The sequence below is a fragment of the Streptomyces sp. PH9007 genome, assembly GCF_059813725.1.
Window position 1 is genome coordinate 1134310 of record NZ_CM187440.1, and the last position, 227951, is coordinate 1362260.

Consider the following 227951-nt stretch of genomic DNA (forward strand, 5'->3'; position numbering starts at 1 on the left):
GGGAGCGGGTGCCGGCGTGCCAGGGCATGCCGTAGGTGGCGCCGTCGACGGTGCCGGCCTCGTGGAGGGCGGGCACGAGGTCGCCGCTCAGGCCGTCGGCCTCGATGTCGCCGGCGAGGTCGCGCAGGGCGCCAACGGCTCCGAATTCCAGCGCCCAGGTGGTGCCGATCTCGGCGACGTCGGGGAGTTCGCGGCCGGCCATGGCGGTGGTGATCCGGTCGTGGGCGTCGGCCCACTGGATGAACTGGACGTTGAGTTCGGCGCCGGTCTGTTCCGTGAACGCGGCGCCCAGTTCCTCGAAGTAGGGGCCGGCGTCGGGGTTGGTGCCTTCCATGATCCAGACGTCGAGGGTTTTCGCCGCGCCGTCATCGGAGTTGGCGTCGCTACCGCAGGCCGTGAGCAGGCCGAGGGACAGTGCTGCCGCGCCGGCGAGGAGGCGGCGGGCGGGGGTGCCGGAGTGGCCGGGGGTGTGCGACATGGTCAGTCCCCTCCTGAAGGTAGGGAGATCATCCAGCCGGATGGAGCGTCGATTGTGACAGCGGTGTGTTCACGCGTTCCAGGTCCTGGCATCACGGAATGGCACCGTTTGTGGCCTGGACCACTGGAGGTCGTGGAGGAACCGTCCGGAGGTACGGACCGTCCCACGGGGGTGGTACGACCAGTGCCGACGGAGGGGGGATCGGATGCAGCCGCGGATCATCAGATCGGTCGTCATCGGGGTGGTGCTTGGTGTCTCGATCGTGGGCGTGGGGCTGGGCGCGGTGCTGTGGATGCAGCAGTTCGGCCGGCACAACGACATCCGGACGCTGCCGTTCGCCCACCCGTTGCCCCAGGAGCCACAGCCTCAGGAGCCCACCCCGCAGCCAGCCTCCCCCGCGCTCTTCGAGGAGCGGGCGGACGAGATCGTCCGCGCGTGGCCGGACCCGGGGGCCTTCGACGGCGGCGGCGCGGATCTGCTGCCGCTGTCCGGGATGGAAGCCGCCTCCCCCGAGGACACCTCGCTCACTGTCCACGTCGGCCATGGCGCCTGTGATACGGATTTCGGCGCCTGGCTGCGGGAGACGGAGGAGCTGGTGATCGTGGGCGGCTGGAACGTACCCGATCCCACGGTGGCCTGTACGGAGCAGTGGCTGTCCGACCCGTACCGGATCGGTCTGGAGTCGGAGCTGGGCGACCGCCCCGTGGTCGACGCGGTCTCCGGGGCTCCGCTCCCCTCCTCGCGGTGAACCGGACCGCGGCCCCGGCCGCCAGGGCCGTCACCGCCACCGCCGCGCCACCGGCCAGCGTGGCCACCAGCCAGGCCGGCAGATACGGCGGGGCCGGCTGCGGGGGGATGGCTCCCCCGGGGTCGATCCAGGCGGTGACCGTGTCCCCGGCGGCTACGTCGCCCCGGCAGTCGCCCTGCCGCCACAGATAGCCCTGCCGGAGCGGCTTCGGCGGGACGCGGCCGTCCGCGAGCCGCAGCCGGCACTCCACCGACTCGCTGTTCGAGGGCGGCCCCGTCTCGTACCGTCGGACCTCGGTGACCTCGGCCTCCACGCGTTCGCCGCGCCAGGAGATCACCGTCTGCTCGAAGGTCATCACCAGGCCGGTGCACAGCGCGGTGACGATCCAGCAGGCGGCCTGGGTGCGCCACTGCCAGTCGCGGGACGAGGTGATGGCCAGCATGGCGGGGCCCAGCAGGACCACGGCGATCACCAGCACGATCACGCCGATCAGCCCGGCGACGCCGCCCTTCGGGGAGTTCGTCAGCACATGGAACAGCGCCGCCGCGACGCACGCGGCGCCCACCGCCACGAGTCCGATGGCCGCGCCCGCCAGCCGGGCCAACCCGTTCCGTACCCCCGTCACCGCTCCCCCGCTCCCCCGGGCTTCTCCCCTCTTCCCTGCCCGGCCCGCCTCCGGACATGCCTCGGCGCCTGCCCTCACTCGGTCGGGGAGAGGCAGGCGCCGTGGCCACTTTCCGTACGACGTTGTACGGAAGTTCGGGGGATCCGGTCAGACCGTCAAGGAGCGGTCGGTCGGCCGGATCGGGTAGGGCAGGGCGCTGGGCGCGCCGGTCAGGAAGCGGTCCACCCCGCGGGCCGCCGCGCGGCCCTCGGCGATCGCCCACACGATGAGCGACTGGCCGCGCCCGGCGTCACCGGCCACGAACACGCCGTCGACGCTGGTGGCGTAGTCCGCGTCCCGCGCGATGTTGCCGCGCGCGTCGAGGTCGACGCCGAACTGCCGTACCAGGCCGTTCTCCTGGTCGGTGCCGGTGAAGCCCATGGCCAGGGTGACCAGCTGGGCCGGGATCTTCCGCTCGGTGCCGGGCTTCTGGGTGAGCTTGCCGTCGATGAACTCGACCTCGACCAGGTGCAGCCACTGCACATTGCCGTCCTCGTCGCCCTCGAAGTGGGTGGTGGAGACGGAGTAGACCCGCTCGCCGCCCTCCTCGTGCGCGGAGGTGACCTTGTACGTCATGGGGAAGGTGGGCCACGGCTGGTGGGCGGGGCGGTCCTCGCCCGGCCGGGGCATGATCTCCAGCTGGGTGACGGAGGCCGCGCCCTGCCGGTGGGCGGTGCCCACGCAGTCGGCGCCGGTGTCGCCACCGCCGATGACGACCACGTGCTTGCCCTCGGCGCTGATGGGGGCGGTGATGAAGTCGCCCTCCTGCACCTTGTTGGACAGCGGCAGGTACTCCATCGCCTGGTGGACGCCGTTCAGTTCGCGTCCGGGCACCGGCAGGTCGCGGGCGGTGGTGGCGCCGGCGGCGATGACGACGGCGTCGTACCGCTTGCGCAGCTTCGCCGCGTCGATGTCGCGGCCGATCTCCACGCCGGTGCGGAACTTGGTGCCCTCCGCGCGCATCTGCTCGATGCGCCGGTTGATGTGCCGCTTCTCCATCTTGAACTCGGGGATGCCGTAGCGCAGCAGGCCGCCGATGCGGTCGGCGCGCTCGTACACCGCGACCGTGTGCCCGGCCCGGGTGAGCTGCTGGGCGGCGGCCAGGCCCGCGGGGCCCGAGCCGATGACGGCGACGGTCTTGCCGGAGTGGCGCTGCGGCGGCTGCGGGGTGACGTTCCCGGCCTCCCACGCCTTGTCGATGATGGTGACCTCGACGTTCTTGATGGTGACGGCGGGCTGGTTGATGCCCAGCACGCACGCCGACTCGCACGGCGCGGGGCACAGCCGCCCGGTGAACTCCGGGAAGTTGTTGGTCGCGTGCAGCCGTTCGCTGGCCGCGGACCAGTCCTCGCGGTAGGCGTAGTCGTTCCACTCGGGGATCAGGTTCCCCAGCGGACAGCCGTTGTGACAGAACGGGATGCCGCAGTCCATGCACCGCGACGCCTGCTTGCTGATGATGGGCAGCAGCGAGCCGGGGACGTAGACCTCGTTCCAGTCCTTGACGCGTTCGGCGGCGGGCCGGGAGACGGCGGTCTCGCGGCCGGTGGTGAGAAAGCCCTTCGGGTCAGCCATGGGTCGCCGCCTCCATCATCTTCTCGTGGGTCTCGGACTCGCCGAGTCCGGCGCGCTCGGCGGCGTCCTTGGCGGCGAGCACGGCCTTGTACGTGGTGGGCATGATCTTGCTGAAGCGGGCGACGGCAGCGTCCCAGTCCTTCAGCAGCTTGCCGGCGACCGTGGATCCGGTCTCCTCGGCGTGGCGGCGCACCACTTCGTGCAGCCAGTCCCGGTCGGTCTCGTTCAGCGTCTCGACCGCGACCATGCCGAGGTTGACGTTGTGCGCGTCGAGGTCGATGACGTAGGCGACGCCGCCGGACATGCCGGCCGCGAAGTTGCGTCCGGTCTCGCCCAGGACGACGGCGTGGCCGCCGGTCATGTACTCGCAGCCGTGGTCGCCGACGCCTTCGGCCACCACGGTGGCGCCGGAGTTGCGCACGCAGAAGCGTTCGCCGACCCGGCCGCGCAGGAACAGTTCGCCGCCGGTGGCGCCGTAGGCGAGGGTGTTGCCGGCGATGGTGGAGTACTCGGGCAGGTGCTCGGCGCCGCGGTCGGGCCGGACGATCAGCCGCCCGCCCGACAGGCCCTTGCCGACGTAGTCGTTGGCGTCGCCCTCCAGGCGCAGGGTGACGCCGCGCGGCACAAAGGCGCCGAAGGACTGGCCGGCGGAGCCGGTGAAGGTGATGTCGATGGTGTCCTGGGGCAGTCCGGCGCCGCCGAACTTCTTGGTCACCTCGTGGCCGAGCATGGTGCCGACCGTGCGGTTGATGTTGCGGATGGCGACCTGGGCGCGCACCGGCCGGGCGTCCTCGGCGGTGTCGGCCGTGAGGGCGTCGGCGGAGAGCCGGATCAGCTCGTTGTCCAGGGCCTTCTCCAGGCCGTGGTCCTGGGCGATCGTGCGGTGCAGCGGCGCGCCGGCCGGCAGGTCGGGCACGTGCAGCAGCGGGGCCAGGTCCAGTCCGGCGGCCTTCCAGTGGTCGACCGCGCGGGTCACGTCCAGCAGTTCGGCGTGGCCGACGGCCTCCTCCAGGGTGCGGAAGCCCAGCTCGGCGAGGAGTTCACGCACCTCTTCCGCGATGAACTCGAAGAAGTTGACGACGAACTCGGGCTTGCCGCTGAAGCGTTCGCGCAGCACCGGGTTCTGGGTGGCGATGCCGACCGGGCAGGTGTCCAGGTGGCACACCCGCATCATGACGCAGCCGGAGACGACCAGCGGCGCGGTGGCGAAGCCGTACTCCTCGGCGCCGAGGAGCGCGGCGATCAGGACGTCGCGGCCGGTCTTGAGCTGTCCGTCGGTCTGCACGACGATGCGGTCGCGCAGTCCGTTGAGGAGCAGCGTCTGCTGCGTCTCGGCCAGGCCGAGTTCCCAGGGGCCGCCGGCGTGCTTGAGGGAGGTGAGCGGGGAGGCGCCCGTACCGCCGTCGTGTCCGGAGATGAGGACCACGTCGGCGTGTGCCTTGGAGACACCTGCCGCGACCGTGCCGACGCCGACCTCGGAGACCAGCTTCACGTGGATGCGGGCGGCCGGGTTGGCGTTCTTCAGGTCGTGGATGAGCTGGGCGAGGTCCTCGATGGAGTAGATGTCGTGGTGCGGGGGCGGTGAGATGAGGCCGACGCCGGGGGTGGCGTGCCGGGTCTTGGCGACCCACGGGTACACCTTGTGCCCGGGCAGCTGGCCGCCCTCGCCGGGCTTGGCGCCCTGGGCCATCTTGATCTGGATGTCGTCGGAGTGCACCAGGTATTCGCTGGTGACGCCGAAGCGGCCGGAGGCGACCTGCTTGATGGCGCTGCGGCGCTCGGGGTCGGTGAGCCGCTCGGAGTCCTCGCCGCCCTCACCGGTGTTGGACTTGGCGCCCAGCCGGTTCATGGCGATGGCGAGGTTCTCGTGCGCCTCCTGGGAGATGGAGCCGTAGCTCATCGCGCCGGTGGAGAAGCGCTTGACGATCTCGCTGACCGGCTCGACCTCCTCCAGGGGGATGGGGGCGCGCTCGCCGTCCTTGAGCTGGAACAGTCCGCGCAGCGTCATCAGCCGTTCGGCCTGCTCGTTCACCCGCTCGGTGTACTGCTTGAAGATGTCGTAGCGGCGCTGCCGGGTGGCGTGCTGGAGCCGGAAGACGGTGTCGGGGTCGAACAGGTGCGGTTCGCCCTCGCGGCGCCACTGGTACTCGCCGCCGATCTCCAGGTCGCGGTGGGCGGGGGCGATGCCGGAGGCGGGGTACGCCTTGGCGTGCCGGGCGGCGACCTCCTGGGCGATGACGTCGAGGCCGGCGCCGCCGATCTTGGTGGTGGTGCCGTGGAAGTAGGTGTCGACGAAGGACTCGTCGAGACCGACGGCCTCGAAGACCTGCGCGCCGCGGTAGGAGGCGACGGTGGAGATGCCCATCTTGGACATGACCTTCAGGACGCCCTTGCCGAGCGCCTTGATGAGGTTCTTGATGGCGGCCTCGGCCTCGATGCCGGGCAGGTAGGTGCCGCGGGCGACCAGGTCCTCGACCGATTCCATGGCGAGGTAGGGGTTGACGGCAGCGGCCCCGTAGCCGATGAGCAGGGCGACGTGGTGCACCTCGCGGACGTCGCCGGCCTCGATGAGCAGCCCGACCTGGGTGCGCTGCTTGGTGCGGATGAGGTGGTGGTGCACGGCCGAGGTGAGCAGCAGCGAGGGGATCGGGGCGTGCTCGGCGTCGGAGTGCCGGTCGGAGAGGACGATGAGGCGGGCGCCGTCGGCGATGGCGGCGTCCGTCTCGGCGCGGATCTCGGCGAGGCGGTCGGCCAGGGCTGCGCCGCCGCCGCTGACCCGGTACAGGCCGGAGAGGGTGGCGGAGCCGAAGCCGGGGAGGTCGCCGTCGGCGTTGATGTGGATGAGCTTGGCCAGCTCGTCGTTGTCGATGACCGGGAAGGGGAGGTTCACCGAGCGACAGGTGGCGGCCGTGGGGTCCAGCAGGTTGCGCTGGGGGCCCAGGGAGGAGTGCAGGGAGGTGACCAGTTCCTCGCGGATGGCGTCCAGCGGGGGGTTGGTGACCTGGGCGAAGAGCTGGGTGAAGTAGTCGAAGATCAGCCGCGGCCGGTCGGAGAGCGCGGCGATGGGGGTGTCCGTTCCCATCGAGCCGATGGGCTCGGCGCCGCTGCCCGCCATGGGGGTGAGCAGGACGCGCAGCTCTTCCTCGGTGTAGCCGAAGGTCTGCTGGCGGCGGGTGACGGAGGCGTGGGTGTGGACGACGTGCTCGCGCTCGGGCAGGTCGGCGAGGCCGATGAGGCCCTCTTCCAGCCATTCCGCGTAGGGGTGCTCGGCGGCGAGGCTCGCCTTGATCTCGTCGTCCTCGATGATGCGGTGCTCGGCGGTGTCGACGAGGAACATCCGGCCGGGCTGGAGCCGGCCCTTGCGCACGACGGTGGCCGGGTCGATGTCGAGGACGCCCACCTCGGAGGAGAGGACGACGAACCCGTCGTCGGTGACCCAGTACCGGCCGGGGCGCAGCCCGTTGCGGTCCAGTACGGCGCCGACCTGGGTGCCGTCGGTGAAGGCGACGCAGGCGGGGCCGTCCCAGGGCTCCATCAGGGTGGAGTGGAACTGGTAGAAGGCGCGCCGGGCGGGGTCCATCGACTCGTGGTTCTCCCACGCCTCGGGGACCATCATCAGCACGGAGTGCGGCAGCGAGCGACCGCCGAGGTGGAGCAGTTCCAGGACCTCGTCGAAGGAGGCGGAGTCGGAGGCGTCCGGGGTGCAGACGGGGAAGATCCGCTCCAGGGCGTCCTGGTCGCCGATGCGCTCGCCGAACAGCGGCGAGGCCAGCTGGGACTCGCGGGCGCGCATCCAGTTGCGGTTGCCGCGCACAGTGTTGATCTCACCGTTGTGGGCGACGAACCGGTAGGGGTGTGCGAGCGGCCAGCTCGGGAAGGTGTTCGTGGAGAACCGGGAGTGGACCAGGCCGATGGCCGAAGCCAGGCGACGGTCTGAAAGATCAGGAAAAAACGGCTCAAGCTGTCCGGTGGTGAGCATTCCCTTGTAGACCAGGGTGCGCGCCGACAGCGAGGCGAAGTAGACGCCGGTCTCGCGTTCGGCGCGCTTGCGCAGCACGAAGGCGCGCCGTTCCAGCTCGATGCCTGTCCGTCCGCCGTCCGCATCGTGGACAAAGAGCTGGCGGAAGGCGGGCATGACCTCGCGGGCGGCGGCGCCGAGCAGCTGGGGGGCGACCGGCACCTCGCGCCAGCCGAGGACGGTCAGGCCCTCTTCGGCGGCGATGGCCTCGATGGCGGTGGTGGCGGTGGCGTTCTCGTCCGCGTCCACCGGGAGGAAGGCGGTGCCGACGGCGTAGGAGCCGGCCTCGGGGAGACCAAAAGGAACGTTATCCCGCAAAAATGCATCGGGGATCTGGATGAGGATCCCCGCGCCGTCCCCGGTGTCCGGGTCGGAGCCGGTGGCGCCGCGGTGCTCGAGGTTCCGCAGCACGGTCAGCGCCTGATCGACCAGCTCGTGGCTGGCCTCGCCCGTCAGGGTGGCGACAAAGCCGACGCCACAGGCGTCGTGTTCGTTGCCCGGGTCGTACATACCCTGCTTCACCGGGTGGGACGCAGAACGCATCGGCTCTCCCGTCGTCTCTTGGTAGGTGTTGTGTACCGAGGGACGACGCTGGCCCTGGCTGGCTTAAATTTTCGTGCAGGTTACACGATGGCGAGGTTCCCGAGAAGTGGATACCTCTGTCCACGATGCGGACTACGTTCTGCCGGGCTCCGGCCGGAGAATGGCGGATATGTCGGCGCTGGCGGACGTGGAAGCCTCATGCCCGCAGGAAACGAACTGAAACCCTCCGGAAACAAAGCTCACCCATGAGCACGCCGATGAGTGCATAGCGTGCGGGGACACCCGGTATATTCCCGGACGCTCCGGGCGAAGGGGTCAGCCCAGGGCGGTGTCGAGCAGCGCGCCGATCCCGTACGTCAGCCCGGCCGCCGCGGCCCCCAGCAGCAGCTGCCGCAGCCCGCTGTACCACCAGGAGCGGGCCGTCACCCGGGACACGACCGCGCCGCACAGGAAGAGCCCGGCCAGCGCGAGGAGCAGGCCGGGCCAGAAGGCCGTGCCGCCCAGCAGATAGGGCAGCACCGGCAGCAGGGCCCCGACCGCGAAGGACCCGAAGGAGGACAGGGCCGCGACCGTCGGCGAGGCCAGATCGGCGGGGCCGACCCCCAGCTCCTCCCGGCTGTGGATCTCCAGCGCCTGGTCCGGATCGCGGGACAGCTGCCGGGCGACCTCCCGGGCCAGCTCCGGCTCGACCCCGCGCCCCACGTAGACCGCGGTCAGCTCGGCCAGCTCGTCGTCGGGGTTGCGGGCGAGCTCGCGCCGCTCCACCTCGATCTCGGCCAGTGCCAGCTCCCGCTGGGAGGCGACCGAGGTGTACTCCCCGGCCGCCATCGAGAACGCCCCGGCGGCCAGGCCCGCCATCCCCGCGATGGCGATGGTGTGGGACGACGCCGAGGACCCCACGACACCGCTGATCAGTCCGAGATTGGAGACCAGCCCGTCCATGGCCCCGAAGACCGTGGGACGCAGCCAGCCCCCGCTCACGTCGCGGTGCCGGTGGTGGGCCTCGGCGGAACCCGTCATGACGCGGAGGTGGCCCCCGCCTTGTCGGTGCCGTCGCCGTCGTCGCCCTTGGCCAGGCCGACCCGGCCCTTGGCGGCGGGTTCCTTCTCGCCGTCACCCTCCTTGGCGGTGTCGCTGTCCTTCGCCGTGTCGTCCTTGGCCGTGCCCTCGGCACCCTCGGTCGTCTCGTCGGCCGTGGCCTCGGCCCCTGCCGGGTCGTCCCCGGCACCCGGCTCGACGATCTCCTCCCGGCCCGGCCGGCGCTTGGCGGAGATCACCAGGTACGCGACGGCGGCGAGGAAGACGACGATGGAGGTCCAGTTGTTCAGACGCAGGCCCAGCACCTCATGGGCCTCGTCGATCCGCAGGTACTCGGTCCAGAAACGCCCGGCGGTGTACGCGGCGACATACAGCGCGAACGCACGGCCGTGCCCCAGCTTGAACCGCCGGTCGGCCAGGATCACCAGCACACCGACGCCCACGCACCACAGCGACTCGTACAGGAACGTGGGGTGGAACGTACCGACGTCGATGCCGTTGTCGATCTCCAGGGCCCACGGCAGATCGGTGGGCTTTCCGTACAGCTCCTGGTTGAACCAGTTGCCCCAGCGACCGATCGCCTGTGCGAACGCGATACCGGGCGCCACGGCGTCGGCGAAGGCGGGCAGCGGGATCCCGCGCCGCCGGCACGCGATCCAGGCACCGACCGCGCCACCGGCGATGGCACCCCAGATGCCGATACCGCCGTCCCAGATCTTGAACGCGTTGACCCAGTCGCGATCCTCGCCGAAGTACAGCTGGTAGTCGGTGATCACGTGGTACAACCGGGCGCCGACCAGGCCGAAGGGCACGGCCCACACGGCGATGTCGGCGACGGTCCCGGGCTGGCCTCCCCGGGCGACCCAGCGCTTCCCGCCGAGCCAGATGGCGACGAAGACACCGATGATGATGCACAGGGCATAGCCACGCAGGGGCAGGGGCCCGAGATGGACCTCGCTGGTGCCTGGGCTGGGAATAGAGGCAAGGATCTCCATGGTGTCCCCGACGCTACCGCGCCGGACGCCCACCCGGGAATCCACGGCCCGCTTTCCCGACCGGGATCACACTGTGTGCCCACTCAGATGCGGGACAGCGGCGAGCAGCTCGCCGCCCGGCCGTCCTCCTCCTGGCCGCCCTCCTCCTCAAGACTCCCGCTGCGGTCGTAGGGATCGACGCCGCTTCCCGGGATCGGCTTCCACTCGGAGGGGAATTCCGGGTTGAGGTAGCCGTCGGTGACCCCACAGCTGTCATTGCCGCGTTCCGCCATCCACATCCCCGGCCACAGCGTGTGCGGTGTCGCGTCGGTCCTCGCCGGGTCCGGGACGGTGAACACCCAGGTCCGGCGCACCACCGAACGGGTCACCTCGCCGGATCCGCCGACCGCGACCACCGGGTACACAAAGGTGTAGTCGGCGTGGATGTCCGCCCCGTACTCCCCTGCCTCCACCGACATGTGGCCGCGCACCTTCACCACCTCGCCGAGCAGTTCGGCGCGCTCGGGGTTGATCCGGGTGAACACGTCCACCGGGTTCTGCTCGATATTCGGCTCGGCCAGCCCGTCCGCCACGAAATCCCCCATGGTGGACATCGGGTCAAGGGCGGTGAGCGCGTCCTCGGGCACCGCCCCGGCCAGGACCTCGGGGTCCAGATTGGTGCCGATCAGAAACTCCCGGGCCAGTTCGAGGCCCTCCGCCACCTGCTCGGCGGACAGCCCTCCGACCGCCTCGGCCTCCGGCGGCTCTATCCCCTCGGCCCCGTCCGCCCACTGCTTCGCGGGCGACCCGGCGAAGGGGTCCTCCCTGGTCGGCCGGTCCGGATCCACACGCGGCGGTGCCTCGGTCGGCCGCTCCGTTTCCGCCGGCAAAGGCGCCACCTCGGCGGCCGGGGACTCCGCACCGGAGAACCGGTCCGTGATGAGGGAGGGCTTGATCGCCAGTACGGTCGCCACCGCGGCGACCACCCCGGCGGCCGGCCCCACCCACCGCGTGGACCGCTGCTTGCGCCACTCCGGCCCGGTCCGCCAGCCCTCGGGCTCCCAGCCGTCGTCCTGTCCCCTGCCCACCGCACGCACCGCTCTTCACCAGAAAGTCCCCCACGGGACACCAACCGTGGGGGACAGACTGTGATCTTCACGTGGTCTTCGCAAGCCGGGCACCGGTGGCGGCCGTTGCGTCCGGCGGACAGACCGGAGCAAGCGGGGCAACCAGCGCCCCCTGAGACCGGATTGTGACCGGTGGCTAGGAACTCGCCGCCAGCTGGTTGACCTTGTTGCGCAGGGTGTCCGGGGTCAGCGGCTCCGAGGTGTTGCCGTAGAGGTTCTCGCCGTTGAGCAGGATGGTGGGGGTGGCGTTGAAGTCGGAGTTCATGAAGTCGGCGTTGCTTCGCTGGGCCCACTCGTCGTGGGTGCCGTCCGCCACGCACGTGCGGAACGTCTCGTTGTCCAGCCCGTCGACCTGGCCGGCCAGGTCGATCAGGTGGTCCTTGTCCGCGAACGCGTCGTCCGCCTCGGCGGGCTGGTTCTCGAACAGCACGTCGTGGTACGGGGAGAACTGGCCCTGGTCGTTGGCGCACTGGGCCGCGTTCGCCGCGTTCGTCGAGCCCTGGCCGCGGAGGTTGCCGTCGATGATCGTGACCAGGTGATAGTCCACCTTCAGCTTCCCGGCGTCCGTCAGTTCGTGGATGACGTCCCGGAAGCCGTTCTCGAACTGGCCGCACGCCGGGCAGCGGAAGTCCTCGTACACGGCCAGCGTGGCGGGGGCCGTCGATTCGCCCACCGTGATCGGCGCCGCCGGGGGGCCCTCGTTGCTGGTGCCGCCCGAGTTGGCCGCCAGCACGCCGATGACGCCGGCCACGGCGAGGATCGCGGCCGCCGTTCCGCCGACCTTCAGCGAACGCATCCGCCGCTCGGCGGCCTTCTCGCGCTCGCGCTCCTCCCGCATCCGGTCGCGGGCCCTGCCTTTTCCGTCACGGTTCTTCTGGCTCACGCCTGGGCCAACGAGTCTCCCGCCGTCAGGACACGGCTCACCACCACTCGACGGCGACCGTGGCCGCGCCGATCAGCGCGCGCGGGACGGCGGCGGACGGCAGGAGGGCAGGACGGCCGGGAGCAGATCAGTCACCCGCCCGGCTCAACCCAGGTCGGCCTGAACTTCCTTGATGTCCCAGGGCACCGTCAGCCAGGGGCTCTCCGGCTCCGTGCTGAGCAGGTGGTGCACCTCCAGCATCTCCCGGTACCAGTCGCCGAACGTCTCGTCGTCGAAGTGCAGGCAGCGCCCCAGGATGTACCCGGCCGCGAAGTCCGGCCAGGAGACGTACGTCTGGCGCGCCGCCGCGCCCGCCCGCAGCAGCGCCGTCTCCGCCTCGTGGGTGTCGCAGTACCGCGCGCCCAGGCCGTCCCGCGCCATGAAGGAGGCGCGCCCGAAGTCCCAGGCCAGGATGGAGCGCACCGACGCGTCCGCCGCCAGGATGCCGTCCGCGCGGAACCGCGCCTCGTACCGCAGGATCCGGCCGATCAGGTCCTGCGCCAGGGTGATGTCCGCGTCCAGGTCGAACTGCGGGGGCCGGCCGGTCTTGTCGACCACCTCGGCGGTACGCGCCAGCAGCACCCGCTCGGAGGTCTCCCGCCACTTCACCGCGCCCGGCGCCACCCCGTACTCCTGGATCAGCGCGTGCCGCACCCGCAGACAGAACTCCCACGCCGGCGGCGACAACTCGCCGCGCAGCAGGCCCTCCTCGGCCTCCAGCCAGCCCTCCCGGCCGGTGATCCCCCACCAGGTCCTCAGCAGTTCACGGGTCTCGGAGTAGCCGCCGTTCTGCCAGCCGAGCTGGTTCCACAGGGTGCCGTTGTTGACCAGCAGCAGCGCGCCGCAGGCCATGCCGTGCGCCATGGCGTCGGTGCGCGGCCCGGTCCACAGCGTCTTCAGGCGCGGCTCCTCTCGGGCGCGCTTGGCGTGCCGCTTCCACTGCCGGGGGTCGGCCGGTACGAACGTCTCCACCGGCGTCCCGGGGTTCACCGCCAGCCAGCTGACGGTCTTGGGCCAGGCCTTGGCCAGCGGGCCCAGGTTGCCGCGTTCGAAGACCTGCCCGGCGGCCGGGGGTGGCAGCATCCCGCGGGTGAAGACGGCCACGCACAGCCCTTCCACCTGGGGGTCGCGGAACGGCGCGAAGCGGAACCCGCCCGGCACCGCGTCCACCACTTCCCGCGACATCGGAAAGAACAGATCGGTGCCCGCCAGCACGTCGAAGAACGCCGGCCAGTCGCCGTTCATACCGGCCGCGTACAGTCCCGCTTCCACGGTCGTCGGCGGCTGCCAAGGCCCCTGTGGTGTGGCCCCCATACTCCCCATGGGGCCAGACCTTATCGGGCCCGGCCGTCCCCATGCCGTGCAGCCCGGGGACGGCCCTGCGGTCCCGCGTCAGCCGGACCGGCGCACCCCGGCGGCCAGTTGCCCGGCCAGGGCCCGCACCGCGTCCAGACCGGCCCGCTCGTCGCCCTCGTGGGCCAGCAGTTCCTTCACGAACGCCGTGCCCACGATGACCCCGTCCGCGAAGGCGGCGACCTCGGCGGCCTGCGCCGCGTTGGAGACCCCGAGTCCCACGCACACCGGCAGTTCGGTGGTGGCGCGGGTACGGCGCACCAGGTCGGACGCCTCCCGGCCCACCGACTCGCGGGTGCCGGTGACACCCATCAGCGACGCCGCGTACACGAAGCCGCTGCCGGCTGCCGTGATGGTCGCCAGCCGGGCGTCCCTGCTGCTGGGCGCCACCACGAACACGGTGGCCAGGCCGTGGTGCTGGGCCGCCTTGCGCCACACCTCGGACTCCTCCACTGGCAGGTCGGGCAGGATGCAGCCCGCCCCGCCGGCCGCCGCGAGTTCCTCGGCGAACCGCTCGGCGCCGTACCGGTCCACGGGGTTCCAGTACGTCATGCACAGCACCGGTGCCCCGGTGGCCTCGTACACCTCGCGGACCGTGCGCAGCACGCCCTCGATCCGCACCCCTCCGCGCAGCGCGATGTCGTCGGCGGTCTGGATGACCGGGCCGTCCAGGACCGGGTCACTGTGCGGCAGCCCGATCTCGATGACGTCGCAGCCGCCCTCCACCATGGCGACGGCCGCCCGGATGCCGCCGTCGACGGTGGGGAAGCCGGCCGGCAGGTAGCCGATGAGCGCGGCGCGGTCCTCGGTGCGGGCGGCGGCCAGGGTGGTGCCGAGCAGCTCCAGGTTTCCGGTCATGACGCCGCTCCCTCGCTGTCGCCGTTGCCGGCGGTGTCGCCGTTGTCGCCGTCGTAGAGCCCGAAGTACCGGGCGGCGGTGTCCATGTCCTTGTCGCCCCGGCCGGAGAGGTTGACCAGGATCAGCCCCTCGGGGCCCAGCTCGCGCCCCAGGTCGAGGGCTCCGGCGAGGGCGTGCGAGCTCTCGATGGCCGGGATGATGCCCTCGGTGCGGCACAGCAGCCGCAGCGCGCGCATCGCCTGGTCGTCGGTGACGGGGCGGTACTCGCCGCGCCCGCTGTCCTTGAGGTAGGCGTGCTCGGGGCCGATGCCCGGGTAGTCCAGGCCGGCCGAGATCGAGTACGGCTCGGTGATCTGGCCCTCGTCGTCCTGGAGGACGTACGAGCGGGAGCCGTGCAGGATGCCGGGCTCGCCTGCGGTCAGGGTCGCGGCGTGCTCGCCGGACTCCACGCCGTGCCCGGCCGCCTCCAGGCCGACCAGCCGGACGTCGGCGTCCGGAATGAACGCGTGGAAGAGGCCGATGGCGTTGGAGCCGCCGCCCACGCAGGCGGCCACGGCGTCCGGGAGCCGGCCGGTGCGCTCCAGGATCTGCCGCCGCGCCTCGACCCCGATGACCCGGTGGAAGTCGCGCACCAGGGCGGGGAAGGGGTGCGGGCCGGCGACCGTGCCGAAGAGGTAGTGGGTGGTGTCCACGTTGGCGACCCAGTCGCGGAACGCCTCGTTGATGGCGTCCTTGAGGGTGCGGCTGCCGGAGCCCACCGGGATCACCTCGGCGCCCAGGATGCGCATCCTGGCGACGTTGAGCGCCTGCCGCTCGGTGTCGATCTCGCCCATGTAGATGGTGCAGTCGAGGCCGAACAGGGCGCAGGCGGTGGCGGTGGCCACGCCGTGCTGGCCGGCGCCGGTCTCGGCGATGACCCGGGTCTTGCCCATCCGGCGGGTGAGCAGGGCCTGCCCCAGCACGTTGTTGATCTTGTGCGAGCCGGTGTGGTTGAGGTCCTCGCGCTTGAGGAAGATCCGGGCCCCGCCGGCGTGCTCGGCGAACCGCGGTACCTCGGTCAGCGGCGAGGGGCGGCCGGTGTAGTCGACGAGCAGGTCGTTCAGCTCGGCGGCGAAGGCGGGGTCCGCCTTGGCCTTCTCGTACTCGGCGGCCACTTCCTCGACGGCGGCGCGCAGCGCCTCGGGGATGAAGGTGCCGCCGAAGGCACCGAAGTACCCTCCGGCGTCGGGGACCGTCCCTTGCGGGTCGGGATGGAAGTACACGTCGGACATGTGTGAGCCCTCCGGGCGTCAGCGACGGAACGGGTGAGGGAAGAACGGGTGGCGAAGGGGAGGGACGGCACGGCGCGGCCGGGGATCAGGGTGAACCCGGATCAGACCCGGCCCGCGGGCCGTGCGCGTACAGGTGCGCGGCCCCCGGCCCCCGGCCGTGGGTCATCAGGAACGGCGCGGGCGCGCGCCGCGTCGGGGCGGCGCGGTGAACACGCCGCAGCGCCGGTTACGCGACGGCCGCCGGCCCCCGCCGGCCCGGCCATCGCCGCCCGCTGATCTGTCCCGGCTCGCTGCCGATGTGGTACCGCACCCGCCGCCCCAGGATCCGCCGGGCCGGCGCGCGGCAGCCGCGCGGCGCGGCGCCCCGGGCCAGCCGGGGGAAGTCCGTGGGGGTGGCGGCGGGCATCGTGATCAGCGCCCGTGCCGCAGCGCGGGGTGCTCGCCGGCCGCCACCAGGTCGGCCACCGCCGTACGCGGGTCGCGCCCGGTCACCAGCGACTCGCCGACCAGTACGGCGTCGGCGCCCTCGTTGGCGTACGCGATCAGGTCGTGCGGCCCGCGCACGCCCGACTCGGCGACCTTGATCAGGTGGTCGGGGATCTCGGGGGCGACCCGGGCGAAGGTGCCCCGGTCGACCTCCAGGGTCTTCAGGTTGCGCGCGTTCACCCCGATGATCTTCGCACCGGCGGCCACCGCCCGCTCCGCCTCGTCCTCGTCGTGCGCCTCCACCAGCGGCGTCAGACCGATCGACTCGGCCCGCTCCACCAGCGACACCAGCGCGTCCTGCTCCAGGGCGGCCACGATCAGCAGCACCAGGTCGGCGCCGTACGCCCGCGCCTCCCACAGCTGGTAGGAGGTGACGACGAAGTCCTTGCGCAGCACCGGGATGTCGACCTTGGCGCGGACCGCCTCCAGGTCGGCGAGCGAGCCGCCGAAGCGCCGCTCCTCCGTCAGGACGGAGATCACCGCGGCGCCGCCCGCCTCGTAGTCGGCGGCGAGCCCGGCCGGGTCGGCGATCGCGGCCAGCGCGCCCTTGGACGGGCTGGAGCGCTTGACCTCGCAGATCACCCGGACCCCGTCGCCGCGCAGCGCGGCGACGCCGTCCCTGGCCGCGGGCGCCTTCGCGGCGCGCTGCTTGAGCTCGTCGAGGCTGACCCGCGCCTGCCGTTCGGCGAGGTCCGCGCGTACACCTTCGATGATCTCGTCGAGCACACTCACGCGGCGGCCTCCTGTCGTCAGGGCGGGATCGGGATGGGTCGGACACACCGATGGTATCCGGCTCGGGGCAGAGGTTACGCCCACGGCAGGGGGAGGGGCAGGTTGCGCAGCACCGTGAAGGCCGCCACGCCCCCCAGCAGCGCCCAGCGGTACGGGGCGGCCGGTACGGGCAGCGCGGGCGGCGCCCCCGTTCTGCCGCGCACTTCCCGGACCAGCCACCACAGCAGGGCGACGCCCAGGACGAGCGCGGCGAGCACCACCAGCGCGTTGGACGCGAGCGCCTCCCCCAGCCGGCCGTGCGCCAGGGCGTGGGCGGCGCGCAGGCCGCCGCATCCGGGGCACTGCCAGCCGGTCAGCGCGGGCAGCGGGCAGGCGGGATAGGGGCTGGAGGGCCCGCCCGGGTCCACCGCGGCGACCACCGCCCAGGCGGCGCCCGCGGTGCCGAGCGCGGCGAGCGGGGCGGCGGCGCGCCGCGCCCGGACCCGGACGGTCATGCGGGCTGCGGAACGGGCGGTGGGCTGCGCGGACTCCGGCACCCGCCCAGCTTCCGTACCCGGCCCCGCACGCGCAACGGCGCGGCGCCGATCGGGGGATCGGTGCCGCGCCGCGAAAAGGTCGCGCCGTGCCGGTCAGCTGCCGGCGGCGGCCGGTGCCGGGGCCGGCTCGCCGGTGCGCTCGGCCGCCGGAGCGGTGCGCTGGCCCGGGAGGGTCTCGGCCTTCTTGCCGTAGCCCGCCGCACGCATGGCCAGTCCGGCGACGACGCCGACGGCGGACAGGCCGACCCACGCGCCCAGGCCCACGAAGGGCTGGCCCGCGACCATGAAGTAACCGCCGACGATCGAGGCGGCGATCATGATGATGACGCCGGTCCAGGCGGCAGGGGTGTTGCCGTGGTCATCGTGGCCCGCCATGCTGATGCTCCTTGTGTTCCTCGGTGGTGGGGTACGCCCAACCGCCATTGTGTCAGGCCCTCCCCGGAGGGCGGATGAGGCCCTTGGTCCCGAACGCACGGCCCTAGGTCGTCGGATCCTCGCCCCGGTCCAGGGCCTTCCAGATGTCCTCGGGCCGGTCCGGGTCCACGGCGGTGCGGCGCCCCCGCCGTTCACCGCGCTCGCCCCGTTCGCCGCGCTCGTAGCGGCCGGACATCGCCGGCCACTGCCGCCCGTAACTGAGCGCCAGCAGCCCGGCGATCAGCAGCAGCAGCCCGCCGAGCGCCGACAGCCACGGCCAGCCCGTGTGGCTGACGCTCGTCACCGCCGCCTCGGTCAGCCCGAGCGCGTCGGCCGCCGCCCGTTCCAGAGCCTGGGTGTCGGAGGCGCCCACCAGCGCGGCGCCGATCGCGCCGGCCCCGCTCAGCGCGAGGACCGAGGCGACGATCACCCGCCCGGTGCGGCGTACGGCGAACACCGCGACCAGCGACGCGAGCCCGACGAGCGCCAGCGCGCTCGGCAGGTCCGAGACGGCGCTGCCGCTCGCCGTGACGGGCAGTTCGCCGGCGCCGAACCCGGACTGGCTCGCCTCGCCCTCGCCCCAGGTCTGGCCCGCGGCGATCAGGACGATGGCGGCCCCGGCGGCGCCGCTGAGCAGCGCCGCGCCGAGCGCGCGGCGCGGGGCGCGGGTGGGGCTGCTGCTGGCCGGCTCACGAGTCACCTCTCCACGCTACCGCGCAGCTTTGCGGCGGTTCCTACCGCCCTGAGTACCGCCGCCGCCTTGTTGCGGCATTCGGTGTCCTCGGCGACCGGGTCGGAGTCGGCGACCACACCCGCGCCGGCCTGGACGTACGCGGTGCCGTCGCGCAGCAGGGCGGTGCGGATGGCGATGGCGGTGTCGGCGTCGCCCGCGAAGTCGAGATATCCGACACAGCCGCCGTACAGCCCGCGCCGTACCGGCTCCAGTTCCTCGATGATCTGCAGCGCGCGCGGCTTGGGGGCGCCGGACAGGGTCCCCGCCGGGAAGCAGGCGGTGAGCGCGTCGAAGGCGGTGCGGTCGGGGGCCAGGGTGCCGGTGACGGTGGAGACGATGTGCATGACGTGGCTGTAGCGCTCGACCGTCATGAAGTCGACCACCTCGACGCTGCCGGGGGCGCAGACCCGGCCCAGGTCGTTGCGGCCGAGGTCGACGAGCATCAGATGCTCGGCGCGTTCCTTGGGGTCGCCCAGCAGTTCCGTACCGAGATCGGCGTCCTCCTGCGGGGTGGCGCCGCGCGGGCGGGTGCCGGCGATGGGGTGCAGCAGGGCGCGCCCGTCCTCGACCTTGACGAGGGCCTCGGGACTGGAGCCGACGATGTCGAAGCCGTCGAAGCGGAAGAGGTACATGTACGGGCTGGGGTTGGTGGCGCGCAGCACCCGGTAGACGTCCAGGGCGCTCGCCTCGCACGGCGTCTCGAAGCGCTGCGAGGGCACCACCTGGAAGGCGTCGCCGGCCCGGATGTGCTCCTTGACGTCCTCGACGGCGGCGCGGAAGTCGGCGCCGCCCCAGTGCGCGGTGTACGGGGGCAGTTCGGAGGGCGGCAGGGGGGCGGCCTCGGCCGGTACGGGGCGGGCGAGGTCGGCGGTCATGGTGTCGAGGCGGGCGACGGCGTCCGCGTACGCCTCGTCGACGCCGCTGGCGCGGTCGTTGTGGTTGATGGCGTTCGCGATGAGCAGCACGGTGCCGTCGCGGTGGTCCAGGACGGCGAGGTCGGAGGCGAGGAGCATGGTCAGTTCGGGCAGGCCCAGCTCGTCGCGGGTGTGCTCGCCGATGCGCTCCAGGCGGCGGACCACGTCGTAGCCGAGGTAGCCGACCATGCCGCCGGTGAACGGCGGCAGGCCCGGCTCGCGCGGGGTGTGCAGCGCGGTGAGGGTGGCGCGCAGGGCGTGCAGCGGGTCGCCGCCGGTGGGGACGCCGACCGGCGGGGTGCCCAGCCAGTGGGCCCGGCCCTCGCGCACGGTGAGGGCGGCGGCGCTGCGGACCCCGATGAAGGAGTAGCGGGACCAGGTGCGGCCGTTCTCGGCGGATTCCAGCAGGAAGGTGCCGGTGCGTTCGGCGGCGAGCTTGCGGTAGAGGCCGATGGGGGTGTCGCCGTCGGCGAGCAGCCGGCGAGTGACCGGGATGACTCTGCGGTCCTTGGCCAGTATCCGGAAGCGGTCGAGGTCCGGCGTTGCCTGGTGCGTCATGGCTGGTGAGCCTACTGCCCGCCGCTGACGGGGAGGGGGTCCGCGTCGAAGCAGGTGCGGTCCCCGGTGTGGCAGGCGGCGCCGACCTGGTCGACCTTGACCAGCAGGGTGTCGCCGTCGCAGTCGAGGGAGACGGACTTGACGTGCTGGTGGTGTCCCGAGGTGTCGCCCTTGACCCAGTAGGCGCCGCGGCTGCGGGACCAGTACGTGCAGCGGCCGGTGGTGAGCGTACGGTGCAGGGCCTCGTCGTCCATCCAGCCGAGCATGAGCACCTCGCCGGTGTCGTACTGCTGGGCGATGGCGGGGACCAGGCCGTCGGCGTTGCGCTTGAGGCGGGCGGCGACGGCGGGGTCGAGGTCGGATGCGGTGCGGGACATACCCCTATTGTGCCGGGCGCGGCGCGGTGGATGGCCGGTGTGCGGGAGGGCGTCCTAGTCTGGAGGCATGTCTACCCATGCCAAACGTGAACGACTGGTGCTCGCCGACCTGTTGGAAGAGGCCGGGCCCGATGCCCCGACGCTGTGCGACGGCTGGAACACCCGTGACCTGGCGGCGCACGTGGTGGTGCGCGAGCGCCGCCCGGACGCGGCGGCGGGCATGGTGATCAAGCCGCTGGCGGCGCGCGGCGAGAACATCCGTACGGAGTTCGCCGCGAAGCCGTACGCGGAGCTGCTGGAGCTGATCCGGTCGGGCCCCGGGCGTACCTCGCCGTTCTCGCTGAAGCCGATCGACGAGGCGGCGAACACGGTGGAGTTCTTCATCCACGCCGAGGACGTGCGGCGGGCGGGGTCCCTGTGGAAGCCGCGGGAGCTGGACGCGGTGTTCACCGAGGCGCTGTGGAAGCGTCTGGAGTCCTCGGCGCGGCTGATGGGCCGCCGGAGCCCGGTGGGCCTGGTCCTGCGGCGGCCGAACGGGCAGACGGTGGTGGCCCAGAAGGGCACGCCGGTGGTCACGGTCACCGGGGACCCGGGCGAGCTGCTGCTGTTCTCCTCGGGCCGGCAGCGGGCGGCGAAGGTCTCGCTGGACGGCGAGGAGGCGGCGGTCCGGGCGGCCGGTACGGCGAAGATGGGCGTCACCGGCTGAGGCCGGCACGACCAGGGGGAAGGTTCCCGGCCCGGGAAGTCCGCGCCGGGCCGGGATCCGGTGACTAGGGCCGCCAGTCACGCAGTTGTCGGGCCGTGTCCTGGAGATCGGTCTTGTGCTCCCTGATGCCACGGGTGAGCTGGGCCATCGCCCCCGGGGGCGGGCTGATGGGCTGCCCGCTCAGATCCAGGTACATGTGCGCGCAGGCGGCACCGATCGCGGCGTTGAAGTCCGCGAACGGTTCGAGCAGCAGGGCGGTGTGCAGGAACGTCGCCGCTCGCGTCACCGCTTCCTCGTAGTACGCCTCGCCCGCGAAGCGCTCGTAACGATGGCGCTCGGCCATGCACTGCAGCGCACCCCAGTCCCTGATCGGGGTGTTGGGCGGACTGACCTCGAGCTGAACGTTCAGGACCCACCCGGTGTCCACGTACAGCGGCGTCACCGAAGGCCCTCCGGAAACTCCTGCTCGAACTCGGCCTTGTACTCCAGGGCGTACTTCACCGCGCCCTCGACGAAGCGCTGCTTGAGGCGTCTGCGCACCACGTCCTCGGCCAGTATGTCGTGCGCCAGCCGCTTGATCGCCACCCCGCGCTCCTTGGCCTCCGCACGCAGCTCCGCCAGCTCTTCTTCGGTGAATTCGATCGTGATACCGGGCATGGGCGCACCTTAGTCCCGGCGCTACCGCGTGCGCAACCGAAACCGGTAGCCGCGCCGTGTGGCGGCGATAGGGTGGCGGCATGGCCGATGACACCGCTCCCGTACAGGTCGATGAAGGCGTCGAGTTCCCGGAGCCCGGGGCGGGTGAGCTGTGGGCCGTGGGGGCCGCGGTGGTCAATGACCGCGGCGAGGTCTTCGCCCAACGGCGTTCCGCTCAGCGCCGGTTGTTCCCCGACACCTGGGATCTGGTGGGCGGCCACGTCGAGCCGGGCGAGAGCGTCCTGGCGGCGCTCGTCCGTGAGGTGGCGGAGGAGACCGGCTGGCGGGTGCGCCGGGTGCGGCGCTCCCTGGGGGTGCTGACCTGGGAGGGCGACGACGGTCTCGGGCTGCGGCACGAGGTGGACTACCTGGTGGAGGTGGAGGGGGATCTGTCCGCGCCGCGCCTCGAGTGGTCCAAGCACCCGCGGTACGGCTGGTTCGGCCCGGACCGGCTGGAGGAGCTGAAGGAAAACCGGGCGCCCGAGGAGCAGTTGGTGTACGAAGTGGCGGCCAGGGCGCTGGGGATCGCTCCGTCCTGACCGCACCACCTGCGCGTTCCTGTTCGCTCACGCGCGAATACGTGCAGACGTCTTGACAGTCCGGTGACCGGTTGGCAACACTCCCCGCGAATCAGCAAGCGCTTGCACTGTGTCGTGCGCATGACTAATGAATCGATTCAGATTCGTTTGGGTGTGCCACCACGCCCGCATGCGCCGCGCCCCGTACCACCCACCACATAGGAGTGATGATGGGCGGAAGTGCTGCTACACCCACCCCGAGACCCCCGCACGGCCACGGCCACGGCCGCAGGCGCGGCCGTGGCCTGCTGCGCACCGTGATCACCTCGGTCGCCGCCGCCGCGACCGCCGTAGTGGGTCTCGCGCTGCCGGGCCAGGCCCAGGCCGCCGAGCCGATCACCGTGTACCTCGCCAGCGACTCCACCGTGCAGACCTACGACCCGTACTGGGTCCCCCAGGCGGGCTGGGGCCAGGTCTTCGACCGGTTCTTCACCGATGACGTCACCATCGCCAACCACGCGATCGGCGGCCGCAGTTCCCGCAGCTTCATCGAGGAGGGACGGCTCGACGCCATCCTCGGCCAGATCAAGCCGGGCGACTATCTCTTCGTGCAGTTCGGCCACAACGACGCCACGGTCGACCGGCCCGAGCGCTACACCCCGCCGGACGACTACAAGGAATTCCTGCGCAACGACTACATCCGGGGCGCCAGGGAACGCGGCGCCATCCCGGTCGTCGTCACCCCGGTCTCGCGCCGCTCCTTCAACCCCGACACCGGCAGGTTCAACGTCTCCTTCCCGCAGTACGTGGACCGCGCCATCGCGGTCGCGCAGGAAGAGAACGTGCCGCTGATCGATCTGTCCGCCTCCTCCCGTGCCTACCTGGACAGCATCGGCCCAGAGGAGGCCAAGTCGGTCTTCCTGCACGTCCCGGCCGGCGTCTACCCCAACCGGCCCACCGGCACCGTGGACGACACCCACTTCCAGGAGTACGGCGCCATCCAGATGGCCCGCCTGGTCGCCCAGGACGTCGCCGCCCTCGACACCCCGCTCGCCGGCCGCGTCACCGGCGCCGGCACCCCGGGCGCCGTCCCGGCCAAGCCCGGCGGGCTCGCCGCGCAGGACGTCTCCAACCAAGGGGCCCGGCTCACCTGGAACGCGGTGGCCGGGGCCGACATCTACCGGGTCCAGCGCAAGCCGCAGGGCGCGCCGGACAGCCAGTACACGCTGGCCACCACCTCCACCCTCCCGCTGGCCGACATCGGCGGCCTGGCCGAGGGCAGCGCCCACCAGGTGCGGGTGGTCGCGGTCAACGCCCGGGGTGAGTCGGCCCCCTCCGACCCGCTCACCCTCACCACCCGCTCCGCCGACCACCGTTACGACTTCGGCCCGGTGGGCCAAGTGGTCGCCCCCGGCTACACCGAGGTCAACACCCAGACGCTGTACACCGCTCAGCGCGGCTACGGCTTCACCAGCACCGCCAACGTCATCGACCGCGACCGGGGCGGTGCGCTGGACGCCGTGCAGCGGGACTTCGTCGCGTACTTCGGCGGCACCTACGAGTTCCGGGCCGATATCCCCAACGGCACCTACTCGGCCACCGTCCACGTGGGCGACCTGCTCGGCTCCGCCCGTACCGTCCTCGCCTTCGAGGGCGTGGACCACGGCCAGGTCTCGGCCGGCACCGGCGCCGTCACCCAGGCCACGTTCAACGGGATCACCGTCACCGACGGGCAGCTGAACGTCACCATCTCCGGTCAGACCGCGCACCTCAACGGACTTGAGCTGACCAAGGTCGGCTGACCCTCCCCCGGCCCGGCCCGCCCCCGGCGCCCCCGTTCCGCAGGGCACGCGTCCCGGGCCGGGGCCACCCCACCGACCCCGCGAGAACCTCGCGCCCATCGCACCAAGGAGCAAGGATGGCTTTCCGAGCCGCAACCGTCCGAAGATCCACCCGCACCCTGGCCGTCGCCGGGCTGGCCGCCCTGGCCACCGCCGCGTCGCTGCTGACCGCTCCGGCGGGCACCGCGGCGCCCGCGGGCCGCCCCTCCCCCGCGCCGGTCCGCGCGATGGAGCAGCTGGACCGCGCCCCGGTCGCCGTGCTCACCGAGGACGGCGTGTACGTGGGCTGGCGGATGCTGGGCCTGGACCCGGACCACATCTCCTTCCACGTCTACCGGGACGGCGAGCGCATCACCCGGCAGCCGGTGCGCGGCGCCACCAACTACACCGATCCGCAGGGCACCGCCGACTCCCGCTACCAGGTCGCCGTCGTGCAGGGCGGCAACGGCCCGCGCGGCGAGCGCACCGAGGAGTTCGGCGTCTGGTCGCAGCAGTACCGCGACATCCCGGTCGGCCGCCCGGCCGGCGGGACGACTCCGGACGGCGTGGAGTACACGTACCACCTGGGCGACGCGAGCATCGGCGACCTCGACGGCGACGGCCGGTACGAGATCGTCCAGCTGTGGTCGCCGAGCAACGCCAAGGACAACTCCCACTCCGGGTACACCGGCAATGTCTACATCGACGCCTACACCCTGGACGGCGAGCAGCTGTGGCGCATCGACCTGGGCCGCAACATCCGGGCCGGGGCGCACTACACCCAGCTGATGGTCTACGACCTGGACGGTGACGGGAAGGCGGAGGTCGCGGTCAAGACGGCGGACGGCACCGTCGACGGCACCGGTACGGTGCTCGGCGATCCGGCGGCCGATCACCGCAACTCCGGCGGCTACATCCTGTCCGGGCCCGAGTTCCTGACCGTCTTCGACGGCGAGAGCGGCGCTGCCGTGGAGACCGTGGACTACGCGCCGGCCCGCGGCAATGTCGCCGACTGGGGCGACGGCTACGGCAACCGCGTGGACCGCTTCCTGGCCGGGGTCGCGTATCTGGACGGTGAGCGTCCCAGCGTGGTCTTCGCGCGCGGCTACTACACCCGTACGGTGCTGGTGGCCTACGACTACCGGAACGGCGCGCTGACCGAGCGCTGGACGTTCGACTCGAAGGAGTGGGGCGGCCAGTACGAGGGGCAGGGCAGCCACAGCCTGTCGGTGGCGGACGTGGACGGCGACGGCCGGGACGAGATCGTCTACGGCCAGCTGACCATCGACGACGACGGCACCCCGCTGTACAACACCACGCTCGGGCACGGCGACGCGCTGCACGTGGGCGACTTCGACCCGTCCCGGCCGGGCCTGGAGGTGTTCGCCGCGCACGAGAGCATGTCGGCGTCCGGCAACCGGGGCGCGACGTTCCGGGACGCGGCGACCGGCGAGATCCTGTACGACATGCCGGCCACCCGGGACATCGGCCGGGGCGCGGTGGGCGACATCGACCCGACCCGTCCGGGCGCGGAGGGCTGGGCGGTGACCGCCACCGGGGCGTGGAACTCGCGCGAGGGCGAACTGCGGGCGGCGGACGGCACCCTGATCGGCACGGACATCCCGTCGGCCAACTTCATGATCTGGTGGGACGGCGACCCGCTGCGGGAGATCCTGGACCACACCTTCGACGAGGCGAACGACCCGGCCGGCGCGCCGTTCATCGCCAAGTGGGACTGGGAGAACCAGCGGCAGGTGGAGATCTTCCACCCGCAGGGCGTCTACTCCAACAACTGGACCAAGGGCACGCCGGTGATCCAGGCGGACCTGTACGGGGACTGGCGTGAGGAGGTCGTCTACCGGACGCAGGACGACTCCGCGCTGCGGGTGTTCACCACGGTGGAGGAGACGGATCTGCGGCTGCGCACGCTCATGCACGACCCGCAGTACCGGCTGGCGATCGCGTGGCAGAACGTCGCGTACAACCAGCCGCCGCATCCTTCCTTCTTCATCGGGGACGGGATGAGCCGGCCCGCGAAGCCGCGGATCCAGTACGTGGCGGCGCCGAACGCCCACTGACCGGGCGCACCTCGATCCCCATAACAGCGCAGGTCAGCGCATGAATCACCAGGACCGAACATAGTTCGACCACGGTCCGACAAGCGCCGGGCGGCCCGATCAGCGGGCCGCCCGGCCGCGTTCGGGCCCCGCCGACGTGACGTCGGCGTTTCCGAAAAGTTATCCACCGCCCGGTTGCCGGAGCAGGCCCCGGCGGTATTGTAACGATTCACTTCGGGTGTCACCGGGGTCCGGTAAGGCGATCAGAAGCCATTGACACCTCCCGTGGAGTGCCGTTGTGCATAACGGAGCAAGGAGGCTCTACATGTCATTCAAGAAGACCGCGTTGCGTGGTCTCGCGATCGCCGTAGCCGGATCTCTGGCCCTTACAGCGTGTGGCTCCGACGGCGACAGCAGTGACGGAGGGAATGTCACCCTCAAGTTCACCTGGTGGGGCGGCGACGAGCGGGCCTCCCGTTATGAGCAGGCCATCGATCTGTTCGAGGACCAGAACCCGGGCATCAAGGTCCAGACGTCTTTCGCCGCGTTCCCCGACTACTGGACGCAGCGCTCCACGGACGCCACCTCCGGTGAACTCCCGGACGTCTTCCAGATGGACGCCTCCCGGCTTCTGGAGTACGCGGGCTCGGGCCTGCTGCTCGGTTTCGACGACTACGCCGGTAACCAGCTGGACACCTCGCAGATCGACGACGAACTCCTCTCCTCCGGCGAGGCCAACGGCGAACTGGTCGCCATCCCCACCGGCACCAATACCCTCACCCTGATGTACAACCCGGATCTCATCGAGGAACTCGGCCTGGAGATACCGGACTGGGACTACACCTGGGACGAGTACTTCGCCTTCCTTTCCGAGGTGAGCGCGGCCGGCGCGGACCACAGCCCGCGCGTGTACGGCGCCAACGACCCGACCATGGTGTGGTGGCTGTTCATGCAGCACCTGGTGCAGCAGGGCATCGAGCCGTTCAGCGAGACCGGTGAACTGAACTTCACCGAGGACGACATGCGGGAATTCATCGACGGCGCGGCCTCCCTGCGCTCTCCCGACAACCAGATCTTCCCCGCCGAGCGGGTCGAACAGCTGGACCCGCTGGGCGGGTTCACCAACGGCGAGGCCGTGATGGAGTTCCACTGGGACAACTTCATCCACAACTACTCGCACGACCTCGACAGCGACAACGTCCAGCTGATGCCGGTGCCCAGTGGCGCCGACGGCCAGAAGCACATGTTCTTCAAGCCCACCATGCAGCTGAGCATGGGCGCCAACACCAAGCACCCCGAAGAGGCCGCCCTGCTGGTCGACTTCCTCATCAACTCCCCCGAGGCCGGCGCCATCATCGGCACCGACCTGGGCGTGCCGGCCTCCGCCGAGCGGCTCGACGCCCTGGAGATCGAGCCGGGCAGCCTGGACGAGCGGGTCATCGAGTACCAGCAGCAGGCCCGTGACGAGGGCTACATGACGGCCACCGTGCCGTTCCAGCCCGAGGGCTTCGGTGCGGTGGAGACCGAGTACGTCGAGGTGCTGGCCAAGGAGTTCGACTTCCGCCAGATCGACACCGACGCCTTCGTCCAGCGCTGGTTCTCCGAGGCGGGCAACCACCTCGTCCGCTGACCGGTATCCCCGGAGCCCCCTCACAGACGCACCGAACGGATGATTCCTCGTGTCACTCACGCATGAGGCGTCCCGGGAATCGGCGAACAGCACCCCCGCCCGGCGACCGCGCAATGGGCGCCCGCCGCGGCGGGGTGCTGAGACCCGGGCCGGCTACGCCTTCCTCGCCCCCTGGCTGCTGGGCTTCATCACCCTGACAGCCGGCCCGATGATCGCCTCGCTCTACCTCTCCTTCACGAACTTCCACCCGATCCGGGACTGGGGCTGGATCGGCTTCGACAACTTCACCCGGCTCTTCGACGACCCGCGCTTCATGGACTCGGTGCAGGTCACCAGCCTGTACGCGGTCGTCGGCACCCCGATCAAGCTGGCCGCCGCGCTGGGCGTGGCGATGCTGCTGAACAACCGGCGGCGTGGCCAGGGCACCTACCGCTCGCTCTTCTACGCGCCGTCGCTGATCGGCGCCAGCGTCTCCATCGCCATCATCTGGAAGGCGATGTTCAACGACCAGGGCATCGTGGACGAGATCGGCCAGTTCTTCGGGATGAAGCCCGGCGGCTGGGTCGGCAACCCGGACATGACGCTGCCGATGATGATCCTGCTGGCGGTGTGGCAGTTCGGCGCCCCGATGGTGATCTTCCTGGCGGGTCTGAAGCAGATCCCGAACGAGCTGTACGAGGCCGCCGAGGTGGACGGCGCCGGTCCGCTGCGGAAGTTCTTCCGGATCACGCTGCCGATGCTCTCGCCGGTGCTGTTCTTCAACCTGGTGCTGGAGACCATCAACTCCTTCCAGGTCTTCGCCTCCGCCTTCATCATCTCCGGTGGCAAGGGCGGTCCCGCGAACTCGACGCTGTTCTACACGCTGTATCTCTACCAGCGCGGCTTCGGGCAGGGGCAGCTCGGTTACGCGGCGGCCATGGCGTGGCTGCTGGTGATCGTCGTCGGCATCATCACGCTGATCTTCTTCAAGACCTCGAAATACTGGGTGCACTACGGCGGGGAGACACGATGAGCAACACCACTCCCACCCTCACCGGGGCAACACCCCCACCCGCACCGTCCGCCGCCGAAACCCGTTCCGCTGAGTCACAGGCGGCCCGGCGGAAGGCAAAAGTGCGCGGCGGCGGAAAGACCGTACTGTTTCACGGCATTACCTGGGCGCTGGGCATCGTGATGCTCTATCCCGGGGTATGGATGCTGCTGTCCTCGTTCCGGCCGTCGAATCAGATCATCGGCGAGGTCGGGCTGATTCCGCGGGAAACCACTCTGGACAACTTCACCCGGGCTTTCGAGGGCATCGGCGGGGTTTCCTTCTGGACCTTCTTCAGCAATTCGATGATTCTCGGCATCGGTTCGGTGGTGGGCGTCTGCCTGTCCTGCTCGGTGGCCGCCTACGCCTTCGCCCGCATCGAATTCCCCGGCCGGAAGCTGTACTTCGGCCTGATGATCGGCACGCTTCTGCTGCCGTTCCACGTGGTGATCATTCCGCAGTTCATCATGTTCAACGAACTGGGCTGGACGGATTCCTACATCCCGCTGCTGATCGGCAAATTCCTGGCGGCCGAGGCGTTCTTCGTCTTCCTCATGGTGCAGTTCATGCGCGGGGTGCCGCGCGAGCTGGACGAGTCGGCGCGCATCGACGGCGCCGGCCACGGCAGGATCTACTGGTTCATCATGCTGCCGCTGATGCGGCCGGTGCTGGCCACCGCCTCGATCTTCGCCTTCATCTGGAGCTGGAACGACTTTCTGGCCCCGCTGATCTATCTGCGCAGCCCGGACAAGTACCCGCTGCCGCTGATGCTGCGCCAGTTCTCCGACCAGACCTCGGTCTCGGACTACGGCGCCCAGATGGCGGCGGCGGTCCTGGCCCTTGCCCCGGTCATCATCTTCTTCATGCTCTTCCAGCGCTATATCGTCGACGGTGTGGCGACCTCGGGTCTGAAGGGCTGATCGGGCATGGCGAGCGGAGCCGGCGCGGGCGGCGGCATCAGGGCGGGTCTCACGCTGTTCGGCGAGGTGGTGATCACCGGCGTGCTGGTGGCCGTCCTGGCCGCTCCGCTGATCACCGCGCTGCCGGCGCTGGCGGCCGGCATCGCCCACCTGCGGCGCCAGCTGACCGGCGACAGCGTACGGATGGCGGACGTCTGGGCGGACTTCACCGCCGCCTGTCGCGCCCTGTGGCCACTGGCGCTGGCCTTCCCGGCCGCCGCTCTGCTGCTGCTGTGGAATCTCTCGCTGGCCGAGACGGGCCTGCTGCCCGGTGGGGCCGGGGTCCGGCTGGTGTCGATGACGGCGCTGGCGGTGTGGGCGGTGCTGCTGCTGCGCACCGCCGCGGCGTGGCACCGTGACACCACCGCGGGCCGCGCCGTCCGGGAGGCGGCGGTGGCCGCCCGGGAGGATCTCGCCGGCTCGCTGCTGCTGGCCCTGGCCGCCGTGATGTGCGTGGTCTTCGTGTGGATGCTGCTCCCGATGGTCCTGCTGGCCGGCGGGCTGCTGGCCCTGGCCGCCCTGGCGGTGCAGTACCGCTTCGCGGCGAAGGCGGCGGCGAACGACGCGGAGAGCGCCGAGGACCCCGAGGGCCTTTCCACCACCCGCTGAACACTCGCCGGCACGCCGCCCCGGCCGGTCACAGCCCGCCCCGGTGGGTCATCAGGATCCGCTGGAGCTCGCGTGCCGCCCGGGGTGGCGAGACATCCCCGCGGTGGGCGACCGAGACCGTACGGTGCAGGCCCGGGGACATGAACGGGGTCGTGGGCAGCCCGGAGCGGGCCGCGACCATGCTGGGCACCACCGCCACCCCCAGCCCGGCCCGCACGAAGCCGAGCACCGCGTCCATCTCCCCGCCCTCCACGCTGAACACCGGCTCGAACCCGGCCTGCTGGCATGCCGCGACCGTCAGCTCCCGCAGGTCGTAGCCGCGCCGGAACATCACCAGCGGCACCTCCCGCAGGTCCGCCACCCCGATGGCCCGCCGCCCGCGCCCGCGCCCCCGCCCCGGTGCCCGGCCGCGCCCCGCACCCGGTACCTGCGGCCCGTCCGGCGCCGAGATCAGCACGAGTTCCTCCCGCAGCAGCTCGCTGGTCACCAGCGCCGGCGCGTCCGCCTGGAGCGGGGTGATGACCAGGGCCAGATCCAGCTCCCCGGACGCCAGCAGCCGCACCAGGTCCCGCGAGCCGCCCTCGTGCACCAGCAGGTCCACGCCCGGGTAGCGGTCCTTGAAGGTCCGCAGCACGTCCGGCACCAGCGAGGCGCACAGGCTCGGGGTGGCGCCCAGCCGTACCCGCCCGCGCCGCAGCTGTGCCACCTCCTGCACCTCGCGGCGCGCGGTCTCCGCGTCCGCCAGGATCCGCCGGGCCAGCGGCAGCAGCGCCGTCCCGGCGTCGGTGAGCGTGATGTGCCCGCGCGCCCGGTGGAACAGCTCCGCGCCCAGCTCCCGCTCCAGCGCCCGGATCTGCTGGGACAGCGACGGCTGGGCGACATGCTCGCGCTCGGCGGCGCGGGTGAAGTGCCGGGTGTCCGCGACGGCGGCGAAATAGCGGAGCTGCTGGAACTGCATGACCCCCAACCCTACCCGCGACGATAGACACCGGCTATCGAGATGACCCGTTCTATGTCTTGGACGGATCACGGCCGCACTCCCTACCGTCAGGTGTCATGGCTCTGGCGACGCGGACGAGCAGCCGCAGCACCCCTGTCCTCATCTGGCGATCCACCATCGGCAAGAAGATCGTGATGGCCGTCTCCGGGCTGATCATGCTCCTCTACCTGATCGCCCACATGCTCGGCAATCTGAAGGTCTTCTTCGGACCCGACGACATGAACGGCTACGCGCACTGGCTGCGCACCATCGGCGAGCCTCTCCTGGGCCACGAGTGGTTCATCTGGATCGCCCGCGTCGCGCTGCTCGCCGCCGTCGTCGCCCACGGCGTGAGCGCGTACCAGCTCAGCCGCCTGGACCGGGCCGCCCGCCCCGTCCGGTACGCGCACACCCGCCGCCGCACCACCTACGCCACCCGCACCATGCGCTGGGGCGGGGTCATCCTGGCGCTGTTCATCGTCTGGCACATCCTGGACCTCACCACCGGCACGGTGAACCCGCACGGCGTCCACGGCGAGGCGTACGAGAACGTCGTCGCCACCTTCAGCACCTGGTACGGCAACGTCATCTACATCACCGCGCTGGTCGCCGTCGGCCTGCACATCCGGCACGGACTGTGGAGCGCCGTGCAGACCCTCGGCCTGAACAGCCGCACCCGCGACCGCGCGCTGCGCGCCACCGCCAACGGCCTCGCGCTCCTGCTGACCGCGGGCTTCGTGTCCGTACCCCTCGCCGTCATGACCGGAATCGTGAGCTGACAGACATGACTGAGATGACCGAGATCACCGACCAGCTGCCCCCGTACGCCGACTACGCCACGGCCGAATCCCCGCTGCGCGACACCGCCGCGCCCGGCGGTCCGATCGCCGAACGCTGGGACCGCCGCCGCTTCGAGGCGAAACTCGTCAACCCCGCCAACCGCCGCAAACACACGGTGATCGTGGTCGGTACGGGTCTGGCGGGCGGCGCGGCCGGCGCCACCCTCGCCGAAGCCGGGTACCACGTCGAGCAGTTCTGCTACCAGGACTCGCCGCGCCGCGCCCACTCCATCGCCGCGCAGGGCGGCATCAACGCCGCCAAGAACTACCGCAACGACGGCGACTCCATCCACCGCCTCTTCTACGACACCGTCAAGGGCGGCGACTTCCGGGCCCGCGAGTCCAATGTGCACCGCCTCGCCCAGCTGTCGGTGGAGATCATCGACCAGTGCGTGGCGCAGGGCGTGCCGTTCGCCCGGGAGTACGGCGGGCTGCTGGACACCCGCTCGTTCGGCGGGGTCCAGGTCTCCCGTACCTTCTACGCCCGTGGCCAGACCGGTCAGCAACTGCTGCTGGGCGCCTACCAGGCGCTGTCCCGGCAGATCGACGCGGGGAACGTCACGCTGCACGCCCGCACCGAGATGCTGGACCTGATCGTCATCGACGGCAGGGCACGCGGCATCGTGGCGCGCGATCTGCTCACCGGGCGCATCGACACCTATGTGGCGGACGCCGTCGTGCTGGCCTCCGGCGGCTACGGGAACGTCTTCTACCTCTCCACCAACGCCAAGAACTCCAACGCCACGGCGATCTGGCGGGCCCACCGGCGCGGCGCGTACTTCGCCAACCCGTGCTTCACCCAGATCCACCCCACCTGCATCCCGCGCTCGGGCGACCACCAGTCGAAGCTGACCCTGATGAGCGAGTCGCTGCGCAACGACGGCCGCATCTGGGTGCCGGCCCGCGCGGGCGACTCACGTCCGGCGGCGGAGATCCCGGAGGCGGAGCGGGACTACTACCTGGAGCGCCAGTACCCCTCGTTCGGCAACCTGGTGCCGCGCGACATCGCCTCGCGGGCCGCGAAGAACGTCTGCGACGAGGGACGCGGGGTGGGCCCCGGCGGGCAGGGCGTGTACCTGGACTTCGCCGACGCCATCGCCCGGCTGGGCCGGGACGCGGTCGAGGCGCGCTACGGCAACCTCTTCGAGATGTACGAGCGGATCACCGCCGAGAACCCGTACGAGGTGCCGATGCGGATCTATCCCGCGATCCACTACACCATGGGCGGACTGTGGGTGGACTACGACCTCCAGACCACGATCCCGGGCCTGTTCGCCATCGGTGAGGCCAACTTCTCCGACCACGGCGCCAACCGGCTGGGCGCCTCCGCGCTCATGCAGGGTCTGGCCGACGGCTACTTCATCCTGCCCGCCACGCTCGCCGACTACCTGGGACGGAACCCGGGTCTGGAGCAGGTGCCGCAGGACCACCCGGCCGTCACCGACGCGGTCTTCGAGGTCAGCGACCGGCTCTACCGGCTGGTCTCCAACAACGGTGACCGCACCCCCGACTCCTTCCACCGGGAGCTGGGCGAACTGCTGTGGGACCACTGCGGGATGGCCAGGTCGGCGGAGGGGCTGCGCGAGGCGCTGGCCCGTATCCCGTCGCTGCGCGCCGAGTTCTGGCAGCGGATCAAGGTGACCGGCTCCGGGCAGGACCTCAACCAGTCGCTGGAGAAGGCCAACCGCATCGCCGACTATCTGGAACTCGCCGAGCTGATGTGTCTGGACGCCCTGCACCGCGGCGAGTCCTGCGGGGGCCACTTCCGTGAGGAGAGCCGCACCCCGGACGGGGAGGCCGAGCGCCGGGACGAGGAGTTCACGTACGCGGCGGCCTGGGAGTACCGGGGCACGGGCAGCCCGCCCGTACTGCATCGCGAGGAGCTGACCTTCGAGTACGTCCACCCCACCCAGCGGAGCTACGCGTGAGCACCAAGACGATGAACCTGACCCTGCGCATCTGGCGCCAGCCGGGCCCGGACGCCCAGGGAAGACTGACGACCTATCAGGTCTCCGGAATCTCCCCGGACATGTCCTTCCTGGAGATGCTGGACACCCTCAACGAGGAACTGATCCTCGCCGACGAGGAGCCGGTGGCCTTCGACCACGACTGCCGGGAGGGCATCTGCGGCGCCTGCGGGATGGTCATCAACGGCTCGGCCCACGGCCCGGAGCGCACCACCACCTGCCAGCTGCACATGCGGAACTTCGCGGACGGCGACACGATCGACATCGAGCCGTGGCGGGCGGCGGCCTTCCCGGTGGTGAAGGACCTGGTGGTGGACCGGTCGGCGTTCGACCGGATCATCGGCTCGGGCGGCTACATCACGGCGCCGACCGGTGCCGCCCCCGAGGCCCATGCCACGCCCGTGCCCAAACCGGACGCGGACTTGGCGTTCGAGCACGCCGAGTGCATCGGCTGCGGTGCCTGCGTGGCGGCCTGCCCCAACGGTTCGGCGATGCTGTTCACCTCGGCGAAGGTGGTCCATCTCAACGTGCTGCCGCAGGGCGCCCCGGAGCGGGAGAGCCGGGTCCTGGACATGGTCGGCACGATGGACGCCGAGGGGTTCGGCGGCTGCACCAACACCGGGGAGTGCGCGACGGCCTGCCCCAAGGGCATCCCGCTGACCTCGATCACGAGCATGAACCGCGAATACCTGCGAGCCCTGCGCAAGCGCTGAGCCGCACCCACACTCCGGCCCGGCACACCGATCGTCCCGGTGCGCCGGGCCGGTGCGTTCGCCCTCGGGCCCGGCCCCGGGGCGTCCGGCGGAAGCGGCGCATCGGCCCCGGGGCCGCCGCGCCGCACGCTCACATCGGGGGCGGCGGCGTGCCCGGCGTGCCGGAGGTTCCGGGCGTGCCCGGCGTGCCCGGCGTGCCCGGCGCCTGCGGCGGCCAGGGCGCGGTGACCGGCGGGTACGGCGTCGGCATCGCCATGGGCGTGGGCATCGGCATCGGCATCGGCATCGGCATCGGGCCCTGTGCGTACTTCATGAGCTGCCACTGGGTCAGCCGGCGCACGACGATGATGGCCAGTACCGCGGCGACGATGCCCAGCACATCACTCAACAGGGTCCCGCTGACCGACGCCTGCATGTTGCTCAGCTCCTCGGCGAAGCTCTCCTCCTCCCGGTTCATGACCCGGTAGGACGCCCTGTCCAGGAATGCCGTGATCAGCCACAACACCCACCAGGCGGTGAGCACCCCGGTCCCCTGGCGCTCCCCGCCGGGGGCGCTGGCGCGCCAGATGTCGTTGGCGATCTTCTTCGGGAACCAGAAGTTGACGATCGGCACCAGCCAACCGCCCACCGCCCAGCCCCGCTTCATCCGCTGCCCGTACGGGTCGAAGACCTCGGCGTTCACCCTGACCCGGTAGAACCACATCATGAAGACGATGGCGGTGGCCAGCATCGCCAGCGTCTGCAGGATGCCGGACGTCGCGTAGAAGGACTCGGCGCTGTCCGCCGCGCTGCGGCTGACGAAACGCCCCTCCTCCACATCGATCAGCAACCCGAACAACCGTCCGCCCGCCAGCACCGCGAGGGTCCAGGCGGCTATGCACACCCCCAACAGCACCGTGACCGCTGTCGCCAGCCCCCGCGGGTCGGCGAAGTGAGCCGGCCCGTGCGGCGGGTACGGCTGGGGCGGAGCACCGTAGTACGGCTGCGGTCCGCCGTGTGGCACGTGGTACGGCTGCGGTCCGCCCTGCGGCGCACCGGCGTACGGCGGTACGCCCGGCGGCTGCGGCTGTCGCTGCGGATACGGAATCGCCTGCGCACACGGCTGGCACAACCCGTCCGGCATGGCGGCGGGTTGCTGCCAGCAGTTCCAGCACTGTGGCGCGTTCATCAATGACCCACCCTCTTCACCTGTTCAGCACAAACGCCTGACCTTAGCAGCGTTGTGCGAACGGTGCGGCGCGGGCCGGGCACGTTGAGCGACCCCGGGGGTCGCTCAACGTGCCCGGCCCGGCAGGTGGTCCGCTAACGCACCGGATGTCCCGCCGCCCGCAGGGCGCCCTTCACCTCGCCGATCCGCAGATCGCCGAAGTGGAACACCGAGGCAGCCAGCACCGCGTCCGCGCCGGCCTCGATGGCCGGCGGGAAGTGATCGAGCCGGCCCGCCCCGCCGGACGCGATCACGGGGATGCCCACCCGCTTGCGCACCGACGCGATCATCGCCGTGTCGTAGCCGTCCTTCGTGCCGTCGGCGTCCATCGAGTTGAGCAGGATCTCGCCGGCGCCCAGGCCCGCGGCCCGCTCCGCCCACTCCACCGCGTCGATGCCCGTCCCCCGCCGGCCGCCGTGCGTGGTGACCTCGAAGCCCGAGGCCGTCACGGTGCCCTCGGGACACCGCCGCGCGTCCACCGACAGCACCAGCACCTGGCTGCCGAACCGCTCCGCGATCTCGCGGATCAGCTCGGGCCGGGCGATGGCCGCCGTGTTCACGCCCACCTTGTCGGCGCCCGCCCGCAGCAGCCGGTCCACGTCGTCCGTGGTGCGTACGCCGCCGCCCACCGTCAGCGGGATGAACACCTGCTCCGCCGTGCGCCGCACCACGTCGTAGGTGGTCTCCCGGTTGCCCGAGGAGGCCGTGATGTCGAGGAAGGTCAGCTCGTCGGCGCCCTCCGCGTCGTACACCTTGGCCATCTCCACCGGGTCCCCGGCATCGCGCAGATTCTGGAAGTTGACGCCCTTGACCACCCGGCCGGCGTCCACGTCCAGGCACGGAATGACCCGTATCGCCAGGCTCATCCCCGCTCATCCCCTCGGTACGCTTCCAGCTCCACCGTCACCAGCACCCTCGGGTCCACGAATCCGGCGGTCACGACGACGGTCGACACCGGCCGTACCGCCTCGAACAGTTCCCGGTGCGCCCGGGCCACCTCGTCCACGTCCCGGACGTGGCTCAGGTACATCCGGGTGCGCACCACGGCCTCCAGGCCCAGGCCGTACGGCCGCAGCGCCTCCACCGCGTCGCCGAAGGCGGCCCGCGTCTGCTCGTACGGGTCGTCGGTGGCCGACACCGACATCCGGCCGCCGTCCGCGAGCGGCGCCGTCCCGGAGACCAGCACCCGGTCCCCGGCCGCCACCGCCCGCGCCGAGCCGAGCGTGTCTTCCCACGTGCTGCCGCTCATACGGACTTCAGCGCCTCCTCCAGCGTGAATGCCTTGGCATACAGCGCCTTGCCGACGATCGCACCCTCCACACCCTGCGGCACCAGCGTCGCAAGGGCCCGCAGGTCATCGAGGGAGGACACGCCGCCGGAGGCCACCACGGGACGGTCGGTCGCCGCGCACACGTTCGTCAGCAGTTCCAGGTTGGGGCCCTGCAGGGTGCCGTCCTTGGCGATGTCGGTCACCACGTACCGCGCGCAGCCCTCGGAGTCGAGCCGGGCCAGCGTCTCGTACAGGTCGCCGCCGTCCCGCGTCCAGCCGCGCCCGCGCAGCGTCGTGCCGCGCACGTCCAGGCCCACCGCGATCCGGTCGCCGTACTCGGCGATGACCCGCGCCACCCACGCGGGCGACTCCAGCGCCGCCGTGCCCAGGTTGACCCGGGTGCAGCCGGTGCCCAGGGCCGCCGCCAGCGAGGCGTCGTCCCGGATGCCGCCGGACAGTTCGACCTTGATGTCCATGGAGCGCACCACGTCCGCGATCTGCTCGCGGTTGTCGCCGGTTCCGAACGCCGCGTCCAGGTCCACCAGGTGCAGCCATTCGGCGCCCGCCCGCTGCCACTCCAGGGCGGCGGCCAGCGGGTCGCCGTAGGAGGTCTCCGACCCCGACTCGCCGTGCACCAGCCGTACGGCCTGCCCGTCCCGTACGTCGACGGCCGGCAGGAGTTCCAACTTCGCGGTGTTCGCAGCGTTCGTCACAGCGTCTCAATCCAGTTCTTCAGCAGCTGGGCCCCGGCATCGCCGGACTTCTCCGGGTGGAACTGTGTCGCGGACAGCGGGCCGTTCTCCACCGCCGCGACGAAGGGCGCACCGTGGGTGGCCCAGGTGACCAGCGGGGCGGTCAGCGCCTCGTTGTGCGCCTCCAGCTCCCACTCGGCCACCGCGTACGAGTGGACGAAGTAGTAGCGGTCCTCGTCCGACAGGCCCGCGAACAGCCGTGACCCTGCGGGCGCGGTCACCGTGTTCCACCCCATGTGCGGCACCACGTCTGCCGTCAGCGGCCCGACCGTGCCGGGCCATTCGTCCAGGCCCTCGCTCCGCACACCGTGCTCGATGCCGCGGGCGAACAGGATCTGCATCCCCACGCAGATCCCGAGCACCGGCCGGCCACCGGCCAGCCGCCGCCCGATGACCCAGTCGCCGCGTGCCTCGCGCAGGCCCGCCATGCAGGCGGCGAAGGCGCCGACGCCGGGCACCAGCAGGCCGTCCGCGTTGAGCGCGGTGTCGAAGTCCCGGGTGACCTCCACCTGGGCCCCGGCCCGGGCCAGCGCCCGCTCGGCCGAGCGGATGTTGCCGAAGCCGTAGTCGAACACGACCACCGAGGCCGTCACTCCCACACCTCCAGGGTCATGACGCCGGCCACGACACACATGAGGGCGCCTATGCCCAGCAGCAGGGTGACGCCGCGCGGCATCTTCTGCTGGATGAAGGAGTACGTGCCGCCGCCCAGGAACAGGCCGCCGGCGAACAGCAGGATCGAGGCCCAGTTCACAGCGCGCCCTTCGTGGAGGGGATGCCGGTCTGCCGGGGGTCGATCTCGCTGGCGCCGCGCAGCGCCCGCGCCAGCGCCTTGAACTGGCACTCCACGATGTGGTGCGCGTTGCGCCCGTACGGGACGTGGACGTGCAGCGCGATCTGCGCCTGGGCCACGAACGACTCCAGGATGTGCCGCGTCATCGTCGTGTCGTACGACCCGATCATCGGCGCCATGCCGTCGGGCTCGCTGTGCACGAGGTACGGCCGGCCCGACAGGTCCACCGTCACCCGCGCCAGCGATTCGTCCAGCGGCACGGAGGCGTCGGCGAACCGGACGATCCCGCGCTTGTCGCCCAGCGCCTGCTTGAACGCCGAGCCGAGTGCCAGCGCCGTGTCCTCGATCGTGTGGTGGGTGTCGATGTGCAGATCACCCTCGGTCTTCACGGTCAGGTCGAACAACCCGTGCCGCCCCAGCTGGTCGAGCATGTGGTCGTAGAAGCCGACCCCGGTCGACACATCGACCTGCCCGGTACCGTCGAGGTCGATCTCGACGACGACCGACGTTTCCTTGGTGGTCCGTGCCACCCGCCCCACGCGGCTCATGGGCGTTCCTCGCTCTCTGGTGCTGCTGCTTCCGTCTCCTTGAGGGCGGCCCGCGCCGCCTCCAGGAACGTGTCGTTCTCGGCCGGGGTGCCGACGCTGACCCGCAGCCGGCCCGGCACCCCGTTGTCCCGGATGAGCACGCCGTGTTCCAGCACCTTCTCCCAGAAGGCGTGCGGATCGGCGAAGCTCCCGAACTGGATGAAGTTGGCGTCCGACTCCGTCACCTCCAGGCCCATCGCCCGCAGTTCGCGCACCAGCCGGTCGCGTTCGGACTTCAGCTCCTGGACGTAGCCCAGCAGCGTGGGGGCGAACTCCAGCGCGGCGTGCGCGGTGGCCTGGGTGACGGCGGACAGGTGGTACGGCAGCCGGACCAGCTGCACGGCGTCCACCAGCGCGGGGTCCGCGGCCAGATAGCCAAGCCGCAGCCCGGCCGCCCCGAACGCCTTGGACATGGTCCGTGAGACGACCAGGTTCGGCCGGCCCTCGATCAGCGGCAGCAGCGAGGGCCGGTGGCTGAACTCGGCGTACGCCTCGTCGACCACCACCAGCGCGCCGTGCCGGCCCTTCGCCGCCCGCTGGGCCGCGTCGTACAGCGCCAGGACGGTTTCGGGATCGACCGCCGTACCGGTCGGGTTGTTCGGTGAGCAGATGAACAGCACGTCGGGGCGGTGCGTGGTGACGAATTCCACCGCGGCCGGCTCGTCGATGGTGAAGTCCGCCTCGTCCCGCGCCCCGGAGACCCACCCCGTACCGGTGCCGCGCGCGATGAGCGCGTGCATGGAGTACGAGGGGTCGAAGCCGAGCGCCGTGCGCCCGGGGCCGCCGAACGCCTGGAGCAGCTGCTGGAGGATCTCGTTCGAGCCGTTGGCGGCCCACACCTGCCGCGGGCCGACCGCGTACCCGGTGGTCTGCGTCAGATAGCCGGCCAGCGCCGTCCGCAGCTCCACCGCGTCCCGGTCCGGGTAGCGGTTCAGCCCGCGCGCCGCGTCCGAGACACGCTCGGCGATCCGGCGCACCAGCGCGTCGGGCAGCGGGTACGGGTTCTCGTTCGTGTTCAGGCGCACCGGCACATCGAGCTGCGGCGCGCCGTACGGGGTCTTGCCGCGCAGTTCGTCGCGCAGCGGCAAGTCGTCGATACGGGTCACTTGCTGTCCGGAACCTTCCATTCGAACCGTGCCTTCACCGCGGCGCCGTGGGCGGGCAGATCCTCCGCCTCCGCGAGCGTGACCACATGGCCGGCCACCTCGGCCAGCGCAGCGCGGTCGTACTCCACGACATGGATGCCGCGCAGGAAGGACTGCACGGAGAGCCCCGAGGAGTGGCAGGCACAGCCGCCGGTGGGCAGGACGTGGTTGGAGCCGGCCGCGTAGTCGCCCAGCGAGACCGGCGCCCAGGGGCCGACGAACACCGCGCCGGCGTTGCGCACCCGTGCCGCGACCGCCGCCGCGTCCCGGGTGAGGATCTCCAGGTGCTCGGCCGCGTACGCGTTGACGACCGCGAGCCCCTGCTCGACGCCGTCCACCAGCACGATCCCGGACTGCCGGCCGGTCAGCGCCGCCGTCACCCGCTCCTGGTGCTTGGTGAGCGCGACCTGCGCCCGCACCTCCGCCTCGACGGCCTCCGCCAGCGCCGCCGAGTCGGTCACCAGCACCGCCGCCGCCAGCTCGTCGTGCTCGGCCTGGCTGATCAGGTCGGCCGCCACGTGGCGCGGGTCGGCGCTGTCGTCGGCCAGCACCGCGATCTCCGTGGGCCCGGCCTCGGCGTCGATCCCGATCCGGCCCTTGAGCAGCCGCTTCGCCGCCGCCACGTACACATTGCCGGGGCCGGTCACCAGCTGCGCCGGGGCGCATTCGTCGGTGCCGTAGGCGAACATGGCGATCGCCTGCGCGCCGCCCGCCGCGTACACCTCGTCGACGCCCAGCAGCGCGCACGCCGCCAGGATGGTGGGGTGCGGCAGCCCGTCGTGCTCGCGCTGCGGGGGCGAGGAGACCGCCAGCGAGGCGACGCCCGCCTCCTGCGCGGGCACCACGTTCATCACCACGGACGACGGATACACCGCCTGCCCGCCGGGCACGTACAGCCCGACGCGCTCCACCGGCACCCACCGCTCGCTGACGGTGCCGCCCGGCACCACGCGCACGGTGGAGTCGGTACGCCGCTGGTCACGGTGGACCAGACGCGCGCGCCGGATCGACTCCTCCAGCGCCGCCCGCACGGCGGGATCCAGCTCGGCCAGCGCCCGCTCGATCCGGTCGGCAGGGACCCGTACCCGCTCGATCTCCACCCGGTCGAACCGCCGTGCGTACTCGACCAGCGCCGCCGTGCCACGATGGCGCACGTCCTCGCAGATGGGCCGCACCTTCTCCAGGGCGGCCTCGACGTCGAGTTCGGCGCGGGGCAGCAGGTCGCGGTCGATCGCACCCTCTGACGAGGGAGAATCGCGCAGATCGATTCGGTTCAGCACTTCTCCAGTCTCTCAGACCCCTGTGACACGGCGATCGCGCGTTTCACCATGCGGTCCCCGGATGAGCGGCGACCCACCGTTGCGGGGGGCCGCACAGCCAGTAGGCTGGCCGGTCGTGACGACCACGCGCCTGCCACTGTTTCCGCTCAACACCGTGCTCTTCCCCGGGCTCGTGCTGCCGCTGAACGTCTTCGAGGCGCGCTACCGGGCCCTGATGCGGGATCTGCTGGACCTCCCCGAGGACGGTCCACGGCCGTTCGGGGTGGTCGCGATCAGGGACGGACACGAGGTGGCGCCCAGCGCCATCGGACTTCCCGAGCCCGACGCGCCGCTGCCGGAGGCCGGCCCGGGAGCGGGCTTCGCCGCCGATCCGATGGACTCCTTCCACGGGGTCGGCTGCATCGCGGACGCCTCCACCATCCGGCCGCGCGCGGCCTCGGCGGCGGCCGTGCTCGCCGAGGAGGGCGAGCCGGAGGCGGCGGCCGACGGCTACGAGGTGCTGGCCACCGGGACGACGCGGTTCCGGCTGCTGTCCGTGGAGAGCAGCGGCCCGTATCTCACGGCGGAGGTGGAGACGCTGCCCGAGGACCCCGGCGAGGGCGCCGGGGCCCTGGCCTCCGGGGTGCTGCGGGCGTTCCGCGGCTACCAGAAGGAGCTGGCGGGAGCCAACGAACGCACCCTGGCCTCCGGACAGGAGCTGCCCGAGGACCCCTCGGTCGTCTCGTACCTGGTGGCGGCGGCCACCGTCATGTACACCTCGGACAAGCAGCGGCTGCTCCAGGCCAAGGACACCGCGACCCGGCTGGCGGAGGAGCTGAGAATCCTGCGCCGGGAGACGACCCTGATCAGTAGGCTGCCCTCGGTTCCGGGCGCCGAGTACACGCTGCGCCCCACCAGCATGAACTGAGGGGCCGGCGGTGGCGAAGAAGAAGCAGCGGACGGGCGGGGGCGGCACTCCGGCCACGGTGGCGGCCACCGGGGCGGGCGTACGGTTCACCCTGCACGCCTACGACCACGATCCCGGCTCCTCCTCGTACGGCGAGGAGGCGGTCCGGGCGCTGGGCAACGATCCCCGGCAGGTGTTCAAGACGCTGGTCGCCGAGGTGGACGGCACCCTGACCGTGGCGGTGGTGCCGGTCGCCGGCTCCCTCGACCTCAAGGCCCTGGCGGCGGCGGTCGGCGGCAAGCGCGCGGCGATGGCCGATCCGGCGGCGGCGGAGCGCACCACCGGCTACGTACGGGGCGGCATCTCGCCGCTGGGCCAGCGCAAGCGGCTGCCCACCGTGCTGGACGCCTCCGCCACCGCGTACGGGACGGTGTTCGTCTCGGCCGGCCGGCGGGGTCTGGAGATCGAGCTGGCCCCGGCCGATCTGATCGCCCTCACCTCAGCGGTGACGGCCCCGATCGGCAAGGACTGAGACCGCCGGGCGGGCCCGCGCCCGTCAGGCGGACGGCTTGGACGGCTTGGACGGCCACTGCGGCACCGTCCGTCCCGGCGCGGGCAGCGGATCGCGCGGACCCCACAGCGCGGTGCACAGCAGATGTGCCCCGACCGCGCCGAACGGCAGGCCCACCAGGACGCCCTTCGCCTCCAGCTTGAGGGGCCCGTCGAAAATCACGCCCTCTCCCACCCGGCGCGCGTGCGCCACGAGGTCCTGTTCGGGTCCCAGCCAGATGCCGACCCGCCAGGCGAGGAAGGCGCCGGCCAGCGCGCCGGCGGCGAGCCCGAGCACCTCGGCGATCCCGCCCTTGCGGCGCCGCAGCCAGAAGACCAGCGCCCCGGCGACCGCCCCCACCGCGAGGCCGGTCAGCAGAAACGTCCCGTCAATCGCGATGGACTGCTGCCCCTCGGAGTTCTGGAGCATCACCGCCCGGCCGTTGGACACCACGGGGACCCGGGGCGCCAGCAGCGGCCACAGCGCGCCGAGCGCCAGCCCGGCCAGTACGGCGACGGGGAGCGCCACCAGCAGCGCGGTCCGTATCTCCCGGCCCCACTGCGGGCGCGCACGCTCCGGCGGGGGCTGGGCGGGAACCGACCAGGGGTCATGGCCGCCGCCCATGGCGGGCGAGCGGTGGTCCTCGGAAGGCTGGGGCGCGATCACCCCAACATCCTGCCAGTTGCGGGCACCAGTTCGGTGCCCGGGACGACCGTTCGGGCGTATGAGCGGATCTTCGACACCACCGGGGAGACGCCGCCGCCACCATCCGTCAGGCAGGCCCTAGCTGTACTGATCACAGAGGTTGGTGACGGGGTTCACGGTTGGTTGGTCTTGATATGGGTGAGGGCCTTCTGGCCTGGTGTGGATTGCGACATCTGCACCGGCGACCAGAAAGGCCCTCGTGCCTCACCGTAACGCACCCCTGACCGAGACCGGCCGTCTGCGGCTTGCCCGCTGCGTCGTGGATGACGGATGGCCTCTGCGCCGGGCCGCTGAACGCTTCCAGGTCTCACCCACCACCGCGGCACGGTGGGCGGCCCGCTACCGCGAACAGGGCGAGGGCGGGATGTGCGACCGGACCTCCCGGCCACGCAGCAGCCCGCGCCGGACCCCGACCCGCACCGAACGCCGGATCATCAAGGTCCGCGTGGTGCGTCGGTGGGGGCCGGCCCGGATCGCTCATCTGCTGCGGCTGGTGCCCTCCACGGTCCACCGGGTCCTGACCCGTTACCGGCTGGCCCGGCTCACGCATCTGGACCGGGCCACCGGCCGCGTCATACGCCGCTACGAACGCGAACGGCCCGGCGAACTCGTGCACGTCGACATCAAGAGACTCGGCAACATTCCCGACGGTGGCGGACACAAGGTCCTGGGCCGCCAGGCAGGCCGCAAGACCCGCGCGGGCGCCGGCTACAGCTATCTGCACACCGCCGTCGATGACTACTCCCGCCTCGCCTACAGCGAGATCCACACCGACGAGAGGAAAGACACCGCCGCCGCGTTCTGGCAACGCGCCCAGGCGTTCTTCGAGCAAGCCGGAATCACCGTCGAACGCGTCCTGACCGACAACGGGGCCTGTTACCGGTCCCACGACTGGCGCCAGGCCATGGCCCAGGCCGGGATCGCTCACAAGCGAACCCGGCCCTACCGGCCCCAGACCAACGGCAAGGTTGAGCGGCTGAACCGGACCTTGCTGGACGAGTGGGCCTACGCCCGCCCCTACCGGACCGAGCAGGAACGACGCGACGCGTTCCCGCAATGGCTACACACCTACAATCACCACCGCGGACACACCGCGCTCGCAGGCAAACCACCCGCCAGCCGCGTCCCCAACCTCACAGGGCAATACACCTAGCCGACGGCGGCCCGCCGGTAGGCCCAGGTCGCCAGGGTGAGCGCCAGCGCCCCCACCGCCGCGCACACCCCGAGGTTCGCGACCACCGACCCCCAGTCCGGCCCCGGACGCAGCACCTCGGCCAGCGCCTCCACCCCGTAGGTGGAGGGCAGCAGCTCGCGCAGCCACCGCACCGGCTCCGGCATCCGCCCGGCCGGCAGCACGCCCAGCAGCAGCGCCGCCGACATGCCCAGCTGCCCGCACAGGGTGGCCAGCTCGGGCCTGGGCGCCAGCAGTCCGAGCGCCGCCCCGAGCCCCGCCAGCGCGGCCCCGGCCAGCGGGATCACCGCCAGCAGCACCCACAGCCCGCCCAGCGGCAACTGGTACAGCAGACTGCCGGAGACCGCCGTGACGATCACCCCCGGCACCGTGAACGAGGCGTACGCCGCCGCCGTCCCCAGCGCCACCGAGGCGGCCGGCACCGGCAGCGTCGCGTAGTGGTCGATGCCGCCGCTCGCCCGCAGCTGCCCGAAGTGCTGGGCCAGCAGGTTCAGCGCGACGAACGCCACCACCAGCACCGACGAGCCCGCCACGACAGCCCGCGCCTCGTCCCCGGTGCCGCCGTCGACCACTCCGCGCATCAGGATCATGATCCCGATGGACTGGAAGGTGGCCACGAACAGCAGCGGGATCCGGGCCACGCGCGCCCGCGACAGCTGCGCGACGTAGACGGCCCGCAGCGAGGGCCACAGCCGTACGGCGGGGGCCAGCGGATGGGGAACGGCAGCGCTCACGCCCGTACCAGCCCGTCCCCCTGGCCGCCCAGCGCGAGGTAGACGTCCTCGAGCGTGGGGGTGGCCAGGGTGAAGTCGTCGAGGGCGGCGAACGCCGGCCCGGTGGTCACCTCGGTCACGGCCGCCCGCGCCCGCTCGGGCGGCAGCCGCAGCGTCCAGCGCCGCCCGGCCTCCACGGCTCCGGGGCGCAGCGCGGCGATGGCCGGCAACCACAGCGGCGGCTCGTCGCGCCACACCAGGTCCAGCCGCACCTCGTCCCCCACCAGGGCCTTCAGCCCGCCGGGGGTGTCGCAGGCGATGACCCGGCCCGCCTCGAGAACGGCGACCCGGTCGAGTACGGTCTCCGCCTCGATCACGTTGTGGGTCACCAGGACCACGGTGGTCCCGTGCTCCGCGCGCCGCCGGTCGATGGCGGCCCACACCGCGCGCCGGGCGACGGGGTCCATGCCGGTGGTCGGCTCGTCCAGGACGAGGACGGGGCGGCCGGCCACCAGGGCGGTGGCCACGCAGGCCAGCCGTCGCTGCCCGCCGGAGAGCTTCTTGAGCGGCCGTCCGGCGAGGGGCCCCAGGCCCAGCTCCTCGATGACGGCGTCCCGTTCCCGCCGCGCCGCCGCGGCGTCCAGCCCGCGCAGCCGGGCGGTGGTCTCGGCGGCCAGCGCCACGGTCAGTTCGTCCAGCGCGCTGGATTCCTGCCCCAGGTAGGCGAGCAGCCGGGCGGCGCGCCGCGGGTGCCGCACCAGGTCGTGTCCCAGCAGTTCGACGCTCCCGGCGTCGGGTCGCAGGAGTCCGGTGAGCTGTCGTACGAGGGTGGTCTTGCCGGCCCCGTTGGGCCCCAGCAGGCCGAAGATCTCCCCGGCCGCGACTTCGAGGTCCACGCCGTCGCTGGCCACCACCGGGGCGCCCCGGGAACGCCGCCAACCGCGCGGCGCCGGGTAGGTCTTGACGAGCCCGCGCACGGTCAGCGCGGTCACAGCATCACCGCTGTCCGCCGCTGTCTGCTGAACGCCGGACTTCGACCGCCCGACCCATGCGGTAATGGGGCCCACAGCCCCTGACCCTACGTGGCGCCCGCCGTCGCACGGGACCCGGGGCCTTCTTCGGGGGCGGGTCTCAGGATTCGGGGCCCGCGGTGCGGACCGTGTCCGTCCGTTCGTCGATCTCCCGCCAGAACCCGGCCCGGATCGCGTACCGGTCCCGTTCGTCGATCTGGTCGTCCTTGTGCGCCAGCAGTCCGAAGCGGGCCGCGTAGCGCAGCAGCTCGCCGTCGATGCGGTGCGGGATGCGCGGGTAGTCGGCGGACAGGGTCGACAGCTGTGCGAACGGTTTGGTGCCGCCGAGCCGTTCCGCCCAGCGCCGGGCGAAGACCTGGCCGACCTCGAACGGGTCACCGCTGACCGCCGTGATGTCCTCCTCCCGGTCGGCCCAGCGCTGCTCGGCGGTCGTCAGGTGCGACAGCATCGGCAGCGCCGCCGTCTCCGGCGACTCCTCGGGGCCGCGCTCCACCCATCCGCGGTCGGAGGACCAGCGCAGCGTGGCGGAGGTCGCGGGTGCCTGCGCGGGGCGGCCCAGCGAGGCGAGGTCCTTGGGGGTGGGCACTTTTCCCACCGGCTCGGCCTCGGTGGCGGTGGGGCACGGCTCGGTGCTCACGGCGGCGGCGGTGCTGGTGGCCCGCACCTGCTCGCCGTTCTTGGCCTGGGCCGGCGGGGCGGAGAGGATCGCGGCGATCTCGGGCCTGGGCTGCGGCTGGGCCTCCTTCACCCGGATGGCCCTGGTGATCCAGGCCCGGTCGAGCACCCGTCGTTCGTCCGCCTCGGCGACGAGATCCTCGGACTGGTTGTAGTCGCCGTCGGCGGCCTGGACGGCCCACAGGTGCACGGCGACCCCGTGTTCCTTGGCGGACACCAGGCCCGGCAGCAGATCGCCGTCCCCGGTGATCAGCACGATGTCGGCGCAGGCCCGGTTCCGCGCCAGTTCGGTGAGTTCGGCGTGCATGGCGGCGTCCACGCCCTTCTGCGCCCACCGTCCGTCGCTGCGGGTGAGGGCGCCCAGGCGTACGGTGACGCGGGGCATGACGCGAAGTCGCCGGTGTTCGGGCTGCGGGACCCGGTCCGGGGCGCCGTCGAACCAGTAGATGCGCAGCAGATCGCATCCGGTGTCCGCCTCCGCGCCTTCCCGCAGCCCCTGGATGAGGGCGGTGTGGTCCACGCTGATGCGGGGGCGGGAGGGTTCACCCGCCAGGAGGCTCGCGGCGGCCCCGAGCAGATACCCGGCATCGACCAGGACGACGCAGCGGTCCACGTGGCACCTCTTTCACCGAGCCGTTTTCTGGAGTCTGCCCGACCGCGTCACCGTTATCAGCCTGAACTCGATCATCGGCGTGGCGAGTCGGACCGGAACCGGTCATACAGGAGACATCCGCAACCTGCCCGAAATGCGAAGTCTGTACGATCATGCGAATCTGATCGCGCCCACTGATTCCCGCAGCCTGGAGGCGATCATGAGCAAGAAGAAACGCGGCCGCGATCAGCAGCAGCCCAGAAGCGGACGCTCCGGCGACGACGAACGCCGCATGAACGAACGCGAGCAGCAGCAGATACGCGAGCAGTCCGAGGCCCCCTCCGGCAAACCCCGCCGCTTCGGTCACAACTGACCACAGCACGAGGGCGCACCCCCGCCGGGGTGCGCCCTCGCTGTGTGCCCGATTCCGTCGCCGCTCAGTCGGAGAATCCGTGCCGTTCGTGCGCGGCCGCGAACGTGCGCGCCTCGGACAGCTCCGAGGGAACGGAAGGGAGCACCGGTGCACCCTGATGCACCTGGTCCCACGCCTCGTACACACACCGCGTGCGATCGTCGAACGCGGTCCCCGGGAAATACTCGGCCAGCGCCCGTATCACCGCGCCGCGCGAGACATGTGCCTCACGCAGGAGAAATACGGCCTTCTCAATCATTCTGGCTTCCACGGCATTCCACCCCTCAAGCGGGCCATTCACTCCACATCGAAGGTAACGCCGTCAATTACTCATTCGGGCAAAGCAGTTTCCTTTTCCGGTAAAGGCGATCTCATGATCCGATCAAGACCGGAACATCCTTCCCAGCACGCCACGAAAGCCCCGGCTGTCGCCCGCTGAACGCCACCGCGCGCGGGCGCCCTCCCGGGAGTGGGCACCGGCGCGAAAATCTCAACATCATCTCGCTCCATGCCGCCGGCGAACCGGCGCCCGGGCCACCCGCGTCTGTCCCCGCATGTCACGCACACACGAGCAGACCGTCATACGCCACATCCCCCAGCGCACCCGGGTGGCCACCGGTACCACCCTGGCGGCCCTGTCGCTGCTCCTGGCCGCCGGCTGCTCCAGCGGCGAACCCGTGGTGGACAAGGACGAGGTGGCCCAGCAGGCGTCAGCAGCGCTGGAGGAGCGGGTCGGTCAGGCCCCGGACGATCTCACCTGCGCCGAGGACCTCCCCGCGAAGGTCGGGGCGAGCATCCGCTGCGAACTGACGGCGGGCGGCCAGACCTACGGCGTGACCATCACCACGACCTCGGCCGAGGGGAACAACGCCGAGTTCGACATCCTGGTCGACGAGGAGCCCACGGAATAGGCACGCCGGCCCGGGGCGCGAGAGAGGGCGGCCGCCGCGCGCCCCGGCTCCACCCCCTCACACGGACCGGATTTCCCCCGCACCTTCACCCACGTCACCCACCGGCCCACCGGCCTCATCGCGTTAGGGTGGGGAACCCCCACACCCCCCTGAGCCCCACCCGCGAGGAGTCCCTACCACCGTGGCCGACAACTTCGTTCACCTGCATGTTCACACCGAGTACTCGATGCTCGACGGGGCCGCGAAGAACGGCAAGCTGTTCGCCGAAGTCGAACGCCAGGGGATGCCCGCCGTCGCGATGAGCGACCACGGCAACATGTTCGGGGCCTACGAGTTCTTCAGCACCGCGAGCAAGACCGGCGTCAAGCCGATCATCGGCATCGAGGCGTACGTCGCGCCCGAGTCCCGCTTCCACAAGAAGCAGGTCTTCTGGGGCGGCAGCGGACGCGGCCAGGACGCCAGCGGCGAGGGCGGCAAGGATGTCTCCGGCGGTGGCCGCTACACCCACATGACCATGTGGGCGCAGAACGCCCAGGGCCTGCGCAACCTCTTCCGGCTCTCCTCGCTCGCCTCCTTCGAGGGCTACTACATGAAGCCCCGCATGGACCGCGAGCTGATCTCCCAGCACGCCACCGGCATCATCGCCACCACCGGCTGCCCCTCCGGCGAGGTGCAGACCCGGCTCCGGCTCGGCCAGTACGACGAGGCCGTCAAGGCCGCCGCCACGTACCAGGACATCTTCGGGAAAGAGAACTACTTCCTGGAACTGATGGACCACGGCCTGGACATCGAGCGCACCGTCCGCGAGGACCTGCTGCGCATCGCCAAGCAGCTGAACATCCCGCTGCTGGCCACCAACGACTCGCACTACGTCACCGAGGACCAGGCGGACGACCACGACAGCCTGCTGTGCGTGGGCGTGGGCAAGAACAAGGCGGACACCAACCGCTTCAAGTTCAACGGCACCGGCTACTACATCAAGACCTCCGCAGAGATGCGGCAGCTGTTCTCCGAACTCCCCGAGGCCTGCGACAACACCCTGCTCATCGCCGAGCGCGTCGAGTCGTACAAGGAGGTGTTCGCCTACGAGGACCAGATGCCGCAGTTCGACGTCCCCCCGGGCGAGACCCAGGCCAGCTGGCTGCGCAAGGAGTGCGAGCGCGGCATCAAGGAGCGCTACGGCGACAACCCCGAGCCCGAGGTGCTGGAGCGCCTGGAGACCGAGCTGTCGGTCATCACCCCGATGGGCTTCGACTCCTACTTCCTCGTGGTCTCCGACATCTGCAAGTACGGCCGCGACAACGGCGTCCCCGTCGGCCCGGGACGAGGCTCGGCGGCCGGCTCCCTCGTCGCGTACCTGACCCGCATCACCGACGTCGACCCCCTCAAGCACGGCCTGCTCTTCGAGCGGTTCCTCAACCCCGAGCGCATCAACCCCCCGGATGTCGACCTCGACTTCGACGACCGCCAGCGCGACGTCATGGTGCGCTACCTGACCGACAAGTACGGCGAGGCGTACACCGCCCAGGTCAACACCTTCGGCACCATCAAGGCGAAGGCCGCAGTCAAGGACGCCAACCGCATCCTCGGCTTCCCCTTCTCCATGGGCGACCGCATCACCAAGGCGATGCCGCCGGACGTCATGGGCAAGGGCATCCCGCTGACCGGCATCTTCGACTCCGCGCACCCCCGGTACTCCGAGGCCGCCGAGATCCGCTCGATGTACGAGAACGAGCCCGACGTCAAGAAGGTCATCGACACCGCACGCGGCATCGAGGGCCTCACCCGTGGCACGGGCGTGCACGCCGCCGCCGTCATCCTCTCCCGCACCCCGCTCCTCGACCTCATCCCGATGCACAAGCGGGACCGCGACGGCACCATCATCACCGGCTTCTCGTATCCCGACTGCGAGGAGATGGGCCTGATCAAGATGGACTTCCTGGGTCTGCGGAACCTGGGCATCATCGATCACGCCATCAAGATCATCAAAGAGAACCGCGGCATCGACGTCGACACCAGCACCATCGAGCTGGACGACAAGCCCACCTACGAGCTCCTCGCCCGCGGCGACACCCTGGGCGTCTTCCAGCTCGACGGCACGGCCATGCGCTCCCTGCTGCGCCTGATGCAGCCCGACCGCTTCGACGACATCTCCGCCGTCCTCGCGCTCTACCGCCCCGGCCCGATGGGCGTCGACTCGCACACCAACTACGCGCTGCGCAAGATCGGCCGCCAGGAGATCACCCCGATCCACCCCGAGCTGGAGAAGCCGCTGGAGGAGATCCTCGACCCGACCTACGGCCTCATCGTCTACCAGGAGCAGGTGCAGAAGGCCGCCCAGATCCTGGCCGGCTACAGCCTGGGCCAGGCCGACCTGCTGCGCCGCGCCATGGGCAAGAAGAAGCCCGAGGTGCTCGCCAAGGAGTTCATCCCCTTCCAGCAGGGCTGCCGCGAACGCGGCTACTCGGACGAGGCCATCCAGGCCGTGTGGGACGTGCTGGTCCCCTTCTCCGGGTACGCGTTCAACAAGTCGCACACCGTCGCGTACGGCATGGTCGCGTACTGGACCGCCTACCTGAAGGCCAACTTCCCCGCCGAGTACATGGCCGCCCTGCTCACCTCCGTCGACAACGACAAGGACAAGACCGCCATCTACCTGGCGGAGTGCCGCCGCCTGGGCATCAGGATCCTCTCCCCCGACGTCAACGAGTCCGTCGCCGACTTCTCCGCCATCGGCGAGGACGTCCGCTTCGGCCTCCAGTCCATCCGCAACGTCGGCGCCAACGTCATCGAGTCCCTGGTCAGCACCCGCAAGTCCAAGGGGAAGTACACCTCCTTCGCCGACTTCCTCGACAAGTCCGAGATCGTGGTGTGCAACAAGCGCACCATCGACTCCCTCATCAAGGCCGGCTCCTTCGACTCCCTGGGCCACACCCGCAAGGGCCTGTGCGACATCCACGAAACCGCCGTGGACGCCGTCATCCCCGTCAAGAAGCAGCAGGCCATCGGCCAGGACGACCTCTTCGGCTCCATCGACACCGGCGACGACATCCCGACCATCGGCCTGGACTTCGAGGTCAGCGACCAGGAGTGGAACCGCAAGGCCAAGCTCTCCCTCGAACGCGAGATGCTCGGCCTGTATGTCTCCTCGCACCCCCTGGACGGCGCCGAGCACATCCTGGCCCGCAGCCGCGACACCTCCATCGCCGAGCTGCTCGCCTCCGGCCGCACCGAGGGCGAGACCAAGATCGCCGGACTGATCACCGGCATCGACCGCCGCCTCAACAAGCAGGGCGACCCGTGGGCCATCGTCACCATCGCCGACCGGGACGCCAGCTGCGAGGTGCTGTTCTTCCCCAAGTCGTACGCCCTCGTCCAGCACGAGCTGATCGACGACAACGTGCTCTCGGTCCGCGGCCGCATCAACGAGCGCGACGGGGCCATCAGCATCTTCGGCCAGGAGATCACCGCCCTGGACATCTCCTCGGCCGAGCACGGCGGCAAACCCCCGGTCCTGCTCGTCCTGCCCGAGCACCGGATCAACGGCCGCGCCGTCCGTGAGCTCAAGCGCACCCTCAAGGCCCACCCCGGGGACTCCCCGGTCCGCCTCAAGGTCGAAGGCCGGCAGAAGACGACGATCTTCGAGCTCGGCTTCCTGGTGAACCCGGACAACATCGCCTCGGACATCAAGGGCGGATTCGGCCCCTCCGCCTGGGCCGGTATCGCGTTGTGACGGTCACCTCCGTCACCCCCATACCGGCCACGGGCCCACCCGTGGCACACTCGGCTCGATGGGCATAGTCAGCGGACCCGGCATACGCACGGCGCGCGCGGCCGTCTTCAGCGCGCTGTGCGTCGCGCTGGCGTCCGCCGCGCACGTCCTGCTGTCCGGTACGCCACTGCCGGTCCCCACCGTGGCCGCCGTCACCGTGGTGATCTTCGCCGTGGCGTACGTGCTGGCCGGGACCGGCGAGCGCCGCTTCTGGCACATCGCCGGACTCCTGCTGCCCCTCCAGCTGGCCGCCGACACGATCTTCACCGCCGGCCAGAACGCCTGCTACGGCACCGGCCAGGGCGGCCTGGTCCGCCCGCTGCACTTCATGGGCCTGAACCTGTTCTGCGCGGGCGGCGACGTCGGTACGCCACTGGCCCGGCTCGCCACCGGTGAGCAGACCCCGCTGGCCACCCCCGTCCACCCCGCGCTGCCCTGGCTGCTGCTCGGCGCCCACCTCACGGTGGGGCTCGCCGCCGCGGCCTGGCTGCGCTGCGGCGAGGCCGCGCTGGCCCGGCTGCTGCACGCCGCCGTGGCCGCCACCTTCCGGCCGCTGCTGATCGCCGTCGCGGTCCACCGGGCCGCCGCCACGGCCGGCCGCGGGCCCGTACGGTACGCCGCCCTCCGGCCCCGCCCGCTGGGCGCCGGAGCGCTGCTCACCCACTCCGTGTCCCTGCGCGGTCCGCCGCGCGGCCCGGCCCTCGCGGCCTGACCGCACCACGCAGCACTGGAACCCCACACCTCACGGAGACATCCATCATGAGCAAGCGCAACTCCCAGGAAGCCAAGCGCGAGGCCCGCGAACGCCTGAAGGCGGAACGCGACAAGCAGGCGAAGCGCGACAAGATCCGCCGGCAGCTGACCGTCGGCGGCTCGGTCGTCGCCATCCTGGCGATAGCCGGCGGCATAGGCTTCGCCATCGCCAACAGCAGCGGCAGCGGCAGCGACAGCACCGACTGGAGCGCCGCGCGCGACATCGTCGACAACGGCGCCCCCGCGACCGACGACAGCGACGCCGACGCCGAGAACGCGGTCAACTACCCGACCGAGGCCCCGGCCAACACCTCCGGTGACGACAGCCTCACCGTCCAGGTCGGTGACCCGGACGCCGCCAACACCGTCACCCTGTACGAGGACCCGCGCTGCCCGGTCTGCGCCACCTTCGAACAGACGATGGGCGAAACGTTCAAGCAGGGCATCGAGGACGGCAGCTACAAGGTCGAGTTCGTCTTCGGGACCTTCCTGGACAACAACTTCCCCGGCGACGGCTCCAAGAACGCCGTCTCCGCCCTCGGCGCGGCCCTCAACGTCAGCCCCGAGGCCTTCCTCGGCTTCCACGAGGCCCTCTACTCGGCCGACTGGCACCCCAATGAGCGCAACGACGGATTCACCGACGAGTACCTGATCGAGATCGGCGACACCGTCCCGGAGCTCAAGGACAACCAGGAGTTCCAGGACGCCATCACGAACAGCACCTACGCCACGTGGGCCGTTCAGATGGGGGACAAGTTCAACGCCGACCCCGAGGTCGAGGGCACCCCGGCCGTCAAGATCAACGGGCAGCTCATCGAGACCCCGTACACCCCCGAGGGGCTGGACGCGGCCCTGGCCGCCGCCTCCGCGGGCTGAGACACCCGGGCCGGCCCCCGGCCCCCACACCGTGGGGGCCGGGGGTCACCCCACCTCGTCGAGGAACGCCAGCGCGATGCGCCAGGTGGCCTCCGCCGCCTCCGCGTCGTAGTCCGGCAGCTCCGGGTCGGTGTACAGGTGCCCCGCACCCGCGTAGGGGAAGACCTCCGCGTCCGCGCCGGTCCGCCCGATCCGCAGGTACCAGGCGGTCTGCCAGTCGTGCGGCTCGAACGGGTCCGGGTCGGCCACGTGCAATTGCACGGGCAGCCCGGGCGAGGACGCGTCATCGGCGATGTCCCCCGTCCCGTGGAGCAGCAGCAGCCCGCGCGCCTTCACGTCCCCCAGCGCCAGCGTCTGCGCCAGCGAGGCACCCAGCGAGAAGCCGGCGTACACCAGGCCCTTGTCCGAGTACGGAGCGGCGGCGGCGACGGCACGGCGCAGCAGTTCGTCCGTGCCGATGTCGTCCTTGATCGCCATCCCCTCCTCCACGGTCCCGGCGGTCCGCCCGTCGTAGAGGTCGGGCACGTGCACCTGGTGCCCGGCGGCCCGCAGCCGCTCCGCCGCCGTGTGCACGGCGGGCCGCAGCCCGTACGCGGAGTGGAACAGCACAACGTCGGCCATGGTGGGGTCACTTTCCGGAGGGGGCGCTCTTGCTCTGCCTCGCCATCCTGCCAGTAGCCTGGCCGGGTGAGCGCGCGGCATGCGCGCCCGCAGGGGACCACGACGACGGAGGACTGGACCACCGATGGATGATGTGCTGCGGCCACTGCTGGTGATCGGTGGCACCGTCGCCCTCACCCTGCTCATGGGCTGGCTGATCGACCGCGCGCTGCGCGCCGCCGACGCCCGCCACCCCGAGACCCGGCTGTGGTCCCTGCTGCGCAGCTGCCAGCCGCCGCTGCAGGTGCTGCTCGCCTCGGGCGCCGTGCAGATCAGCTACGCGGTGTGGGAGCTGTCGCTGGGCAAGGGCGATGTGGTGCCCAAGATCCTGGCCACCCTGACCATCGCCTCCGCCGCCTGGCTGGCGATCCGCGCGGCCGACGCGGTCGGCGAGAACACCCTGGCCCGGTACGAGGCCAGGACGGAGGACCTGGCCCGGGTCCGGCAGTTCCGCACCCAGCTGACGATGCTGCGCCGGGTGGTCACCACCATCCTGGCGATCGTGGCGTCGGCGGTGGCGATACTGCTGGTCTTCCCGGATCTGCGGGCGCTGGGCACCTCGATGCTGGCCTCGGCCGGTGTGATCGGCGTGATCGCCGGTGTGGCGGCCCAGTCGATGCTCGGCAACCTGTTCGCGGGCCTGCAGATCGCCTTCGGCGAGTCGGTGAAGATCGGCGACACGGTCGTGGTGGACGGCGAGTGGGGCACCGTCGAGGAACTGTCGCTGGCCTTCCTCACCATCCGCATCTGGGACGACCGCCGGCTGACGATGCCGGTGTCGTACTTCAACAGCCGCCCCTACGAGAACTGGTCGCGCGGCGGCCACGAGATCACGGCGACGGTGTATCTGCACCTGGACCACGCCACCCCGATCCCGGCGCTGCGCAAGCGGCTCCAGGAGTTCCTGCTGGGCCGCGCGGACTGGGACGGCCGGGTGTGGAGCCTGGTGGTGACCGACAGCACGCCCACCACGATCCAGGTCCGTGCGGCGATGTCGGCCAAGGACTCCGGGGACGCCTGGACGCTGCGCTGCGCGGTCCGCGAGGAGCTGATCGCCTGGCTGCGGGACCACCACCCGCACGCCCTGCCCAGGGTGGCGCACTCCCCCGCGGCGATATCCCCCTCCGGCGCCGAGGACCACCCCGCCGCCTGAGATCCGCTCCCCCGCGCCGGGGCTCCGGCCCCGTACCGGTCTACAGGCTGCGCTGGTCCAGCTGACGCAGCACCCGGTCGACCACCTCCGGGTCGGAACCCGGCTCGCTGCGTGCGGCGAGCACCTCGTGCCGGGCGGCCGACAGCAGTTCGGCGTTGAGCCGGTGGACGTGCTTGAGGTAGCCGGCCCGCTTGTGGAAGGCGTCGCGCCGCTCGTCGTCCGCGATCCGCGGCGAGATCCGCACCCCGATGTCGTACGCGCGGCGCAGCAGGATCTCCGAGACCTCCTCGGGCAGATCCTCGCCCTCCGCCTCCTCGATCTCCCGCAGCCGCCGCTTGGCGGCCTTGGCCGCCCGCATCGCCAGCTGGTGCTCCAGTTCCTCCTCGACGCCGCTGTCCGCGCGCACTCCCAGCTTCCCGGCGAGCCAGGGCAGCGTCAGCCCCTGGAGCAGCAGCGTGCCGAGGACCACCACGAAGGCGACGAAGACGAGGGCGTCGCGCTCGGGGAAGTCGGCGCCGGTGTCCGTGGACAGCGGGATGGCCAGGGCCAGCGCGACCGAGGCCACGCCGCGCATCCCCGACCACCACATCACCAGGGTCTCGCGCGGGCTGACCGGGATCTCCTCGGCGTAGTCGGTGCGGCGGTGCAGTCGCTGGGTGAGCCAGGAGGCGGGCAGCAGCCACAGCAGGCGGACGAGGACGACCACGGCGAGGACGAGTCCGGCGGCGGGCAGCATTTCCCGCCAGCGGTCGGTGGCGGTGCCGAGCACGGTGTGCAGTTCCAGTCCGATCAGTCCGAAGGCGACACCGGTGACCAGGGTGTCGATGATCGACCAGAACGCCTGCCCGGTCATCCGCCCGGCGACGTCGTCGGCGTCCGCGGAGCCCTCGCTCAGGAAGATGGCGGTGACGAGGACGGCGAGCACCCCGGAGCCGTGGGTCTGCTCGGCGATCACGTAGGCGGCGAAGGGCACCAGCAGGGTCATCCCGGTGCGCAGGGTGGCATCGCCCAGCAGGGCGAGCACCTTGACCGTCGCCCAGCCCAGCACGACGCCGACCAGGATCGCCACCGCCGCCGAGAGCAGCAGTTCGGCGCCCGCCGAGCCCACCGAGAAGGTGCCGGTGACGGTCGCGGCGATGGCCACGTGGTAGAGGGTGATGGCGGTGACGTCGTTGAACAGGCCCTCGCCCTCCAGGATGGACACCATCCGGCGGGGCAGTCCGATCCGACCGGCCACGGCGGTGGCGGCGATCGGGTCGGGGGGCGCGACGAGCGCGCCGAGCGCCACGGCGGCGGCCAGCGGCAGGCCCGGCACGATCGCGTGCGCCACCGCGGCGACGGCGGCGGTGGTGACGAAGACCAGGGCCACCGCGAGCAGCAGGATGGGCCGCAGGTTGGCGGTGAACTGCCGCCAGGAGGTGCGCTGGACGGCCGCGTAGAGCAGCGGTGGCAGCACCAGGGGCAGGATCAGCTCGGGGGCGATCTCGACGTTCGGTACGAACGGCAGCAGGGCCAGCGCACCGCCGAACAGGGTCATCAGCACGGGCGCGGGCAGCGAGATCCGGTCGCCCAGTGGCACGGTGACCACGGCACCGAGCAGCAGGGCGAACAGCAGCGTGAGCTGGTCCATTCAGTTGATCCTAAAGGGACCCCTGTGCATTCGGGGCAAACGCCCGGATACGACCCCCGGCCGGGCGCCCGCCGTACACCGGGGGCCGGCGCCCGTCAGGCGGTCAGGCGCTCTCGGCCCGCACGCGGTCCAGGGCCCGCTGGAGGTCCTGCGGGTAGGAGCTGGCGAACTCCGCCCACTGCCCGTCGCCGGGGTGGGTGAAGCCGAGCCGCACCGCGTGCAGCCACTGCCGGGTGAGCCCCAGCCGCTTGGCGAGTGTCGGGTCGGCGCCGTACGTCAGGTCCCCGACGCAGGGGTGCCGGTGCGCGGACATGTGCACCCGGATCTGGTGGGTGCGGCCCGTCTCCAGCTTGATGTCGAGCAGGCTCGCCGCCCGGAACGCCTCGATCAGGTCGTAGTGCGTGACCGAGGGCTTGCCCTCGGCGATGACCGCCCACTTGTAGTCGTGCTGCGGGTGGCGCCCGATGGGGGCGTCGATGGTGCCGCTGAGCGGGTCGGGGTGGCCCTGGACGAGGGCCTGGTAGCGCTTGTCGACCGTGCGTTCGCGGAACTGCTGCTTGAGCACCGAGTAGGCGCGCTCGGACTTGGCGACGACCATCAGCCCGGAGGTGCCCACGTCCAGCCGGTGCACGATGCCCTGCCGTTCGGCCGCACCGGAGGTGGCGATGCGGTAGCCGGCCGCCGCGAGGCCGCCGATCACGGTGGGCCCGGTCCAGCCGGGGCTGGGGTGGGCGGCGACCCCCACCGGCTTGTCGACGACGACCAGTTCGTCGTCGTCGTGCACGATCTCCATGCCCTCGACCGGCTCGGCCACCACGGTCACCGCGCCCGGCGGCGGGGGAATCTCGACCTCGATCCAGGAGCCGCCGGTCACCCGCTCGGACTTGCCGACCTCGGCACCGTCCAGCCGGACCTTGCCTGCGGCGGCCAGTTCGGCCGCCTTGGTGCGGGAGAAGCCGAGCATCCGGGCGAGGGCGGCGTCGACCCGCTCCCCTTCCAGGCCGTCGGGTACGGGAAGGGTCCGGGTCTCGGGATGCGCGCTCACCCGAACGAGTATGCCCGAGGCCGCTCAGTCCTTGTGCACGGTGCCGTCCGGGTCAAGGCCCCGGAAGGAGAGGATGACGATGAGGATGCCACCGCAGACGATCGCCGAGTCGGCCAGGTTGAACACGGAGAAGTGCTGGACGGAGATGAAGTCCACCACGTGGCCCTCGAAGACCCCGGGGGCCCGGAAGAGCCGGTCGGTGAGGTTGCCGAACGCCCCGCCCAGCAGCAGCCCCAGTGCGATCGCCCACGGCGTGCTGTAGAGCTTGCGGGCCAGCCGGATGATCACCACGACCACGATGGCGGCCACGGCCGTCAGGAAGACGGTGAGCGCCTCGCCGAAGCCGAAGGCGGCGCCGCCGTTGCGGATCACCGAGAAGCGCAGCCAGTCGCCGATGATGTCGATGGAGCGCTGGTGCTCCAGCCACTCCACCGCGGCGATCTTCGTGACGAGGTCCAGCACGAAGGCGAACGCCGCCACCACCGCCAGCACGCCGACCCGGCGGCGCCGCGGCGCCGCGGGGTCGGCCCCGGGCTCTGCGGCCGCGTCCGCGTCCGCCTTCGCCTGGGGTGCCGTTTCCTCCACGGGCTCGTCCGGCTCCGGACGACGGGAGGAATCTTCGGGTGTCTCGATGGTGCGCTCCGCCTCGCTCACACGTTGAGGGTACGACACGGGCCGGTCCGATCACCCGACGACCGGCACGCCCGCCGTCAGACCCGCCGTTCCTGCCGCTGCTTGTCCTCGACGCACAGCGTCGCGCGGGGGAACGCCTGCATCCTGGCCTTCCCGATCGGCTTGCCGCACACCTCGCACGTTCCGTAGGTGCCGGCCGCCAGCCGGTCCAGCGCCTTCTCCGTCTGGTAGAGCATCTCGCGGGCGTTGGCCGCGAGTGCCAGCTCGTGCTCGCGGGTGATGTTCTTCGAGCCGGTGTCCGCCTCGTCGTCCCCGGCACCGTCGCCCGAGTCGCGCATCAGTCCGGCCAGCGCGTCCTCGGAGGCGGCGATCTCGGTCCGCAGCCGGTCCGCCTCGCCCGTCAGCTCGCTGCGGGCCCCGTCGACCTCCTCCGGCGTCCAGGGGTCCTCGCCCGGCCGGACCGGCAGCTCCCCGGGGGTCGTGGGGGCGGCGGCCCGGGCGGCGGGCACCGCGGCGGCCGAGTCCTCGGTCGTCTCCGTCGTGTCCGTCGTGGTGTTCTTCGCAGCCACCTTCTTGACTCCCGTCTCGTCCGTCGTGGACTTCTTGGCCGTCCTGCTCGCGGCCGTCCGCTTCGCGGGGGCGGCGCCCTCGGCCGTCTCCTCCGCCGCCTTCCGCACGGTTTTTCTCGCCGTCTTCTTCGCCGGCTTCTGCGTGCTCTTCGTCGTCTTGGCCGTGGTCTTCTTCCCGGACTCGGCCGGCGTGCCGTCCGATGAATCGTCGGCGGTATCGCTCGCCACCATCGCGGCGGCCCCTTCACATAGTGTGATCTTGCTCGCGCATTGTGACCGGAACGATAAATCGACCCGGGGTGAGCGGCAACGGGGACGCGCCGATCCTCCTGCGTTGTGCCCCGCCCGGCCCCCGGATAACCGGTCGTTCCCCCTGCGCGACGCCCCGTACACTGGGGCGCAGCGAAAGGCATGGATGGGGACGAGTAGCGCCGTCCGGCAGCCAGGAGCGACCCGGGGACGGTGCGAGCCCGGGGGCGTGCGCGGCGCGAAGATCACCCCGGAGCCGCCGGAAGAAAGCCACACCGGGACCAGCTGCGTCCCGGTGGGCGAGTAGAGCCGGCATCGCGGCCCAATGAGGGGGCCGAGGAGGCGGTCAGTACCGCGCCCCGGCCAAGGAGGGTGGTACCGCGGGCGCCCGAGCCGGGCTCTCGTCCCTCCGACGGAGATCAGTGTGTCCGCCGGAGGAATGCCGATGACGCAGTACCGCCCCGTGCCGGCCCAAGTCGATCTGCCCGCGCTCGAACACGCGGTCCTCGACTTCTGGCGCGAGAACAAGACGTTCAACCGCACCCTGGAGCAGTCCCAGGGGCGCCCGGAGTGGGTGTTCTACGAGGGCCCGCCCACCGCCAACGGCATGCCGGGAGCCCACCACATCGAGGCGCGGGTCTTCAAGGACGCCTTCCCCCGTTACCGCACCATGCGCGGCTACCACGTCAGCCGCAAGGCCGGCTGGGACTGCCACGGCCTGCCCGTGGAGCTCGCGGTGGAGAAGGAGCTGGGCTTCACCGGCAAGCAGGACATCGAGGCGTACGGGATCGCCGCGTTCAACGCCAAGTGCCGCGAGTCGGTCACCCGGCACACGGACGCCTTCTCCGAGCTGACCACGCGCATGGGCTACTGGGTCGATCTCGACGACGCCTACCGCACCATGGACCCGCAGTACATCGAGTCCGTGTGGTGGTCGCTCAAGGAGATCTTCTCCAAGGGGCTGCTCACCCAGGACCACCGGGTCGCGCCCTGGTGCCCGCGCTGCGGCACCGGCCTGTCCGACCACGAGCTGGCCCAGGGCTACGAGACGGTCGTCGACCCCTCCGTCTACGTCCGGATGCCGCTCACCTCCGGCCCGCTCGCCGGACAGGCGGCTCTGCTGGTGTGGACCACCACCCCCTGGACCCTGGTCTCCAACACCGCCGTCGCCGCCCACCCCGAGGTCACCTACGCCGTGGCCACCGACGGCACCGAGCGGCTGGTCGTCGCCGAGGCGCTGCTGAGCACCGCCCTGGGCGAGGGCTGGCGGGCCACCGGCGAGACCTTCACCGGCGCCGAGATGGAACGCTGGACCTATCAGCGACCCTTCGAGCTGGTCCCCTTCGACGAGGCCGCCCACTACATCGTCAACGACACCTACGTCACCACCGAGGACGGCACCGGTCTCGTCCACCAGTCGCCCGCCTTCGGCGAGGACGACCTGCGGGTCGGGCGCGCGTACGGACTGCCGGTGGTCAACCCGGTCCGCCCGGACGGCACCTTCGCCGAGGACGTCCCGCTGGTCGGCGGCCAGTTCTTCAAGAAGGCCGACGAGGCGCTCACCGCCGACCTGCGCGAGCGCGGTCTGCTCTTCAAGCACCTGGCCTACGAGCACAGCTACCCGCACTGCTGGCGCTGCCACACCCCGCTGCTGTACTACGCACAGCCGTCCTGGTACATCCGCACCACCCAGGTCAAGGATGCCCTGCTGCGGGAGAACGAGAACACCACCTGGCACCCGGAGTCCGTCAAGCACGGCCGCTTCGGCGACTGGCTCAACAACAACATCGACTGGGCGCTGTCCCGCAACCGCTACTGGGGCACCCCGCTGCCCATCTGGCGTTGCGCCGAGGACCACCGCACCTGTGTCGGCTCGCTCGCCGAGCTGAGCGAGCTGACCGGCACCGACCAGTCGGGGCTGGACCCGCACCGCCCGTACATCGACGAGATCACCTTCCCCTGCACGGCCGAGGGCTGCTCGCTCACCGCCACCCGGGTCCCGGAGGTCATCGACGGCTGGTACGACTCGGGCGCCATGCCGTTCGCGCAGTGGGGCTACCCGCACCGCAACCGCGAGGAGTTCGAGAAGCACTACCCGGCGCAGTACATCGCCGAGGCCATCGACCAGACCCGGGGCTGGTTCTACACCCTCATGGCCGTGGGCACCCTGGTCTTCGACAAGAACTCCTACGAGAACGTCGTCTGCCTGGGTCACATCCTGGCCGAGGACGGCCGCAAGATGTCCAAGCACCTGGGCAACACCCTGGAGCCCATCCCGCTCATGGACCAGCACGGCGCGGACGCGGTGCGCTGGTTCATGGCGGCGGGCGGCTCCCCGTGGGCGGCCCGCCGGGTGGGCCACGGCACCATCCAGGAGGTGGTGCGCAAGACGCTGCTCACCTACTGGAACACCGTCGCCTTCCAGTCCCTGTACGCGCGCGCCGCGTCCTGGGCCCCGAGCGCGGGCGACCCTGCGCCGGCCGACCGGCCGCTGCTGGACCGCTGGCTGCTGAGCGAGCTGAACGCCCTGGTCGAGATGGTCACCAAGGCCATGGACACCTATGACACCCAGCGGGCCGGCAAGCTGATCTCGACGTTCGTCGACGATCTGTCCAACTGGTACGTGCGCCGTTCCCGCCGCCGTTTCTGGCAGGGCGAGCCGGCCGCGCTGCGCACCCTGCACGAGGTGCTGGAGACCGTGACCCGGCTGATGGCCCCGCTGGTGCCGTTCATCACCGAACGGGTCTGGCAGGACCTGGTGGTGCCGGTGACCCCCGGCGCCCCCGATTCGGTGCACCTGGCCACCTGGCCGGACTCCGACCCGTCCCGGGTGGACGCGGATCTGTCGCAGGACATGCTGCTGGTGCGGCGCCTGGTGGAGCTGGGCCGGGCCACCCGCGCCGAGTCCGGGGTGAAGACCCGGCAGCCGCTGTCCCGGGCGCTGGTCGCGGCACAGGGCTTCGAACTGCTGGGCGAGGACCTGCGGGAGCAGATCGCCGACGAGCTGAACGTCACCGGGCTGGCCGCGCTCTCCGAGATGGGCGGCTCGCTGGTGGACACCACCGCGAAGGCCAACTTCCGGGCACTGGGACGCCGCTTCGGCAAGCGCACCCAGCCGGTCGCCCAGGCCATCGCGGCGGCGGACGCCACCGAGCTGTCGGCGGCGCTGCGGGCCGGCACGGCCGCGGTCGAGGTGGAGGGAGAGCGGATCGCCCTCACACCGGAAGAGGTCATCATCACCGAAACGCCCCGCGAGGGCTGGTCGGTGGCCTCGGACACCGGTGCGACCGTGGCGCTGGACCTGGAGATCACTCCGGAGCTGCGCCGGGCGGGCATCGCCCGGGACATCATCCGGCTGGTGCAGGAGGCCCGCAAGAACAGCGGCCTGGAGGTCACCGACCGGATCGCGGTGCGCTGGGCGGCCACCGACCCGGAGGTGAGCCGCGCCCTGGCGGACCACCAGGCGCTGATCTCCACGGAGGTGCTGGCCACGGACTTCGCGGAGGGCGAGGCCACGGACGCCTTCGGACCGGCCTTCAGCGACGAGGATCTGACCCTCACCTTCCACCTGCACCGGGTGTAGCGGTACGGGGAGTGTGCCGGGCGGGCCGGGTGGCCCGGCCGGCCCGCCCGGCCGGATCGCTCGCCCGCGCACACAGAAACGAGGCCGGGCCCGGACAAGATGTCCGGGCCCGGCCTCGTTGGTGATATGCCGACGCGTTACGCCGTCGTGGGCGGCGTCAGTTGTCGTCCTCGTCGATCAGGAACCCGCGCATCGGGGACGGGGCCTGCTGCTGGACCGGCTGCGGTCCGGCCGGACGGACCGGCGCCATCGGCTGGGTCATCGCCGGGGACATCCCCTGCTGGCCGCCGTAGGACGGCGGACCCGCGTGACCGCCACCGGGGTGGCCACCGTGGGTGCCGTTGTGACCGGGGCCGCCCATCTGCTGCTGACCGCCCATGGACTGGTGGCCGCCACCCATGCCACCGCCCGGACCGGACGGCGCGCCGGCCGAGGCCAGCGAGGGCTGCGGGGACGGCGGCAGCGAAGCGGCCGCCGGGGTGCGCGGCGGGGCGAGCGAGTCGTCGGACTGGCTCTCCAGCTGACGCAGCTGGCTCTCCAGGTACGACTTCAGCCGCGTGCGGTACTCCCGCTCGAAGCCGCGCAGGTCCTCGACCTTGCGCTCCAGGGTGGCGCGGGCGGACTCCAGGGAGCCCATCGCGACGCGGTGCTTCTCCTGGGCGTCCCGCTCCAGCGCGTCGGCCTTGGCGCGGGCGTCCCGCTCCAGACCCTCGGCGCGGCTGCGCGCCTCACCGACGATCTTGTTGGCCTCGGAACGGGCCTCCGCGATCGCCTGGTCGGCGGTCTGCTGCGCGAGGGACAGCACACGGGCAGCGCTCTCGTTGCCGCCGGGCTGCTGCATCGGGCCGGGGCCGCCGGGACCGCCGGGGCCGGGGCCGTGGCCCATCGGGCCGGGGCCGCCCATCTGCTGGTGCTGCTGCATCTGACCGGGACCGCCGGGACCACCGGGGCCGCCCAGCGGGTTGGGGCCACCGGGACCCATGGGTCCACCGGGGCCGGGGCCGTGGCCCATCGGGCCGGGGCCGCCCATCTGCTGGTGCTGCTGCATCTGACCGGGACCGCCGGGACCACCCGGACCGCCCGGACCCATCGGACCACCGGGCCCCGGCAGCTGGGGCGGGCCGCCCATCTGCTGTTGCTGGGGACCGGGTTGCGGACCGGATATGGCCGGCGGGCCACCGGGACCGCCGGGGCCACCGGGCCCGGGGCGTTCCTGGGGCTCCGGCTTGCGCATGTTCTGCTGGTTCTGGGCGGCGGCGCGGGTGGCGGCCGCGAGTTTGGCGCGCAGGTCCTCGTTCTCCCGCAGCAGCCGGGTCAGCTCTGCCTCGACCTCGTCGAGGAAGGCGTCGACCTCGTCCTCGTCATAGCCTTCGCGGAGACGGACAGTGGTGAACTGCTTGTTCCGCACGTCCTCGGGGGTCAACGGCATCTCTTCACCTCAACGTATTTCGTCAGCATATCGGCAAGACCGTACTCGTTCACAGCCCGGCCACGACGTTGATCAGGATGTAGACGATGATCATGAGTACGAAGAAGGACAGATCAAGCGCCACACCCCCGAAGCGCAGCGGAGGAATCACCTTCCGCAGCGCCTTCAGCGGCGGATCGGTGACAGTGTAGGTGGCCTCCAGGGCGACGACCATCGCCCGTCCGGGCTGCCATGAGCGCGCGAACATGAAGACGTAGTCCATCACCAGCCGGAAGAGCAGAAGTCCGAGGACGCAATACAAGGCGATCAGGATCACGTCTCGTACGATGCCCATCCTGGGTGTCCCTCTCCCCTGCCCTGCCCGGCCGGTTGGCCGGGTTCGCTCTCGTCCGGTTGCTGTCGTGTCAGCTCTGGTTGAAGAACCCGCCCTCAGCGATCCGGGCCTTGTCCTCCGCCGTTACATCGACGTTAGCAGGCGACAGAAGGAAGACCTTCTGCGTCACGCGCTCGATGCTGCCATGCAGACCGAAGACCAAGCCAGCGGCAAAGTCGACAAGTCGCTTCGCGTCCGTGTCATCCATCTCCGTGAGGTTCATGATCACCGGGGTTCCCTCGCGGAAGTGTTCCCCGATCGTACGGGCTTCGTTGTAGGTGCGCGGGTGCAGCGTGGTGATGCGATACGGCTCCCGCTCGGACACGACCTTGGGCATGATCACCGGTGCGCTCTTCTCGACGTGGGGTCGTTCGGATGTGATGGAAGACACGGGAGCGATCCTCCCAGGTCGTCTGTTTTCCGACAGGAGGGGAGCCGGGGCCGGTTCACTCTCCCGCTGGGCCGGCGGATGCACCACCCGCACCGGCTCCTCCACCCGCTCCCGGGGCGGCGGTTCGTGCGCCTGCTGGCGCCGTGCGCGCTCCGGCTCGGGCTCGGGTTCGAAATCGTCGTCGGGGCCGTACCCCGGGCGGTCGTAGCCGTCGTCCTCCACGAGGCCGAGGTAGACCGCCATCTTGCGCATCGCGCCAGCCATCGACTGGATCCTCCGCTCTCTGGTGGATCGGCACCGCCCCGGATGGGCCGTCAATCCACGTCACTGTGCCCGAATGTATCGGGAATGACCATATTTTCGGCAGTGTTCCGACTCGTTTGGCGACGTTACCCGAGGGCGGGTCGGACTCCGAGTACCGCACTGCCGACGCGTACGTGTGTCGCCCCCGCCCCGATCGCCTCCTCAAGGTCGGCGCTCATACCCGCCGAAACCATGGTGGCAGCAGGATGGGTGGCGCGCAGGTCCCTTGAGATTTCCCACAGCCGTTCAAAGGCGTGCGCCGGGCGCCCGGCGTACGCCCCACTCAGCGGGGCGACCGTCATGAGTCCGGCGAGCTCCAGGCCGGGGGCGTCCGCCACCGCGTGCGCCAACTCCTCCACGCCCTCCGGCGCTACCCCGCCCCGGCCCGCACCCTGTCCGGATTCCTTCTCCAGTGCGACCTGAACCAGCACCCGCAACGGCGTGCGCCCGGCGGCGGTCACCGCCGAGGAGAGCGCGCCCACGAGCCGCACCCGGTCCACCGAATGCACATAATCGGCATATCCGGCCACCGAGCGGACCTTATTGGTCTGCAACTGGCCCACAAAGTGCCAGTTCAGTGAAAGATCCGCGCAGGCCGCCGCCTTCTGCGCCGCCTCCTGGTCCCGGTTTTCCGCGAAATGCCGGATTCCCAGGCCCTCCAGCAGCCGCACATCCTCCACCGGGTAGGTCTTGGTCACCACCACCAGCGTGACGTCGTCCCGCGCGCGCCCCGCCGCACCACACGCGCGGACAATGCGCTCCTCCACCCGGGCGAGCCCCGACCTCAGTTCCTGCTCGCGCTCACTCATAGGGGGGACACCCATACATAGCTGGCCTGCCGTCCGGTGGTCCGGTCCCGGCGGTAGGAGTAGTGGTCGGCGGACTCCAGCGTGCACACCGGGGAGAGCAGGAAGTCGGTGACCCCGGCGCCCGCCAGCTGCCGGCGCACGCCCTCACCGATGTCGATCCCGGGGGTACCGCCGCGGGTGAAGCAGCCACTGCCCGGCACCGCGGCCTCGACCTCGTCGCGCATCGCGGCCGGCACCTCGTAACAGGGGCCGCACACCGCGGGTCCGGTCCTGGCGGTGATCCGCTCCGGCTCGGCTCCCAGCTCCACCATCGCCTCGACGGTGGCGGGCACCACCCCGAGGGCGAGCCCCGGCCGCCCGGCGTGCGCCGCCCCGACCACTCCGGCGGTGGCGTCGGCCAGCAGAACGGGGGTGCAGTCGGCGGTGAGCACCGCGAGGGCCAGACCGCGCCGGGCGGTCACCACCCCGTCCGCGCGGGGGGCCAGTCCACCGGGCCACGGGCCCTCGGCGACCGCGACCTCCCGGCCGTGCACCTGCGTCATCCAGCACACCGCGGCCGGGTCCAGACCCAGATCGGCGGCCGCGCGCGCCCGGTTGGCCTCGACGGCGACGCCGTCGTCACCGACCGCGCCGCCCAGATTGAGCGTGTCATACGGAGCGGCGCTCACCCCGCCCCACCGGTTGGTGAAGGCGAAATGCGCGCCGCTCGCCGTGCTCTGTCGGTCTATCACGTCAGGAAATGATCACTTGAGGAAGTCGGGGACGTCGAGCTCCTCGGCCTGGCCGCCGTCGTACGGGCGGGCCGAGGGCACCTGGGGGCTGAGCGAGGTCGTCGTCTCGGACCGCTCGGCGACCGGCTCGGTGACCGCGGGCGTCTCACGCTCGGCCGGCTCACGCGAGGGCAGCGTGCCGAGCCCGCCGAAGGAGGGGCGCTCGTTGTCGCCGTCGGTGCCGCGGTCCTTGGCCGCCGGCGCCGGCGACTCCTCCTTGGCGCTGTACGAACCGAGCACCCGGTCCCGGCTGCGGGCCGGCGGCTGGCCGCCGTCGAAGCCGGCCGCGATGACGGTGACCCGGACCTCGTCGCCCAGCGCGTCGTCGATGACCGCGCCGAAGATGATGTTGGCCTCGGGGTGGGCGGCCTCGCTCACCAGCTGGGCGGCCTCGTTGATCTCGAACAGACCGAGGTCGGAACCGCCGGAGATGGACAGCAGCACCCCGCGCGCACCGTCGATGGAGGCTTCCAGCAGCGGGGAGGAGATCGCCATCTCGGCGGCGGCCACCGCGCGGTCGTCGCCGCGCGCCGAACCGATGCCCATCAGGGCGGAGCCGGCCTCCGACATCACGGACTTGACGTCGGCGAAGTCCAGGTTGATCAGACCGGGGGTGGTGATGAGGTCGGTGATGCCCTGCACACCCGACAGCAGCACCTGGTCCGCGGACTTGAAGGCGTCCAGGACGCTGACCTGGCGGTCCGAGATGGACAGCAGCCGGTCGTTGGGGATGACGATGAGGGTGTCGACCTCGTCGCGCAGCTGGGCGATGCCGTCCTCGGCCTGGTTGGCGCGGCGGCGGCCCTCGAAGGTGAAGGGCCGGGTGACCACGCCGATGGTCAGGGCGCCGAGGGTGCGGGCGATGTTCGCGACCACCGGCGCGCCGCCGGTGCCGGTGCCGCCGCCCTCGCCCGCGGTGACGAAGACCATGTCGGCCCCCTTGAGGACCTCCTCGATCTCCTCGCGGTGATCCTCGGCGGCCTTGCGGCCCACCTCCGGGTCGGCTCCGGCGCCCAGGCCACGGGTGAGCTCACGGCCGACGTCGAGCTTGACGTCGGCGTCGCTCATCAGCAGCGCCTGCGCATCGGTGTTGATCGCGATGAACTCGACGCCTTTGAGACCGACCTCGATCATCCGGTTGATGGCGTTGACGCCACCGCCGCCGATACCGACGACCTTGATGACTGCGAGGTAGTTCTGCGGTGCTGCCACGTCGAAGGCCTCTCGCCTCGATTACGTATCGCCGCTCCGCGGATGCAGCGGTGCGCCGAAGGATGCCGATGGGACGGTTTGGGAAAGCCGACCCGACCCTAACGCTCAAGTTTAGGGTTAGCTGTGCTGGTCGTTCCTTGGATTGCTCGGAACGGACACTAAGTCGACATGTGGTACGCGTTCAACGAACACGCCGAACCTCCCGTTTTTCTTTTCACCCTATGTGATCACGCTTGGTGCGGCGAACCAGGTATCCATCGTCAACCCCCCGACGCGGCCGGGGCGCTGGGCACACTCACATCGAAGTGCCGGGCGTCCGGGGCCGCTTTCATCAGTATGGTCAGCGCTTCCGCCTTCGCCGGGGAGTCTTCCGGACTCCCCCAGCGCACGGTGCGATCATCTGACAGTTCAAGGGTGATGGCGTCGTAGGACGCGATCCGGATCACCGAGGTCTCCCCGGCCAGCGGCCCGGGCAGCGCCGACGCCACCGCCACCGCGTCCCGCAGCGTGCGCTCCTCACCGAACCGGCGGGCGCTGGGGCTGTCCCCCATGTCCAGCTCCAGCAGCGGTACGGAGGGCAGCGGCTCGGCGATCTCCGCGAACCGCACGCCCTCGTCGTCCACCTCGGCATAACCGCCGGGCGCCGGCAGCTGGGCCTGCGGCTCGCGCTCGGTCAGTTTCAGACCCACCCCGTGCGGCCAGGCGCGGACCACCTTCACCGACTTCAGCCGGGGCAGTTCGGCGAGCAGCCGCGCCTCGATGGCGTCCTTGTCCAGCGAGGCCATCGGCGCGCCCAGCGGAACCGCGGCCACCGACAGCACCTGATCGCCGGTCAGTTCCCGCCGGCTCTCCGGCTCCCAGCTCACCGACACCTTCTCGATGCGCAGCCACTGCGAGCCGTACAGCGCCCAGGCGCCGAAACCGGCCAGACCGACGGCCGCAGCCAGCAGCAGTGCCGACAGGATCCGGGAGCGCGGCAGCAGCCGGCGGCCCGGCGGGCGCTGCCCGGCCCCGGGCGGTGCCTTCACCTGTCGCCGCTGGGCGACGCTGCCGGCTCCGGCCACGCTCCCTCGCCTTCCTCAGCCGCCCGCTATGCCTTGCGGGCGGCGATCGCCTCGTGCACCATGCCGACGAGCAGATCGTCGGCGTCCGGCCGGCCGAACTCACTGGCCGCCCTGGACATCGCCAGCAGCCGACCCGGATCGGTCAGCACCGGCAGGACGTTGCCCTTGACCCACTCCGGCGTCAGCTCCGCGTCGTCCACGATCAGTCCACCGCCCGCCTTCACCAGCGGCTGGGCGTTCAGCCGCTGTTCGCCGTTGCCGATCGGCAGCGGGACGTAGGCGGCCGGCAGCCCGACGGCCGACAGCTCGGCGACGGTCATCGCGCCCGCGCGGCACAGCATCATGTCGGCCGCCGCGTACGCGAGGTCCATGCGGTCCACATACGGTACCGGGACGTACGGCGGCATCCCGGGCATCGTCTCCACCTGCGGCAGGTCGTTCTTCGGCCCGACCGCGTGCAGGATCTGCACCCCGGAGCGCTGAAGGACCGTCACCGCGGCTTGGACGACCTCGTTCAGCCGCCGCGCGCCCTGCGAACCGCCCGACACCAGCAGGGTGGGCAGATTGGGGTCGAGCCCGAACGCGGCGCGCGCCTCGGCCCGTACCGCCATCCGGTCCAGGGTCGCGATCGAACGGCGCAGCGGGATGCCCACGTAACGGGCGTGCCGCAGCTTGCTGTCCGGAGTGGAGACGGCGACGAACTTCGTGTACCGGGCGCCGATCTTGTTGGCGAGCCCGGGACGCGCGTTGGCCTCGTGGACCACGATCGGCACCCGCTGCCGCTTGGCCGCCAGGTAACCCGGCAGGGCCACGTAGCCGCCGAAGCCCACCACGCAGTCCGCCTTGGTGCGCTCCAGGATCTCCTCGGCGGCCTTGACCGTTCCGCGCAGCCGCCCGGGGACGGTGATCAGCTCGGGGGTCGGCTTGCGCGGCAGCGGTACGGCCGGGATCAGGCCGAGTTCGTAGCCGCGCTCGGGCACCAGCCTGGTCTCCAGGCCGCGCTCCGTGCCGAGGGCCGTGATTCCCACGGTCGGGTCCTGCCTGCGCAGGGCGTCCGCGAGGGCGAGCGCGGGCTCGATGTGACCGGCGGTCCCCCCGCCGGCGAGTACAACATGCACCGAATTTCACCGCTCTCCGGACGGCGCCTTCTTCGCGCGCCGTCTCATCGACTTACCAATGAGCCCAGGTTTCCGCATGGCCAGGGCCGCCCCGGCGGCGGGGTCGCTGCGCGCGAAGGCGATCAGCAGCCCGACCGCGAACATGGTGGACAACAGGGCGGATCCCCCGTACGAGAACAGCGGGAGGGGCACCCCGGCGATGGGAAGCAGTCCCAGCACCGCGCCGATGTTCACCACGACCTGGGTCATGATCCAGGCTGTCACCCCGCCCGCGGCATACCTCACGAAGGGGTCCTCCGTGCGTCCGGCCACGCGGATACCCGCATAGCCTAGAGCCGCGAAGAGACCGAGCACCGACAGCGTCCCCGCAAGACCCAGCTCCTCCCCCGTGATGGCGAAGATGAAGTCCGTGTGGGGCTCGGGGAGTTCACCCCATTTCTCCACACTGGCGCCCAGCCCCGAGCCGAACCAGCCGCCACTGGCGAGGGCGTAGATGCCGTGCACGGCCTGCCAGCAGCGGTCGCCGTCGCCCGGCTCGGTGGCGCCGACGCAGGCGAGCCGGTCCATGCGGTGCGGGGCGGCGGCCATGAACAGCGCCGCGAGACCGGCCGCGGTGGCCAGCACGCCGGTGAACAGCCGGGTGGGGGCGCCGGCCAGCCACAGCAGGGCGAAGAGGATCATCGTGAGGATGACCACGGTGCCCATGTCGCCGCCCAGCATCACCAGGCCGTAGACGAGCAGCGCGCCCGGGATCAGCGGGATGAGCAGGTGCCGGATCTGGCCGAGCAGCGCCCGGTCCCCCTTGCGCGCGAGCAGATCGGCGCCCCACAGCACCAGGGCGAGTTTGGCGAACTCGCTGGGCTGGAGCCGGAACCCGCCCACCAGGTCCAGCCAGTTGGTGTTGCCGTTCACCTCGACGCCGATGCCGGGCACCTGGACGAGGACGAGCAGGCCGACGGTGACGGCCAGGAACGGATAGGTCAGCGCGCGCAGCAGCCGGACCGGCATCCGCATGGCGAGGATCAGCAGCACCGCGCCGCCCGCGAAGGCCAGCAGTTGCTTGTGGAAGTAGTACGTGGCGGGCAGCCCCCAGCGCAACGCCTGGATCTGGGAGGCCGAGAAGACCATCACCAGGCCGAGGAAGGCCAGCAGCAGCCCGGTGCCGAGCAGCACGTAATAGGCCGTCAGCGGCCGGTCCCAGGTGCGCCGGAGGCGGCGCACGAAGCGCGGCGTGCGCGGCGCTCTGGAGGGCCGTGAAGGCGGCCTGGGGGCACGCTTCCCGGTCGCGGCGGGCGCGGCCTTGGTCCGCGACGCGGCGGCCGGGGACCGGCGCGGGGCCGGGGCCACTTTTTTCCCGGCCGACGGCGTCCGGCCGCGCGCCTCGCGCAGGACGAGCCCTTCGGCACCGGCCGGTGCCACGGCGGGCAGCACGGCCGCCGGCAGCCAGCGCCGGCCACCGGACCCATCAGCACCCGTACGTCTCACGCTCTCCCCCACCGCTCTCCGGCACCTGGACGGACCATCATGACCGCACCGGCGGCCCCCGGAACACGGCGGTACGGCGCGGGCCGCGCGGCCGGTGCCGGGTGTCCGGGGCGCGGGTCGGCGGGGGTGTCCCGGCGGGCGGTGGCCGGCCAGTGTCCTGGGGGTCTGTGCTCCGCCCTCGACGGCAGGCAGGGCGTCATCGCTCCGTCCCCTCCTCGGTGTCCCGCCGGCGGCCGGAGGTGGCGGGGTCAGTCGGTCAGGTCCGCGACGGCCGCCGCGAACGCCTCGCCGCGCTCGTTGTAGTTGGTGAACATGTCCATCGAGGCGCAGGCCGGGGCCATCAGGACGGTGTCGCCGGGGCGGGCGAGCGCGGTGGCCTCCCGTACGGCGGCGGCCATCGCTTCAGTGTCGGTCCGGTCGAGGCCGACGACCGGGACATCCGGCGCGTGTCGCGCCAGGGCGTCGGCGATCAGCTGCCGGTCGGCGCCGATCAGTACGGCGCCGCGCAGCCGGCCGGCGGCCGTCTTGACCAGGTCGTCGAAGGTGGCGCCCTTGGCCAGGCCGCCGGCGATCCACACGATGGACTCGTAGGCGGCCAGCGAGGCCTGGGCGGCGTGGGTGTTGGTGGCCTTCGAGTCGTTCACGTAGGAGACGCCCGCCACGTCCGCGACGTGCGCGATGCGGTGCGCGTCGGGGGTGAAGGCGCGCAGCCCGTCCCGTACCGCCCTGGGTTCGACGCCGTAGGCGCGGGCCAGGGCCGCCGCCGCCAGCGCGTTGGCGATGTTGTGGGGGGCGGCCGGGGTCACATCGGTGACCTCGGCCAGCTCCTGGGCCTGCCGGTGGCGCTGGGGGACGAAGGCGCGGTCGACCAGGACGCCGTCCACCACGCCCAGCTGGGAGGGTCCCGGGGTCCCCAGGGTGAAGCCGATGGCGCGGCAGCCCTCGACCACGTCCGCCTCGCGGACCAGGTCCTCGGTGGCGGGGTCGGCCGCGTTGTAGACGCAGGCGACGGTGTTGCCCTCGTAGATCCGGCCCTTGTCGGCGGCGTAGCCGGCCATCGAGCCGTGCCAGTCGAGGTGGTCGGGGGCGAGGTTGAGCACCGCCGCGGAGTGCGGGCGCGGCGAGGGCGCCCAGTGCAGCTGGTAGCTGGAGAGTTCGACGGCGAGGACGTCGTACGGCTCGCCGGAGAGCACCACGTCGATGATCGGGGTGCCGATGTTGCCGACCGCCGCCGTGCGCAGGCCCGCCGCCGTGAGGATGGCGGCGAGCATTTGTACGGTGGTGGTCTTGCCGTTGGTGCCGGTGACGGCCAGCCACGGCGGAGCGTCGGGGCCGCGCAGCCGCCAGGCGATCTCGACGTCGCCGACGACCTCGACCCCGGCCGCCCCGGCGGCGGCGAACAGCGCGCTGTCCGGCCGCCAGCCGGGCGAGGTGACCACCAGGTCCGTGCCCTCCGGGAGGGTGGCGCCGTCGCCGAGCCGCACCGTGATGCCGGTGTGGGCCCGTTCCAGCTCGGCGGCGGCGTTGCGCTGCCGCTCGCCGTCGCCGCCGTCGACCACCGTGACGCGGGCGCCGAGGCCGGCCAGGGCGCGGGCGGCGGAGATGCCGCTCACGCCGAGTCCGGCGACGGTGATCCGCTGCCCGGAGAACTCGCTCACCAGTCCGCCACCCATCCGCCGTAGAAGACTCCGATGCCGACAATCACACAGATGCCCTGGATGATCCAGAATCGGACCACGACCAGAACCTCGCTCCACCCCTTCAGTTCGAAGTGGTGCTGGAGCGGTGCCATCTTGAACACCCGGCGTCCGGTGAGCCGGAAGGAGCCGACCTGGATCACCACGGACATGGTGATCAGGACGAACAGACCGCCCAGCAGGGCCACCAGCAGCTGGGTGCGGGAGACGATGGCCAGACCGGCCAGCGCGCCGCCCAGGGCCAGCGAGCCGGTGTCGCCCATGAAGATCTTGGCGGGCGAGGTGTTCCACCACAGGAAGCCGAACAGGGCGCCCATCATGGCGGCGGCGACCACGGCGGTGTCCAGCGGATCGCGCACCTCGTAACAGGTGGCCCCGGCGGTCAGCTCGTTGGCGCAGGTCTGGCCGTACTGCCACACACCGATGAAGACATAGGCGCCGAAGACCATCACCGAGGCACCGGTGGCCAGTCCGTCCAGGCCGTCGGTCAGGTTCACGCCGTTGGACATCGCCAGGATCATGAACAGCGCCCACAGCACGAACAGCACCGGGCCGATGGACCAGCCGAAGTCCTGGGTGAAGGACAGGTGCGTGGAGCCGGGGGTCAGTCCGCGCGAGTCGGAGAAGTTCAGCGCGAGGATCGCGAAGGCGATGCCGACGAAGAACTGGCCGAGCATCTTGGCGCCGGCCCGCAGACCGAGCGAGCGCTGCTTGACGATCTTGATGTAGTCGTCGAGGAAGCCGACCAGGCCCATCCCGGCGAACAGGAACAGCACCAGCAGCCCGGTGATGGTGGGCGCGGAGCTGGTCATGATCTTGGTCGCGGCGTACGCGATCAGGGTGGCCAGGATGAACGCGATACCGCCCATGGTGGGGGTGCCGCGCTTGCCGGCGTGGCCGCGCGGGCCGTCGTCCCGGATGAACTGGCCGTAGCCCTTGCGGGCGAGCAGCTTGATCAGGAGCGGGGTGCCGATCAGGGTGAGGAACAGCCCGATGGCACCGGAGAAGAGGATCTGCCTCATCGGGCGGCGACCTCACCAACGCCGTCGATGTCGCCGGCCAGTGCGATGGCGACCTGCTCCAGGCCCACCGACCTGGACGCCTTCACCAACACCACATCTCCCGGCCGCAACTGACCGCGCAGCAGCTCCACCGCTGCCGAAGCGTCGGACACGTGCACCGACTCCTCACCCCACGAACCCTCGTTCTTGGCGCCCATGTCCAGCCAGGCGGCCTCTTGACCGCCCACGGACACAAGCTTGCTGACGTTGAGCCGGACGGCGAGCCGTCCGACGGCGTCGTGCTCGGCGAGCGCGTCGTCCCCCAGCTCGGCCATGGCGCCGAGCACCGCCCACGTACGGCCACCCTCGGCTCCGGCGGTGCCGCCCATGGCGGCGAGTGCGCGCAGGGCGGCCCGCATGGAATCCGGGTTGGCGTTGTAGGCGTCGTTGACGATCGTCACGCCGTCCGCTCGCTCGGTGACCTCCATCCGCCACTTCGAGAGCGGGCCCGCGGCGGAAAGCGTTTGAGCGATCTCCGCAGCGGACATGCCTACCTCATGCGCAACAGCCGCAGCGGCAAGCGCGTTCGACACATGGTGCTCACCGTACAACCGCATCGTCACGTCGGCGTACCCGGTGGGGGTCTTGAGGCGGAACGCGGGGCGTCCCTGAGGGGTCAGATGGACGTCTTCGGCGCGGATGTCCGCCTCTTCGGCCTCCCCGAAGAACACGGTACGGGCGCGGGTGCGCCCGCTCATCGCGCGCACCAGGGGGTCGTCGGCGTTGAGAATCGCCACCCCGCCCTCCTCGGCCGGCGGCAGCCCCTCGACGATCTCGCCCTTGGCCAGCGCGATCGCCTCCCGGCTGCCGAACTCGCCCAGGTGGGCGGTGCCCACGTTCAGCACCATGCCGATGGTGGGCGGGGCCAGCGTCGTGAGATAGCGGATGTGGCCGATCCCGCGGGCGCCCATCTCCAGCAGGAGATGACGGGTTTCGCCGGTCAGGCGCAGCGCGGTCAGCGGCAGGCCGATCTCGTTGTTGAACGATTCGGCGGTGTAGACCGTGGGCCCCACGCGCTCCAGCAGCTGGGCGGTGAGGTCCTTGGTACTCGTCTTGCCGGAGGAGCCGGTGAGGGCGATGACCGGGGTGCCGAGCCGGCGCACCGTGTGCTGGGCGAGGGCACCCAGCGCTTCGGTGACGTCGTCGACCACGATCGTGGGCACCCCGGCGCCGAGGCGGCGGGTGGCCAGGACGACGGCCGCGCCGGCGGCGACCGCCCGGTCGGCGAAGTCGTGGCCGTCGACGCGGTCGCCCGGCAGGGCGGCGAACAGGGCGCCGGGGACGGCCTCCCTGGAGTCGATGACCACGGGCCCGGTGACGGGAGGTGGCGGCTCCGGTATGTCGTGCGGGGTGCCCCGTACGACCGTGACGAGCTCAGCAACGGGAAGAGGGATCACTTCAGTGGGCCTCGCGTGGCGTTGTGGCGTGAGGGCGGATGGGCAACCGCGGCCCGCTCGATGGCGGCGCGCAGTTCGGTTCGGTCGTCGAAGGGCCGGATGACTCCGGCGATGTCCTGGCCCAGCTCGTGGCCCTTGCCGGCCACCAGGACGGTGTCGCCGGCCTCGGCGCGGGCGACGGCCAGGGCGATGGCGGCGGCGCGGTCCTCCTCCAGGAGGACGGTGCCGCGCTCGTGAACGGGCACCTCGGCGGCGCCGGCGAGCATCGCGGCGAGGATGGCCAGCGGATCCTCGGAGCGCGGGTTGTCGGAGGTGAGCACGGCGGTGTCGGCGAGCCGGGCGAGCGCGGCGCCCATCGCGGGCCGCTTGTGCGGGTCGCGGTCGCCGCCGCAGCCCAGCACGGCGTGCACCTTGCCCTCGGTGACCTTGCGCAGGGCGTACAGCACCGATTCGACGGCGTCCGGCTTGTGCGCGTAGTCCACGACGGCGAGGTAGGGCTGCCCCGCGTCCACCCGCTCCAGGCGCCCCGGGACGCCGGGGACGGTGGCGATGCCGCCGGCGGCGGTGACGGGGTCGATGCCGGCCACGGCCAGGGCGGCGATGGCACCGAGGGTGTTGGCGACGTTGAACGGGCCGGGCAGCGGCGCGGTGGCGGGCACCCGTACCCCGCCGGGCCCGAGGGCCGTGAAGGTGGAGCCGAGCGGGCCCAGGGTGACGTCCTCGGCGCGCCAGTCGGCGTCCGGGTGGCCCTCGGCGGAGAACGTGGTGATCGGGATCTCGGCCTCGCCGGCGAGGCGGCGGCCGTACTCGTCGTCGATGTTGACGACCCCGGCCTGGGCCCTGGCCTTGGTGAACAGCTGCGCCTTGGCGGCGTAGTAGTCGGCCATGTCGGGGTGGAAGTCGAGATGCTCGGGGCTGAGGTTGTTGAAGACGGCCACGTCGAAGACGACGCCGTCCACCCGGCCCATCACCAGCGCGTGGCTGGAGACCTCCATGGCGAGCGAGGTCACCCCGCGTTCGCGCATCACGGCGAACAGTCCCTGGAGCTCGGTGGCCTCCGGGGTGGTGCGCTCGGACTTCACCCGCTGGTCCCCGATGCGGGTCTCGACCGTGCCGATCAGCCCGGTCGGCTCGCCCTCCTTGGCCACCGCGCGCAGGCCGCCTTCCACCAGATAGGCGGTGGTGGTCTTGCCGGAGGTGCCGGTGATGCCGATCTTCAGCAGCCCGGCGCCGGGCTCGCCGTAAATGGTGGCGGCCAGCTGACCCATCCGGGTGCGGGGGTCCGGGACCGTGAGGACGGGCAGCCCGGCGGCGGCGGCGCGGTCGACGCCGGTGGGATCGGTGAGCACGGCCACCGCGCCGCGGCTGGCGGCCTGGGCGCAGAAGTCGGCGCCGTGGAAGCGGGCGCCGGGCAGCGCGGCGTAGATGTCACCCGGGAGGGCGGCGCGCGAGTCGTGGGTGATGCCGGTGACGGCCGTGCCGGCGTGCGCGGCGGCGGGTTCGGCGACCCCCAGCAGCCCGGCCAGCTGCGCCAGCGGGACGGGGGAGACCCGTGCCGGGCGGGGCGGCGCCGACGGGGTGAGATCAGCGTGGGGCACGGCGGTGAGCGTACCCGGCGTGGTGGGGGTGCCGCGAAGTGAGGTGCGGCCGGATGCCGCGCCCAGCGGGGCGTTTCCTTCGCCCTCGGTGATCGTTCTCACGTGCTTGCTCTCCGCTTCGGTCAGTCGTTGGGGTCGAACGTGACGGGAAGGCCCGGAAAGTCCGTGCCGGTGGGCGGGACCTGGAGCGCCTTCAGGGAGAAGTCCATGACCTCGTTGAAGACCGGTCCGCACACCTTGCTGCCGTTGTAACTGCCTTTGGTGGGGTTCTGCACGGCGCAGTAGACCGTGATGCGGGGGTTGTCGGCGGGTGCGAAGCCCGCGAACGACGCGGTGTAGCCGGAGTAGCGGCCGGTGAGCGGATCCACCCGGTTGGAGGTACCGGTCTTGCCCGCCACCCGGTAGCCGGGGATCTGCGCGGCGCTGCCGGTGCCCTCGGGGGCGGTGACGACGGTCTCCAGTATTTCGCCGAGCGTGGCCGCCGTCTCCTCGCTGATCACCCGCTCGCGCGCGGGTTCGGGAGAGGGCTCGTAGGTGCCGTCGGGGCCGGTGTAGCCGCGGATCAGGGTGGGGGCGATGCGCTCGCCGCCGTTGGCGACGGTGGAGTACACCGAGGCGGCCTGGACGGCGTTGACGGACATGCCCTGGCCGAAGGGGATCGTGTACTGCTGGGAGTTGTTCCAGTCCCCGGGGGCGGCGAGGATGCCGGAGGTCTCGCCGGGGAAGCCGAGCCCGGTGGGCTGTCCGAAGCCGAAGCGGGTCAGGTACGAGTGCAGTACGGCATTCGCCTCGGGCTGGGTGTCGCCCAGTTCCTCGGCGGCGAGGATGGTGCCGATGTTGCTGGACCGGGCGAGCACGCCGGCCAGGGTGAGGTAGTACGTCTCGTGGTCGTGGTCGTCGGCGAAGTTGCGGTCGGCGCGCGGCAGCCGGTTGGGGACCGTGACGTGGGTGGCGGGGGTGGCGACGCCCTCCTCGAGGACGGCGGCCATGGTGGCGACCTTGAGGGTGGAGCCCGGCTCGTAGGCGTCCAGCAGGGCGGCGTTGCGCAGGACGTCGCTGCTGGTGACCGAGGAGAGGTCGTTAGGGTCGTAGCCGGGGGCGCCGGCCAGCGCGAGGATCTCGCCGGTGGTGTTGTCCTGGACCACCACGTAGCCGTCGTCGGCCCTGGACTCCTCGACCTGCCGGCTGATGGCGTTCTGCGCGGCCCACTGGATGTCGCGGTCGATGGTCAGCTCGATGTCGGTGCCCGGGACGGCGGGCTGCTCCTGCGAACCGGCGGTGGGCACCCGGCGACCGCCGGACTGGGCGTAGGTGATGGTGCCGTCCTCGCCGGCCAGCGCGGTGTTGAACTGGGCCTCGAGACCGCCGCCGCCGACACCTTCGGCGTTGACGAAGCCGAGGGTCGCCGCGGCCAGGTCACCGCCCGGGTAGACGCGCTTGGCGTTCTTCTCGGCGAAGACACCGGAGAGCACCTGGTCGCCGGTGCCCTTGGCCGCGGCCTCGCTGAGGTTGCCGCGCAGGTCCTTGATCTGCCGCCAGATCTGCGGGGTCTGCTTGCGGGCGAGCACGGCGTACCGGGAGTCCGGCTCGGACAGCAGGGCGGTCAGGGTGTCCTCGTCGCGGTCGAGGATGGGGGCGAGCAGGGCGGCGGCCTGGGCGGGGGCGTCGGGGACGCCGGTCTGTTCCTCGGTGAACAGGAAGGGGTCGGCGGTGATGTCGTACGCGTCGACGGTGGTGGCCAGCGCGGTGCCGTTGCGGTCGGTGATGTCCCCGCGCTGGGCGGCGAGCGGCACGGTGACGTAGCGGTTGACGGCGGCCTTGTCGGTGTAGGTGGCGGCGTCCACGGCCTGGACCTGGAGCAGCCGCACGGTGAAGGCCACCATGACGAGGGCGAGGCCGAGGCTGACGAGCCGCAGCCTGGGGCGCACGGTGGCGGGGCGGGGGTGGCCGCCGCGGGGGCTGCCGGGCTTCCGGGGGCGGCGGGGTGCGGGGGGCCGGGTTCCCCCGCCGCGGTTGCCGGCCGATCCGCTCACTGGTCCGTCTCCTCCTCGGGCGCCGCCGGGTCGGCGGGGTCCACCGGGTCCGTGTCCGGTGTGCCGGCCGCGGCGCCGTCCTCGCTGCCGTCCGGTCCGGCGTCCGCCGGGCCGTTCTCGTCGGTCGGGGCGGTCCCGTCCGGGGTGTCCGGGTCCTGCGGGGTGTCCGCCGGGTCCGTGCCGTCCGCACCGTCCGTGGTGTCGGACTCCTCGGGGTCCGGTGGCGGTTCCGGGGCCGGCGAGGGCTCGCCGGTCACGGTGCCGTCGCGGTCGAGGAAGGCGGGCGGGCCGGCCGGGACGAGGCCCAGCTCACGGGCGCGTTCGGAGAGCGCGCCGGGGGCCGAGAAGGCGTCCACCTCGGCCTGGAGGGCCTGCTGTTCGTCGGTGAGTTCCTGGGTGTGCCGGCGGATCTCGCTCAGTTCGAAGGAGCCCTGGTTGAGCGAGGCGTTCAGCAGCAGCAGGGCCAGCATCCCCGCGCCCAGCAGCAGGACGACCAGCAGCACGAACGGCGTACGGGCGGCGGAGCCGCGGCCCGCCGGCACCAGGCCCGTCAGCCGGGCGATGCGGGTCTGCGGGCCCGGCTCGCGCCGTTTCGGGCTCACCGCACCCGCTCCCGCACCCGCTCGGCGCCGCGCAGCCGGGCGGGTGCGGCCCGCTTGTTCTCGGCGATCTCCTCGTCGGTGGGCAGTTCGGCGCCCCGGGTGAGCAGTTTCAGCCGCGGCTGGTACTCCTCGGGGACCACGGGCAGACCGGCCGGGGCCGTACTGCGGGCGCCGTCCGCCAGCACCCGCTTGACCAGGCGGTCCTCCAGCGAGTGGTAGGAGAGCACCGCGATCCGGCCGCCGACCGCCAGGGCGTCGACGGCGGCGGGCATGGCGCGCTCCAGGACGGACAGCTCGCCGTTGACCTCGATGCGCAGCGCCTGGAAGGTGCGCTTGGCCGGGTTGCCGCCGGTGCGCTTGGCGGCCTGCGGCAGGGCGTCGCGGATGAGGGTGACCAGGCGGGCGCTGGAGGTCAGCGGCTGCTTCGCCCGTTCGGCGACGACGGCCTCGACGATCTTGCGGGCGAACTTCTCCTCGCCGTAGGCGCGCAGGATGCGGACGAGGTCACCGGGCGGATAGGTGTTCAGCACCTCGGCGGCGCTGAGCCCGGTGGTCTGGTCCATCCGCATGTCCAGCGGGGCGTCCTGGGAGTAGGCGAAGCCGCGATCGGCCTCGTCCAGTTGCATGGAGGAGACGCCCAGGTCGAACAGGACGCCGGCGACCCGTGGGGTGCCGAGCCGGGCGAGGACGGCGGGAAGTTCGTCGTACACCGCGTGCACCAGGGTGGCGCGGTCACCGTACGGGGCGAGCCGGGCGCCGGCCAGCTCCAGGGCGCGGGTGTCGCGGTCCAGGCCGATGAGGCGGACCTGCGGGAAGGCATCGAGCAGGGCCTCGCTGTGGCCGCCCAGGCCCAGGGTGCAGTCCACGACGGTGGCGCCGGGCGCGTCGAGCGCGGGGGCGAGCAGGTCGAGGCAGCGCTGGAGCATGACCGGGCGGTGCCGGGTGTGCGGGGGCCGGTCGTTGCTGGTGGTCATGCGCCTTCCGAGGTGAGCGGTGCGGTACGAAGACGGCGGCTCTGGCGGCCCGGCCCGCCTCCCGGTGCGCGTCACCTTAGTCCACACGCCTGGTGGGTCAATCATTGAGGTTCGGGGTGTGTGTTCGTGTTTCGGCCGTGCGCTTCCCGGGGTGACTCCGGTCACGCCGGGGACGGGTGTGACACGTTTCCGCTGTGACGTCCGGTCTCACGGACGGGCTCCGGTATCCGTGAGCGGGCGCCCCGTAATACCGTCGGGGCATGGCAAAATCGGTCACAGATGAATTGGTCTCAGCCAATCAGCAGTACGCCACGACGTTCACCGATCCCGGGATGGACGCCCGCCCCGTGCGGAAAGTGGCGATTGTCGCCTGCATGGACGCCCGTCTCGATCTGCACGCCGCGCTCGGCCTGGATCTGGGCGACTGTCACACGATCCGCAACGCGGGCGGCGTGGTCACCGAGGACATCATCCGCTCGCTGACCATCTCTCAGCGCGGTCTCGGCACCCGTTCCGTCGTGCTCATCCACCACACCGGCTGTGGCCTGCTGCAACTCACCGAGGAGTTCCGGCACGAGCTGGAGCTGGAGGTGGGGCAGAAGCCGAGCTGGGCGGTCGAGTCGTTCACCGATCTGGACCAGGACGTACGCCAGTCGATGGCACGCGTGCGGACCTCGCCGTTCCTCTTGCACACTGATGACGTACGCGGATTTGTGTTCGACGTGACCTCGGGTCTGCTCCGCGAGATCGACCCGCAGGACACCGCCGGCCGGTGACGGCCGGGACCGGGGGCGTGAAGAATGGCTGCCGGAGGGGGACCTCCCGGCACGTTTCCGGTGTCGTCGTATCCGGCAACGTCCGCGCCGTTCAGGGTGGGGACCGAGACAGCAGTGCGGGCCGAGGAGGGCCGGTTGACGACCTATGAGGAGCAGACGAAGCTCACCGATCTGAGCGCCACGGCGGAGCAGGTGCGCCGCGCCGTGGAGAGCGTGATCGAGGGCAAGCCGGAGGTCGTACGCATCTCCTTGACCGTGCTCCTGGCCGAGGGGCACCTGCTCCTGGAGGACGTGCCCGGGGTGGGCAAGACCATGCTGGCCAAGTCGCTGGCCCGGGCCATCGACTGCACGGTGCAGCGGGTGCAGTTCACCCCGGATCTGCTGCCCTCGGACATCACCGGGATCAGCGTCTACGACCAGCAGACCAGGGAGTTCGAGTTCAAGCCGGGCGCGGTGTTCGCCCAGATCATGATCGGCGACGAGATCAACCGCGCCTCGCCCAAGACCCAGTCGGCGCTGCTGGAGGCGATGGAGGAGCGCCAGGTCACCGCGGACGGCCGCACCTATCCGCTGCCCGACCCGTTCATGGTGATCGCCACCCAGAACCCGGTGGAGATGGAGGGCACCTATCCGCTGCCCGAGGCGCAGCGCGACCGCTTCATGGCCCGGGTCTCGGTGGGCTATCCGGACCCCGAGGCCGAGCTGCGGATGCTGCAGTCGCACGGCGGCTACTCCCCGCTGGACGCGCTCCAGCCGGTGGCGAGCGCCCAGGACGTGGTGAAGCTGATCGAGGCGGTGCGCGAGATCCATGTCTCGGACGCGGTCCGCCGGTACGCGGTGGACCTGGTGATCGCCACCCGCACCCACACCGAGCTGCGTCTTGGTGCCTCGCCGCGCGCCACCCTGCAACTGCTGCGGGCCGCCAAGGCGTCCGCCGCGCTGTGCGGGCGCGGCTACGTGCTGCCCGACGACGTGCAGGCGCTGGCCGTCCCGGTGCTGGCGCACCGGCTGCTGCCCACCGCCCAGGCACAGCTGAACCGGCGCACCTCGGAGCAGATCGTCACCGAGATCGTGCACCGTACGGCGGTGTCCTCCCCGTACGGCGCCCCGCAGCACCGGGGCTACTGATGCCCGGCGGCGACGGGGACCGGCGCGGGCCGCTGCGGGCGGCCTTCGGCGGCCTGACGACGCGCGGGCGGTCGTTCCTGGCCGCCGGCGCCGCCGCCTCGGTGTGCGCCTATCTGCTGGGTCAGCCGGATCTGCTGCGGGTCGGCGCGCTGCTCGCGGCGCTGCCGGTGGTGTGCGTCCTGGTGCTGTACCTCACCCGCAACCGGGTCTCGGCCTCGCGCCGGCTGTCCCCCGCTCGGGTGCCGGCCGGCGGCGAGTCCCGGGTGCATCTGCGGGTGGACAACTGGTTCCGGCTGCCCAGCGGTCAGCTGATGCTCCAGGACCGGGTGCCGTACGTGCTGGGGCCCCGGCCGCGGTTCGTGCTGGACCGGATCGAGCCGGGCGGGCAGCGCGAGGTCAGCTACCGGGTGCGCTCGGACCAGCGCGGGCGCTATCCGCTGGGGCCGCTGGAACTGCGGCTGGCCGACCCGTTCGGCATGGTCGAACTGCACCGCTCCTTCGACGCGTACGACGTGATGACGGTGCTGCCGCACATCGAGCAGCTGCCGGCCGTACGGCTGGGCGGCGCCTCGGGCGGGCAGGGCGAGAGCGGGCAGCGGTCCATGGCGGTGACCGGCGAGGAGGACATCATTCCCCGCGACTACCGGTACGGGGACGATCTGCGCCGGGTGCACTGGCGGTCCACCGCGCACCGGGGCACCCTCATGGTGCGCCGCGAGGAACAGCCGCCGCGCGCCCAGTGCACCGTGCTGCTGGACACCCGGCGTACGGGTTACGCCGGTTCGGGGCCGCACGCGCCCTTCGAGCGGGCGGTCTCCGGAGCCGCCTCGGTGATCTCGCACCTGGCCGAACGCGGCTACCAGGTGCGGCTGGTGACCGACACGGGTCATCTGGTGCCGGCGCCCGACCAGCACGTGGCGGACAGCGCGGAGACGATGGGCCTGATGATGGACGCCCTGGCGGTGCTGGACCACTCCCCCCTGCCCGGGCCGCTGGACCTGGTCACCGACACCCGGGCCGTCTCCGCCGCCACGTCGGATCTCGACGGTGCGCTGGCGGCGCTGGCCGGCACCGAGACCGGGCTGCTGATCGCCTTTCTCGGCGCGCCGGACGCGGCGGCGATCGCCCAGCTGGCGCGGTTGCGGCAGCGGGCGTCCGAGGGGATCGCCTTCGTGGCGGCGGGCCAGCTGGACCCGGCGGTGGAGGCCGGGGCGCTGGGGCGGTTGCGGGAGAGCGGCTGGGCCGCGCTGCCGCTGCACCCCGGGGTGCCGCTGGCGCAGGTGTGGCAGCAGGCCGACGGGGAACGAGCCGGCGCGTACAGGGGGCTGTGACGGTGTTGGAGACGAGGCCGAGGGTCGCGCTGGCCGCGTGGCTGGCCACGATGGGCTCGGCGGCGGCGCTGCTGCCGCTGGTGAAGGACAGCGGCTGGCTGGTGCAGGCCGGGCTGCTGCTGGCGGCCCAGACCGCCACCGGGATGGTGGCGCGGCGCTTCGGCGCGCCCGCCGCGCTGACGGTCGCGGCCCAGGTGCTGGTGTCGCTGCTGCTGGTGACGGTGAGCACGGTGTCCGCGTACGCGCTGGGCGGGCTGCTGCCGGGTCCCGAGGCGTTCGGCCGGTTCGGTGAGCTGCTGTCGGCGGGTGCCGAGGACATCGGGCACTACGTGGCGCCGGCCCCGATGACGGACGGCATCCGGCTGATGCTGCTGGCCGGGGTGCTGCTGATCGGGCTGCTGGTGGATGTCCTGGCGGTCACCTCGGCGAGCGCCGCGGCGGCGGGGCTGCCGCTGCTGGCGCTGTACTCGATAGCGGCCGGGGTCAACCAGGAGCAGGCCGGCTGGCTGTACTTCCTGGCCGCGGCGGCGGGCTATCTGCTGCTTCTGCTGGCCGAGGGCCAGGAGCGGCTGGGCCGCTGGGGCCGCTACTTCACCGGCCCGGGGCCGGCCCGCGGATACGGGTACGGGCAGCCGGCCGCCGCGGCGCTGCCCGCGCAGTCGGCGGGGCCCCGGCTGCGGGCCGGCCGGCGGATCGGCGCGCTGACGCTGGGCGTCGCGGTGCTGGCGCCCGTGCTGATGCCCGCCCTGGGCGAGGGCCTGCTGGACCTGGACGGCGGCGGCTCGGGCGGCGGCACCGGCGGCTCGGGCCGGATCAGCTCGGTCAACCCGGTGGTGGCGCTCCAGGACCAGCTGAACCAGCCGCAGAACCAGCAGGTGCTCACCTACCGCACCGAGGACGGCGAGCCCGCCGGCATGTATCTGCGGCTGGTGGCGCTGGACGAGTTCACCGGCACCGAGTGGAAGTCCTCGCGCTGGCTGGAGAACGAGGTGCCCGCGGCCCCGTGGCCGGTGCCCGGGCTCGGCCCCGATGTGGCCTTCCGGGACGTGACCACGGAGATAGAGGCCAGCGGCTCGTACGCGCAGACCTCGCTGCCGGTGCCCTACCCGGCGGTGTCGGTGATGACGGACGGGGCGTGGTGGTTCGACCGCGGTTCGCAGACCCTGGTCTCGGACAACGGGCGGATGACCACCCAGGGCCGGACCTGGACGGTGACGCACCGCCAGGTGCAGCCCACCGCCGAGCAGCTGGCCGGGGCGCCGCCCGCCCCCGCCAACCTCGCCTCCTACTACACCCAGGTGCCCGCCGACCTCCCGGACGTCGTCGCCGAGCTGGCGCGGGAGGTCACGGCCGGCGCTGCCGACGACCACGCGCGGGCGGTGGCGCTGCAGGACTGGTTCGCCAAGGACGGCGGCTTCCGGTACAACACCGAGGTCTCCTCGGGCAGCGGCAGCGAGGCGATCGCCGCGTTCCTGGAGGACCGCGAGGGCTTCTGCGTGCACTTCGCGTTCAGCATGGCGGCCATGGCCCGCACCCTGGGCATCCCGGCGCAGGTGGCGGTCGGCTTCACCCCGGGCGACCGGCAGGTGGACGGCTCCTACCGGGTCGGCCTGCACAACGCGCACGCCTGGCCCGAGCTGTACTTCGAGGGCGTGGGCTGGACCCGCTTCGAGCCCACCCCGGGGCAGGGCAACATCCCCGACCACACGCTTCCGGAGGCCGACCGCCCCGACCCGGCCCAGCCGGGCGAGGAGGACACGGAGACCGCGGAGCCGGAGGCCCCCGAGAACTCGCCGGCGCCCACCGACCCGGAGAGCTGCGACCCGGTGCGGGAGGCCGCCGCGTGCGAGAGCGAGGCCCCCGCCGCGGCCGGCGGCGGTTCCGGCGGCGGGCCCTCCCCGGGGCCGTGGCTGTGGGGGGCGGGCGCCGCGCTGGCGCTGCTCGCCGTGCTCGCCGTGCCACCGCTGTGGCGGGAGCGGGTGCGGGCCCGGCGGCTGGCGCCCGGCGCGGGGGCGACGGCCGCCTGGCAGGAGCTGAGCGACAGCGCCTGGGACCTGGGCGTTGGGCCGCTGGCGGCGGAGACGCCGCGGCAGACCGCCACCAGGATCACCACCGTGATCACGCTGGACGCCGCGGCCCGGGACGCCGTCCACCGGCTGGCCACCGGGGTGGAGCGGGAGCTGTACGCGCCCGCGCCGCCCGGGGCCGGTGCGCCGGGGGCGGGACCGGCGGACGAGGAGCCGGCCCGGGACGTACGGACGGCCCTGGCTGGGCTGCGGGCCGGGGTCGGGCGCGGGACCCGGTGGCGGGCACTGCTGCTGCCGCGCTCCGCCATTCGGGTGACTTACCGGATGAGTGAACAGCGGCTGCGGGCCGCCGGGCGGCTGCGTGAACGCCGCACCGCATTCCTCGGGAAAATGCGGAAAGCCTGAAAGCCCGGAAAGGGAAAGAACGGGCACGGAGAAGCCCAACGGAAGGGCCCGCCGGTTCCCGGACCGGCGGGCCCTTCCGCACCTTCACCCCCGGAATCCCGGGGATCCTCGCTCAATCGCCGCGATCATCGCGGCGGCGCTGCCAGCGCTCCTCCATACGGGTCATCATCGAACGCCGCTGCTTGTGCGGCCGCTGTCCTTTGCCACCGCCCGCGGGGGCCGCCCCCTCGCCGGGCGCGGGAGCCTTCCGCCAGCCGGTGACGGCAATGACCGCACACCCCAGCATGATCACAAAACCGACGACGCTGAGCCAGATCAGCTGGGCGACCATGCCGCCCATCAGGAGCGCGATGCCCACCAGGAATCCGGCGATCGCCTGGTACACCCGCTTGCGGGTGAACGTCCGCAGCTCACTGCCCTCAAGCGCTGTCGCGAACTTGGGATCTTCGGCGTACAGCGCTCGCTCCATTTGTTCGAGCATGCGCTGCTCGTGGTCCGAGAGCGGCACGGAGTCCTCCTACTCGCCGGCCGCGGAGGCGACCGTTTCCGACTCTTTCCAGGATAGGCAGGGAAGGCTCCCTGTGAAACCCACCCCAGTTCGCCAATTTCACCCACCCGCCGGGTGACGCGGATCCACGGGATCGGACAAGTCTTTCCCGTCCCCGACCCGGGTCATGCCGGAGGGCTGACTGCCGATAATACGGGGCGGAGATCACATTTGGCGGCCCGGCGCCTCATGGGGCAGCCGGGCGAGCAGATGCAGCTGTCCGGCGACCGCCTGGAAGGCCGGCAGCTCGGCCGCCTCGGCCTCCAGCGCCGCCAGCGCGCGCAGCGCGTCCGGCTCGGTGTCCACCAGCACTCCGGGCACCAGATCCGCGAAGATCCGCACCCCGTGCACCGCCCCCGGCTCCAGCCCCGCCTCGGTGACCAGCGCGGCCAGCTCCTGGGGCGTGTAGCGGCGCGGTACGGGGTCGGCCTCGCCCCAGCGGCCGTCCGGGTCGCCCAGCGCCCTCCTGGCCTCCGTGAAGCGCCCCGCCAGGGCCCGGGAGAGCACCGCCCCGCCCACCCCGGCCGCCAGCAGGCTCAGCGTGCCGCCGCCGGGACGCAGCGCCCCGGCCACGGCGGCCAGACCGGCGCGCGGATCGTCCACGTACTCCAGCACGCCGTGGCAGAAGACCATGTCGTAGCCGCCCGGCTCGGCGACGTCCAGCAGGCCCTGGGTGTCGCCCTGCACGCCGTGCACCCGGTCCGCCACGCCTTCCTCGGCGGCCCGCCGCTGGAGGGCGAAGAGCGCGTTGGGGCTCGGGTCGACGACGGTCACCCGGTGACCGAGCCCGGCCACGGGCACGGCGAAGCTGCCGCTGCCGCCTCCGGTGTCCAGCACGTCCAGGACCGGCCGGCCGGTCTCGGCGGCCCGCTCGGTGAGGGCACGGCGCAGCACCTCCCACACCACGCCGGTGCGCAGCACGGTGTGCGGCCCCGGGGACAGCGGTCCGCCCGCGTCCCGGGCCGGGGGGTTGGACGGCATGACGGGCGGCTCCTCGAAGTGCTGTGTACTGCTGTGCTGCCGCGTACCGCCGGTCCTGCGGGTGCGCGGCCCGCCGTACGCGGGCAGCCACAGCCTACTTCGGCGCCGGACCTCCGGGGTCCTCGGTCCGCAGCACCGGCTGCCTGATCAGCATGGACTCGACCAGCCGCAGGAAGAACCCGGCCGCCCGCCGCAGCTCGGCGGCCTCCCGCAGATCGGCGGCCCGGCGTATCCCGGCGTCTATCCGGGCCCGGCGGGCGGCGCTGGCGGCGAACAGGGTGCTCCACTCGGACAGTTCCGGGGCGATCTCCGGCAGCACCTCCCACACGCTGCGGATCCGGCTGCGGCCCCGCGCGGTCGGCTCGGGGCGGCCCCGGGCGGCGACCACGGCCGCCGCGGTGCGCAGCGCGGCGAGATGGGCGGCCACGTACGCCTCGCCCGGGTCGGGCAGCGTGGCGGCCTCGTCCAGCCCGCGCGCGGCCTGGGCGAGGAGATCGAGGGCGGCGGGCGGCGCCGGGGCGCGGCGCGGCACCCGGTGCACGTCGGCGGGGATTCCGGTCATGACGAGCCTCCAGTCGTCATTCGGCGGTGCTGATCTTCGTGTGTCGGTCCGTTCTTCGCATCTGGGCACATGCTGACGCATGCCACTGACAATCCGCGCTGAGCACTGCAAACACCTGCACATACGCCCCGCGGGCCCCAACAGCCTTGTGGTGAGGAGAGAATCGGCGCATGACACGCGCGATCAGCAACCGTCGCAACGCGACGCGGCAAAGGCTCTATGACGCGGCGGTGACGCTCATCGCCGAACAGGGCTTCTCCGCCACGACCGTGGAGGAGATCGCCGAGCGCGCGGGGGTCGCCAAGGGCACCGTCTACTACAACTTCGCCGGCAAGAGCGAGCTGTTCGAGGAAGTGCTGCGGGACGGGGTGGGCCGGCTGGCCGGCGAGCTGCACCGTGCCGACGAGGCGGCGCTGCACCGGGGGGCGGACGCGGTCGGGCGGCTGTCGGCGATAGCCCTGGCCGGGCTGGTGTTCATCGAGCGCAACCCCTCGCTCACCCGGCTGTTCACGGCCGAGCTGTGGCGTACCCACCGGGCCTGGCACGCCACCTTGCTGTCCGCCAGGCGGCAGGCGGTGGAGGTGGTGGAGCGCGTGCTGCACGAGGGGGTGAAGGGCGGCGAGCTGGACCCGGCGCTCGATGTGGAGCTGACGGCGGGCGCGTTAGTGGGGATGATCCTGGTGGGGGCCCTGGACTGGCTCTCGTTCCATCCCGAACGGCCGCTGCGCGACGTTCATCTGGCGCTGGCCCGGCTGCTGCACGGCCGGGTGCGGGCGGACGCGCCCTGAGCCGCGCAGGGGCCGCGCGTGGGAGAGCCGGGGCCCGGAGCCGCTCCGCCGCCCCGTGCCGGCGGTGCGGTCCCCGGTTCCCGCTGACCGACAGCCTGCCGTCCGGCGGCGGGCCCGCCCATCCGCTCTCGTGCTCAGGCCGGTACTCATCCGGTCTCTGAGTAGGCCGGCCCCCGGCTAGGTACCTGTGTGTCCGCCGGACCTGTGGGGCGCCCCTCCCCCGTTACCGGAGAGCCCGGGGAGACCGTCCGAACCGGCCCGCACGGCCCCGGGTAGGGTGCGGCGCATGGCGCGAGTGGTGGTGGTCGGTGCCGGTATGGGCGGCATGGCGACGGCGGCCCGGCTGGCCGTGGCGGGGCATCGGGTGACGGTGCTGGAACGCGGCGGACGGGCCGGCGGGGCGGCGGGCAGGTACGAGCGGGACGGTTTCACCTTCGACACCGGGCCCGGGCTGCTGTGGCTGCCGGCGGTGTGGCGGGACCTGTTCATCAAGACCGGCAAGCGCCCCCTGGAGGAGTGCGTCGAGCTGCGGCGGGTCGATCCGGCCGCCGAGCACCGGTTCGCGGACGGCACCCGGCTGCTGCTGCCCGGCTTCTCCCGGGGCGGGGTGGGACAGGCGCTGGACGAGGCGCTCGGCGCCGGCGCGGGAGAACGCTGGCACGCGCTGCAGGGACGGGCCCGGCAGACCTGGGAGGCCACCCGGCGGCCGCTGGTGGAGGAGCCGCTGACCTCGGCGGCCGGACGGGCGGCCCTGCTGCCCGACCCGTACCCGGCGCTGCCGCCCCGGCGCACCGGGCTGCTGCGCCGCCGGACCCCCGCCCGGGCGTCCGGGCTGCCGGCGGTGGCGGAACGGGAACTGGGCGACGCCCGGCTGACGGCCCTGCTGGCCGGCACCGTCGAGGAGTACGGCATCCGGTTCGAGCGGGCCCCCGCGTCCGCGACCGTACTGGCCTATGTGGAGCAGACGTTCGGCACCTGGTACCCGGTGGGCGGCATCGCCGCGCTGGTGGACGCGGTGCGCGAACGGTGCGCGGAGCGCGGCGTGGAGTTCGTGCACGGGACCGAGGCGCGGCGGATCCTGGAACGCGACGGGAAGGCGGCCGGGGTCGAACTGGCCGACGGCGAACGGGTCTCGGCCGACCACGTGGTGTGGAGCGCCCCGGGGCTCGGCGCCGCGCCGCGCGGAGAGAGCCGGTTCACGGTGCTGCTGGCGCTGGACGGCGCCCGCCCGCCGGGCACGGCGCACCGGCTGCTGGTGCACCCGGCGGACGGCGGGCCCGTCGTACGGGTGCTGCGGCCCGACGACGCCACGCTGTGGCCCGCCGCCGGCACCGGCCCGGCGGGGCACACGGCGGTCGTGTCGGCGCTGGCGCCGGCGCAGGGGGCCGTGGACTGGCGGGAGGCCGCCACCGTGGAGCGCTGGACGGACCGGCTGCTGACGGCGGCGGGCCTGGAGAACGTGCGGTGGCACCAGGTCCGTACCCCGCTGGACATCGAGCGGGAGACCGGCATGCCCGGCGGGGTGATCCCGGCGCCCGCCCTGGCCGGGGCGGACGGCGAACTGCTCGCCGCGCCCAACGCGGGCCGTCTGCCGGGCGCCTGGCGGGCCGGCGCCCTGGCGCACCCGGGCGGCGGGCTGGCGCACACCGGCATGTCGGGGGCGCTGGCCACCGGTCTGATCGTGGAGGGCCCCGGCTGGCGCGGCTCCTACTGACGCGCGGGGCGGGGCCGTTGTGCGCGGCCCCGCCCGGTGGTCAGTAGCGCTGCTGCTGCTCGTTGTAGTAGTACCCCTGGTCGGCCGCCGGGTCGTAGCCGCCCGGGTGCTGCTGCGGGGGGTAGGTGTCCTGCTGGGGCGGGTAGCCGTAGCCGCTGTCCTGCGCGGGTGCGGGGGCGGCGGTCTCGCGCTGCTGGGGGACCCAGACCCCGCCGGGCGGGGTCTCCTGGTAGTAGGCGTCGGCCGCGGCCGTCTGCCACTGGTCGGTGTAGTCCTGCTGCGCGTACTGCTGTTGCTGCGGATCGCCGTACGGGGCGCCGTAGGTCTCGTACGCCGCGGTCGCCCCGGCTCCGGCGTAGGGCTCGGCGTACGGCTGCTGCTGCGGGTCGCCGTAGGGCTGCTGCGCCGGGTCGTACCCGGTGCCCGCCGCGTCGTAGGACTGCTGCTGCTCGTGGTAGCCGTCCCCGTACACCGTCTCCTGGGACTGCGTTCCCGCCTGGTGCCCGGCGTACAGGTCCTGCTCCTGCGGCGCCGGTCCGCCCTGCTGGGCGGACTGCGGGTCGTAGTCCCACGCGTCGTAGCCGCCGCCGTCCGCGCCGGACTCCCCCGCTGCGGCGGGCGGCGCGGGCGGGACGGGCGGGGGCGGGCCGTCGTACCCGGCCTCGCTCTCCTCGACCGGGTCCAGCGGACGCATCTCGCCGCTCTCCTCGGCGCCTTCGCGGCGCCGGCGCTTGCTGTTGCCCGGCTGGCCGCCCAGCGCCCAGCCGGTGGAGAACCCGCGCCGGAAGGACAGCGTCACAAAGGTCTGGCCGGTGGCGAACGCGAGGGTGCCCAGCGCGATCACCGGCACGTTCGGCAGCACCACGCCGAGGACCACGGCCAGAAAGCCGGAGAAGGCCAGCAGCCGCCAGCGCAGTCTCGCCTTGTACTGGAGCAGGACCTCCCCGAGCAGCCACAGGGCCACGATTCCGAACGCGATGTAGAGGACCGCCCAGCCCATGTACGCCCCTCTCAGCTGTGCTTCAGCGCTGTTCCAGGCCCGCCCGGTGCAGACCGAGGTTCTTGTAGACGTCCAGCGTCGCCGTCGAGTGCAGCGTCGTGTTCAGGGTGACGAAGTGCAGACCGGGGATGTCCTCATCCATCAACCGTGCACACAACTCGGTGGCGAACTCGATCCCGACCGAGCGTACAGCCATCGGGTCGTCCTTGACCGCGCGGAGCCGATTCTCCAGCTCTTCGGGGAAGGAGGAGTTGCTGAGCTCCTTGAAGCGTTCGATCTGCCGCAGATTCGCGATGGGCATGATTTCCGGGATGATCGGGACATCGCATCCCGCGGCGGCCACCCGGTCACGAAGCCGCAGGTAGTCCTCGGGGTCGAAGAACATCTGGGTCAGCGCGAAGTCCGCCCCCGCCCGGCACTTGTTGATGAAATGCCGGATATCCGTCTCCCAGTCGGTGGAACGCGGATGCATCTCCGGAAATGCCGCGACCCCGACACAGAAATCGCCCGACTCCTTGATGAGACTCACGAGTTCCGCGGCGTAAGTCACACCCTCGGGGTGCCGGTTCCACTGCCCCATCGGGTCGCCGGGCGGGTCGCCGCGCAGCGCGAGCATGTTGCGGATGCCGGCGCCCGCGTACTGCCCGATGATGTTCCGCAGCTCGGACACCGAGTGGTTGACGGCCGTGAGGTGGGCGACCGGGGTGAGCGTCGTCTCGGTGGCGATCCGCTCGGTGGCCCGTACGGTGCGCTCGCGCGAGGAGCCGCCGGCGCCGTAGGTCACGGAGACGAAGGTCGGCCCCACGGCCTCGACCCGGCGGATGGCGTTCCACATGGTGCGTTCGCCCTGCTCGGTTCTGGGCGGGGTGAATTCGAAGGAGTACGAACGCTTGCCGGCGGCGAGAAGGTCGCGCACCGTGTGCGCCCGGTCATTCATCGTGGACGGAATCCCAAGGGCCATGGCCGCAGGCTACCCAGAGCGACGGAAATCTCCCATGCGTGTCCGGGTTGCGGACGGGCGTACGGCGTCACACGGCGCGCAGCCGCGCGGCCAGCGCGCTCGCCGCCGCACCGGGGTCCCCGGCCTCGGTCAGCGCCCGCACCACCACGATTCGGCGGGCCCCGGCCTCCAGCACCTGATCCAGGTTGCCGGCGTCGATGCCGCCGATGGCGAACCAGGGCCGCTCGGGGCGGCGGGCGGCCGCGTACCGCACCAGGGGCAGCCCGGGGGCGGAGCGGCCCGGTTTGGTGGGGGTGGGCCAGACGGGGCCGGTGCAGAAGTAGTCCACGCCGGGCTGGGCGAGGGCCGCGTCGACCTGGGCCTCGCTGTGGGTGGAGCGCCCGATGCGCACCCCGGTGCCGAGCAGCGCGCGGGCGGCGGGCACCGGCAGATCGCCCTGCCCGAGGTGGAGCACGTCGGCGCGGGCGGCGTGCGCGACGTCGGCGCGGTCGTTGACCGCGAGGAGCCTGCCGTGCCGCCGGCAGGCGTCGGCGAAGACCTCCAGCAGCTCCAGTTCCTCGGCGGCCTCCAGGCTCTTGTCGCGCAGCTGGACGATGTCCACGCCGCCGGCCAGGACGGCGTCCAGGAAGGCGGGCAGGTCGCCCTGGCGCTTCCTGGCGTCAGTACACAGATACAGCCGGGCGCCGGCGATGCCGTCGGTCACGGCTCTCCCCCTCGGTGGTGCTGCTTCGCGGGTCGGTGCGGTGGCGCGGCACCACGGGTGCCGCGCCACCGGTCAAGCGGTCGTACGGTCAAGCGGTCGTTCGGTGCAACGGTCGGGCGGTCGCGCGTCCGGCCGTCACACGGCCAGGGCCTGGGCCCGCCGCTTCACCTCGGTCCCGCGGTTCTCCCGCAGGGCGTCGGCGGGCGTGCCGGGCAGGCTGTCGTCGGGGGTGAAGAGCCACTCCAGCATTTCCTCGTCGGTGAAGCCGTCGTCGCGCAGCAGCGTCAGGGTGCCGACCAGGCCCTTGACGATCCTGCCCTCGCCGATGAAGGCGGACGGCACCTGGAGCACCCGGTTCTCGCCCCGGCGCACGGCGATCAGCTGCCCCTCCTTGACCAGCTGACGAACCCGGGTCACTTCCACGTCCAGCGCTTCGGCGATGTCGGGGAGGGTGAGCCAGTCGGGGACGAGAGCTTCGGTTTTCGCATCAATCTCGGTCACACCTCAAGCCTGCCACCTCCGACTGACAGGCGTCATCGGGGAGTGGCAGCGGAGGGACGGTACCGCCGTGCGGGGGGGCCGCCCCCGCCGGTCAGGCCGTCGCGTTCTTCAGGGGCACGGCGGGGTCGGCGGCCCGCACCGGATCCAGGCGGGCCCCGCGTTCGATGAGCCGGCGGCCCTGGGCCAGGTCGCGCGGCCGGTCCACGGCGCACACCGCCCGCAGCACCCCGGCGCCGTCCAGCCAGCACACCGACCAGGCCGCGCCCGGGGCGCCACCGGCGGCGGGGTCGCCCCGCCACAGCAGCGTGTCGTGCGGGCCGTGCTGCCCGGCGTACTGCACGAAGCGGCCGAACTGCTCGCTCCAGAAGTACGGCACCGGGTCGTACGCCGTGTCGGCCGTCCCGGTGACCTGGGCGGCGACCGTGGCGGGCCCGGCCAGCGCGTTGTCCCAGTGGTGCACCAGCAGCCGGCGGCCGTACCGGGCCGAGGGGAAGGACGCGCAGTCGCCGACCGCGTACACCCCGGGCAGTGAGGTGCGCAGCCGGTCGTCCGCGCGGACCGAGCCGTCGGCGGCCAGTTCGACGCCGCTGCCCTCCAGCCAGCCGGTGGCGGGGCGGGAGCCGATGCCCACCAGCACGGCGCCGGCGGGCAGCAGCTCGCCGCCGTCCAGCTCCACCTCGCCCGGCCGGACGGCCGCCACCCGGGCGCCGGTGCGCAGTTCGGCGCCGGCGTCCGCGTACCACTGGCGCATCGGTGCGGTGAGTTCCGGCGGCAGCGCGCCGGGCAGCGGGTGGCCGGCGGCCTCCAGCACGGTGACGGGGGCCCCGGCGGCGCGGGCGGCGGTGGCGACCTCGGCGCCGATCCAGCCGGCGCCGACCGCGACGAGCGGGCTGCGGGCGGTCAGCAGCGGGCGCAGCCGGGCGGCGTCGTCCAGGGTGCGCAGCACATGGACGCCGGGGGCCGCTTCGCTGCCGGGCAGGGTCAGCGCCTCGGCGCCGGTGGCGATGACGAGATGGTCGTACGGCACGGGTCCGGCGTCGGTGCGCAGCGCGCGGGCGCCGGCGTCGATTCCGGTGGCGGCGCGGCCCAGCAGGAGTTCGATGCCGAGGGTGTCGAAGTCCACATCGAGGGGCGCGCCTTCGGCCTTGCCGAGCAGCACGTCCTTGGACAGTGGCGGGCGGTCGTAGGGCCGGTGGTGCTCGGCCCCGACCACGGTGACGGTTCCGGCCCAGCCCGCTTCGCGCAGCCGCACCGCGGTCTGCGCGCCGGCGAGCCCGGCCCCGGCGATGACGACCCGCTGATCCCGTTGCTCCACGCGGCCACCCTACGCGCGCGCCGCACCGGGCCCGGCTGCCGCGCTCCACGGGGATGCCGCGTTCCGCCCGGTGCGCGGGCGCGAACACCGGCCCGCCGCCGGGACGTCCGGCACGGGGCGCGGGAAGCCGCCGGGTTCCGGGGGCTTTTCGTCCCCGGCCCCGCCCGTACTACTGTGGCGGGCGACAGAGCACACGGGAGCCCGGCGGTCCGGGCTGAGAGGGAGGCGGGCGGCCTCCGACCGTACGAACCTGATCCGGGTCATGCCGGCGAAGGGAGCAGCCGCGTGGTGAGGTCCATGCCCTCAGCGTCCGCAGGCCGTACGTCCGATGTCCTGATCATCGGCGGCGGCGTCATCGGTCTGGTCACCGCCTGGCGGGCCGCCGGGCGGGGGCTGAGCGTCGCCGTGGCCGACCCGGCGCCGGGCGGCGGCGCCGCGCGGGTGGCCGCCGGCATGCTCGCCGCCGTCACCGAACTGCACCACGGCGAGGAACCGCTCCTCGAACTCAACCTCGCCTCGGCCGCCCGCTACCCGGACTTCGCCGCCGAGCTGGAGGACGCCGCGGGCTCCGGCGTCGGCTTCCGCGCCTGCGGCACCCTGGCGGTCGCGCTGGACGCGGACGACCGTGCCCAGCTGCGCGAGGTGCACGCGCTGCACCAGCGGTGCGGGCTGAGCTCGCAGTGGCTCACCGGTCGCGAGTGCCGGCGGCTGGAGCCGATGCTGGCCCCGGGGGTGCGCGGCGGGCTGCGGGTGGACGGCGACCATCAGGTCGACCCGCGCCGGCTGGCCGCCGCGCTGCTGACCGCCTGTGAACGGGCGGGTGTCATCTTCCACGGCGAGCGGGTGCGCGAACTGACCGTCACCGGGGACCGGGCCACCGGCGCGGTCCTGGCGGACGGTACGGCGCTGTCCGCCGCCCGTACGGTGCTGGCGGCCGGCAGCCACAGCGGTGAACTGCCGGGGCTGCCACCCGGGATCGCCCCGCCGGTCCGCCCGGTCAAGGGCGAGGTGCTGCGGCTGCACATGCCGCCGGGGCCGGGGGGCACGGGCGGCGGCGCGTTCCTCTCCCGTACGGTGCGGGCCGTGGTGCGCGGCTCGGCCGTCTATCTGGTGCCGCGCGCCGACGGCGAACTCGTGGTGGGCGCCACCTCCTGCGAGCAGGGCTGGGACACCACGGTGACCGCGGGCGGCGTCTATCAGCTGCTGCGGGACGCGCACGAGCTGGTGCCCGGCATCACCGAGCTGCCGCTGCGCGAATGCCTCGCGGGGCTGCGGCCCGGCAGCCCCGACAACGCGCCGCTGCTGGGGCCCACCGCGCTGCCGGGGCTCCAGCTGGCGACCGGGCACCACCGCAACGGGGTGCTGCTCACCCCGCTGACCGGGGAGGTGCTGGCCGAGTCGCTGGTCACCGGCGAACTCCCGGCGATCGCGCGGCCCTTCAGCCCGCTGCGGTTCCCCTCGGTGGTGCCGGCATGAGCGGGACCCCGACCGTTTCCGTCAATGGCGCCCCGCGCGAGCTGGCCCCCGGTACGACCCTGGCCGACCTGGTCACCGAGCTGCTCTCCCGCGCATCGGGGGCGGGGGTCGCGGCGGCGGTCAACGAGTGCGTGGTCCCCCGGGCCCGCTGGCACGGCACCACGCTGGCGCCGGGTGACCGGGTGGAGATCCTGACCGCCGTCCAGGGAGGCTGACGACCGATGACCGACCTCACGAGCGACGCGGCGAACGACCCCGCGACCGGCGCCGCGCACGACCCCGCGAACGCCGCCACCGCCGGCGGCCCCCCTCCGGGCGACGGGGACGACGTCCTGGTGCTCGGCCCGCTGCGGCTGACCTCCCGGCTGATCATGGGCACCGGCGGCGCCCCCAGCCCCGAGGTGCTGGAGCGCGCCCTGGCCGCCTCCGGCACCCAGCTGACGACGGTGGCGATGCGCCGGGTGGATCCCGGGGTACGGGGCTCGGTGCTCGGCATCCTGCGCAACCTCGGCATCGCGCCGCTGCCGAACACCGCGGGCTGTTTCACCGCGGGCGAGGCGGTGCTGACCGCGCGGCTGGCGCGCGAGGCGCTGGGCACCGCACTGGTCAAGCTGGAGGTCATCGCCGACGAGCGCACCCTGCTGCCGGATCCGGTGGCGACGCTGGACGCCGCCGAGACGCTGGTGGACGACGGTTTCACGGTGCTCCCCTACACCAACGACGACCCGGTGCTGGCGCGGCACCTGGAGGAGGCGGGGTGCGCGGCGGTGATGCCGCTGGGCTCGCCGATCGGCTCGGGGCTCGGCATCCGCAATCCGCACAACTTCGCGCTGATCACCGAGCGGGCCGGGGTGCCGGTGATCCTGGACGCGGGCGCGGGCACCGCCTCGGACGCGGCGCTGGCCATGGAGCTGGGCTGCGCCGGTGTGATGCTGGCCTCGGCGGTGACGCGGGCGCAGCGTCCGGTGCCGATGGCGCGGGCGATGCGGCACGCGGTCGAGGCGGGGCGGCTGGCGTTCGGCGCGGGGCGGATTCCGCGGCGGCATTTCGCCCTGGCCTCCTCGCCGTTGGAGGGGCGGGCGGAGCTGGACCCCGAACGACCGGCGTATTGATCCGATCGTACTGATATACGATCGCCGGATCTGGGGGACCATTCTGTCCGTTACGGGGGATCGCGCGCCGCGGGCCGGCCCGTCTCCTGAGCGGCAGCTGAAGGAGAGATCGACCGTGAGCACACCGCCCCAACCGCCGCCGCAGGGACCGGAGCAGGGCCAGAACCCGTACGCCTCCGCCTCCCCTCCGCCCGGGCCCCCCACCCCGGGCTACGGTTACCCGGGCCAGGCGCCGGTGCCCGGCCCGCCGCAGGGCTACGGCTACCCGCCGCCCGGTGGCCCCGCGGGCCCCGGCTACCCGGGAGGCCCCGGCTACCCCGGCGGCCCCGTCCCGCCGCCGTACGGACAGCCGCAGCCGCCGGCCAGGACCAACGGCCTGGCCATCGGTTCGCTGGTGACCGGCCTGCTGGCCATGGCCCCGATCGCGCTGATCCTGGGCATCCTGGGCCTCAACCAGGTGAAGAAGACCGGGGAGCGCGGCAGGCCGCTGGCCATCGCCGGTATCGCCCTGGCCGCCGTGCAGATCATCACGCTGGCGATCCTGGTCCCCACGGTGTTCCTCAAGGACGACAAGGGCAGCGAGGCGACCCCCACCCCCTCCCCCAGCGAGTCGGCCACCGACGAGGAGACCGGCGAGCCCGGGCGCGAGGTCGCGCCCGACGGCGAGGGGATCACCGTCTTCGACATCGCCGTCGGCGACTGCTTCGACACCAGCGGCCTCTCCGACTACCAGGGCGAGGAGGGCGCCAGCGAGACCGACGTCACCCTCTACCCCTGCGACGTGCCGCACGAGGCCGAGGCGTTCGGCTCCTTCGAGGTCACCGGGTACGACACCTTCCCCGGCATGGACGAGATGGTGGAGATCGCCAACACCGAGTGCAACCGGCTCGTCCAGCCCTACATCCTGGACACCTGGACGATCGGTGAGGACACCGGGATCTTCTACTACCACCCCGAGGAAGCCAGCTGGGGCATGGGCGACCGCGAGATCCTGTGCTTCTTCGGGCTCGCCAGCGGCCGGTCGATGTCCGAGTCGCTGCGCCCCGACGAGAGCGCGCTGAGCGCCGACGCCCTGGGCTACCTGGAGATCACCGGCGCGCTGGACACCGAGTCGTGGATGGAGCCGTCGGAGGATTCCGGCGTCCCCGCCTTCCGGTCGTGGGGTGACGCCATGGCGTCCGTCATCGAGGACGAGATCGCCGCGCTCTCCGCCGCCACCTGGTCCGACGCCGAACTGGAGACGCTGGTCGCCGAGCTGATCGACGCCCGCGAGAGCAGCCTGCCGTACTGGCAGGACCTGGCCGACGCCGGTGACGAGGCCGCGGTGTGGGAGAACTACGAGCAGGGTTACGGCACCTTGGGCATCGACACCGAGATCGAGATCCGCTCCCTGCTCGGACTGGCAACGGGTAGCTGACACTTCCGTCACTGTTTTGCTGCGGTCCTGATCACAGGACCGCGGCGGCCGGGTGGGTGTCCGCGGCAGACCGTAGACTCAACAGCCGTGGACACCACCCTTCAGGACCCGCTGATCGGGCATGTACTCGACGGCCGTTACCGCGTGGACGAGCGGATCGCCGTCGGCGGCATGGCCACGGTCTACCGGGCGGTGGACACCCGCCTCGAACGCGAGCTGGCCGTCAAGGTCATGCACCCCTCGCTGGCGGACGACGCCGACTTCACCGAGCGCTTCATCCGCGAGGCCAAGTCGGTGGCCCGCCTCGACCACCAGAACATCGTCGGCGTGCTCGACCAGGGCCGCGACGGGGACTACGTCTACCTGGCCATGGAGTACGTGGCCGGCTGCACCCTGCGCGACCTGCTGCGCGAGCGCGGCGCGCTGTCGCCGCGGGCCGTGCTGGACATCGTGGAGCCGCTGCTGGCCGGTCTGGCCGCCGCCCACCGGGCCGGGCTCGTGCACCGCGACATCAAGCCCGAGAACGTCCTCATCGGCGGGAACGGCCGGGTCAAGGTCGCCGACTTCGGCCTGGCGCGCGGCGTCGACCACCAGACCTCCGCCGACACCGGCACCCTGCTGGGCACCGTCTCGTACCTGGCGCCCGAGCGCATCGAGCACGGCACCGCCGACCAGCGCGCCGACGTCTACGCCTGCGGGGTGCTGCTGTACGAGCTGCTGACCGGCGCCAAGCCGCACACCGGTGACTCCCCGGCCCAGGTGCTGTTCGCGCACGTCCACCGGGACGTGCCGCCGCCCTCGCAGGCCGTGCCCGAGCTGGCGCCGGCCCTGGACACCCTGGTGGCGCGCGCCGCCGCCAGGACGCCAGGGGACCGGCCCGAGGACGCCGCCGGGCTGCTGGCGCTGGTCCGCGCGATACGGGACGGGCTGACCGACGAGGAGCTGGACGTCCAGCCGCCCGCCGCGACCCAGGTACCGGCGGGCGAGGGCGCCGCCGGCACCACGGACGCCGACGAGACCGCCGCCGGGGCCCCCGTCGCCGCCGACCCCGAGGAGCGGACCAGTGTGGTGCCCCGCCCGGCCGGCGTACGCTCCACCGCCCCGGACGGCCCCGACCGCGACGCGGTGGACCACACCGCCCGGATCGAACTGCTGCCGCCCCTGTCGCACGACGGGGACGACGACGGCCTCCGCGCCGCACCGCCGGTCCGGCGGAAGCTGCCGCGCCGCGCCGTCCTGGCCCTGGTCGCCGCCGTGCTGGCCGTCCTGGGCATCGGCGCGGGCGTCTGGTACATCAACTCCGGGCAGTTCCTGCACACCCCCGGGGTGTACGGGGTGCCGCAGGCCGAGGCCGAGCAGACCCTGCGCGAGGCCGGGCTAAAGGTGGCGGTCGACGAGGCGTACCACGAGACCGTGGAGCCCGGCCATGTCATCTCCACCGACCCGGCGCGCGGCGACCGGGTCCGCAAGAACGCCACCGTCACCCTCACCGTCTCCCAGGGCCCGCCCGTGGCCACCGTGCCCAATCTGCGCGGCATCCCGCTGGCGGACGCCAAGGAGCAGCTGACGCGGGCCGGCCTGACCCCGGGCACCGAGACCCGGGAGTTCTCCACCGAGGTGCCGCGGGGCTCGGTGATCTCCACCGACCCGGCGCCCGGGACCGAGAAGCGCCCGGACGCGGCGGTGGCCCTGGTGGTCAGCCGCGGCGCCGAGATCGAGGTGCCCGAGGTCATCGGTACGGCCGAGGGCACCGCCATGCAGCAGCTGACCGAGGCCGGCTTCGAGGTCGAGATCGCCCCGGAGCGGGTGTTCTCCGAGGAGGAGTCGGGCACCGTCGCCGAGCAGTCCCCCGTGGCCGGGGAGAGCGCGGGTGAGGGCGACGTCATCACCCTCACCATCTCCAAGGGCCAGGAGATGATCGAGGTGCCCGACGTGCGCGGCGAGTCGGAGAACGAGGCCCGGCGGATCCTGGAGGACGCCGGCTTCGAGGTCAACGTCAACCGGCTCTTCTTCACCGGCACCGTCTTCAACCAGTCGATCTACGGCGGGGACAGCGCCCCGCGCGGATCGACCATCACCATCTGGGTCCGCTGAGGACCGTACGCACTGAGGCGGGGGTCACATTCCGTACCGCGGAGTGCCCCCGCCGCTGTGATGCGCGCCATAGGGCGGGCGTCACATACGACCGCGCTTAGTGTTTTTCACGTGAGCGCCCCGGGCCGTAAAAAGCCGGGGAAATTCGGGGGACAATCCTCGGGGATCCCTCGGGGAACCCCCCGGGGATGATTCCCCCCAGCACTAACCTCATTAGTATTCGTGACCTTTGCGCGGGGTTTTCCGCTGCTGCTACGAAAGGCCGTCGCAGCATTCGCGAGAACGTGAGGTCCCCCGCATGACCGCTCAGCTCCCCACTCCCCGCCGAAGTCGCTTCTCCCGGCTCCAGAAGTCCGCCACCACGGCCGTCGCCGGCTGCGGCATGGCGGCCATCGCCTTCACCCTCGTACCCGCCACCGCGAGCGCGCACGAGTCCGCCGCGGCGGACTCCGCGGACCGGTCGGTCGCCTGGGTGCTGAAGGCCAACGACGTCCCCGGTCAGCAGCGGCACGACGGTGGCGCGGCCGAGGCCGACGGCACCGCCCCGCAGGAGGTGGCCCAGTCCCTGCAGAAGACCCTGCGCGCGCTGGCCCCCGAGTCCCCCTCCCGGCAGGCCGAGCGCATCGCCGCCGAGCAGGCCGTCCAGGCCGCCCAGGAACTGGCCGCGCAGCAGGCGGAGGCCGAGCGGGTCGCCGCCGAGCAGGCCGCCAGCCGCGCCGCCGAACGCGAGGCGCTGGCCGCGGCCGAGACGGCCGCCGCCGAGGTCACCGCCGCCCCCGAGGCGCCGGCCCCGGCCGCCGAGCCCGTGGCGCCCGCCGCCCCCACCTACACGGATGACCTGGACGGCTGGATCCGCGAGGCGCTGGACATCATGGCCGAGCACGGAATTCCGGGCTCCTATGACGGCCTGTACCGCAACATCATGCGGGAATCCAGCGGCGATCCCAACGCGATCAATGACTGGGACATCAACTGGATCAATGGCACGCCGTCCATCGGGCTGCTCCAGGTGATTCAGCCGACCTTCGACGCCTATCACGTGGAAGGCACTCCCTACAGCCTTTACGACCCGGTCGCCAATATCGTGGCCGCCGCCAACTACGCCTGGGACCGCTACGGTTCCATCGACAACGTGAACGGTCCCTACTGACCGGCGGCCCCCGGCAGCACCCCACACCTCCACCTGGCAAGCTTTCCGGGTGACCTCAGCTCGCGACCGCAATCCCATGGGCGGCCACGTCCCCGTAGCCGGGGGCCTGGCCGCCCGTGGCCTTGCGTACGCCGCCACGCTGGACGCGGAGACGCTCCAGGTGTTCGTCGCCAACCCGCGCGGCTGGGCCACCCCGCCCGGGGACCCGGGCCAGGACGAGGCGTTCCGCGCCGGGTGCGCCGAGCGGCGGCTGCCCGCGTACGTCCACGCCCCGTATCTGATCAACCCGGGCTCGGCCGATCCGGTCACCGCCGAGCGCTCGGTGCGCTCGCTGCGGCACTCGCTGCGCCGGGGCCGGGCGATCGGCGCACGAGGGGTGGTGGTGCACACCGGTTCGGCGACCGGCGGACGCAGCCGGGAATCGGCGCTCGCCCAGACCGGCGAGTTGCTGCTGCCGCTGCTGGACGAGCTGACCCACGACGAGGACCCGTACCTGCTGCTGGAACCGACCGCGGGCCAGGGCGCCTCACTGTGCTCCCGGATCGCCGACCTGGAGCCGTACCTGGCCGCGCTGCGCGGCCACCCCCGGGTGGGGATCTGCCTGGACACCGCCCATGTCTTCGCGGCCGGCCACGATCTGGCGGCCCCGGGCGGGGCGCGCGCGACCCTGGACGAACTGGTCCGGGTGGCCGGCCCGGGCCGGCTGCGGCTGATCCACGCCAACGATTCCAAGGCACCGGCCGGATCGCGGCGCGACCGCCACGAGAACATCGGCGCCGGCCACATCGGCCGCGCCGCCTTCGCCGAACTGCTGCACCACCCGGCGACCACCGGCGTCCCACTGATCATCGAGACCCCTGGCGGGCCCGAGGGTCACGCCGCGGACGTGGCCCTGCTGAAGGAGCTCAGGAAGACACCGGCTCACAGCTCGGGGCCATCCCCCGGCTCCTCCTGATAGCTGTAGCGCTGCTCGCGCCAGGGGTCGCCCAGGTTGTGGTAGCCGCGCTCCTCCCAGAAACCGCGGCGGTCGGCGGTCATGTACTCCACGCCGCGCACCCACTTGGGGCCCTTCCAGGCGTACAGCCGCGGCACCACCAGGCGCAGCGGGAACCCGTGCTCCGCCGTCAGCAGCTCACCGTCGCGATGGGTGGCGAACACGGTGCGCCCGTCGGCGAAGTCGGCCAGCCGCAGATTGGCGCTGTAGCCGTACTCGGCCCACACCATCACATGGGTGACGCCCGGCGCGGGGGGCACGAGGGAGAGCAGAGTACTGGCCCGCACCCCGCCCCATTCGGCGCCCAGCATGCTGAACTTGGTGACACAGTGCAGATCGGCGACCACCGTCTCGTACGGCAGAGCGCTGAACTCCTCGTGGTTCCAGCACCGTTTGTCGCCGGTGGCGGTCGCGCCGAAGACCCGGAACTCCCAGCGTTCGGCCCTGAACCGCGGCACGGGCCCGTAGTGGGTGACCGGCCAGCCGCGCTGCTCACGCTGTCCCGGGGGAAGCCTTCCGGCCGCCTGTCGCGTGTCCGCTTCCTCCTCCGAACGGCTTTCCGGGTGACCCATCCCTCTATGGTGACAGACCTGACATGCACAGTCCGCACCGCCACCCCTGACCCGGCGAGAACTCCCCGGAAACAGGGTAATTCGGTAAGCCTTCGCTTACTGGACGTAATCCCCCAGGGGTGCCACGATGCCTCGAACACCTGCCCCTTCTCGCGGAAGGAGCGCGCTGCCATGCAGGGCGATCCCGAGGTCATCGAGTTCCTGAATGAACAGCTCACCGCTGAACTGACGGCCATCAACCAGTACTTCCTGCACGCCAAGATGCAGGAGAACTTCGGCTGGGTGAAGCTCGCCAAGTACACCCGCGCCGAGTCCTTCGACGAGATGCGGCACGCGGAGGTCCTCACCGACCGGATCCTGTTCCTGGAGGGGCTGCCCAACTACCAGCGGCTCTTCCATGTCCGGGTGGGGCAGACGGTCACCGAGATGTTCCAGGCGGACCGCCAGATCGAGGTGGAGGCCATCGACCGCCTGCGCCGCGGCGTCGAACTCATGCGCGCCAAGTCGGACATCACCTCGGCGAAGATCTTCGAGTCGATCCTGAAGGACGAGGAACACCACATCGACTACCTCGACACCCAGCTCGAACTCATCGAGAAGCTCGGCGAACCCCTGTACATCGCCCAGCTGATCGAACAGCCCGACGAAGCCTGATCCCCAGGGGGCGGGCCACTCACTCCGAGCGGCGGTCCGCCCCCTCAGCAGCCGTACGTGTCCTTCGCGGAGGCCATGAGGGCGGCGGTGAAGTCCTTCATCGCGCGCCGGCCCTCCTCCGTTTCCCGCGTGGGGGAATAGATCTGCACATTGATGTCCAGGACGGCCTCCGGGCGAGCGTCGGCGCATTCTGTTCGGATCAGTGAACCGCTGGAGGCGAAAATGATGTCATCATCGCCCACACGGCCCTCTTCACCGCCCACGAATCCCCAGCTCCCTTCCGGCATTTCCTCATACCATTCCCGGAGGCTCTGGGAAGCGGTGTCGAAGTGGAACACGTCGATAGCAAGGGTGGCCACGCCATCGATATCGACCCGACAGAGCAGATCGGCACTCGAATTCACGTGCGGACTTCTGACCTCCAGCTGCTCCCCATCCGGAAGGAGAGGCGCGGTGAGTTCGGGGTCGACATGCATTCCACACAGATCTTCTGCGATCTCATAAGCCTGCTCACGGGAGAGGAAAATCCATCCCGCGACCAGGAGCACGGGGACGGTCACCAGCGGGACGAGATAGCGCTTCCTCACCATGTGGCTCCTCCCAGCACTGCCACCGCACCGGTGTGCCCGTGATCGGCGGCGTCACGGACAATCTGCTCCGCAGTCGTGCGGGCCTGCTCCGGCGTCAGCCCCCCGGACGCGTCCGGATTGCGACCGACCCATTGATTCGCCAATTCATTGATGAAAGCATTCTCGCGCTCGTAATAGCCACTCCGATATTCCATGTCCTCATCATCACCGTGCGCTCCGGACCATTTCAGCCACTGACCGCCAATGGCTTCGATCGATGCACCGAGCAGCCCGCCGGCCACGGGGATCTTGGCTGCGAGATTTCCTATGCTCCGGTACGTCCAGCGGTCCGTCCACACGGATTCGTCGGATATCTCGATGGCTTGGAACCTTCCGTTCTCCAGGAATCCGATCGCCCGCCCGACACTTCCGAGCGCGAAATTCGCGTCGCCCGTGGTGTCGCTGTCGATGCGCTCGGCATACTCAGCCGCCATTGTCATATGCAGAATGGCATAGGATTCCGGACTCCGGGAAACCTGGTTGGAGAGCTGGGAAAGGTGGCCCGGATCCAGCGGAAGCTGACTTCCCGAATGGTTGCTCGCCGTGTCGAAGACCTCCGCCCGGTACTCTCCCAGCAACCTCGCCATGCCCTCGCGAAAGTCCGCGTCGAAGTCGTTGCCCGTTCCGGCGCTCACGTCCATGACATGCCGGAACAGACGCAACTGCTCGGCACTGTGCTCCGGCGACAGGGGGGAGGGCTCGTCGGAGCCGCGTCCCGAGGTGGCCGCCAGGAGAGCGTCCATGACGGCGTCGCGGGCCGCACTGCGGCCCGTTTCCGTCTCCTCGCTCAGGTTGGGCGCGTAGGAGCGCTCCTCCAGGAAATACGCCGTGTTGTCCGTGGGCTCCGTCGAGGAGAAGAACGCGTACGACGCGTCCGGGTTGTTGTCCAGGGCCCGCATGAAGCCGGTGGCCGGGTCGTAGCGGAACTCCAGGCCGGGGAGCGTGGAGGTACTCGGCGGGACCCAGCGCGCGCCGTCGCCCGAGGGCTGCTCGATGGCGACCAGACGGTCCCCGTACGCCGTGAGATAGTCCGTGTCCCACTCGCCGTGGCGCATGAGATCGCTCATGATCTGCGCGCCCAGCAGCGCTCCACCGTGCTCCGGTCCGTGCACCTGGTCGAGCTGGTCGAGGACCTCCGCCTGCCACGTCTCCATCCGGGCGCCGCCGGCCCTGGTCGCCGTGCCGAGAGTCGCACCGAGGGCCTCCCGGGCCTCCTCGACCGAGCGCAGATAGTCCTGCGTCGGTTCACGGTACGGATCCACCAGCACCAGGTTGGACCAGAAGTCGAGGACACCGTCGGCGCCCATCGTGGTGGTGAAGTGGACGGCGAAATACTCGTTGTCCTGCTGAGCCGTCAGAATCTCGGTTGCCCGCTCCAGGCCCTCCTGCGTCAGGTATTCGCCGGAGCGGTAGAGGCCGGCCAGTTCGGATGCGTCTTCCAGGCCCTGCATACGGGCGGCGCTCTCCATACCGGTCACCGGGGGGACTCCGAATCCCTCACCGACCTCGCCGGCCAGATCACCCAGGGCGCGGGAGGCGGTGGCATCCGCCTCGGCGGACCGTGCCAGGACCTCTTCGACACGGCCCACGATGTAGTCGACGTCGGCCTGCTGTGCCTGCCCCGGGCTCAGGCGGTGTGAGCCGGTCCAGCGCTCCATCCGCTCGAGTTCCTCGTCCGCGTACGCGCCGTTCAGCCGCGAGTACACAGTGCCGTCCGAATGGATACCGAGAGACAGATCAGCGGCCTCCGTCTCCACCGCCATCAGGTCGTTGCGGGCCTGCCGCTGGGCGTCCAGCAATCCGTTCAGCACCTCGTGAACGGAGAGCGCCGTCTCGTGGGCGTAGCGGAACCGCTGCCCGGTGAGGGTCAGGAACGGCTTGGCCATCTCCGCCGTTTCCCCGCGCCAGTCCAGCGGTTCGACCTTGGTGAGGAAATCCCGCTCAGCCTGCTCCGCCAACTCCCCCAGGCGGCCCGCCAGAGTGCGCCAGTCCCCCTCCGCCGCTTCGAGATGGGTCAGCTTCAGCCCGTACAACTGCTCATATCCGGGCATCGGGGCCCCCGCTCGTCCCCCACATCCCGACGATCTCGGTGGGGCCGGGATCCTCGGTCATCGCCTGGTTCGTCCGGTGGAGTTGCGCGACCACGTCGGCCTCTAGGCCGTTTCTTTTGGATCATCGTGCTGACCAGGTGTGGATGGCGGCGATGTGGAGTGCGGCCTGGTAGATGGTGGCGGTCTTGTCGTATCGGGTGGCCAGGCCGCGCCATTGCTTGAGTTTGTTGATGCAGCGTTCGACGGTGTTGCGCTGCTTGTATGCCTCTCGGTCGAACGCGGGCGGGCGGCCGCCCCGGCTGCCGCGTCGTTTGCGGTTGGTTGCCTGGTCAGCGGGAACGGGAATGACTGCCCGGATTCCGCGCCGACGGAGGTGGGCCCGGATAGCGCGTGAGGAGTAAGCCTTGTCGGCCAGGACCATCTCCGGTGTTGTCCGGGGCCGGCCGGTCGGCCGGGGCACCCGTAACTGGTTCATGACCTGGGCGAACGCGGGTGCGTCCCCTGCCTGGCCCGGGGTGAGGACGAAGGCCAGGGGCCGACAGCGGCTGTCGGCGGCGAGATGGATCTTGGTGGTCAGTCCGCCGCGGGACCGTCCGAGGGCATGGTCGTCCGGCTCGCCGGCCGGGGCCCCTTTTTGCGGGCCCCGGCGGCGTGCTGGTGAGCACGGACGATCGTGGAGTCGACCGCGATGACCCAGTCCATGTCGCCCTCGGCGTCGGCCTGGGCGAGCAGGGCGGTGAAGACCTTCTCCCAGGTGCCGTCGGCGGCCCAGCACCGCAGCCGGTTGTGGACGCCCTTCCACGACCCGAAGCGCTCGGGCAGATCCATCCACGGCGTCCCGGTGCGGTATTTGAAGGCGATCGCGTCGATCACCGGGCGGTGATCCCGCCACCGCCCTCCCCGCCGAGGTGTCCGGTCCGGCAGCAACGGCTCGATCCTCGCCCACTGGGCATCAGTCAACGACACACATCAACCAACGATCCGATGATCCGCAGGAAACGGCCTAGCTCCGTGTGCGAGGTGGAGGAGAGACCGAGTCCGTCCTCGACGGTCTGGCAGTCGGCCACCAGGTCCATGGTGTTGCGGAAGAAGCGGTTGGCCATGGTGGTGAGCGAACCGGCGGAGGCGAGATCGGCGGCCCGCAGGTCGGCGGCGGCGCTGAGGCTTGCCGAGGTCGCCAGGCCGGCCGTGGCGGACAGGCCGAAGCGCAGTGCACGCGCGTCCTCGGCGATCTCGTTCAGCGCCCCGGGATCCAGCGAGAGGTCGGGGGTCGTGGAGCCGCCGCCCCCGTCGGAGTTCAAACTCGTGCGTAAGGCCTCTTCGCGCCCCGACATGCCTTCCCCCACGGCGAGTTGTGATCCAGCGGGGCTCACGGTACCAAGGAAGGCACCTTCGGCGGGAGGGACCGGCCCCGGGGCCTCAGACGGCGGCGGCCGGGGCGCGCGCGGGGAGCGGGGGAAGCGCGGGTGACGGGGGCGCGGGGAGGGGCCGGGCGGGTGTGGGTGCGGCGGCGGGCTCGGGGGCGTGCCGCTCGGGCGTGGGTGTGGCGGCGGCCGGCTCGCGGCGGGGGCAGGGGCGGCCCAGGAGGCCCTGGATGCGGCGGACGCACGAGCCGCAGTCGGTGCCGGCGCCGCTGGTGGCGGCGATCTGGCGGGGGGTACAGGCGCCCGCGGCCGCGTGTGCGCGGACCTGGTCCTCGGTGATGCCGAAGCACGAGCAGACGTACACCCGCTCCACCTCCCGCAGTGATCTTCCGGTCTTAGTAAGGCAAACCTCACCTTACCTTCCCGTCCCCGGACAGAGAACAGGGCCCCGGTGTGCGCTGCCGCACTCCGGGGCCCTGCCCTGTTCTCCGGTGGCTCAGCCCCGGTACATCTCCGCCACCAGGAAGGCCAGGTCCAGCGACTGGCTGCGGTTCAGCCGGGGGTCGCACGCCGTCTCGTAGCGCTGGTGCAGGTCATCGACGAGGATCTCGTTGCCGCCGCCGACGCACTCGGTGACGTCGTCGCCGGTCAGCTCCACATGGATGCCGCCGGGGTGGGTGCCCAGGCCCTTGTGGACCTCGAAGAAGCCCTTCACCTCGTCCAGCACGTCGTCGAAGCGCCGCGTCTTGTGCCCGGAGGCCGCCTCGAAGGTGTTGCCGTGCATCGGGTCGCACACCCACGCCACCTCGGCGCCGGACGCCGTGACCCGCTCCACCAGCGGCGGCAGCAGGTCGCGGATCTTGTCCGCGCCCATCCGGGTGATGAACGTCAGCCGCCCCGCCTCCCGCTCCGGGTCGAGCCGGTCGATCAGCGCCAGCGCCTCCTCCGGAGTCGTGGTCGGGCCGATCTTCACCCCGATCGGGTTGGAGATGGAGGCCGCGAACGCGATGTGCGCCCCGTCCAGCTGGCGGGTCCGCTCCCCGATCCACACCATGTGGCCGGAGACGTCGTACAGCCGCCCGCTGCGCGAGTCCACGCGGGTCAGCGCCGCCTCGTAGTCCAGCAGCAGCGCCTCGTGCGAGGCGTAGAACTCCACCGAGTGGAACTCGGCCGGGTCCGCGCCGCACGCCTTCATGAAGTTCAGCGCGTTGTCGATCTCCCGCGCCAGCGCCTCGTAGCGCTGGCCGGAGGCGGAGGTGCGGACGAAGTCCTGGTTCCAGGCGTGTACCTGCCGCAGGTCCGCGTACCCGCCGGTGGTGAAGCCGCGCACCAGGTTCAGCGTGGCGGCCGAGGCGTGGTACATCCGGCGCAGCCGCTCCGGGTCCGGGATCCGGGCCTCGGGGGTGAACTCGGGGCCGTTGACCGAGTCGCCCCGGTAGGAGGGCAGCGACACCCCGTCGCGGGTCTCGGTCGACTTCGAACGCGGCTTGGAGTACTGGCCGGCGATGCGCCCGACCTTGACCACCGGGACCGCGGCCGCGTACGTGAGGACCGCGCTCATCTGGAGCAGGGTCTTCAGCTTCGCGCGGATCTGGTCGGCGCTGACCTGGTCGAACGCCTCGGCGCAGTCGCCGCCCTGGAGCAGAAACGCCTCGCCCCGTGCCACGCTCGCCAGCCGGGCCCGCAGTTGGTCCGCCTCGCCGGCGAACACCAGCGGCGGATAGCCCTCGATGTCCGCGGTCACAGCGCGCAGAGCCTCGAGGTCCGGATATTCGGGCTGCTGCGCCGCGGGCAGGTCTCGCCAGGAGGAAGCGATGGAGAAGCTGCTGTCAGCGTTCACGGTCACGCGCCCAAGGTTACGGGTTCGTACGGGTGGCGTTTCCCCACGCCCGCGAAGTGAGACAGGGGCCACTCGGGGCGCTATAGTCCACCGCATGCGCACGCAGCAGACCCGTAACTGGTGGTGGCCCGCTCCCTCGGCGGCCCACTGACTGCGCGCATCCTGCATCACGACGCGAAGGCCGCCCGAAGGGGCGGCCTTCGGCGTTCGCAAGCCATCGGGTCGCCCCTTCCCCATCCAGGACAGGGATTGTCACCATGGGGCATCACTCATCACCCGCAGCCGTCATCGAGCGGCTGCTGAACGGCGGCGAGCCGTTCGCCCTCCTGCACCGGCGCACCCCGGGGCGGGTGCGCTCCGGCGAGGGCACCATCGAGGTACTGACCGGCCCGGTGCACGAGGTCGACCGGATCGGTGCCCTCCCGCTGCCCGAGCGGCCCGGCATCGGGGCGCTGGCCCTGATCCCGTTCCGGCAGATCGCCGAGCGCGGCTTCGAGGTCACCGACGACGGCACCCCGCTGTCCGTCCTGGTCCCGGACCGGGTGGAGGAGCTGCCGCTGGCGCCGACCCTGGACGCGCTGCCCGGGCACGCCGTCTCGGTCGCCGAGGGCCGTTTCGACGTCGACGACCCGGCGTACGAGGAGATCGTGCGCACCGTGCTGCGCGAGGAGATCGGCGCGGGTCAGGGCGCCAACTTCGTGATCCGGCGGACGTTCACCGGCCGTATCGACGGCTTCGCCCGGCGGGACGCGCTCGCCCTCTTCCGCCGGCTGCTGGCCGGGGAACGCGGCGCGTACTGGACGTTCGTGGTGCACACCGGCGAGCGCACGCTGGTCGGCGCCAGCCCCGAGGTGCACGTCCGGATGCGCGGCGGCACCGTCGTCATGAACCCGATCAGCGGCACCTACCGCTACCCGGCCACCGGTCCCGACCCGCGGGGGGTGCTGGACTTCCTCGGCGACCCCAAGGAGATCGAGGAACTGTCGATGGTCGTCGACGAGGAGCTGAAGATGATGTGCGCGGTCGGCGACCGGGGCGGGGTGGTGATCGGCCCCCGGCTGAAGGAGATGGCGCACCTGGCGCACACCGAGTACGAACTGCGCGGACGCAGCACCCTGGACGTGCGCGAGGTCCTGCGCGAGACGATGTTCGCCGCCACCGTCACCGGCAGCCCGGTGGAGAACGCCTGCCGGGTCATCCGCCGCCACGAGCCGACCGGACGCGGCTACTACGGGGCCGCGCTCGCGCTGCTGGGACACGACGCCACCGGCACCCAGACCCTGGACTCACCGATCCTCATCCGCACCGTGGACATCGCGCCCGACGGCGCGCTGCGGCTGCCGGTCGGCGCCACCCTGGTGCGCGGCTCGGACCCGGCCGGCGAGGTCGCCGAGACGCACGCCAAGGCGGCCGGGGTGCTGGCCGCGCTCGGGCAGCCGGTGACCGCGGCACCCGGCGAGCGGCCGGTACGGGGCACCGCCTCCGCCGCCTCCGCCGCCGCGCCCGCCCTGGCCGCCGACCCCCGGGTGCGCGCCGCCCTGGACGCCCGCCGCGCCGGCCTCGCGCCGTTCTGGCTGCGGATGCAGGACCTCGCCCCGCGCCGCCCCACCGGGAGCGGGCGGGTGCTGGTGGTCGACGGCGAGGACACCTTCACCTCGATGCTCGCCCACCTGCTGCGCACCACCGGCGCCGACGTCACGGTGGAACGCTTCGACGCCCCCGGGCTGCCCGCCCGCGCCGCCGCCCACCCCGGGCCCGTGGTGCTCGGCCCCGGACCCGGCGACCCCAACGACACCACCGACCCCAAGATGCGGCTGCTGCGGACGCTGACCGCCACCCTGCTGGCCGGGCCGCACCCCGGCGGCGTCATCGGGGTCTGCCTGGGCCACGAGCTGATCGCCGCCGAACTCGGCCTGGAACTCCTCCGGAAGGCACATCCGTTCCAGGGGGCGCAGGAGCGGATCGACTTCTTCGGCCGGCCCGAGACCGTCGGCTGCTACAACTCGTTCACCGCCCGCTGCGATGAGGACACCGCGCACGAACTGCGCGCCCACGCCATCGACGTCAGCCGCGACGAGGCCACCGGCGACGTGTACGCGCTGCGCGGGGAGGGCTTCGCCTCCGTGCAGTTCCATCCCGAGTCGGTGCTGACGCTCAACGGCCCGGCGATCGTCGCCGAGCTGCTGGATCACTCGGTGTCGAGCCCGCGTTCGATCGCGTAGCGCACCAGCTCCACCCGGCTGTGCAGTTGCAGCTTTCCGAGGGTGTTCTGCACATGGTTCTGCACGGTGCGGTGCGAGATCACCAGCCGGTCGGCGATCTGCCGGTAGGTGAGCCCCTTGGCGACCAGCCGCAGCACCTCCGTCTCCCGCTCGGTCAGCTGCGGCACCTCGGGGCCGCCCCCGCTCCCCGGGGGCGGCCCCGAGGCCAGCCGCCGGTACTCCCCCAGCACCAGGCCGGCCAGGCCGGGGGTGAAGACCGGATCGCCCCCGGCGGTGCGCCGCACGGCCTCGGCCAGCTCCTCGGCGCTGGCCGACTTCACCAGATAGCCGGTGGCCCCGGCCTTCACCGCCTCCAGCACGTCCTCCTGCTCACCGCTGGCCGACAGCACCAGCACCCGGGGCCCCTGCTCGCCGCCGGTCCCCGGAGCGCCGGCCAGCCGCCGGCACACCTCCGCGCCGGGCAGCCCCGGCAGATTGAGGTCGAGGACCAGGACGTCGGGACGCACCGCCCGGGCCCGGCGCACCGCCTGCGGACCGTCCCCCGCGGTGGCCACCACGTCGAACCCGGCCGCCCCCAGATCTCTGGCGACCGCGTCGCGCCACATCGGATGGTCGTCCACGACCATCACCGTCACCGGCCGTCCCGCGCTCACCGGCTGTCCCGCGCTCACCGGCCGGCGTCCTTCCGGCCGCGCTGCCGGGGCAGCCGCAGCTCCACCTCGGTGCCCTGCCCGGGCACCGAGATCCAGCGCGCGCTGCCGCCCAGCTCCCGCATCCGCCCCCGGATGGACAGCGCCGCGCCCATCCGGCCCTCGGCCTCCGCCGCCGCCAGCCGCCCCTCGGGGATGCCGGGGCCGTCGTCGCGCACCGTCACGGTGATCTCCTTCGGCTCGTCCTCCAGCAGAATCCAGGCGGCCGCCGGCTCCCCCGCCGGGCCGCCCGCGTGTCTGCGCACATTGTCCAGGGCGGCGCCGACCGCGGCGGCCACGGTCCGTGCGGTGTCCGCCGGCAGCGGTACGGGGCAGCCGGGGCCCGCGTACGTGACGGGCCCGCCGGGGCCGCCCGCCGCGAGGGTGAGCAGCGTACGCAGATCGATCTCGGCGTCCGGGTCCCGCGGGGCCGCGTGCCGCTCCCCGGCGAGAAGCCCCTCGAAGGCCGCGCCCGGCGGCGGCCCGTCCGCGCCCTCCTGCCGCTGCCCGGTGACCAGCGCCCGCAGCGCCACCTCCTGGTCGCCCGCCAGCCGCCCCAGTTCGGCGGCCTCGCCGCCGATGGCCGCGCCGCGCCGCTGCACCATGGCCAGCACCTGGAGCACGCTGTCGTGGATGTCCCGGGCCAGCCGTTCGCGCTCCCGGTTCGCGGCCTCGATCCGCAGCGCCCTGGCCAGGGTGCGCTCGCTGGCCCGCGCCACCTCCACCACGTAGCCGATCGCGATGCTCGCCACGCACACCAGCAGCACGTTGTGCAGCGCGCTGCGCGAGAAGTGCCCGTCCTCCAGCAGATTGGCGGCGCCCACCAGCGCGGAGCCCAGCGCGGCCCACCGCCAGCCGCTCTTGATGGCGACCGCGATCACCGGGCCCGCCACCCAGATCGAGGGCAGGGTGGGCCCCACCTGGTTGGCGGGATCGGCCAGCGAGCTGAGCAGGATGCCGCCCACCGCCATCGTCAGGTCCGCCGTCAGGAACCGGCCCGTGCAGCGCTCGGCCGAGGAGACGTTCGGCAGGGTCAGCAGGGTCCAGGCCGTCAGCAGCGCGAGGTAGCCGACGCCGAGCGGCGGCCGGCCGTAGTCCCCGTAGCCGAGGGCGAACACCGCCAGCGCGTAGCCGAGGGTGACCACCCGGTACCCGGTGAGCGCCCGCCACAGCGGCTGCTCCACCGATATGCCCGAGGACGGCTCCGCCGTGCCCCGGTCCTCCCCCGCCTCCGCTTTGTCGGCCATCCGCCGGTGACCCTCCCCCTCAGTCCGGCGAGGCTTCCTTGGCCTCCGCCTTCTTCCGCTTCGCCTCCTCCTCCATGGCCTTCTTGACCACGGAGGCGTAGGTGTCCACGTACTCCTGTCCGGAGAGCTTCATGATCGCGTACATCACCTCGTCGGTGACCGAACGCAGGATGAAGCGATCCCCCTCCATGCCCTGATAGCGGGTGAAGTCCAGCGGCGCGCCGATCCGGATCCCGGGGCGCATCAGCTTGGGCATCACCTTCCCGGGCGGCTGGATCTTCTCCGTGTCGATCATGGCCACCGGCAGGACGGGCGCACCCGTCGCCAGCGCGACCCGGGCCAGTCCGCCCGGCCGGCCCCGGTACAGCCGGCCGTCCGGGGAACGGGTGCCCTCCGGGTAGATGCCGAACAGCTCGCCGCGCTCGATGACCGCTATGCCGCTGCGCACCGCCGCCTCGCCCGCCCCGCGGGTGCCGGAGCGGTCCACCGGAAGCTGCCCGACGCCCTTGAAGAACGCCGCCGTCAGCTTCCCCTTGACCCCGGGGGAGGTGAAGTACTCGGATTTCGCGATGAAGGTGACCTTGCGGTCCAGCACCACGGGGAGGAAGAAGGAGTCCGAGAAGGACAGGTGATTGCTCGCCAGGATCGCGGGCCCTTCGGAGGGCACATGCTCCAGCCCCTCCACCCATGGTCGGAAGGCCAGCTTCAGCCCTGCTCCGACGGAAATCTTCATCGCGCCGTACAGCACTCCGCCAACCTCCTGTGTTCTTTCGTGCCCGACCCTACTGGGGATTTACTGTTCTTGGCGCCTCCGGGCCCACGTAGGCTGGCCGCACCCCCGCACCGAACGGAGGCCCCCATGCCCCTGCTGAGCGGAGCCGAACCCTTCTCCCACGCGGGGTCGGCCACCGGTGTGCTGCTGTGCCACGGCTTCACCGGCACGCCGCAGCCCCTGCGGCCCTGGGCGCGGCACCTGGCCGAACGGGGCCACACCGTGGCCCTGCCGCTGCTCCCGGGGCACGGCACCGCGCAGCGGGATCTGCGGGTGACCGGCTGGCAGGACTGGTACGCGGCGGTCGACCGTGAACTGCGGGAGCTGCGGGACCGCTGCGAGCGGGTGTTCGTGTGCGGCCTGTCCATGGGCGGCACGCTGGCGCTGCGGCTGGCCGCCCGGCACGGCGACCGGATCGCCGGGGTCGCGGTCGTCAACCCGGCGATCACCTTCCCGCGCGTCCAGGGGTTCGCGCTACCGCTGCTGCGGCACGTGCTGCCCAGTGTGCGCGGGGTGGTGGGAGACATCCGCAGACCCGACGCCCCGGCCGAGGTCGGCTACGACCGGGTGCCGCTGCCCGCGGCGTACGCGCTGCGGCAGCTGGTGCATCTGGTACGCGGCGAACTGCCGCAGGTCACGCAGCCGCTGCTGCTGATGCACAGCGCGGTCGACCATGTGGTGCCACCGGGTGACTCGGCCGTGGTGCTGGGTTCGGTGTCCTCCACCGATGTCACCGAGCTGGTGCTGGAGAACAGCTATCACGTGGCCACCCTGGACCATGACGCGGAGCGTATCTTTCAGGAGACGGACGCCTTCATCACCCGCGTCATCCGCCCCGCGACGAGGAAGACCGCCAGTGACGGAACGTGACCAGGAGCGCGGCGACGGCCGCGACCCGATCGACGAGGAAGCCGCCTGGGCTCAGATCGTCGCCGGATACGGCGAGGAGCCGGCCGATCCGCCCGGGGTCTGGCCCAAGGGCGACGAGCTGGATCTGACCGACACCGTGGACCGGGTGCCGCCCGCCGAGCCGGGCCGGGAGTCCGGCGCGGAAGCCGGTGGGGCCGGTGCCTCCGGTGGGACGGGAGCGCCCGGTGGGACCGGTACGGCCGGCGCCGAAGCAGGTGGGGCCGGCGGGGCCGGCGGGGCCGGCGCGGAGAGTAGCAACGAAGGCGGCGGCACCGTCTCCGGTACGGGGACCGGCGCCTGGTCCGGCAGCGGCCCGCGCGACTGGGGCCCCGGCGAGGACCCCGACGGCGACCACTTCGTGCCGCCGGACCCGCCGCCGCTGCCCGAGACGGATCTGACCACGAAGCTCGCCTGGGTGGCGGTGCTGGGCGGGCCGCTGCTGCTGCTCGGCTCCGTGCTCTTCCAGCAGGAGATGACCTGGTGGATCGTCACCCTGGGGGTCGGCGGTTTCCTGGGCGGCTTCGCCGCGCTGATCTCGCGGATGCGGGACGGCGACGACGACTGGACGGACCCGGGCAGCGGCGCCGTGGTCTGACGGGGCAAGCCCCTCAGGGCACCCGGAGGGTGGCCAGGACCGGCAGATGGTCACTGGCGGCCCGCAGATCGTGTTCCGTGACGCCGGGGTGGCCGAGCGGGACGCCGCACTCCTGCACGGTGACCCGTTCGGTGGCGAGCACGGCGTCGATCCGGCTGACCGCGCCGGTGGCGGGGTACGTGTGCTCCCCGCCCCGGGGAGCAGCGGCCCAGCCGTCGGTGAGATCGCGGGTGAGATACCGGAAGGCCGCGCCCCGCGGCGGCTCGTTGAGGTCGCCCGCCAGCACCGCGGCGGGCGCGCCGAGCCCCGCCAACCGCTCCCGTACCAGCGGCGCGTGCCGGCGCCGCTCCTCGGCGCGCAGCCCCAGATGGCAGCTGACCACGGCCAGCCGGGGGCCGGCGCCGAAGCGCAGAACGGCGCAGGCCAGTCCGCGCCGGTGCAGCCCGGGGGTGTACGGGAGGGTCACCTCCGCCACCCGCTCCACCGTGGGCCGCAGAGTGGTCATGATCATGGTCCCGCAGGTCGGGGCGCCCCCGCTGACGTACAGCAGCCCGGTGGCCCGCCCCAGCCGCAGGGCCCGGCGCCGCCACCCGGCGAACCGGGGCGCCTCCTGGACGGCGACCACATCCGGTGCGCAGGCCCGGATCACCCGGGCCAGCGCGGCGGTGTCATCACGCAGCGACCGGACGTTGTAGCTGAGCAGGCGCACGACGGCGGGCATGTGCCCGAGGCTAGCTGCCCCGCACTCCCGGCGGCGGAATGCCGGGGCCCTCCGTGCGGTTGATCGCGTCATGACGGATCGACCCGGGCCCCGCTCCCTCACCGACGACGCCCTGTCCGCGCTGCTGGCCGCCCAGCGGTTCGGCACCGTGGCCACCGTGCGGCGTAGCGGCCACCCGCACCTGACCACCATGCTGTACCACTGGGACCCGGCGGCCCGCGTCGTCCGGATCTCCACCACGGCCGACCGCGCCAAGCCGGGGCACATCCGCCGCGACCCGCACGCCGCCCTGCATGTGCCGGGCGGCGACGTGTGGTCGTTCGCGGTCGCCGAGGGCGAGGCCGAGGTCTCGGAGATCACCACGACCCCGGGCGACGCGGTCGGCCGGGAACTGCTCGGCATGCTGCCGGCCGACATGCGGCCCGCGGACGAGAGCGCGTTCCTGGAGCAACAGGTCGCCGAACGCCGGGTGGTCATCCGGCTGCACGTACAACGCCTGTACGGGACGGCGCTGGAGGTGAGCGGCTGACGGCGGCCGAGCCGGCCGGAACCCGCCGGACAAGCCCCAGGTCGTCTCTTTCGGATCTTCGTGGGTCAGGCCGGGGCGTCGGATGCGGTGCTCCCCCAGCCTTCGGCTGGGAGGTGCCCCCATTCGCTTCGCTCAAGGCGCCGGAGTGCCCTCAGGGTGGTGTCCTTCGGGCAGTTCGGCAACGCAGCGAGGTTCCCCCAGCCTCCGGCCGGGAGGTGCCCCCACTAGCCGGCGCCCCGGCCCCGCGAAGATCCGGAAGAGACGGCCTAGCCCTGGCGGGCCAGGTCCGCCGCGCCGACCAGGCCGGCGCGGCCGCCGAGCTGGGCGGCCACCACCTGGGCGTGCGGGCGGTAGCGGCTGCCGACCAGCCAGCGCCGGAAGGACTTGCGGATCGGCTCCAGGACGAGGTCGCCCTCGTCCGAGACGCCGCCGCCCACGATGAAGGCGGACGGGTCGAACAGGGAGGCCAGGTCGGCGAGCCCGGCACCGGCCCAACGGGCCAGTTCGCGGAAGGAGTCGATGGCCACCGGGTCGCCCTGCCGCGCGGCGGCGGAGACATGGCGGCCCTCGATGCCCTCGGGGGTGCCGTCTCCCTCCGCCAGCAGGATGCTCGCGGCCTCGGGGGTGGCGCTGGCCCGCTGCCGGGCGTAGCGCACCAGGGCGCGGCCCGACGCGTACTGCTCCCAGCAGCCCTGGCTGCCGCAGCCGCACAGCAGGCCGTCCGGCACCACCCGGATGTGGCCGAACTCGCCCGCCACACCGAACCGTCCGCGGTAGAGCCGGCCGCCCATGATGATGCCGCCGCCCAGACCCGTGCCGAGGGTGATGACGACAACGTCGTCGTGCCCGGCGCCCGCGCCGAAGCGGTACTCGCCCCACGCTGCGGCGTTGGCGTCGTTCTCGACGACGACCGAGAGCCCGACGCGCTGTTCGACCTTGTCCTTGAGGGCCTCGTGACGCCACTTGATGTTCGGGGCGAACAGGACCGTGGCCCGCTTGTCGTCGACGTAGCCGGCCGCGCCGATGCCCACGGCCTCGCACTTGCTGCCGCGTCCCACGGTCTTGACGGCCTCGGCGATGGCCTCCACCACTCCCTCGGGGGTGGGCGGCGTGGGCACGGTGCTGGTGTCGAGGATCGTGCCCTCTTCGTCGACCACACCGGCCGCGATCTTGGTGCCGCCGATGTCAACGCCGATGGTCAGTCCCATGAAATCCTCGATAAGGTCAGTCGGTCCCCGCCGGCGAACACCGTACCTCGCGATCAGTCCAGATCAATGCGCTGGGCCGGACCGGAAGGCTCCTCTCCGTCACGGTCGTCACGGCCGTCGCGGGCGTCACCGCGCTCTTCGCCCCCGGGCCGGTCCTCCGCGCTCTGCCGCTGGTACCCGATCACCGCGGCCCGGTAGGCGGCCACGAGTTCGGCGCCCGCGTTGGACAAGTGCTGGAGCACATCGGGGTTCACCGCCGACCGGGCGCGGGCGGCCAGCAGCGTGGCGTCCGCCCCGAAGCGGGCCCCGATCCGCCCCGCCTCCTCGGTGATCGCCGTCATGAGCTTGCGCAGTTCCTCGGCGGCGTCCCCGTGCGAGGACTGTCCGGTACGTTCGCGGAACCGGGCCCGCTCGGCGGCGAGATCTTCCGCGCAGGCCTGTTCCCAGGCGTGCGGGTCGGCGTCGGATGGCTGCTCGGTGGGTTCGCTCATGGCGTTCTCCTGGCACAGCTGCGCGTCGTGGATCCTCCGACGTTACCCCGGATCGGGGGCGAACCGTACGGCGAGCGCCCCCGATTCCTCCAGGGCCGCGCCGGTCACCTCGCGGTGCCGCAGCTCGGCGGGGAGGGGCACCGCGCGGCGGAACGGTCCGACGGTGAGGAAGAGTTCGTCGCCGCGCCGCACCAGGTCCAGTTCCGAGCGGTTCGCGCCGGGCAGCGGCAGCCGCCACACCGGACCGTCGTCGAGGACGGGGGCGAGCCGCCGCGGCTCCCCCGCCGGGGCCCAGTCCAGCGCCCCGCCGGCGGCCAGCTCCGTCAGCTCCGCCTCGCCGGGGGTGCCGCCCAGGTGCGGGAGGTCGCGGGTCTCGGCCGGGAGCGCGTCGAGGGCCGCCTGCTGTGCCGCCGCCACCTCGCGCAGCCAGGGGTCCGGGGAGCCGGAGGGCAGCACCCGGTTGGCGATCACCGCCTCCAGGGCCAGCCCGTGCAGGGCGAGTCCGGCCCTGGCCATCCGTACGGTGGCGGGAGCCTGCGCCGTGGGTTCGACCACCAGCCGCACCGCCGTCGCCGGTGAGGTCAGCAGGGCGTGCAGCTGATCGAGTTCCCCGGCCCAACGGCCGGCCGCCTCGTACGGCAGGCCGGCCAGCTGGGCGAGGAGCGAGGCCGGCCGGCCGCCGGGGAGCAGCCTGCGGACGTAGCGGGCCAGCAGTTCGGGCAGGGCCAGCAGCCGGATCGCCTCGGTGACCGGCGGGAGGTCGACGACCAGGGTCTGCCACTGGCCGGAGCGGTGGGCCTGTGCCAGCGCGGTGAGCAGGGCGAGCCCCTCGCTGCCGGGGAGCGCGGTCAGTTCGTCCTCGTGCAGCAGGTCGGTGCCCGTCTGCCGCTGGATCCCCAGGACCCCGTCCCGGAACCACTGCCCGGTGTCGGGGCGGACGGCCGCCACCCCGGAGAGCGTCCCGACGCGCTCGCCGAGCAGCAGCACCGTACGCCCGGCCCGTGCCTCGGCCAGCGCGGTGCCGGCCGCGACGGTCGTCGTGCCGGCCCCGCCGGGCCCGGTGACCAGCAGCACCCGTGCCGGGGTCATCCGGTGGTCGCCTCGCCGCTCTCCACCCGCTTCTTCAGCCCGTCCAGGGCGCGTTCGATGATGACCTTCTCGGCCTTGCGCTTGATGGTGCCCAGCATCGGGATCTTCACGTCCACGGTCAGCTGGTAGGTGACCTCGGTGTGCTTGCCGCCGTCCACCGGCACCAGCCGGTAGGAGCCGTCGAGCGAGCGCAGCATCTGGGACTTCACGAGCGACCAGCTGACCTCGTCGGTGTCCGCCCAGGCGTACGCCAGGGTGTGTTCGTCCTTGATGGCGCCGGCGTCCAGCAGCAGCCGCACCTGTTCGGCGCGCCCGCGCTCGTCCGTGCCGAGCACCTCGGCCTCCCGCACCTCGCCCGTCCACTCGGGGTAGCGGCCGAAGTCGGCGATCACCGCCATGACCTCGGCCGGTGTGGCGTCGATGGTGATGCTCGACCTGGTGTGTTCGGCCATCCCGGTGGCTCCTTGTTCCGCGCGCGCTGTCGTCGTGTCGTGGGGGTGAGTGTCACCGGGAAGGCTATCGCGGGCCGCCCCTAGAGCAGTTCACGCAGCCGCTGCGCCAGCAGGTCCCAGCGCCACTTCTCCTCGACCCACTGCCGTCCGCGCTCGCCCATCCGCCGGCGCAGCCCTGGGTCGCGCAGCAGGGTGACGATGCGCTCGGCGGTCTCGGCCGCCGCGCCGGGGGCCCCGCCGCGGACGATCCAGCCGGTCTCGCCGTCCAGCACCGCGTCGGGCGCGCCGCCCGAGTCGCCGGAGACCACCGGCAGTCCGGTGGCCGACGCCTCCAGGTACACGATGCCCAGGCCCTCCACGTCGAGGCCGCGGCGCCGGGTGCGGCAGGGCATGGCGAACACGTCGCCGGCCCCGAAGTGGGCGGGCAGCCGCTCCCAGGGGACGGGCCCGGTGAACCGTACGGAGCCGGCCACCCCGCTCTCCTGCGCCAGCTTCTCCAGGTCCCTGCGGTAGGGGCCGTCGCCGACGATCAGCAGGACGGTGTCCGGCTCGGCGGCCAGGATCCGGGGCATGGCCCTGATCAGGGTGTCCTGGCCCTTGCGCGGCACCAGGCGGGAGACGCACACCACCACGGGACGGTCGGTGAGGCCCAGTTCGGCGCGGACCTTGTCGCCGCCCGATCCCGGGTGGAACAGCTTCTCGTCCACGCCGGGCGGCAGTTGCACCATGCGCCCGGCGGCCTCCTCGGTGAGCGCCGAGGCGATCCGTGAGCGGGTGTACTCCCCCAGATACGTCACCGTGTCGGTGCCCTCGCCGATGCGGCGCAGCAGTTGCCGGGCGGCGGGCAGCTGGGCCCAGCCGGCCTCGTGGCCGTGGCTGGTGGCCACCAGCCGCTGGGCGCCCGCCTTGCGCAGTGCCGGCCCCATCAGGCCCAGCGGCGCCGCCGCGCCGAACCACACCGACTCGCACCCGTGGGTGCGCAGCAGGTTGACCGCGCGGCGGGTGAAGCGCGGGGTGGGCAGCAGCATGGTGCTGCGGTCCCTGATGACCGGGTACGGCTGCTCGGCGTCGAAGGCCGCGGTGGCCGCCCGGCCCTCCTTGTCGCGCTTCCAGGTGGAGGCGTACACGACCACCCGGTCCGGCTCCAGGCGCAGCGCCATGCTGTGCAGGAACGCCTGGATGCCGCCGGGGCGCGGCGGGAAGTCATTGGTGACGATCAATGTCTTACGCATCACGGGCGAGCGTATCCGGTGGCGGGGCCCGGGCCGGGGTTCAGGGTCGGACCACGGAGTGCAGCGGCATCATGCCGACCGGCTCGACGCGTACCTGGGCGCCGGGGTAGGGCGCGTGGATGACCTGGCCGCCGCCCACGTACAGGGCGATGTGGCTGGCGTCGCCGCGGTAGACGACGAGGTCGCCCGGCTGGGCGGCCGACAGCGGTACGGCGGTGCCGGCCGCCGCCTGGGCCTGGGAGGTGCGGGGCAGGGAGATCCCGGCCTGGCGGTAGGCCCACTGGGTCAGCCCCGAGCAGTCGAAGGAGTTCGGGCCGGCCGCGCCCCAGGCGTAGGGGCTGCCGAGGGCGCTCCGGGCGGCGGCGAGCGCGGCGGCGCCGCGGCCGTTCGCGGTGGGCGCGGCGGCCGGGGCGGGGGTGGTGGTCCCGGTGGCGGCGGCAGTGACGGTGGCGGTGGCCGCGGCCTGTTCGCGTGCCTCCCGGTCGGCCCGTTCGCGGGCGGTGAGCCGGTCGTACTGGGCCTGGGCGGTGGCGAGCTTGCGCAGCACGGTCTGCTTCTCGCGGGCGAGCACCGCGCGTTCGGCGGCGAGTTCGTCGAGTTTGTCGCCGGCCTCGGCACGGCGCTGTTCCAGGGTGCGCTGGGCGGCCTGCAGCTCGCGCAGCTCACCCGAGCGTCTGGTGCTGACCCGGTTGAGGGCGGCGGCGCGGGCGAGATAGCTGTCCGGGTCGTCGGAGAGCATGAGGGTGACGGTGGGGTCGATGCCGCCGGCCCGGTAGTGCGCGGCGGCGGCCGAACCCAGGGAGCGGCGCGTGTCGTTGACGGCCTGCTTGCCGGTCTCCACCCGCCGCTGGTAGAGCTCGGCCTCGGCGGTCAGCTCCTCGACCCGTTCCGAGGTGCCGTTGTACGCCTCCACGGCGCGCTCGGCCTCGGCGAAGAGCCGGTCCACTCTCTCGGCGGCGCTGACGCTGCTGGGGACGGGCTCGGCCACGGCGGGCGCGCTGCTGAGGGCGACCGCGGCACTCGCCGCGGCGGACAGGACGGAGGCGCGGGCCGCGCGGGCCGGGCCGTACTGCGGGGGTCGCCGGTGGGTTGCCACTGCGCGCCGTGTTCCCTTCGGTGGGGTACCTGAAGGGGGCAGAATCTAGTTGCGGCGCGGCCGGGTACAGCGCATCCCGTGCCGGATGTTGTCCGGCGAGCCAGAGAAGCGCCGCAGGTCAGCGGGGGTCGGCGGCCACGGTGTCCGGCCGCCGATTCACCCGGATGGAGGAACGTGCCGGGTCAGCCGACCCGGACGCCGAACTGGAACGGCATGGTGTGCAGCCCGGTGTACTCAACGTACTTGCCGGTGCCCGGCGAATGCAGCACCTGGCCATTGCCGGCGTAGATGCCCACGTGGTGCAGGTCGCCGTAGAACAACACGATGTCGCCGGGCGCCAGCTGGCTCTCGCTGACCCGGGTACCCGCGTTGGCCTGCGCCTGGGAGGTACGCGGCAGGGTGACCCCGGCCTGCGAGTACGACCAGCTGACGAAGCCGGAGCAGTCGAAGGAGTTGGGCCCGGTGGCACCCCACTGGTACGGGGAGCCGACCTTGGTGGCGCCGGCGGAGAGCGCGGACTGGCCACGGGCGGAGCCGCTGCCGTCCAGGACCGGACGGCCGTCGCTGCCACTGCGGTTGGCGCGCTCGGCCTCCGCCTGGGCGGCGGCGGCCTCCTCGGCCTCGGCGGCGGCGATCGCCGCGCGCTCCTCCTCGGTGAGCTGGTTGAGCAGGGACTGCGCCTCGCTCAGCTTGCCCTGGATGGTGTCCTTGCGGTCCTTGAGCTCGTCCCGGGTCTCCTCGAGTTCGGCGAGCTTCTCGGTGGCCTCGTCGCGCTGCTGGGACAGGGTGCGCTGCTTGGACTCGATCAGCTGCAGCGTCTCGGCCTGCTTGCCGCTGACCTGGCTGAGCGTGGAGGCGCGTTCGAGGTACGCGTCGGGGTCACCGGACAGGAAGAGCTGCACGGAGGGGTCCAGGCCGCCGGTGCGGTACTGGGCGGCGGCGATGGAACCGAGGCCGGAGCGCAGCTCGTTGAGCTCCTCCTGGCCACGGGCGGCGGAGTCCTGAAGGGTCTCCACCTCCTCCTGGAGCGCTTCCTCGCGCTCCTTGGCCCCGTTCCACTCCTCGGTCGCGATGGCCGCTTCGTGGTGGAGCTCGTCAACACGCTCCTGGACCTGTTCCTTGGTCTCGGCGTGGGCGGCCTGGGAGCTGAGGGCTACGGTGGCGGCCGCGGTGGCGCCGAAGACGGTCACCCGCGTACGGCTCGGGGGCTTGGGACGACGGTGGGACGCCACTGGGGCGAGCTCCTTCTTCCTCAGCCGCCTGCCGGGTGTGGGGGCTTGGCCCCGGCTCCGCGCATCGGCCGCGGAATCGGCGGTACCCTCACGGCCCCCCGGGATGGGTGAGCGACCGCGCGAAGGTTCGAGGCCCGACCCTAGCGAGGCGTTGTTCCCTCATTCAAATCCCTGTGGGCATTTTTTACTTACCTCACACGCCGAGCGACCACGGGTCACCCAGCGTGCGGCACAGAAGCGGTCACACCGCCCCTGACCGGCGGAAAAACCGGCAGCACGGGCCAGATCGGCGCAACCGGATCATGTCCGGGCAAGGCGTTTGAGCAGCAGTGCGGAGGCTGCGGGACGCGCCCCGGCGCGTGCGATGCCGTCGGCGACCTCCCGGTCGGAGGAGACCACCACCACGGGGCGGCCCGGGGGTTCGGCGCGCACCAGCCGCCGGATCAGCTCGTCGGCGGTCTGCCCCGGGTTGCTGAACAGCACCCGCACCCCGCGCGGCGGCGTCAGCAGCACCGGCGCGGCCAGCTCCGCGCCGTCGAACACGCAGGTCATCTCGGCGCCGGTCTGCGCAGCCAGTACCGCGAGTCCGCGCAGGAGCCGGGCCCGCTGCTTCTCCAACGGCAGGGTGGGATAACCGGATTTGGTGACGTTGTAGCCGTCGACCACCAGGTGGGCCTGGGGCAGCGCCAGCAACTGGTCGAGCAGCGCCGGATCGTCCTCGGCCAGCGCGCGATGGGCGACGTCCTGTGGGGACAGTTCCCCCGGCCGCACCGCGTCCACCGTCTGGGCGGGCCGCAACTGGGCCGGCGGCAGGGCCAGTTCCCGGCGCAGCCCCTGGGCTGCGTCCAGCACGGTGTCCAGCAGCAGCCGCAGCCGCATGTCCTCGATGCCCCGCCCCTCGCGCGCCGCCTTGCGGCCCGACTCCAGGGTGGTCTCGGCCTCGGCCAGCCGGGCGCGCAACCGCCGCGCCTCACTGTCCGCCGCGGCACGGGCGGCACCGGCCTCGCCGCGGACCGTCTCCAGTTCCTCGCGCAGCTTGCGCACCGTGGCCTCGCCGCGCCGCACGTCGCTGAGCGCGCTGCGCAGCTTGCGGTGCACGGCGTCGGTCTCCTTGCGGGCTGCTTCGAGTTCGGCGCGCAGCCGCTCGCTGTCGGTGCGCGCGATGGTCCGGGCGTCCGCCAGCTCGGTGCGCAGCCGGGCGAGTTCGCGCTCGCGCTCCTCACCGGCGCGCTCGTCCTGGGCGCGCTGCGCTTCCTCGCCTGCGGCGGCCACCAGCTTGGCCCAGCCGGGGGGCCGCAGCAGATAGGCGATGGCGGCGACCGCGACCGGATCGGCGGCGGCGGGCGGGGTGCCGCCCTCCACGGCCTCGGCCAACTCCGGTTCGGCGGCGCGCAGCCGGGCGGCGACGCGGTGCCGGAAGAGGGTGTCGTTCTCCAGGGCGGTGGCGATGGCGGCGCCGCCGTGCCGGACCCGGCGGACGGGGGTGAACCGCGCGTACTGCCGCAGGACCGGCGGCAGCTCGTTGACGGTGAGGCCGGCGAAGGCGTCTCCGGCCAGCACGATCACACGGTGCCGGACCTTCTCCGGCAGCGGACGGTCCAGGCTCTCTGCGGGCTCCGCTCCCTCATCGCCATCCGTGGCATCCATGACCGGTCACACCCGTCCGTCAGCATCCGTTGGCCGAGAATGCGCCATGGTTTCGCCTACTTTCTGAACTGCCCGGCCGGGGGTACCTCCCGAAGGGGGTCCGGGGGAGGCTGTCATCATCCGCACGGTCACCCTACGGCCTGCGTACTGGCACGTGTGCTCAAGCGCCGGGGATCGCCCGTCCGGCGGATGGCGGGGGCGCGCGGGCTAAGGTGAGCGGCGTACCGCGACCGGCGTCCAGGGAAGGCCAAGCCGTGATCACCTCCATCGTGCTCATCAAGACCAGCGTGGACCGTATCCCGGAGATCGCGGAAGCGATCGCGGCCCTGGAGGGGGTCAGTGAGGTGTACTCGGTGACCGGCGCGCACGACCTGATCGCCATCGTCCGCGTCCCGCGCCACGACGACTTGGCGGACGTGATCCCCGGCAGGATCAGCAAGGTTCCCGGCGTGGAGTCGACCGAAACCCACATCGCGTTCCGCGCCTACTCCCAGCACGACCTGGAGGCGGCGTTCGCGATCGGCCTCGACGCCTGACCCGGCGCCGGGACGGACCCCGCCCGTCGCTCAGCGCGCCAGGCGCGGCAGCAGCAGCCGGTCGGAGGCACCGGCCAGCGGGCCGCGCGGGGCGGTGATCCGCGCCGGTAGGGTGCGCCCCACCCGGGGCGGGGCCCTGGCGCCCGGCTCCCTGGCGACCTGTTCGCGCGGCTCACGCGGGCTGCCGAGGGCCCGGGCGAGTCCGAGGCGGCGGATCGTGCCGCCCGGGCAGGTGGCGGCCCGCCGGTCGGCGGGCTCGGTGAGTCCGACCGCGCTGAGGGCCGCCCCCGAGCGGTCAGCGGTGGGTCGCGCTCACCCAGCGTTCCAGGGTGTCCCGGGCCGCACCGGTGTCGACGGCGGCCGCCGCCCGGGTCATGCCCGCCGCGATCTGCTCGGCCAGCGGGGCGTCCGACGGAGCGAGCGCCACCAGCGCGGCGGCCGAGTTCAGCAGGACCGCGTCGCGTACCGGGCCCGGCTCACCGGCCAGCAGCCGGCGCGCCACGTCCGCGTTGTACGAGGCGTCCGCGCCGCGCAGCGCGGACACCGGCACCAGCTCCAGGCCCACCTCGCGCGGGTCGAAGGTCTCCTGGCGCACCGCACCGTCCCGGACCACCCACACGGTGGAGGTGGCCGTGGTGGTCAGCTCGTCCAGGCCGTCGTCGCCGCGGAAGATCAGCGCCGAGCTGCCCCGTTCGGCCAGCACCCCGGCCATGATCGGGGCCATCCGGGCGTCGGCCACCCCGGTGGCCTGGGCCCGGACCCGGGCCGGGTTGGTCAGCGGCCCCAGGAAGTTGAACGGGGTCGCCACCCCCAGCTCGCGGCGGGCGCCCGCCACATGGCGCAGCGAGGGGTGGAAGTTGGCGGCGAAGCAGAAGGTGATGCCCGCTTCCTGCGCCACTTCGGCGACCCGCTCGGGACGCAGCGTGAGGTTGACGCCCAGCTTCTCCAGGACGTCGGAGGCGCCGCTGGCGCTGGAGGCCGCCCGGTTGCCGTGCTTGACGACCTTGGCTCCGGTGCCGGCCACCACGATGGCGGACATGGTGGAGATGTTGACGGTCTTGGCCCGGTCGCCGCCGGTGCCCACGATGTCCACGGCCGGGCCGGGGACCTCGATCAGCCGGGCGTGTGCGTACATGGCCCGCACGAGGCCGGCGATCTCGCCGACCGTCTCGCCCTTGGCGCGCAGCCCGACCGCGAACCCGGCGATCTGCGCGTCGGTCGCCTCGCCGCGCATGATGCGGTCCATCGCCCAGGCGGTGTCCCCGGTGGAGAGGTCGGTTCCGGAGATGAGGGCGGTGAGGATGTCCGGCCAGGCGCGGGCCGCCGCGGCGTCGTCGCCGACGGGGGGCACAGTGCTCATGGCTCACCTCTGGGGGATCCGGGGATCTTCTGCGGGGCAGCCTAACCTGCCCGCGACACGGCAAGAGCCCCGGTCCGGAGATCGGACCGGGGCTCTTGACCCGTCAGCACGGAACGCGGCTCAGTGGTGGCCGTGTCCCTCGGTGATCTCGCGGTACTCCTCGGCGGTCGGCTTGGTGACCTGACCGCTCTCGCCGAAGTAGCCGCGGCTCACCTTGACCCGCAGCCGCTCGATGACGCCGACCTTGTTCCGGACCCCGTTCTCGTCCGTCGCCGGCGGCAGTTCGGCCGGCTTGTACTGGTCGTGCGCGGTGAGCGTGTGCAGCTGCTCGCGGGACAGCGGCTCGTGCACCTCGATGAACTCGCCGTGCGGCAGCCGCTTGATCACACCGGTCTCCCGGCCGTGCAGCACCTTCTCCTTGTCCCGGCGCTGGAGTCCCAGACACACCCGGCGGGTGGCCCAGAAGACGAGCACCGGCAGGACGAAGAAGGCGATCCGGCAGATCCAGGTGATGGTGTTGATCGACAGCCCGAACTTCAGCGCGATCACGTCGTTGCCACCGGCCACCAGGGCGACCAGGTACCAGCTGATCCACGCCACACCGAACGCGGTACGGGTCGGCGCGTTGCGCGGCCGCTCCGCGATGTGGTGCTCGCGCCGGTCCTTGGTGACCCAGCTCTCGAAGAACGGGTACAGCGCGATGATGATCAGCATCAGCGGGAAGACCGCCAGCGGCACCAGCAGACCGAAGTTCAGCGTGTAGCCGCCCGGGATCACCCACTCCCAGCCCGGCATCAGACGCACCAGACCCTCGGAGAAGCCCAGATACCAGTCCGGTTGCGCGTTGGAGGTGATCTGGTCCGGCCGGTACGGGCCGAGTACCCACACCCCGTTGATCGTCGTGGTGGCGGCGATGATGGTGATCACACCGAACACCAGGAAGAAGAACCCGCCGGCCTTGGCCGTGTACACCGGGAACAGCGGGAAGCCGACCACGTTGGTGTTCTTGCGGCCGGGCCCGGCGTAGTGGGTGTGCTTGTGGAACACGATCAGGATGAGGTGGGCCACCACCAGCGCCGCCATGATGCCGGGCAGCAGCAGCACGTGCGCGACGAAGAACCTCGGGATGATGTCCGTGCCGGGGAACTCCCCGCCGAAGACGAACATCTGGATGTAGGAGCCGACCACCGGGACGGCGAGCATCGCGCCCTCGGAGAAGCGGATACCGACACCGGAGAGCAGGTCGTCGGGGAGCGAGTAGCCCGTCAGACCGGTGAGGATCGCCAGCACGAAGAGCAGGAAGCCGAAGACCCAGTTGACCTCACGCGGCTTGCGGAAGGCACCGGTGAAGAACACCCGCATCATGTGCATGAAGATGCCGACCACGAAGATCAGCGCGGCCCAGTGGTGGATCTGCCGCACGAGCAGACCACCGCGGACCTCGAAGCTGATGTCGAGCGTCGAGGCGTACGCCTCGGACATCAGCAGCCCGTTCATGGGCGCGTAGGAGCCGTGGTACTCGACCTCCGCCATGCTCGGCACGAAGAACAGCGTCAGATAGACACCGGTCGCGATGAGGATGATGAAGGCGTAGAGGCAGATCTCGCCCAGCAGGAAGGACCAGTGGTCCGGGAAGATCTTGCGCATGTTGGCCTTGGCGAGGGAGTAGATCCCCACCCGGCCGTCCGCCCAGTCGGCGATGCGCTCGCCGGCGGGCGCCTTGCCCCGCGAGGACGGTGCCTCGGGAGCCTCGGCGTTCTTGGTTGCCGTACTCATCCGCGCTCCCAGAAGCTCGGGCCGGGCGGCTCCTCGAAGTCACCGAGGGCTTCGAGGTAACCGTCGTCGTTCACCTTGATACGCAGCTGCGGCAGCGGGTGGCCCGCGGGACCGAACAGCACCCGGGCCCCGTCGGCGAGGTCGAACGTCGACTGGTGGCAGGGGCACAGCGCGTGATGGGTCTGCTGCTCGTACAGGGTGGCCGGGCAACCGATGTGCGTGCAGATCTTGGAGAAACACAGGATGCCCTCGTGGCCCCACTCGGCCGACTTCGGGTCCTTGATGTCATCCGGCTCCAGGCGGACCAGCATGACCGCGGCCTTGGCGATCTCGACCTGGAAGTTGTGGTCGTGCGGGTCGAGACCCTCCGGCATGGCCTGGGTCAGCGAACCGAGCGTGATGTCCTCGGGCCGCAGCGGCTGCATCGTGTTCTCGTTGATGATCAGCGAGCCGGGCTTCCACATGGTGTGGCGCAGCTTGGTCCCCGGCAGCGGGCCGAGGTCGCGCAGCAGCACCACTCCGGAGAGCGGCACCAGCGCCAGCGCGCCGAAGAGCGTGGTCCGCACCAGCTTGCGCCGGCCGAACTGCGACTCCTTGGTGCCCTGGGCGAAGTCCGCCAGGACCTGGGCCTTGACCTCGGGGCTGGCCTCGATCGGGTGCCGCTCGTCGCTCATCTCCTCGTCCGACATCAGCGTGCGGGCCCAGTGGACCGCGCCGGCGCCGATGCAGAACAGGGCGAGACCCAGGGTCAGACCGAGGGCGAAGTTGAGCCCGCTGATGTGACCGAAGGGCCAGATGTAGACGATCTTGTCGATCGGGATCGCCACGTAGGAGGCGATGAAGCCGATGGTGGCCAGCATGGACACCGTGAACAGCAGGGCCACGGTGCGCTCGGACCGTTTGGCGGCCCGCTCGTCGATGTCCTGCCTGCGGTGTTCGTGCGGCGGCAGTCCGGGGTCGGCGAACGGATCGTCCGCCGGGGCCACCGCGCCACGCTCCTGCTCGCTCGGCAGGTGTTCGTCAGACACGTTGTTGTGGGAGTTCCGGGAGTCGTTGTCGTCGGGATTGCTCATGACTTCTTCGCCTTCGCGCTGCGGGCGGCGATCCACACGGCCACGGCGATCAGCATGCCGATGCCGATGGTCCAGGCGAAGAAGCCCTCACCCACCGGGCCGTATCCGCCCAGGCTCAGACCGCCGGGGTTGGGCGACTCGGAGGTGTTGGTCGCGTCCAGCCAGGCGATGATGTCGCGCTTGGCGTCCTCGGGGAGCACCCCGTCGGGGAAGGAGGGCATGTTCTGCGGGCCGGTCAGCATGGCTTCGTACAGGTGACGCGGGTTCACGTCCGCCAGGTTCGGGGCGAACTTGCCGTGTGTCAGCGCGCCGCCCTGACCGGTGTAGTTGTGGCACTGCGAGCAGTTGGTGCGGAACAGTTCGCCACCGCGCGCCGGGTCGCCCTGGGCGGGGTCGTACGCGTCGGACTCGGGCACGGCCGGGCCGGGGCCCAGGGAGGCGATGTACGCGGCGAGCTGGTCGATCTCGGCCTGGTTGTAGACGGGGGGCTTGGCTTCGGCCTGCGGGCCCGGCTGCGCCATGGGCATCCGGCCGGTACCCACCTGGAAGTCGACGGAAGCGGCACCGACACCCACCAGGGAGGGTCCACCGGTGCCGCCCTGGCCCTCGTTGCCGTGGCAGCTGGAGCAGCCCACGGAGTAGAGCGCCTTGCCTTCCTCGATGGCGAGGGTCTGGGCCGTTTCCTCGGCCTGGGCCTCACCCGAGGGCGCCAGTACGGCGTACAGCCCCCCGGTGACCGCCAGCGCGAAGATAAGGACGACGAGCGCAGCCAGCGGATGGCGCCGTCGTGCGGAGAGCTTTTTCACGGATTACCCCGGTGTCAGGATCTGCTGCGTCGGTGCTTGAGGTGTGCGTCGGAGCGCGTCCGGTGCGGCGACCGGCTACTTGATCAGGTAGATCGTGGCGAAGAGGCCGATCCAGACGACATCCACGAAGTGCCAGTAGTAGGACACGACGATGGCCGACGTGGCCTGCTCATGGGTGAACCGCCGCGCCGCGTAGGTCCGTCCCAGGACCAGCAGGAAGGCGATCAGTCCGCCCACCACGTGGAGGCCGTGGAAGCCGGTGGTGAGGTAGAAGGCGGACCCGTACGGGTCGGAGGACAGCGTGACGCCCTCGTGCACCAGTTCCACATACTCCGTCACCTGGCCGCCGATGAAGACCGCGCCCATGACGAAGGTGACCACGAACCACAGGCGCAGCTTCTTCACGTCGCCCCGCTCGGCGGCGAAGACGCCGAGCTGGCAGAACAGGGAAGAGAGCACCAGGATCGAGGTGTTGCCCAGGGCGAAGGGGACGTTGAGGGTATCCGCCTTATCCGTCCAGAAGTCCGCTCCCATCACCGATCGCAGGGTGAAGTACATCGCGAAGAGCGCCGCGAAGAACATCAGCTCGGAACTCAGCCAGATGACGGTTCCGACGCTGGTGACATTCGGCCTGTTGACCGAGGGGTGTGCGCGCCCGGTTTCTACTGCTGTTGCTGTCGCCACGCCGGACATTATGTCGGTCGCTTATCCGGCGCTTAGCCGGGGGGTGCCATTCGGTGTGTCCAAGCGGTATGTCCTGGGACGACGCGGGGCCACTCCGAGGTTGACGACCCCTGCCGCCGGGCGGTGCCGACGGAGTAGCATCCGGGCCACGCTACCCGTCCATTCACGCGGAGGAACGATGCAGCGGACCGCAACGGTGCTGGTCTACAGCGACGACGCGAACACCCGCGAACAGGTACGTCTGGCGGCCGGCCGCCGCCCCGCCTCCGATGCCCCGGCGGTGGAGTATGTGGAGTGCGCCACCCTGCCCGCCGTGCTGTCCGAACTGGAGCGCGGCGGCGTCGATGTGTGCGTGCTGGACGGCGAGGCCGTCCCGGCGGGCGGCATGGGGGTGTGCCGGCAGATCAAGGACGAGATCTTCGACTGCCCGCCCGTGCTGCTGCTGATCGGGCGCCCCCAGGACGCCTGGCTGGCGACGTGGAGCCGGGCGGAGTCGGCCGTCCCGCACCCGGTGGACCCGGTTCAGCTGGCGGCCGCGCTGGCGGAACTGCTGCGCTCGAGGCTGCCCGCCGTCGCCTGAGCCGGGAGAGCCCCGGCTGAGGCCCCGGCCGGTCGTTGGACGGGGCCGGGGCCACGGGGCGGCTCCCAGAAGCTCTGGCGGGCTCTCAGAGCGCCGGGGCGAGCCGGCTGGGGCTGCCGGACGCGCCGGCCGGGTCGGGCGCCTGGTGGAGGGCGCTGCCCGCCAGCCACTCGTCCCAGGACAGGTTCCAGTCGCCGAAGCCGTTGCCGAAGGGCGCCATGTCCTCGCCGTAGCCGTTGATGTGTTCGACGATGTCGCCCTGGCGCACGGTTTCGAAGAACCAGCGGGCGTCCGCGTCACTCATTCCGGTACACCCGTGGCTGACGTTGGAGTTGCCCTGGGAGCCCACCGACCAGGGCGCGGCGTGCACGTACTCGCCGCTCCAGGTGAGCCGGGTGGCCCAGGAGACGTCGAGGTCGTACGACTCGGAGCTGCCGGCCGGGATGCCGATGCTGGTGCCGGTCATCCGGACGTTCTGCTCCTGGCCGAGGACGACCTTCTTGCCGTCGCGGGTGGCGAATCCCACTTTTCCGGTGGTGATGGGCAGGGTGCGCAGGACCTCGCCGTTGCGGGAGACGGTCATGTAGTGGCCGCTGATGTCGGCCACCGCCTCCACCCGGTCGCCGATGGTGAGCTGGAGCTCCTGCCCGGCACCGCCGCGCAGCCCGTCCCTGATGTGCAGCCCGGCGAGCTGGGAGCTGACCGTGACGCTCGCCCCGGCCGGCCAGTACTCCTTGGGCCGGTAGTGCAGCAGGGTGTCGTCCACCCAGTGCCAGGAGCCCTCCACCTGCGGCTCGGAGGCGACCGTGAGGGCGCTCTCCACCAGGAGCCGTTCGGCCGGGTCGGCGACCTCCTCGCTGAGTTCCGCGGTGAGCGGCTGACCGACCCCGTAGGTGCCCGCGGTGGGGCCCAGTTCGATGTCGAGGGGGGCGGCGTCCGAGTCGCCGGTGCTGAAGGTGTGGGTGCCGCGCCCCGGGCGGCCGTCGTTCTCGGTGCTCACCTGAATGGTGTAGCTGGCCCCGGCCGCCAGCGGGCTGGTGCTGTGCCAGCTGCTGCCGTCCTCGGACAGCTGTCCGGTGACGGTGCGGCCGATCGCGTCGGTGGCCACCACGTCCGTGATCCGGCCGTCGGTGTCCTTGCTGGTGATCTTCAGCGGCTCGTCGGGGTTGACGGCGGCGTCGCTGTCCCCGGCGGGGCCGAAGGAGAGCTGTTCCGTGGCGTCGTAGGGCTTGCCTGTGAGGGATCTGGAGGCATCGCTGCACGCGGTGACCCAGACCATCAGCGGGGCGAGTATCAGGGCGCAGCTGAGCGCCGTCCGGCGGGATGCGACCGCCCTGCTGGGCGCGCTGTCCGAGATGCCTCTTTCATGACCCATGGTCACAAAATACGAATAATACTCCGACAGGGCGCGCGGGATTCCCGCATTCGGGGGACCCACCGGTCGCGTCGCCCGTCCCCGGCACGCCGCAGGCCCCCGGGGAGGCTTCCCCGGGGGCCTGCGGCGATACGTGCGCGGGACGTCGCGGCTACTGGTTCTGGTTCTCGCCCCGGTAGAACTCGAAGACCCACAGCCACAGACCGACGAGCAGCAGCGGCGCGGTGAAGAACGCCAGCCACCAGCCGAACACCGGCCCCATGAAGGCGGTCAGACCACCGAGCGCGAGCACCAGCGGCGCCCAGCTGTGCGGCGCGAAGAAGCCGAGCTCCCCCGCGTCGTCCGCGATGTCGGCGTCCTTGCGGTCCTGCGCCCCGGTGTCCACCCGGCGGGCCGTGAAGACCAGGTAGAACCCGATCATCGCGGCCAGCGAGAAGGACAGGAACAGGGCGGTCGTCCCCACCGGCTCCTTGGACCACAGTCCGTAGACGATGGCCGCGCCCAGCATGAACAGGGCGATGCCGCTGAAGAGGTAACCCTGGATCTTCACTTGGCGTCTCCCTCGGACTCGGTACGGCCCTCGGTCGGCTTGCTCTCGGTCCCACCGGTCACCGCGGTGCGGGGATCGGTGTTCTCCAGCGCGTCCAGCACGGCCAGCTCAGGGTGGTGCAGGTCGAACGCCGGCGATTCGGAGCGGATCTTCGGCAGGGTGACGAAGTTGTGCCGCGGCGGCGGGGAGGAGGTCGCCCACTCCAGCGAGCGGCCGTAGCCCCACGGGTCGTCCGCGTTGACCGGCTTCCCGTACTTCCACGTCTTCCAGACGTTGTAGAAGAACGGCAGCATCGACATGCCCAGCAGGAACGAGCTGATGGTGGAGATGGTGTTCAGCGCGGTGAAGCCGTCCGCGGCGAGATAGTCCGCGTACCGCCGCACCATGCCCTCGGTGCCCAGCCAGTGCTGCACCAGGAAGGTGCCGTGGAAACCGATGAACAGCGTCCAGAAGGTGATCTTGCCAAGACGCTCGTCCAGCATCTTGCCGGTCCACTTCGGCCACCAGAAGTGGAAGCCGGCGAACATCGCGAAGACCACGGTGCCGAACACCACGTAGTGGAAGTGCGCCACCACGAAGTAGGTGTCCGAGACATGGAAGTCCAGCGGCGGCGACGCGAGGATCACACCGGTCAGACCACCGAAGAGGAACGTGACCAGGAAGCCGATCGACCACAGCATCGGGGTCTCGAAACTCAGTGACCCCTTCCACATGGTGCCGATCCAGTTGAAGAACTTCACACCGGTCGGTACCGCGATCAGGAAGGTCATGAACGAGAAGAACGGTAGGAGTACCGCTCCCGTCACGTACATGTGGTGCGCCCACACCGTCACCGACAGACCGGCGATGGAAATGGTCGCGATGACCAGACCGATGTAACCGAAGATCGGCTTGCGGCTGAAGACCGGGATGATCTCCGAGATGATGCCGAAGAACGGCAGCGCGATGATGTACACCTCTGGATGGCCGAAGAACCAGAAGAGGTGTTGCCACAGAATCGAGCCGCCGTTGGCCGGATTGAAGATTTGTGCCCCGAACACCCGGTCGGCGGCCAGCGCGAACAGCGCGGCGGCCAGCACGGGGAAGGCCAGCAGCACGAGCACACCGGTGAGCAGGACGTTCCAGGTGAAGATCGGCATCCGGAACATCGTCATGCCGGGGGCGCGCATGCAGATGATGGTGGTGATGAAGTTGACCGCGCCCAGGATGGTGCCGAAGCCGGAGAAGGCCAGACCCATCACCCACATGTCGGCGCCCACGCCCGGCGAGCGGACCGCGTCGGACAGTGGTGAATAGGCGAACCAGCCGAAGCTCGCGGCGCCCTGCGGGGTGAAGAAGCCCGCGATCACCAGCAGACCGCCGAAGAGGTACAGCCAGTACGCCAGCATGTTCAGCCGCGGGAACGCCACATCGGGCGCGCCGATCTGCAGCGGCATGATCCAGTTCGCGAACCCGGCGAACAGCGGGGTCGCGAAGAGCAGCAGCATCACCGTGCCGTGCATGGTGAACAGCTGGTTGAACTGCTCCTTGGAGACCAGCTGCAGACCCGGCCTGGCCAGCTCGGCGCGCATGATGAGCGCCATGACGCCGCCGACGATGAAGAAGATGAACGACGTCAGCAGATACATATTGCCGATCGTCTTGTGATCCGTGGTGGTGAGCCACTTGATCACAATATTGCCGGGCTCTTTCCGGCGCACCGGCGGCACTGCCTTCGCGGCGCCGGCCTCCTGTGGGGTGTCAAGGATTGTCACGGCTGGTTCGTCTCCGCGTTAGTGGCGGCTTCCGTCTGCTCGATGCCCGCCGGGATGAAGCCCGTCTGACCCTGGGCAGCCAGATCCTGGAGGTGCTGCTGGTACTCCTCGGGGGAGACGACCTTCACGTTGAAGAGCATCCGGGCATGGGCCTCGCCGCACAGCTCGGCGCACTTGCCCATGAAGGTGCCCTGCTTGTTCGGGGTCACCTCGAAGCGGTTGGTGTGCCCGGGGATCGCGTCCTGCTTCATGAGGAACGGAACCACCCAGAAGGAGTGGTTGACGTCCCGCGAAGTGATGATGAACTGGACCGTCTCGCCCTCGGGCAGCCACAGGGTGGGCCCGGGGTTGCCGGTGTCCGGGTCGCGGTCGTCCAGCGCGCCCACCGTGTAGACCCCGTCCGCGTTCTCCGGGACGGCCTCCATGAAGCGGTCGGGGATGGACGCCAGCTCGGGAGCGTTCTGGGCGAACTTCTGGGTCTCGGTCTCCTCGGACAGGTGTCCGACCGGCTCCAGGTAGTTGAAGGCCCAGCTCCACTGGAAACCGACCACGTTGATCACGTGGTCCGGCTGGTCCGAGGTCTCCAGGAGCTTGGTCTGGTCACGTGCGGTGAAGTAGAAGAGGACCGAGACGATCACCAGCGGAACCAGGGTGTACAGCGCCTCAATGGGCAGGTTGTACCGGTTCTGCGGCGGCACTTCCACCTTGGTCCTGGACCGGCGGTGGAAGAAGACACTCCACAGGATCAGCCCCCACACCAGTACGCCCGTCACCAGAGCGGCGGCCCACGAGCCCTGCCACAGGGACAGAATGCGCGGCGCCTCCTCCGTCACCGGAGTGGGCATACCGAGACGGGGGAAGTCCTCGGATGTGCAACCTGTCGCGGTCGCCAGGACCAAGCCCGCGAGCAACGCCTGCGGCAGGATCCGCCGCACCGGGCGCCGCGACGAGCGGTCGGAGCCGTTGGGACTCACGTAGCGCCTTCCCGAGAGTCTCGCCCGCGGTATACGGCCACTGCCTTCGCCCGGGGCGGGGGCACCGGCCCTGACACGGGCAGGGGTTTGGATGTTTATGCGGTGCAAACCCTACTGGACGCTATTTGAGGTCGTGCGGGGAGGGTGCCCAACCCGGCGCGCCGGTTCCGCCACCCGCCGAGTCCCCGCTCACCGCCCCCTTCTGACGCCGTGCGAGCGTGTCGGGCACAGGGGTTCGAGACCGGGTGGCCGCGAGCACCGGGTTGACGCGGGGGCGCTACGTTCAGGGGGTGTCCTACTTCGATGCCGCTTCCTCCCTCCCCCTGCACCCGGTCGCCCGGCAGGCCCTGCTGGCCGCACTCGACGACGGGTGGGCCGACCCCGGCCGCCCGCACCGTGAGGGCCGCCGGGCCAGGATGCTGCTGGACGCGGCGCGCGAGTCGGCGGCGGAGGCGGTCGGCTGCCGCCCCGACGAACTGACGTTCACCCCTTCGGGTACCCGTGCGCTGCACACCGGCATCGCGGGCGCGCTGGCCGGCCGCCGCCGGGTGAGCCGGCGGCTGCTGGTGTCGGCGGTCGAGCACTCGGCCGTGCTGCACGCCGCCGCGACGCACGAGGCGGCGGGCGGCACCGTCACCGAACTGCCGGTCGAGCGCACCGGACGGCTGCCCACCGACGCCCTGCGGCAGGCGCTGGGCGACGGCGACCCGGCCGCGCTGGTCTGCCTCCAGTCCGCCAACCACGAGGTGGGCACCGCCCAGCCGGTCGCGGAGGCGGCCGAGCTGTGCTGGGCGGCCGGGGTCCCGCTGCTGGTGGACGCGGCCCAGTCGCTGCCCTGGGGCCCGGTGCCCGGCGACTGGTCGCTGCTGGCGGCCAGCGCGCACAAGTGGGGCGGCCCGGCCGGAGTGGGGCTGCTCGTGGTGCGCAAGGGCGTACGGTTCGCTCCCCCGCCGCCCGCCGACGAGCGCGAACGCGGCCGGGCGGCCGGCTTCGAGAACATCCCGGCGATCGTGGCGGCGGCGGCCTCGCTGCGCGCGGTGCGCCAGGAGGCGGCGGCCGAGGCGGAACGGCTGGCCGCCCTGGTGGACCGGATCAGGGACCGGGTGCCGGAACTCGTCCCCGACACCGAGGTGGTGGGCGACCCGGTACGGCGGCTGCCGCACCTCGTCACCTTCTCCTGCCTCTACGCGGACGGCGAGGCGCTGCTGCACGCCCTGGACCGGGCCGGTTTCGCGGTCTCCTCCGGCTCCTCGTGCACCTCCTCGACGCTGACGCCCAGCCATGTCCTGCGGGCGATGGGCGTGCTCTCGGAGGGCAACGTACGGGTCTCGCTGCCGCCGGGGACCACCCGCGGGGAGGTGAACCGTTTCCTGGCTTCCCTCCCCGAGGCGGTCGGCTCCGTCCGTGCCCAGCTGGTGCCGGACGCCGACCCGGTGGTGGTGGCGAGCGGCCCGGACGGGGTGACGGTGGACGCGCTCGGCAAGCGCTGCCCGGTCCCGGTGATCGAGCTGGCGGCGGTGATCGGCACCGTGCCGGTGGGCGCGGTGGTCACCGTCCTGTGCGACGACGAGGCCGCCCGGCTGGACATCCCCGCCTGGTGCCACACCCACCACCACGACTACCTGGGCGAGAGCGCGGCGGACGGAGGCGCCACCGCGTACCGGGTCCGCCGGGCGGAGTGAGTGTCCGGGCCGGGCCGAGTGTTCGGGGCGGGGCGCACGCCGCCCCGCCCGCCCCGCGCCCGGTGCCGGACGCGGCACCGCCTAGAGCAGGTGCTCGCGGACCTCGGCCGCCGCGTCCGCGCCGTACGCCTTGGTGAAGCGCTCCATGAAGGCGCCCCGGCGCAGCGTGTACTCCTGGGTGCCAACCGTCTCAATCACCAGCGTGGCCAGCATGCAGCCCACCTGGGCGGACCGCTCCAGCGAGGCGCCCCAGGCCAGCCCGGCCAGGAACCCGGCGCGGAAGGCGTCGCCGACGCCGGTCGGGTCGGTCTTGGACTCCTCCTCGGCGCAGCCGACGAAGATCGTCTCCTCGCCCGCCCGGTCGATCCGCACCCCGCGCGCGCCCAGCGTAGTGACCTGGGTGCCGACCTTGCTCAGCACCTCCTCCGCCGACCAGCCGGTCTTGGTCTCGATGAGGGCCTTCTCGTACTCGTTGTTGAAGAGGTAGGCGGCGCCCTCGGTGAGGTTCTTGATGTCCTCGCCGTCCATCCGCGCCAGCTGCTGCGAGTAGTCGGCGGCGAACGGGATGCCCCGGGTGCGGCACTCCTCGGTGTGCCGCATCATCGCCTCGGGGTCATCGGCCCCGATGTGCACCAGGTCCAGCTCACCGACGCGGGCGGCGATCGCGGCCAGCTCGATCAGCCGGGCCTCGCTCATGGCGCCCGTGTAGAAGGAGCCGATCTGGTTGTGGTCGGCATCCGTCGTGCACACGAAACGGGCGGTGTGCAGCACCTCGGAGATCCGTACGGCGGAGGTGTCCACGCCGTGCCGGTCCAGCCAGGCCCGGTACTCCTCGAAGTCCTCACCGGCCGCACCCACGAGGATCGGGCGGGCGCCGAGCTGCCCCATCCCGAAGCAGATGTTGGCGCCGACCCCACCGCGGCGCACCTCCAGGGCGTCGACGAGGAAGGAGAGCGAGACGGTGTGCAGCTGATCCCCCACCAACTGGTCGGCGAACCGGCCGGGGAAGGTCATCAGATGGTCATGGGCGATGGAGCCGGAGACGGCGATGCGCACGGTGGACTGCTCCCGGGGAGGCACGGATATCGGCCCGACCAGGCTACCGGTGGCCCCAGGAACCCGGCGCGGGGTCGTTCCGTCCCAGTGGTAAGAGCCCATGGAAGGAGCTTGGCCGTGACGGAAGAGTCGGACGAGACAGAAGTGCTCACCCCGGCGCAGGAGCCACCCCGCAGGGAACGCTCCCGCTGGCTGACCGTCACCGCGGGAGCCCTGGGCGTCGCCCTGCTGACGGGCGGCCTCTTCGGCGCGCAGGCGGTGTTCGGCGGCGGAGACGGGTCGGACGGGGCCGCGGGTCCGGCGGTGACCGACCCCGGGTCGAGCGCCCGGGCGGAAGGGACCGCCGACTGGCCGGGCGGGTACTGGGGCACGGAGCTGGTAGCCACCGGGCCGCTGCCGGAGGGCCCGGGAAGCGCGGCGGTGTACGGATTCGCGGAGGGGATCGGCGAGGAACGGGTGGCCGAGCTGGCCGCGGCGCTGGGGGTGGAGGGGGAGCCCCGGCTCAGCGAAGGCCACTGGTGGCACGTCGCCGGGCCGGACGCGAACGGCGCCTATCTCTCGGCGACCGAGGAGGCGGGTCAGTGGTTCTACTCGGCCGAATCCGGGGTCGGCGCGTACACGACGGTGGGGCCCGGCGATCCGGATGACCCGCACACCTCGGTGAGCAGCGACGCCGTACCCGCGCAGCCCATGGGGCCCGCGCTGTCCACGGAGGAGGCGCTGGCGGCCGCCGCGCCGCTGCTGGACCTGCTGGGCCTTGAGGACGCTCCGGTGGAGGAGCTGGAGTACCACGACGGGAACCGCACGCTGCTGTTCCCCCGCATGGTGGACGGTCTGCGGGCTCACGGTCTGGAGACCGAGATCGCGGTCTCCCCGCAGGGCACGATCGTCCGCGCCTCCGGATCGGTCGGGGAGCCGGTGGTGGAGCGGGAGCGGGAGATGCTCGGCGCCCAGGAGACGCTGGACGCGCGCAACGCGACCGACGCGGGCCCGGTGGCCCGCGTGGAGCCGGGCTTCGTGGACTGTCTGACGCTGTTGCCCGAGGACATGCCGCACATCGACGGCGACCCGGAGGGCGAGTCCGCCGGGGCGACCGTCGCGGAGTGCGAGCCGGTGCCGCTGCCGGAGCCGGTCGAGGTGCCCGAGCCGGTCGTCGAGCGGTTGGAGGTGACCGGTGCGGAGCAGATCCTGATGCTGTGGTGGGAGAACGACGTCACCCCGGCCACGCTGGTGCCGGCCTGGTCCTACACCCTGAGCGGCGGCGACGGGTTCGACAGCACCGTCCAGTACCCGGCGGTGGAGTACGACGGGATCCCGGACGGCTCGTACCCCGACTCCGGCTCCGGCTCCTCCAGCGGGTCGGCCGAGCCGGCGCATCCCGGGGACGGCGGCGCGACCGGTGGGTCGGACGGCGGGGAGGAGCCCGGGTACACCGGGACCTCCGTCGAGTCCTACGACCCGCAGGACACCGCGCTCGAGCTGACCTACTGGACCGGGGTGTGCGCCGAGTACCGCCTGGTCGCCGAGGAGTCGGCGGACGAGGTGCGGGTGCTGGTCGAGGAGGTGCCGGGGGAGCCGTACGAGGCGTGCATCCTGGTGGCCGAGGAGCAGACCGGTGAGCTGACGCTGGACTCCCCCATCGGCGACCGGACGCTGGTCGACGAGTGGGGTCAGGAGATCCCGGTGAGCTGAGCGGCACCGCACCGCAGGCCGTGGCACGGCGAAGGGCGGCGGCCCCGTGAGGGGGGCCGCCGCCCTTGGCGCGCGTGCTGCGGTGTGCGACTCAGTTGAAGGAGTCGCCGCAGGCGCAGGAGCCGGTGGCGTTGGGGTTGTCGATGGTGAAGCCCTGCTTCTCGATGGTGTCGACGAAGTCGATGGAGGCGCCGCCCAGGTACGGGGCGCTCATCCGGTCGGTGACGACCTTGACGCCGTCGAAGTCCTTGACGACGTCGCCGTCGAGCGAACGCTCGTCGAAGAAGAGCTGGTAGCGCAGCCCGGAGCAGCCGCCCGGCTGGACCGCCACGCGCAGTGCGAGGTCTTCCCGGCCTTCCTGCTCCAGCAGGCTCTTGACCTTGGCCGCGGCCGCGTCGGAAAGGATGATGCCGTCGCTCACAACGGTCTGGTCCGATACGGACATCTGCTTCTCTCCCGGGTAGTACGGAATCCTCTGCCGGCTGCTCCAACAGAAAGCCCTACGGAATCATTCCGGTTCTGGGCGGGTGTTTTTCCCTTCTTCCCATGCTCGCACACCCCCGGGGACCCGAAACCGGGGATGCGTCACATTGACGCTTTCACCGTCGTCAAACTGACGCGAAGCGGCTATCATCCATAACGTCAGTTAGACGAAAAGGCGTGGACGCGCCGGAAAGGGTTGGGCCGTGAACACCGCCCCGAGCACCGCCGATCCCCTGGATGTCCAGCCCTCTCCCCTGGCACTCCTGCTGCTGGGCCGCGAGGCCGACGCCGCCAGCGAGCGCGGCGTGGACTGCCCCGGCGACCTCCCCTCCCCCTCGGACCCGGACCTGGTCGCCCGCGCCCGCGCCGCCAAGGAGCGGCTGGGCGAACGCGTCTTCGTCCTGGGCCACCACTACCAGCGCGACGAGGTCATCCAGTTCGCCGACGTCACCGGCGACTCCTTCAAACTCGCCCGTGACGCCGCGGCCCGCCCCGACGCCGAGTACATCGTCTTCTGCGGCGTGCACTTCATGGCCGAGTCCGCCGACATCCTCACCACCGACGACCAGCGGGTCATCCTGCCCGACCTGGCCGCCGGCTGCTCCATGGCCGACATGGCCACCGCCGAGCAGGTGGCCGAGGCCTGGGACGTCCTCACCGAGGCCGGGGTCGCCGAGCGGACCGTGCCCGTCTCGTACATGAACTCCTCCGCCGACATCAAGGCCTTCACCGGCCGGCACGGCGGCACCATCTGCACCTCCTCCAACGCCGAGCGCGCCCTGCGCTGGGCCTTCGGGCAGGGCGAGAAGGTGCTCTTCCTCCCCGACCAGCACCTGGGCCGCAACACCGCCGTGCGCGACCTGGGCCTGTCCCTGGAGGACTGCGTCGTCTACAACCCGCACAAGCCGAACGGCGGGCTCACCGCCCAGCAGCTGCGCGACGCGAAGATGATCCTGTGGCGCGGCCACTGCTCGGTGCACGGCCGGTTCTCGCTGGAGTCGGTGGAGGACGTACGGGCCCGGGTTCCCGGCGTCAACGTCCTGGTGCACCCCGAGTGCCGGCACGAGGTGGTGGCCGCCGCCGACTACGTCGGATCGACCGAGTACATCATCAACACCCTGGACGCGGCCCCGGCCGGCTCCAAGTGGGCGATCGGCACCGAGCTGAACCTGGTCCGCCGGCTGGCGAATCGTTACGCCGCCGAGGGCAAGGAGATCGTCTTCCTCGACCGGACCGTCTGCTTCTGCTCCACCATGAACCGCATCGACCTGCCCCACCTGGTGTGGACGCTGGAGGCGCTGGCCGAGGGACGCACCGTCAACCGCATCACGGTCGACCCGCAGACCGAGAAGTACGCCAAGCTGGCCCTGGAGCAGATGCTCGCTCTCCCCTGACCCGCAGGACACCAGGGGGCCCCGCACGGGGCCCCCGGTGCCCCGGCCCTCAGCCGGGGAAGCGGGGCCGCACCAGACCCGTCTCGTACGCGGTCATCACCAGCTGGGCCCGGTCCCGGGCCGCCAGCTTGGTCAGCAGCCGGTTGATGTGGGTCTTCACCGTCAGCGGGCTCACCTCGAAGCGGGCCGCGATCTCGTCGTTGGACAGCCCGCCCGCCACCTCCACCAGCACCTCGCGCTCGCGGGCGGTCAGCACCTGGAGGTCGGCCGCCGCGCCACCACCGGCCGCGCCGTGGTCCCCGGTGGCCAGGAAGCGGGTGATCAGCAAGCGCGTCGCGGCCGGTGACAGCAGCGCCTCCCCGGCCGCCACCAGCCGGATCGCCGACAGCAGCTCGCCCGGCTCGGCCCCCTTGCCCAGGAACCCGGACGCGCCGGCCCGCAGCGACTCCACCACGTAGTCGTCCGACTCGAAGGTGGTCAGAATGACCACCCGCACCCCGCTCAGCGCCGGGTCGGCGCTGATCTCCCGGGTCGCGGCGAGCCCGTCGAGCCCGGGCATCCGGATGTCCATCAGCACCACATCGGCGCCCCGCTCACGCACCAGCGCCAGCGCCGCGGCGCCGTCCGACGCCTCCCCGGTGACCGTCATGTCGGGCTCGGACTCCACCAGCACCCGGAACGCGCTGCGCAGCAGCGCCTGGTCATCGGCCAGGATCACCCGGATCATGCCCACACCCTCTCAGCCACACGGACGCACCCAGCCACGGTCGGCGGCCTCCGACCGCTCCACGGCGGGGCCGCCCGGCGAACGCAGCGGCAGCACCACCCGTACCCGGAACCCGCCGCCGGGCACCTGCCCGGTCTCGCAGCTGCCGCCGAGCGCGGCGGCACGCTCGCGCATGCCCGTCAGTCCGTGACCGCCACCGGCGTCCGGGGCGCGCGGCGGCGCGGGGGCGCCGCCGCGCCCATCATCCAGCACCATCACCTCAAGGCGCGCGGAGTCCCCCCGCCCCGAGCGGGAGATCCGCACCCGGGCCTTGGCGTCCGGCCCGGCGTGTTTGTGCACATTGGTGAGCGCCTCCTGGACCACCCGGTAGGCGGCCAGGTCCACGGCGGCGGGCAGCGGCCGTTCCTCCTCGCCGTCCCCGCACTCGACGGCCACCGCCATCCCGGCGCGGCTGAAGCCGTCGACGAGGTCACCGAGCACCGCCAGGCCCTTGGTGGGCTCGGTGGGGGCGACCGGGTCGTCGCGGTGCCGCAGCAGCCCGACCGTGGTCTGTAGCTCGCTCAGCGCCTGCCGGCTGGCCAGACGTACCTGGGCGAGCGCCTCCTTGGCCTGGTCGGGGCGGCTGTCCATGACATGGGAGGCGACCCCGGCCTGCACATTGACCAGGGCGATGTGGTGGGCGACGACGTCGTGGAGTTCGCGGGCGATCCGCAGCCGCTCCTCGGCGACCCGGCGGCGCGCCTCCTCCTCGCGGGTGGCCTCGGCACGCTCGGCCCGCTCGCGTATCGCGTTGACGGCGGCCCGCCGGTGGCGCACGGCGTCACCCGCCAGACCGGCCAGCGCGGTCCAGGCGATGATGCCGAGGTTCTCCGAGGTGTACCAGGGCTGGGCGCCCAGCAGCATGCCGGCCACCGTGATCAGGGCCAGCGTGCAGGTGCCCACCCGCAGTGTGGTGGGGCGGTCGGTGGAGGCGGCCAGGGTGAACAGGGCCACCGCCACCATGCCCATCATCGAGGTGTGCCGCTCGCCGGGCGGGTGCGAGAACGTGCCCATGATCAGCTCGACGAGCGTCAGCACGATGGTGGCGCACAGCACGGGGGCCGGATGGCGGCGGCGCAGCACCAGCGCGCCCGCGCCAAGCAGCGCGGTGACGACGGTGTGGGCGGGCAGCGGGCGCTGGCCGAAGCCGTCGCTGCCGCCGGGGTGCTTGTTGATCGTGACCGAGATGACGAGCACGATCAGCAGCGTCACCGAGGCCACCAGCGCGTCCACGACCAGCGGATGCAGCAGCCAGGGCCGCGGGCGGGCGGGGGTGCCGGGGTGAGCAGTCACTGTGCCAGGGTACGAGCAGGGGCCGTCCTGCGGCACCGGCCGCGTACGCCGCGGCGTGACACGGCCGGTGGGACGGCACGTCGGGGCCGGTCCGGGGCCAGACCGGGATCGGACCGGCCCACAGGGGGACCGGTCAGTCCGGGATGAGGCCGTCGTCGGTGAGCATCGCGCGGACCTCGTCGATGCTCGCGTCCGGCGGGGGAAGCAGCAGATCGGACGGTTCGAGCGCGTCGGCGTCCAGCGGCGTGCCCATGCCCCGGACGGCGTCCAGCAGCGCGGTCAGCGTCCGCCGGAATCCCTCCTCGTCATGGGCCTCGACCTCGGCCGTCAGCTCGTCGTCGAGTTCATTGAGCTTGGGGAAGTGGCTGTCATCCAGCTTCACCTGCCCCTCACCCATGATCCGTACGATCACACCGCTCTCCTTGCCCCTGTGGGTGTTCTTCAGCGCGGACAGGCTGTCACTGCTTGTCGAACCGGGGGGACTCCTGCTGGTCGCCCCGCGTGGCGGAGCCGTTGCCGCCCTCGATCGCGGTCCGGCCGCCGCTGCTGCCGCCGGACAGCTCGGCCTTCATCCGCTCCAGCTCCAGCTCCACGTCGGAGTTGGAGGAGATGCGGTCCAGCTCGGCCGTCAGGTCGTCCTTGGAGGTCCCGGTCGGGTCGTCCAGGGCGCCGGAGGCCAGCAGCTCGTCGATGGCGCCGGAGCGGGCCTGGAGCTGCGCGGTCTTGTCCTCGGCGCGCTGGATCGCGAGGCCGACGTCGCCCATCTCCTCGGAGATGCCGGAGAACGCCTCGCCGATCTGGGTCTGCGCCTGGGCCGCGGTGTAGGTGGCCTTGATGGTCTCCTTCTTGGTGCGGAAGGCGTCCACCTTGGCCTGCAGCCGCTGGGCGGCCAGGGTCAGCTTGTTCTCCTCGGCCTGGAGCGTCTCGTGCTGCGTCTGCAGGTCGGAGACCTGCTGCTGGAGCGCGGAGCGCCGGGTCAGGGCCTCGCGGGCGAGGTCCTCACGGCCCAGGGCCAGGGCCTTCTTGCCCTGCTCCTCCAGCTTGGAGGACTGGCCGTTCAGCTGGTTCAGCTGGAGCTCAAGACGTTTGCGGGAGGTCGCCACGTCGGCGACCCCGCGGCGTACCTTCTGGAGCAGCTCCAGCTGCTTCTGGTACGAGTAATCGAGCGTCTCGCGCGGGTCCTCGGCCCGGTCCAGGGCCTTGTTGGCTTTCGCGCGGAAGATCATCCCCATCCGCTTCATCAAACCACTCATCGGCCTGGGCGCCCCCTTCGTGACGGACTCGGACCTAAAGACCATTCTCCTGCTTGATCCCCTAGCCTACGGGGCGCTCTCCCATTAGCGCACTGTCCGGCCCGGAATCGGGTCATCCCGCAGGAGGATCGATACCGGACCGAGTCCGGCGCAGGGTGGAGGGGCGACCCTGGCTGATACCGGGGTTGCCGCAGGGGGCTCACGGTTCCCGGGGCTCACCCCGTACCCTTGAGGTGTGTTCCGAAGCCGTGCGAAAGAAGAGCAGGCCCCCGCGACGGTGGCCGAGCCGCAGATCCGTGACGCCCAGGCGCCCAAGGGGCGGCCCACCCCCAAGCGCAGCGAGGCGGAGGCCCTGCGGCGTGCCGTCGTGAAGCCGCCGGCTTCCCGCAAGGAGGCCGCCAAGCGGCAGCGTGACGCCCGCAAGGTGGCGCTGGCCAAGCAGCGCGAGGCGCTGCTGAGCGGTGACGAGCGGCATCTGCCGCTGCGTGACCGCGGCCCGGTGCGCCGCTTCGCGCGGGACTTCACCGACAGCAAGTGGCATGTGGCGGAGTACTTCCTGCCCATCGCCGTGGTGATCCTGGTCCTCAGCATGATCCCGTCGGCGGCGCCGATCGCGATGCTGCTGTGGCTCGGTGTCATCCTCATGATCGTGATGGACTCGGTGGTGTCCTCGCGGCGCTTGAAGAAGGAACTCAAGGAGCACTACCCGAACGAGAGCCACCGCGGCGCGCGTGCGTACGCCCTGATGCGTACCCTCCAGCTGCGCCGGATGCGGCTGCCGAAGCCGCAGATCAAGCGGGGCGAGGCGCCCCGTACCGGCCGCTGAGCCGTTCGTTTCCCCCACACGCCCCCGGAATGGCGTAGCGCATATGCGCCGCCCCGGGGGCGTGCGCGGTCACAATCCGCAGTATGACGCCGATCCCCGGTCCTTCAGCGCTCCCCCTCCGCCGTCCCCTCCGCGCGCTGGCCGCGCTCGGCGCCCTGTGCGCGCTGCTGGCCGGCTGCACCCGGTCGGACGGTGCGGCGCCGGCCGCCGACACCGTGCCGCGGGCCGACGCGGGGGCGCTGGAGGACGCGTACCAGCAGGTGGTGTCGGACGTGCTGCCCTCGGTCGTGCAGATCACCACGCGGGACGGGCTGGGCTCGGGGATCATCTACGACGGCGACGGGCACATCGTCACCAACGCCCATGTGGTGGGTGAGGAGAAGGAGTTCGAGGTGCTGCTGGCGGACCAGCAGCAGCCGCTGCCGGCCACCCTGGTGGCCACCTACGCCCCGCAGGACCTGGCCGTCATCGTGCTGGACGACAAGCCGGACCGGCTGCGGCCCGCGACGTTCGGGGACAGCGGGCGGGTGGAGGTGGGGCAGATCGTGCTGGCGATGGGCAACCCGCTGGGGTTGTCCTCCAGCGTCACCCAGGGCATCGTCTCGGCCGTGGGCCGCTCGGTGAGCGAGGGCGAGGGCCAGGCGACACTCGGCGACCTGGTGCAGACCTCGGCGGCCATCAACCCGGGCAACAGCGGGGGCGCGCTGGTCAATCTCCAGGGTGAGGTGGTCGGCATCCCCACGCTGGCGGCGCGCGATCCGCAGCTGGGCGGGGGCCAGGCGCCGGGGATCGGGTTCGCGATCCCCTCCCGCACGGTGACCGATCTGGCCGACCAGATGATCGAGGACGGGGAGGTGACCCGGTCGGGGCGGGCGGCGCTGGGGGTGACGGTGCGGACCATTCTGGGCGACGGGTTCCAGCCGATCGGGGCGGCCGTGGTGGACCTGACGGAGAACGGCCCGGCGGCGGACGCGGGGCTGCGGGCCGGTGATGTGCTGGTGCGGCTCGGCGACGAGGCGGTGACCGATGTGGTGACGCTGTCGGAGGCGCTGGCGGCGTACCAGCCGGGTGACGAGGTGGCGGTGGGGTATCTGCGCAACGGCGACCGGCACGACACGAAGGTGACGCTGGGCGAGGTGTGAAGGGGCGGGCGGCGTAGGGGGCCGGGCGGGGTCCCGTACGCCGGTCCGGTCAGCCGGCGTGCAGGACGCCCGTGATCCACCGCGCGTGGTGCGGGACGCTGACGTGCACGCCGTGGTGGACGCCGCACTCCTCGGACGTGCCGCGGGGTGCGAGGTCGCGGGAGACGACGGCGGTCAGCTGCCGGCGGCCGTCGGCGTCGTGGCGCAGGACGGGGGCGCCGGAGTCGCCGTAGCAGGTGCCGTCGGCCGGGTCGGGGCTGACGCAGAGGTCCCCGTCGGTGAGGTCGTGGGGCCCGCCGGTGCGGCATGCGGCGTCCGGGATCACCTCGGTGTCCAGCTGGTGCAGTGCGGCCGGTGGGGCGGGGTCGGATCTGGACAGGAGGCCCCAGCCGAGGGCCCGGACGCGGTCGCCGGGCCGGGCGGGGGTGTCCGCGATCTCGACGGGCTCCCGGTCCACCGCCCGGTCCAGCCGGAGCAGGGCGAGGTCCGCGTGCCAGGACTCCGGTGGCGCGTGGCCGGGGTGGACGTGGACCTCGGAGACGCCGGCCACGGCGCCGCCGGTGGTGCGGTCCCGGGAGCCCACCCGCACCGAGAGCAGGGCGGGGTCCAGGATGGCGCCGCCGTCGGCCACGCAGTGCGCGGCGGTCAGGACCCACCGCTCGTGGATCAGGGATCCGCCGCAGCGGAAGGCGGGCTCGCCGTTGCCGCGCAGGGCGGCGACGGCGGTGACGAAGGGGTGGTTCCCGGTCGCCCTCTCGCCTCCGACGATGGCCCGGGCCGCCGCCGGGAGGACGGCGAGTACGCCGGCGGCGACGGTCACCGCGACCGCTCTCCCGGCGCGGATCCGGCGTCGGCCGGCGGTGTCCGGTGGGTGCGTCATCGAGGTGTTCGCCCGCTCTCGTCGCTCACCCGCGCCCCGTGCGGAGGGGCGGGAGACCGGCGGTCGCCCGTCCCTCCGTGGCGCGTGGGGCCATCGTGGCGTACGAGGCGGGGATATTCGGGTGCGACAAGCCGAACACCCGATGATCCGGCCCCGGCTGACGGGGCGCCGGTTCGCCGCCCGGGCCGCCCCGGGGTCAGCTGTCGTCCGCCGCCTCGTGCAGGCTCATCGGCCCGTACACCTTGCTGCCGTCCTCCAGCAGCGTCACCTGGTCCACACCCTCCGCCAGCAAGTCCTTCCAGATCTCGCCGATCCAGCTCTCCGCATCCCCCTGCGTACCGAAGTCACCCGGGTCGGAGCCGACCGGGGCCACCGAACCGTCCGCCTTCTCGAACCGCCACACCCACGCCATGGACGCCTCCGCTTCTGCCGCTTCCGCTGCTGCTACAAGTCCGATCTCGGTATGTACTGCCCGCACGCCGCTCCGGCTACCGCTGATCGCAGACTAGATCACCCCCCACCCACGCGCGGCTGCGACAGCGGACGCGATCGGATGGCGAGAGGATCAGCACGTGGACGTCACCTTGCTCGGCACCGGCGCACCCGCCGGTCTCCCCCGCCCCGGCTGCCCGTGCGCCTCCTGCGCCCGGGCGCTGGGCCCCGACGCGCGCAACGCGACCGCGCTGCTGATCGACGGGGTCCTGCTGCTCGACCTCACCCCGGGACCGGCCCTGGCCGCCGCCCGCGCCGGGCGGACGCTGCACGGCGTACGGCAGGTGCTGCTCACCCACCCGCACACCTCCCCCGGCGTGGAGGTGCCGGCCGACCTGCCCGCCCCGGTGCGCGTCCCGGACGGCAAGGAACTGGCCCTGATCAGCGGGCACCGGGTCCGCGCGCTGGCGCTCGACGTTCCCGGCACCGGCTACGCCGTGACCGGCCCCGACGGCAGCCGGCTGCTGTACCTGCCGCCCGGCGCCGCCCCCGCCGGGCTGCCGGCCGACGGGCCCGCGTACGACATGTGCCTGCTGGACGTCATCGGCCGCCCCGGGGCGCTGGCCCGGCTGCGGGCGGCGGGCGCGGTGACCTGGACCACCGATGTGCTGGCCGTGCACCTGGACCACGACGTACCGCCCGGCGCCGAACCGCGCCGCCGGCTTGCGGCGGCCGGCGCCCGGCTGGAACCGGACGGCACCACCCTGACCGTCGGGGACTTCCGCGACGTGCCCGAGCCACCGCGCCGGACCCTGGTCCTGGGCGGCGCGCGGTCGGGCAAGTCCGCCGAGGCGGAACGGCGGCTGGCCGCGTACCCCGATGTCGTCTACGTGGCCACCGGCGGGCAGCGGCCCGCCGACCCCGAGTGGCAGCACCGCATCGCCGCCCACCGCGAGCGGCGCCCCGGCGGCTGGAGCACGAGGGAGACCTGCGACCTGGTCCCGCTGCTCCGCGCGCACGACGGGCCGCCGCTGCTGATCGACTGTCTGGCGCTGTGGCTGACCGACGTCATGGACCGGGCCCACGCCTGGGAGGCGGCGGACTCCGGGGAGTTGCCCGAGGTCGCCGGGCGCACCGCGGAGCTGGCCGAGGCGCTGCGGACCACCGGGCGCACGGTGGTGCTGGTTAGCAACGAGGTGGGCGCCGGCATAGTCCCGGCGACCCCGGCCGGCCGCCGCTTCCGCGACGAACTGGGCCGCCTCAACGCGGCGATCGCCGCCGAGTGCGAGCAGGTCCTGCTGGCGGTGGCGGGCACCGTGACCACGCTGCGGCCCTGACCGCCGGGCGCCACCCCGGCGCCGCGCGGCCGGCCGGGACCGGGTGGCCGGGGCCGCACCACGCGCCGCTGGGCTGCGGTGACGGACAGGTAGCCTCTACCCCATGAGCGACGGTGGTCTGACCCTTGATGCCTTCGGCGACCTCATCGAGCGGCCAAGTGCCAAGCTGCGGCGGGAGGCCGAGGACCGGCGCACCCGGATCGGGCTGCCGGCCCGGGCGCTCGGCCGACTGGACGACCTGGGCGGCTGGCTGGCCGCCGCCCAGGGACAGGTGCCGGTGCGGGCGATCGAATCGCCCAAGGCGGTGCTGTTCGCCGGCGACCACGGCATCGCCGAACTCGGTGTCTCGGCCCGCCCGGCCGGCAGCGCCGCGACCCTGGTGCGGGCCGCCCTGGACGGTACGAGCCCGGCGGCGATCCTCGCCCGGCGGGCCGGGGTTCCGCTGCGGATCGTGGACACCTCGCTGGACTGCCCGGTGGAGGAACTCCCCGAGGAGGTCACCCGGCACCGGGTACGGCGCGGCTCGGGCCGGCTCGACATCGAGAACGCGCTGACCCCCGAGGAGGCCGAAGCGGCCTTCCGCGCCGGGATGGCGGTCGCCGACGAGGAAGCCGACTCCGGCACCGACCTGCTGCTCCTGGGGGACATCTCGGTGGGCGGCACCACCCCCGCCGGAGTGCTGATCGCCGCCATGTGCGGCACCGACGCCTCGGTGGTCACCGGGCGCGGCGGGGTCCGCATCGACGACCTGGCGTGGATGCGCAAGTGCGCGGCCATCCGGGACGGGCTGCGCCGGGGCCGGCCGATCCTGGGCGACCAGCTTGCGCTGCTCGCGGCGGTGGCCGGGGCCGACCTGACGGCGATGACGGCCTTCCTGCTCCAGTGCGCGGTACGGCGTACCCCGGTGATCCTGGACGGCGTCGTCTCGACGGCGTGCGCGCTGGTGGCGCAGCGGATCGCGTTCCGCTCCCCCGACTGGTGGCTGGCCGGACAGGCGAGCGGGGAGCCCGGGCAGGCCAAGGCCCTGGACCGAATGGCGATGGACCCGCTGCTGGACCACGGCGTGACCGTGGGCGAGGGCACCGGAGCGCTCCTGGCCCTCCCCCTGGTCCGCGCGGCGGCCGACCTGGCGGCCGAACTCCCGGTCCTGCCCGAGCCGGCCCCGGAGGCCGGGCCCGCGCGGGACGACGCGGCGGAGACGGCGATCACCGAGGCCACGTAACCCACCCCGGGTGGGCGGGCCCTGACGGGGCGGGGGATCGCCGTGCGCCGTGCTCGCCCGCCCGCTGCCGGGCGGCGCGGGCCCGCGCTACGCGCCGCCCTCGCCACCACCGCCGCCGTCCCGCTTCTGGCGCTGTTCGTCGGTCGGGGTGCCGCCCAGCCAGTCCTCCGCCTTCTTGCTGGGGCCCGACCAGCGGGCGTCGTGCCGTTCGGCCCGGCGGGCGGCGCGGGCCGCCGTCTTCGGGCGGCGCCGGTACAGGCGGCGGGCCCAGGGCGAGGCGGGACGGGCCAGGCGGATCGCCCCGAACAGCGCGACCGGCGGAACCAGCACCCCCCACAGGGCCAGCCAGCGTTTGCCCTTGAGCAGCGTGATCAGCACCAGCCCGAAGTTGACCAGCACCGTCGCGATGGCGTTGCCGCGCGTGACCTCCTCCTCCGCCGAGACGTTGCGGACGTCCAGCGGCACGAACCCGGCCAGCAGCATCGTCACCAGGGCCGCCGTCACCACCACGAGTTCCACGCTCTGCCGGCCCTGCTCGCTCCAGTACACGTCGTGCAGATGCAGGATGAGCGCGAACTCGTCGAGCACCAGGCCCGCGCCGATCCCGAACAGCACCGCCACCACGTACGCCGTGATGCCCACCGCACCGGCCGCGATGCCGCCGAAGCCGCCGATGAGCATGAGGATCACGCCCGGCACCACGTGGTGGACATGGGTGCCGCCCGCGCCCGTCACATCGTGGAAGGGGCCGCGGCCGGCCCGGATCAGCCGGGTGATGGTGCGGGTGATGACGAAGGTGAGGATGAACGCGGCCAGCGCCAGCAGCAGCGGCAGCTTCCCCGGTTCGACGATGTTGCGGTACAGCCAGTGCCCCATGGCTCCTGAGCGTCCGGCGCTACGCTGCCGCCTCATGGATGCCACGCCGCCCGCACCCCCTTTGGACGCAGTGCGGCACGCTCTGCGGTTCGCCTTCGGCACGCTCACCGTGCTGCCGCTGGGCGGCACACCGCCCCGCTGGGACCGGGCCACCGCACGGGTGGGGATGCTGTGTGCCCCGGTGGCGGGTTTTGTCATCGGGCTGTGTGCCGCAGGCGCCGGCTGGGGGCTGTCGCGGCTCGGATTCGGGGTGTGGCTCGTGGCGGTCGGCACCGTCGCGGTGCCGGCCGTACTGAGCCGCGGGCTGCATCTGGACGGGCTCGCCGATGTCGCCGACGGGCTGGGCAGCGGGCGGCCCGCCGAGGGGGCGCTGGCCGTCATGAAGCGCTCGGACATCGGCCCGTTCGGCGTGGTCACGCTGCTGTTCGTGCTGCTCGCGCAGGTCGCCGCGTTCGCCCAGCTGTACGGGGCGGGGGAACGGTACGGGCTCGCCGCCGCCGTGCTGTGCGCCCTGGTCTCGCGCACCGCCCTCACCCTCGGCTGCCGGGCCGGGGTGCCCGCCGCCCGGGCGGACGGCCTGGGCGCGGTCGTCGCCGGAGCGGTGCCGCGCGGCGGCGCGTACGCCGTCGCCGGCTCCGTCGTGGCGCTCAGTACGCTCGTCGTCTGGCCGCTCGGCGGCTGCGCCGCTCTGCTCGGGCTGTGCGCCGCCGAGGGGTTGCTCGCCCGCTGCCGCCGGCGGCTGGGCGGCGTGACCGGCGATGTGCTGGGCGCGCTGGCCGAGACCGCCGGTACGGCCGCCCTGCTCGTGGCGACCCTGGGAGCAGGCTGACGGCGGCCCGGCGTACCCTGTGGGCCGTCGGCCCCGACCTACGACGAAACGGAATAACTGCACCGTGACAGCACTGACCCTCAGCAAGACCTCCGCGACAGCGGTGAGCGCGGATGCCCTGGTCATCGGCATCGTCAAGGGCGAGGACGGCCCCGCGCCGGCCGCCGGCGTCCCGGCCCCGGCCGGGCTGCTGACCGAGGCGGCCGGCGTGCTGGCCACCCTCGGTGCCAAGGGCGGCAAGGACGAGATCACGCGGCTGCCGGCCCCGGCCGGCACCACCGCGCCGCTGGTGATCGCGGTGGGGCTCGGCTCCGCGCCGCAGGACGGCGAGGACTTCGACCCGGAGACGCTGCGCCGCGCGGCGGGCGCCGCCGCCCGCGCGCTGTCCGGCACGGAGCACGCCGCGTTCGCGCTGCCCGTCACCGACGCGGCGCGGGTCGCGGCGGTCGCCGAGGGTGCGCTGCTGGGCGCCTACGCGTTCACCGCCTTCCGCAAGACCGGCGAGGACGACCGCGGTCCGCTGGCGCGTGTCACGGTGCTGACCGCCGACGCCGAGGGCGCGGACGACGCCGACCGGCAGGCCGCGATCGCGCGGGCGCAGGTGCTGGCCACCGAGGTGGCGCGCACCCGCGACCTGGTGAACACCCCGCCGAACGCCCTCACCCCGGCCGACTTCGCCGCGCACGCCACCGAGGCCGCCGCCGAACACGGCCTGTCCGTCGAGGTGCTGGACGAGGCGGCGCTGCGCGAGGGCGGCTTCGGCGGCATCCTCGGTGTCGGCGTCGGTTCGCAGTCCCCGCCCCGCCTGGTGCGGGTGGCGCACACCCACCCCGAGGCGGACCGGACGATCGCGCTGGTCGGCAAGGGCATCACGTACGACTCGGGCGGCATCTCCCTCAAGCCCGCGGGGCACAACGAGACGATGAAGTGCGACATGGCCGGCGCCGCCGCCGTCCTGTCCACGGTCGTGGCCGCCGCCCGGCTCGGCCTGAAGGTCAACATCACCGGCTGGCTGGCGCTGGCCGAGAACATGCCCTCGGGTTCGGCGACCCGCCCCGGTGACGTGCTGCGCATGTACGGCGGCAAGACCGTCGAGGTGCTGAACACCGACGCCGAGGGGCGGCTGGTGATGGCCGACGCGCTCGTGCGGGCCGGCGAGGAGTCCCCGGACGCGATCGTCGACGTGGCGACCCTGACCGGCGCGATGATGCTGGCGCTGGGCAAGCGCACCTTCGCGGTGATGGGCAACGACGACACCTTCCGGGGTCTGCTGCACGACAGCGCGCGGCGCGCGGGTGAGCAGTCCTGGGAGATGCCGCTGCTCGCCGATCTGGCCGAGGGCATCAGCACCTCCACCATCGCCGACCTGAAGAACATGGGTGAGCGGATGGGCGGCGGTCTGGTGGCCGGCCTGTTCCTGAAGGAGTTCGTCCCGGCGGGCACCCCGTGGGCGCACCTGGACATCGCGGGCCCGGCGTTCAACGAGGGCGGCGCGTTCGGTTACACCCCGAAGGGCGGTACGGGTTCGGCCGTGCGCACCCTGCTGCTGCTCGCCGAGCGGGCGGCCGCCGGGGAGCTGGCGGGTCAGGGCTGACCCGCCCCGTCACGTGATGCCCGTCACGGTGGCCCCGGCCCTGCCCGGCCCGGCGTCTCACTTGTCGCCGACAAGTGCGAAGATGTTGTTCCGGCAGGACAGGGCCGGGCTCAACCAACCGGGGCGAGCCACATTGAGCCGCGCATCACACCACGCGGCGTACATATACCGCCGGCCGGTCGATGTGGACCGGGTTCCGGTGAACCCCATGCTTGGAGGAACGTGACGTGGCGAACGACGCCAGCACCGTTTTCGACCTGGTGATTCTCGGTGGCGGCAGCGGCGGTTACGCCGCGGCCCTGCGCGCTTCGCAGTTGGGCCTGGACGTCGCCCTGATCGAGAAGAACAAGCTGGGCGGCACCTGTCTGCACAACGGCTGCATCCCCACCAAGGCCCTGCTGCACGCCGGTGAGGTAGCCGATGCCGCCCGCGACGCGTCGGAGTTCGGCGTGAAGGCCAGCTTCGACGGTATCGACATCGCCGGGGTGCACAAGTACAAGGACGGGGTGATCGCGGGGCTCTACAAGGGGCTCCAGGGTCTGGTCGCCTCGCGCAAGATCACCTACGTGGAGGGCGAGGGCCGGCTGTCGTCGGCCACCTCCGTGGATGTGAACGGCCAGCGCTACGTGGGCCGGCACATCCTCCTGGCGACCGGCTCCACCCCGAAGTCGCTGCCGGGTCTGACCATTGACGGCGACCGGGTGATCTCCTCGGACCACGCGCTGGTCCTGGACCGGGTCCCGAAGTCGGCGATCGTGCTGGGCGGTGGCGTCATCGGCGTCGAGTTCGCCTCGGCGTGGAAGTCGTTCGGCACCGAGGTCACGATCATCGAGGGCCTGCCGCACCTGGTTCCGGCGGAGGACGAGAACAGCTCGAAGTTGCTGGAGCGTGCCTTCCGCAAGCGCGGCATAAAGTTCTCCCTCGGTTCCTTCTTCAAGGGCGTGGAGTACACCGCCGACGGCGTCCGGGTCACCCTGGACAACGGCAAGGTCCACGAGGCCGAGCTGCTGCTGGTGGCCATCGGCCGCGGCCCGGTCTCCCAGGGCCTGGGCTACGAGGAGGCCGGGGTCGCCATGGAGCGCGGCCACGTGCTGGTGGACGAGTACTGCCGCACCAACGTGCCCACCATCTCGGCGGTCGGTGACCTCATCCCCACCCTGCAGCTGGCGCACGTCGGCTTCGCCGAGGGCATCCTGGTCGCGGAGCGGCTGGCGGGTCTGTCGCCGGTGCCGATCGACTACGACGGTGTGCCGCGGGTGACGTACTGCCACCCCGAGGTCGCCTCCGTGGGCATCAGCGAGGCGAAGGCCAAGGAGCGGTACGGGGCCGACCAGGTCGTCACCCTGAAGTACAGCCTGGCCGGCAACGGCAAGAGCAAGATCCTGAAGACCTCGGGCGAGATCAAGCTCGTGCAGGTCCGTGACGGTGCCGTCGTCGGCGTCCACATGGTCGGCGACCGGCTCGGCGAGCAGGTCGGCGAGGCTCAGCTCATCTACAACTGGGAGGCGCTGCCCGCCGAGGTCGCGCAGCTCATCCACGCGCACCCGACGCAGAACGAGGCGCTCGGCGAGGCCCACCTGGCCCTGGCCGGCAAGCCGCTGCACTCCCACGACTGACCCAGGCCGCGTTGCCCACCAGAGCGCGCCACCATCCGTACCGCACATCTCGTAAGGAGCAACAGAAACCATGCCGGTTTCCGTAACCCTTCCGGCGCTCGGCGAGAGCGTGACCGAGGGCACCGTCACCCGCTGGCTGAAGGCCGAGGGTGAGCGTGTCGAGGCCGACGAGCCGTTGCTCGAGGTCTCCACCGACAAGGTTGACACCGAGATCCCGGCGCCCGCCGCCGGTGTTCTCACCAACATCAAGGTCGCCGAGGACGAGACCGTCGAGGTGGGCGCCGAGCTGGCGATCATCGACGACGGTACGGGGGCGGCCGCCGCTCCCTCCCCCAGCCTTCGGCAGGGGGCGCCCCCAGCCCCGGCCGCGGAGCCCGCCGCGGCCGAGCCCGCGCCCGCCCCGGCGCAGGCCGAGGCCCCGGCTCCGGCCGCCCCCGCCGCTCCGGCGGCGCCGGCCGGCGGTGCCGCCTCCGGCACCGACGTGGTGCTGCCCGCGCTCGGTGAGTCCGTCACCGAGGGCACCGTCACCCGCTGGCTGAAGGCCGTCGGCGAGTCGGTCGAGGCCGACGAGCCGCTGCTGGAGGTCTCCACCGACAAGGTCGACACCGAGATCCCGGCGCCGGTCTCCGGCACCCTGCTGGAGATCACGGTGGGCGAGGACGAGGTCGCCGAGGTCGGCGGCAAGCTGGGCGTGATCGGTGCGGCGGACGCCGCTCCGGCCGCTGCCGAGCCCGCCCCGGCCGCCGCTCCGGCTCCGGCCGCCCCGGCTCCCGCGCCGGCCCCCCAGGCCGCCGCACCCGCCCCGGCTCCGGCCGCTCCGGCACCGGCGCCCGCGCCTGCCCCCGCACCCGCTCCGGCTCCGGCCGCCGCGGCACCGGCCCCCGCGCCGGCCGCGGAGGGCGCGTACGTCACCCCGCTGGTGCGCAAGCTCGCCGGCGAGAACGGCGTGGACCTGAACACCGTCACCGGCTCCGGTGTCGGCGGCCGCATCCGCAAGCAGGATGTGCTCGCCGCGGCCGAGGCCGCCAAGGCCGCCGCGGCGCCCGCCGCCGCCCCGGCCGCCGCCGCGAAGGCCGCCCCGGCTCCGCAGACCCCGTCCCCGCTGCGCGGCCAGACGGTGAAGCTGACCCGGATCCGCAAGGTCATCGCGCAGAACATGATGAAGGCGCTGCACAACCAGGCGCAGCTGTCCACCGTGGTCGAGGTGGACGTCACCCGGATCATGAAGCTGCGGGCGCGGGCCAAGGAGTCCTTCCTGGCGCGCGAGGGCACCAAGCTGTCCCCGATGCCGTTCTTCGTGAAGGCCGCGGCCGAGGCGCTGAAGGTCCACCCGGCCGTCAACGCCAAGCTCAACGACGACGACACCGTCACGTACCACGATGTGGAGAACATCGGGATCGCGGTGGACTCCGAGAAGGGCCTGATGGTCCCGGTCATCAAGGGCGCGGGCGACCTCTCCCTGGCGGGCATCGCCAAGAAGACCGCCGAGCTGGCCGGCAAGGTCCGCTCCGGCAAGCTGAGCCCGGACGACATGGGCGGCGGCACGTTCACGATCAGCAACACCGGTTCGCGCGGTGCGCTGTTCGACACGATCATCGTGAACTACCCGCAGGTCGCCGAGCTGGGCATCGGTGCCACGGTGCGCCGTCCTGTCGTGATCAACCACCCCGAGCTGGGTGAGACGATCGCGATCCGCGACATGGTGTACCTGACGCTCTCCTACGACCACCAGCTGGTGGACGGCGCGGACGCCGCCCGCTACCTGGCGGACGTGAAGGCCCGCCTGGAGGCCGGCGAGTTCGAGGGTGAGCTGGGTCTGTAAGGCCACGGCGACACCGCGGGCCGCGCCCCGTCCGGAGCATTCCGGGCGGGGCGCGGCCTATTGTTCTGGGGGGTGTCTTCACAGTAGCGCCGTCCGCCCGAAGGGCGGGCCCCGCGGTTCCCCCAGCCTTCGGCCGGGAGGTGCCCCCAGGTGCGGTGCATCGCAAGTGCGACAACGCAGCGAGGTGCCGTGCCTGGGGGCACCTCCCAGCCGCCAGGCTGGGGGAGTCGCGGGGCAGGCGGGACTGTGAAGACACCCCCAGGGCAGCCAGTACCAGGGAGCGTGATGTCACTCATGAGTCAGCCGGTCGTGCATTCCCTGCGCGAGCAGATCCGTCAGCACATCGTCGAGGGGATCGTCAGCGGGCGCTGGCAGCCGGGCGAGCGGATCGTGGAGCGGCGGATCGCGGTGGAGCTGGAGGTCAGCCAGACGCCGGTACGCGAGGCGCTGCGCGAGCTGGAGGCGCTGCGGCTGATCGAGTCCGCCCCGAACAAGGGGGTGCGGGTGCGGGCGCTGACCGTGTCCGTGCTGGAGGAGACCTATCCAGTGCGCGCCGGTCTGGAGCAGATCGCGGCGGAGCTGGCGGCGGGTCGGCTGGCGCGCGACGTGTCGGCGCTGGAGCCGCATGTGGCGGCCCTGTACGCGGCGGACCGGGCGGGGGACGCGGAGGCCCAGGTGGGGCACACGGTGGCCTTCCACCGGGAGCTGGTGCGCGCCTCGGGGAACGGGGTGCTGCTGCACACCTGGGAGTCGCTGGGGATCGAGGTGTGGACGGCGCTGTCGATCCGCTGGCTGGGGACGCGGCAGCAGTCGTACGCGGAGGAGCACCAGGCGCTGCTGGACGCGTTCACGCGGGGTGATCCGCGGATCGGTGAGCTGGTGAAGGCGCATGTGCTGAACTGCGCGCCGCACGTTCCGGAGGGCCGGGAGGCGCCGGACGGGGACCCGGCGGGGGTGGCACAGGGTGCACATGGCGTCTGAAGATGCGCAATTGTCCTGGCACAGGATGCCAATTTCCCCGTTCTGAGCGTTTTTTTACGACCCACCTTTGATCGATCATCGATCACGGGCTTACAGTCATCAGCGAACCGTTGTTACACCCGCATGACATTGTCCTGTCCGGAAGGGGGCCACCCATGCCCGATCCCGTACGCCTTCGGCTCTCCGCGCTCGATCAGCTGCCGGATCGTGATCCCGAGGAGACCGCCGAGTGGGGCGCGAGCCTCGACGCCGTGGCCGCCGCCGCCGGCCCGCACCGGGCCGGCCAGCTGGTGCGCCGCACGGTGGAGCACGCCCAGGCCAGCGGGATCGATGTGCCCTCGCTGCTGGAGACGGATTACATCAACTCCATCCCGACCGGCGCCGAGCCCGAGTTCCCCGGTGACGAGGCCCTGGAGGCGCGCGTCACCGCCTGGAACCGGTGGAACGCCGCCGCGATGGTCACCCGGGGCGCCCGGTACGGGGTGGGCGGCCACATCGCCACCTTCGCCTCCGCCGCCTGGCTCTACGAGACCGGCTTCCAGCACTTCTTCCGCGGCAAGGACGCGGCGGACGCGCCCGGCTCCGGCGACCAGCTGTTCATCCAGGGCCACGCCTCCCCCGGCATCTACGCCCGCGCCTTCCTCGACGGCCGCCTCACCGAGGCGCACCTGGACAACTTCCGCCAGGAGTCGGGCGGCGCCGGCCTGCCCTCGTACCCGCACCCGCGGCGGCTGCCGTGGCTGTGGGAGTTCCCCACCGTCTCCATGGGCATAGGCCCGCTGTCGGCGATCTACCAGGCGCGGTTCAACCGCTACCTGGAGAACCGCGGCATCAAGGACACCTCCGCCTCGCACGTGTGGGCGTTCCTGGGCGACGGCGAGATGGACGAGCCCGAGTCGACCGCCGCGCTGGCGCTGGCCGGGCGTGAGGGTCTGGACAACCTCACCTTCGTCATCAACTGCAACCTCCAGCGGCTCGACGGCCCGGTGCGCGCGAACTTCAAGATCGTGCAGGAGCTGGAGGCGCAGTTCCGGGCGGCCGGCTGGAACGTCATCAAGACCCTGTGGGGCTCCGCCTGGGACGACCTGCTGCGGGCCGACACCACCGGCGCGCTGGTACGGCGGCTGCGGGAGGTACCGGACGCGCAGTTCCAGACGTACGCCACCCGCGACGTCGCCTACATCCGCGACCACTTCTTCGGCACCGACCCGGCGCTGGCGCAGCTGGGCGCCTCGCTGCCGGACGCGAAGATCGCCGAGTGCTTCCACACCTCGCGCGGTGGCCACGAGCCCCGCAAGGTGTACGCCGCGTACCGGGCGGCCGTGGAGTTCAAGGGCGCCCCGACCGTGGTGCTGGCCCAGACGGTCAAGGGCCACACGCTGGGCGACGGCTTCCAGTCGCGCAACGCCAACCACCAGATGAAGAAGCTCACGATGCAGCAGTTCCGCACCATGCGGGACCTGCTGGAGCTTCCCATCCCGGACAGCGAGCTGTCCGGCGACCTGGTGCCCTACGCCCACCCCGGCCCCGACTCCCCCGAGGTGCGCTACCTCCAGGAGCGGCGCGCGGCCCTGGGCGGTCTCGCCCCGGCCCGCCGGGTGCACCAGGTGGTGCTGCCGGAGCCGTCCGAGAAGGCGTTCAAGGCGCTGGAGAAGGGCTCGGGCTCGCAGGAGGTCGCCACCACCATGGTGATCGTCCGGCTGGTCAAGGACCTGATGCGGGAGAAGGAGTCGGGCCGGCGCTGGGTGCCGATCGTCCCCGACGAGGCCCGTACCTTCGGCATGGAGTCGATGTTCCCGTCCGCCGGGATCTACTCGCCGCTGGGCCAGACCTACGAGTCGGTCGACCGCGACCAGCTGCTGCACTACAAGGAAGCCGTCAACGGCCAGATCCTGAACGAGGGGATCACCGAGGCCGGTTCGATGGCCGACTTCACGGCGGCGGCCACGGCGTACGCCACGCACGGCGAGCCGATGATCCCGTTCTACATCTTCTACTCGATGTTCGGCTGGCAGCGCACCGGCGACCAGATGTGGGCGCTGGGCGACCAGCTGGGCCGCGGGTTCATCGTGGGCGCCACGGCCGGCCGCACCACGCTGACCGGTGAGGGCCTGCAGCACGCGGACGGTCACTCGCCGCTGATCGCCTCCACCAACCCGGCGGCGCTGACGTACGACCCGGCGTTCGCGTACGAGGTGGGCGTCATCGTCAAGGACGGTCTGCGCCGGATGTATGGCCCGGACGCCGAGGACGTCTTCTACTACCTGACGGTCTACAACGAGCCGAAGCCGCAGCCCGCCATGCCCGAGGGCGTGGAGGAAGGCATCCTGCGCGGTCTGTACCGCTTCAACGAGGGGCAGGCCCCCTCGGCGGAGGCGCCGCGGGTTCAGCTGATGGCGTCGGGTACGGCCATCCACTGGGTCCTTGAGGCCCAGCGACTTCTGTCCGAGCAGTGGGGCGTGGCCGCCGACGTGTGGTCCGCCACCTCCTGGAGCGAGCTGCGCCGTGACGCCCTGTCCTGTGACGCGGCGCAGCTTCGAGGGGAAGACCGGGTCCCGTACGTGACGCGTGCGCTGCGGGGCGCGCGGGGCCCGGTCCTCGCCGTGAGCGACTGGATGCGGGGAGTGCCCGACCAGATCGGTCAGTGGGTCGAGCAGGACTACTCCTCGCTCGGCACGGACGGCTTCGGCCTCTCCGACACCCGTGAGGCGGCCCGCCGGCACTTCGGCGTGGACCCGCAGTCGATCGTGGTGGCGGCGCTGGACCGGCTGGCCCGGTCCGGTGAGGTCAAGCGCGAGACGGTACTGGCGGCGCGCGAGGCCTACGGCCTGTAACCGCGTGCGGCCATCGGGCCCGCCCGTCCCCGGATCGGGGGTGGGCGGGCCCTTCGCCGTTTGTGATGATGGCGGCATGCGAGCCGCCCGCCTGATGAGAGTGGTCCTGCTGCTCCAGTCCCGCCGGACCATGACGGCGGCGGAGCTGGCGGCAGAACTGGAGGTCTCCGAACGCACCGTCCAGCGCGACATCGCCTCCCTGTCGGAGGCGGGCGTCCCGGTGTACGCGGACCGGGGCAGGTCCGGCGGCTACCGGCTGATCGGGGGGTACCGCACGCGGCTGACGGGTCTTGGGCGGGACGAGGCGGAGGCGCTGTTCCTGTCGGGCGTCCCCATGGCCCTGCACGCCTTGGGCCTGGCGGACGCGGCGTCGGCGGCCCGGCTGAAGGTCTCGGCGGCGCTCGTACCGGACCTGGCGGACGCCTCGGACTCGGCGGCGCAGCGCTTCCACCTGGACGCCCCGGGCTGGTGGCAGCCGGCCGACCCGCCGCCACTGCTGCCGGTGGTGGCGGAGGCGGTGTGGGACGACGCGGAGCTGAGCGTGGTCTACCGGGAGAAGAAGCGGACGCTGGCCCCGTACGGCCTGATCCTCAAGGCCGGAGTGTGGTACCTGGCGGCGCGGGTGGGGGCGTCGGTACGGGTCTACCGGGTGGACCGCTTCACCTCGGCCACGGCGACGGGTGAGCGCTTCGAGCGGGAGAACTCCTTCGACCTGCCCGCCTTCTGGGAGGAACGGGCCAGGGAGTTCGCGCGCTCGATCCTGCGCGAGACGGTCACGGTGCGCCTGACGGAGACGGGTGCCCGGGCCCTGCGCCGGGTGACCGACCGTACGGCGGCGGAGGAATCCCTGGCGGCGGCCGGCGCCCCGGACGGGGCGGGCCGGATCACGGTGGTGCTGCCGGTGGAGTCCCAGGACGTCGCCTTCGAGCAACTCCTGGCGCTGGGCCCCGAGGCGGAGGTCCTGGCCCCGGCGGACCTGCGCCGCCGCTTCGCCGAGGCGACGCGCCGCTCGGCGGCGCTCTACGCCTGACCCGGGGGTCGGCGCGCGTCGTCGCCGGCCAAGGCGGCGAGGGTGACGGCGGCCCAGGCGCGGACCCGCTGCTCGTGGCCGGCGGCTGGAAAACCGCCGGCCACGGAGACATCGGCGATGGTGACCCCGAACGTGGTGGGCGCGGGCCGCTCCGGCAGTTCCGGCTCCGCCCCCGGCCACGGCGGCGCACCGTGCCGCCGGCGGGAGTTGCCCCGGCGCAGCGCGCCGGTCAGCGCGCGGAGCCCTTCCCGTCCCCCGTCGAGGAACGCCCGGAGCACCACCAGGCGCGTCCCCGGCCTGCCGGGCCCGGCGACGGGGTTCCCGGGATGCTGGAGCAGGTAGCAGGCGACCACGACGCCGTGCAGCGGCCCCCACGGCTCCTGCCGGGAATGGTCCAGGGCCAGCAGCCGATCGAACATCTCCTCACAGGTCGAACCGGCCGCCTCCGCTCCGCACTCCGCGCACCTCGTCACACTCACCGTCGCAGGATGCCCGCGAAACACCACCACGCCAACGGGTTTGTCCCGCGATCAGCGGGCGAGGAGGAACGAGCCCCGGGTCGGCTCGACTGTCCTGGCGATGAGCACCCGGCCCGCGGGCGAGTGCGGGGCCGGCGTACCTGCGGAGTTGAGAGGCTCGGGGGCTGGGCCCGGTGTCAGGGGCGGACGGGGCGCCGGGGCAGCGGGGAGGAGTACACGACGCTGGTCGTCACCGAGCCCAGGCCGCTGATACGCCCGGAGATCTCCTCCAGGTGGCGCATCGAACGCGCCGCGACCTTGATGACGAAACAGTCGTCCCCCGTCACGTGGTGCGCCTCCAGGATCTCCGGCATCGCCGCGACGAGGTCGTGGAAGGGCTTGTAGTTGCTGTGCGGGTAGCGCAGCCGCACGAACGCCAGGATCGTGAGGCCGACCTTCTCCGGATCCACGACCGCCGCGTAGCCGCTGATGACGCCGGCCTCCTCCAGACGGCGCACGCGCTCGGTGACGGCGCTGGCGGACATGGAGACGGCGCGTGCGAGGTCGGCGAAGCTGGCGCGGCCGTCGCGCTGGAGGGCGTCGAGGATGCGCCGGTCGACGTCATCGAGGGAAAGCGCGGTCATTGGGGAGAGGTACCACGGATTCCCTGGCTACAACAACCAAGTGCCGTGGATGCAGCCTTCAGAACGCGGGAGGGCCGCCGTAGATTCACGGTTGTCGTGAACGAACCGGCCGCCCACCCGCCCGGCATCAGGAAAGGCTTGTGCCCATGCCCATGCCCGTGCCCGTCACCACCACCGGCACCGCCGCCAACCCCGTCCTGCGTGTGCCCGCCGCCGCCCCCGCCGAGGCGGCGGCCCACTTCCGCGCGGCGCTCCGTTTCCAGACGGATGTGTCCGACGTCGCCGCCGCGCTGGCGAGCGGTGAACCGGGCTGTGTGGTCCTCGACTGCCGCTCCACGGCGTCCTGGAACCAGGGACACATCCCCGGCGCCCTCCACCTGCCGACCGCGCTGATCCCCGAACGCGCCGCGGAACTCCTCGACCCCTCGGTGCCCGTCGTCACCTACTGCTGGGGCCCCGCCTGCAACGGCGCCACCCGTGCCGCCCTCGCGCTGGCCGAACTCGGCTACCGGGTGAAGGAGATGATCGGCGGATTCGAGTACTGGGCGCGCGAAGGCTTTGCATATGAGACGGATCAGGGCACCGAGCACCGCGACGCCGACCCGCTGACCGTCCCCGTCACGGAAGCCTGCGGCTGCTGACCCGGGACCGCCAGGCCCGGGACGGCTCCGGGCGCGAGAATCCCGCGCCCGGAGCCGTCCCGGCGGGCAAGGTGGGTCACAGGGCGGCCAGGGCTTTACGCCAGGGGAAGGCCGCCGGACTGCCCTGCTTGGGCGGGTGCGGGGTGTAGTGGTCGAGGTCCGGACCGGTGAGCACTCGGACACCCTGCCGCCGCAGTGTCTCGATACTGCGCGGCACGGCCGGCTGTGCCGCCTGAGCCTGGTTGAAGTACGGCACGGCAACCACCGGCACCCCCAGATGCACGCCCTCCGACACCAGCCCGATGGCCAGGGTGTCCGCGATGCCGTGGCCCCACTTATTGAGACTGGTACAACTCAACGGCGCCACCAGCATGGCGTCGGCGGGCGGAAGCGCATCGGCCTCCCAGGGCAGCTTGTACTGCGACCGCACGGGATGCCCGGTCAGCTCCACCAGCTCCGGCATCCGCGCCTCCCACCATCGGGCGGCGGAAGGCGTCAGCACCAGGCACACCTCCCACCCGGCCGTCTGCGCCGCACGGACCCCGTCATCGATGTCCCGAGTGGGCCCGGCGGCGCACCCAATCAGATACAGCACCCGTGTCATCACGCAGTCCACCGCGTCGCGCCATCGCGTGCAAGCCCCACCAGTGACCGACATGGCACAGCGAACCGTTCCCCTCGGCGGCTCTGCGGCCATGCACACAATGGGACACCTGATCTTGAGGGAGGCGTGCGTGATCCGTGCAGTGGCTTTTGACGTCGGGGAAACATTGACGTGCGACGACCGGTACTGGAACGCGTGGGCGGACTGGCTGGACGTGCCCCGGCACACACTGTCGGCAACCGTCGGGGCGGTGGTGGCGCGGGGGCAGGACAACGCCGAGGCTCTGCGATTGTTGCGGCCGGGCGTGGACCTGGCCGCCGAGTACGCGGCACGAGAAGCGGCTGGACGCGGCGAGGATCTGACAGAGGACGACCTGTACGCGGATGTGCGGACCGCGCTCACATCCTTGCGGGCCTCTGGTCTGCGCGTAGTGATCGCGGGCAACCAGACGGAGCGAGCGGGCGTTTTGCTGCGCGGGCTGGAACTGCCTGCCGACGCGGTCGCGGTGTCCGCCGAATGGGGGGTGGCCAAACCCCAGCCCGAGTTCTTCGCCCGCCTGATCGAGCTGACCGGTCACCCGGCGGACGAGATTCTGTACGTGGGGGACCATCCCGCCAATGACGTTTTCCCCGCACACGCGGCCGGCCTGCGCACCGCCCATCTCCGGCGGGGTCCATGGGGGTACTTGTGGGCGGACGATCCCAAGGTCCGCGCCATCGCTGACTGGAGCGTGGGCTCTCTTGATGAACTGGCGAACATGGTTATCCGTGAGGTGTCCCCCGGGTAGCTGGCGTTCTCCGGATTGCGGCACGGCAACGCTGTCTGGCCGGTACGGTCCGGAGCATGTCGCGCGCCTTCCGGAGCCTCACATGTCTGTAGACACAGCCCACGCCGTCGGAAGAAGAGTCGCCTACCAGCGTCGCATGGCCCGTCTTACCCAGGAGCAACTTGCAGCAGCTGCCGGTATTCATGTCGGATCACTGCGCAAGATCGAACGAGGCGCCCGGGGCGCCAGCGAGACGGTGCTCGATGCCTTGGCTGCCGCCCTCGGCGTTGATGTCCTGCGCTTGCACGGGAATCGAGAGCACGCTTCCAGCCGGGTACGTGACGAGATGCCGGCTCTGTCAGCGGTGTTGGCCGGCTTCGATTGGCCGGACGAAGGGCCCGTACGTCCCCTGCACCAATTGAGGAAAGGGACAGCGAACCTCGCCGAGTGGCGTCTCGGAGCCCAATACCTCCGGGTCGCACGTCAAGCACCCGGGCTACTGGCTGAATTGCTGCGCGCTTTGCACATCGCGCCCGGCAACGAAACGGCACAAATTACCCACCTGCTGGTGAGCGCTTGCCGTTCCGCGGATGCGGTTGCCTACAAGTACGGCGCCCCAGATCTTTCGGCGCGCATCATCGACATCATGCGGTGGGCAGCGCCACGTGCCGAGAACGCGTTGCTCGACGCCACCGTCGCGTACGTCCGAGCTGAGACGTTTTTCGCTGCTCAGGCCCATGCCGCAGGGCTTCGGATGTTGGAACGAGCACTCGACGAGTCCCCGGCTCCGCGAGACACGACGACACGAGCATCGCGGGGTGCCCTGCACATGCGTGCCGCCGTGATGGCAGGTCGCGACGGGAATTCATCTTCTGCGATCGATCACATGGAAAGGGCCAGCCTCCTGGCTCATCAGGTCGCGGAAGGTGTCTACCAGGGAACCGCCTTCGGCCCGGCCAGCCTCATCGTGCACAAGGTTTCGCTTTCAGTTTCCCTCGGTGGAGATCACGTCCCGCGAGCTCTGGAAATCTCCCGTAATTGGACACCACCAACGGATCTCCCGGCCGAACGTCGCAGTAGCTTCTACATCGAATTGGCTCGCGCTCAGCTCTGGGCAGGGCTTCCCGATCAGGCCTTCGACTCACTGAAGGCCGCCCGCCACATCGCCCCACAGCACACCCGGGAGCACCGATGGGTTCGTGAGGATGTCGGCACCCTGCGCCGGTTGAAGCGATCCGATGCCGAATCGCTGAGTGCCTTCGCTGAATGGTGCCGCGCCTCCGGCTGACCCTGCTAACCCTCGCTGGGTCAGTTCAGGGGGTGAACATGGACAACCATCTGCCGGACCAGATCAACGACGGATGGATCGGCAATGGAGCAGCACAACGCCTCCCTGTCCCCTGCAGGGGTATTCATCGTCGGGGCGAAGAGTTTCGCCTCACCCGATCGACAGGAATCTCGATGAGCCGCGCCGGAGGGCTCGCCGCCAACGGCTCACCATGCTGGCTTCCGACGGCACTCCAGGGTGCCCGGACGCTGCCCTGCGGCAGGTGGTTCGACGCCGTGCGGGTGCCGGAGAGGTTGGGGGCCCGGGCGGTCGCCGTGCTGGGGGCGGCGTCGCGGGGGGTGGTCGGGGACTTCGCCCGGGGGGTGGTGACCTGGCTGGTGTTTCCGGGGGTTGCCGACGGGTGGCGGCTCGCCGGTGTGGTGGTGCTGGGAAGCGGCCAGGTGGTGGAGGTGCCGCCCGCCGCGTGGGTGGCGGGGTCCGGGCACGGGTTGCGGTGGGTGGTACGGCCCCGTGGGGACGGGCTCACCGATGGCGAGACGCTGTACGGAGCACTGGTGGCGACCGGGGAGCCGTCGTGCGGGCTCGGGGCGCAGCGGTGTGAGCCCGTGGGTGGGCGGTTGGTGGTGGTCGCCGACATAGGGGGGAACCGGCTGGTGTACGCGTGCCCGCCGTGTGTGGAGCGGTACGGGCTGCTGCCCGCGGCACTGCATCCGGTGGGCGGGCGGCCGGGGATCCGGAGGGTTCCCCGGTGAACGGGGTGTGGGTGCGGGCGGTGGAGATCGGGGCGGACACGGTCATGGTCGGGGATGTCATCGCCGTGGGCGGGCGGCAGTTGATGGTGGCCGATCTGGTCTCCGTCCCGGGTGGGCGGCGGCTGCACTTCGCCAGTGGGGAGGTTCTGGTGCTGCATCAGCACTCGCGGTTGACGGCGACGCGGTCGGGTCCGTACCGGCGGACGAAGCGGTGAGCGTCCACGCCCGGCCCGTGCCGCCCCGGCGAGGTGGGGGCACCTCCCGGCCGGAGGCTGGGGGAGGTTCGGAGTGGGTGCTCGGGCGGTGCTGGTTGTGGTGCGGGAACCGGCACACCTGGGTGGTGTGGCTCGGGCCGGCCCGTACGTCCGGGTACCACGCGTCGTTCTACGCCTGCGAGCCGTGCGTCGACCGGCTGCATCACACGATCATCGACTACGCCGACGCCATGGTGGACGCTCCGGTGGACGGTGAGGGGATACGGGTGCCGTTGTACGTCGGGGCCGCCGATCCGGTGCGGCCCGCGCCGATCACGTATCGGCGCGGGCGGCACCGGCGGCCACGGACCGCCCTCGGCCGGTTGTGGGGGCGGGTCGTCAGCGGCCGGGAGGCTCAGCCGGTCAGGACGGAGACGGCTGCGAAGAGGTAGAGGCAGCCGCCCGCGGTGACCGCGCCGCCCGCGATGGCCGGGGTCCAGGCCGAGACGGTGGCGGCCAGCCGGGAGCCGCCCGCGCGGCCGGCCAGCAGCGTACGGCCGCGCACGGTCAGCACACCGACGCCCGTGAGGGTGACGGCCATGCCCACGCCGAAGGCCAGGACCAGGATGACGGCGTTGAGGGAGCGGCCGGTGAGCATGCCGCTGACCAGGACCAGGAAGGCCGAGGGGGACGGCAGCAGGCCACCGGAGATGGCGATGGCCGTCAGGCCGCGCCGGGACCAGGGCGAGGTCTCCGGGATGTCGTGGCTGTGGTCATGGCCGTGCGTGTGCGAATTGCCGTGCGCGTGGTCGTGGCTGTGGGAGTGCGCGTGGGTGTGGACGTGCCGGCGGCGTCGGGCGCGCAGGTGGCGGTGGAGCAGGTGGGTACCGACGCCGATCACCACCACCCCGGCGGCGACCTGGAGCCAGGCCGTGACGGTCTCGGTCGCGAACCCGGCCGCCCCGGACATCCCCACCCAGGCGCTGGCCAGCAGCAGCACGGACAGGGTGTGCATGAGCGCGACGATCACCCCCAGCCGCAGCGCGTCCCGGTACCGCCCGCGCACCCCCACCAGATAGGCGGCGGTGATGCTCTTGCCGTGCCCCGGGGCCACCGCGTGCGCGGCGCCGACGCCCAGGGCCACCAGCAGCGCGACCCAGAAGGCCGCCCGGCCGTCGAAGAGGGCGATCAGCTTGCCGTCCAGGCTGTTGAGGTCGTTCATGAGCGAGCCTTCCCGGCTGCCCGCCGCCGGCCGATCACGACCCAGGCCACGGCACCCGCCATGATGGCGGCGGCCGTTCCGGCGGCCACGGCGAGACCGGGGGTGGCCAGCATGCCCGCGTACCAGGAGAAGTTCATCCGCCGGGTGGTGTCCGTGGCGGTGAGCAGGGTGCTGCTCGGGTCGGCGGGGGTCTCGGCGGTGAGCATGGTGCGGTACGCCTCGTTGAGGTCGGAGAGCGCGCCGACCGTCACATCCACCTCCCGTACGTCGTCCGGGCAGCGGTAGGTGAGCCGGGCGCCCTCGGCCAGGAGGTCGTCCATCGAGGTCAGTTCGCCCTCGCAGCGGGTGCCGTCCTGGGTGATGTAGATCTGGTCGAGCAGGTACGTCCGTACGTCCTCGGAGCGTTGCAGCTTCTCCTCGCCGGTGAGCGTGGTGGAGACGGTTCCGGTGCCGGGGTCCTCCAGGGCGCCGAGTGCCTGGCCGAGCGCGACCCAGTCGTCCTCGGCGGCGCGCCAGGCGATGGAAACGGTCGCACCGTCCGCGCTGATGGTGGCGGTGGACGGTGGGCCGAAGGGGTGGGCGGCGGCGGGCGGGGCCGCCGGGCCGGCGGTGGCCCAGAGGATGGCCGCCGCCGCGGTGGCGGCCAGCGCGGGCAGCCGGGTGCGGTGGGTCACGGTCACGGTGTCGTCGGTCTCCCGGGATGGACGCGGTACGGGTCGCGGTGGCTGTCGTGCCCCCACGACCCGTACCGGCGGCGCTACTTGGTGATGGCGATCGACGGGCTGTCGATCTGCTGGTTCTCGCTGGTGAGGTAGACCTCGTAGGAGGTGTTCTTCTTCACCCAGCTCGGCAGCTTCAGGGAGTACGACAGGCGGCCGATCTCATCGGCCTTGACCGTGGTGATGACCCGCTCCTTGTCCTTGCCGTCCACCGTCCGCAGCCGGATCTCGACGCGCTCGTCCGGGTCGTAGCCGAACGCCGACACCTGGACCTTGTCGCCCTTGCGGGCGGTGGTGCGGTCGACGGTGACCTGCTCGCCGGTGGTGTTCTCCTCGGTGCGGATCTCGTTGACGGTGCGCTCGCCGTCCGCGTTCTTGCGGATGAGGAAGCCGTCGTTGTGCTCGCCGTTGGCGAACCGCGACTCGTACCGGATGGTGTCCCCGGTGACGTCGATCATCTGGTAGAGCTGCGCGTTCTCGCCCTGGCGTATGAGTTCGGCGCCGTTGTCGGTCCAGTTGGCGCCGTTGTTGAGGTCGTACATCTTGCCGCCGGAGACGGAGACCGCGTACGTGACGCCGTTGTGGACGGTGACCGAGTCGCGGTTGGCGACCTGGTTGCCGCGCCCGTAGGCGTGGTCGTGGCCCTGGAGCACCAGGTCCACGCCGTACTCCTCGAAGAGCGGGCCCCACTGGTTGCGCACGTTGACGTTGTTGCGGGTGCCGGTCATGGCGTAGACGGGGTGGTGGAAGGTGACCACCGTCCACTGGTTGGGGTTGTCGCTGAGCAGCCCCTCCAGCCACGCGGTCTGCGCGGCCATCAGCTCGGCGTTGCCCTGGAAGTTGGAGTCCAGGCCGATGAAGCGCACGCCCTGGTAGTCCACCGTGTAGACGGTCTGCTTGAGTTCCTCGTTGCCCGGGCCGTTGTCGGGGTAGGGGAACTGCGGGCGCCAGAAGGCGGACAGCTGGCCGCTGCTGTACTCGTGGTTGCCGGTGACGGAGAAGTTGTTGACCTGGCCGTCGATGAAACCGCCGGCCTGGTACCACTGCCCCCACTCCTCCTCCGAGTTGGGGGAGTTGATGAGGTCACCGGCGTTGACGATCATCTTCGCCTCGGGCCGGTCGGCGAACGCCTGGCGGAACACCCGGGGAACGGCCGAATCGATGTAGTTCTGGGCGTCGCCGTAGTAGATGAAGGAGAACGGCTCCAGGCCCTCGGCCGCGGTGGTGAAGTCGGTCCACTCGCTCCAGTTGACGCCGTCCCCGACCCGGTAGGTGTAGCGGGTGTCCGGCTCCAGGTCGGAGAAGGAGACGGTGTGGTACGTGGAGGCGTAGCCCAGGTTGGTGTTGACCGGGGTGGCGGGGCCGGCCTGCACCGTGGTGACCTCACCGGCGGCGGGCTTCACATCGCCCAGGCCGCGCGGGGCCTTGAGGATCTGGGCCTGGGACGAACCGGCCGGTGCCTCCGCCCGCCAGGTGACGTTCTGGCTGGTCGCCGGGGTGGTGGTGGGCGTCAGCATGACGCGGTCGGGCATCGGGGAGGGCTTGTGGGTCTCCGCCGCCGGGTGCGGCGTGGGGTCGGTCGGAGAGTCACCGAAGGCCAGCGGGCCGGCGAGCACGCCGCTGGCGAGCAGCGTGGCGCCGCCGAGCACGGCGACCTTGGTACGCGTGGACGCCATGGTCCAGCGTGCGGTGTTGACAGTCACGGAATGAGGAACCCTTCACGGGCGAGTTCGGTTTGTCCTCCTCGGGCCTGGTGCCCAAGGCGTGTGGATTCAGCCAGGATCAGCCGAACAATCCCCTGTTGCCGCCTTGCCACGGGGTGAACTCTGCGCCACCTCATGGGTGGTGGGGTTCCGGGCGCCGTGCGGCCTTTGACCGTTTGCCGTCCGTTCGCCGAAGTGTCCCCGGAACGGGATAGTTTCCGGCCGGTCGGACACGGACGAGGTACGAGGAGCGGGCGGATGGCAGCCAGACCCGGACGCGGGGCGGTCCCGGTGTTCTGCGGCGCGCTGGCGCTGGTGGCCGTGGCGCTGCTGCCCGCCGCCGACGCCGCCCCGGCCCCGGGGCCCGCCGCGCCGGACCGCAAGGGCGACACGTTCCTCACCGCCGAGAGCGGCGGCGTCCTCGCCATCGAGGGCGGCGAGTGCTTCACCGACCCCGCCCGCTCCCCGGCGGCGGGCGAGGTCATGGTGCGCTACGTGCCGTGCGACGAGGAGGGTGCCGCCAACCAGGTGTACGGCTTCGTGGCCGCCCCGGACGGCGCCTTCGACCGCGAGCGGGTGGCGGCGTTCGCCCGGGAGAGCTGCGGGCGCGGGTTCCGTACGTACTGGCCCGGGGAGGCGGCGGCCGGCCTGGACTTCTATCCCGTCCTGCCGACCGCCGCCACCTGGGACATCGGTGACCGGGACGTCATGTGCGTGGCGTACCGGCCGGGAAGCCTCCTCGCCGGCTCCCTGCTGCCCCTGGCCTGATGAGCCGGATGAGCCGGATGAGGGTCAGCGGTAGTCGGCCGCGTCCGGGTTCTTCCCCTCGGCCAGCGCCTTGAAGAAGGGCCAGGCGTCGGGCCGGGAGCCGTCGGTGTCGGTGACGCCGTACTCCCTGCCCAGGTCACCGCTGCTGAGGGACTTCCCGTTCCAGCGCGCCACCTCGGGGTCGGCCGCCAGGGCGGCGACGCCGCGGCCCAGGTAGACCGGGGACTCCGCGACGGCGAAGCCGGGGTCCTTCTCGATGCCCTCCCGCCAGTTCTCCTCACTCACCAGGAAGTGGGTGTCCAGCATGGTCTCCGAGCGCAGGAAACCCGGGGTGACGCAGACCGCCGTGCACTCCCGCTTCCTCAGTTCCTCGCCCAGGCCCAAGGCCATGCGGATCGGCGCGTACTTGGCGAGGTCGTAGAAGAAGCTCTGCCGGTACTCGCTGTTGCTCTCGGCCGTGCCGTCGGTGACCTCCACGAGCAGGCCGCCGGGGTTGCGGACCAGCAGCGGCAGCGCGTAGTGACTGGTGACGATGTGGGACTCGGCGCCGAGCCTGAGCATGCGCAGGCCGTCCTCCAGTTTCAGCTCCCACATCGGTTCGGAGGAGTGCACGCCGAAGAGGTGATCGCCGCCCCACAGGCTGTTGACCAGGATGTCCAGCCGTCCCCGCTCCCGGTCGATGCGCTCGGTGAGCGCAGCCACCTGCTCGGGTACGAGGTGGTCGGTGGGGACGGCGATGCCCGTACCGCCGCTGCCGCTGTCCGCGCCGGCCGCCGTGATGAGTTCCGCGGTCTCCTCGATGGTCTCCGTGGCCCGGCCGACCTCACTGACCGCGGCCCGGGTGGTGCGGCCGGTGGCGTAGACGGTGGCCCCCGCCCGGCCGAGTTCCACGGCCATCGCCCGGCCGGCGCCCCGGGTGGCTCCGGCGACCAGGGCGATCTTCCCGGCGAGGGGTGCGGTCTGTGTTTCCAGGTCTGACACGTGTGTCCTTCCGTTCCGTGCGTTGTGCTGCGCGTTGCTCGTTGTGTGCCGCGTACGCCGCCTCGCGTGCGTACGGAAGTCACCCTGACAGCGAAACCCGACATCCTCTGTCGTACTTTCCGGTGGTCTCGGGATGCGTGTCGCGACCGGGCGGCGGATCCTTGTCCCGTGATGGACGAAACGGATTTCTGGGAGATCGTCGACGCCGCCCGGGAAGGGGCGGAGGACGACCCGGTGGTGACCGCCGACCTCATCGTCGAACGCCTGAGCGACCTCGATCCGGAATCCGTCACCGACTTCGCCCGCCACTTCGAGGCCCGCTTCAACCGTTCCTACCGCTGGGACCTGTGGGGCGCCGCCTGGGTGATCCTGGACGGCGCCAGCGACGACTGCTTCGAGAACTTCCGCTGCTGGCTCATCGCCCAGGGCCGACACGTTTTCGAGGGCGCGCTGCACGACCCCGACGCCCTCGCCGAACTGCTCCCCGCCGACTTCGACCCCGAGCAGGACGGCGAGGCGGAGGAGGTCGGCTACGCGGCGTACGACGCCTACGAGCGGCTGACCGGCGTCGAACTGCCCGAACTCGGCTTCGAGGAACCGCCGGAGGAACCCGAGGGCTCACCGGTGGATTTCGAGGACTCCGGCGTACTGGCCACGGCCTACCCCCGATTGTGGGCCCGCTTCCGCGCTTAGCATGGCCGCCATGCCCAAGCGATCACAGCGACCCGCCGCCACCCCCCGCCCCCGTATCGCCGTCACCGGCTCCTCCGGTCTGATCGGCACCGCCCTCACCTCCGCCCTGCGCGCGGACGGCACCGACGTCGTACGGCTGGTGCGCCGCCCGCCCGGCGCGGCGGACGAGCGGTGGTGGGACCCCAGCGGCCGGCAGCAGGAGAGCACCGCCGCCTCCCTCGCCGGCTGCGAGGCCGTGGTGCACCTGGCCGGGGCCGGGGTCGGCGACCACCGCTGGACCGCCCGCTACAAGCAGGAGATCCGGGACAGCCGCGTCCTGGGCACCGCCGCGATCGCCGCCGCCATCGCCTCGCTGCCCGAGGCGGACCGGCCCCGGACGCTGGTGTGCGGCAGCGCGATCGGCTGGTACGGGGACACCGGCACCGACCCGGTGGACGAGGACGCACCGGCGGGCAGCGGCTTCCTGGCGGACGTCTGCCGCGAGTGGGAGGCGGCGGCCGTGCCGGCGGCCGAGGCCGGGGTCCGTACGGTGTACGCGCGCACCGGCCTGGTGGTGGCACGCTCGGGCGGGGCGTGGGGCAGGCTCTTCCCGCTGTTCCGGGCGGGTCTGGGCGGGCGGCTCGGGGACGGCAACCAGTTCTGGAGCGCGATCTCGCTGGCCGACCACATCGCGGCGCTGCGCTTCCTGCTGGCCGAGGAACCGGGCCTGTCCGGGCCGGTGAACCTGACCGGGCCGCACCCGGTCACCAACCGCGAGGCGACCCGGGTGATGGGCGAAGTGCTGCACCGGCCCACCGTGTTCACGGCTCCGGCGCCGCTGCTGCGGGTGGCGCTCGGCCAGTTCTCGGAGGATGTGCTGGGCAGTCAGCGGGTGCTGCCGCGCCGGCTGCTGGAGGCCGGCTTCACCTTCACGCACCCCACCGTGGAGGACGCGGTACGGGCCGCGCTCGCCACCGAAAGCTGAAGTTCCGGCGTTCGGCGGTGTACTGAGGCACATAGTGCGACCTGCGTGCGCCTGTGCCCGGTGCATGCGCTCTGCCGCATTCCGGCCCTCGTGAGAGGGTCAGCGTCGGTCCGGGCGGCGTTGCCCGGGCCGCGAATGGGCATCAGCCCCTGCGGGCGGGCCCACCCATGGCCCGTCCGGCAAGCGCCGACCGCCTCATGGGAGGGCCCGTGCTGAGCAGCCGAACGCAAGCAGTGGATTCCGACGTCGTCGTCATCGGGGCAGGTACGGCGGGTCTCGCCGCCGCCCGCAGAGTGCGGGACGCCGGGCTGACGGTGACGGTCCTGGAGGCGGCCGACCGGGTCGGGGGCCGGATGGCCACCGCCGGCCGGGACGGCTTCCTCCTCGACCGGGGCAGCCGGCTGACGGCCCCGGGACTGCCGGAGGAGGCGGTGTGCCGGCTGACGGGGGGCGCACTGCTGCACGGGGCGCGGGGTGATGTGCACCGGGTGGGTGAGGCGCAGGGCGGCGGCGCCACCACGACGGCGGCGGACATGGCCGCCGACGACGGCCGCGCGCCGGAGAGCCGTTCGCTCATCACGGCGTTCGACCATTCGTGGCTGCGGGCCAACCTCGCCCGGCTCGGGCAGCTTTCCGACGAGCGGCTGGCGGCTCGGCCGGAGCTGCCGGCGGCGGACGCGCTGGCCGCGCGGGGCATACCGGCGCGGATTGCAGAAAGCTTTCTGCGTCCGCTGCTCTCGGCTCTGCTCCACGATCCGCAGCTCGCCACCTCCAGCCGGCTGAGCGACCTCACGCTGCGGTCCTTCGCCCGCGAGGGCCTGGCACTGGCGGCCGGCGGCTCCGGCGCCCTCGCGCGCGGCCTGGCGGACGGGCTGCCGGAGGAGGCCGTCCGCACCGGGGTGCGCGTCACCGCCGTGTCCACCTCCCGGGTGGAGACGGAACGGCACGGGACCGTACGCTGCCGGGCCGTCGTCCTGGCCACCGGTGCGCGGGAGGCCGCGCGGCTGCTGCCGGGACTGCGGGTGCCGCGGTTCCGGCCGGTGACGGTGCTGCACCACGCCGTCCCGGGCCCTGGGCCGCAGACCGGCCCGGCGCTGCTCGTCGACGCGGTGCCGGGGCGCGGGCCCCTCAGCTACTCGCTGGTCGCCTCGGCGGCCGACCCCTCCAGGGCCCCGGAGGGCGCGGCGCTGGTCACCTCGGTGGTGCTGGGGCACGCGGCGGGCGAACCGGCCGAGATCCTGGACAAGGCGGCCCGCCCCCAGCTGACGGCGCTGTACGGGGCCCCGGCCCATGAGTGGCGGCTGCTGGCCGCGCACCACGATCCGCAGGCCGTACCGCTGAACCCGCCCCCGTACGCGGGACCGCGCCGCACCCGGCTGCTGGACGGCCTGTACATCTGCGGCGACCACCGCGGGGCGGACGATCTGGACACGGCGCGGACGGCGGTCACCGCCCTGCTGGAGGACTTCGGGCGTCCGGTGCTGAGCGAGCCGAACACCAGCGCCGCGGCCTGACACCGGGGACGCGGCCCGAACACCGGGGACGCAGGGCGCGGCGGGCCGGGACGGATCCGCCACCGTCGCCCCCGCACGCACGCCGGTGTTCCGGGTCGCGCCGGGTGGTTCCGGCCCCGTGCAGGGGTCGGAACCACCCGGCGCGCGCCCGTTGTGCCCGCGCGCCCCCGGACCGGGCCGCCCGCACCGTCCGCCTCAGGTCAGGGCGGCCACCTTCTCCCGGTAGCCCCGCACCGCCAGGGAGTCGCGGTACGGGTCCAGGCGCCGTTCGAAGTCCTGGAGGTACTCGTGGGCCCGCGCCGAGCGCATGTCGCTCGCCTGCTGGGCCGCCTCCACCGCCAGGGCGCACGCGTGGTCCACGTCGCCCAGGCCCAGTTTCGCCGTGGCCAGCACCACCCGGCAGAACAGCCGGCTGCGCGCGTAGCCGTTGGCCCGCAGTTGCAGGGACCGTTCCGCGTAGCGCGCCGAGGTCCGGTACTGCTGGAGGTCGCGGTGACTGTGCGCGAACTCGTCCGCCAGCTGCGCCTCGTCGAAGAACCGCGCCCAGGTGGGCACCTCCTCCCCCGGCCTGGCCGCTTCCAGGGCGCGCTCCGCCCTGGCGAGCGCCGCCGAGCAGGCGCGCACCTCCCCCAGCAGTCCGTGTCCGCGCGCCTCGACCGCGTGCAGCAGCGCCTGGACGGCCGGCGCCACGGAGCTGGCCATGCCCTGCTGGGCGACCCGCGCCAGTTGCACCGCCTCCCGCCCGTGCCCCAGGTAGACGGCCTGCCGGCTCATCGACACCAGGACATAGCTGCCGTACGAGCGGTCCCCGGCGGCCTGGGCCAGCCGCAGCGCCTGGACGAAGTACCGCTGGGCGAGGCCGTGGGCGGCGATGTCGTACGCCGTCCAGCCGGCCAGCCGGGTCAGGTCGGCGGCGGCGGAGAACAGCCGGCGGCCGGTCTGCTCCCCGTAGGTGCCGCGCAGCATCGGTTCCAGCTCGTGTTCCAGGTACCGCACCAGTGCCTGCCGGGCGTGGCCGCCGCCGTAGGCGTTGTCGAGCGCGCGGAACAGCTCGGCGACCGACCGCAGGGCCGCGATGTCGCCGCCGGTGACGCGCTGCCCGGGGCCGCGTTCGACGCGGTCGGCGCCGCCCCCGGCCCCGGCACGGTTCGCCGCGACGGCGGTGGCGGAGCGGTGCCGGGTCTGTTCGGGCACCCGGGGGTGCGCGGTGAGCCCGGCCAGGCTGGGCAGTCCGGTGATGCCGCCCACCGGGTCCGGCGGGTCGCCGCGCGCCACCCGGTCGTCCGGGCGCCCGATGAGCCAGTCGCGGCTGGGCACCACGAGCCCCGCCGGGGTGAAGGCGATCTTGCGCAGCTCGGCGTAGCTGCCGGAGTCCTTGCGCCACAGGCCCGCGACGATGTCGACGGCCTCGGCCGGGGTCGCGGCGAACTCCAGCCCCGCGTACACCGGCGCGCAGGCCTCCAGACCGAGGTCCTGGGCGGAGAGCCGGCGGCCGAGGCGGCGGGTGAAGACCTCGGCGATCAGCGCGGGCGTGGTGCCGCGCGGTCGCTGGCCGCGCAGCCAGCGGGTGACGGACGTCTTGTCGTACCGCAGATCAAGCCCGTGTTCGAGGCCGAGCTGGTCGACCCGGCGGGCGAGACCGGCGTGCGAGAAGCCGGCTTCGGCGATCAGGGCGGCCAGTTGCCGGTTGGGGGTGCGCTGCCCGGAGGGAGGCGGGGCCGGCGGCGGCGTGCTGCCGGGCGCGACGGCCCGTGGGGCGTGCGCGGGTGGGGGTACGGAGGGGGTCCCTCCGGGTCGTTCCGTGGACATCGGCGATGCGGTCTCCTGCCTTACGGCTGTGCGGCTGGAACGGCGTGAATGTAACGGTCTCTCCCCACGTGATCGGCCCGTCTGCGGAGGATTCATCCATATGTGTGAGGACCGGGGCACACGCTTACCTGTCGGAGCACGGCCGTACAGTGGTTCGGGACGCTGCGCGCGTCGTGGTTCTGCACCGGGAGAGTGAGCGGCAGTGAGTGAGCTGCGCTTTGTCCATCTGGGCTTCGGGGACGAAGCCGTCGAGTATCACGCGGCCTGGCAGGAGCAGCGGCGGGTGCACACCGCGCGCTTCGCCGACGAGGTTCCCGACACCTGTCTGCTGCTGGAGCACCAGTCGGTGTACACGGCGGGGCGGCGTACCGAGGACAGTGAACGGCCGCTGGACGGCACGCCGGTCATCGACATCGACCGGGGCGGGAAGATCACCTGGCACGGCCCGGGGCAGCTGGTGGGGTATCCGATCCTGAAGCTGCCGCGCCCGGTGGACGTGATCGCGCACGTGCGGCGGCTGGAGGAGGCGGTGATCCGTACCTGTGCGGAGTTCGGCCTGGAGACCACGCGGGTGGAGGGCCGCAGCGGGGTGTGGGTCCTGGGGGAGTCGGTGCCCGCGCCGGCGTCCGTGACCGGGGGGCTCAGGCTGGACTTCGATCCGCGGCTGAACGACGAGGAGTTCGATCCCCGGCTGGCCGGCCCCCAGTACGCGCCGTCGAACGCGGGGCAGCGCGGCGAGGACCGCAAGCTGTGCGCGATCGGCATCCGGGTGGCCAAGGGCGTCACGATGCACGGCTTCTCGCTGAACTGCGACCCGGACAACACCTCGTACGACCGGATCGTGCCGTGCGGCATCCGGGACGCTGGTGTGACGTCGCTCTCCCAGGAGCTGGGGCGGCGGGTGCCGGTGGCGGAGGTGCTGCCCGTGGTGGAGAAGCATCTGCGGGCGGTTCTGGAGGACGCGGTCCCCCTCCCCCGCGCGGTCTGACCTCATAAGCACAGGCGTACGCTGAGATACGCCGATGAATCAAAAGTGGTAGGGAGGCGGACGTGTCCGCTGTCGCGCCCGACGGTCGTAAGATGCTGCGCCTTGAGGTCCGGAACAGCCAGACCCCGATCGAACGCAAGCCCGAGTGGATCAAGACCAAGGCCACGATGGGTCCTGAGTACAAGGACCTGCTGGGTCTGGTGAAGCGGGAGGGGCTGCACACGGTCTGCCAGGAGGCGGGCTGTCCCAACATCTTCGAATGCTGGGAGGACCGTGAGGCGACCTTCCTGATCGGCGGGGAGCAGTGCACCCGGCGCTGCGACTTCTGCCAGATCGACACCGGCAAGCCGGCCGAGTTCGACCGGGACGAGCCGCGCCGGGTGGCCGAGTCCGTCCGGCAGATGGAGCTGAAGTACGCCACCATCACCGGGGTCGCCCGTGACGACCTGGAGGACGGCGGGGCCTGGCTGTACGCGGAGACGGTGCGGCAGATCCACGCGCTGCTCCCCGGTACCGGGGTGGAGCTGCTGATCCCGGACTTCAACGCGGTGCCCGAGCAGCTGGCCGAGGTGTTCTCCTCGCGGCCCGAGGTGCTGGCGCACAACGTCGAGACGGTGCCGAGGATCTTCAAGCGGATCCGGCCCGGTTTCCGTTACGAGCGGTCACTGGAAGTGATCACGCGGGCGCGCGAGGCGGGTCTGGTCACCAAGTCCAACCTGATCCTGGGCCTGGGCGAGACCCGCGAGGAGATCAGCGACGCGCTGCGCCAGATGCACGACGCGGGCACCGAGCTGGTCACGATCACCCAGTACCTGCGGCCCACGCCGCGGCACCACCCCGTGGAGCGCTGGGTGAAGCCGGCGGAGTTCGTGGAGCTCCAGCAGGAGGCCGAGGAGATCGGCTACGCGGGGGTCATGTCCGGCCCGCTGGTGCGTTCGTCGTACCGGGCGGGGCGGCTGTACCGGCAGGCGCTGGAGCGGCGCGAGGCGGGGTCCCCGGCGGCCTGAGCCGCCCTGGGCGCCGGTGTCGGCGGGACGGCCGTAAACTTGCCGTCATGGCGCGGAAGGACAAGGAACAAGATTCCGAGAACCCAGGGCGGCTCAAGCAGATCGCTCTGACGTACAAGATGACCAAGCGGGTCGATCGGTGGATCGGCCTGGTCATCTCTGCAGTCGGCCTGGGCACCTTCGGTGTGATCCTTGGCATCGGCTTTCTGATCGGTCACCCGATCTATCTGGGCATCCTGGGCTTCCTGGTCGCTTTGCTGACCACGGCCATCGTCTTCGGGCGGCGGGCTGAACGGGCGGCTTTCAGCCAGATGGAGGGGCAGCCGGGAGCGGCCGCCGCCGTGCTGGAGAACCTGCGGCGCGGCTTCGTGTTCACCCCGGCGGTGGCGATCAACCGCAACCAGGACGTGGTGCACCGGGCGGTCGGCAAGTGCGGCGTGGTGCTGGTCGGCGAGGGCAACCCGAACCGGGTGAAGACGCTCATGGCCGCCGAGAAGCGCCGGATGAACCGGGTGGTCTCGGAGGTGCCGGTGCACGACGTGCTCGTCGGCACCGGTGAGGACCAGGTGCCGCTGAAGAAGCTGCGGAGCAAGGTCATGAAGTTCCCGCGGGTGCTGCCGGGCCACCGGGTCACCGAGGTGAACGACCGGCTGCGCGCGATGGGCGACCTGATGAGCAACATGCCGCTGCCGAAGGGCCCGATGCCCAAGGGCATGAAGCTGCCGAAGGGCGGCCCGCAGCAGCGCAGGGGGCGCTGAGCGAACCCGTCACGGATGACGGGGTGGACACGTCACGGGGAAGGGCCCGGCGGAATCGACCGCCGGGCCCTTCTGCTGTGTCGTCCTCCGGTGCCGCGCTGCCGTCCCGTAGCCCGGCACCGCGGTCGCCCGCCGGCGTCGGCGCCCGGTGGGCTCAGACGCGGAGCTGTACGGCCTCGGTGAGCCGGTCGTGCAGGCCGCGGCTGTCGCGGTCCCAGATCAGGGCCGGGATGGCGAGCGCGAGCAGGACCGTACGGGCGGCGGCGCGCGGGAAGCTCAGCCGTTCCCCGCTGAGGTGGACGACGCGCAGGCCCAGCAGCCGCTTGCCCGGGGTGGAGCCCAGGGTGCCGACGGTGAGGATGCCGGTGACGGTGAAGACCAGCAGGGTCCAGTTGCCCAGGGAGCTCGGGCCGTCGGCGAGCAGACCGTATGCGATCAGGGCGCACAGCGCCCAGTCGACACAGATGGCCGCCACCCTCCGGCCGAGGGAGGCGATGGAGCCCGGCCCGTGCTCGGGGAGGCCGAAGCGCTCGCCCCGGTAGCCGAAGTCGACCCCCATGCTCTCGGCGGTGGCCCGGGGGCCGGAGAGCCAGGATCCGATGACCTGTCGATTGTCGAGCTCTTTGTCCGCCTCTTTGTCCACCCGTCCACGGTAGCGCGGCCCGCCCGGCGGCTTCCGGGCGGCTCCCGCCGCGGGCGCCCTCCGGCCAGTCGCCGGAGGTTGCTCCGGTTGGCTGGTTAACATCGGCGAAACACGAGGGTCATGCCCGAGAAATGGCCGGTTCTTAGGGTCGGCCCCGGCAGGTCCGTGCCCCGGGCCCGCACCCGAGCTGCGCATTCCCCGCCCGCAGGGTGGGCAAGGAGGACGATCGGATGTTCCAGAACGCCGACGAGATCAAGAAGTACATTGCGGATAACGACGTCAAATTCATCGACGTCCGCTTCTGCGATCTGCCGGGCATCATGCAGCACGTCACGCTCCCGGTCCAGGCTTTCGACCCGGATGAGCAGCTGATGTTCGACGGCTCGTCGATCCGCGGCTTCCAGGCCATCCACGAGTCCGACATGGCGCTCGTCCCTGACCTCTCCACCGCGCGTCTCGACCCGTTCCGCAAGGACAAGACGGTCAACATCAACTTCTTCATCCAGGACCCGATCACGGGCGAGGCGTACAGCCGCGACCCGCGCAACGTGGCGAAGAAGGCCGAGGCCTACCTGGCTTCCTCCGGCATCGCCGACACCGCGTACTTCGGGCCCGAGGCGGAGTTCTACGTCTTCGACGACGTGCGCTTCGAGACCAAGTCGAACGCCGGCTACTACTACATCGACTCCGAGGCGGGCGCCTGGAACACCGGCGCCATCGAGGAGGGCGGCAACCGCGGCTACAAGGTCCGCTACAAGGGCGGCTACTTCCCCGCCCCGCCGGTCGACCACTTCGCCGACCTGCGCGCGGAGATCACCCTGGAGCTGATCAACGCCGGTCTCGAGGTCGAGCGCCAGCACCACGAGGTGGGCACCGCCGGCCAGGCGGAGATCAACTACAAGTACAACACCCTGCTGGCCGCCGCCGACGACCTGATGCTGTTCAAGTACATCGTCAAGAACGTCGCCTGGCGCAACGGCAAGACCGCGACCTTCATGCCCAAGCCGATCTTCGGTGACAACGGCTCCGGCATGCACGTCCACCAGTCGCTGTGGACGGGCGGCTCCCCGCTCTTCTACGACGAGCAGGGGTACGCGGGCCTGTCCGACATGGCCCGCTACTACATCGGCGGCATCCTCAAGCACGCCCCGTCGCTGCTGGCGTTCACCAACCCGACGCTGAACTCGTACCACCGTCTGGTGCCGGGCTTCGAGGCCCCCGTCAACATGGTGTACTCGCAGCGCAACCGCTCGGCCGCGATGCGCATCCCGATCACGGGCTCCAACCCGAAGGCCAAGCGCGTGGAGTTCCGCGCCCCGGACCCGTCCTCCAACCCGTACCTGGCCTTCTCCGCCCTGCTGCTGGCGGGCCTGGACGGCGTCAAGAACAAGATCGAGCCGCCGGAGCCGGTCGACAAGGACCTGTACGAGCTGGCCCCCGAGGAGCACGCGGAGCTGGCCCAGGTCCCGACCTCCCTGCCGGCCGTGCTGGAGGCCCTGGAGGAGGACAACGACTACCTGCTGGCGGGTGGCGTCTTCACCTCCGACCTGATCGAGACCTGGGTGGACTTCAAGCGCGAGAAGGAAATCGCGCCGATGGCCCAGCGCCCGCACCCGCACGAGTTCGAGCTGTACTTCGACGTGTAAGCGGATCGGCACCGCGCGCAGGCGCGGAACGCACCGGCGGGCAGTCCCTGATGGGGCTGCCCGCCGGGCTTTTCGGCGTTGTTCTGTTGTGTCTATGTGCGACTCCCTGTCAGGTCGTCATCCTCTCGCTGTGGGTGTGGCGCTTGCGGCGCATCGCCAGTGCCGCGCCGGTGGCTGCCAGTCCCAGGAGGAAGATGACACCGCCGACGATGATCTGGCTGAGGATGATGCCGCCGCTGGCGCCACTGCCCACCGTCCAGATCGCAACGATCGACCACGCTCCGATGACGCACAGGGCCAGGCCCATGCCGTGCATCCGCTCCGGCACCAGGGCGAAGCCCAGAGCCAGCACCGCCACCGCGATTCCGAGGATCAGGTTGTGGATGCCCAGGCGCGGCTGGGCGGCGATGAACGTCGGCACCAGCCAGGCGGATATCGCCAGATACAGGCCGGCCAGGAAGACCGGTGCGTCCAGCAGCGGCACTGTCGCGCCGCCCGTCACACGGGAGTAGCGCTCCCGCATCTCACGTGCGTCGGGGTGGTCCGCCATGTGGGTGTCCCTGCGATGGGAGACGTCCGTACCCCTGTGGTGTGAGACGTCGGCCATGCGACTCGCCTCCTTCTGTGGGATTCGTGCGACCGCGCTGTCTCAGTCTCATTTACAGACCTTGCTCCCATTGTGTACCCATTACCCCATTTGGCGCATTTCGAGGCAGATATTTTCTTCTGTCCCGGAGTACGGGTCTGGGATCGCGGCTCCGCACCGCGTTACCGCTGATTTCTCTCTCAAACCCCGGGTACCCGCCGGGCCCGGCACTGAAGGAGGGACCTGACATGCAGGAACGGGGCAGCAATCGACTGAGCGCGCATCAGGACGATCAGCTGAAGCACGAGGTGGAAGGGGTCCTGCGGGCGGACCGGCCCACCCGGGCCGATGCCTGGCGGGATCCGGAGCCGGTGGAGGGCGCGGACGGCGCGTCGCCGCCGCCCGGCGCGGGGGACGACCGGGAGGTGCGCGACGAGGCGTTCCGTTTCGAGCTGGCGCGGCATCTGCGGCGGGCCGGGTTCCCGGCGAAGCGCTCGGAGGTTCTGCGCACCCTGCTGGAGGAGCGGGCGCCGGACGAGCTGATCGATCAGGTGCGGTCGCTGCCGCGGCGCAGCAGCTACGCGAATGTGCAGGAGCTGGTGGCGGCGCTGGGGCGGGCGCCGCGGTCCTAGACGGCGGGCGCCGCGTTCCTAGACGGGGGGCGCGGTGGGCAGGACCAGTTCGTAGCCGCGGTCCAGGAGCTTGGGAAGGACCTGGCCGAGGGCGGTGACCGTCTGGGAACGGTCGCCGCCCCCGTCGTGGGTGAGGACGATCGCCCCGGAGTGGGCGCCCTCCAGGACCGAGGTGGAGATGCTGGAGGTGCCGGGCCTGGCCCAGTCGTTGGTGTCGACGGACCAGCCCAGGGGTTCCATGCCGAGTTCGGCGCAGACGGTGAGGGACGCCTTGTCCCAGGCGCCGTACGGGGCGCGGGCGAGGTCGGGCGGGGCGCCGAGGATGTCCTGGATGATGTCGCAGGTGTCGCCCAGCTCGCGGCGCACCCGCTTCTGCGAGAGGGTGTCCAGCTGCGGATGGCTCCAGGAGTGATTGGCCACCACATGGCCCTCGTCGGCGATGGCGCGCACCAGGTCGGGGTGGGAGTGGGCGTTCTCGCCGATGACGAAGAAGGTGCCGGGGACCTTGTACTTGCGCAGCAGCTTGAGCACCTGGGGCGTGTACGTGGGGTGCGGGCCGTCGTCCAGGGTGAGGGCGATCTTCTTGCCGGGGGTGGCGAGGGTCAGGGCGGCCTCGGCGCGCACCGGCAGGGGCTGCCGGGGTGGCGTGGCGTGGGTGGCGCCGCCGGAGGTGAAGGGGCGCAGGCGGTAGGAGTCCGCGGCGGGGGCCGCCGGTGCGGCCGGGGCGGCGGGGCCGGGGGCCGCACCGGCCGTGCCCGTGCCGGCGCCGGAGGAGGAGCACGCGGTCAGCAGGCGGTCGAGGCCGAGGATGCTGAGGCAGGCGGTGGCGCCGAGCAGGACACGGCGGGGCACTGCGGACTTCTCTGACACTTCCGATGACATGATTAACGGATCTCATGCCTTGGAAGGGCTCACCACCGCCCGCGTCCGTTCGGAGCACCGGCGCCCGGGCCCGCCCCGGCACGGGAGGCCGGAGCGGCCGGGGATCGGTCAGGGATCAGCCGGCGTCGCCCAGTTGTCCCTCGGCCGTCGCCAGGATCTCCGTCACCCGCAGCGCGAACCGTACGTCGCACGGGTGCGCCTCACCCGTCCGCGCCGCCCGCTCCAGCGCGTCGATCGCCGCGCCGAACGCCTCCACGTGCCGGGCCTCGCCCCGGTCAGGCAGCGTCACGATGCCCGGCCTGCCGCGCAGCACCGCCGACATCGACGACGCCTGCGGAGGCACCGACAGGCTCACCGTGAGGGTGCTGGAGGCGCCGCTCACATGGCGCAGCGCCATGTGCACCATGTCGCCCGGGCCCCGGGCGGCGGTGATCGCGTCCAGCCCGGTGACATCGCCCAGCGGCGGCAGCAGCACCGACAGCGCGTGCGGGCCGATGTCCCACAGTCCGCCCTTCTCCCGCCGCCACGGGGAGGCGGCGTACGGGCTGTCGCTGCCGGCCTCGTCGAAGATGCCGGAGAACCACTCGGCGCGGCCGTTCACCCAGCCGTCGGTCTCCTGCTGCTCCACCAGCCAGGCCGCCGACTCGGGGGTGAAGTGCAGCGTGAAGAAGACCACCGACGCCACCCCGGCGGCCTCGGCCGCCTCGGCCACCTCCCGGGCCACCGGCACGGTCGTGGCCAGCGGCTTGTCCAGCAGCAGATGACGGCCGGCCGCCGCGGCCCGTACCGCCAGCGGGGCCTGGACGTCCGGCGGCAGCGCGATCGCCACCGCGTCGCAGTCGGCGATCAGCGCGTCGGCGTCCTCGTAGGCCCGGGTGTCCAGCCGACCGGCCAACTCCCGCGCCGCCTCCGGACGGCGGCCCCACACGCCCACCAAGTCCACGCCGGGGTGCCCGGCCAGGGCGGGCCCCTGGGTCAACTGGGCCCAGGGGCCGGTGCCGAACAGTCCGAAGCGCATGCGCAGAGGAAGTGACATGACACACAGGGTAAGGGCCGTTCCGCCTCACCGGCACGCCGTCCGTCGGCCCAAACCCCGTTCACAGGTCGTTAACAACCGGGCAACTGGTCAGAAACCGCAGGTAGCGAGGGTGGCGACAGCGTATGGACCACCCCGCACACCCCCACACGCCATTGCGACATTTGCGATGAACTCCTCAAGGAGCACGACCGTGAGCTACAAGGCCGAGTACATCTGGATCGACGGCACCTCGCCGACGGCGAAGCTGCGTTCGAAGACGAAGATCCTCGCCGACGGCGCCGAGCCCCCGGTCTGGGGCTTCGACGGCTCCAGCACCAACCAGGCCGAGGGCCACGCCTCGGACCGCGTCCTGAAGCCGGTCGCCTCCTACCCGGACCCGATCCGCGGCGGGGACGACATCCTGGTGCTGTGCGAGGTCTTCAACACCGACGACACCCCGCACGAGTCCAACACCCGTGCCCTGCTGCGCCCGGTGGCCGAGCAGTACGCCGCGCAGGAGCCGATCTTCGGCATCGAGCAGGAGTACACCTTCTTCGAGGGCTCCCGCCCGCTCGGCTTCCCCGAGGGCGGCTTCCCCGCCCCGCAGGGCGGCTACTACTGCGGCGTCGGCGTGGACGAGATCCACGGCCGTGACATCGTCGAGGCGCACCTGGAGAACTGCCTCAAGGCGGGCCTGGGCATCTCCGGCATCAACGCCGAGGTCATGCCGGGCCAGTGGGAGTTCCAGGTCGGCCCGCTCTCCCCGCTGGAGGTCGCCGACCAGCTGTGGGTGGCCCGCTGGCTGCTCTACCGCACCGCCGAGGACTTCGGCGTGGCCGCCACCCTGGACCCCAAGCCCGTCAAGGGCGACTGGAACGGCGCCGGCGCGCACACCAACTTCTCCACCAAGGCCATGCGCGAGGGCTACGACGCGATCATCACCGCGTGCGAGTCCCTGGGCAAGGACGGCAAGCCGCTGGAGCACGTCAAGAACTACGGCGTGGGCGTCGAGGACCGGCTCACCGGCGCGCACGAGACCGCACCGTGGGACCAGTACAGCTACGGCGTCTCCGACCGCGGTGCCTCGGTCCGCATCCCGTGGCAGGTCGAGCGGGACAAGAAGGGCTACATCGAGGACCGCCGCCCCAACGCCAACGTCGACCCGTACGTCGTCACCCGGCTGATCACCGACACCTGCGGCGCGGCGCTCGCCGAGGCCGGCCAGGTCTGATCCCGGCCCCGGAAACGTCCCCGGTCCGTGGCTGGCAGCTCGGACACGGACCGGGTGACCCGACGCGGATCCGATGACCCGAAGCCGTGGTGTACCTGGGTACACCACGGCTTCGGGTCGCGGGCCCAGTGATCGGGCCCGGCGCTCTCCGGAAGACTGTCCTCCGTACACACGCACCCACAGCACCACGCGGCGGAGGACACGGACACCATGAGCACCGAACGGGCGCGCGACGCCCTGCTGGCGTCGGCCAGGGCACTGCTGCTGTCGCTGGCCTCGATCATCGGCTCGCTGCTGCTGTTCATCGTCACCGTGCTGTCGCTGGCCTTCCTCGGGCTCGGCCTCGGTTTTCTCACCACTCCCCTGGTCGTCCGTCTCACCCGCGCGCACGCCAATCAGCGCCGGCTGCTCGCCCACGACTGGTCCGGGGTCACCGTCCACGCCGCCTACCGCCCGCTGCCGGCCGCCCGGCGCGACGGGCTCGCCGCCCAGGTGGAGGAGACCACGCATCTGCTGCGCGACCCGGCCACCTGGCGCGACCTGCTGTGGCTGCTGGTGGACGCCACCCTCGGCTTCGCCGTCCTGATCCTCGCGCCCTCCCTGCTGCTGTACGGGGTGTGGGGGCTGGTGCTGCTGGCCGGCGTCTGGCAGCCCCTTCACGAGGCGTCCGGCACCATCTGGCTGGCGTTCGTGCCCATCAGCTCCTGGTTCACGGCCGTCCTCGGCGCCCTCGCCGGCATCGGCTTCTTCCTGCTGGGGATGCGCTGCAACCCGCTGCTGCTGCGCACCCACTTCCTGCTGTGCCGCGTCTTCATCGGCGCCAGCCACAAGCAGCAGCTCGCCCAGCGGGTGGCGCGGCTCACCGAGACCCGGCACGACGCGGTGGACAGCTCCGCCGCCGAACTGCGCCGCATCGAGCGCGATCTGCACGACGGTGCCCAGGCCCGGCTGGTCGCGATGGGCATGAGCCTGGGCGCGGCCGAGGCACTCATGGAGAAGGACCCGGCCCAGGCCAAGGAGTTGCTGGCACAGGCCCGCGCCTCCTCCGCCGAGGCGCTGACCGAGCTGCGCGACCTGGTGCGCGGCATTCATCCGCCGGTGCTCGCCGAGCGCGGCCTGGGGGACGCCGTCAAGGCGCTGGCGCTGCGGATGCGGATCCCGGTGGAGGTCGATGTCGAGCTGCCCGGGCGGCTGCCGGAACCGGTGGAGACCGCCGCGTACTTCGCGGTCAGCGAGGTGCTCACCAACGCCGCCAAGCATTCGGGCGCCGACCGGATCTGGCTGGACATCTACTACGGCGAGGGCGAGTCCACCCTCAAGATCGCGGTGACGGACAACGGACGCGGCGGCGCCTCCCTGGACGGGGGGACGGGGCTGCGCGGCATCGAGCGCCGGCTGGGTCCGTTCGACGGGGTGCTCGCGCTGTCCAGTCCGGCCGGTGGGCCGACGCTGGTGACGATCGAGGTGCCCTGCGAGCCGCCGGTGGCCCGCTGACCCCGCGCCCGTCCGCCCCGCACCGGGAGTCCGCCCCGGGCAGCCGTCCCGGGGGCGGGCGGCGAGGTCCCGCGTTCACCCCCACCTCATCCAGGTGTAGACCAACTCGCTTACGCTGGCGTGGACTTGCTCCCCCACAAGAGAGCGCGGCGACGTATGCGACGCATCAGGAACCTCCGTAACCTCCTGCTCATCAGCGCGACGGCACTGGCCCTCACCCTCCCCCACGGCGCCGCCCGGGCGGCCGGCGCGACGGACGCCGGCACGTCGGCCGACGGCGCCCTGGCCTTCGACGCGGGCACCATGGTCGGCGTCCACAACGCGTACGAGAAGAGCACCTTCCCGTACCTCGCCGACGGCCTGGACTCCGGCGCCGGCATGCTCGAACTCGACGTCTGGACCAACTTCTTCGGCGGCAGCTGGCGGGTCTCGCACAGCAACCCGCTGGGCAACGACAACAATTGCGAGAACGCCTCCTCCCCCGCCGAGCTGCGCACCAAGGCCCGCAACCAGGGCCTGGCCGGCTGCCTCGCCGATCTGCGGGCCTGGCACGACGGCAACCCCGGACACCGGCCCATCCTCATCAAGATAGAGATGAAGGACGGCTTCGCCGCCAACCTCGGGCGCGGCCCCGCCCAGTTCGACGCGCTGGTGAACGGCATCCTCGGCGACGCCGTCTACCGGCCGGGCGAACTGGCCGCCGGACACGCCACCCTGGACGACGCGGTGCGCGCCGACGGCTGGCCCACCCGCGACGAACTGGCCGGCAAGTTCCTCTTCCACCTGATCCCCGGCACCGTCGAGGAGGGCAACCCCTTCGACACCCTGTGGACCGATGTCGAGTACAGCCGCCACCTGCGCGACCTGGCCGCCGCCGGACAGCTGGAGCGGGCCGTCGCCTTCCCCGCCGTGCACCACGCCGAGGCCGGCGACCCGCGCACCGGCCGGTACACGGACGCCACGCTGCGCCCGTGGTTCGTCGTCTTCGACGGCAACGCCCCCACGTACGCGGGCGGCACCATCGACACCGGCTGGTACGCCCGCAACAACTACCTGCTGGTGATGACGGACGCGCACGCCGTACCGCCCGCCATCAGCCCCACCGAGCCGGCGGAGAGCGAGGCGCTGGAGCGGGTACGGCAGCTGGCCGGCACCCACGCCAGCGTCGTCAGCTCCGACTGGCACACCCTGCCCACCGTCCTGGGGACCGTGCTGCCGCGCGGCTGAGCCACCGCAACCGGCGGTAGGCTGATCCACTCCGGGCGGGCGGACGGAACCGACGGACACAAGCGGAAGCAGGTAGGTACCGGGTGCGCGTCGTTCTCGCCGAAGATCTGTTCCTTCTCAGGGACGGCCTCACCCGGCTCCTCCAGGCACATGACTTCGAGATCGCGGCGGCCGTCGACAACGGCCCCGCCCTCACCCGGGCGCTCGCCGAACTGCGGCCGGACGTGGCCGTCGTGGACGTCCGGCTGCCCCCGTCCTTCACGGACGAGGGGCTGCAGTGCGCGCTCCAGGCGCGCCGCGACCGCCCCGGCATGCCGGTGCTGGTGCTCTCCCAGCACGTGGAGCAGCTGTACGCCCGCGAGCTGCTGGCGGACGGCCACGGCGGGGTCGGCTACCTGCTCAAGGACCGGGTCTTCGACGCCGACCAGTTCATCGACGCGGTGCGCCGGGTCGCCGACGGCGGTACGGCCATGGATCCGCAGGTCATCCAGCAGCTGCTCGCGCAGCGCACCCAGGACTCCCCGCTGGAACGGCTGACCCCGCGCGAGCTGGAGGTCATCGAGCTGATGGCGCAGGGCCGTTCCAACGCCGCCATCGCCGAGCGGATGGTGGTGACCGAGCGCGCCATCGCCAAGCACACCTCCAACATCTTCGCCAAGCTAGGGCTCCCGGTCTCCGACGACGACAACCGGCGGGTGCTGGCCGTGCTCGCGTATCTCGAACGGCGCTGACCGGTCCGCAACGCACGGCCGGCGGGCGGTCAGCAGACGGTCGGCGGACGCTCGGAGGACACAAAGCGCGGCTTTCAGGAGAAATACGGACCGCCCGGGAGGAAAACCAGACGCGGTCCGGACGCCCTTGAACACCCGCGTGTCCTCGGCCCCTTCCGCTCGTTCAGCCGGATGTGTCCTCCAGCGATCTGTCTTCCCCCGATGTCAAGACCACCAGCCACCGGCGCCAGGAGACCGCGCCCGGCGTCGGCCCCGAACAGGCCGCCGCCGCGCTGGTGGAGCACTACCCCCGACTGGTCAGGCTGGCCTACCTCGCCCTGCCCGACGACCTCGGCCGGCACCGCCGGGTGCTCACCGCGCACGCCCTGGTCCAGCGCGCCGTGCCGCGCGGCAGGACGGCCGCGCCGGCGGTGCTGCCCACGGCGGGCGGTGACCCCGGCGCCGTCCCCGTACCGCGCGCCGGAGCCGGGCCGACCGCCGACCCCGGCTATCTCCAGCTGCGCCAGCGGGTCCTGCGCGCCGCGCTGACCGCCGCCCGCCCCGTACGGCTGGCCGGACGCGAACTGCCCCGACTGCGCACCGGTCCGTACGGGCTGCCCCGGGTGGCGGGGCTGCGGCTGTTCCCGCTCGCCTCCGGCGACGCCCCCGAACTCTCCCTCGAACAGGCCCTCAAGCGGCTGACCGGAGCCGGCCGCGCGGCGTACGCGCTGCGCCGGCTCGACGGGCTCAACGCGCCCGCCATCCGCACCCTGCTGGCCGCCTCCGGCGTGGACGAGGACGGCATCCGCGCGGCACTGCGCGGCGCCGACACCCTGCCCGAGGGCGGTGAACTCGTCGATCCGTGCGCACTGACCGCCCGCCCCACCGATCTGGCCAGGCGCCGCCGCCGGCAGCGCACCGTCCTGGCCGGTGCCGCCGCCCTCGCGCTGGCCGCCGGCACCCTGGCGCTGGTTCCCGGCGGCTGGGGCCCGGACGGCGCCGCCGCCCCGCCCTACGCGGAGAACGCGCAGGCCCAGGCCGCCCTGGACCCCAAGACGCTGCGCCGGATGCCCGCGGAGGTGTGGGAGGGCTCCTCCCGGGTGGACTTCGCCGTGTGGCCCGCCCGCGGCGAGGCCGTCAACGACCAGGACCTGCTGCGCCGCGCGCTGGCCGTGTGGGCGCGCCCCGGCGATTCGGTGGGCGTCTCCGCGACCCCCGGCACCCAGACCGGACCGGCCCCGGGCCCGCCGCAGTTGCTGTTCGCCGGGGAGGTCGGCCAGGCCACGGTGGTGCTGCTGTACGACGGGATGCGGCTGGTGCGGTACGCGGAGGCGGCCGGCGCCACCGAGGGCGGCGCGGTGATGGACTTCGCCCGGGTGGACGGGGCCGACGCCCTCGCGTCCTCCGCCGTGGTCCTGGACCGGGCGGACGGCAACACCCGCTATCTGCTGGCGCCCTGGGTGGAGTCGCTGGAGATGACGGATCTGCTGACCCCGGGCCGGAGCGGGGTGCCCGCGGAGGTCGACGAGCACGGGGTGACGGCCCCGGTGCGCACCCCGGCCGGAAGCGGCACGCAGGAGCAGTGCGCCGAGTACGCGGTGCTGGAGTTCACGGCGGCGGGCACGGCGGCGCCGTACGCGATGGCGGACCTCGGGGAGCTGACCCCGGCGCTGCTGACGTACGGTGCGCCGGGCGAGCGGGCCGGGGCGCTGTCGGACGGCACGGCGGCCGCCCGGTGGGCGCGTACCGCCTGTCATCTGTCCGGGGCCACGGCGACCGGGGTGCGCTCGGTGAACACCTGGAACTTCGCCGAGCAGGAGCTGCCGGACGGGGCGGGCACGGCCCAGTGGGTGTGCACCCGGGCGGAGACCTGGCGGGGTTCGGGCAGCCGCACCATGGCGCAGTTCCAGATCCCGTCCGCGAACGACGGTGAGCCCGGTGCCGTCGTGGCGCGGCAGGAGGAGGGCACGGCCTGCGGGGAGTTCGAGCCGCGGGTGCTGGCCGGAGTGCTGTGGAAGTCGCCGGCCGACTCCTGGTACCTGCTGGCCGCGGGCAGTCCCGAGGTCCACTCGATCGCGGCGGAGGGCGAGGTCGAGGGGCACGTCACCGGCCGGGTGATGGCGCTGCCGGCGCCCGGGCAGGAGGCGGACGCGGAGCTGACGGCGACGCTGGAGCACGGCGAGACGCTGAGTTCGCTGGGCTGAGACGGGAGGGCGCTGCCCGTACGGCGAAGGGCCGTACGGGCAGCGCTCACACGGTCGTGCGGTCGTGCGTCACGCGGTCGCCCAGGGTCGGTGGCCCGGACGGTCAGCAGGAGCGGGCGCCGCTGTGCAGGGCGAGCGCGGTGTTGCTGCCGAGGGTCGCGGTGAACCGTCCCGAACCGTCCACCGTCACGGTGCGGTTGCTCTGCACGTCGCAGTAGTTCCCGGCCGGGAGCGAGGTCTGGTAGGTGTGGGTGAGCGAGCCGCCCTCGTGGTTGATGGCGACGAAGCCCTGGCTGCCGCGGCCGAAGGCGATGGCGTTGTTGCCGTTGTCCCACCAGTTGGTGACGGCCTGGCCACGGGTGGCGTTGCGGAAGCCGACCATGGAGGAGATCTCCGGCCAGGCGTGCTGGCACTTCCAGCCGTTCGTGTAGCAGGCGCTCACCTGGCCGTTGCCGGGCGGACCGGCGTCGTGGTCGGTGAACTCGTAGCCGGAGTGCACATCGGGTGAGCCGTACGGCCAGGCCAGCATGAAGACGTTGGCGAGCGTGTAGTCGGCGCCGTTCTTGTAGGACAGGGTGGAGCCGTTGCGCTCGGTGTCGTGATTGTCGACGAAGACGGCGGAACCGCCGCTGGGCATGTGGCCCCAGCCCTCGCCGAAGTTGTTCAGGTAGGCCAGCCGTTCGTTCTGGAAGACCCGCTTGAGGTCGGTGCCGTAGCGGAACTCCTGGACGTCGCCGTTGCCCCGGTACTCGGAGGGCGAGACGGCCTCGCCGGCGCCGTAGATGGCCTCCTGCTTCCAGTAGGCGTTGGGGTTGCTGAGGCGGGACTTGATGTTGGCGAGGTCGGCGGCCGGCATGTGCTTGGCCGCGTCGATGCGGAAGCCGGCGACGCCGAGGGAGAGCAGATCGTTCATGTAGTCGGCGATGCGCTGGCGGACGTAGTCCTTGCCGGTGTTCAGGTCGGACAGACCCACCAGTTCGCAGTTCTGGACGTTGTAACGGTCGCCGTAGTTGTCGCCGATCTCGCGGCGGCAGTCGTTGAAGTCCCAGTCGCTGTAGGGGGCGTTCGGGTAGTCGTACTTGGTGTAGGTGCTGCCGGCGGTGCCGGTGCCGGAGCCGGCCGACATGTGGTTGATGACGGTGTCCACGACCACGCCGACGCCGGCACCGTTGCAGGTGTTGACCATGTTCTGGAACTGGGCGCGGTTGCCGAGCCGGCTGCCGATCGTGTAACTGACGGGCTGGTAGGCGGTCCACCACTGGCTGCCCTGGATCTGCTCCTGGGGCGGGGAGACCTGGACGTAGCCGTATCCGGCCGGGCCCAGCCGCTGGGTGCATTCGCGGGCGATGGAGTCGAAGTTCCAGGAGAACAGCACGGCGGTGACGTCCTTGTCACCGGGCGGCGCGGCGCTGGCGGCGGGAGCGCCGAGCGAGACCGCGAGCCCGGCGGCTGCTGCCGTCAGACCGGCGAGTGCCGTACGGATCAGGGGCATGACATCTCCTCACGGGTGGGGGTGCCGGAAGAGCACTCTTCTTGCCGAAAGGTTCGTGGAAGTTTCAGCAAGAAGGTTGCAGGGCTGACCGTAGAGCGGCCCGCAGGGGCGGTCAAGGGCCGTGACACACCCCGGAAATGTTGACGTCGAAAGTCCGCAACCTCTTACGCAAGAAGTTGCGGACTGCTAGCGTCGAACGGAGCCACCCCGTCACCCGTTGCCGCGCTGCGGCGCGATCGCCGTGCTCCCCCTGACGACGAGTTCCGGCTGGAAGACGAACTCCGTGGGCTGGACCTGAGTTCCGTTGATCTCTTCCAGCAAGGTGGTGACCGCCGCGCCCGCCATCGCACGGACCGGCTGGCGCAGGGTCGTCAGCGGCGGGTCGGTGAACGCGATCAGGTCGGAGTCGTCGTAACCGGTCACCGACACGTCCCCCGGCACGGTGAGCCCGCGCTGCCGCGCCGCCCGTATCGCGCCCAGGGCCATCATGTCGCTGCCGCACACGATGCCCGTGCAGCCCGCGTCCAGCAGGGCGGTGGCCGCGGCCTGGCCGCCCTCCACGCTGAACAGCGAGTGCTGCACCGGCGCCCCCTCCCCCAACTCCGCGATGAAGCCCGCCACCTTCCGCAGCACCGGGACGAAGCGGGCCGGCCCCACTGCCAGGCCGATCCGTTCATGCCCCAGATCCCGCAGATGCCGCACGGCCATCCGGGTCGCCGCCGCGTCGTCGGGGGAGACGAACGGCGCCTCCACCCGGTCGTTGTAGCCGTTGATCAGCACGAACGGCACGCCGCGCCCCGCCAGCCTGGTGTACCGGCCGGGGTCGGTGGTGGTGTCCGCGTGCAGCCCCGACAGGAAGACGATGCCGGTGACCCCCCGTTCCACCAGCTGATCCACCAGTTCGTCCTCGGTGGCGCCGCCCGGGCTCTGGGTGCACAGCACCGGGGTGTAGCCGTGCGAGGCGAGCGCCTGCTCGATGACCTGGGCGAAGGCGGGGAAGATCGGGTTGGTCAACTCGGGTATCACCAGGCCGATCAGGCCCGCGCTGCGCTGCCGCAGCCGCAGCGGGCGCTCGTACCCCAGGACGTCCAGGGCGGCGAGCACCCGCTGCCGGGTCGTGGCCGCGACCCCCGACTTTCCGTTGAGCACCCGGCTGACCGTGGCCTCACTGACCCCGGCCTGCCCGGCGATATCGGCGAGTCGGGCGGGCGCGGCGTCAGCCATGCGTGGCCCACCACACCGTGGTGTCGGCGGGCACGACGTCGCCCCCGGCGGGGACCGGGCCGCTGGCGAGCAGCAGGGTGCCGGCGGGCACGAGCCCGGCGGGCAGCGTGATGTCGTTCCCGGTGGTGTTGGCAAGGACCAGCACCGATCCCCCGGCGGCGCCGTCCGCGCCCTGCGCGGCGCGGCGGCGGAACGCCAGCACCCCCTCGGGGGCGTCCAGCCACTCCACCCCGTCACCCGCGCCGAGTTCGGGCCGGCGGCGGCGGATGGCCAGCGCCGAGCGGTACAGCACCAGGGTGGAGTCCGGGTCGTCCATCTGCGCCGAGACGGCGAGCTTGGCCCAGTCGCCGGGCTGCGGCAGCCAGCTGCCCCCCGTACCGAACCCGTACGACGTCCCCTCGCTGCTCCACGGGAGGGGCACCCGGCAGCCGTCGCGCAGCCCGTCCTGGCCGTCGCCCTCGGTGCTGTCCTCGTCCGGCGAGCGGCGGTAGAACGCCGGGTCCTGCCGTACCTCGTCGGGCAGTTCGGTGACCTCGGGCAGGCCGAGCTCCTCGCCCTGGTAGAGGTAGGCGGAGCCGGGCAGCGCCAGCATCAGCAGGGTGGCGGCGCGGGCCCGGCCCACGTCGCCGCCGAGCCGGGTGAGGTGGCGCACCACGTCGTGGTTGGACAGGACCCAGGTGGTGGGGGCGCCGACCGGGCGCATGGAGTCCAGCGAGGAGTCGATGACCTCGCGCAGCGCGCCGGCCTCCCACGGGGTGCTCAGGTAGTGGAAGTTGAACGCCTGGTGGAGTTCGCCGGGGCGCAGGTAGCGGGCGGTGCGCTCGGCGCTGGGGGTCCACGCCTCGGCGACGCCGATGCGCTGCCCCGGGTAGGCGTCGAGGATGGTGCGCCAGTCGCGGTAGATCTCGTGGACGCCGTCCTGGTCGAAGAACGGCAGTGTCTGGGTGCCCAGGAGCTTCAACTGTCCGCTGTGGCCCATGTCGGGGAGCCCTTCGGCCTTGACCATGCCGTGCGCCACGTCGATGCGGAAGCCGTCGACGCCCTTGTCGAGCCAGAAGCGCAGCACCGAGCGGAACTCGTCCCGGACGGTGTCGTTCTCCCAGTTGAAGTCGGGCTGTTCGGGCGCGAACAGGTGCAGGTACCACTCGCCGGGCGAGCCGTCGGGGTTGGTGGTGCGGGTCCAGGCGGGGCCGCCGAAGATGGACTCCCAGTCGTTGGGGGGCTCTTCGCCCTTGTCGCCCTTGCCGGGGCGGAAGTGGTAGCGCTCGCGCATCGGGGAGCCGGGGCCCTCGCGCAGGGCGCGGCGGAACCACTCGTGGCGGTCCGAGGAGTGGTTGGGGACGATGTCGACGATGATGCGCAGGCCCAGGTCATGGGCTTCGCGGATCAGGTCGTCGGCGTCCTGGAGAGTGCCGAACATGGGGTCGATGGCCCGGTAGTCGGCGACGTCGTAGCCGGCGTCGGCCTGCGGGGAGGCGTAGAAGGGGCTCAGCCACACGGCGTCCACGCCGAGGTCCGCGAGGTAGGGCAGGCGGGCGCGGATGCCGGGGAGGTCGCCCATGCCGTCGCCGTCGCCGTCGGCGAAGGAGCGCGGGTAGACCTGGTAGATGACGGCGTCCCGCCACCACCCGGGCGTCTCGGCGGCAGGGGTGGTGGGGGCGGCGAGGTGCTGGGTCATGTCATCCCTGTGGCTCGTCGTGTACATGATGGGGGTGCCGGCGCGGGCCGGTGCTGTGGTGGTGCTCGGGGCGGGCCCGGGTCAGGACTTGGTGGCGCCCGCCGTGAGCCCGGACTGCAGGTGCCGCTGCGCGTAGCCGAAGACCAGGGTCGCGGGTACGGCGATGAGCACGGCGGCGGCGGTCATCAGATGCCAGTCCTGGGTGTGCTGGTTGACGAAGGTCTGCAGACCGCCCGCCAGGGTGAGGTGCCGTTCACCGGTCATGAACGCGGTGGCGTAGGCGACTTCGGCCCAGGCGGTGACGAAGGTGTAGAAGCCGGTGACGGCCAGGCCCGGCCGGGCCAGTGGCATGATGAGCCGCCAGAAGGTGCCGAAGGGCGACAGACCGTCCACCCGTCCCGATTCGTCGATGGAGACGGGGATGGTGTCGAAGAAGCCCTTCATCATCCAGGCGCAGAACGGCACCGCGATGGTGAGGTAGGTGACGATCAGCGCGATGGGCCGGTTCAGCAGCCCGTACTGGGCCATGAGGTTGTACAGCGGCACGATGAGCACGGCCATCGGGAACATCTGCGTGATGAGCAGGGTCCACATCAGCGGGCGCATGCCGGGGAAGCGGAAGCGGCTGAGCGCGTAGCCGGTGGTGGAGGAGATGAACACCCCGATGATGGTGGTGGTGACCACGATCAGCAGGGAGTTGCCGAACCAGGTGAGGAACTTGGTGTTGTTCAGCACGTGGTCGTAGTTGTCCAGCGTGAAGTTGGACAGCAGCGAGATGGTGAACGTGTCGGCCTTGGGCTTGAAGGACGTCACCAGCAGCCAGGCCGGCGGGAAGACCGCCACCAGCGCGGCGAGCAGCAAGGTGGCGTGCAGCCCGAAGGAGGCGAGCGGTCCGCGTTCGCCGCGCCGCCGCGGGCGCTTGCCGCGTCCGCCGCCCGCGCCGCCCCACTGGGGGGTTTCGCCGGTGCCGGTGCCCGTGCCCGGGGCGGCCGTGGTGGTGCCGGTGGTGAAACGGGTTGTCTCGGTGGCCATCGCTACCACACCTCTCCCTGCTTGCGCAGCGCTCGCCGGTAGGAGATCGCGAACAGGACCAGGAGCAGCAGGATCAGGACGCCCCAGGCCGCGGAGTTGGCGAAGTCGCGGGGGCTTCTGATGAACGCCAGCCGGAACGCCTCGGTCACCAGGATGTCGGTGGAGCCGGCCGGGCCGCCCCGGGTGAGCAGGAAGATCACCGGGAACATGTTGAAGGTCCAGATGGTGCTGAGCAGCACCACGGTCATCGACACCGAACGCACCCCGGGCAGCGTGATGTTCCAGAAGCGCTGCCAGGGTCCGGCGCCGTCCATCTCGGCCGCCTCGTAGTGCTCGGGGGGGATGGACTGGAGGGCGCCCAGCATGGCGATCAGCATGAAGGGCACGCCCAGCCAGACGTTGACGCCGATGACGGCGAGCTTGGCCCAGGTCGGGTCGCTCAGCCAGTGCACCCCGGCGATCCCCTGGCCTTCCAGGAGGTTGTTGAGGATGCCGTTGCGCTCGTTGAAGATCATCCGCCAGGCGAAGACGGACACGAAGGCGGGAATCGCCCAGGGCAGGATCAGCGCCATCCGGTACAGGGTGCGGCCGCGGAAGCTGCGGTTGAGCATGTTGGCCAGGCCGAGACCGATGAGGAAGGTGATGCTGACGCAGGACACCGTCCACACCAGGGTCCAGCCCAGGCGGTCCCAGAACTCGCTGCCGCCGAGGATGTCGAGGTAGTTCTCCAGGCCGACGAACTCGTAGGTGGCCTCGATCTTGTTGACACCGATCTGCCGCTCGACGTTCGCCTCGTTGGCGTTGGTGAGGGAGAGGAACACGCCCCGCACCAGGGGCCAGCCGATGATGCCGGTGATGACGACGACCACCGGGGCGATCATGGCCCACGCGTACCAGTAGTTCGACAGGGCTCGGCGTAGCCTGGTGCCCTTTTTGAGCCGGGAGATCGCCGTGTCAGCCATGGTCTCGGCCGCCCTTCATGTCACACGCTTCCACAGGTTTCGCACCGGGCCGCTCAGTCGAGCCAGTCGTCGAGGATGTCGCGGTAGGCGTCACCCGTGCTCTTGGCGGCCTCCTCGGGGGACGCGGAGCCGATGAGCAGGCCCTGCACGTTCTCCTTGATGGGGTCGAAGAGGGACTGCGCCTGCGGGATCCAGGGGCGCTCGTGGGCCACGTCGACGGCCGGCTTGAAGAACTGCACCATCTCGTTGTTCCGCACCGACTCGACCTCGTAGACGGAGGTGCGGGTGGGCAGCAGGCTCAGTTCCTCGGTGATCCGCTGCTGGGTGGCGGCGGAGGACATGTATTTGACGAACTCGAAGGCGGCCGGGGACTCCTCCTCCGGGGTGCCCGCGTAGATCGCGTAGTTCCAGCCGCCCTGCGGTGCGGCCTGGCCCGCGGAGCCGCCGGGGACCGGGGCGACGCCCAGGTCGTCGCCCAGGCCGGCGACGGCGTCGTTGATGGCCCACGGGCCGTTGATCATCATGGCGACCTCGCCACGGGTGAAGGAGCCCATCATGTTCTCCCAGCCGTCGCTGGTGTCGGTGATGGCGGCGCCCGAGTCGACCATGTCCTTCATCTGCGTGAAGGCGGCGATGCCGGCCTCGTTGTCGATGGTGACCTGCTTGCCCTCGGCGTCGACCATGTCGCCGCCCTCGCCGTACAGGAAGGGCAGGAACCAGTACGGGTCGTCGCCGCGCATGTACATGGGGACGGCGCCGGCGCCCTCGAAGGCGCCGGTGGAGGCCTTGACCTCCTCCAGCGTGGTGGGCACCTCGACGCCGGCGTCCGCCAGCAGCTTCTCGTTGTAGAACAGCGCCAGGGTGTCGATGACCTGCGGGACGGCGTAGGTGGTGCCCTCGTACTGGGTGCTGGCCCAGGCCTGCGGGACGAAGTCCTCCTGGTTCTCCAGGGCGGTGGTGTCGTCCAGCGGCCACAGGTAGCCGAGGCTGGCGAAGTCGGCGACCCAGGCGACCTCGGTGCGCATCACATCGGGAGCCTCGTTGGCGGCGGCGGCGTTCTTGAAGCGGTTCTGCGCGTCGTCGAAGCCGATGTTCACATAGTCGACGGTGACGCCGGGGTGCTGGGCCGCGAACTCCTCGGCGATGGCCTTGAAGACGGCCGCCTCGGTCTCGTTGGAGGTGTCCCAGTAGGTGATGGTGCCGCTCAGCTCACCGTCGGCGGCGGCTCCGCCGCCACCGTCCCCTCCATCGCCACCGCCGCAAGCCGTTACCGCAAGCGCCAACGCCGCGACCGCGGCTGTCGTCGTCCCTATGCTGCGCCGCATGTGAACTCCTTCAAGCGTTTCGCCCGGTTTAGGGGGCTGTATCCCACCCTAGGCGCGGCTCCTTCGCCACGCCGGGCCGATCAGGAACGTAACAGCGGCGTCATCCTTTGGAAAGACCTTGCGGCAAATTTCTGCAAGCCTGTCGCCACAACCGATCCGACGGCTCCGGTCCCGGCCGCCGGCCACCGCACGGACCCCGCGCGCCGGAGCGCCCCGCAGCGGCCGTCCGGGTGAACGCGCCCGCCCGGCTCCCAGCCGGAATACCCACATCCCGGTACAGTTCCCCCGCCCCGGTGGGCACGCACCGAAGCGGCCGGTAAGGTCCACTGAGTGACCGCACGGCTAGCTGACATCGCAGCCCAGGCGGGGGTCAGCGAGGCGACCGTCAGCCGGGTGCTCAACGGCCGGCCGGGCGTCGCCGCGGCCACCCGCGAATCCGTACTCGCCGCCCTCGACCTGCTCGGCTACGAACGTCCCGCGCGGCTGGCCAAGCGCAGCGCGGGCCTGGTGGGGCTGATCACCCCGGAGCTGGAAAACCCGATCTTCCCCGCGTTCGCGCAGGTCATCGGGCAGGCGCTGACCCGCCAGGGCTACACCCCGGTGCTCGCCACCCAGACCCCGGGCGGCTCCACCGAGGACGAGCTGACCGGGATGCTGGTCGAACGCGGGGTGGCCGGGATCATCTTCATCTCCGGCCTGCACGCCGACACCTCCGCCGACGTGGAGCGCTACGAGCGGCTGCGCGGCAACGGAGTGCCCTTCGTCCTGATCAACGGGTTCGCGCCACGGGTGCGGGCCCCCTTCGTCTCCCCCGACGACCGGGCGGCGATGCGGCTGGCGATGAGCCACCTCGTCTCGCTCGGCCACCGCAGGATCGGCCTCGCGCTGGGGCCCGCCCGCTTCGTCCCCGTGCAGCGCAAGATCGAGGGCTTCCTGCGCGGCGCCGCCGAGGACCTGGGAACCCCCGAGGACGAGGCGCGCGAGCTGATCGAGCACTCGCTGTTCACCCTGGAGGGCGGCCAGGCCGCGGCCACCGCCCTGCTGGAACGCGGCTGCACGGCGGTGATCTGCGCCTCCGACATGATGGCGCTCGGCGCGATCCGGGCCGCGCGGCAACGCGGTCTCGCCGTCCCGGGCGAGGTGTCCGTGATCGGCTACGACGACTCACCGCTGATCGCCTTCACCGACCCGCCGCTCACCACCATCCGCCAGCCCGTCCCGGCCATGGGCCAGGCGGCCGTCAGGGCACTGCTGGAGGAGATCGGGGGCACCCCCACCCCGCACAGTGAGTTCGTCTTCCTGCCCGAACTCGTCGTCCGCGGCAGCACCGCCACCGCTCCCTCCGTCGTACGGGGGACCCCCAGGGGTCAGAACCCGACCGGAGGATGATCGGGCGGGCCTCCGGTCTCTGGCAGACTGTTCGACCATGGGGGCAACAAGCGTCGAGCAGGACAGTGAACAGCGAGTGGATGCGGGGAGCGTGACCGACAAGCAATCCGAGCCCCCGTCCCGGACGAGATGGCTCAGTTCGCTGCGCGTGCCGCGCCGCCCCCGCCTCTGGTTCGAGCTGCTGCTCATCGCCGTCAGCTACGGCGTGTACTCCATGATCCGCAACGCGGCGCCGACCCACGAGGAACGGGCGCAGGAGCACGCGCGGCAGATCTGGGACTTCCAGAACAGCATCGGGCTGGGTTTCGAGCGCGCGGTCAATCACGGCATAGAGTCCATCACCTGGCTGATCGTGCCGATGAACTACTACTACGCCACGCTGCACTTCATCGTGACCATCGGCGTGCTGGTGTGGGTCTTCCGCTGGCACCCCGGCCGGTACGGGGCGATCCGGCTGGTGCTGTTCGCCACCACCGGGATCGCGCTGATCGGCTACTACTTCTACCCGCTGGCCCCGCCGCGGCTGATGGCCGGCATGGACTTCATCGACACCGGGCGGGTGCACCAGACCTGGGGCTCGTTCCAGTCGGAGAGCATGCAATCGGTCTCCAACCAGTACGCGGCGATGCCGTCGATGCACATCGGCTGGTCGGTGTGGTGCGGCATCACCATAGTGCTGCTCGCGAAGCCGCTGTGGGTGAAGATCCTGGGCGTGCTGTACCCGACCCTCACGCTGCTGGTGATCGTGGCCACCGCCAACCACTTCTGGCTGGACGCGGTGGGCGGGCTGGTCTGCCTGGCGTTCGGCTTCGCCGTGGCCCGGACGTGGTTCGCCGAGTCCCCGTACCGGCTGCCCCAGCTGGTGCCGGACGCCGTGCCGCGCGCCAAACGCGCTCAGTCACCGTCGTAGAACAGCCGCTCCACCACCGTACGGGCGCGGCGCGTCGTACGGCGGTAGTCGTCGATCATCTGGCCGCCGCTGCCGGTGTCCTGCTGGCGGGCGGCGCCCGGCTCGTACCCCAGGTAGCGGGCGACGGCCGCCAGTTCGCGGGGGTCGGTGGGGAAGGTGTCCTGCGGCCTGCCGCGTACCAGCATCACCGCGTTGCGCACCCGTGAGGCCAGGATCCAGGCGGCGTCCAGCACGGCGGCGTCCTCGGCGTCCAGCAGCCCGGCCGCCTCGGCCGCGGCCAGCGCGCGGCGGGTGCGGGTGGTGCGCAGCTCGGGAAGCGCGGCGGCGTGCCGCAGCTGGAGCAGCTGCACGGTCCACTCGATGTCGGACAGTCCACCGCGGCCGAGCTTGGTGTGGGTGGTGGGGTCGGCGCCGCGCGGCAGCCGTTCGGCCTCCATCCGGGCCTTGAGCCGGCGGATCTCGCGGACGTCGCTCTCGCTCAGTCCGGCCTCGGGGTAGCGCAGCGGGTCGATGAGGGCGGTGAACCGCTCCCCCAGGTCCGGGTCGCCTGCCACCGGCTGGGCGCGCAGCAGCGCCTGGCTCTCCCACACCAGTGACCAGCGGCGGTAGTAGGCCGCGTAGTTGTCGAGGGTGCGCACCAGGGGGCCGCCGCGGCCCTCGGGGCGCAGGGCGGTGTCGATGAGCAGCGGCGGGTCGCCGGAGGGCAGCTGGAGCAGCCGGGTCAGCTCGCCGGCGACGGCGAGGGCGGCGCGGTCGGCCTCGGCCCGGTCGGCCCCCTCGCGCGGCTCGTGGACGAACATGACGTCGGCGTCGGAGCCGTAGCCCAGTTCGTGGCCGCCGAAGCGGCCCATGGCGATGACAGCGAACCGGGTGGGCAGCTCTGCGCCCCAGCGGGCCTGGACGGCGGCGCGCAGGGCGCCGGCGAGGGTGGCCGCGTTGATGTCGGTGAGGGCGTCGCCGACCTGGTCCAGGGCGGGTCCCTGGCCCTCGCCCGGGGGTGCCTCTGTGGGGCGGTAGGCGCCGACGATGTCGGCGGCGGCGGTGCGGAACAGTTCGCGGCGGCGCACGCCGCGGGCGGCGACGGTGGCGGCCTCGGCCGAGTCCGCGCGGCCGACGGCGGCCAGGACCTCCTGGCGCAGGGCGGTGGCGCCGCGCGGGGCGAGCCCGCCGGGGTCGCCGAGCAGGGCGACGGCCTCGGGGGCGCGCAGCAGCAGATCGGGGGCGAGCCGGCCGGCCGACAGGACCCGGGCGAGGTTCTCGGCGGCGGCGCCCTCGTCGCGCAGCAGCCGCAGGTACCAGGGGCTGGTGCCGAGCGCGTCGGAGACCTTGCGGAAGCCGAGCAGTCCGGCGTCGGGGTCGGCGGAGTCGGCGAAGCGGTCCAGCAGAACGGGCAGCAGGGTGCGCTGGATGGCGGCCTTGCGGGTGACACCGGAGGCGAGGGCCGTCAGATGGCGCAGCGCGGCGGCCGGGTCGGCGTAGCCGAGGGCGACCAGCCGGACCCTGGCGGCCTCGGGTGCCAGCCGTACCCCGCCGCCCTCCAGGCCGGCGACGGCGTCCAGCAGCGGGCGGTAGAACAGCTTCTCGTGCAGCCGGCGCACGGCGGTGGTGTGGCGGCGCCAGGCGGCGGTGACCTCGGTGACGGGGTCGGGGGTCAGGCCGAGCGAGCGGCCCAGGCGGCGCAGGTCGGCCTCGTCCTCGGGCATGAGGTGGGTGCGGCGCAGCCGGTACAGCTGGATGCGGTGCTCGACGGTGCGCAGGAACTCGTACGACGCGTGGAGGCTGGCGGCGTCCTTGCGGCCGATGTAGCCGCCCTCGGCCAGCGCGTGCAGCGCGTCCAGGGTGCTGGCGTGGCGCAGCGCGGGGTCGGTGCGGCCGTGCACCAGCTGGAGCAGCTGGACGGCGAACTCGACGTCGCGCAGCCCGCCGGGGCCGAGTTTGAGTTCGCGTTCGACGCGGTCGGCGGGGATGGACTCCTCGACGCGGCGGCGCATGCGCTGCACGTCGGGGACGAAGTTGTCGCGTTCGGCGGCGCCCCACACCAGGGGGGCGACGGCCTCGGCGTACCGGGCCCCCAGCTCCTCGTCGCCGGCCATCGGGCGGGCCTTGAGGAGGGCCTGGAACTCCCAGGTCTTGGCCCAGCGGTGGTAGTAGGCGAGGTGGCTGGAGAGGGTGCGCACCAGGGGCCCGTTGCGGCCCTCGGGCCGCAGATTGGCGTCGACGGGCCAGATGGTGCCCTCGGCGGTGGTGTCGGAGCAGATCCGCATCATGCGGGCGGCGAGCCGGGTGGCGGCGCGCAGGGCGGCGGGTTCGGTGTCCTCGGCGGCGCCCTCGGGGGGCTCGGCGACGAAGATGACGTCGACGTCGGAGACGTAGTTGAGCTCCCGGCCGCCGCACTTGCCCATGCCGATGACGGCGAGCCGGCAGCCGGCGGCGTCCTCGGGGGCCTCGGCGGCGGCGATGCGCAGGGCGGCGCGCAGCGTGGCGGTGGCGAGGTCGGCGAGTTCGGCGGCGGTCTCGGTGAAGCCGGTGGTGCCGGTCATGTCGCGGGCGGCGATGGTCAGCAGGGCCCGGCGGTAGCCCACGCGCAGCGAGTCGGGGTCGGTGGCCTCGGCGAGGGCGGCGGTGAACTCCTCGATGCCGGGGTGCAGGTCGGCGGTGTCGAAGGCGGTGAGGGTGCGCCATTCGACGGGGTGCCGGGCGAGGTGGTCGCCGAGCGCCTCGGAGGCGCCGAGCACGGCCAGCAGCCGGTCGCGCAGGGGTTTGGCGGCCAGCAGGGTGTCGAGCAGGACGGCCCGGTCCCTTTCGGGCTGGGCCTCGGCGAGCCGGGTGAGGGCGGCCAGCGCGAGGTCGGGGTCGGCGGTGGCGGCGAGCGCGTCGAGCAGCACGCCGTCGTCGCCCACCGGGTGCAGCGCCTCGTGGTCCAGCAGCAGGGAGGCGGCGCGCGGGTCGGTGAACCCGCGGCGCGCGAGCTGGCTGAAGCGGCCCTGCCGCCGGCCGCCGAAGGGGGTGCCGGGTCCGCTCACAGGGCCGGGAGGTTTTTGCGCAGCTCGAAGGCGGTGACCTCGGAGCGGTACTCCTCCCATTCCTGGCGTTTGTTGCGCAGGAAGAAGTCGAAGACGTGCTCGCCGAGGGTTTCGGCGACGAGTTCACTGTGCTGCATGAGGTTGATGGCCTCGCCGAGGTTCTGCGGCAGCGGCTCGATGCCCAGGGCGCTGCGTTCGCGGTCGGTGAGCGCCCACACGTCGTCCTCGGCGCCGGGCGGCAGCTCGTACCCCTCCTCGACGCCCTTGAGGCCGGCGGCCAGCAGCAGGGCGTAGGCGAGGTAGGGGTTGACGCCGGAGTCCAGGGAACGCACCTCGACGCGGGTGGAGCCGGTCTTGCCCGGCTTGTACATGGGCACCCGGATGAGCGCGGAGCGGTTGTTGTGGCCCCAGCAGATGTAGGAGGGGGCCTCGCCGCCGGCGCCGGCGGTGCGCTGGGTGCCGCCCCAGATCCGCTTGTAGGAGTTGACCCACTGGTTGGTGACGGCGGAGATCTCGCCGGCGTGCCGCAGGAGTCCGGCGATGAAGGAGCGGCCGATCTTGGAGAGCTGGTACTCGGCGCCGGTCTCGTGGAAGGCGTTGCGGTCGCCCTCGAAGAGGGAGAGGTGGGTGTGCATGCCGGAGCCGGGGTATTCGGAGAACGGCTTGGGCATGAAGGTGGCCTGGACGCCCTGTTCGAGGGCGACCTGCTTCATGACAAGACGGAAGGTCATGATGTTGTCGGCGGTGGACAGGGCGTCGGCGTAGCGCAGGTCGATCTCCTGCTGGCCGGGCGCGCCCTCGTGGTGGGAGAACTCCACCGAGATGCCCATGGATTCGAGCATGGAGATGGCCTGGCGGCGGAAGTCCATGCCGATGTTCTGCGGGGTGTGGTCGAAGTAGCCGGAGGAGTCGGCGGGGGTGGGGCGGGAGCCGTCCACCGGCTTGTCCTTGAGCAGGAAGAACTCGATCTCGGGGTGGGTGTAGAAAGTGAAGCCGAGATCGGAGCTCTTGGCGAGGGCGCGCTTGAGGACGTAGCGGGGGTCCGCGTAGGAGGGGGACCCGTCCGGCATGAGGATGTCGCAGTACATCCGGGCGGTGCCGGGGGACTCGGCGCGCCAGGGCAGGATCTGGAAGGTGGAGGGCGCGGGTTTGGCGATCATGTCGGACTCGTGGACGCGGGCGAAGCCCTCGATCGCGGAGCCGTCGAAGCCAATGCCTTCGTCAAATGCCTGTTCGAGCTCGGCGGGGGCGACGGCGACGGACTTGAGGAAGCCCAGCACATCGGTGAACCACAGCCGGACGAACCGGATGTCCCGCTCCTCCAGCGTCCGGAGCACGAACTCCTGCTGCTTATCCATGGCCACCATCCTCGCAGGTCACAACGCTCATTCTGGCGCACGGAAGCTCATCCGTCGCCCCCCAGTATCAGGGCATCCGGTTTCGGTGGCATTGCCGGTGCGGCACGGCGTGGGGTACGGGGGCCGTGCGGGGGGTGCGGCGCGGTCGCGGGGGGTGTGACCGGCGGGGTGCGGCGGGCCGGGCGCGGGGCCGCCCGGCCGCTGGTCATATGCGTACGGCCGGGTGCCGCGCGGGGGCGGGCCGGGCGGGGCTGAGCCGAACCGGCCACCCGCCCGACAAGCTTTGGCCATGGTTGCGCGGGGAGTGTTTCAGGGCGCGCACCGGCGCGTCCGCGCAGCTCATCGGCTTGTCACCACCCCCCGCGCCCCGGTTCACGGACTCGTTCGGGGGACGTTTGACGAACTCGCTGCGCCGGGGGCTTGCGGCCCCGTACTCTCCCTGTCACATAGCGAGTTGTGGCCACTACAGCTAGGCCGTTTCCTGCGGATCATCGGATCGTTGGTTGATGTGTGTCGTTGACTGATGCCCAGTGGGCGAGGATCGAGCCGTTGCTGCCGGACCGGACACCTCGGCGGGGAGGGCGGTGGCGGGATCACCGCCCGGTGATCGACGCGATCGCCTTCAAATACCGCACCGGGACGCCGTGGATGGATCTGCCCGAGCGCTTCGGGTCGTGGAAGGGCGTCCACAACCGGCTGCGGTGCTGGGCCGCCGACGGCACCTGGGAGAAGGTCTTCACCGCCCTGCTCGCCCAGGCCGACGCCGAGGGCGACATGGACTGGGTCATCGCGGTCGACTCCACGATCGTCCGTGCTCACCAGCACGCCGCCGGGGCCCGCAAAAAGGGGCCCCGGCCGGCGAGCCGGACGACCATGCCCTCGGACGGTCCCGCGGCGGACTGACCACCAAGATCCATCTCGCCGCCGACAGCCGCTGTCGGCCCCTGGCCTTCGTCCTCACCCCGGGCCAGGCAGGGGACGCACCCGCGTTCGCCCAGGTCATGAACCAGTTACGGGTGCCCCGGCCGACCGGCCGGCCCCGGACAACACCGGAGATGGTCCTGGCCGACAAGGCTTACTCCTCACGCGCTATCCGGGCCCACCTCCGTCGGCGCGGAATCCGGGCAGTCATTCCCGTTCCCGCTGACCAGGCAACCAACCGCAAACGGGCAGGTCGAGTCGGGGCTGTGGGTCTCCGACTTCTTCGCCGGTCTGGCCGCCGCCGACGGCGGGCACCCCAGCGGCACCGACCATTCCTCCGCCGATCAGCCGACCGGCAAAGACCTCCGGAAGTAAAGGGTGTAACAGGTGGTAGAGCACGTGACACAGCGGCTGATGAACATGGACTGGATGCTGAAGGACCTGGCGGCCACCGTCCCCGGCATCCGGCACATCGTCCTGCTGTCCGCGGACGGCCTGTGCATGGCCCAGCACGGAGACGACCGGGACGCCGGTGAACGGCTGGCCGCCGCCGGATCCGGCATCAAGTCCCTGGCGCAGTCCGTGGCGATGGAGTTCCCCGACGAGGAGAACGACGTACGGATGGTGGTGCTGGAGCTGACCGGCGGCTTCTTCTATCTGATGTCCGCCGGCTCCCGCTCGTACCTGGCGGTCACCGCCAGCGCCGAGGTGAGCGCCGCCATGGTCAGCCAGCGGATGCGGGACCTGGTGCTGCGGCTCGGCGAGCACCTGTCCAGCGCGGTGCGAGCTCCCGAACAGGCGGCGCCATGAGCCGGAAACGGCGGGAGGACAGCGGTGGGGCGGGCAGCCAGGAGGAAGAGGCGCCCGTACCGCTGTATGTCATCACCGGCGGGCGCAGCGAGGGCAAGGAGGACCATTTAGTCCTGGATCTGGTCACGCTGGTCGTGTCCCGATCCGCTCCCACTTCCGGTATGCACCCCGAGCAGGCGGCCATTCTGCGGATGTGCGGCAACCCCCTGTCCGTGGCCGAGATCTCCGCGTACATCGATCTGCCGTTCAGCGCGGTCAATGTGCTGTTGGCGGATCTGCTGGCCAACTCCCATGTGGAGGTCAGGGAAGCGAGAAGTGCGGCGCCCCAGCGCACCGCGACGGATCCCGATATCGACACCCTGAAGGCATTGATCGATGGACTACAACGGCTCTGACCTTTCCCTGGGCCCACGGCCGGAGGATCTGCTGCCCGCCTCGACGGAGAAGTCCGTCAAGGTGGTGATCGTGGGTGGCTTCGGCGTCGGCAAGACCACGATGGTCGGCTCGGTCAGCGAGATCCGCCCGCTGACGACCGAGGAGACCATGACGCGCGACAGCGTCGGCGTCGACTCGCTGCACGGGGTGGAGCGCAAGACGGAGACGACCGTCGCCATGGACTTCGGCCGCATCACCCTCAACCAGCAGCTGGTGCTCTACCTGTTCGGCACCCCGGGGCAGCAGCGGTTCTGGTTCCTGTGGAACGGGGTGATCGAGGGGGCGCTGGGGGCCGTGGTGCTGGTGGACACCCGCCGTCTCGAGGACAGCTTCCAGGCGATGGACCGGCTGGAGGCGGGCAACGTGCCCTTTGTCGTGGCGGTCAACAACTTCCCCGACGCGCCGCTGCACTCGGTGGCGGCGCTGCGCTCCGCGCTCGACCTGGGCGAGGACGTCCCCCTGGTCAACTGCGACGCGCGCATGCTGGAGTCCAGCCGCGACGTGCTGCTGACCCTGATGCGTCATCTGTACACCAATGCCACCCGAGGCACCCAAGCACCGTCGGAGGTCACACGATGAGCGCGCCAGCCGCCGATCCGTCCGGTTTCGGGCCGACGGGCGCGCAGCCGCCACCCGGCTGTCCGGCGCACGCGGGGGGCGCCCCGGTGGGGCGCGGGTACGGGGTCGGGCCGTACGGGCCCGGCGGGGTGGTCCGGCTGTACGGCCCCGAGGCGTCGGCCGATCCGGTCGGCCTCTACGAGCGGCTGCGGACGGACCACGGGCCGGTGGCCCCGGTGCTGCTGGAGGGCGATGTGCCGGCCTGGCTGGTGCTGGGCTACCACGAGATCCTGGAGGTGTGCCGCAATCCGCGCCGCTACAGCCGGGACGGCCGCAACTGGCGGGACTGGCAGAACGGGGTGGTGGGGGCGCACGACGCGATCGCGCCCGTGCTGGCCTGGGGGCCGGACGCCACGCACCAGGACGGCTCGGTCCACCACCGGCTGCGCGGCGCCGTCAACGAGTCCCTCGAACGGTTCGACCGGCGGGCGATCCGCCGCCTGGTGGCCCGGTACTCCAATCATCTGATCAATGAGTTCGTGGACGCGGGCGAGGCGGAGCTGCTCGCCCAGTACGCGCAGCAGGTGCCGATGCGGGTGATGGGGCGGCTGGCCGGTCTGGAGGAGGAGGACGGGCCGCCGATGACGGAGGCGGCGCGGCAGCTGCTGATCGGCACCGAGAAGGCGGTGACGGCGGATCAGTTCATCCAGCGGCGGCTGCGGGAGCTGGTGGCGGCCAAGCACGACGCCCCCGGGTCCGACCTGGCGAGCTGGCTGATCGAGCACCCGGCCGGTCTCTCGGACGAGGAGGTGCTGCACCATCTGCGGCTGGTGCTGGTGTCCGCCAACGAGACGACCACCAATCTGATCGTCAACACGCTGCGGGTGGTCTTCACCCATCCCCGCTTCCGCGGCTCGCTGCACGGTGGCCGGATGACGCTGCCGGCGGCGGTGGAGCAGGTGCTGTGGGACGAGCCGCCGATCGCGGTGTGCCCCGGCGGCTTCGCGATGTTCGACATGGAGCTGGGCGGACAGCACATCAAGAAGGGCGACGCGATGCTGCTGGGCCTGGCGGCCGGCAACGTGGACCCGGTGGTCCGGCCCTCGCCCGGGGCGATGATGTACGGCAACCGCTCGCACCTGTCGTTCACCAGTGGGGCGCACGAGTGCCCCGGCGCGGACATCGGGCGGGCGATCACCGGTTCGGCGATCGAGGCCCTGCTGTACCGGCTGCCGGACATCCATCTGACCATCGAGGCGGACGAGCTGAGCTGGTCGGCGTCGACCTGGTCGCGGCACCTGGAGCGGCTGCCGGTGCGCTTCACCCCGCGCGACGCGCCGAACCCGATCGCGCCGATCCGGTTCACCCCGGAGGAGCTGGGGCACCGGGCGGTGGCCCACGCGGCGGTGCAGGACCGGCTGGCCCGCGGGGCGCGTACGGAGTCGGGGGTGCTGACGGCCGTGCGGGACCCGGCCGAAGCCGGCGCCGGGTCCCGCTCCGACGCGCTCAGGGACGAGCGGCGCGGCTGGTGGAGCCGGCTGTGGGGCCGCTGAGCGCGTCCTCGCGCCGGGTGGAACCGATGTCGCCCGGGATCACCTCGACGCCGATGTTCTCGGTGGCGTAGCGGGCCGAGGCGGTGCCCCAGCGCTGATTGGCCGTCATCCAGTGGCGCAGCCCTGCGATGTGGCGGGCGAGCCGCCGGCCCTCGGGCCCGGCGGCGTGCCGCTCGGTGAGGGTGCGCGCGGTGTCCTGGAAGCGGTGCACGGCGTCCCCCACCAGGGCGCCGACCCGCTCCAGGGCCTCGGCGCGGGAGCAGCCGCGGCTGCGCTGGGTGATGAGCACCAGGTTGTGCGGGTCGCCCTGGGCCTCCTCGCGTTCCAGGGAGTGCACGTCGTTGCACAGGAAGATCACATCGGTGGCGCAGCGCAGCAGCGTCTGCACGCCGGTGCTCCAGTAGAGCTCCTCGGAGAGCTCGAAGTGCCCGGCGCGTTCGATGAGGTCGAAGCAGGGGCCGGTGCCCACGGCTTCGCGGCGCAGGGTGATGTAGGTCTTCTCGTCCAGGACGGCGCCCGAGCGGCGGTTGTGGGCCTCCTCCACGTAGGCGCGGAAGAAGCGGGTGTAGGTGGCTGCGGCCCTGGTGCGCCAGGCGGCCGACATGCCCTGCGCGCTGCGCTCCCACACGTCGGTGTAGGCGCGGGTGAGCGCGGTGTCCAGGGCGGGCGGGGTGCCGGGGACGCGGTAGGGGATGGCGGCCAGTTCGGTGCTGAGCCGGGCGACGTGCTCGGGGTCGTTGCCGCGTGGTCCGTCGAACTGGTCGTCCAGCGGGAAGCCGATGCAGACCGCGTCGGTGACCAGGTCGAGGTCGGCGCCGCGGGCATCCGGGTAGGCGTATCCGGCGAGATCGGTGAGCAGCCAGTCCCGGTAGCGGCTCAGGGCCCGCTCACCGCGCACCAGTCCATGGGCGCGGATCCAGGCGAGGTGGTGCTCGCCGGCACGGGCTGACTCTGGATTCGATCCGGCCTGGAACGGCAGGAAGAAGGTGACGTTCTGTGGCATGAGACCTCCTCTCTTCAGCCCCTCCCATGAACAGGTGTTCATTCCTGGGGCGTGGAGTTCCTTGCCCTGCTGCGTTTTCCGGCAATCTGCACCGGCATGATCCTGACCGAATATTTGCGTTTGGAATGGATCATTCCGCTTATGTGACCCTCGGTCGGCGGTATCGACCGGGGTCACCCGGGGTCACCCGGGGTCACCCGGGGTCGGCGCAGGAAGGAGAAGGGGGAAGAGGTGACGGAGGTACGGGCCGGGCTCGGCTACAGGCCGGGGGCGCCCCAGACCGGGAACCAGCGGCTGAGGTCCTTCTCCAGCCGCAGATCGTTCTCCAGCAGTCCGCGCATCTGGAGCTCCAGCGGGGTGTCCCGCCGCTCGCCGCCGCCCGGCAGCGGCGCGAAGGGGTAGAAGGTGCCCCGCTTGTACAGGTAGACGAGGGCGAGCGGGCGGTCCCGGCCGTCCTTGAAACCGATCAGCGAGCACAGCAGCTGCGGGCCGAAGCCGCCGTCCTGGAGCAGGGTGTTCACCGCGTGCAGATCGTTGACCAGACCCGCCGCGTCGGAGGGGTCGTGCTCGGCGAGCAGCCAGGTGTAGCCGTAGCCGTCCTGGCTGAACTCCACCGGCACCCCGCCGGTGGGGGTGTCGGCGTCCAGCAGCCCCCGTACGTCGTCCTGGATGCGGGCGAACGCCCCGCCCTCCACGCTGGCGAAGCACACCGAACCGAGCCCGGTGGGGGTGAACCCGGCGCCCGCTTCGAGGGTCAGCGCCGCGGACGGCACCGCGAACAGCTGATCGAGATCGGGTTTCACCGGCTTGCTGCGGCCCAGGATGATGTCGAGGAAGCCCACGGGAGGATCAGCACCTTCTCGGTTGACGGCTGGCGACGGCGCTGCCGATCCTACGGGCGCCCCAGCTCCGCCGAGATGCGGCCCAGCTGGTCCAGGCGCTTCTCCAGGCTGGGGTGCGAGGAGAGCAGATTACTCAGGCTCTGGCCGGAGACCGCGGGGGCGAAGTAGAACGCGTTGAACGGCTCGGCCTGCCGCAGATCACGGGTGGGCACCTGCGCCATCTGCCCGGAGATCTTGGTCAGCGCGGAGGCCAGCGCCGAGGGGCGGCCGGTCAGCAGCGCGCCGGCCCGGTCGGCGGCCAGCTCCCGGTAGCGGGACAGCAGCCGGGTCAGCAGATAGCTCAGGACGTACACGACGGCGCTGATCAGCGGGATCAGCAGCAGCGCGACATTCTGGTTGTTGCGCGAGCGGCCGAGGCCGCCCCACAGGGCCATCCGGGTGATCAGCCCCGCCAGCACCCCGAGGAACCCGGCGATGGTCATCACCGCGACGTCGCGGTGTGCCACGTGGGACATCTCGTGGGCCAGCACGCCCTCCAGCTCATCGGGCTCCAGGCGGCGCAGCAGTCCCGTGGTGACGCACACCATCGACTTGTGCTGGCTGCGCCCGGTGGCGAAGGCGTTGGGGACATCGCTGTCGGCGATCGCGACCTTGGGCTTGGGCATGTCCGCCAGGGCGCACAGCCGGTCCACGGCGCCGTGCAGCTCGGGGGCCTGCTCGGGGGTGACCTCGCGGGCGCCCATGCTGTAGGCGGCGATCCGGTCGCTGAACCAGAACTGGGCGACGAAGACCGCGCCCACGATGATCACGATGAGCGGCCAGGCCTTGCCCAGCAGGACGATCATGACCCCGACGAAGACCACATACAGCAGCCCGAGCAGGAACATGGTGGTCACCATGCGGTTGGTGAGCCCACGGTCCGGGGCGAAACGGGTACGGGCCATGTCTGTCGTGTCCTCCTGACGGGGGCGGTCCCCGCCATCAAACATAGACCGCCGGGCGGCGAACCGGAGCGGACCGGGACCGCCGGGCCCACCGGCCGCCCGGTCCCCCGCCCGCACGGCGCCCGTATCCCGGCCCGCGGCCGGCCGCCGCCCGGGTCAGAAGTCCAGCCGGGCCGCCACCGGGAGGTGGTCGCTGCCGGTGGCGGGCAGGGTCCAGGAGGAGACCGGCTCCAGCTCGCGCACCAGGATCTGGTCGATGCGGGTCACCGGGAAGTTCGCCGGCCAGCTGAAGCCGAAGCCCGCGCCCGCCGCGCCCTGGGTCGAGCGCAGCTGGGAGGTGAGCGGGGCCAGCGCGCGGTCGTTCACCGTGCCGTTCAGATCGCCCAGCACCAGCAGCCGGCTCAGCGGCTCGTCCGCTATGGCACGGCCCAGCATCTCGGCGGCGTCGTCCCGCTGCTCGGCGGTGAACCCGGCCCGGAACTGCACGCGTACCGAGGGCAGGTGCGCCACCAGGACGGCCACCTCGCCACTGTCCGTGTGCACGGAGGTACGCAGCGCCCGGGTCCAGCCCATGCCGGTGTCCAGCTCGGTGGTCTCGCTCAGCGGCAGCCGGCTCCACAGCCCGACCGTGCCCGCCACCGTGTGGTACGGGTACTCCGCGGCCAGGGCCTCCTCATAGGTGGCCACGTGCCGCTGGGGCAGCTCCTGGAGGGCGATCAGGTCGGCGTCGCTCTCCGCGAGGGCCTGGGCGGTGCCGACCGGGTCCTGGTTGTCGGCGTCCACGTTGTGGCTGACCACCATCAGGGCGCCGCCGCTGCCGGTCTTGTCCAGCAGCAGTCCGCCGAAGAGGTTCAGCCACACCAGCAGCGGCACCAGCAGGGCCACCATCGCGGTGGCCGAGCGGCGCAGCGCGGCGCAGGCCGCCAGCACCGGGATGGCCAGGCCGGCCCACGGCAGGAACGTTTCCAGCAGGCTGCCGAGGTTCCCGATCCGGTTGGGGACCCGGGAGTGCAGCAGCATCACCAGCGCCAGCACCACCGCCGCCACGGCGATGATCACACCACGGCGCCAGCGGCCCACCCGATCGCTCCAGCGCGCGGGCTCCCGGGGCGCCTTGGGCGGCTCCGGCGACTTCGCGTCGTCGTCACCCGGGGTGTCCACCACTGCCATGCGCCGCCCTCACCAACCGTCGCTCTGTGCCCTCGGAACCTTACGCGAACCGGGACTCCCGAAGCGCATCCGTGCAGGCCGCCGGGGTGTACATCCGGCTAAGGACAAGGACGTTCACACGACCGTGCCGGGTTCCGCCCCATCTGCTTCCCGTGCCCGGGGATCGGTGCGACCATGGGAGGCGATCCGGGGACGCCGTACGGCGCTTCGAGACGATGAATGGAGCACAACGATGACGCAGCACAACGCTGCCCAGGCTCCGCGCGAGCCGCGCGAACCGGGACTGTACGGGGGCAAGAGCAGCCGCCGTATCACCGTACGTGACATAGCGGCCGCGAAGCGACGCGGCGAGAAGTGGCCGATGCTCACCGCGTACGACGCGCTGACGGCCTCCGTGTTCGACGAGGCCGGCATCCCGGTGATGCTGGTCGGCGACTCCATGGGCAACACCCACCTCGGGTACGACTCCACGGTGCCCGTCACCCTCGACGAGATGACCATGCTGTCGGCGGCCGTGGTGCGCGGCACCAAGCGCGCGCTGATCGTGGGCGACCTGCCGTTCGGCTCGTACCAGGAGGGCCCGGCGCAGGCGCTGCGCAGCGCCACCCGGCTGCTGAAGGAGGCCGGTGTCGGGGCCGTGAAGCTGGAGGGCGGTGAGCGCTCGGCCGATCAGATCCGGCTGCTGGTGGAGGCCGGCATCCCGGTGATGGCGCACGTGGGCCTCACCCCGCAGTCGGTGCTGGCCTTCGGCGGCCACCCGGTGCAGGGCCGCGGCGAGGAGGCGGCCCAGCAGCTGCTGCGCGACGCGAAGGCGGTCCAGGACGCCGGGGCGTTCGCGGTGGTGCTGGAGCTGGTGACGGCCGAGCTGTCGGCGGAGGTCACGCGGTCGCTGCACATTCCGACGGTCGGCATCGGGGCGGGCGCCGAGTGCGACGCGCAGGTGCTGGTGTGGACCGACATGGCCGGGATGACGGACTGGCCCGGCGGCCGGATGCCGCGCTTCGTCAAGCAGTACGCGCAGCTGCGCGGGGCGCTGGGGGACGCCGCCAAGGCGTTCGCGGAGGATGTGGTGTCGGGCACGTACCCGGCGCCGGAACACAGCTTCCGTTCCTGAGCACTCCCTGACCCGCCGATCGTCCGCGCCCGGGGGTGTCGACACTTTGTCGGTGGTTTGTCGGTGGCCCCTGGCAGGCTGGGCCGCATGACGCGAGAAAACACCCCCGGCCGCGGGCGGAACGCCGTCGAGGTCCGCGGCCTGGTCAAGCATTTCGGGGAGACCAGGGCCGTCGACGGCATTGATCTCGACGTCCGCGAGGGCACCGTGATGGGCGTGCTCGGCCCCAACGGCGCGGGCAAGACCACACTGGTGCGCTGCCTGTCCACCCTGCTGATACCGGACGCCGGCACGGCGGTCGTGGCGGGCTACGACGTGGTGCGCCAGCCGCGCCAGCTGCGCCGCACCATCGGGCTGACCGGTCAGTACGCCTCGGTGGACGAGAAGCTCTCCGGTTGGGAGAACCTGTACATGATCGGGCGGCTGCTCGATTTCTCCCGCGCCGAGTCCCGCAAGCGGGCGGACGAGCTGCTGGAGCGGTTCTCCCTGACCGAGGCGGCCAGGCGGCCGGTCGGCAAGTACTCGGGCGGGATGCGCCGTCGGCTGGACCTGGCGGCGTCGATGATCGGCCGCCCCCGCGTGCTGTACCTGGACGAGCCGACGACCGGCCTGGATCCCCGGACCCGCAACGAGGTGTGGGACGAGGTGAAGCGGATCGTCGCGGACGGCAACACGGTGCTGCTCACCACGCAGTACATGGAGGAGGCCGAGCAGCTGGCGAGCGAGCTGACGGTGGTGGACCACGGGAAGGTCATCGCCGAGGGCACGGTGCGCGAGCTGAAGGCGAAGGTGGGCGGGCGGACGCTGCTGGTGCGCCCGGTGGACCAGGCGCAGCTGCCGCTGATGGCGGCGGCGGTGACCGAGGCGGGCCTGGACGGCATCGCCGGGGCGGGCACCGACGCGGCGGGTGAGGCGCTGAGCGTGCCGATCATCAGCGACGAGCAGCTCACGGCCGTGGTCGGGCTGCTGGGGGCGCGGGGCTTCGGGATAGCGGACATCAGCACCCATCTGCCCAGCCTGGACGAGGTGTTCCTGTCCATCACGGGCAAGCCGGCCGCGACGGCGGACGAGACGGACCAGAAGGAAGAAGAGGCGGCCACGGCATGAGTGCGACGACGACACAGGCACCTCCGGAGCCGCGCCCGGAGCCGGCGCCCGCCGGGGGGCGGCAGTCGGACGACGGCCGGATCGGGGCGCGGGCGAATCTGCGGCACATCTCGGCGCTGATCCGGCGCAACGCGCTCCAGATCAAGCAGAACCCGGAATCGATGGCCGACGCGCTGCTGATGCCGATCGTGATGACCCTGCTGTTCGTGTACGTCTTCGGCGGGGCGATCGCCGGGGAAGCGGGCGGCTACCCCAACTGGATCGTGCCCGGGCTGATGGCCATGATGGGCCTGAGCCTGGCGATGTCCGTGGGCACCGGGGTGCACGAGGACTTCAGCAAGGGCGTGATGGACCGGTTCCGGTCGATGCCGATAGCCCGCTCCTCGGTGCTGATCGCCAAGGTGGTCGTGGAGCTCGGCCGGCTGCTGGTCACCATGGCGGTGCTGCTGGTGGTGGGTCTCGCGGTGGGCCTGGAGCTGAACGGCCGGTGGGTGGAGCTGCTGGCCGCGGTCGGTCTCGCGGCGCTGTTCGGGGCCTCGCTGACCTGGATCTTCATTCTGCTCGGGCTGACGATGCGCAGCGCGCAGGCGATTCAGGGGATGGCGTTCATGGTGATGATGCCGCTGCAGTTCGGCTCGTCGATCTTCGTGCCGACGGAGACGATGCCGGGCTGGCTCCAGGCGTTCGCGAACGTCAATCCGCTCTCGCAGCTGGCGGAGGCGTCCCGGAACCTGATCAACGGTGCCGGTGACGTGGCCGGCCCGGCGGTGTCGGTGGTGCTGTGGTCGGTGGGGATCACGCTGGTGACGGCGCCGCTGGCGATCTCGAAGTTCCGCAAGAAGGTGTAGGCACCGGGCCCGGCCCGGGAGGGCCGCCGCCGGCCGCGGTCAGCGGACGGTGGCGGCCCTCTTGTGTGCGAACCAGGCGATGTTCGAGGACAGCCCGGCGATCAGCACCCAGACGATGCCCAGAAAGTTGGCCTGGGCGAAGGAGACCACCGCGGCGGCCACCGCGAGGACGCAGACGGCCAGGGCGTACAGGGCGAGCCGCCGTGAGGAGCGGGCGGCCGCGGGGTCGGGGCCGGGTGTGGTGGTGCCGGGCGCGGGAGTGCTGGAAGACATGCTCCCCATTGTCCCCGAGCGGGTCAGATGTCGGTGAGCCGGACCCCGGCGTGTGCCTTGTAGCGGCGGTTGACGGAGATCAGGTTGGCGACGAGTGACTCCACCTGGTGGGCGTTGCGCAGCCGCCCGGCGAAGACGCCGCGCATGCCGGGGATGCGGCCGGCCAGCGCCTGGACGGTCTCGCAGTCGGCGCGGTCCTCGCCCAGCACCATGACGTCGGTCTCGATCTCGGTGATCCCGGGGTCCTGGAGCAGGACGGCGGACAGGTGGTGGAAGGCGGCGGTGACCCGGGACTCGGGCAGCAGGGCGGCGGCCTGCTGGGCGGCGCTGCCCTCCTCCGGGACGAGGGCGAAGGCGCCCCGCTTGTCGAAGCCCAGCGGGTTGACGCAGTCGACGACGAGCTTGCCGGCGAGTTCGGCGCGCAGGGCGGTGAGGGTCTTGGCGTGGCCCTCCCAGGGCACGGCGACGATGACGATGTCGCTCTCGCGGGAGCAGCCGGCGTTGTCGAGGCCGCGGATCCCGAGCCCCAGTTCGCCGGCGGCCTGCTCCGCCCGTTCGGCGGCGCGCGAGCCGATGATCACCTGCTGTCCGGCGCGCGCCAGCCGGTAGGCGAGCCCTCTCCCCTGGTCGCCGGTTCCGCCGAGCACCCCGACGACCAGATGGGAGACATCGGGCAGCTCCCAGGGGTCCTTGGGGGCGGGCTTGGGGGTGGCGGCGGCATCGTGAGAAGTCATGGGGCCGATCCTGCCACCCCGTCCCGGAGAACGAGTGGGGCGCCGGTCGGCAGGTCCCCGATCCGGTGGGCGGGTGCGCGACGCCCGAGGGCGCCGCCCGTCCCCGCCCGCTGCCGCGCGGCGTCGTCGTCCGCCCGGTGGCGCCGGGTCAGGCCGGCGGGTCCTCCTCGTCCTTGAGCGGCTCGGGCTCGCGGTCGCGCCAGCGGGGGTCCTTGCGCCATTCCTCGTCCCGGGTGCGGGCCGTCTCGATCGCCCGCGCGGCCTCGCCCGGCGTGTCGTAGGGGCCGAGCCGGTCCTTGGCCGGGCATTCGGGGCCTTCTTCCACCTTCTGGTGTTTGAGGCAGTAGTACCACTCGCCGGCCTTGCCGGTCGGGGTCCGTCGTCGGAAGAGCGCAGCCATACCCTCATCCTGCCCGCCCGTAGACTCGCTGGCATGTCTGGCCAGTCTCTTCTTGTTCCCGGTACGGTCTCGCCGCAGCGGTCCGTCCCCTCCGTCATCCCCCGCCCCGAGTACGTGGGCAAGAAGGGGCCCACCCCGTACACGGGGCCCGAGGCGCAGGACGATGCCACGATCGAGCGGATGCGGCTGGCCGGGCGGCTCGCCGCGCGGGCCATGGCCGAGACCGCCGCGCACATCGCGGACGGGGTCACCACCGACAAGCTGGACGAGATCGCGCACACCTTCCTGTGCGACCACGGCGCCTACCCCTCGACCCTGGGCTACCGGGGCTTCCCCAAGTCGCTGTGCACCTCGGTCAACGAGGTGATCTGCCACGGCATCCCGGACAGCACCGTGCTGCGCGACGGCGATCTCGTGAACCTCGACATCACCGCCTATGTGGGCGGCGTGCACGGTGACACCAACGCCACCTATTTCGTGGGCGGCGAGGCGGCCGCGGACGAGGAGTCGCGGCTGCTGGTGGAGCGCACCCGGGAGGCGCTCAACCGGGCCATCAAGGCGGTGCGCCCCGGCCGGCAGATCAACGTCATCGGACGGGTGATCGAGTCGTACGCCAAGCGGTTCGGTTACGGCGTGGTGCGGGACTTCACCGGTCACGGCATCAACCGTTCCTTCCACTCCGGCCTGATCGTCCCGCACTACGACGACCCGAACGCCACGACGGTGATGCGGACCGGGATGACGTTCACCATCGAGCCGATGCTCAACCTGGGCACCCACGAGTGGGAGATGTGGGACGACCAGTGGACCGTGGTCACCAAGGACCGCAAGCGCTCGGCCCAGTTCGAGCACACGCTGGTCGTCACCGAGGCCGGCGCGGAGGTTCTGACGCTTCCCTGAGCCCCGGATGTTTACCGACAACGTGTCGGCAAGAGCTTGACTTAGGTAAGCCTAAGTAGGGAGTATGGCGGGGCACGGCAGCATGCCGTGCCCCGCCGCCAGCGTCCCCGGAGGCTCCCTTGACCACGCCGCTCGCCGTCACCCCGTTCTCCGCCCAGATCCGCGAGGCCTCCCACGAAGCGCACACCGAGGCGGAGAACTCCTCCTTCATGAGCGATCTGCTCGGCGGGAAGCTCGGCGTCGCCGCCTACCGCCGCTACACCGAGCAGCTGTGGTTCGTGTACCGCGCCCTGGAGGCCAAGGCCGCCGACCTCGCCGCCGACCCGGTGGCCGGCCCGTTCATCCGGCCCGAGCTGTCCCGCACCGCCGCCCTCGAAGCCGACCTCGACCACCTGCACGAGGGCCCCGGCTGGCGCACCGTCATCACCCCGCTGCCCGCCACCGAGACCTACGCCGCCCGCGTCACCGAGGTCGCCACCACCTGGCCGGCCGGCTACGTCGCCCACCACTACACCCGCTACCTGGGCGACCTCTCCGGCGGCCAGATCATCCGCGGCACCGCCGAGAAGATCTGGGGCTTCACCCGCAAGGGCCCCGGCGTCCACTTCTACGTCTTCGACGCCATCGGCAACCCCGCCGCCTTCAAGCGCGAGTACCGCCAGGCCCTGGACGACATCGCCGCCGACGGCCCCGAGCGGCTGCGCATCGTGGAGGAGTGCAAGCGGGCCTTCGCGCTCAACTCCGCCGTCTTCCAGGATCTGGCCGCCGCCTGCCGTTAACGTGAGGGGCATGCCGCCCTTCAGCCCCCCACCGTCCTGGCTGGCCGACGCCGTTCTCTACCAGATCTATCCGCAGAGCTACGCCGACTCCAACGGGGACGGCATCGGCGACTTCGCCGGCGTCACCGCCCATCTGGAACACCTGTCCTGGCTGGGCGTCAACACCGTCTGGCTCAACCCGTGCTTCGCCTCCCCCTTCCGGGACGCCGGCTACGACGTCAGCGACTACCTCGCCCCCGCCCCGCGCTACGGCACCGAAGAGGATCTGGCGCGCCTAGTGGACGAGGCGGGCCGGCTGGGCATCCGCGTGATGCTGGACCTGGTCGCCGGGCACACCTCCGACGAGCACCCGTGGTTCACGGCCTCGGCGCGGGACCCCGGCGACCACCGGTACATCTGGGCGGAACCCGGCGCGGACGGTACGCTGCCGCCCCGCTTCGTCCGCTCCCCCGGCTCGCGCCCCGGCGGCTATCTGCCGAACTTCTTCGAGAGCCAGCCCGCCCTCAACTTCGGTTACGCACGCCAGGACGCGGCCGAGCCCTGGCGGCAGCCGGTCGACGCCGAGGGGCCGCGCGCCAACCGGGCCGCGCTGCGCGAGGTGATGGACCACTGGCTGCGGCTCGGCCTGGCCGGGTTCCGGGTGGACATGGCGCACTCCCTGGTGAAGGACGACCCGGGCCTGGTGGAGACCTGCCGGCTGTGGGGCGAACTGCGCACCTGGCTGGACGCCACCCACCGGCAGGCCGCGCTGCTCGCCGAGTGGGGCGACCCGCAGATGTCGGTGCCCGCCGGGTTCCACGCCGACTTCCTGCTCCAGTTCGGCGGTCCCTCCGACGGGCTGCCGATGCGTTCGCTGTGGAACAACGGCACCGGCACCGTCCACCAGCACTGGGAGCAGCGCGACAGCTGCT

Annotated in this window: 214 protein-coding genes, 3 pseudogenes and 1 riboswitch (2 of these 218 only partly in view); of the genes and pseudogenes, 90 read left to right on the forward strand and 127 right to left on the reverse strand. The window is 72.0% G+C overall.

Going from position 1 to position 227951, the window contains the following annotated elements:
- Positions 1-478: the start of an extracellular solute-binding protein gene (locus ACTFAP_RS04945; protein WP_495683587.1), read on the reverse strand. Its footprint begins 827 nt before the window's first position; only the first 478 of its 1305 coding nucleotides appear in the window; the start codon lies at positions 476-478; its stop codon lies beyond the left edge, outside the window.
- Positions 479-683: 205 nt separating this feature from the next.
- On the opposite strand from ACTFAP_RS04945, the gene ACTFAP_RS04950 reads away from it, so the two are divergent.
- Positions 684-1226 carry a hypothetical protein gene (locus tag ACTFAP_RS04950; RefSeq protein ID WP_500468327.1) on the forward strand — a complete coding sequence of 181 codons (543 nt, stop codon included), beginning with the start codon at positions 684-686 and terminating at the stop codon, positions 1224-1226.
- Positions 1227-1522: 296 nt separating this feature from the next.
- On the forward strand, positions 1523-2038 hold the full coding sequence (locus ACTFAP_RS04955) for a hypothetical protein (RefSeq protein ID WP_500468328.1): 516 nt from the start codon (positions 1523-1525) through the stop codon (positions 2036-2038).
- Here ACTFAP_RS04955 and ACTFAP_RS04960 read toward each other — a convergent pair.
- From ACTFAP_RS04960 to hisI, 16 genes are all read right to left on the reverse strand, one after another.
- The gene (locus ACTFAP_RS04960; RefSeq protein WP_400012407.1) at positions 1999-3462 is read right to left on the reverse strand and encodes a glutamate synthase subunit beta; all 1464 of its coding nucleotides are present in this window, start codon (positions 3460-3462) and stop codon (positions 1999-2001) included. The genes ACTFAP_RS04955 and ACTFAP_RS04960 overlap by 40 nt on opposite strands.
- Entirely contained in the window at positions 3455-8023 is a 4569-nt protein-coding gene (gene gltB, locus ACTFAP_RS04965; protein WP_500468329.1) for a glutamate synthase large subunit, read from the reverse strand. The genes ACTFAP_RS04960 and gltB overlap by 8 nt, the downstream gene beginning before the upstream one ends.
- Positions 8024-8338: 315 nt before the next feature.
- Positions 8339-9043, reverse strand: a complete 705-nt coding sequence (locus tag ACTFAP_RS04970) for a VIT1/CCC1 transporter family protein (protein ID WP_390122700.1) — start codon at positions 9041-9043, stop codon at positions 8339-8341.
- A complete protein-coding gene (gene lgt / locus ACTFAP_RS04975) occupies positions 9040-10056 on the reverse strand; it encodes a prolipoprotein diacylglyceryl transferase (RefSeq protein WP_495683591.1) in 1017 nt (338 codons plus the stop codon). Before lgt ends, ACTFAP_RS04970 begins: the two co-directional genes overlap by 4 nt.
- Positions 10057-10139: 83 nt before the next feature.
- A complete protein-coding gene (locus tag ACTFAP_RS04980; RefSeq protein ID WP_500468330.1) occupies positions 10140-11123 on the reverse strand; it encodes a hypothetical protein in 984 nt (327 codons plus the stop codon).
- A 175-nt stretch (positions 11124-11298) separates the two neighbouring features.
- Positions 11299-12045 (reverse strand): thioredoxin domain-containing protein, encoded by a 747-nt coding sequence (locus ACTFAP_RS04985; protein ID WP_495683593.1) that lies wholly within the window; start codon positions 12043-12045, stop codon positions 11299-11301.
- Positions 12046-12189: 144 nt separating this feature from the next.
- Positions 12190-13329, reverse strand: a complete 1140-nt coding sequence (locus ACTFAP_RS04990) for a DUF1266 domain-containing protein (RefSeq protein ID WP_495683594.1) — start codon at positions 13327-13329, stop codon at positions 12190-12192.
- A gap of 147 nt (positions 13330-13476) precedes the next feature.
- Positions 13477-14295: a tryptophan synthase subunit alpha gene (gene trpA / locus ACTFAP_RS04995; protein WP_262832709.1), complete on the reverse strand. Its 819-nt coding sequence runs from the start codon at positions 14293-14295 to the stop codon at positions 13477-13479.
- Positions 14292-15566 (reverse strand): tryptophan synthase subunit beta, encoded by a 1275-nt coding sequence (trpB, locus tag ACTFAP_RS05000; RefSeq protein WP_495683595.1) that lies wholly within the window; start codon positions 15564-15566, stop codon positions 14292-14294. The genes trpA and trpB overlap by 4 nt, the downstream gene beginning before the upstream one ends.
- 226 nt (positions 15567-15792) lie before the next feature.
- Complete coding sequence (gene trpM, locus ACTFAP_RS05005; protein WP_453855482.1) at positions 15793-15972, reverse strand: tryptophan biosynthesis modulator TrpM; 180 nt, start codon at positions 15970-15972, stop codon at positions 15793-15795.
- A gap of 5 nt (positions 15973-15977) precedes the next feature.
- On the reverse strand, positions 15978-16784 hold the full coding sequence (gene trpC, locus ACTFAP_RS05010; RefSeq protein WP_030734169.1) for an indole-3-glycerol phosphate synthase TrpC: 807 nt from the start codon (positions 16782-16784) through the stop codon (positions 15978-15980).
- Between the two features lie 74 nt (positions 16785-16858).
- Complete coding sequence (locus tag ACTFAP_RS05015) at positions 16859-17278, reverse strand: DUF2752 domain-containing protein (RefSeq protein ID WP_500468331.1); 420 nt, start codon at positions 17276-17278, stop codon at positions 16859-16861.
- 135 nt (positions 17279-17413) lie between these two features.
- Positions 17414-17695 (reverse strand): HGxxPAAW family protein, encoded by a 282-nt coding sequence (locus ACTFAP_RS05020; RefSeq protein ID WP_390122719.1) that lies wholly within the window; start codon positions 17693-17695, stop codon positions 17414-17416.
- A gap of 103 nt (positions 17696-17798) precedes the next feature.
- Entirely contained in the window at positions 17799-18434 is a 636-nt protein-coding gene (locus tag ACTFAP_RS05025; protein WP_436981332.1) for a TIGR02234 family membrane protein, read from the reverse strand.
- Complete coding sequence (locus ACTFAP_RS05030; RefSeq protein WP_390122723.1) at positions 18431-19939, reverse strand: anthranilate synthase component I; 1509 nt, start codon at positions 19937-19939, stop codon at positions 18431-18433. The genes ACTFAP_RS05025 and ACTFAP_RS05030 overlap by 4 nt, the downstream gene beginning before the upstream one ends.
- An 11-nt stretch (positions 19940-19950) precedes the next feature.
- On the reverse strand, positions 19951-20316 hold the full coding sequence (hisI, locus tag ACTFAP_RS05035; protein WP_386539391.1) for a phosphoribosyl-AMP cyclohydrolase: 366 nt from the start codon (positions 20314-20316) through the stop codon (positions 19951-19953).
- Between the two features lie 67 nt (positions 20317-20383).
- On the opposite strand from hisI, the gene ACTFAP_RS05040 reads away from it, so the two are divergent.
- On the forward strand, positions 20384-21022 hold the full coding sequence (locus ACTFAP_RS05040; protein ID WP_500468332.1) for a TIGR03085 family metal-binding protein: 639 nt from the start codon (positions 20384-20386) through the stop codon (positions 21020-21022).
- Between the two features lie 64 nt (positions 21023-21086).
- Here ACTFAP_RS05040 and ACTFAP_RS05045 read toward each other — a convergent pair whose 3' ends face one another.
- Complete coding sequence (locus tag ACTFAP_RS05045) at positions 21087-21464, reverse strand: hypothetical protein (protein WP_495683600.1); 378 nt, start codon at positions 21462-21464, stop codon at positions 21087-21089.
- Positions 21461-21679, reverse strand: a complete 219-nt coding sequence (locus ACTFAP_RS05050; protein ID WP_400012395.1) for a hypothetical protein — start codon at positions 21677-21679, stop codon at positions 21461-21463. The genes ACTFAP_RS05045 and ACTFAP_RS05050 overlap by 4 nt, the downstream gene beginning before the upstream one ends.
- Positions 21680-21759: 80 nt before the next feature.
- Between ACTFAP_RS05050 and ACTFAP_RS05055 the strand changes: the two genes are divergently transcribed.
- The 7 genes from ACTFAP_RS05055 to ACTFAP_RS05085 all read left to right on the forward strand — a co-directional run bounded on the left by ACTFAP_RS05055 (position 21760) and on the right by ACTFAP_RS05085 (position 30341).
- Positions 21760-22257, forward strand: a complete 498-nt coding sequence (locus tag ACTFAP_RS05055) for an NUDIX hydrolase (protein WP_500468333.1) — start codon at positions 21760-21762, stop codon at positions 22255-22257.
- Positions 22258-22553: 296 nt separating this feature from the next.
- Positions 22554-24038, forward strand: a complete 1485-nt coding sequence (locus tag ACTFAP_RS05060) for a GDSL-type esterase/lipase family protein (protein ID WP_500468334.1) — start codon at positions 22554-22556, stop codon at positions 24036-24038.
- Positions 24039-24154: 116 nt separating this feature from the next.
- Positions 24155-26134, forward strand: coding sequence for a rhamnogalacturonan lyase (locus tag ACTFAP_RS05065; protein WP_500468335.1), 1980 nt, complete (start codon positions 24155-24157; stop codon positions 26132-26134).
- Positions 26135-26438: 304 nt separating this feature from the next.
- The gene (locus ACTFAP_RS05070) at positions 26439-27743 is read left to right on the forward strand and encodes an extracellular solute-binding protein (RefSeq protein ID WP_495683604.1); all 1305 of its coding nucleotides are present in this window, start codon (positions 26439-26441) and stop codon (positions 27741-27743) included.
- Positions 27744-27792: 49 nt separating this feature from the next.
- Positions 27793-28755: an ABC transporter permease subunit gene (locus ACTFAP_RS05075; RefSeq protein ID WP_495683605.1), complete on the forward strand. Its 963-nt coding sequence runs from the start codon at positions 27793-27795 to the stop codon at positions 28753-28755.
- 101 nt (positions 28756-28856) lie between these two features.
- A complete protein-coding gene (locus ACTFAP_RS05080) occupies positions 28857-29693 on the forward strand; it encodes an ABC transporter permease subunit (RefSeq protein ID WP_495683606.1) in 837 nt (278 codons plus the stop codon).
- 6 nt (positions 29694-29699) lie between these two features.
- A complete protein-coding gene (locus ACTFAP_RS05085) occupies positions 29700-30341 on the forward strand; it encodes a DUF624 domain-containing protein (protein ID WP_453874727.1) in 642 nt (213 codons plus the stop codon).
- A 28-nt stretch (positions 30342-30369) separates the two neighbouring features.
- Here the strand turns inward: ACTFAP_RS05085 and ACTFAP_RS05090 are convergent, their stop codons facing one another.
- Complete coding sequence (locus ACTFAP_RS05090; RefSeq protein ID WP_453874726.1) at positions 30370-31299, reverse strand: LysR family transcriptional regulator; 930 nt, start codon at positions 31297-31299, stop codon at positions 30370-30372.
- 98 nt (positions 31300-31397) lie between these two features.
- Between ACTFAP_RS05090 and ACTFAP_RS05095 the strand changes: the two genes are divergently transcribed.
- The 3 genes from ACTFAP_RS05095 to ACTFAP_RS05105 are packed head-to-tail and all read left to right on the forward strand — an operon-like array spanning position 31398 to position 34839.
- Entirely contained in the window at positions 31398-32099 is a 702-nt protein-coding gene (locus ACTFAP_RS05095; protein WP_495683609.1) for a succinate dehydrogenase cytochrome b subunit, read from the forward strand.
- Between the two features lie 35 nt (positions 32100-32134).
- A complete protein-coding gene (locus ACTFAP_RS05100; RefSeq protein WP_495684890.1) occupies positions 32135-34087 on the forward strand; it encodes a fumarate reductase/succinate dehydrogenase flavoprotein subunit in 1953 nt (650 codons plus the stop codon).
- Between the two features lie 11 nt (positions 34088-34098).
- Positions 34099-34839, forward strand: a complete 741-nt coding sequence (locus ACTFAP_RS05105; protein ID WP_386541309.1) for a succinate dehydrogenase/fumarate reductase iron-sulfur subunit — start codon at positions 34099-34101, stop codon at positions 34837-34839.
- Between the two features lie 130 nt (positions 34840-34969).
- On the opposite strand, the gene ACTFAP_RS05110 is transcribed toward ACTFAP_RS05105, so the two are convergent.
- The 9 genes from ACTFAP_RS05110 to hisD form a co-directional block, all read right to left on the reverse strand.
- A complete protein-coding gene (locus ACTFAP_RS05110) occupies positions 34970-36007 on the reverse strand; it encodes a DUF4328 domain-containing protein (RefSeq protein ID WP_500468336.1) in 1038 nt (345 codons plus the stop codon).
- Positions 36008-36141: 134 nt separating this feature from the next.
- Positions 36142-36912 (reverse strand): imidazole glycerol phosphate synthase subunit HisF, encoded by a 771-nt coding sequence (hisF, locus tag ACTFAP_RS05115; RefSeq protein ID WP_495683611.1) that lies wholly within the window; start codon positions 36910-36912, stop codon positions 36142-36144.
- The gene (locus ACTFAP_RS05120) at positions 36909-37295 is read right to left on the reverse strand and encodes a Rid family hydrolase (protein ID WP_390122748.1); all 387 of its coding nucleotides are present in this window, start codon (positions 37293-37295) and stop codon (positions 36909-36911) included. The genes hisF and ACTFAP_RS05120 overlap by 4 nt, the downstream gene beginning before the upstream one ends.
- Positions 37292-38029, reverse strand: a complete 738-nt coding sequence (gene priA / locus ACTFAP_RS05125; protein WP_390122750.1) for a bifunctional 1-(5-phosphoribosyl)-5-((5-phosphoribosylamino)methylideneamino)imidazole-4-carboxamide isomerase/phosphoribosylanthranilate isomerase PriA — start codon at positions 38027-38029, stop codon at positions 37292-37294. Before priA ends, ACTFAP_RS05120 begins: the two co-directional genes overlap by 4 nt.
- On the reverse strand, positions 38026-38667 hold the full coding sequence (gene hisH, locus ACTFAP_RS05130) for an imidazole glycerol phosphate synthase subunit HisH (protein ID WP_495683612.1): 642 nt from the start codon (positions 38665-38667) through the stop codon (positions 38026-38028). The genes priA and hisH overlap by 4 nt, the downstream gene beginning before the upstream one ends.
- A complete protein-coding gene (locus tag ACTFAP_RS05135; RefSeq protein ID WP_400012379.1) occupies positions 38658-38822 on the reverse strand; it encodes a CG2302 family histidine operon protein in 165 nt (54 codons plus the stop codon). Before ACTFAP_RS05135 ends, hisH begins: the two co-directional genes overlap by 10 nt.
- Positions 38819-39409, reverse strand: coding sequence for an imidazoleglycerol-phosphate dehydratase HisB (hisB, locus tag ACTFAP_RS05140; RefSeq protein ID WP_495683613.1), 591 nt, complete (start codon positions 39407-39409; stop codon positions 38819-38821). The genes ACTFAP_RS05135 and hisB overlap by 4 nt, the downstream gene beginning before the upstream one ends.
- Entirely contained in the window at positions 39406-40554 is a 1149-nt protein-coding gene (locus tag ACTFAP_RS05145) for a histidinol-phosphate transaminase (protein WP_500468337.1), read from the reverse strand. The genes hisB and ACTFAP_RS05145 overlap by 4 nt, the downstream gene beginning before the upstream one ends.
- Positions 40551-41873 (reverse strand): histidinol dehydrogenase, encoded by a 1323-nt coding sequence (gene hisD / locus ACTFAP_RS05150; RefSeq protein WP_495683615.1) that lies wholly within the window; start codon positions 41871-41873, stop codon positions 40551-40553. Before hisD ends, ACTFAP_RS05145 begins: the two co-directional genes overlap by 4 nt.
- A gap of 115 nt (positions 41874-41988) precedes the next feature.
- Here hisD and ACTFAP_RS05155 point away from each other — a divergent pair, with 115 nt between their 5' ends.
- Entirely contained in the window at positions 41989-42780 is a 792-nt protein-coding gene (locus ACTFAP_RS05155) for an LON peptidase substrate-binding domain-containing protein (RefSeq protein WP_500468338.1), read from the forward strand.
- A gap of 10 nt (positions 42781-42790) precedes the next feature.
- Entirely contained in the window at positions 42791-43291 is a 501-nt protein-coding gene (ybaK, locus tag ACTFAP_RS05160) for a Cys-tRNA(Pro) deacylase (RefSeq protein ID WP_390122764.1), read from the forward strand.
- Positions 43292-43315: 24 nt separating this feature from the next.
- Here the strand turns inward: ybaK and ACTFAP_RS05165 are convergent, their stop codons facing one another.
- Complete coding sequence (locus ACTFAP_RS05165; RefSeq protein WP_390122766.1) at positions 43316-43975, reverse strand: ABC transporter permease; 660 nt, start codon at positions 43973-43975, stop codon at positions 43316-43318.
- A 238-nt stretch (positions 43976-44213) separates the two neighbouring features.
- Here ACTFAP_RS05165 and ACTFAP_RS05170 point away from each other — a divergent pair, with 238 nt between their 5' ends.
- A complete protein-coding gene (locus ACTFAP_RS05170; RefSeq protein WP_500468339.1) occupies positions 44214-45167 on the forward strand; it encodes an IS481 family transposase in 954 nt (317 codons plus the stop codon).
- On the opposite strand, the gene ACTFAP_RS05175 is transcribed toward ACTFAP_RS05170, so the two are convergent.
- From ACTFAP_RS05175 to ACTFAP_RS05185, 3 genes and pseudogenes are all read right to left on the reverse strand, one after another.
- Entirely contained in the window at positions 45164-46099 is a 936-nt protein-coding gene (locus ACTFAP_RS05175; protein WP_495684891.1) for an ABC transporter permease, read from the reverse strand. The two genes, ACTFAP_RS05170 and ACTFAP_RS05175, sit on opposite strands and share 4 nt — an antisense overlap.
- A pseudogene (locus tag ACTFAP_RS05180) lies at positions 46060-46986 on the reverse strand (ABC transporter ATP-binding protein); the annotation flags it as partial. The pseudogene ACTFAP_RS05180 and the gene ACTFAP_RS05175, both read right to left, overlap by 40 nt.
- 64 nt (positions 46987-47050) lie before the next feature.
- Entirely contained in the window at positions 47051-48238 is a 1188-nt protein-coding gene (locus ACTFAP_RS05185) for an NYN domain-containing protein (RefSeq protein ID WP_390122768.1), read from the reverse strand.
- Between the two features lie 133 nt (positions 48239-48371).
- Here ACTFAP_RS05185 and ACTFAP_RS05190 point away from each other — a divergent pair, with 133 nt between their 5' ends.
- Positions 48372-48590 carry a hypothetical protein gene (locus ACTFAP_RS05190; protein ID WP_400012373.1) on the forward strand — a complete coding sequence of 73 codons (219 nt, stop codon included), beginning with the start codon at positions 48372-48374 and terminating at the stop codon, positions 48588-48590.
- Between the two features lie 64 nt (positions 48591-48654).
- Here ACTFAP_RS05190 and ACTFAP_RS05195 read toward each other — a convergent pair whose 3' ends face one another.
- Positions 48655-48888: a hypothetical protein gene (locus ACTFAP_RS05195; RefSeq protein ID WP_390122771.1), complete on the reverse strand. Its 234-nt coding sequence runs from the start codon at positions 48886-48888 to the stop codon at positions 48655-48657.
- A 295-nt stretch (positions 48889-49183) separates the two neighbouring features.
- Between ACTFAP_RS05195 and ACTFAP_RS05200 the strand changes: the two genes are divergently transcribed.
- The 4 genes from ACTFAP_RS05200 to ACTFAP_RS05215 all read left to right on the forward strand — a co-directional run bounded on the left by ACTFAP_RS05200 (position 49184) and on the right by ACTFAP_RS05215 (position 54941).
- Complete coding sequence (locus ACTFAP_RS05200) at positions 49184-49540, forward strand: DUF4333 domain-containing protein (protein WP_495683616.1); 357 nt, start codon at positions 49184-49186, stop codon at positions 49538-49540.
- A 181-nt stretch (positions 49541-49721) separates the two neighbouring features.
- Entirely contained in the window at positions 49722-53273 is a 3552-nt protein-coding gene (dnaE, locus tag ACTFAP_RS05205) for a DNA polymerase III subunit alpha (RefSeq protein ID WP_495683617.1), read from the forward strand.
- A gap of 58 nt (positions 53274-53331) precedes the next feature.
- On the forward strand, positions 53332-54024 hold the full coding sequence (locus ACTFAP_RS05210; protein ID WP_495683618.1) for a hypothetical protein: 693 nt from the start codon (positions 53332-53334) through the stop codon (positions 54022-54024).
- A gap of 47 nt (positions 54025-54071) precedes the next feature.
- Positions 54072-54941 (forward strand): thioredoxin domain-containing protein, encoded by an 870-nt coding sequence (locus tag ACTFAP_RS05215; protein ID WP_500468340.1) that lies wholly within the window; start codon positions 54072-54074, stop codon positions 54939-54941.
- A 45-nt stretch (positions 54942-54986) separates the two neighbouring features.
- Here ACTFAP_RS05215 and ACTFAP_RS05220 read toward each other — a convergent pair whose 3' ends face one another.
- Positions 54987-55562, reverse strand: a complete 576-nt coding sequence (locus ACTFAP_RS05220) for a dienelactone hydrolase family protein (protein ID WP_500468341.1) — start codon at positions 55560-55562, stop codon at positions 54987-54989.
- Between the two features lie 124 nt (positions 55563-55686).
- Between ACTFAP_RS05220 and ACTFAP_RS05225 the strand changes: the two genes are divergently transcribed.
- A complete protein-coding gene (locus tag ACTFAP_RS05225; protein WP_495683621.1) occupies positions 55687-56754 on the forward strand; it encodes a mechanosensitive ion channel domain-containing protein in 1068 nt (355 codons plus the stop codon).
- A gap of 40 nt (positions 56755-56794) precedes the next feature.
- Here ACTFAP_RS05225 and ACTFAP_RS05230 read toward each other — a convergent pair whose 3' ends face one another.
- The 4 genes from ACTFAP_RS05230 to ACTFAP_RS05245 form a co-directional block, all read right to left on the reverse strand.
- Positions 56795-58384, reverse strand: coding sequence for a Na+/H+ antiporter (locus ACTFAP_RS05230; RefSeq protein WP_390122785.1), 1590 nt, complete (start codon positions 58382-58384; stop codon positions 56795-56797).
- 103 nt (positions 58385-58487) lie between these two features.
- Positions 58488-59429 carry an RluA family pseudouridine synthase gene (locus tag ACTFAP_RS05235; protein ID WP_495683623.1) on the reverse strand — a complete coding sequence of 314 codons (942 nt, stop codon included), beginning with the start codon at positions 59427-59429 and terminating at the stop codon, positions 58488-58490.
- A gap of 24 nt (positions 59430-59453) precedes the next feature.
- Positions 59454-60083, reverse strand: a complete 630-nt coding sequence (lspA, locus tag ACTFAP_RS05240; protein ID WP_495683624.1) for a signal peptidase II — start codon at positions 60081-60083, stop codon at positions 59454-59456.
- 56 nt (positions 60084-60139) lie between these two features.
- Entirely contained in the window at positions 60140-60862 is a 723-nt protein-coding gene (locus ACTFAP_RS05245) for a TraR/DksA family transcriptional regulator (RefSeq protein WP_500468342.1), read from the reverse strand.
- Between the two features lie 457 nt (positions 60863-61319).
- Between ACTFAP_RS05245 and ileS the strand changes: the two genes are divergently transcribed.
- The gene (ileS, locus tag ACTFAP_RS05250; protein ID WP_495684892.1) at positions 61320-64463 is read left to right on the forward strand and encodes an isoleucine--tRNA ligase; all 3144 of its coding nucleotides are present in this window, start codon (positions 61320-61322) and stop codon (positions 64461-64463) included.
- A 157-nt stretch (positions 64464-64620) separates the two neighbouring features.
- On the opposite strand, the gene ACTFAP_RS05255 is transcribed toward ileS, so the two are convergent.
- The 16 genes from ACTFAP_RS05255 to rsmH form a co-directional block, all read right to left on the reverse strand.
- Positions 64621-65892, reverse strand: a complete 1272-nt coding sequence (locus ACTFAP_RS05255) for a DivIVA domain-containing protein (protein ID WP_495683626.1) — start codon at positions 65890-65892, stop codon at positions 64621-64623.
- Between the two features lie 49 nt (positions 65893-65941).
- Positions 65942-66226, reverse strand: coding sequence for a YggT family protein (locus ACTFAP_RS05260; protein ID WP_019433675.1), 285 nt, complete (start codon positions 66224-66226; stop codon positions 65942-65944).
- 70 nt (positions 66227-66296) lie between these two features.
- The gene (locus ACTFAP_RS05265) at positions 66297-66920 is read right to left on the reverse strand and encodes a cell division protein SepF (RefSeq protein ID WP_386541846.1); all 624 of its coding nucleotides are present in this window, start codon (positions 66918-66920) and stop codon (positions 66297-66299) included.
- A gap of 125 nt (positions 66921-67045) precedes the next feature.
- Entirely contained in the window at positions 67046-67768 is a 723-nt protein-coding gene (locus ACTFAP_RS05270) for a YggS family pyridoxal phosphate-dependent enzyme (protein WP_495683627.1), read from the reverse strand.
- Positions 67765-68499 (reverse strand): peptidoglycan editing factor PgeF, encoded by a 735-nt coding sequence (gene pgeF / locus ACTFAP_RS05275; RefSeq protein ID WP_500468343.1) that lies wholly within the window; start codon positions 68497-68499, stop codon positions 67765-67767. The genes ACTFAP_RS05270 and pgeF overlap by 4 nt, the downstream gene beginning before the upstream one ends.
- Before the next feature lie 12 nt (positions 68500-68511).
- Positions 68512-69750, reverse strand: coding sequence for a cell division protein FtsZ (gene ftsZ, locus ACTFAP_RS05280; RefSeq protein ID WP_495683629.1), 1239 nt, complete (start codon positions 69748-69750; stop codon positions 68512-68514).
- A gap of 260 nt (positions 69751-70010) precedes the next feature.
- Positions 70011-70814, reverse strand: coding sequence for a cell division protein FtsQ/DivIB (locus ACTFAP_RS05285; protein ID WP_500468344.1), 804 nt, complete (start codon positions 70812-70814; stop codon positions 70011-70013).
- A 26-nt stretch (positions 70815-70840) separates the two neighbouring features.
- Positions 70841-71932, reverse strand: coding sequence for an undecaprenyldiphospho-muramoylpentapeptide beta-N-acetylglucosaminyltransferase (gene murG / locus ACTFAP_RS05290; protein WP_390124973.1), 1092 nt, complete (start codon positions 71930-71932; stop codon positions 70841-70843).
- A gap of 6 nt (positions 71933-71938) precedes the next feature.
- On the reverse strand, positions 71939-73279 hold the full coding sequence (gene ftsW, locus ACTFAP_RS05295) for a putative lipid II flippase FtsW (RefSeq protein WP_375879254.1): 1341 nt from the start codon (positions 73277-73279) through the stop codon (positions 71939-71941).
- 386 nt (positions 73280-73665) lie between these two features.
- Entirely contained in the window at positions 73666-75090 is a 1425-nt protein-coding gene (gene murD, locus ACTFAP_RS05300; protein ID WP_495683631.1) for a UDP-N-acetylmuramoyl-L-alanine--D-glutamate ligase, read from the reverse strand.
- Complete coding sequence (gene mraY / locus ACTFAP_RS05305; protein ID WP_200367900.1) at positions 75072-76136, reverse strand: phospho-N-acetylmuramoyl-pentapeptide-transferase; 1065 nt, start codon at positions 76134-76136, stop codon at positions 75072-75074. The genes murD and mraY overlap by 19 nt, the downstream gene beginning before the upstream one ends.
- Positions 76133-77572 carry a UDP-N-acetylmuramoyl-tripeptide--D-alanyl-D-alanine ligase gene (locus tag ACTFAP_RS05310; RefSeq protein ID WP_500468345.1) on the reverse strand — a complete coding sequence of 480 codons (1440 nt, stop codon included), beginning with the start codon at positions 77570-77572 and terminating at the stop codon, positions 76133-76135. Before ACTFAP_RS05310 ends, mraY begins: the two co-directional genes overlap by 4 nt.
- A complete protein-coding gene (locus ACTFAP_RS05315) occupies positions 77569-79272 on the reverse strand; it encodes a UDP-N-acetylmuramoyl-L-alanyl-D-glutamate--2,6-diaminopimelate ligase (protein ID WP_500468346.1) in 1704 nt (567 codons plus the stop codon). The genes ACTFAP_RS05310 and ACTFAP_RS05315 overlap by 4 nt, the downstream gene beginning before the upstream one ends.
- 20 nt (positions 79273-79292) lie before the next feature.
- On the reverse strand, positions 79293-81203 hold the full coding sequence (locus ACTFAP_RS05320; protein WP_500468347.1) for a peptidoglycan D,D-transpeptidase FtsI family protein: 1911 nt from the start codon (positions 81201-81203) through the stop codon (positions 79293-79295).
- Positions 81200-81805, reverse strand: a complete 606-nt coding sequence (ftsL, locus tag ACTFAP_RS05325; protein WP_495683635.1) for a cell division protein FtsL — start codon at positions 81803-81805, stop codon at positions 81200-81202. Before ftsL ends, ACTFAP_RS05320 begins: the two co-directional genes overlap by 4 nt.
- Positions 81802-82779: a 16S rRNA (cytosine(1402)-N(4))-methyltransferase RsmH gene (gene rsmH / locus ACTFAP_RS05330; RefSeq protein WP_495683636.1), complete on the reverse strand. Its 978-nt coding sequence runs from the start codon at positions 82777-82779 to the stop codon at positions 81802-81804. Before rsmH ends, ftsL begins: the two co-directional genes overlap by 4 nt.
- A 260-nt stretch (positions 82780-83039) precedes the next feature.
- Here rsmH and ACTFAP_RS05335 point away from each other — a divergent pair, with 260 nt between their 5' ends.
- From ACTFAP_RS05335 to ACTFAP_RS05350, 4 genes are all read left to right on the forward strand, one after another.
- Positions 83040-83555 carry a beta-class carbonic anhydrase gene (locus ACTFAP_RS05335; RefSeq protein ID WP_043177952.1) on the forward strand — a complete coding sequence of 172 codons (516 nt, stop codon included), beginning with the start codon at positions 83040-83042 and terminating at the stop codon, positions 83553-83555.
- Between the two features lie 135 nt (positions 83556-83690).
- On the forward strand, positions 83691-84683 hold the full coding sequence (locus tag ACTFAP_RS05340) for an AAA family ATPase (RefSeq protein WP_390124952.1): 993 nt from the start codon (positions 83691-83693) through the stop codon (positions 84681-84683).
- On the forward strand, positions 84683-86014 hold the full coding sequence (locus ACTFAP_RS05345; RefSeq protein ID WP_495683637.1) for a DUF58 domain-containing protein: 1332 nt from the start codon (positions 84683-84685) through the stop codon (positions 86012-86014). Before ACTFAP_RS05340 ends, ACTFAP_RS05345 begins: the two co-directional genes overlap by 1 nt.
- 5 nt (positions 86015-86019) lie before the next feature.
- Complete coding sequence (locus ACTFAP_RS05350; protein ID WP_495684893.1) at positions 86020-88446, forward strand: transglutaminaseTgpA domain-containing protein; 2427 nt, start codon at positions 86020-86022, stop codon at positions 88444-88446.
- 112 nt (positions 88447-88558) lie between these two features.
- Here ACTFAP_RS05350 and ACTFAP_RS05355 read toward each other — a convergent pair whose 3' ends face one another.
- From ACTFAP_RS05355 to ACTFAP_RS05365, 3 genes are all read right to left on the reverse strand, one after another.
- Complete coding sequence (locus ACTFAP_RS05355) at positions 88559-88954, reverse strand: SCO2097 family morphological protein (protein WP_046723065.1); 396 nt, start codon at positions 88952-88954, stop codon at positions 88559-88561.
- A gap of 204 nt (positions 88955-89158) precedes the next feature.
- Positions 89159-89974, reverse strand: a complete 816-nt coding sequence (locus tag ACTFAP_RS05360) for a methyltransferase (protein WP_234306910.1) — start codon at positions 89972-89974, stop codon at positions 89159-89161.
- Between the two features lie 94 nt (positions 89975-90068).
- On the reverse strand, positions 90069-90536 hold the full coding sequence (locus tag ACTFAP_RS05365) for an SAV_6107 family HEPN domain-containing protein (RefSeq protein ID WP_390124942.1): 468 nt from the start codon (positions 90534-90536) through the stop codon (positions 90069-90071).
- 170 nt (positions 90537-90706) lie between these two features.
- Between ACTFAP_RS05365 and ACTFAP_RS05370 the strand changes: the two genes are divergently transcribed.
- Together ACTFAP_RS05370 and ACTFAP_RS05375 are read left to right on the forward strand one after the other, a co-directional pair.
- On the forward strand, positions 90707-91324 hold the full coding sequence (locus ACTFAP_RS05370) for a TetR family transcriptional regulator (RefSeq protein ID WP_495683639.1): 618 nt from the start codon (positions 90707-90709) through the stop codon (positions 91322-91324).
- Positions 91325-91610: 286 nt separating this feature from the next.
- Complete coding sequence (locus tag ACTFAP_RS05375; RefSeq protein ID WP_500468348.1) at positions 91611-93038, forward strand: phytoene desaturase family protein; 1428 nt, start codon at positions 91611-91613, stop codon at positions 93036-93038.
- Positions 93039-93078: 40 nt separating this feature from the next.
- Here the strand turns inward: ACTFAP_RS05375 and ACTFAP_RS05380 are convergent, their stop codons facing one another.
- From ACTFAP_RS05380 to ACTFAP_RS05400, 5 genes are all read right to left on the reverse strand, one after another.
- Positions 93079-94038 (reverse strand): hypothetical protein, encoded by a 960-nt coding sequence (locus ACTFAP_RS05380; RefSeq protein WP_500468349.1) that lies wholly within the window; start codon positions 94036-94038, stop codon positions 93079-93081.
- Positions 94039-94060: 22 nt separating this feature from the next.
- Positions 94061-94999 (reverse strand): methylenetetrahydrofolate reductase [NAD(P)H], encoded by a 939-nt coding sequence (gene metF, locus ACTFAP_RS05385; RefSeq protein WP_390124930.1) that lies wholly within the window; start codon positions 94997-94999, stop codon positions 94061-94063.
- A 67-nt stretch (positions 95000-95066) separates the two neighbouring features.
- Positions 95067-95702, reverse strand: coding sequence for a thiamine phosphate synthase (thiE, locus tag ACTFAP_RS05390; RefSeq protein ID WP_390124927.1), 636 nt, complete (start codon positions 95700-95702; stop codon positions 95067-95069).
- 135 nt (positions 95703-95837) lie between these two features.
- Entirely contained in the window at positions 95838-96203 is a 366-nt protein-coding gene (locus ACTFAP_RS05395) for an Rv2175c family DNA-binding protein (RefSeq protein ID WP_390124924.1), read from the reverse strand.
- Positions 96204-96294: 91 nt separating this feature from the next.
- Positions 96295-97518 (reverse strand): NAD(P)/FAD-dependent oxidoreductase, encoded by a 1224-nt coding sequence (locus tag ACTFAP_RS05400; RefSeq protein WP_451751942.1) that lies wholly within the window; start codon positions 97516-97518, stop codon positions 96295-96297.
- A 192-nt stretch (positions 97519-97710) separates the two neighbouring features.
- Positions 97711-97796: riboswitch (TPP riboswitch) on the forward strand.
- A 19-nt stretch (positions 97797-97815) separates the two neighbouring features.
- Here ACTFAP_RS05400 and thiO point away from each other — a divergent pair.
- The 7 genes from thiO to ACTFAP_RS05435 all read left to right on the forward strand — a co-directional run bounded on the left by thiO (position 97816) and on the right by ACTFAP_RS05435 (position 105722).
- The gene (thiO, locus tag ACTFAP_RS05405; RefSeq protein WP_500468350.1) at positions 97816-98994 is read left to right on the forward strand and encodes a glycine oxidase ThiO; all 1179 of its coding nucleotides are present in this window, start codon (positions 97816-97818) and stop codon (positions 98992-98994) included.
- Positions 98991-99209 carry a sulfur carrier protein ThiS gene (thiS, locus tag ACTFAP_RS05410; RefSeq protein ID WP_390124915.1) on the forward strand — a complete coding sequence of 73 codons (219 nt, stop codon included), beginning with the start codon at positions 98991-98993 and terminating at the stop codon, positions 99207-99209. The genes thiO and thiS overlap by 4 nt, the downstream gene beginning before the upstream one ends.
- Positions 99210-99365: 156 nt before the next feature.
- Positions 99366-100106: a thiazole synthase gene (locus ACTFAP_RS05415; protein WP_390125000.1), complete on the forward strand. Its 741-nt coding sequence runs from the start codon at positions 99366-99368 to the stop codon at positions 100104-100106.
- A gap of 115 nt (positions 100107-100221) precedes the next feature.
- Entirely contained in the window at positions 100222-101523 is a 1302-nt protein-coding gene (locus tag ACTFAP_RS05420; RefSeq protein WP_390124912.1) for a DUF4190 domain-containing protein, read from the forward strand.
- 87 nt (positions 101524-101610) lie between these two features.
- Positions 101611-103617, forward strand: a complete 2007-nt coding sequence (pknB, locus tag ACTFAP_RS05425) for a Stk1 family PASTA domain-containing Ser/Thr kinase (RefSeq protein ID WP_390124909.1) — start codon at positions 101611-101613, stop codon at positions 103615-103617.
- 298 nt (positions 103618-103915) lie between these two features.
- Positions 103916-104767, forward strand: coding sequence for a transglycosylase SLT domain-containing protein (locus ACTFAP_RS05430; protein WP_500468351.1), 852 nt, complete (start codon positions 103916-103918; stop codon positions 104765-104767).
- Between the two features lie 76 nt (positions 104768-104843).
- On the forward strand, positions 104844-105722 hold the full coding sequence (locus tag ACTFAP_RS05435; protein ID WP_500469410.1) for a deoxyribonuclease IV: 879 nt from the start codon (positions 104844-104846) through the stop codon (positions 105720-105722).
- Here the strand turns inward: ACTFAP_RS05435 and ACTFAP_RS05440 are convergent.
- Positions 105689-106333, reverse strand: coding sequence for a sulfite oxidase-like oxidoreductase (locus ACTFAP_RS05440; RefSeq protein WP_453855542.1), 645 nt, complete (start codon positions 106331-106333; stop codon positions 105689-105691). The two genes, ACTFAP_RS05435 and ACTFAP_RS05440, sit on opposite strands and share 34 nt — an antisense overlap.
- Positions 106334-106504: 171 nt before the next feature.
- On the opposite strand from ACTFAP_RS05440, the gene bfr reads away from it, so the two are divergent.
- A complete protein-coding gene (bfr, locus tag ACTFAP_RS05445) occupies positions 106505-106987 on the forward strand; it encodes a bacterioferritin (protein ID WP_386538600.1) in 483 nt (160 codons plus the stop codon).
- Positions 106988-107031: 44 nt separating this feature from the next.
- Here the strand turns inward: bfr and ACTFAP_RS05450 are convergent, their stop codons facing one another.
- The 6 genes and pseudogenes from ACTFAP_RS05450 to ACTFAP_RS05475 all read right to left on the reverse strand — a co-directional run bounded on the left by ACTFAP_RS05450 (position 107032) and on the right by ACTFAP_RS05475 (position 112877).
- Positions 107032-107577 carry a hypothetical protein gene (locus tag ACTFAP_RS05450; RefSeq protein WP_500468352.1) on the reverse strand — a complete coding sequence of 182 codons (546 nt, stop codon included), beginning with the start codon at positions 107575-107577 and terminating at the stop codon, positions 107032-107034.
- Positions 107571-109667 carry a hypothetical protein gene (locus ACTFAP_RS05455; RefSeq protein ID WP_500468353.1) on the reverse strand — a complete coding sequence of 699 codons (2097 nt, stop codon included), beginning with the start codon at positions 109665-109667 and terminating at the stop codon, positions 107571-107573. Before ACTFAP_RS05455 ends, ACTFAP_RS05450 begins: the two co-directional genes overlap by 7 nt.
- Before the next feature lie 121 nt (positions 109668-109788).
- Positions 109789-110633 (reverse strand): annotated as a pseudogene (locus ACTFAP_RS05460) (IS5 family transposase).
- Positions 110624-110968 carry a hypothetical protein gene (locus tag ACTFAP_RS05465; protein ID WP_500468354.1) on the reverse strand — a complete coding sequence of 115 codons (345 nt, stop codon included), beginning with the start codon at positions 110966-110968 and terminating at the stop codon, positions 110624-110626. Before ACTFAP_RS05465 ends, ACTFAP_RS05460 begins: the two are co-directional and overlap by 10 nt.
- 118 nt (positions 110969-111086) lie before the next feature.
- Positions 111087-111395 carry a (2Fe-2S)-binding protein gene (locus ACTFAP_RS05470; RefSeq protein WP_500469412.1) on the reverse strand — a complete coding sequence of 103 codons (309 nt, stop codon included), beginning with the start codon at positions 111393-111395 and terminating at the stop codon, positions 111087-111089.
- Positions 111396-111527: 132 nt separating this feature from the next.
- On the reverse strand, positions 111528-112877 hold the full coding sequence (locus tag ACTFAP_RS05475) for a class II 3-deoxy-7-phosphoheptulonate synthase (protein ID WP_030734454.1): 1350 nt from the start codon (positions 112875-112877) through the stop codon (positions 111528-111530).
- A 251-nt stretch (positions 112878-113128) separates the two neighbouring features.
- Here ACTFAP_RS05475 and ACTFAP_RS05480 point away from each other — a divergent pair, with 251 nt between their 5' ends.
- The gene (locus ACTFAP_RS05480; protein ID WP_500468355.1) at positions 113129-115093 is read left to right on the forward strand and encodes an anthranilate synthase family protein; all 1965 of its coding nucleotides are present in this window, start codon (positions 113129-113131) and stop codon (positions 115091-115093) included.
- On the opposite strand, the gene ACTFAP_RS05485 is transcribed toward ACTFAP_RS05480, so the two are convergent.
- Genes ACTFAP_RS05485 through ACTFAP_RS05495 form a run of 3 tightly spaced genes read right to left on the reverse strand, consistent with a single transcriptional unit; the run spans position 115060 to position 117777 of the window.
- Positions 115060-115719 carry a response regulator gene (locus ACTFAP_RS05485; RefSeq protein ID WP_400009850.1) on the reverse strand — a complete coding sequence of 220 codons (660 nt, stop codon included), beginning with the start codon at positions 115717-115719 and terminating at the stop codon, positions 115060-115062. The two genes, ACTFAP_RS05480 and ACTFAP_RS05485, sit on opposite strands and share 34 nt — an antisense overlap.
- 41 nt (positions 115720-115760) lie before the next feature.
- Positions 115761-117029 (reverse strand): MacS family sensor histidine kinase, encoded by a 1269-nt coding sequence (gene macS, locus ACTFAP_RS05490; protein ID WP_500468356.1) that lies wholly within the window; start codon positions 117027-117029, stop codon positions 115761-115763.
- Positions 117030-117048: 19 nt separating this feature from the next.
- Positions 117049-117777, reverse strand: coding sequence for a lysophospholipid acyltransferase family protein (locus tag ACTFAP_RS05495; RefSeq protein ID WP_200367860.1), 729 nt, complete (start codon positions 117775-117777; stop codon positions 117049-117051).
- A 111-nt stretch (positions 117778-117888) separates the two neighbouring features.
- Here ACTFAP_RS05495 and ACTFAP_RS05500 point away from each other — a divergent pair, with 111 nt between their 5' ends.
- Entirely contained in the window at positions 117889-118671 is a 783-nt protein-coding gene (locus tag ACTFAP_RS05500) for an alpha/beta fold hydrolase (RefSeq protein WP_495683653.1), read from the forward strand.
- Positions 118580-119305 carry a hypothetical protein gene (locus tag ACTFAP_RS05505; protein WP_500468357.1) on the forward strand — a complete coding sequence of 242 codons (726 nt, stop codon included), beginning with the start codon at positions 118580-118582 and terminating at the stop codon, positions 119303-119305. Before ACTFAP_RS05500 ends, ACTFAP_RS05505 begins: the two co-directional genes overlap by 92 nt.
- A gap of 13 nt (positions 119306-119318) precedes the next feature.
- Here ACTFAP_RS05505 and ACTFAP_RS05510 read toward each other — a convergent pair whose 3' ends face one another.
- Entirely contained in the window at positions 119319-120026 is a 708-nt protein-coding gene (locus tag ACTFAP_RS05510) for an endonuclease/exonuclease/phosphatase family protein (protein WP_495683655.1), read from the reverse strand.
- A 70-nt stretch (positions 120027-120096) separates the two neighbouring features.
- On the opposite strand from ACTFAP_RS05510, the gene ACTFAP_RS05515 reads away from it, so the two are divergent.
- Positions 120097-120555, forward strand: coding sequence for a TIGR03618 family F420-dependent PPOX class oxidoreductase (locus tag ACTFAP_RS05515; RefSeq protein ID WP_495683656.1), 459 nt, complete (start codon positions 120097-120099; stop codon positions 120553-120555).
- A 266-nt stretch (positions 120556-120821) separates the two neighbouring features.
- Here the strand turns inward: ACTFAP_RS05515 and ACTFAP_RS05520 are convergent, their stop codons facing one another.
- The 8 genes from ACTFAP_RS05520 to ACTFAP_RS05555 all read right to left on the reverse strand — a co-directional run bounded on the left by ACTFAP_RS05520 (position 120822) and on the right by ACTFAP_RS05555 (position 129002).
- On the reverse strand, positions 120822-121763 hold the full coding sequence (locus ACTFAP_RS05520; RefSeq protein WP_046723087.1) for an ROK family glucokinase: 942 nt from the start codon (positions 121761-121763) through the stop codon (positions 120822-120824).
- Positions 121764-121816: 53 nt separating this feature from the next.
- The gene (locus tag ACTFAP_RS05525) at positions 121817-122254 is read right to left on the reverse strand and encodes a DUF5304 family protein (protein WP_390124873.1); all 438 of its coding nucleotides are present in this window, start codon (positions 122252-122254) and stop codon (positions 121817-121819) included.
- A gap of 42 nt (positions 122255-122296) precedes the next feature.
- On the reverse strand, positions 122297-123343 hold the full coding sequence (locus tag ACTFAP_RS05530; protein WP_500468358.1) for an ArsA family ATPase: 1047 nt from the start codon (positions 123341-123343) through the stop codon (positions 122297-122299).
- Positions 123340-123795, reverse strand: coding sequence for an SRPBCC family protein (locus ACTFAP_RS05535; protein WP_500468359.1), 456 nt, complete (start codon positions 123793-123795; stop codon positions 123340-123342). Before ACTFAP_RS05535 ends, ACTFAP_RS05530 begins: the two co-directional genes overlap by 4 nt.
- Before the next feature lie 80 nt (positions 123796-123875).
- Complete coding sequence (locus ACTFAP_RS05540) at positions 123876-125027, reverse strand: glycosyltransferase family 4 protein (RefSeq protein ID WP_500468360.1); 1152 nt, start codon at positions 125025-125027, stop codon at positions 123876-123878.
- A gap of 40 nt (positions 125028-125067) precedes the next feature.
- Positions 125068-126123, reverse strand: coding sequence for a C40 family peptidase (locus ACTFAP_RS05545; RefSeq protein WP_500468361.1), 1056 nt, complete (start codon positions 126121-126123; stop codon positions 125068-125070).
- Between the two features lie 182 nt (positions 126124-126305).
- Positions 126306-127355 (reverse strand): NlpC/P60 family protein, encoded by a 1050-nt coding sequence (locus ACTFAP_RS05550; RefSeq protein WP_495683662.1) that lies wholly within the window; start codon positions 127353-127355, stop codon positions 126306-126308.
- A 300-nt stretch (positions 127356-127655) separates the two neighbouring features.
- Complete coding sequence (locus ACTFAP_RS05555; RefSeq protein WP_390124861.1) at positions 127656-129002, reverse strand: NYN domain-containing protein; 1347 nt, start codon at positions 129000-129002, stop codon at positions 127656-127658.
- 254 nt (positions 129003-129256) lie between these two features.
- On the opposite strand from ACTFAP_RS05555, the gene ACTFAP_RS05560 reads away from it, so the two are divergent.
- Entirely contained in the window at positions 129257-129538 is a 282-nt protein-coding gene (locus ACTFAP_RS05560) for an Lrp/AsnC ligand binding domain-containing protein (RefSeq protein WP_030734501.1), read from the forward strand.
- A gap of 295 nt (positions 129539-129833) precedes the next feature.
- On the opposite strand, the gene trpD is transcribed toward ACTFAP_RS05560, so the two are convergent.
- The 5 genes from trpD to ctaE form a co-directional block, all read right to left on the reverse strand.
- Positions 129834-130898, reverse strand: a complete 1065-nt coding sequence (gene trpD, locus ACTFAP_RS05565) for an anthranilate phosphoribosyltransferase (RefSeq protein WP_500468362.1) — start codon at positions 130896-130898, stop codon at positions 129834-129836.
- A gap of 120 nt (positions 130899-131018) precedes the next feature.
- On the reverse strand, positions 131019-132674 hold the full coding sequence (gene qcrB, locus ACTFAP_RS05570; RefSeq protein ID WP_400009237.1) for a cytochrome bc1 complex cytochrome b subunit: 1656 nt from the start codon (positions 132672-132674) through the stop codon (positions 131019-131021).
- A complete protein-coding gene (qcrA, locus tag ACTFAP_RS05575) occupies positions 132671-133747 on the reverse strand; it encodes a cytochrome bc1 complex Rieske iron-sulfur subunit (protein ID WP_400009238.1) in 1077 nt (358 codons plus the stop codon). Before qcrA ends, qcrB begins: the two co-directional genes overlap by 4 nt.
- Positions 133744-134553, reverse strand: coding sequence for a cytochrome bc1 complex diheme cytochrome c subunit (gene qcrC, locus ACTFAP_RS05580; RefSeq protein ID WP_400009240.1), 810 nt, complete (start codon positions 134551-134553; stop codon positions 133744-133746). The genes qcrA and qcrC overlap by 4 nt, the downstream gene beginning before the upstream one ends.
- Before the next feature lie 75 nt (positions 134554-134628).
- Positions 134629-135246 (reverse strand): aa3-type cytochrome oxidase subunit III, encoded by a 618-nt coding sequence (ctaE, locus tag ACTFAP_RS05585; RefSeq protein ID WP_030734513.1) that lies wholly within the window; start codon positions 135244-135246, stop codon positions 134629-134631.
- Between the two features lie 169 nt (positions 135247-135415).
- Between ctaE and ACTFAP_RS05590 the strand changes: the two genes are divergently transcribed.
- Complete coding sequence (locus ACTFAP_RS05590; RefSeq protein ID WP_436981266.1) at positions 135416-135817, forward strand: hypothetical protein; 402 nt, start codon at positions 135416-135418, stop codon at positions 135815-135817.
- An 85-nt stretch (positions 135818-135902) separates the two neighbouring features.
- Here the strand turns inward: ACTFAP_RS05590 and ACTFAP_RS05595 are convergent, their stop codons facing one another.
- The 4 genes from ACTFAP_RS05595 to ctaC all read right to left on the reverse strand — a co-directional run bounded on the left by ACTFAP_RS05595 (position 135903) and on the right by ctaC (position 140470).
- On the reverse strand, positions 135903-137192 hold the full coding sequence (locus tag ACTFAP_RS05595; protein ID WP_436981264.1) for a L,D-transpeptidase: 1290 nt from the start codon (positions 137190-137192) through the stop codon (positions 135903-135905).
- A 151-nt stretch (positions 137193-137343) separates the two neighbouring features.
- Entirely contained in the window at positions 137344-137742 is a 399-nt protein-coding gene (locus ACTFAP_RS05600; RefSeq protein WP_030734529.1) for a cytochrome c oxidase subunit 4, read from the reverse strand.
- Positions 137739-139496, reverse strand: coding sequence for an aa3-type cytochrome oxidase subunit I (gene ctaD, locus ACTFAP_RS05605; protein ID WP_400009245.1), 1758 nt, complete (start codon positions 139494-139496; stop codon positions 137739-137741). The genes ACTFAP_RS05600 and ctaD overlap by 4 nt, the downstream gene beginning before the upstream one ends.
- Complete coding sequence (gene ctaC, locus ACTFAP_RS05610; protein WP_030734534.1) at positions 139493-140470, reverse strand: aa3-type cytochrome oxidase subunit II; 978 nt, start codon at positions 140468-140470, stop codon at positions 139493-139495. Before ctaC ends, ctaD begins: the two co-directional genes overlap by 4 nt.
- A gap of 290 nt (positions 140471-140760) precedes the next feature.
- On the opposite strand from ctaC, the gene ACTFAP_RS05615 reads away from it, so the two are divergent.
- Positions 140761-142152, forward strand: a complete 1392-nt coding sequence (locus ACTFAP_RS05615) for a cysteine desulfurase/sulfurtransferase TusA family protein (protein ID WP_400009247.1) — start codon at positions 140761-140763, stop codon at positions 142150-142152.
- An 81-nt stretch (positions 142153-142233) separates the two neighbouring features.
- Here the strand turns inward: ACTFAP_RS05615 and ACTFAP_RS05620 are convergent, their stop codons facing one another.
- On the reverse strand, positions 142234-143208 hold the full coding sequence (locus ACTFAP_RS05620) for a carbohydrate kinase family protein (RefSeq protein WP_400009248.1): 975 nt from the start codon (positions 143206-143208) through the stop codon (positions 142234-142236).
- A gap of 117 nt (positions 143209-143325) precedes the next feature.
- On the opposite strand from ACTFAP_RS05620, the gene ACTFAP_RS05625 reads away from it, so the two are divergent.
- Positions 143326-144900 (forward strand): hypothetical protein, encoded by a 1575-nt coding sequence (locus tag ACTFAP_RS05625; RefSeq protein WP_500468363.1) that lies wholly within the window; start codon positions 143326-143328, stop codon positions 144898-144900.
- Between the two features lie 91 nt (positions 144901-144991).
- Here the strand turns inward: ACTFAP_RS05625 and ACTFAP_RS05630 are convergent, their stop codons facing one another.
- Positions 144992-145345: a HesB/IscA family protein gene (locus ACTFAP_RS05630; RefSeq protein WP_030734546.1), complete on the reverse strand. Its 354-nt coding sequence runs from the start codon at positions 145343-145345 to the stop codon at positions 144992-144994.
- Positions 145346-145586: 241 nt separating this feature from the next.
- Here ACTFAP_RS05630 and nadA point away from each other — a divergent pair, with 241 nt between their 5' ends.
- Positions 145587-146777, forward strand: coding sequence for a quinolinate synthase NadA (gene nadA, locus ACTFAP_RS05635; RefSeq protein WP_400009250.1), 1191 nt, complete (start codon positions 145587-145589; stop codon positions 146775-146777).
- A 49-nt stretch (positions 146778-146826) separates the two neighbouring features.
- On the opposite strand, the gene ACTFAP_RS05640 is transcribed toward nadA, so the two are convergent.
- The 4 genes from ACTFAP_RS05640 to ACTFAP_RS05655 all read right to left on the reverse strand — a co-directional run bounded on the left by ACTFAP_RS05640 (position 146827) and on the right by ACTFAP_RS05655 (position 150077).
- Entirely contained in the window at positions 146827-147504 is a 678-nt protein-coding gene (locus ACTFAP_RS05640) for a response regulator (RefSeq protein WP_500468364.1), read from the reverse strand.
- Positions 147505-147516: 12 nt separating this feature from the next.
- Positions 147517-148836: a sensor histidine kinase gene (locus ACTFAP_RS05645; protein WP_500468365.1), complete on the reverse strand. Its 1320-nt coding sequence runs from the start codon at positions 148834-148836 to the stop codon at positions 147517-147519.
- A gap of 133 nt (positions 148837-148969) precedes the next feature.
- Positions 148970-149248, reverse strand: coding sequence for a PspA-associated protein PspAA (gene pspAA, locus ACTFAP_RS05650; protein WP_019433754.1), 279 nt, complete (start codon positions 149246-149248; stop codon positions 148970-148972).
- Between the two features lie 46 nt (positions 149249-149294).
- Positions 149295-150077 (reverse strand): PspA/IM30 family protein, encoded by a 783-nt coding sequence (locus ACTFAP_RS05655; protein WP_386539522.1) that lies wholly within the window; start codon positions 150075-150077, stop codon positions 149295-149297.
- A 247-nt stretch (positions 150078-150324) separates the two neighbouring features.
- On the opposite strand from ACTFAP_RS05655, the gene ACTFAP_RS05660 reads away from it, so the two are divergent.
- Positions 150325-150915 (forward strand): DUF3043 domain-containing protein, encoded by a 591-nt coding sequence (locus tag ACTFAP_RS05660; protein WP_390124829.1) that lies wholly within the window; start codon positions 150325-150327, stop codon positions 150913-150915.
- 83 nt (positions 150916-150998) lie between these two features.
- Positions 150999-152057, forward strand: coding sequence for a trypsin-like peptidase domain-containing protein (locus ACTFAP_RS05665; RefSeq protein WP_495683668.1), 1059 nt, complete (start codon positions 150999-151001; stop codon positions 152055-152057).
- A 49-nt stretch (positions 152058-152106) separates the two neighbouring features.
- Here the strand turns inward: ACTFAP_RS05665 and ACTFAP_RS05670 are convergent, their stop codons facing one another.
- Both ACTFAP_RS05670 and ACTFAP_RS05675 read right to left on the reverse strand, forming a co-directional pair.
- On the reverse strand, positions 152107-152877 hold the full coding sequence (locus ACTFAP_RS05670) for a S1 family peptidase (RefSeq protein WP_500468366.1): 771 nt from the start codon (positions 152875-152877) through the stop codon (positions 152107-152109).
- A 256-nt stretch (positions 152878-153133) separates the two neighbouring features.
- Positions 153134-153349: a hypothetical protein gene (locus ACTFAP_RS05675; protein ID WP_030734562.1), complete on the reverse strand. Its 216-nt coding sequence runs from the start codon at positions 153347-153349 to the stop codon at positions 153134-153136.
- Positions 153350-153509: 160 nt separating this feature from the next.
- On the opposite strand from ACTFAP_RS05675, the gene ACTFAP_RS05680 reads away from it, so the two are divergent.
- Positions 153510-154706 (forward strand): bifunctional adenosylcobinamide kinase/adenosylcobinamide-phosphate guanylyltransferase, encoded by a 1197-nt coding sequence (locus ACTFAP_RS05680; protein WP_500468367.1) that lies wholly within the window; start codon positions 153510-153512, stop codon positions 154704-154706.
- Between the two features lie 103 nt (positions 154707-154809).
- Entirely contained in the window at positions 154810-155928 is a 1119-nt protein-coding gene (locus ACTFAP_RS05685; RefSeq protein ID WP_500468368.1) for a nicotinate-nucleotide--dimethylbenzimidazole phosphoribosyltransferase, read from the forward strand.
- Between the two features lie 87 nt (positions 155929-156015).
- Here the strand turns inward: ACTFAP_RS05685 and ACTFAP_RS05690 are convergent, their stop codons facing one another.
- Complete coding sequence (locus ACTFAP_RS05690; protein ID WP_495683672.1) at positions 156016-156804, reverse strand: hypothetical protein; 789 nt, start codon at positions 156802-156804, stop codon at positions 156016-156018.
- A gap of 34 nt (positions 156805-156838) precedes the next feature.
- On the opposite strand from ACTFAP_RS05690, the gene ACTFAP_RS05695 reads away from it, so the two are divergent.
- The 7 genes from ACTFAP_RS05695 (at position 156839) to ACTFAP_RS05725 (ending at position 167510) form a co-directional block, all read left to right on the forward strand.
- Positions 156839-157633 carry an adenosylcobinamide-GDP ribazoletransferase gene (locus tag ACTFAP_RS05695; protein ID WP_495683673.1) on the forward strand — a complete coding sequence of 265 codons (795 nt, stop codon included), beginning with the start codon at positions 156839-156841 and terminating at the stop codon, positions 157631-157633.
- 64 nt (positions 157634-157697) lie between these two features.
- Entirely contained in the window at positions 157698-159227 is a 1530-nt protein-coding gene (locus ACTFAP_RS05700) for a leucyl aminopeptidase (RefSeq protein WP_400009260.1), read from the forward strand.
- A gap of 227 nt (positions 159228-159454) precedes the next feature.
- Positions 159455-160843, forward strand: coding sequence for a dihydrolipoyl dehydrogenase (lpdA, locus tag ACTFAP_RS05705; protein ID WP_451748803.1), 1389 nt, complete (start codon positions 159455-159457; stop codon positions 160841-160843).
- Between the two features lie 70 nt (positions 160844-160913).
- On the forward strand, positions 160914-162665 hold the full coding sequence (gene sucB, locus ACTFAP_RS05710) for a 2-oxoglutarate dehydrogenase, E2 component, dihydrolipoamide succinyltransferase (RefSeq protein WP_500468369.1): 1752 nt from the start codon (positions 160914-160916) through the stop codon (positions 162663-162665).
- Between the two features lie 294 nt (positions 162666-162959).
- Positions 162960-163646, forward strand: a complete 687-nt coding sequence (locus ACTFAP_RS05715; RefSeq protein ID WP_500468370.1) for a GntR family transcriptional regulator — start codon at positions 162960-162962, stop codon at positions 163644-163646.
- A gap of 155 nt (positions 163647-163801) precedes the next feature.
- The gene (gene aceE / locus ACTFAP_RS05720) at positions 163802-166480 is read left to right on the forward strand and encodes a pyruvate dehydrogenase (acetyl-transferring), homodimeric type (protein WP_500468371.1); all 2679 of its coding nucleotides are present in this window, start codon (positions 163802-163804) and stop codon (positions 166478-166480) included.
- 76 nt (positions 166481-166556) lie between these two features.
- On the forward strand, positions 166557-167510 hold the full coding sequence (locus ACTFAP_RS05725) for a helix-turn-helix transcriptional regulator (protein ID WP_500468372.1): 954 nt from the start codon (positions 166557-166559) through the stop codon (positions 167508-167510).
- Here the strand turns inward: ACTFAP_RS05725 and ACTFAP_RS05730 are convergent.
- Together ACTFAP_RS05730 and ACTFAP_RS05735 are read right to left on the reverse strand one after the other, a co-directional pair.
- A complete protein-coding gene (locus tag ACTFAP_RS05730; protein WP_500468373.1) occupies positions 167501-167989 on the reverse strand; it encodes a DUF5946 family protein in 489 nt (162 codons plus the stop codon). The genes ACTFAP_RS05725 and ACTFAP_RS05730 overlap by 10 nt on opposite strands.
- Positions 167990-168165: 176 nt before the next feature.
- Positions 168166-168612: an Lrp/AsnC family transcriptional regulator gene (locus ACTFAP_RS05735; protein ID WP_500468374.1), complete on the reverse strand. Its 447-nt coding sequence runs from the start codon at positions 168610-168612 to the stop codon at positions 168166-168168.
- A 152-nt stretch (positions 168613-168764) separates the two neighbouring features.
- Between ACTFAP_RS05735 and ACTFAP_RS05740 the strand changes: the two genes are divergently transcribed.
- Positions 168765-169253 (forward strand): rhodanese-like domain-containing protein, encoded by a 489-nt coding sequence (locus ACTFAP_RS05740; protein ID WP_500469414.1) that lies wholly within the window; start codon positions 168765-168767, stop codon positions 169251-169253.
- A 76-nt stretch (positions 169254-169329) separates the two neighbouring features.
- Here ACTFAP_RS05740 and ACTFAP_RS05745 read toward each other — a convergent pair whose 3' ends face one another.
- Positions 169330-169857 (reverse strand): flavoprotein, encoded by a 528-nt coding sequence (locus tag ACTFAP_RS05745; protein ID WP_436981239.1) that lies wholly within the window; start codon positions 169855-169857, stop codon positions 169330-169332.
- 130 nt (positions 169858-169987) lie between these two features.
- Between ACTFAP_RS05745 and ACTFAP_RS05750 the strand changes: the two genes are divergently transcribed.
- From ACTFAP_RS05750 to ACTFAP_RS05770, 5 genes are all read left to right on the forward strand, one after another.
- Positions 169988-170644, forward strand: a complete 657-nt coding sequence (locus tag ACTFAP_RS05750) for an HAD family hydrolase (protein ID WP_500468375.1) — start codon at positions 169988-169990, stop codon at positions 170642-170644.
- An 82-nt stretch (positions 170645-170726) separates the two neighbouring features.
- Positions 170727-171911 (forward strand): helix-turn-helix domain-containing protein, encoded by a 1185-nt coding sequence (locus ACTFAP_RS05755; protein ID WP_500468376.1) that lies wholly within the window; start codon positions 170727-170729, stop codon positions 171909-171911.
- A 173-nt stretch (positions 171912-172084) separates the two neighbouring features.
- Complete coding sequence (locus ACTFAP_RS05760; RefSeq protein ID WP_500468377.1) at positions 172085-172663, forward strand: hypothetical protein; 579 nt, start codon at positions 172085-172087, stop codon at positions 172661-172663.
- On the forward strand, positions 172660-172878 hold the full coding sequence (locus ACTFAP_RS05765; protein WP_500468378.1) for a hypothetical protein: 219 nt from the start codon (positions 172660-172662) through the stop codon (positions 172876-172878). Before ACTFAP_RS05760 ends, ACTFAP_RS05765 begins: the two co-directional genes overlap by 4 nt.
- Before the next feature lie 77 nt (positions 172879-172955).
- Positions 172956-173309, forward strand: coding sequence for a hypothetical protein (locus ACTFAP_RS05770; protein WP_500468379.1), 354 nt, complete (start codon positions 172956-172958; stop codon positions 173307-173309).
- Here the strand turns inward: ACTFAP_RS05770 and ACTFAP_RS05775 are convergent.
- From ACTFAP_RS05775 to ACTFAP_RS05785, 3 genes are all read right to left on the reverse strand, one after another.
- Positions 173273-174079, reverse strand: coding sequence for a nickel/cobalt transporter (locus ACTFAP_RS05775; protein WP_500468380.1), 807 nt, complete (start codon positions 174077-174079; stop codon positions 173273-173275). The two genes, ACTFAP_RS05770 and ACTFAP_RS05775, sit on opposite strands and share 37 nt — an antisense overlap.
- Positions 174076-174759 carry a hypothetical protein gene (locus tag ACTFAP_RS05780; protein ID WP_500468381.1) on the reverse strand — a complete coding sequence of 228 codons (684 nt, stop codon included), beginning with the start codon at positions 174757-174759 and terminating at the stop codon, positions 174076-174078. The genes ACTFAP_RS05775 and ACTFAP_RS05780 overlap by 4 nt, the downstream gene beginning before the upstream one ends.
- A 77-nt stretch (positions 174760-174836) precedes the next feature.
- Entirely contained in the window at positions 174837-176501 is a 1665-nt protein-coding gene (locus ACTFAP_RS05785; RefSeq protein WP_500468382.1) for a purple acid phosphatase family protein, read from the reverse strand.
- Between the two features lie 258 nt (positions 176502-176759).
- On the opposite strand from ACTFAP_RS05785, the gene ACTFAP_RS05790 reads away from it, so the two are divergent.
- Complete coding sequence (locus ACTFAP_RS05790) at positions 176760-177269, forward strand: hypothetical protein (protein WP_500468383.1); 510 nt, start codon at positions 176760-176762, stop codon at positions 177267-177269.
- 24 nt (positions 177270-177293) lie between these two features.
- On the opposite strand, the gene ACTFAP_RS05795 is transcribed toward ACTFAP_RS05790, so the two are convergent.
- A complete protein-coding gene (locus ACTFAP_RS05795; RefSeq protein WP_495683689.1) occupies positions 177294-178250 on the reverse strand; it encodes an SDR family oxidoreductase in 957 nt (318 codons plus the stop codon).
- A 171-nt stretch (positions 178251-178421) separates the two neighbouring features.
- Here ACTFAP_RS05795 and ACTFAP_RS05800 point away from each other — a divergent pair, with 171 nt between their 5' ends.
- The 3 genes from ACTFAP_RS05800 (at position 178422) to ACTFAP_RS05810 (ending at position 181421) form a co-directional block, all read left to right on the forward strand.
- Positions 178422-178943 (forward strand): DUF4240 domain-containing protein, encoded by a 522-nt coding sequence (locus ACTFAP_RS05800; protein WP_390117036.1) that lies wholly within the window; start codon positions 178422-178424, stop codon positions 178941-178943.
- Between the two features lies 1 nt (position 178944).
- Positions 178945-179907, forward strand: a complete 963-nt coding sequence (locus ACTFAP_RS05805) for a TIGR01777 family oxidoreductase (protein ID WP_400009290.1) — start codon at positions 178945-178947, stop codon at positions 179905-179907.
- A 209-nt stretch (positions 179908-180116) separates the two neighbouring features.
- A complete protein-coding gene (locus tag ACTFAP_RS05810) occupies positions 180117-181421 on the forward strand; it encodes an FAD-dependent oxidoreductase (RefSeq protein WP_500468384.1) in 1305 nt (434 codons plus the stop codon).
- Between the two features lie 195 nt (positions 181422-181616).
- Here ACTFAP_RS05810 and ACTFAP_RS05815 read toward each other — a convergent pair whose 3' ends face one another.
- Positions 181617-183230, reverse strand: a complete 1614-nt coding sequence (locus tag ACTFAP_RS05815) for an NsdA family TPR-like regulatory protein (RefSeq protein ID WP_495683692.1) — start codon at positions 183228-183230, stop codon at positions 181617-181619.
- A 202-nt stretch (positions 183231-183432) separates the two neighbouring features.
- Here ACTFAP_RS05815 and lipB point away from each other — a divergent pair, with 202 nt between their 5' ends.
- From lipB to ACTFAP_RS05830, 3 genes are all read left to right on the forward strand, one after another.
- Positions 183433-184218, forward strand: a complete 786-nt coding sequence (gene lipB / locus ACTFAP_RS05820) for a lipoyl(octanoyl) transferase LipB (RefSeq protein ID WP_495683693.1) — start codon at positions 183433-183435, stop codon at positions 184216-184218.
- A gap of 62 nt (positions 184219-184280) precedes the next feature.
- On the forward strand, positions 184281-185225 hold the full coding sequence (lipA, locus tag ACTFAP_RS05825) for a lipoyl synthase (protein WP_390116963.1): 945 nt from the start codon (positions 184281-184283) through the stop codon (positions 185223-185225).
- A gap of 47 nt (positions 185226-185272) precedes the next feature.
- Positions 185273-185983: a DUF4191 domain-containing protein gene (locus ACTFAP_RS05830; protein WP_386538085.1), complete on the forward strand. Its 711-nt coding sequence runs from the start codon at positions 185273-185275 to the stop codon at positions 185981-185983.
- Positions 185984-186137: 154 nt separating this feature from the next.
- On the opposite strand, the gene ACTFAP_RS05835 is transcribed toward ACTFAP_RS05830, so the two are convergent.
- On the reverse strand, positions 186138-186542 hold the full coding sequence (locus ACTFAP_RS05835) for an RDD family protein (protein ID WP_390117032.1): 405 nt from the start codon (positions 186540-186542) through the stop codon (positions 186138-186140).
- 314 nt (positions 186543-186856) lie between these two features.
- Here ACTFAP_RS05835 and glnA point away from each other — a divergent pair, with 314 nt between their 5' ends.
- Positions 186857-188272, forward strand: coding sequence for a type I glutamate--ammonia ligase (glnA, locus tag ACTFAP_RS05840; RefSeq protein WP_453856018.1), 1416 nt, complete (start codon positions 186857-186859; stop codon positions 188270-188272).
- A 109-nt stretch (positions 188273-188381) separates the two neighbouring features.
- On the opposite strand, the gene ACTFAP_RS05845 is transcribed toward glnA, so the two are convergent.
- Positions 188382-188879 carry an SPW repeat protein gene (locus ACTFAP_RS05845; protein WP_500468385.1) on the reverse strand — a complete coding sequence of 166 codons (498 nt, stop codon included), beginning with the start codon at positions 188877-188879 and terminating at the stop codon, positions 188382-188384.
- Between the two features lie 227 nt (positions 188880-189106).
- Between ACTFAP_RS05845 and ACTFAP_RS05850 the strand changes: the two genes are divergently transcribed.
- Positions 189107-189490, forward strand: a complete 384-nt coding sequence (locus tag ACTFAP_RS05850; protein WP_500468386.1) for a DUF2795 domain-containing protein — start codon at positions 189107-189109, stop codon at positions 189488-189490.
- 18 nt (positions 189491-189508) lie between these two features.
- Here ACTFAP_RS05850 and ACTFAP_RS05855 read toward each other — a convergent pair whose 3' ends face one another.
- Together ACTFAP_RS05855 and ACTFAP_RS05860 are read right to left on the reverse strand one after the other, a co-directional pair.
- A complete protein-coding gene (locus ACTFAP_RS05855) occupies positions 189509-190342 on the reverse strand; it encodes a polysaccharide deacetylase family protein (RefSeq protein ID WP_500468387.1) in 834 nt (277 codons plus the stop codon).
- 145 nt (positions 190343-190487) lie between these two features.
- The gene (locus tag ACTFAP_RS05860) at positions 190488-191390 is read right to left on the reverse strand and encodes a Gfo/Idh/MocA family oxidoreductase (RefSeq protein WP_495684897.1); all 903 of its coding nucleotides are present in this window, start codon (positions 191388-191390) and stop codon (positions 190488-190490) included.
- Between the two features lie 211 nt (positions 191391-191601).
- Here ACTFAP_RS05860 and glnII point away from each other — a divergent pair, with 211 nt between their 5' ends.
- The 5 genes from glnII (at position 191602) to ACTFAP_RS05885 (ending at position 198256) form a co-directional block, all read left to right on the forward strand.
- Positions 191602-192621 carry a glutamine synthetase gene (glnII, locus tag ACTFAP_RS05865; RefSeq protein WP_453856022.1) on the forward strand — a complete coding sequence of 340 codons (1020 nt, stop codon included), beginning with the start codon at positions 191602-191604 and terminating at the stop codon, positions 192619-192621.
- Positions 192622-192831: 210 nt separating this feature from the next.
- Positions 192832-194115 (forward strand): histidine kinase, encoded by a 1284-nt coding sequence (locus ACTFAP_RS05870; protein WP_495683697.1) that lies wholly within the window; start codon positions 192832-192834, stop codon positions 194113-194115.
- A 156-nt stretch (positions 194116-194271) separates the two neighbouring features.
- Positions 194272-195342 (forward strand): phosphatidylinositol-specific phospholipase C domain-containing protein, encoded by a 1071-nt coding sequence (locus ACTFAP_RS05875; RefSeq protein ID WP_500468388.1) that lies wholly within the window; start codon positions 194272-194274, stop codon positions 195340-195342.
- Between the two features lie 83 nt (positions 195343-195425).
- Positions 195426-196073, forward strand: a complete 648-nt coding sequence (locus tag ACTFAP_RS05880) for a response regulator transcription factor (RefSeq protein WP_390116955.1) — start codon at positions 195426-195428, stop codon at positions 196071-196073.
- Positions 196074-196246: 173 nt separating this feature from the next.
- Positions 196247-198256 (forward strand): hypothetical protein, encoded by a 2010-nt coding sequence (locus ACTFAP_RS05885; protein ID WP_500468389.1) that lies wholly within the window; start codon positions 196247-196249, stop codon positions 198254-198256.
- A 103-nt stretch (positions 198257-198359) separates the two neighbouring features.
- On the opposite strand, the gene ACTFAP_RS05890 is transcribed toward ACTFAP_RS05885, so the two are convergent.
- The 6 genes from ACTFAP_RS05890 to ACTFAP_RS05915 form a co-directional block, all read right to left on the reverse strand.
- Positions 198360-199742, reverse strand: a complete 1383-nt coding sequence (locus tag ACTFAP_RS05890) for an alpha-amylase (RefSeq protein WP_449657395.1) — start codon at positions 199740-199742, stop codon at positions 198360-198362.
- A gap of 216 nt (positions 199743-199958) precedes the next feature.
- A complete protein-coding gene (locus tag ACTFAP_RS05895) occupies positions 199959-200972 on the reverse strand; it encodes a LacI family DNA-binding transcriptional regulator (RefSeq protein ID WP_500468390.1) in 1014 nt (337 codons plus the stop codon).
- Positions 200965-202650: a glycoside hydrolase family 13 protein gene (locus tag ACTFAP_RS05900; protein ID WP_500468391.1), complete on the reverse strand. Its 1686-nt coding sequence runs from the start codon at positions 202648-202650 to the stop codon at positions 200965-200967. The genes ACTFAP_RS05895 and ACTFAP_RS05900 overlap by 8 nt, the downstream gene beginning before the upstream one ends.
- Positions 202651-202731: 81 nt before the next feature.
- On the reverse strand, positions 202732-203682 hold the full coding sequence (locus ACTFAP_RS05905; RefSeq protein WP_390116946.1) for a sugar ABC transporter permease: 951 nt from the start codon (positions 203680-203682) through the stop codon (positions 202732-202734).
- Positions 203683-203684: 2 nt separating this feature from the next.
- The gene (locus ACTFAP_RS05910) at positions 203685-204644 is read right to left on the reverse strand and encodes a carbohydrate ABC transporter permease (protein ID WP_390116945.1); all 960 of its coding nucleotides are present in this window, start codon (positions 204642-204644) and stop codon (positions 203685-203687) included.
- A gap of 53 nt (positions 204645-204697) precedes the next feature.
- Positions 204698-205969, reverse strand: a complete 1272-nt coding sequence (locus tag ACTFAP_RS05915; RefSeq protein WP_500468392.1) for an extracellular solute-binding protein — start codon at positions 205967-205969, stop codon at positions 204698-204700.
- A 330-nt stretch (positions 205970-206299) separates the two neighbouring features.
- On the opposite strand from ACTFAP_RS05915, the gene ACTFAP_RS05920 reads away from it, so the two are divergent.
- Both ACTFAP_RS05920 and ACTFAP_RS05925 read left to right on the forward strand, forming a co-directional pair.
- The gene (locus tag ACTFAP_RS05920) at positions 206300-207358 is read left to right on the forward strand and encodes a LacI family DNA-binding transcriptional regulator (protein ID WP_451748766.1); all 1059 of its coding nucleotides are present in this window, start codon (positions 206300-206302) and stop codon (positions 207356-207358) included.
- A gap of 37 nt (positions 207359-207395) precedes the next feature.
- Positions 207396-208268 carry a phosphatase PAP2 family protein gene (locus tag ACTFAP_RS05925; RefSeq protein WP_390116942.1) on the forward strand — a complete coding sequence of 291 codons (873 nt, stop codon included), beginning with the start codon at positions 207396-207398 and terminating at the stop codon, positions 208266-208268.
- On the opposite strand, the gene ACTFAP_RS05930 is transcribed toward ACTFAP_RS05925, so the two are convergent.
- Together ACTFAP_RS05930 and glnA2 are read right to left on the reverse strand one after the other, a co-directional pair.
- Positions 208253-211291: a bifunctional [glutamine synthetase] adenylyltransferase/[glutamine synthetase]-adenylyl-L-tyrosine phosphorylase gene (locus tag ACTFAP_RS05930; protein WP_500468393.1), complete on the reverse strand. Its 3039-nt coding sequence runs from the start codon at positions 211289-211291 to the stop codon at positions 208253-208255. The two genes, ACTFAP_RS05925 and ACTFAP_RS05930, sit on opposite strands and share 16 nt — an antisense overlap.
- Positions 211288-212649, reverse strand: a complete 1362-nt coding sequence (glnA2, locus tag ACTFAP_RS05935; protein ID WP_030734699.1) for a gamma-glutamylpolyamine synthetase GlnA2 — start codon at positions 212647-212649, stop codon at positions 211288-211290. The genes ACTFAP_RS05930 and glnA2 overlap by 4 nt, the downstream gene beginning before the upstream one ends.
- A gap of 510 nt (positions 212650-213159) precedes the next feature.
- On the opposite strand from glnA2, the pseudogene ACTFAP_RS05940 reads away from it, so the two are divergent.
- The 5 genes and pseudogenes from ACTFAP_RS05940 to ACTFAP_RS05960 all read left to right on the forward strand — a co-directional run.
- Positions 213160-213833: pseudogene (locus ACTFAP_RS05940) on the forward strand (IS5 family transposase); the annotation flags it as partial.
- A gap of 136 nt (positions 213834-213969) precedes the next feature.
- The gene (locus tag ACTFAP_RS05945; protein ID WP_234306915.1) at positions 213970-214380 is read left to right on the forward strand and encodes a roadblock/LC7 domain-containing protein; all 411 of its coding nucleotides are present in this window, start codon (positions 213970-213972) and stop codon (positions 214378-214380) included.
- Positions 214377-214775, forward strand: a complete 399-nt coding sequence (locus ACTFAP_RS05950; RefSeq protein ID WP_495683705.1) for a DUF742 domain-containing protein — start codon at positions 214377-214379, stop codon at positions 214773-214775. Before ACTFAP_RS05945 ends, ACTFAP_RS05950 begins: the two co-directional genes overlap by 4 nt.
- Positions 214756-215394: a GTP-binding protein gene (locus ACTFAP_RS05955; protein ID WP_030734711.1), complete on the forward strand. Its 639-nt coding sequence runs from the start codon at positions 214756-214758 to the stop codon at positions 215392-215394. Before ACTFAP_RS05950 ends, ACTFAP_RS05955 begins: the two co-directional genes overlap by 20 nt.
- Complete coding sequence (locus ACTFAP_RS05960) at positions 215391-216926, forward strand: cytochrome P450 (protein WP_495683706.1); 1536 nt, start codon at positions 215391-215393, stop codon at positions 216924-216926. Before ACTFAP_RS05955 ends, ACTFAP_RS05960 begins: the two co-directional genes overlap by 4 nt.
- Here the strand turns inward: ACTFAP_RS05960 and ACTFAP_RS05965 are convergent.
- From ACTFAP_RS05965 to ACTFAP_RS05980, 4 genes are all read right to left on the reverse strand, one after another.
- On the reverse strand, positions 216880-217929 hold the full coding sequence (locus ACTFAP_RS05965) for a terpene synthase family protein (protein WP_500468394.1): 1050 nt from the start codon (positions 217927-217929) through the stop codon (positions 216880-216882). The two genes, ACTFAP_RS05960 and ACTFAP_RS05965, sit on opposite strands and share 47 nt — an antisense overlap.
- 257 nt (positions 217930-218186) lie before the next feature.
- On the reverse strand, positions 218187-218771 hold the full coding sequence (gene pspAB / locus ACTFAP_RS05970) for a PspA-associated protein PspAB (protein WP_495683708.1): 585 nt from the start codon (positions 218769-218771) through the stop codon (positions 218187-218189).
- 50 nt (positions 218772-218821) lie between these two features.
- The gene (htpX, locus tag ACTFAP_RS05975; RefSeq protein WP_500468395.1) at positions 218822-219715 is read right to left on the reverse strand and encodes a zinc metalloprotease HtpX; all 894 of its coding nucleotides are present in this window, start codon (positions 219713-219715) and stop codon (positions 218822-218824) included.
- A gap of 156 nt (positions 219716-219871) precedes the next feature.
- Positions 219872-220885 carry an endonuclease/exonuclease/phosphatase family protein gene (locus ACTFAP_RS05980; RefSeq protein ID WP_495683709.1) on the reverse strand — a complete coding sequence of 338 codons (1014 nt, stop codon included), beginning with the start codon at positions 220883-220885 and terminating at the stop codon, positions 219872-219874.
- Positions 220886-221117: 232 nt separating this feature from the next.
- On the opposite strand from ACTFAP_RS05980, the gene panB reads away from it, so the two are divergent.
- The 3 genes from panB (at position 221118) to ACTFAP_RS05995 (ending at position 223954) form a co-directional block, all read left to right on the forward strand.
- Positions 221118-221999, forward strand: coding sequence for a 3-methyl-2-oxobutanoate hydroxymethyltransferase (gene panB / locus ACTFAP_RS05985; RefSeq protein WP_390116929.1), 882 nt, complete (start codon positions 221118-221120; stop codon positions 221997-221999).
- Positions 222000-222086: 87 nt separating this feature from the next.
- Positions 222087-223106, forward strand: coding sequence for an ATP-binding cassette domain-containing protein (locus ACTFAP_RS05990; protein ID WP_495683710.1), 1020 nt, complete (start codon positions 222087-222089; stop codon positions 223104-223106).
- A complete protein-coding gene (locus tag ACTFAP_RS05995; protein WP_500468396.1) occupies positions 223103-223954 on the forward strand; it encodes an ABC transporter permease in 852 nt (283 codons plus the stop codon). Before ACTFAP_RS05990 ends, ACTFAP_RS05995 begins: the two co-directional genes overlap by 4 nt.
- Positions 223955-223993: 39 nt before the next feature.
- Here the strand turns inward: ACTFAP_RS05995 and ACTFAP_RS06000 are convergent, their stop codons facing one another.
- The 3 genes from ACTFAP_RS06000 to ACTFAP_RS06010 form a co-directional block, all read right to left on the reverse strand.
- Complete coding sequence (locus ACTFAP_RS06000) at positions 223994-224227, reverse strand: hypothetical protein (protein ID WP_500468397.1); 234 nt, start codon at positions 224225-224227, stop codon at positions 223994-223996.
- Between the two features lie 23 nt (positions 224228-224250).
- Positions 224251-224961, reverse strand: coding sequence for an NADPH-dependent F420 reductase (npdG, locus tag ACTFAP_RS06005; RefSeq protein WP_500468398.1), 711 nt, complete (start codon positions 224959-224961; stop codon positions 224251-224253).
- A 148-nt stretch (positions 224962-225109) separates the two neighbouring features.
- Positions 225110-225361 carry a hypothetical protein gene (locus tag ACTFAP_RS06010; protein ID WP_262832740.1) on the reverse strand — a complete coding sequence of 84 codons (252 nt, stop codon included), beginning with the start codon at positions 225359-225361 and terminating at the stop codon, positions 225110-225112.
- Positions 225362-225394: 33 nt separating this feature from the next.
- On the opposite strand from ACTFAP_RS06010, the gene map reads away from it, so the two are divergent.
- The 3 genes from map to ACTFAP_RS06025 form a co-directional block, all read left to right on the forward strand.
- Positions 225395-226261 (forward strand): type I methionyl aminopeptidase, encoded by an 867-nt coding sequence (map, locus tag ACTFAP_RS06015; RefSeq protein WP_390116918.1) that lies wholly within the window; start codon positions 225395-225397, stop codon positions 226259-226261.
- Between the two features lie 119 nt (positions 226262-226380).
- Positions 226381-227040: a biliverdin-producing heme oxygenase gene (locus ACTFAP_RS06020; protein WP_500468399.1), complete on the forward strand. Its 660-nt coding sequence runs from the start codon at positions 226381-226383 to the stop codon at positions 227038-227040.
- A 10-nt stretch (positions 227041-227050) separates the two neighbouring features.
- A protein-coding gene (locus ACTFAP_RS06025) for an alpha-amylase family glycosyl hydrolase (RefSeq protein WP_500468400.1) crosses the window boundary here: on the forward strand, positions 227051-227951 show its 5' portion. The gene runs 701 nt beyond the window's last position; the window shows 901 of its 1602 coding nt (coding positions 1-901); it begins with the start codon at positions 227051-227053; the stop codon falls past the right edge of the window.

Excerpts from the sequence above, each read along its gene's own strand:
- ACTFAP_RS04950 (WP_500468327.1), top strand. The coding sequence starts at position 684 with ATGCAGCCGCGGATCATCAGATCGGTCGTCATCGGGGTGGTGCTTGGT.
- ACTFAP_RS04960 (WP_400012407.1), bottom strand. The coding sequence starts at position 3,462 with ATGGCTGACCCGAAGGGCTTTCTCACCACCGGCCGCGAGACCGCCGTC.
- gltB (WP_500468329.1), bottom strand. The coding sequence starts at position 8,023 with ATGCGTTCTGCGTCCCACCCGGTGAAGCAGGGTATGTACGACCCGGGC.
- ACTFAP_RS04970 (WP_390122700.1), bottom strand. The coding sequence starts at position 9,043 with ATGACGGGTTCCGCCGAGGCCCACCACCGGCACCGCGACGTGAGCGGG.
- lgt (WP_495683591.1), bottom strand. The coding sequence starts at position 10,056 with ATGGAGATCCTTGCCTCTATTCCCAGCCCAGGCACCAGCGAGGTCCAT.
- ACTFAP_RS04990 (WP_495683594.1), bottom strand. The coding sequence starts at position 13,329 with ATGAACGGCGACTGGCCGGCGTTCTTCGACGTGCTGGCGGGCACCGAT.
- trpA (WP_262832709.1), bottom strand. The coding sequence starts at position 14,295 with ATGACCGGAAACCTGGAGCTGCTCGGCACCACCCTGGCCGCCGCCCGC.
- trpB (WP_495683595.1), bottom strand. The coding sequence starts at position 15,566 with ATGTCCGACGTGTACTTCCATCCCGACCCGCAAGGGACGGTCCCCGAC.
- trpM (WP_453855482.1), bottom strand. The coding sequence starts at position 15,972 with ATGCCCGCCGCCACCCCCACGGACTTCCCCCGGCTGGCCCGGGGCGCC.
- ACTFAP_RS05015 (WP_500468331.1), bottom strand. The coding sequence starts at position 17,278 with ATGACCGTCCGGGTCCGGGCGCGGCGCGCCGCCGCCCCGCTCGCCGCG.
- ACTFAP_RS05020 (WP_390122719.1), bottom strand. The coding sequence starts at position 17,695 with ATGGCGGGCCACGATGACCACGGCAACACCCCTGCCGCCTGGACCGGC.
- ACTFAP_RS05030 (WP_390122723.1), bottom strand. The coding sequence starts at position 19,939 with ATGACGCACCAGGCAACGCCGGACCTCGACCGCTTCCGGATACTGGCC.
- hisI (WP_386539391.1), bottom strand. The coding sequence starts at position 20,316 with ATGTCCCGCACCGCATCCGACCTCGACCCCGCCGTCGCCGCCCGCCTC.
- ACTFAP_RS05040 (WP_500468332.1), top strand. The coding sequence starts at position 20,384 with ATGTCTACCCATGCCAAACGTGAACGACTGGTGCTCGCCGACCTGTTG.
- ACTFAP_RS05050 (WP_400012395.1), bottom strand. The coding sequence starts at position 21,679 with ATGCCCGGTATCACGATCGAATTCACCGAAGAAGAGCTGGCGGAGCTG.
- ACTFAP_RS05055 (WP_500468333.1), top strand. The coding sequence starts at position 21,760 with ATGGCCGATGACACCGCTCCCGTACAGGTCGATGAAGGCGTCGAGTTC.
- ACTFAP_RS05065 (WP_500468335.1), top strand. The coding sequence starts at position 24,155 with ATGGCTTTCCGAGCCGCAACCGTCCGAAGATCCACCCGCACCCTGGCC.
- ACTFAP_RS05070 (WP_495683604.1), top strand. The coding sequence starts at position 26,439 with ATGTCATTCAAGAAGACCGCGTTGCGTGGTCTCGCGATCGCCGTAGCC.
- ACTFAP_RS05085 (WP_453874727.1), top strand. The coding sequence starts at position 29,700 with ATGGCGAGCGGAGCCGGCGCGGGCGGCGGCATCAGGGCGGGTCTCACG.
- ACTFAP_RS05090 (WP_453874726.1), bottom strand. The coding sequence starts at position 31,299 with ATGCAGTTCCAGCAGCTCCGCTATTTCGCCGCCGTCGCGGACACCCGG.
- ACTFAP_RS05095 (WP_495683609.1), top strand. The coding sequence starts at position 31,398 with ATGGCTCTGGCGACGCGGACGAGCAGCCGCAGCACCCCTGTCCTCATC.
- ACTFAP_RS05105 (WP_386541309.1), top strand. The coding sequence starts at position 34,099 with ATGAACCTGACCCTGCGCATCTGGCGCCAGCCGGGCCCGGACGCCCAG.
- ACTFAP_RS05110 (WP_500468336.1), bottom strand. The coding sequence starts at position 36,007 with ATGAACGCGCCACAGTGCTGGAACTGCTGGCAGCAACCCGCCGCCATG.
- hisF (WP_495683611.1), bottom strand. The coding sequence starts at position 36,912 with ATGAGCCTGGCGATACGGGTCATTCCGTGCCTGGACGTGGACGCCGGC.
- ACTFAP_RS05120 (WP_390122748.1), bottom strand. The coding sequence starts at position 37,295 with ATGAGCGGCAGCACGTGGGAAGACACGCTCGGCTCGGCGCGGGCGGTG.
- hisB (WP_495683613.1), bottom strand. The coding sequence starts at position 39,409 with ATGAGCCGCGTGGGGCGGGTGGCACGGACCACCAAGGAAACGTCGGTC.
- ACTFAP_RS05190 (WP_400012373.1), top strand. The coding sequence starts at position 48,372 with ATGCGAAGTCTGTACGATCATGCGAATCTGATCGCGCCCACTGATTCC.
- ACTFAP_RS05195 (WP_390122771.1), bottom strand. The coding sequence starts at position 48,888 with ATGATTGAGAAGGCCGTATTTCTCCTGCGTGAGGCACATGTCTCGCGC.
- ACTFAP_RS05200 (WP_495683616.1), top strand. The coding sequence starts at position 49,184 with ATGTCACGCACACACGAGCAGACCGTCATACGCCACATCCCCCAGCGC.
- ACTFAP_RS05210 (WP_495683618.1), top strand. The coding sequence starts at position 53,332 with ATGGGCATAGTCAGCGGACCCGGCATACGCACGGCGCGCGCGGCCGTC.
- ACTFAP_RS05215 (WP_500468340.1), top strand. The coding sequence starts at position 54,072 with ATGAGCAAGCGCAACTCCCAGGAAGCCAAGCGCGAGGCCCGCGAACGC.
- ACTFAP_RS05220 (WP_500468341.1), bottom strand. The coding sequence starts at position 55,562 with ATGGCCGACGTTGTGCTGTTCCACTCCGCGTACGGGCTGCGGCCCGCC.
- ACTFAP_RS05225 (WP_495683621.1), top strand. The coding sequence starts at position 55,687 with ATGGATGATGTGCTGCGGCCACTGCTGGTGATCGGTGGCACCGTCGCC.
- ACTFAP_RS05230 (WP_390122785.1), bottom strand. The coding sequence starts at position 58,384 with ATGGACCAGCTCACGCTGCTGTTCGCCCTGCTGCTCGGTGCCGTGGTC.
- ACTFAP_RS05245 (WP_500468342.1), bottom strand. The coding sequence starts at position 60,862 with ATGGTGGCGAGCGATACCGCCGACGATTCATCGGACGGCACGCCGGCC.
- ileS (WP_495684892.1), top strand. The coding sequence starts at position 61,320 with ATGCCGATGACGCAGTACCGCCCCGTGCCGGCCCAAGTCGATCTGCCC.
- ACTFAP_RS05255 (WP_495683626.1), bottom strand. The coding sequence starts at position 65,892 with ATGCCGTTGACCCCCGAGGACGTGCGGAACAAGCAGTTCACCACTGTC.
- ACTFAP_RS05260 (WP_019433675.1), bottom strand. The coding sequence starts at position 66,226 with ATGGGCATCGTACGAGACGTGATCCTGATCGCCTTGTATTGCGTCCTC.
- ACTFAP_RS05265 (WP_386541846.1), bottom strand. The coding sequence starts at position 66,920 with ATGGCTGGCGCGATGCGCAAGATGGCGGTCTACCTCGGCCTCGTGGAG.
- ACTFAP_RS05270 (WP_495683627.1), bottom strand. The coding sequence starts at position 67,768 with ATGAGTGAGCGCGAGCAGGAACTGAGGTCGGGGCTCGCCCGGGTGGAG.
- murD (WP_495683631.1), bottom strand. The coding sequence starts at position 75,090 with ATGGGTGGCGGACTGGTGAGCGAGTTCTCCGGGCAGCGGATCACCGTC.
- mraY (WP_200367900.1), bottom strand. The coding sequence starts at position 76,136 with ATGAGGCAGATCCTCTTCTCCGGTGCCATCGGGCTGTTCCTCACCCTG.
- rsmH (WP_495683636.1), bottom strand. The coding sequence starts at position 82,779 with ATGACCACCAGCAACGACCGGCCCCCGCACACCCGGCACCGCCCGGTC.
- ACTFAP_RS05335 (WP_043177952.1), top strand. The coding sequence starts at position 83,040 with ATGGCAAAATCGGTCACAGATGAATTGGTCTCAGCCAATCAGCAGTAC.
- ACTFAP_RS05345 (WP_495683637.1), top strand. The coding sequence starts at position 84,683 with ATGCCCGGCGGCGACGGGGACCGGCGCGGGCCGCTGCGGGCGGCCTTC.
- ACTFAP_RS05360 (WP_234306910.1), bottom strand. The coding sequence starts at position 89,974 with ATGCCGTCCAACCCCCCGGCCCGGGACGCGGGCGGACCGCTGTCCCCG.
- ACTFAP_RS05365 (WP_390124942.1), bottom strand. The coding sequence starts at position 90,536 with ATGACCGGAATCCCCGCCGACGTGCACCGGGTGCCGCGCCGCGCCCCG.
- ACTFAP_RS05370 (WP_495683639.1), top strand. The coding sequence starts at position 90,707 with ATGACACGCGCGATCAGCAACCGTCGCAACGCGACGCGGCAAAGGCTC.
- ACTFAP_RS05375 (WP_500468348.1), top strand. The coding sequence starts at position 91,611 with ATGGCGCGAGTGGTGGTGGTCGGTGCCGGTATGGGCGGCATGGCGACG.
- ACTFAP_RS05380 (WP_500468349.1), bottom strand. The coding sequence starts at position 94,038 with ATGGGCTGGGCGGTCCTCTACATCGCGTTCGGAATCGTGGCCCTGTGG.
- metF (WP_390124930.1), bottom strand. The coding sequence starts at position 94,999 with ATGGCCCTTGGGATTCCGTCCACGATGAATGACCGGGCGCACACGGTG.
- thiO (WP_500468350.1), top strand. The coding sequence starts at position 97,816 with ATGCCCTCAGCGTCCGCAGGCCGTACGTCCGATGTCCTGATCATCGGC.
- thiS (WP_390124915.1), top strand. The coding sequence starts at position 98,991 with ATGAGCGGGACCCCGACCGTTTCCGTCAATGGCGCCCCGCGCGAGCTG.
- ACTFAP_RS05415 (WP_390125000.1), top strand. The coding sequence starts at position 99,366 with ATGGGCACCGGCGGCGCCCCCAGCCCCGAGGTGCTGGAGCGCGCCCTG.
- ACTFAP_RS05430 (WP_500468351.1), top strand. The coding sequence starts at position 103,916 with ATGACCGCTCAGCTCCCCACTCCCCGCCGAAGTCGCTTCTCCCGGCTC.
- ACTFAP_RS05435 (WP_500469410.1), top strand. The coding sequence starts at position 104,844 with ATGGGCGGCCACGTCCCCGTAGCCGGGGGCCTGGCCGCCCGTGGCCTT.
- ACTFAP_RS05440 (WP_453855542.1), bottom strand. The coding sequence starts at position 106,333 with ATGGGTCACCCGGAAAGCCGTTCGGAGGAGGAAGCGGACACGCGACAG.
- bfr (WP_386538600.1), top strand. The coding sequence starts at position 106,505 with ATGCAGGGCGATCCCGAGGTCATCGAGTTCCTGAATGAACAGCTCACC.
- ACTFAP_RS05450 (WP_500468352.1), bottom strand. The coding sequence starts at position 107,577 with ATGGTGAGGAAGCGCTATCTCGTCCCGCTGGTGACCGTCCCCGTGCTC.
- ACTFAP_RS05455 (WP_500468353.1), bottom strand. The coding sequence starts at position 109,667 with ATGCCCGGATATGAGCAGTTGTACGGGCTGAAGCTGACCCATCTCGAA.
- ACTFAP_RS05480 (WP_500468355.1), top strand. The coding sequence starts at position 113,129 with ATGGGGCATCACTCATCACCCGCAGCCGTCATCGAGCGGCTGCTGAAC.
- ACTFAP_RS05485 (WP_400009850.1), bottom strand. The coding sequence starts at position 115,719 with ATGGTCGTGGACGACCATCCGATGTGGCGCGACGCGGTCGCCAGAGAT.
- macS (WP_500468356.1), bottom strand. The coding sequence starts at position 117,029 with ATGGCCGACAAAGCGGAGGCGGGGGAGGACCGGGGCACGGCGGAGCCG.
- ACTFAP_RS05500 (WP_495683653.1), top strand. The coding sequence starts at position 117,889 with ATGCCCCTGCTGAGCGGAGCCGAACCCTTCTCCCACGCGGGGTCGGCC.
- ACTFAP_RS05505 (WP_500468357.1), top strand. The coding sequence starts at position 118,580 with ATGACGCGGAGCGTATCTTTCAGGAGACGGACGCCTTCATCACCCGCG.
- ACTFAP_RS05510 (WP_495683655.1), bottom strand. The coding sequence starts at position 120,026 with ATGCCCGCCGTCGTGCGCCTGCTCAGCTACAACGTCCGGTCGCTGCGT.
- ACTFAP_RS05515 (WP_495683656.1), top strand. The coding sequence starts at position 120,097 with ATGACGGATCGACCCGGGCCCCGCTCCCTCACCGACGACGCCCTGTCC.
- ACTFAP_RS05520 (WP_046723087.1), bottom strand. The coding sequence starts at position 121,763 with ATGGGACTGACCATCGGCGTTGACATCGGCGGCACCAAGATCGCGGCC.
- ACTFAP_RS05525 (WP_390124873.1), bottom strand. The coding sequence starts at position 122,254 with ATGAGCGAACCCACCGAGCAGCCATCCGACGCCGACCCGCACGCCTGG.
- ACTFAP_RS05530 (WP_500468358.1), bottom strand. The coding sequence starts at position 123,343 with ATGACCCCGGCACGGGTGCTGCTGGTCACCGGGCCCGGCGGGGCCGGC.
- ACTFAP_RS05535 (WP_500468359.1), bottom strand. The coding sequence starts at position 123,795 with ATGGCCGAACACACCAGGTCGAGCATCACCATCGACGCCACACCGGCC.
- ACTFAP_RS05540 (WP_500468360.1), bottom strand. The coding sequence starts at position 125,027 with ATGCGTAAGACATTGATCGTCACCAATGACTTCCCGCCGCGCCCCGGC.
- ACTFAP_RS05555 (WP_390124861.1), bottom strand. The coding sequence starts at position 129,002 with ATGGATGCCACGGATGGCGATGAGGGAGCGGAGCCCGCAGAGAGCCTG.
- trpD (WP_500468362.1), bottom strand. The coding sequence starts at position 130,898 with ATGAGCACTGTGCCCCCCGTCGGCGACGACGCCGCGGCGGCCCGCGCC.
- qcrB (WP_400009237.1), bottom strand. The coding sequence starts at position 132,674 with ATGAGTACGGCAACCAAGAACGCCGAGGCTCCCGAGGCACCGTCCTCG.
- qcrA (WP_400009238.1), bottom strand. The coding sequence starts at position 133,747 with ATGAGCAATCCCGACGACAACGACTCCCGGAACTCCCACAACAACGTG.
- ctaE (WP_030734513.1), bottom strand. The coding sequence starts at position 135,246 with ATGTCCGGCGTGGCGACAGCAACAGCAGTAGAAACCGGGCGCGCACAC.
- ACTFAP_RS05590 (WP_436981266.1), top strand. The coding sequence starts at position 135,416 with ATGCAGCGGACCGCAACGGTGCTGGTCTACAGCGACGACGCGAACACC.
- ACTFAP_RS05595 (WP_436981264.1), bottom strand. The coding sequence starts at position 137,192 with ATGGGTCATGAAAGAGGCATCTCGGACAGCGCGCCCAGCAGGGCGGTC.
- ACTFAP_RS05630 (WP_030734546.1), bottom strand. The coding sequence starts at position 145,345 with ATGTCCGTATCGGACCAGACCGTTGTGAGCGACGGCATCATCCTTTCC.
- ACTFAP_RS05640 (WP_500468364.1), bottom strand. The coding sequence starts at position 147,504 with ATGATCCGGGTGATCCTGGCCGATGACCAGGCGCTGCTGCGCAGCGCG.
- ACTFAP_RS05655 (WP_386539522.1), bottom strand. The coding sequence starts at position 150,077 with ATGAAGCGGATGGGGATGATCTTCCGCGCGAAAGCCAACAAGGCCCTG.
- ACTFAP_RS05665 (WP_495683668.1), top strand. The coding sequence starts at position 150,999 with ATGACGCCGATCCCCGGTCCTTCAGCGCTCCCCCTCCGCCGTCCCCTC.
- ACTFAP_RS05675 (WP_030734562.1), bottom strand. The coding sequence starts at position 153,349 with ATGGCGTGGGTGTGGCGGTTCGAGAAGGCGGACGGTTCGGTGGCCCCG.
- ACTFAP_RS05685 (WP_500468368.1), top strand. The coding sequence starts at position 154,810 with ATGAGCGACGGTGGTCTGACCCTTGATGCCTTCGGCGACCTCATCGAG.
- ACTFAP_RS05690 (WP_495683672.1), bottom strand. The coding sequence starts at position 156,804 with ATGGGGCACTGGCTGTACCGCAACATCGTCGAACCGGGGAAGCTGCCG.
- ACTFAP_RS05695 (WP_495683673.1), top strand. The coding sequence starts at position 156,839 with ATGGATGCCACGCCGCCCGCACCCCCTTTGGACGCAGTGCGGCACGCT.
- sucB (WP_500468369.1), top strand. The coding sequence starts at position 160,914 with ATGCCGGTTTCCGTAACCCTTCCGGCGCTCGGCGAGAGCGTGACCGAG.
- ACTFAP_RS05715 (WP_500468370.1), top strand. The coding sequence starts at position 162,960 with ATGAGTCAGCCGGTCGTGCATTCCCTGCGCGAGCAGATCCGTCAGCAC.
- aceE (WP_500468371.1), top strand. The coding sequence starts at position 163,802 with ATGCCCGATCCCGTACGCCTTCGGCTCTCCGCGCTCGATCAGCTGCCG.
- ACTFAP_RS05725 (WP_500468372.1), top strand. The coding sequence starts at position 166,557 with ATGCGAGCCGCCCGCCTGATGAGAGTGGTCCTGCTGCTCCAGTCCCGC.
- ACTFAP_RS05735 (WP_500468374.1), bottom strand. The coding sequence starts at position 168,612 with ATGACCGCGCTTTCCCTCGATGACGTCGACCGGCGCATCCTCGACGCC.
- ACTFAP_RS05740 (WP_500469414.1), top strand. The coding sequence starts at position 168,765 with ATGCCCGTGCCCGTCACCACCACCGGCACCGCCGCCAACCCCGTCCTG.
- ACTFAP_RS05745 (WP_436981239.1), bottom strand. The coding sequence starts at position 169,857 with ATGACACGGGTGCTGTATCTGATTGGGTGCGCCGCCGGGCCCACTCGG.
- ACTFAP_RS05755 (WP_500468376.1), top strand. The coding sequence starts at position 170,727 with ATGTCTGTAGACACAGCCCACGCCGTCGGAAGAAGAGTCGCCTACCAG.
- ACTFAP_RS05760 (WP_500468377.1), top strand. The coding sequence starts at position 172,085 with ATGAGCCGCGCCGGAGGGCTCGCCGCCAACGGCTCACCATGCTGGCTT.
- ACTFAP_RS05775 (WP_500468380.1), bottom strand. The coding sequence starts at position 174,079 with ATGAACGACCTCAACAGCCTGGACGGCAAGCTGATCGCCCTCTTCGAC.
- ACTFAP_RS05790 (WP_500468383.1), top strand. The coding sequence starts at position 176,760 with ATGGCAGCCAGACCCGGACGCGGGGCGGTCCCGGTGTTCTGCGGCGCG.
- ACTFAP_RS05800 (WP_390117036.1), top strand. The coding sequence starts at position 178,422 with ATGGACGAAACGGATTTCTGGGAGATCGTCGACGCCGCCCGGGAAGGG.
- ACTFAP_RS05805 (WP_400009290.1), top strand. The coding sequence starts at position 178,945 with ATGGCCGCCATGCCCAAGCGATCACAGCGACCCGCCGCCACCCCCCGC.
- ACTFAP_RS05815 (WP_495683692.1), bottom strand. The coding sequence starts at position 183,230 with ATGTCCACGGAACGACCCGGAGGGACCCCCTCCGTACCCCCACCCGCG.
- ACTFAP_RS05830 (WP_386538085.1), top strand. The coding sequence starts at position 185,273 with ATGGCGCGGAAGGACAAGGAACAAGATTCCGAGAACCCAGGGCGGCTC.
- ACTFAP_RS05835 (WP_390117032.1), bottom strand. The coding sequence starts at position 186,542 with ATGGGGGTCGACTTCGGCTACCGGGGCGAGCGCTTCGGCCTCCCCGAG.
- glnA (WP_453856018.1), top strand. The coding sequence starts at position 186,857 with ATGTTCCAGAACGCCGACGAGATCAAGAAGTACATTGCGGATAACGAC.
- ACTFAP_RS05845 (WP_500468385.1), bottom strand. The coding sequence starts at position 188,879 with ATGGCCGACGTCTCACACCACAGGGGTACGGACGTCTCCCATCGCAGG.
- ACTFAP_RS05850 (WP_500468386.1), top strand. The coding sequence starts at position 189,107 with ATGCAGGAACGGGGCAGCAATCGACTGAGCGCGCATCAGGACGATCAG.
- ACTFAP_RS05860 (WP_495684897.1), bottom strand. The coding sequence starts at position 191,390 with ATGCGCTTCGGACTGTTCGGCACCGGCCCCTGGGCCCAGTTGACCCAG.
- ACTFAP_RS05870 (WP_495683697.1), top strand. The coding sequence starts at position 192,832 with ATGAGCACCGAACGGGCGCGCGACGCCCTGCTGGCGTCGGCCAGGGCA.
- ACTFAP_RS05875 (WP_500468388.1), top strand. The coding sequence starts at position 194,272 with ATGCGACGCATCAGGAACCTCCGTAACCTCCTGCTCATCAGCGCGACG.
- ACTFAP_RS05895 (WP_500468390.1), bottom strand. The coding sequence starts at position 200,972 with ATGGCTGACGCCGCGCCCGCCCGACTCGCCGATATCGCCGGGCAGGCC.
- ACTFAP_RS05900 (WP_500468391.1), bottom strand. The coding sequence starts at position 202,650 with ATGACCCAGCACCTCGCCGCCCCCACCACCCCTGCCGCCGAGACGCCC.
- ACTFAP_RS05905 (WP_390116946.1), bottom strand. The coding sequence starts at position 203,682 with ATGGCCACCGAGACAACCCGTTTCACCACCGGCACCACCACGGCCGCC.
- ACTFAP_RS05910 (WP_390116945.1), bottom strand. The coding sequence starts at position 204,644 with ATGGCTGACACGGCGATCTCCCGGCTCAAAAAGGGCACCAGGCTACGC.
- ACTFAP_RS05915 (WP_500468392.1), bottom strand. The coding sequence starts at position 205,969 with ATGCGGCGCAGCATAGGGACGACGACAGCCGCGGTCGCGGCGTTGGCG.
- ACTFAP_RS05925 (WP_390116942.1), top strand. The coding sequence starts at position 207,396 with ATGGGGGCAACAAGCGTCGAGCAGGACAGTGAACAGCGAGTGGATGCG.
- glnA2 (WP_030734699.1), bottom strand. The coding sequence starts at position 212,649 with ATGGATAAGCAGCAGGAGTTCGTGCTCCGGACGCTGGAGGAGCGGGAC.
- ACTFAP_RS05950 (WP_495683705.1), top strand. The coding sequence starts at position 214,377 with ATGAGCCGGAAACGGCGGGAGGACAGCGGTGGGGCGGGCAGCCAGGAG.
- ACTFAP_RS05955 (WP_030734711.1), top strand. The coding sequence starts at position 214,756 with ATGGACTACAACGGCTCTGACCTTTCCCTGGGCCCACGGCCGGAGGAT.
- ACTFAP_RS05960 (WP_495683706.1), top strand. The coding sequence starts at position 215,391 with ATGAGCGCGCCAGCCGCCGATCCGTCCGGTTTCGGGCCGACGGGCGCG.
- ACTFAP_RS05965 (WP_500468394.1), bottom strand. The coding sequence starts at position 217,929 with ATGCCACAGAACGTCACCTTCTTCCTGCCGTTCCAGGCCGGATCGAAT.
- htpX (WP_500468395.1), bottom strand. The coding sequence starts at position 219,715 with ATGGCCCGTACCCGTTTCGCCCCGGACCGTGGGCTCACCAACCGCATG.
- ACTFAP_RS05980 (WP_495683709.1), bottom strand. The coding sequence starts at position 220,885 with ATGGCAGTGGTGGACACCCCGGGTGACGACGACGCGAAGTCGCCGGAG.
- panB (WP_390116929.1), top strand. The coding sequence starts at position 221,118 with ATGACGCAGCACAACGCTGCCCAGGCTCCGCGCGAGCCGCGCGAACCG.
- ACTFAP_RS05990 (WP_495683710.1), top strand. The coding sequence starts at position 222,087 with ATGACGCGAGAAAACACCCCCGGCCGCGGGCGGAACGCCGTCGAGGTC.
- ACTFAP_RS05995 (WP_500468396.1), top strand. The coding sequence starts at position 223,103 with ATGAGTGCGACGACGACACAGGCACCTCCGGAGCCGCGCCCGGAGCCG.
- ACTFAP_RS06000 (WP_500468397.1), bottom strand. The coding sequence starts at position 224,227 with ATGTCTTCCAGCACTCCCGCGCCCGGCACCACCACACCCGGCCCCGAC.
- npdG (WP_500468398.1), bottom strand. The coding sequence starts at position 224,961 with ATGACTTCTCACGATGCCGCCGCCACCCCCAAGCCCGCCCCCAAGGAC.
- ACTFAP_RS06010 (WP_262832740.1), bottom strand. The coding sequence starts at position 225,361 with ATGGCTGCGCTCTTCCGACGACGGACCCCGACCGGCAAGGCCGGCGAG.
- map (WP_390116918.1), top strand. The coding sequence starts at position 225,395 with ATGTCTGGCCAGTCTCTTCTTGTTCCCGGTACGGTCTCGCCGCAGCGG.